The 230,686-nt window shown below is 64.9% G+C and carries 184 protein-coding genes, 8 tRNA genes, 4 pseudogenes and 1 other annotated feature (2 of these 197 cut by a window edge); of the genes and pseudogenes, 122 read left to right on the plus strand and 74 right to left on the minus strand.

Annotated elements, in window-relative coordinates; all coding sequences use genetic code 11:
• The 3 genes in view from J2T07_RS11930 to J2T07_RS11940 are tightly spaced (each overlapping or abutting the next) and all read left to right on the plus strand, a layout consistent with a single transcriptional unit that may run on beyond the window.
• Positions 1-348, plus strand: the 3' portion of a protein-coding gene (locus tag J2T07_RS11930; RefSeq protein ID WP_306850270.1) for a PP2C family protein-serine/threonine phosphatase. It extends 381 nt beyond the left edge of the window; only the last 348 of its 729 coding nucleotides appear in the window; the start codon falls outside the window, past its left edge; the stop codon is at positions 346-348.
• A complete protein-coding gene (locus tag J2T07_RS11935) occupies positions 348-3,233 on the plus strand; it encodes a bifunctional serine/threonine-protein kinase/formylglycine-generating enzyme family protein (protein ID WP_306850271.1) in 2,886 nt (961 codons plus the stop codon). The genes J2T07_RS11930 and J2T07_RS11935 overlap by 1 nt, the downstream gene beginning before the upstream one ends.
• Positions 3,233-3,556: a hypothetical protein gene (locus J2T07_RS11940; RefSeq protein WP_306850272.1), complete on the plus strand. Its 324-nt coding sequence runs from the start codon at positions 3,233-3,235 to the stop codon at positions 3,554-3,556. Before J2T07_RS11935 ends, J2T07_RS11940 begins: the two co-directional genes overlap by 1 nt.
• 13 nt (positions 3,557-3,569) lie before the next feature.
• On the opposite strand, the gene tssA is transcribed toward J2T07_RS11940, so the two are convergent.
• The 7 genes from tssA to miaB all read right to left on the minus strand — a co-directional run bounded on the left by tssA (position 3,570) and on the right by miaB (position 10,818).
• Positions 3,570-4,595, minus strand: coding sequence for a type VI secretion system protein TssA (tssA, locus tag J2T07_RS11945; RefSeq protein WP_306850273.1), 1,026 nt, complete (start codon positions 4,593-4,595; stop codon positions 3,570-3,572).
• On the minus strand, positions 4,582-5,565 hold the full coding sequence (locus tag J2T07_RS11950) for a LysR family transcriptional regulator (protein WP_306850274.1): 984 nt from the start codon (positions 5,563-5,565) through the stop codon (positions 4,582-4,584). The genes tssA and J2T07_RS11950 overlap by 14 nt, the downstream gene beginning before the upstream one ends.
• A 268-nt stretch (positions 5,566-5,833) precedes the next feature.
• The gene (locus tag J2T07_RS11955; RefSeq protein ID WP_306850275.1) at positions 5,834-7,063 is read right to left on the minus strand and encodes a DUF4105 domain-containing protein; all 1,230 of its coding nucleotides are present in this window, start codon (positions 7,061-7,063) and stop codon (positions 5,834-5,836) included.
• Positions 7,064-7,095: 32 nt separating this feature from the next.
• Positions 7,096-7,947 carry an HlyC/CorC family transporter gene (locus tag J2T07_RS11960; protein WP_306850276.1) on the minus strand — a complete coding sequence of 284 codons (852 nt, stop codon included), beginning with the start codon at positions 7,945-7,947 and terminating at the stop codon, positions 7,096-7,098.
• A gap of 80 nt (positions 7,948-8,027) precedes the next feature.
• The gene (gene ybeY / locus J2T07_RS11965) at positions 8,028-8,489 is read right to left on the minus strand and encodes an rRNA maturation RNase YbeY (protein WP_306850277.1); all 462 of its coding nucleotides are present in this window, start codon (positions 8,487-8,489) and stop codon (positions 8,028-8,030) included.
• Positions 8,486-9,463, minus strand: coding sequence for a PhoH family protein (locus J2T07_RS11970; protein WP_306850679.1), 978 nt, complete (start codon positions 9,461-9,463; stop codon positions 8,486-8,488). The genes ybeY and J2T07_RS11970 overlap by 4 nt, the downstream gene beginning before the upstream one ends.
• A 5-nt stretch (positions 9,464-9,468) precedes the next feature.
• A complete protein-coding gene (miaB, locus tag J2T07_RS11975; protein WP_306850278.1) occupies positions 9,469-10,818 on the minus strand; it encodes a tRNA (N6-isopentenyl adenosine(37)-C2)-methylthiotransferase MiaB in 1,350 nt (449 codons plus the stop codon).
• Positions 10,819-10,977: 159 nt separating this feature from the next.
• On the opposite strand from miaB, the gene J2T07_RS11980 reads away from it, so the two are divergent.
• Positions 10,978-12,108, plus strand: coding sequence for a lytic transglycosylase domain-containing protein (locus J2T07_RS11980; RefSeq protein WP_306850279.1), 1,131 nt, complete (start codon positions 10,978-10,980; stop codon positions 12,106-12,108).
• Positions 12,109-12,249: 141 nt separating this feature from the next.
• On the opposite strand, the gene J2T07_RS11985 is transcribed toward J2T07_RS11980, so the two are convergent.
• Entirely contained in the window at positions 12,250-13,434 is a 1,185-nt protein-coding gene (locus tag J2T07_RS11985; RefSeq protein WP_306850280.1) for a S1C family serine protease, read from the minus strand.
• Positions 13,435-13,671: 237 nt separating this feature from the next.
• Between J2T07_RS11985 and petA the strand changes: the two genes are divergently transcribed.
• The 5 genes from petA to J2T07_RS12010 all read left to right on the plus strand — a co-directional run bounded on the left by petA (position 13,672) and on the right by J2T07_RS12010 (position 17,590).
• Complete coding sequence (gene petA / locus J2T07_RS11990; RefSeq protein WP_306850281.1) at positions 13,672-14,271, plus strand: ubiquinol-cytochrome c reductase iron-sulfur subunit; 600 nt, start codon at positions 13,672-13,674, stop codon at positions 14,269-14,271.
• Entirely contained in the window at positions 14,271-15,572 is a 1,302-nt protein-coding gene (locus J2T07_RS11995; RefSeq protein ID WP_306850282.1) for a cytochrome b, read from the plus strand. The genes petA and J2T07_RS11995 overlap by 1 nt, the downstream gene beginning before the upstream one ends.
• Positions 15,565-16,320 (plus strand): cytochrome c1, encoded by a 756-nt coding sequence (locus J2T07_RS12000; protein ID WP_306850283.1) that lies wholly within the window; start codon positions 15,565-15,567, stop codon positions 16,318-16,320. The genes J2T07_RS11995 and J2T07_RS12000 overlap by 8 nt, the downstream gene beginning before the upstream one ends.
• Positions 16,321-16,391: 71 nt before the next feature.
• The gene (locus J2T07_RS12005; protein ID WP_306850284.1) at positions 16,392-17,036 is read left to right on the plus strand and encodes a glutathione S-transferase N-terminal domain-containing protein; all 645 of its coding nucleotides are present in this window, start codon (positions 16,392-16,394) and stop codon (positions 17,034-17,036) included.
• 122 nt (positions 17,037-17,158) lie between these two features.
• A complete protein-coding gene (locus tag J2T07_RS12010) occupies positions 17,159-17,590 on the plus strand; it encodes a ClpXP protease specificity-enhancing factor (RefSeq protein WP_306850680.1) in 432 nt (143 codons plus the stop codon).
• A 12-nt stretch (positions 17,591-17,602) separates the two neighbouring features.
• Here the strand turns inward: J2T07_RS12010 and J2T07_RS12015 are convergent, their stop codons facing one another.
• From J2T07_RS12015 to J2T07_RS12030, 4 genes are all read right to left on the minus strand, one after another.
• Positions 17,603-17,998, minus strand: coding sequence for a DUF3301 domain-containing protein (locus J2T07_RS12015; RefSeq protein WP_306850285.1), 396 nt, complete (start codon positions 17,996-17,998; stop codon positions 17,603-17,605).
• Between the two features lie 49 nt (positions 17,999-18,047).
• Positions 18,048-18,920 (minus strand): carboxylating nicotinate-nucleotide diphosphorylase, encoded by an 873-nt coding sequence (gene nadC / locus J2T07_RS12020; protein ID WP_306850286.1) that lies wholly within the window; start codon positions 18,918-18,920, stop codon positions 18,048-18,050.
• A gap of 33 nt (positions 18,921-18,953) precedes the next feature.
• On the minus strand, positions 18,954-21,215 hold the full coding sequence (locus J2T07_RS12025) for a DUF1631 domain-containing protein (protein ID WP_306850287.1): 2,262 nt from the start codon (positions 21,213-21,215) through the stop codon (positions 18,954-18,956).
• Between the two features lie 84 nt (positions 21,216-21,299).
• Positions 21,300-21,581: a Trm112 family protein gene (locus J2T07_RS12030; protein ID WP_306850288.1), complete on the minus strand. Its 282-nt coding sequence runs from the start codon at positions 21,579-21,581 to the stop codon at positions 21,300-21,302.
• A gap of 73 nt (positions 21,582-21,654) precedes the next feature.
• On the opposite strand from J2T07_RS12030, the gene purE reads away from it, so the two are divergent.
• Together purE and J2T07_RS12040 are read left to right on the plus strand one after the other, a co-directional pair.
• Positions 21,655-22,170, plus strand: coding sequence for a 5-(carboxyamino)imidazole ribonucleotide mutase (gene purE, locus J2T07_RS12035; RefSeq protein ID WP_306850290.1), 516 nt, complete (start codon positions 21,655-21,657; stop codon positions 22,168-22,170).
• Positions 22,171-22,220: 50 nt separating this feature from the next.
• Positions 22,221-23,321 (plus strand): 5-(carboxyamino)imidazole ribonucleotide synthase, encoded by a 1,101-nt coding sequence (locus J2T07_RS12040; RefSeq protein ID WP_430539360.1) that lies wholly within the window; start codon positions 22,221-22,223, stop codon positions 23,319-23,321.
• A 199-nt stretch (positions 23,322-23,520) separates the two neighbouring features.
• Here J2T07_RS12040 and J2T07_RS12045 read toward each other — a convergent pair whose 3' ends face one another.
• Positions 23,521-24,099: a superoxide dismutase gene (locus J2T07_RS12045; protein WP_306850292.1), complete on the minus strand. Its 579-nt coding sequence runs from the start codon at positions 24,097-24,099 to the stop codon at positions 23,521-23,523.
• A 108-nt stretch (positions 24,100-24,207) separates the two neighbouring features.
• Between J2T07_RS12045 and grxD the strand changes: the two genes are divergently transcribed.
• The 12 genes from grxD to J2T07_RS12105 all read left to right on the plus strand — a co-directional run bounded on the left by grxD (position 24,208) and on the right by J2T07_RS12105 (position 39,383).
• Entirely contained in the window at positions 24,208-24,531 is a 324-nt protein-coding gene (gene grxD, locus J2T07_RS12050) for a Grx4 family monothiol glutaredoxin (protein WP_306850293.1), read from the plus strand.
• A complete protein-coding gene (locus J2T07_RS12055; RefSeq protein WP_306850294.1) occupies positions 24,528-25,301 on the plus strand; it encodes an SDR family NAD(P)-dependent oxidoreductase in 774 nt (257 codons plus the stop codon). The genes grxD and J2T07_RS12055 overlap by 4 nt, the downstream gene beginning before the upstream one ends.
• A 34-nt stretch (positions 25,302-25,335) precedes the next feature.
• The gene (locus tag J2T07_RS12060) at positions 25,336-25,932 is read left to right on the plus strand and encodes a YhgN family NAAT transporter (RefSeq protein WP_306850681.1); all 597 of its coding nucleotides are present in this window, start codon (positions 25,336-25,338) and stop codon (positions 25,930-25,932) included.
• Between the two features lie 215 nt (positions 25,933-26,147).
• Positions 26,148-27,854, plus strand: coding sequence for a lysophospholipid acyltransferase family protein (locus J2T07_RS12065; protein ID WP_306850296.1), 1,707 nt, complete (start codon positions 26,148-26,150; stop codon positions 27,852-27,854).
• A gap of 401 nt (positions 27,855-28,255) precedes the next feature.
• A complete protein-coding gene (locus J2T07_RS12070) occupies positions 28,256-30,709 on the plus strand; it encodes a TonB-dependent receptor (protein ID WP_306850297.1) in 2,454 nt (817 codons plus the stop codon).
• Between the two features lie 695 nt (positions 30,710-31,404).
• A complete protein-coding gene (locus J2T07_RS12075; protein WP_306850298.1) occupies positions 31,405-34,755 on the plus strand; it encodes a TonB-dependent receptor in 3,351 nt (1,116 codons plus the stop codon).
• 175 nt (positions 34,756-34,930) lie between these two features.
• Positions 34,931-36,328 (plus strand): nucleotide 5'-monophosphate nucleosidase PpnN, encoded by a 1,398-nt coding sequence (gene ppnN / locus J2T07_RS12080; protein ID WP_306850299.1) that lies wholly within the window; start codon positions 34,931-34,933, stop codon positions 36,326-36,328.
• Between the two features lie 135 nt (positions 36,329-36,463).
• Complete coding sequence (locus J2T07_RS12085; protein ID WP_306850300.1) at positions 36,464-36,619, plus strand: DUF3309 domain-containing protein; 156 nt, start codon at positions 36,464-36,466, stop codon at positions 36,617-36,619.
• A 27-nt stretch (positions 36,620-36,646) separates the two neighbouring features.
• Positions 36,647-36,781, plus strand: coding sequence for a hypothetical protein (locus tag J2T07_RS12090; protein ID WP_306850302.1), 135 nt, complete (start codon positions 36,647-36,649; stop codon positions 36,779-36,781).
• Positions 36,781-37,386, plus strand: coding sequence for a DNA-3-methyladenine glycosylase (locus tag J2T07_RS12095; RefSeq protein ID WP_306850304.1), 606 nt, complete (start codon positions 36,781-36,783; stop codon positions 37,384-37,386). The genes J2T07_RS12090 and J2T07_RS12095 overlap by 1 nt, the downstream gene beginning before the upstream one ends.
• An 85-nt stretch (positions 37,387-37,471) precedes the next feature.
• On the plus strand, positions 37,472-37,744 hold the full coding sequence (locus J2T07_RS12100) for a DUF2845 domain-containing protein (protein WP_306850305.1): 273 nt from the start codon (positions 37,472-37,474) through the stop codon (positions 37,742-37,744).
• Positions 37,745-37,835: 91 nt separating this feature from the next.
• Positions 37,836-39,383 (plus strand): PAS domain-containing sensor histidine kinase, encoded by a 1,548-nt coding sequence (locus tag J2T07_RS12105; RefSeq protein ID WP_306850307.1) that lies wholly within the window; start codon positions 37,836-37,838, stop codon positions 39,381-39,383.
• Positions 39,384-39,458: 75 nt separating this feature from the next.
• Here the strand turns inward: J2T07_RS12105 and J2T07_RS12110 are convergent.
• Both J2T07_RS12110 and J2T07_RS12115 read right to left on the minus strand, forming a co-directional pair.
• Positions 39,459-39,535, minus strand: a tRNA-Asn gene (locus J2T07_RS12110).
• Positions 39,536-39,582: 47 nt separating this feature from the next.
• Positions 39,583-40,116 carry a GspH/FimT family pseudopilin gene (locus tag J2T07_RS12115; protein WP_306850309.1) on the minus strand — a complete coding sequence of 178 codons (534 nt, stop codon included), beginning with the start codon at positions 40,114-40,116 and terminating at the stop codon, positions 39,583-39,585.
• Between the two features lie 125 nt (positions 40,117-40,241).
• Between J2T07_RS12115 and uvrB the strand changes: the two genes are divergently transcribed.
• The 6 genes from uvrB to recD all read left to right on the plus strand — a co-directional run bounded on the left by uvrB (position 40,242) and on the right by recD (position 51,955).
• Positions 40,242-42,269: an excinuclease ABC subunit UvrB gene (uvrB, locus tag J2T07_RS12120; RefSeq protein ID WP_306850311.1), complete on the plus strand. Its 2,028-nt coding sequence runs from the start codon at positions 40,242-40,244 to the stop codon at positions 42,267-42,269.
• A gap of 75 nt (positions 42,270-42,344) precedes the next feature.
• Positions 42,345-42,419 (plus strand) — tRNA-Val (locus J2T07_RS12125).
• 96 nt (positions 42,420-42,515) lie between these two features.
• Positions 42,516-42,938: a CopD family protein gene (locus J2T07_RS12130; RefSeq protein ID WP_430539361.1), complete on the plus strand. Its 423-nt coding sequence runs from the start codon at positions 42,516-42,518 to the stop codon at positions 42,936-42,938.
• Between the two features lie 76 nt (positions 42,939-43,014).
• Entirely contained in the window at positions 43,015-46,431 is a 3,417-nt protein-coding gene (recC, locus tag J2T07_RS12135; protein WP_306850682.1) for an exodeoxyribonuclease V subunit gamma, read from the plus strand.
• Positions 46,428-50,081 (plus strand): exodeoxyribonuclease V subunit beta, encoded by a 3,654-nt coding sequence (gene recB, locus J2T07_RS12140; protein ID WP_306850315.1) that lies wholly within the window; start codon positions 46,428-46,430, stop codon positions 50,079-50,081. The genes recC and recB overlap by 4 nt, the downstream gene beginning before the upstream one ends.
• Complete coding sequence (recD, locus tag J2T07_RS12145) at positions 50,078-51,955, plus strand: exodeoxyribonuclease V subunit alpha (protein ID WP_306850316.1); 1,878 nt, start codon at positions 50,078-50,080, stop codon at positions 51,953-51,955. Before recB ends, recD begins: the two co-directional genes overlap by 4 nt.
• Before the next feature lie 33 nt (positions 51,956-51,988).
• Here recD and J2T07_RS12150 read toward each other — a convergent pair whose 3' ends face one another.
• A complete protein-coding gene (locus tag J2T07_RS12150) occupies positions 51,989-52,999 on the minus strand; it encodes an NAD-dependent epimerase (RefSeq protein WP_306850317.1) in 1,011 nt (336 codons plus the stop codon).
• A 233-nt stretch (positions 53,000-53,232) separates the two neighbouring features.
• Between J2T07_RS12150 and thrS the strand changes: the two genes are divergently transcribed.
• The 13 genes from thrS to J2T07_RS12215 all read left to right on the plus strand — a co-directional run bounded on the left by thrS (position 53,233) and on the right by J2T07_RS12215 (position 64,956).
• On the plus strand, positions 53,233-55,134 hold the full coding sequence (thrS, locus tag J2T07_RS12155) for a threonine--tRNA ligase (protein ID WP_306850319.1): 1,902 nt from the start codon (positions 53,233-53,235) through the stop codon (positions 55,132-55,134).
• Positions 55,135-55,178: 44 nt separating this feature from the next.
• Positions 55,179-55,706: a translation initiation factor IF-3 gene (gene infC / locus J2T07_RS12160; RefSeq protein WP_430539362.1), complete on the plus strand. Its 528-nt coding sequence runs from the start codon at positions 55,179-55,181 to the stop codon at positions 55,704-55,706.
• A 178-nt stretch (positions 55,707-55,884) separates the two neighbouring features.
• A complete protein-coding gene (rpmI, locus tag J2T07_RS12165) occupies positions 55,885-56,082 on the plus strand; it encodes a 50S ribosomal protein L35 (RefSeq protein ID WP_036114929.1) in 198 nt (65 codons plus the stop codon).
• Between the two features lie 14 nt (positions 56,083-56,096).
• Positions 56,097-56,456 carry a 50S ribosomal protein L20 gene (rplT, locus tag J2T07_RS12170; RefSeq protein ID WP_306850326.1) on the plus strand — a complete coding sequence of 120 codons (360 nt, stop codon included), beginning with the start codon at positions 56,097-56,099 and terminating at the stop codon, positions 56,454-56,456.
• 111 nt (positions 56,457-56,567) lie between these two features.
• On the plus strand, positions 56,568-57,560 hold the full coding sequence (gene pheS / locus J2T07_RS12175; protein ID WP_306850328.1) for a phenylalanine--tRNA ligase subunit alpha: 993 nt from the start codon (positions 56,568-56,570) through the stop codon (positions 57,558-57,560).
• Positions 57,561-57,624: 64 nt separating this feature from the next.
• Complete coding sequence (gene pheT, locus J2T07_RS12180; protein WP_306850331.1) at positions 57,625-60,006, plus strand: phenylalanine--tRNA ligase subunit beta; 2,382 nt, start codon at positions 57,625-57,627, stop codon at positions 60,004-60,006.
• A 1-nt stretch (position 60,007) separates the two neighbouring features.
• Complete coding sequence (ihfA, locus tag J2T07_RS12185) at positions 60,008-60,307, plus strand: integration host factor subunit alpha (RefSeq protein ID WP_036114917.1); 300 nt, start codon at positions 60,008-60,010, stop codon at positions 60,305-60,307.
• The gene (locus J2T07_RS12190) at positions 60,288-60,644 is read left to right on the plus strand and encodes a MerR family transcriptional regulator (RefSeq protein ID WP_306850338.1); all 357 of its coding nucleotides are present in this window, start codon (positions 60,288-60,290) and stop codon (positions 60,642-60,644) included. Before ihfA ends, J2T07_RS12190 begins: the two co-directional genes overlap by 20 nt.
• Before the next feature lie 47 nt (positions 60,645-60,691).
• A tRNA-Pro gene (locus J2T07_RS12195) sits at positions 60,692-60,768 on the plus strand.
• Between the two features lie 159 nt (positions 60,769-60,927).
• Complete coding sequence (locus tag J2T07_RS12200; protein ID WP_306850340.1) at positions 60,928-62,157, plus strand: hypothetical protein; 1,230 nt, start codon at positions 60,928-60,930, stop codon at positions 62,155-62,157.
• 3 nt (positions 62,158-62,160) lie between these two features.
• Positions 62,161-62,952 (plus strand): hypothetical protein, encoded by a 792-nt coding sequence (locus J2T07_RS12205; RefSeq protein WP_306850341.1) that lies wholly within the window; start codon positions 62,161-62,163, stop codon positions 62,950-62,952.
• A complete protein-coding gene (locus J2T07_RS12210; protein ID WP_306850342.1) occupies positions 62,949-63,941 on the plus strand; it encodes an MBL fold metallo-hydrolase in 993 nt (330 codons plus the stop codon). The genes J2T07_RS12205 and J2T07_RS12210 overlap by 4 nt, the downstream gene beginning before the upstream one ends.
• A 67-nt stretch (positions 63,942-64,008) precedes the next feature.
• A complete protein-coding gene (locus tag J2T07_RS12215) occupies positions 64,009-64,956 on the plus strand; it encodes a GGDEF domain-containing protein (RefSeq protein WP_306850343.1) in 948 nt (315 codons plus the stop codon).
• Positions 64,957-64,971: 15 nt separating this feature from the next.
• On the opposite strand, the gene serA is transcribed toward J2T07_RS12215, so the two are convergent.
• A complete protein-coding gene (gene serA, locus J2T07_RS12220; RefSeq protein WP_306850344.1) occupies positions 64,972-66,207 on the minus strand; it encodes a phosphoglycerate dehydrogenase in 1,236 nt (411 codons plus the stop codon).
• Between the two features lie 117 nt (positions 66,208-66,324).
• Between serA and J2T07_RS12225 the strand changes: the two genes are divergently transcribed.
• Together J2T07_RS12225 and pip are read left to right on the plus strand one after the other, a co-directional pair.
• Complete coding sequence (locus tag J2T07_RS12225; RefSeq protein WP_306850345.1) at positions 66,325-67,707, plus strand: FAD-binding oxidoreductase; 1,383 nt, start codon at positions 66,325-66,327, stop codon at positions 67,705-67,707.
• Positions 67,708-67,836: 129 nt separating this feature from the next.
• Positions 67,837-68,793: a prolyl aminopeptidase gene (gene pip / locus J2T07_RS12230; protein ID WP_306850346.1), complete on the plus strand. Its 957-nt coding sequence runs from the start codon at positions 67,837-67,839 to the stop codon at positions 68,791-68,793.
• Positions 68,794-68,964: 171 nt separating this feature from the next.
• Here the strand turns inward: pip and J2T07_RS12235 are convergent, their stop codons facing one another.
• From J2T07_RS12235 to J2T07_RS12250, 4 genes are all read right to left on the minus strand, one after another.
• Positions 68,965-71,703 carry a lamin tail domain-containing protein gene (locus J2T07_RS12235; protein ID WP_306850347.1) on the minus strand — a complete coding sequence of 913 codons (2,739 nt, stop codon included), beginning with the start codon at positions 71,701-71,703 and terminating at the stop codon, positions 68,965-68,967.
• Between the two features lie 143 nt (positions 71,704-71,846).
• A complete protein-coding gene (gene upp / locus J2T07_RS12240) occupies positions 71,847-72,485 on the minus strand; it encodes a uracil phosphoribosyltransferase (protein ID WP_306850348.1) in 639 nt (212 codons plus the stop codon).
• A 163-nt stretch (positions 72,486-72,648) separates the two neighbouring features.
• Complete coding sequence (locus J2T07_RS12245; RefSeq protein WP_306850349.1) at positions 72,649-72,963, minus strand: PsiF family protein; 315 nt, start codon at positions 72,961-72,963, stop codon at positions 72,649-72,651.
• A gap of 50 nt (positions 72,964-73,013) precedes the next feature.
• Positions 73,014-74,516, minus strand: coding sequence for an aminotransferase class III-fold pyridoxal phosphate-dependent enzyme (locus J2T07_RS12250; protein WP_306850350.1), 1,503 nt, complete (start codon positions 74,514-74,516; stop codon positions 73,014-73,016).
• Positions 74,517-74,727: 211 nt separating this feature from the next.
• Between J2T07_RS12250 and J2T07_RS12255 the strand changes: the two genes are divergently transcribed.
• The 6 genes from J2T07_RS12255 to queA all read left to right on the plus strand — a co-directional run bounded on the left by J2T07_RS12255 (position 74,728) and on the right by queA (position 80,493).
• A complete protein-coding gene (locus tag J2T07_RS12255; protein ID WP_306850351.1) occupies positions 74,728-75,639 on the plus strand; it encodes an ABC transporter ATP-binding protein in 912 nt (303 codons plus the stop codon).
• Positions 75,636-76,427, plus strand: coding sequence for an ABC transporter permease (locus J2T07_RS12260; protein ID WP_306850352.1), 792 nt, complete (start codon positions 75,636-75,638; stop codon positions 76,425-76,427). Before J2T07_RS12255 ends, J2T07_RS12260 begins: the two co-directional genes overlap by 4 nt.
• A 6-nt stretch (positions 76,428-76,433) precedes the next feature.
• Positions 76,434-77,663: a sensor histidine kinase gene (locus J2T07_RS12265; protein ID WP_306850353.1), complete on the plus strand. Its 1,230-nt coding sequence runs from the start codon at positions 76,434-76,436 to the stop codon at positions 77,661-77,663.
• Complete coding sequence (locus J2T07_RS12270; protein ID WP_306850684.1) at positions 77,663-78,796, plus strand: sensor histidine kinase; 1,134 nt, start codon at positions 77,663-77,665, stop codon at positions 78,794-78,796. The genes J2T07_RS12265 and J2T07_RS12270 overlap by 1 nt, the downstream gene beginning before the upstream one ends.
• A complete protein-coding gene (locus tag J2T07_RS12275) occupies positions 78,793-79,395 on the plus strand; it encodes a response regulator transcription factor (RefSeq protein ID WP_306850354.1) in 603 nt (200 codons plus the stop codon). Before J2T07_RS12270 ends, J2T07_RS12275 begins: the two co-directional genes overlap by 4 nt.
• A gap of 63 nt (positions 79,396-79,458) precedes the next feature.
• Entirely contained in the window at positions 79,459-80,493 is a 1,035-nt protein-coding gene (gene queA, locus J2T07_RS12280) for a tRNA preQ1(34) S-adenosylmethionine ribosyltransferase-isomerase QueA (protein ID WP_306850355.1), read from the plus strand.
• Positions 80,494-80,497: 4 nt separating this feature from the next.
• On the opposite strand, the gene J2T07_RS12285 is transcribed toward queA, so the two are convergent.
• On the minus strand, positions 80,498-81,271 hold the full coding sequence (locus tag J2T07_RS12285; RefSeq protein WP_306850356.1) for an IclR family transcriptional regulator: 774 nt from the start codon (positions 81,269-81,271) through the stop codon (positions 80,498-80,500).
• Positions 81,272-81,436: 165 nt separating this feature from the next.
• Between J2T07_RS12285 and fucP the strand changes: the two genes are divergently transcribed.
• Both fucP and J2T07_RS12295 read left to right on the plus strand, forming a co-directional pair.
• Positions 81,437-82,735 (plus strand): L-fucose:H+ symporter permease, encoded by a 1,299-nt coding sequence (gene fucP / locus J2T07_RS12290; protein ID WP_306850357.1) that lies wholly within the window; start codon positions 81,437-81,439, stop codon positions 82,733-82,735.
• Entirely contained in the window at positions 82,732-83,079 is a 348-nt protein-coding gene (locus J2T07_RS12295) for an L-rhamnose mutarotase (RefSeq protein WP_306850358.1), read from the plus strand. Before fucP ends, J2T07_RS12295 begins: the two co-directional genes overlap by 4 nt.
• Here the strand turns inward: J2T07_RS12295 and J2T07_RS12300 are convergent, their stop codons facing one another.
• The 6 genes from J2T07_RS12300 to J2T07_RS12325 are packed head-to-tail and all read right to left on the minus strand — an operon-like array spanning position 83,080 to position 89,139.
• On the minus strand, positions 83,080-84,222 hold the full coding sequence (locus J2T07_RS12300; RefSeq protein WP_306850359.1) for an alpha-hydroxy acid oxidase: 1,143 nt from the start codon (positions 84,220-84,222) through the stop codon (positions 83,080-83,082).
• 4 nt (positions 84,223-84,226) lie between these two features.
• On the minus strand, positions 84,227-85,546 hold the full coding sequence (locus J2T07_RS12305) for an L-fuconate dehydratase (protein ID WP_306850360.1): 1,320 nt from the start codon (positions 85,544-85,546) through the stop codon (positions 84,227-84,229).
• 49 nt (positions 85,547-85,595) lie between these two features.
• Positions 85,596-86,453, minus strand: coding sequence for a fumarylacetoacetate hydrolase family protein (locus tag J2T07_RS12310; protein ID WP_306850361.1), 858 nt, complete (start codon positions 86,451-86,453; stop codon positions 85,596-85,598).
• A gap of 13 nt (positions 86,454-86,466) precedes the next feature.
• Positions 86,467-87,213 (minus strand): SDR family oxidoreductase, encoded by a 747-nt coding sequence (locus tag J2T07_RS12315; protein WP_306850362.1) that lies wholly within the window; start codon positions 87,211-87,213, stop codon positions 86,467-86,469.
• Between the two features lie 46 nt (positions 87,214-87,259).
• On the minus strand, positions 87,260-88,117 hold the full coding sequence (locus J2T07_RS12320) for an amidohydrolase family protein (protein ID WP_306850363.1): 858 nt from the start codon (positions 88,115-88,117) through the stop codon (positions 87,260-87,262).
• Positions 88,114-89,139, minus strand: a complete 1,026-nt coding sequence (locus J2T07_RS12325; RefSeq protein ID WP_306850364.1) for an aldo/keto reductase — start codon at positions 89,137-89,139, stop codon at positions 88,114-88,116. The genes J2T07_RS12320 and J2T07_RS12325 overlap by 4 nt, the downstream gene beginning before the upstream one ends.
• A gap of 331 nt (positions 89,140-89,470) precedes the next feature.
• Between J2T07_RS12325 and J2T07_RS12330 the strand changes: the two genes are divergently transcribed.
• The 3 genes from J2T07_RS12330 to J2T07_RS12340 all read left to right on the plus strand — a co-directional run bounded on the left by J2T07_RS12330 (position 89,471) and on the right by J2T07_RS12340 (position 94,897).
• Positions 89,471-92,164: a TonB-dependent receptor gene (locus J2T07_RS12330; protein ID WP_306850365.1), complete on the plus strand. Its 2,694-nt coding sequence runs from the start codon at positions 89,471-89,473 to the stop codon at positions 92,162-92,164.
• 67 nt (positions 92,165-92,231) lie between these two features.
• The gene (locus J2T07_RS12335; protein WP_306850366.1) at positions 92,232-93,845 is read left to right on the plus strand and encodes an alpha-L-fucosidase; all 1,614 of its coding nucleotides are present in this window, start codon (positions 92,232-92,234) and stop codon (positions 93,843-93,845) included.
• The gene (locus J2T07_RS12340) at positions 93,842-94,897 is read left to right on the plus strand and encodes a glycosyl hydrolase family 18 protein (RefSeq protein ID WP_306850367.1); all 1,056 of its coding nucleotides are present in this window, start codon (positions 93,842-93,844) and stop codon (positions 94,895-94,897) included. The genes J2T07_RS12335 and J2T07_RS12340 overlap by 4 nt, the downstream gene beginning before the upstream one ends.
• Positions 94,898-95,104: 207 nt before the next feature.
• Here the strand turns inward: J2T07_RS12340 and J2T07_RS12345 are convergent, their stop codons facing one another.
• Genes J2T07_RS12345 through J2T07_RS12365 form a run of 5 tightly spaced genes read right to left on the minus strand, consistent with a single transcriptional unit; the run spans position 95,105 to position 104,409 of the window.
• Positions 95,105-96,478 carry an alpha-L-fucosidase gene (locus J2T07_RS12345; protein WP_306850368.1) on the minus strand — a complete coding sequence of 458 codons (1,374 nt, stop codon included), beginning with the start codon at positions 96,476-96,478 and terminating at the stop codon, positions 95,105-95,107.
• Between the two features lie 41 nt (positions 96,479-96,519).
• Entirely contained in the window at positions 96,520-98,361 is a 1,842-nt protein-coding gene (locus tag J2T07_RS12350; protein ID WP_306850369.1) for a glycoside hydrolase family 35 protein, read from the minus strand.
• 11 nt (positions 98,362-98,372) lie between these two features.
• Complete coding sequence (locus tag J2T07_RS12355) at positions 98,373-100,979, minus strand: glycoside hydrolase family 3 C-terminal domain-containing protein (RefSeq protein ID WP_306850370.1); 2,607 nt, start codon at positions 100,977-100,979, stop codon at positions 98,373-98,375.
• Positions 100,976-103,315: a family 20 glycosylhydrolase gene (locus J2T07_RS12360; protein ID WP_306850371.1), complete on the minus strand. Its 2,340-nt coding sequence runs from the start codon at positions 103,313-103,315 to the stop codon at positions 100,976-100,978. Before J2T07_RS12360 ends, J2T07_RS12355 begins: the two co-directional genes overlap by 4 nt.
• 50 nt (positions 103,316-103,365) lie before the next feature.
• A complete protein-coding gene (locus tag J2T07_RS12365; RefSeq protein ID WP_306850372.1) occupies positions 103,366-104,409 on the minus strand; it encodes a glucokinase in 1,044 nt (347 codons plus the stop codon).
• Positions 104,410-104,829: 420 nt separating this feature from the next.
• On the opposite strand from J2T07_RS12365, the gene J2T07_RS12370 reads away from it, so the two are divergent.
• The 19 genes and pseudogenes from J2T07_RS12370 (at position 104,830) to J2T07_RS12460 (ending at position 138,082) form a co-directional block, all read left to right on the plus strand.
• On the plus strand, positions 104,830-106,521 hold the full coding sequence (locus J2T07_RS12370; RefSeq protein WP_306850373.1) for a ShlB/FhaC/HecB family hemolysin secretion/activation protein: 1,692 nt from the start codon (positions 104,830-104,832) through the stop codon (positions 106,519-106,521).
• Positions 106,522-106,567: 46 nt separating this feature from the next.
• Positions 106,568-119,056, plus strand: a complete 12,489-nt coding sequence (locus J2T07_RS12375) for a hemagglutinin repeat-containing protein (RefSeq protein WP_306850374.1) — start codon at positions 106,568-106,570, stop codon at positions 119,054-119,056.
• A 2-nt stretch (positions 119,057-119,058) separates the two neighbouring features.
• Positions 119,059-119,403, plus strand: coding sequence for a hypothetical protein (locus tag J2T07_RS12380; RefSeq protein ID WP_306850375.1), 345 nt, complete (start codon positions 119,059-119,061; stop codon positions 119,401-119,403).
• Between the two features lie 66 nt (positions 119,404-119,469).
• Positions 119,470-120,343: pseudogene (locus tag J2T07_RS12385) on the plus strand (IS3 family transposase); the annotation flags it as partial.
• Positions 119,745-119,861 (plus strand) — a sequence feature (AL1L pseudoknot). Its footprint overlaps the pseudogene before it by 117 nt.
• Positions 120,279-122,156, plus strand: a complete 1,878-nt coding sequence (locus J2T07_RS12390; protein ID WP_306850376.1) for a hypothetical protein — start codon at positions 120,279-120,281, stop codon at positions 122,154-122,156. The pseudogene J2T07_RS12385 and the gene J2T07_RS12390, both read left to right, overlap by 65 nt.
• 4 nt (positions 122,157-122,160) lie before the next feature.
• Positions 122,161-122,622, plus strand: a complete 462-nt coding sequence (locus J2T07_RS12395; protein ID WP_306850377.1) for a hypothetical protein — start codon at positions 122,161-122,163, stop codon at positions 122,620-122,622.
• Between the two features lie 1,146 nt (positions 122,623-123,768).
• Positions 123,769-124,086 carry an STAS domain-containing protein gene (locus J2T07_RS12400; RefSeq protein ID WP_306850378.1) on the plus strand — a complete coding sequence of 106 codons (318 nt, stop codon included), beginning with the start codon at positions 123,769-123,771 and terminating at the stop codon, positions 124,084-124,086.
• Positions 124,087-124,096: 10 nt separating this feature from the next.
• Positions 124,097-124,459, plus strand: coding sequence for a response regulator (locus J2T07_RS12405; protein WP_306850379.1), 363 nt, complete (start codon positions 124,097-124,099; stop codon positions 124,457-124,459).
• Between the two features lie 37 nt (positions 124,460-124,496).
• Complete coding sequence (locus J2T07_RS12410) at positions 124,497-126,461, plus strand: chemotaxis protein CheA (protein WP_306850380.1); 1,965 nt, start codon at positions 124,497-124,499, stop codon at positions 126,459-126,461.
• A 319-nt stretch (positions 126,462-126,780) separates the two neighbouring features.
• Positions 126,781-127,302, plus strand: a complete 522-nt coding sequence (locus tag J2T07_RS12415; RefSeq protein WP_306850381.1) for a chemotaxis protein CheW — start codon at positions 126,781-126,783, stop codon at positions 127,300-127,302.
• Positions 127,303-127,386: 84 nt separating this feature from the next.
• Positions 127,387-129,099 (plus strand): methyl-accepting chemotaxis protein, encoded by a 1,713-nt coding sequence (locus J2T07_RS12420; RefSeq protein WP_306850382.1) that lies wholly within the window; start codon positions 127,387-127,389, stop codon positions 129,097-129,099.
• Positions 129,100-129,102: 3 nt separating this feature from the next.
• A complete protein-coding gene (locus J2T07_RS12425) occupies positions 129,103-129,978 on the plus strand; it encodes a CheR family methyltransferase (RefSeq protein WP_306850383.1) in 876 nt (291 codons plus the stop codon).
• Positions 129,975-130,634, plus strand: coding sequence for a chemoreceptor glutamine deamidase CheD (cheD, locus tag J2T07_RS12430; protein ID WP_306850384.1), 660 nt, complete (start codon positions 129,975-129,977; stop codon positions 130,632-130,634). The genes J2T07_RS12425 and cheD overlap by 4 nt, the downstream gene beginning before the upstream one ends.
• An 84-nt stretch (positions 130,635-130,718) precedes the next feature.
• Complete coding sequence (locus J2T07_RS12435; protein ID WP_306850685.1) at positions 130,719-131,816, plus strand: protein-glutamate methylesterase/protein-glutamine glutaminase; 1,098 nt, start codon at positions 130,719-130,721, stop codon at positions 131,814-131,816.
• Between the two features lie 16 nt (positions 131,817-131,832).
• On the plus strand, positions 131,833-133,011 hold the full coding sequence (locus tag J2T07_RS12440; RefSeq protein WP_306850385.1) for a methyl-accepting chemotaxis protein: 1,179 nt from the start codon (positions 131,833-131,835) through the stop codon (positions 133,009-133,011).
• An 11-nt stretch (positions 133,012-133,022) separates the two neighbouring features.
• Positions 133,023-133,328 carry an STAS domain-containing protein gene (locus tag J2T07_RS12445; RefSeq protein ID WP_306850386.1) on the plus strand — a complete coding sequence of 102 codons (306 nt, stop codon included), beginning with the start codon at positions 133,023-133,025 and terminating at the stop codon, positions 133,326-133,328.
• 304 nt (positions 133,329-133,632) lie between these two features.
• Positions 133,633-135,141 (plus strand): collagen-like triple helix repeat-containing protein, encoded by a 1,509-nt coding sequence (locus J2T07_RS12450; RefSeq protein WP_306850388.1) that lies wholly within the window; start codon positions 133,633-133,635, stop codon positions 135,139-135,141.
• 101 nt (positions 135,142-135,242) lie between these two features.
• Positions 135,243-136,907, plus strand: a complete 1,665-nt coding sequence (locus tag J2T07_RS12455; RefSeq protein WP_306850390.1) for a ShlB/FhaC/HecB family hemolysin secretion/activation protein — start codon at positions 135,243-135,245, stop codon at positions 136,905-136,907.
• Between the two features lie 68 nt (positions 136,908-136,975).
• Positions 136,976-138,082, plus strand: coding sequence for a catalase family protein (locus J2T07_RS12460; protein WP_306850391.1), 1,107 nt, complete (start codon positions 136,976-136,978; stop codon positions 138,080-138,082).
• A gap of 3 nt (positions 138,083-138,085) precedes the next feature.
• Here J2T07_RS12460 and phbB read toward each other — a convergent pair whose 3' ends face one another.
• The gene (gene phbB / locus J2T07_RS12465; protein ID WP_306850686.1) at positions 138,086-138,826 is read right to left on the minus strand and encodes an acetoacetyl-CoA reductase; all 741 of its coding nucleotides are present in this window, start codon (positions 138,824-138,826) and stop codon (positions 138,086-138,088) included.
• A 57-nt stretch (positions 138,827-138,883) separates the two neighbouring features.
• Positions 138,884-139,765, minus strand: a complete 882-nt coding sequence (gluQRS, locus tag J2T07_RS12470; protein WP_306850393.1) for a tRNA glutamyl-Q(34) synthetase GluQRS — start codon at positions 139,763-139,765, stop codon at positions 138,884-138,886.
• Between the two features lie 196 nt (positions 139,766-139,961).
• Here gluQRS and htpX point away from each other — a divergent pair, with 196 nt between their 5' ends.
• The 4 genes from htpX (at position 139,962) to J2T07_RS12490 (ending at position 144,564) form a co-directional block, all read left to right on the plus strand.
• Complete coding sequence (gene htpX, locus J2T07_RS12475; protein WP_306850394.1) at positions 139,962-140,852, plus strand: protease HtpX; 891 nt, start codon at positions 139,962-139,964, stop codon at positions 140,850-140,852.
• Between the two features lie 181 nt (positions 140,853-141,033).
• The gene (gene htpG / locus J2T07_RS12480) at positions 141,034-142,899 is read left to right on the plus strand and encodes a molecular chaperone HtpG (protein WP_306850396.1); all 1,866 of its coding nucleotides are present in this window, start codon (positions 141,034-141,036) and stop codon (positions 142,897-142,899) included.
• Positions 142,900-143,221: 322 nt separating this feature from the next.
• Complete coding sequence (locus tag J2T07_RS12485) at positions 143,222-144,127, plus strand: AEC family transporter (RefSeq protein WP_306850398.1); 906 nt, start codon at positions 143,222-143,224, stop codon at positions 144,125-144,127.
• Between the two features lie 38 nt (positions 144,128-144,165).
• Positions 144,166-144,564, plus strand: a complete 399-nt coding sequence (locus J2T07_RS12490; protein ID WP_306850400.1) for an RNA-binding S4 domain-containing protein — start codon at positions 144,166-144,168, stop codon at positions 144,562-144,564.
• 191 nt (positions 144,565-144,755) lie between these two features.
• Here J2T07_RS12490 and mutS read toward each other — a convergent pair whose 3' ends face one another.
• On the minus strand, positions 144,756-147,341 hold the full coding sequence (gene mutS, locus J2T07_RS12495) for a DNA mismatch repair protein MutS (RefSeq protein ID WP_306850402.1): 2,586 nt from the start codon (positions 147,339-147,341) through the stop codon (positions 144,756-144,758).
• Positions 147,342-147,530: 189 nt separating this feature from the next.
• Here mutS and J2T07_RS12500 point away from each other — a divergent pair, with 189 nt between their 5' ends.
• Complete coding sequence (locus J2T07_RS12500) at positions 147,531-148,055, plus strand: hypothetical protein (RefSeq protein ID WP_306850404.1); 525 nt, start codon at positions 147,531-147,533, stop codon at positions 148,053-148,055.
• A gap of 241 nt (positions 148,056-148,296) precedes the next feature.
• Here the strand turns inward: J2T07_RS12500 and J2T07_RS12505 are convergent, their stop codons facing one another.
• The 24 genes and pseudogenes from J2T07_RS12505 to J2T07_RS12610 form a co-directional block, all read right to left on the minus strand.
• Positions 148,297-149,826, minus strand: a complete 1,530-nt coding sequence (locus J2T07_RS12505; RefSeq protein ID WP_306850406.1) for a peptidoglycan-binding protein — start codon at positions 149,824-149,826, stop codon at positions 148,297-148,299.
• Positions 149,827-149,868: 42 nt separating this feature from the next.
• Positions 149,869-150,411 (minus strand): hypothetical protein, encoded by a 543-nt coding sequence (locus J2T07_RS12510; RefSeq protein ID WP_306850408.1) that lies wholly within the window; start codon positions 150,409-150,411, stop codon positions 149,869-149,871.
• A 55-nt stretch (positions 150,412-150,466) separates the two neighbouring features.
• The gene (locus tag J2T07_RS12515; RefSeq protein WP_306850410.1) at positions 150,467-152,149 is read right to left on the minus strand and encodes a type IV secretory system conjugative DNA transfer family protein; all 1,683 of its coding nucleotides are present in this window, start codon (positions 152,147-152,149) and stop codon (positions 150,467-150,469) included.
• A 456-nt stretch (positions 152,150-152,605) separates the two neighbouring features.
• Positions 152,606-154,063, minus strand: coding sequence for an XVIPCD domain-containing protein (locus tag J2T07_RS12520; protein WP_306850412.1), 1,458 nt, complete (start codon positions 154,061-154,063; stop codon positions 152,606-152,608).
• Positions 154,060-154,578 carry a hypothetical protein gene (locus J2T07_RS12525; protein WP_306850414.1) on the minus strand — a complete coding sequence of 173 codons (519 nt, stop codon included), beginning with the start codon at positions 154,576-154,578 and terminating at the stop codon, positions 154,060-154,062. The genes J2T07_RS12520 and J2T07_RS12525 overlap by 4 nt, the downstream gene beginning before the upstream one ends.
• A gap of 80 nt (positions 154,579-154,658) precedes the next feature.
• Complete coding sequence (locus tag J2T07_RS12530; protein ID WP_306850416.1) at positions 154,659-155,759, minus strand: XVIPCD domain-containing protein; 1,101 nt, start codon at positions 155,757-155,759, stop codon at positions 154,659-154,661.
• Between the two features lie 16 nt (positions 155,760-155,775).
• Positions 155,776-156,240 carry a hypothetical protein gene (locus J2T07_RS12535; protein ID WP_306850418.1) on the minus strand — a complete coding sequence of 155 codons (465 nt, stop codon included), beginning with the start codon at positions 156,238-156,240 and terminating at the stop codon, positions 155,776-155,778.
• A gap of 11 nt (positions 156,241-156,251) precedes the next feature.
• A complete protein-coding gene (locus J2T07_RS12540) occupies positions 156,252-157,595 on the minus strand; it encodes an XVIPCD domain-containing protein (protein WP_306850420.1) in 1,344 nt (447 codons plus the stop codon).
• 87 nt (positions 157,596-157,682) lie between these two features.
• Positions 157,683-158,318 (minus strand): hypothetical protein, encoded by a 636-nt coding sequence (locus J2T07_RS12545; RefSeq protein ID WP_306850422.1) that lies wholly within the window; start codon positions 158,316-158,318, stop codon positions 157,683-157,685.
• Positions 158,319-158,324: 6 nt separating this feature from the next.
• Positions 158,325-159,626, minus strand: a complete 1,302-nt coding sequence (locus tag J2T07_RS12550) for a peptidoglycan-binding domain-containing protein (protein ID WP_306850425.1) — start codon at positions 159,624-159,626, stop codon at positions 158,325-158,327.
• A 29-nt stretch (positions 159,627-159,655) separates the two neighbouring features.
• Complete coding sequence (locus J2T07_RS12555) at positions 159,656-160,528, minus strand: DUF4189 domain-containing protein (protein WP_306850428.1); 873 nt, start codon at positions 160,526-160,528, stop codon at positions 159,656-159,658.
• Between the two features lie 87 nt (positions 160,529-160,615).
• The gene (locus J2T07_RS19155; RefSeq protein ID WP_430539351.1) at positions 160,616-161,116 is read right to left on the minus strand and encodes a DUF4189 domain-containing protein; all 501 of its coding nucleotides are present in this window, start codon (positions 161,114-161,116) and stop codon (positions 160,616-160,618) included.
• Between the two features lie 3 nt (positions 161,117-161,119).
• Positions 161,120-161,629, minus strand: coding sequence for a DUF4189 domain-containing protein (locus J2T07_RS19160; protein WP_430539352.1), 510 nt, complete (start codon positions 161,627-161,629; stop codon positions 161,120-161,122).
• Entirely contained in the window at positions 161,626-162,795 is a 1,170-nt protein-coding gene (locus tag J2T07_RS12560; protein WP_430539353.1) for a type IV secretion system protein, read from the minus strand. Before J2T07_RS12560 ends, J2T07_RS19160 begins: the two co-directional genes overlap by 4 nt.
• A 35-nt stretch (positions 162,796-162,830) precedes the next feature.
• Complete coding sequence (locus J2T07_RS12565) at positions 162,831-163,712, minus strand: hypothetical protein (RefSeq protein ID WP_306850430.1); 882 nt, start codon at positions 163,710-163,712, stop codon at positions 162,831-162,833.
• Positions 163,713-163,744: 32 nt separating this feature from the next.
• A complete protein-coding gene (locus J2T07_RS12570; protein ID WP_306850432.1) occupies positions 163,745-166,213 on the minus strand; it encodes a VirB4 family type IV secretion/conjugal transfer ATPase in 2,469 nt (822 codons plus the stop codon).
• 67 nt (positions 166,214-166,280) lie between these two features.
• Entirely contained in the window at positions 166,281-166,589 is a 309-nt protein-coding gene (locus tag J2T07_RS12575) for a type IV secretion system protein VirB3 (protein ID WP_306850434.1), read from the minus strand.
• Positions 166,582-167,019 carry a TrbC/VirB2 family protein gene (locus tag J2T07_RS12580; protein WP_306850436.1) on the minus strand — a complete coding sequence of 146 codons (438 nt, stop codon included), beginning with the start codon at positions 167,017-167,019 and terminating at the stop codon, positions 166,582-166,584. Before J2T07_RS12580 ends, J2T07_RS12575 begins: the two co-directional genes overlap by 8 nt.
• Positions 167,020-167,770: 751 nt before the next feature.
• Positions 167,771-168,244: pseudogene (locus J2T07_RS12585) on the minus strand (lytic transglycosylase domain-containing protein); the annotation flags it as partial.
• A 39-nt stretch (positions 168,245-168,283) separates the two neighbouring features.
• The gene (gene virB11, locus J2T07_RS12590; RefSeq protein WP_306850438.1) at positions 168,284-169,324 is read right to left on the minus strand and encodes a P-type DNA transfer ATPase VirB11; all 1,041 of its coding nucleotides are present in this window, start codon (positions 169,322-169,324) and stop codon (positions 168,284-168,286) included.
• Positions 169,325-169,328: 4 nt separating this feature from the next.
• Positions 169,329-170,582 carry a TrbI/VirB10 family protein gene (locus J2T07_RS12595; RefSeq protein WP_306850440.1) on the minus strand — a complete coding sequence of 418 codons (1,254 nt, stop codon included), beginning with the start codon at positions 170,580-170,582 and terminating at the stop codon, positions 169,329-169,331.
• On the minus strand, positions 170,579-171,289 hold the full coding sequence (locus J2T07_RS12600) for a TrbG/VirB9 family P-type conjugative transfer protein (RefSeq protein ID WP_306850688.1): 711 nt from the start codon (positions 171,287-171,289) through the stop codon (positions 170,579-170,581). Before J2T07_RS12600 ends, J2T07_RS12595 begins: the two co-directional genes overlap by 4 nt.
• Before the next feature lie 56 nt (positions 171,290-171,345).
• A complete protein-coding gene (locus tag J2T07_RS12605; protein WP_306850441.1) occupies positions 171,346-172,308 on the minus strand; it encodes a virB8 family protein in 963 nt (320 codons plus the stop codon).
• A 194-nt stretch (positions 172,309-172,502) separates the two neighbouring features.
• Positions 172,503-172,913, minus strand: a pseudogene (locus J2T07_RS12610) (hypothetical protein); the annotation flags it as partial.
• 1,093 nt (positions 172,914-174,006) lie between these two features.
• Here J2T07_RS12610 and J2T07_RS12615 point away from each other — a divergent pair.
• The 6 genes from J2T07_RS12615 to J2T07_RS12640 all read left to right on the plus strand — a co-directional run bounded on the left by J2T07_RS12615 (position 174,007) and on the right by J2T07_RS12640 (position 179,523).
• On the plus strand, positions 174,007-174,516 hold the full coding sequence (locus J2T07_RS12615) for a CinA family protein (RefSeq protein WP_306850442.1): 510 nt from the start codon (positions 174,007-174,009) through the stop codon (positions 174,514-174,516).
• A gap of 98 nt (positions 174,517-174,614) precedes the next feature.
• Complete coding sequence (gene recA, locus J2T07_RS12620; protein ID WP_306850443.1) at positions 174,615-175,655, plus strand: recombinase RecA; 1,041 nt, start codon at positions 174,615-174,617, stop codon at positions 175,653-175,655.
• Positions 175,642-176,148, plus strand: coding sequence for a regulatory protein RecX (locus J2T07_RS12625; protein WP_306850444.1), 507 nt, complete (start codon positions 175,642-175,644; stop codon positions 176,146-176,148). Before recA ends, J2T07_RS12625 begins: the two co-directional genes overlap by 14 nt.
• A gap of 71 nt (positions 176,149-176,219) precedes the next feature.
• Complete coding sequence (alaS, locus tag J2T07_RS12630; protein ID WP_306850445.1) at positions 176,220-178,853, plus strand: alanine--tRNA ligase; 2,634 nt, start codon at positions 176,220-176,222, stop codon at positions 178,851-178,853.
• Between the two features lie 308 nt (positions 178,854-179,161).
• Positions 179,162-179,359 carry a carbon storage regulator CsrA gene (gene csrA / locus J2T07_RS12635; RefSeq protein WP_072323041.1) on the plus strand — a complete coding sequence of 66 codons (198 nt, stop codon included), beginning with the start codon at positions 179,162-179,164 and terminating at the stop codon, positions 179,357-179,359.
• Positions 179,360-179,430: 71 nt separating this feature from the next.
• Positions 179,431-179,523: transfer RNA gene (locus tag J2T07_RS12640), tRNA-Ser, on the plus strand.
• A gap of 96 nt (positions 179,524-179,619) precedes the next feature.
• Here the strand turns inward: J2T07_RS12640 and J2T07_RS12645 are convergent.
• Both J2T07_RS12645 and J2T07_RS12650 read right to left on the minus strand, forming a co-directional pair.
• The gene (locus J2T07_RS12645; RefSeq protein WP_306850446.1) at positions 179,620-180,258 is read right to left on the minus strand and encodes an HAD family hydrolase; all 639 of its coding nucleotides are present in this window, start codon (positions 180,256-180,258) and stop codon (positions 179,620-179,622) included.
• 257 nt (positions 180,259-180,515) lie between these two features.
• A tRNA-Pro gene (locus J2T07_RS12650) sits at positions 180,516-180,592 on the minus strand.
• A 154-nt stretch (positions 180,593-180,746) separates the two neighbouring features.
• Here J2T07_RS12650 and hisS point away from each other — a divergent pair.
• Both hisS and J2T07_RS12660 read left to right on the plus strand, forming a co-directional pair.
• Positions 180,747-182,132: a histidine--tRNA ligase gene (gene hisS, locus J2T07_RS12655; protein ID WP_306850447.1), complete on the plus strand. Its 1,386-nt coding sequence runs from the start codon at positions 180,747-180,749 to the stop codon at positions 182,130-182,132.
• Between the two features lie 35 nt (positions 182,133-182,167).
• On the plus strand, positions 182,168-184,063 hold the full coding sequence (locus J2T07_RS12660) for an HAL/PAL/TAL family ammonia-lyase (protein WP_306850448.1): 1,896 nt from the start codon (positions 182,168-182,170) through the stop codon (positions 184,061-184,063).
• Positions 184,064-184,066: 3 nt separating this feature from the next.
• Here the strand turns inward: J2T07_RS12660 and J2T07_RS12665 are convergent, their stop codons facing one another.
• Positions 184,067-184,762, minus strand: a complete 696-nt coding sequence (locus tag J2T07_RS12665) for a response regulator (protein WP_306850449.1) — start codon at positions 184,760-184,762, stop codon at positions 184,067-184,069.
• Positions 184,763-184,908: 146 nt separating this feature from the next.
• Between J2T07_RS12665 and J2T07_RS12670 the strand changes: the two genes are divergently transcribed.
• The 9 genes from J2T07_RS12670 to hisIE are packed head-to-tail and all read left to right on the plus strand — an operon-like array spanning position 184,909 to position 192,247.
• A complete protein-coding gene (locus J2T07_RS12670; protein ID WP_306850450.1) occupies positions 184,909-185,226 on the plus strand; it encodes a YerC/YecD family TrpR-related protein in 318 nt (105 codons plus the stop codon).
• Positions 185,223-186,116 (plus strand): ATP phosphoribosyltransferase, encoded by an 894-nt coding sequence (hisG, locus tag J2T07_RS12675; RefSeq protein WP_306850451.1) that lies wholly within the window; start codon positions 185,223-185,225, stop codon positions 186,114-186,116. Before J2T07_RS12670 ends, hisG begins: the two co-directional genes overlap by 4 nt.
• Positions 186,113-187,420 carry a histidinol dehydrogenase gene (gene hisD, locus J2T07_RS12680; protein WP_306850452.1) on the plus strand — a complete coding sequence of 436 codons (1,308 nt, stop codon included), beginning with the start codon at positions 186,113-186,115 and terminating at the stop codon, positions 187,418-187,420. Before hisG ends, hisD begins: the two co-directional genes overlap by 4 nt.
• Positions 187,417-188,481, plus strand: coding sequence for a histidinol-phosphate transaminase (gene hisC / locus J2T07_RS12685; protein ID WP_306850453.1), 1,065 nt, complete (start codon positions 187,417-187,419; stop codon positions 188,479-188,481). The genes hisD and hisC (J2T07_RS12685) overlap by 4 nt, the downstream gene beginning before the upstream one ends.
• Positions 188,478-189,542 (plus strand): bifunctional histidinol-phosphatase/imidazoleglycerol-phosphate dehydratase HisB, encoded by a 1,065-nt coding sequence (gene hisB, locus J2T07_RS12690; protein WP_306850454.1) that lies wholly within the window; start codon positions 188,478-188,480, stop codon positions 189,540-189,542. Before hisC (J2T07_RS12685) ends, hisB begins: the two co-directional genes overlap by 4 nt.
• Positions 189,542-190,132: an imidazole glycerol phosphate synthase subunit HisH gene (gene hisH / locus J2T07_RS12695; protein ID WP_306850455.1), complete on the plus strand. Its 591-nt coding sequence runs from the start codon at positions 189,542-189,544 to the stop codon at positions 190,130-190,132. Before hisB ends, hisH begins: the two co-directional genes overlap by 1 nt.
• Entirely contained in the window at positions 190,129-190,881 is a 753-nt protein-coding gene (hisA, locus tag J2T07_RS12700) for a 1-(5-phosphoribosyl)-5-[(5-phosphoribosylamino)methylideneamino]imidazole-4-carboxamide isomerase (RefSeq protein WP_306850456.1), read from the plus strand. Before hisH ends, hisA begins: the two co-directional genes overlap by 4 nt.
• On the plus strand, positions 190,875-191,645 hold the full coding sequence (gene hisF / locus J2T07_RS12705; protein WP_306850457.1) for an imidazole glycerol phosphate synthase subunit HisF: 771 nt from the start codon (positions 190,875-190,877) through the stop codon (positions 191,643-191,645). The genes hisA and hisF overlap by 7 nt, the downstream gene beginning before the upstream one ends.
• Positions 191,642-192,247, plus strand: a complete 606-nt coding sequence (hisIE, locus tag J2T07_RS12710; RefSeq protein WP_306850458.1) for a bifunctional phosphoribosyl-AMP cyclohydrolase/phosphoribosyl-ATP diphosphatase HisIE — start codon at positions 191,642-191,644, stop codon at positions 192,245-192,247. Before hisF ends, hisIE begins: the two co-directional genes overlap by 4 nt.
• Before the next feature lie 37 nt (positions 192,248-192,284).
• On the opposite strand, the gene J2T07_RS12715 is transcribed toward hisIE, so the two are convergent.
• The 3 genes from J2T07_RS12715 to J2T07_RS12725 all read right to left on the minus strand — a co-directional run bounded on the left by J2T07_RS12715 (position 192,285) and on the right by J2T07_RS12725 (position 195,494).
• The gene (locus J2T07_RS12715) at positions 192,285-193,814 is read right to left on the minus strand and encodes a pseudouridine synthase (RefSeq protein WP_306850459.1); all 1,530 of its coding nucleotides are present in this window, start codon (positions 193,812-193,814) and stop codon (positions 192,285-192,287) included.
• Positions 193,811-194,587, minus strand: coding sequence for an SMC-Scp complex subunit ScpB (gene scpB, locus J2T07_RS12720; RefSeq protein WP_306850460.1), 777 nt, complete (start codon positions 194,585-194,587; stop codon positions 193,811-193,813). The genes J2T07_RS12715 and scpB overlap by 4 nt, the downstream gene beginning before the upstream one ends.
• Positions 194,588-194,687: 100 nt before the next feature.
• The gene (locus tag J2T07_RS12725; protein WP_306850689.1) at positions 194,688-195,494 is read right to left on the minus strand and encodes a segregation and condensation protein A; all 807 of its coding nucleotides are present in this window, start codon (positions 195,492-195,494) and stop codon (positions 194,688-194,690) included.
• Positions 195,495-195,825: 331 nt separating this feature from the next.
• On the opposite strand from J2T07_RS12725, the gene dinB reads away from it, so the two are divergent.
• Both dinB and J2T07_RS12735 read left to right on the plus strand, forming a co-directional pair.
• Entirely contained in the window at positions 195,826-197,076 is a 1,251-nt protein-coding gene (gene dinB, locus J2T07_RS12730; RefSeq protein ID WP_306850461.1) for a DNA polymerase IV, read from the plus strand.
• 134 nt (positions 197,077-197,210) lie between these two features.
• Positions 197,211-197,567 (plus strand): PilZ domain-containing protein, encoded by a 357-nt coding sequence (locus tag J2T07_RS12735; protein WP_306850690.1) that lies wholly within the window; start codon positions 197,211-197,213, stop codon positions 197,565-197,567.
• Between the two features lie 143 nt (positions 197,568-197,710).
• Here the strand turns inward: J2T07_RS12735 and J2T07_RS12740 are convergent, their stop codons facing one another.
• Positions 197,711-199,408: an AMP-binding protein gene (locus J2T07_RS12740; RefSeq protein ID WP_306850462.1), complete on the minus strand. Its 1,698-nt coding sequence runs from the start codon at positions 199,406-199,408 to the stop codon at positions 197,711-197,713.
• Positions 199,409-199,532: 124 nt separating this feature from the next.
• On the opposite strand from J2T07_RS12740, the gene J2T07_RS12745 reads away from it, so the two are divergent.
• Positions 199,533-199,964, plus strand: coding sequence for a hypothetical protein (locus J2T07_RS12745; protein ID WP_306850463.1), 432 nt, complete (start codon positions 199,533-199,535; stop codon positions 199,962-199,964).
• A 110-nt stretch (positions 199,965-200,074) separates the two neighbouring features.
• Here J2T07_RS12745 and acnA read toward each other — a convergent pair whose 3' ends face one another.
• Entirely contained in the window at positions 200,075-202,819 is a 2,745-nt protein-coding gene (gene acnA, locus J2T07_RS12750; RefSeq protein WP_306850464.1) for an aconitate hydratase AcnA, read from the minus strand.
• Positions 202,820-203,046: 227 nt separating this feature from the next.
• Here acnA and J2T07_RS12755 point away from each other — a divergent pair, with 227 nt between their 5' ends.
• Positions 203,047-203,976, plus strand: coding sequence for a LysR family transcriptional regulator (locus J2T07_RS12755; RefSeq protein ID WP_306850691.1), 930 nt, complete (start codon positions 203,047-203,049; stop codon positions 203,974-203,976).
• A 131-nt stretch (positions 203,977-204,107) separates the two neighbouring features.
• On the opposite strand, the gene hflD is transcribed toward J2T07_RS12755, so the two are convergent.
• From hflD to J2T07_RS12770, 3 genes are all read right to left on the minus strand, one after another.
• Positions 204,108-204,734 carry a high frequency lysogenization protein HflD gene (hflD, locus tag J2T07_RS12760; RefSeq protein ID WP_306850465.1) on the minus strand — a complete coding sequence of 209 codons (627 nt, stop codon included), beginning with the start codon at positions 204,732-204,734 and terminating at the stop codon, positions 204,108-204,110.
• Between the two features lie 114 nt (positions 204,735-204,848).
• A complete protein-coding gene (gene mnmA / locus J2T07_RS12765; protein ID WP_306850466.1) occupies positions 204,849-205,943 on the minus strand; it encodes a tRNA 2-thiouridine(34) synthase MnmA in 1,095 nt (364 codons plus the stop codon).
• A complete protein-coding gene (locus tag J2T07_RS12770) occupies positions 205,940-206,464 on the minus strand; it encodes an NUDIX hydrolase (RefSeq protein WP_430539354.1) in 525 nt (174 codons plus the stop codon). The genes mnmA and J2T07_RS12770 overlap by 4 nt, the downstream gene beginning before the upstream one ends.
• An 87-nt stretch (positions 206,465-206,551) precedes the next feature.
• Here J2T07_RS12770 and clpS point away from each other — a divergent pair, with 87 nt between their 5' ends.
• Both clpS and clpA read left to right on the plus strand, forming a co-directional pair.
• Entirely contained in the window at positions 206,552-206,884 is a 333-nt protein-coding gene (gene clpS, locus J2T07_RS12775; RefSeq protein ID WP_306850467.1) for an ATP-dependent Clp protease adapter ClpS, read from the plus strand.
• Positions 206,885-206,963: 79 nt separating this feature from the next.
• Positions 206,964-209,231 carry an ATP-dependent Clp protease ATP-binding subunit ClpA gene (clpA, locus tag J2T07_RS12780; protein ID WP_306850468.1) on the plus strand — a complete coding sequence of 756 codons (2,268 nt, stop codon included), beginning with the start codon at positions 206,964-206,966 and terminating at the stop codon, positions 209,229-209,231.
• A gap of 82 nt (positions 209,232-209,313) precedes the next feature.
• Here the strand turns inward: clpA and infA are convergent, their stop codons facing one another.
• Positions 209,314-209,532, minus strand: coding sequence for a translation initiation factor IF-1 (gene infA, locus J2T07_RS12785; RefSeq protein WP_019466733.1), 219 nt, complete (start codon positions 209,530-209,532; stop codon positions 209,314-209,316).
• Positions 209,533-209,656: 124 nt separating this feature from the next.
• The gene (locus tag J2T07_RS12790; RefSeq protein WP_306850469.1) at positions 209,657-209,932 is read right to left on the minus strand and encodes a polyhydroxyalkanoic acid system family protein; all 276 of its coding nucleotides are present in this window, start codon (positions 209,930-209,932) and stop codon (positions 209,657-209,659) included.
• Between the two features lie 127 nt (positions 209,933-210,059).
• On the opposite strand from J2T07_RS12790, the gene J2T07_RS12795 reads away from it, so the two are divergent.
• The 13 genes from J2T07_RS12795 to J2T07_RS12855 all read left to right on the plus strand — a co-directional run bounded on the left by J2T07_RS12795 (position 210,060) and on the right by J2T07_RS12855 (position 220,626).
• Positions 210,060-210,827: an FHA domain-containing protein gene (locus tag J2T07_RS12795; RefSeq protein ID WP_306850470.1), complete on the plus strand. Its 768-nt coding sequence runs from the start codon at positions 210,060-210,062 to the stop codon at positions 210,825-210,827.
• A 50-nt stretch (positions 210,828-210,877) separates the two neighbouring features.
• Complete coding sequence (gene serC / locus J2T07_RS12800; protein ID WP_306850471.1) at positions 210,878-211,963, plus strand: 3-phosphoserine/phosphohydroxythreonine transaminase; 1,086 nt, start codon at positions 210,878-210,880, stop codon at positions 211,961-211,963.
• 79 nt (positions 211,964-212,042) lie between these two features.
• Positions 212,043-213,152, plus strand: coding sequence for a prephenate dehydratase (pheA, locus tag J2T07_RS12805; protein ID WP_306850472.1), 1,110 nt, complete (start codon positions 212,043-212,045; stop codon positions 213,150-213,152).
• Positions 213,149-214,261: a histidinol-phosphate transaminase gene (gene hisC / locus J2T07_RS12810; protein WP_306850473.1), complete on the plus strand. Its 1,113-nt coding sequence runs from the start codon at positions 213,149-213,151 to the stop codon at positions 214,259-214,261. The genes pheA and hisC (J2T07_RS12810) overlap by 4 nt, the downstream gene beginning before the upstream one ends.
• Positions 214,258-215,565 (plus strand): 3-phosphoshikimate 1-carboxyvinyltransferase, encoded by a 1,308-nt coding sequence (gene aroA, locus J2T07_RS12815; protein ID WP_306850474.1) that lies wholly within the window; start codon positions 214,258-214,260, stop codon positions 215,563-215,565. Before hisC (J2T07_RS12810) ends, aroA begins: the two co-directional genes overlap by 4 nt.
• Before the next feature lie 59 nt (positions 215,566-215,624).
• Positions 215,625-216,416, plus strand: coding sequence for a 3-deoxy-manno-octulosonate cytidylyltransferase (gene kdsB / locus J2T07_RS12820; protein ID WP_306850475.1), 792 nt, complete (start codon positions 215,625-215,627; stop codon positions 216,414-216,416).
• Positions 216,417-216,628: 212 nt separating this feature from the next.
• Positions 216,629-218,452 carry an excinuclease ABC subunit UvrC gene (gene uvrC / locus J2T07_RS12825; protein ID WP_306850476.1) on the plus strand — a complete coding sequence of 608 codons (1,824 nt, stop codon included), beginning with the start codon at positions 216,629-216,631 and terminating at the stop codon, positions 218,450-218,452.
• 49 nt (positions 218,453-218,501) lie between these two features.
• Entirely contained in the window at positions 218,502-219,116 is a 615-nt protein-coding gene (gene pgsA, locus J2T07_RS12830) for a CDP-diacylglycerol--glycerol-3-phosphate 3-phosphatidyltransferase (protein WP_306850477.1), read from the plus strand.
• 38 nt (positions 219,117-219,154) lie between these two features.
• A tRNA-Gly gene (locus tag J2T07_RS12835) sits at positions 219,155-219,230 on the plus strand.
• Between the two features lie 80 nt (positions 219,231-219,310).
• Positions 219,311-219,384, plus strand: a tRNA-Cys gene (locus J2T07_RS12840).
• A 49-nt stretch (positions 219,385-219,433) separates the two neighbouring features.
• Positions 219,434-219,520: transfer RNA gene (locus J2T07_RS12845), tRNA-Leu, on the plus strand.
• Positions 219,521-219,999: 479 nt separating this feature from the next.
• Positions 220,000-220,236 carry a hypothetical protein gene (locus J2T07_RS12850; protein ID WP_306850478.1) on the plus strand — a complete coding sequence of 79 codons (237 nt, stop codon included), beginning with the start codon at positions 220,000-220,002 and terminating at the stop codon, positions 220,234-220,236.
• A gap of 45 nt (positions 220,237-220,281) precedes the next feature.
• Positions 220,282-220,626: a hypothetical protein gene (locus J2T07_RS12855; RefSeq protein ID WP_306850479.1), complete on the plus strand. Its 345-nt coding sequence runs from the start codon at positions 220,282-220,284 to the stop codon at positions 220,624-220,626.
• Positions 220,627-221,033: 407 nt separating this feature from the next.
• On the opposite strand, the gene J2T07_RS12860 is transcribed toward J2T07_RS12855, so the two are convergent.
• Positions 221,034-222,407: an FG-GAP repeat domain-containing protein gene (locus J2T07_RS12860; protein ID WP_306850480.1), complete on the minus strand. Its 1,374-nt coding sequence runs from the start codon at positions 222,405-222,407 to the stop codon at positions 221,034-221,036.
• 26 nt (positions 222,408-222,433) lie between these two features.
• On the opposite strand from J2T07_RS12860, the gene J2T07_RS12865 reads away from it, so the two are divergent.
• The 7 genes and pseudogenes from J2T07_RS12865 to J2T07_RS12895 all read left to right on the plus strand — a co-directional run.
• Positions 222,434-222,700, plus strand: a complete 267-nt coding sequence (locus J2T07_RS12865; protein ID WP_306850481.1) for a transposase — start codon at positions 222,434-222,436, stop codon at positions 222,698-222,700.
• A 644-nt stretch (positions 222,701-223,344) separates the two neighbouring features.
• Entirely contained in the window at positions 223,345-223,491 is a 147-nt protein-coding gene (locus J2T07_RS19165) for an integrase core domain-containing protein (protein WP_430539363.1), read from the plus strand.
• A 583-nt stretch (positions 223,492-224,074) separates the two neighbouring features.
• On the plus strand, positions 224,075-224,530 hold the full coding sequence (locus tag J2T07_RS12875) for a hypothetical protein (protein ID WP_306850483.1): 456 nt from the start codon (positions 224,075-224,077) through the stop codon (positions 224,528-224,530).
• Positions 224,531-224,715: 185 nt separating this feature from the next.
• Positions 224,716-225,849, plus strand: a pseudogene (locus tag J2T07_RS12880) (IS3 family transposase).
• A 485-nt stretch (positions 225,850-226,334) separates the two neighbouring features.
• On the plus strand, positions 226,335-227,045 hold the full coding sequence (locus J2T07_RS12885; protein WP_306850484.1) for a FadR/GntR family transcriptional regulator: 711 nt from the start codon (positions 226,335-226,337) through the stop codon (positions 227,043-227,045).
• Positions 227,046-227,403: 358 nt separating this feature from the next.
• Entirely contained in the window at positions 227,404-230,226 is a 2,823-nt protein-coding gene (locus tag J2T07_RS12890; RefSeq protein WP_306850485.1) for a TonB-dependent receptor, read from the plus strand.
• Between the two features lies 1 nt (position 230,227).
• Positions 230,228-230,686, plus strand: partial view of an aldose 1-epimerase gene (locus tag J2T07_RS12895; RefSeq protein WP_306850486.1) — the 5' end (the start) only. 459 nt of this gene lie beyond the right edge of the window; 459 of the gene's 918 nt are visible here — the first part of the coding sequence; its start codon is at positions 230,228-230,230; its stop codon lies off the right edge, out of view.

A 230,686-nucleotide genomic window follows, 5' to 3' on the forward strand; every position in this document is an offset into this window, starting at 1 on the left:
CGGCTCCTCACCCGCGACCACGTGCACGGCGATCGTGGCGACGAAACACGCGTCGGCGTGGCCAAGGCGCACGTCGCGTCGGGCGTGCTCACCCGTGCGGTCGGTGCAGACGATCGCCTCTACGTGGACTGGACCTTGACCCCGCGGCGCGGCGGCATGTGCTTCGTGCTGTGTTCCGACGGGGTCAACAAGGAACTCAGCGACGAGGACATCGAGGCGTGCTGCCAGCGTCATGCGGAGCCAGGGGCACTGCTTGCCAGCCTGGTCGACGGCGCGCTCGGGCGCGCTGGCCGCGACAACGTATCGGCCGTCGTCGTGCGGCTGGAAGAAACCGAGGAAACCTGTTGATGAGCCAGCATGACGATGATGAGACCCGGGTCGTGCCACTGCGTGCGGTGACGGCATCGGTCGACCAGGACGACGCGACGGTGGTCAAGCCGTTGCATGCGGCCGCCGGTGGCGAGGGTACGGCCACCGGCTCATCCTCGCTGGGCACCGGCGAAGGTGGCTGGCGACGCATCGCCGACCTTGCCCAGGGTGAGAGGATCGCCGTGGGCAGCCTCTTGAAGGGCCGCTTCCTGATGGAGCGCGAACTCGGGCGCGGTGGCATGGGCGTGGTCTACCTCGCACGGGACGAACGCAAGGTGGAAGCACGCGACCGCGATCCGTATGTCGCGGTGAAGGTGCTCAACGACGAGTTCCGCAAGCATCCGGACGCGCTGGTCGCCTTGCAACGCGAAGCCCGCCGCGCGCAGCAGGTAGCCAATGACCATATCGTGCGTGTCTACGATTTCGACAAGGACGGCACCAACGTCTTCATGACGATGGAATACGTGGAAGGCAGCGATCTTCGCTCGCTGATTCGTGGCAAGGCGCGTGACGGCATGCGCTTCGACGAGGCGTGGCCGTTGATCGAAGGCATGGGCGATGCATTGCGGCGAGCCCACGCCGCCGGCATCGTGCATTCGGACTTCAAGCCGGGCAATGTCATGGTCACGCTCCGGGGCGTGGCCAAGGTCTTCGATTTCGGCATCGCGCGCGCGGGCAAGCTGGGTGTCGATGCCGGTGACGACCGCACGGTCTTCGATGCCGGCTCGCTCGGCGCGATGACACCGGCGTATGCGAGCCTTGAAATGCTCCAGGGCAAGCCGCCGTCGCCCAGCGACGACATCTATGCATTCGGCTGCGTGGTTTTCGAGCTGCTCACCGGCCGCCATCCTTTCGACAAGGACAACGCCGAGGAGGCGATGAACGCCGGCAAGCGCCCGCCGCCGGCGCCGGGGCTCGACAAACGCCAGTACAAGGCCTTGTGTGACAGCATCGCTTTCACCGCCGACAAGCGTAGCCCGGACATCGCCGTGGTACTGGCTGGGCTGCGCAAGCGCCGCTGGCGTGAACGGGCCACGCCATGGCTGGTCACGGCGGGTCTGGTCCTGGCCTTGTCGGTGGCCGCGGCCTGGGTGGCGACGATGCAGGCGGAGCGCAGGCATGTGGCCGAGACACTGCGCCGTCTCGCACCCGGCCAGGCCGATGGCTTTCGCGACGAGGACCAGGTACGCGCCGCGCTCGCCGCGCTCGATGGCGATGAGCGCCGCCGCGTCGTGGTGGACGGTGCGGATGCCATCGACGCCTTTCTCGTGCGCCTGGTCGCCACGCACTGGGACCCGGCGCACGGCCGTCTCGACTATCCCGGCGCCATGGAAACGTTTCGCCTTCGCGCCGACCTGAAGACGTTCGCACCGAAACTGGATCGCCGGCGCGAGGAGATCGGACGCGAGCGCGACGCCGCGTTGAACCGGCTCGACACATCCCTCAGCCAGGCGATCCTTGCCGGGCACCTGTTCGGTGACGGAGCCGACGAGGTTCCCGCGATCCTCGGTCAGATCCGCAAGATCGATCCGGACAGCCGCCTGCTCGTGAATCCCGAGCTCGAACTGAAGCTCGACCAGGCGGTCGGTGACGCGATCGCCTCGGGTGACATGACGGAGGTCGCGAAGCGGCTGTCCATCGCGCACCGGCTGTATCCGTCATCCACGCGGCTTGCCGCGCGCAGCGTCGCGCTGGCTCCCGCCTCATCGCAGGCACCCGCCGTGGCGTCATCGGCCGCCACGGCGCCGGACCTGTCCCACGCCGAGCACGAGGCGCGGCTCGAATCGTTGCGCCGTGCGACGGCGGCCAACGACCTGGACAAGGCCATCGAGAGTTTCCAGCAGCTCCGCCAGATCGACGGCGGCAGGGTGGACACGAACGACGAGGCGGCGAACCTGTTGACGCAAGCTTTCCTCGAAGCGGCGCGCGAGGCATGCCGGGCGAGCCACTGGAAGGAGGCCGCGGGGCGGATCGACAGCGCGCTGGCGATCATTGGCGAACGGGACGACCTGCGCAGGGCACTGACGCGTTATGACCTGGCTACGGCCGTGATGACCGCGGCGAAGGCCCCGGTGGTCTCCGCGGCCGACCAGGATGACCTGCGCCGGCGGCTGGCCGCGGTGAAGGAAGGGGATCCTGCCGGCCTCAAGGACCTGGAAGCCGCCATGGCCGCCTCGAACGCGCTGCCGGAAGGTTCGCTGGAGGCCGTGGTGAAGACATTGCGCTCCGCGCCCGTGGTCGTCACGCCGCCGGATCCCTGCGGGCGGCGTGGACTCGCCGGTACCGCGCGCGAGTGCTTCGACACGTTTGCCGTCGGTTCGTACGGCCCCGCATTGGTGGTCGTACCCTTCGGGCGAAAGCCTTTCGCCATGACCCGCACCGAGATCACCGTGGGCAACCTCGACCAGTTCTGCCGAGCGGCGCGCACCTGCGCGGTGTCGCGTGGCATCGCCGCCGGTGAGCCCGCACGATCCATCCCTGTGGCCTTCGCGCAACGGTATGCGACGTGGCTCTCGCAAGTCAGTGGACACACCTATCGCCTGCCCACCGACGAGGAATGGAAGTTCGCAGCCCATGCCAACGCCGCGTGGGATAGCAAGGACGGAAACTGCGGTGCGCCGTCGTCGGGCATCGGCCGCCTCCTCAAGTCGCCCGAGTTCAGCACGAAGGGCATTGCCAACCCCTGGGGACTCGTCGACATGACCGGCGGTGTATGGGAATGGGTTACCAAGGGCACCGCGTTCGCGATTCGCGGCGGCAGCTACCGCAGTGGTCCGGATGCGTGTTCGGTGGACACCGTGCGCCCGAGCGATGGCTCGGCCGAGCGTGACGTCGGCTTCCGCCTGGTGAGGGACATACGCTGATGGAATGGGATGCGATCGTTAACCGGGACCTGGCGGCACTGAATGCCGCATACGCCGATGCGCGCATCGACACGCATGAATATCGGCTCCGCCGGCGCATGCTCTTGCGCTCGGCGGCGCGCCGCCGAGGTGCCTCGATCCACACCTTGCGCCGTCCCGCGGGCGCGCCTCCGGCAGCGCCGGCGTTCTCGCATGCCCTGCCGATGCGCCGGGCCACTTCGTCGCGGATGCGGCGAGGCACGACAGGCTGGCCATGGTGGCTCGCCGGTGCCGTCATCGCGTGTGCCCTGGCGGCATGGGCGTACCGATCTTCGATCCCTTGAGGGTATGGGCCGGTCAGCTGTCGCTGTCGCCGGCCAGTACCTGGAATTCGGAAAGTCCGCCCGGCGCGATGGCCTTGAGCAGTTCGGCGAAACTCAGACCGACCAACTGGCTTGCCCGACGCAGCAAGGGCGGAACAGGACTCGACGGCTCGTGGATGGCGTACCACGCACAGATCTCGTCGAGCAGGCGTACGACGTCGTCAGGCCCGCTGATCGGACCGCGACTCGTACCGTTGGAGGTGCGTGACGCATCCGTCCCGCCCGCAGGCGACGCCCCGTCGTCACCGGCATCGACGGCCACGGCCGGCAGGCGTGATCCGGCCAGGGACTGCAAAAAGGCGTGCAGGTCGCGCAGGTCGCGCAACAAGGCATCCATGTCGGGTCCCCTGCCCGGGGTACGCTCATCGAAGGTCCTGCCGATCGCATGCGCATGTTCCAGCGCGGTGGCGATGCCGGCGTGGACGCGCCGCAGTTCCTCCACGTCGGCCTGTCGCGCGACGAGGTCCACGTGCTCTTGCGATACCGCCGGATTGTCGCCGCCTTCGGGTTTCAGCGTGCCGTTGAGCACTCGGAGGTCGCGCAGCGAGAAGCTACCTACGCGTTCGGCGTGCAGGATGGGTGCGCGGCGCAAGTGGGCCAGCATGCCGTCCGTGGACGACAGCGCGGCGAGCGCATTGATCCGTTCGAGCGGATCGCCATCGTCCAGGCGTGGATGTACGTCGTCCCAGTAGCGTTCGAGCAACCCGCGGACGAGGCCCATGCCTTCGGACCACGCGGGAATCCCGCCGGTCTTCAGCCAGGCGCTGGCCAGGTGGACCGCGACGCGCAGGTCGCGCGTGCGCTGGGCCACGGTCTCCGCATGTTGCGCCACGTCGCGCCAATCCGGCTCTTCGGCTTGCCGCACGGTATGTCCCACCGCCCGTTCGGGCGTGGCGGTGGCCAGCGATTCGAGGGTGAGGAAGAGGGCGTCGTATTCGAGGTTGGGGCCGCAAGGCGCATCGGCGTCCAGCGGGGAAAGCAGTGCCTCAGTGATATCCATCGCGGACTCGCTCGATGATCGGGAACAAGGGTTTGGGTGGCTCCGCGTGTCGCGTGGGGTGCAGGCGGTGGCTGACGCGGATGAGCTCGTCGCGCAGCCAGCGGTGCGCGGGTTGTTTGTCGAGGCGGCTGTGCCATGCCATCGCCAGCGACATGTCCGGCATGTCGAAGGGAATGGCGTAGGCTTCCACGCCGGGCCCCACGGCGTCGACCATGCTTTGCGGCAGCGTGCAGACGAGGTCGGTGGCGCGCAGGATCGGGCCGACCGTATCGCCATGTGGCGCCGAGACCAGTACGTCGCGTACAAGCCCCAACTCTTTCAGGCGGACATCCATCAGGCCGTACATGCGTCCGGATGTGGAGACGATCAGGTGCCCGAGCGAGCAATAGTCCCCGATGGTCAGCGGCTGCGTGCCGCGAGGGTGTCCCGCGCGTTGCAGCATGACGAATTCGTCGGCCATCAGCGAACGCATCTTCAGCGATGACGGCAATTGTTCGTTGGGTGCGAGGAGGATGTCGATCTCGCCGTTCTCGAATTGCGCCAGCACGTCCGCGTCTTCCCAGCCCGTGCGGAAAGCCAGCCTGAGTTCGCGGTTCCGCTGCTCCTGGAATGCCTGGATCAGTGGCTTGGCGAAGGTGCTCACGGCGCTGAACGACCCGCCGATGCGGAAAGTCGCCGCGTCGCGCGTGGGGTCGAACGTGCCGTTGGGATCGCCCAGCGTGCCCAACTGGGACAGCGCATCGCGCAGGGCGGCCGCCATTTCTTCCGCCTTGGGCGTGGGGACCATGCCACGCCCCGTCTCGGAAGGCACGAGCAGCGGGTCCTTGAACAGCCGGCGCAGCCGCGCCAGCTGGGCGGAAAGCGCAGGCTGGCTCACATGCAGCTTCGACGCGGCACGCGTCACGTTTCGTTCTTCCAACAGCATGTCGAGGGACACGAGGAGGGGGAGGTCACTCGGTTTCAGGTTCATCGATTGCGGTACACCGTTCACCTGTGGGGACAAGTGCAGATGTCTGGCGCGGGGTTTTATTCCCTTTGCCGCGCGCCGGAAAGATGGAAACGGACGTATTCCGTGACGTGGTCCGCATTTCCACCGGCATGGCGCCTGCTGTCGGGCTGGCGTCTAGCGCATTTCTTCTTCGGAATTCGGACGTCCATTTGCACCCACGCGCCCGCGCCCGTCAATTCCCCAAAAGAAGGTAGCGGGACGCGTCGATTTGTGTCGTGGCGAGCGCTTTTCAGTCGTGGCGACGACAGAAGCTCGCGAAAAGCGCGGCCCAGCAAGGCAGGGCGAACACTATCCATGGCAGGTTCCGCTGCGGGAAATCCGGCCACAGGTGCAGCAGCGCGCCGATGACGCAGGCACCGAAGGAGAGCGTGGCGACGCGGGGGGCGAGACGTCCCATGGGCCTTCCCGCGCGACGCAGGCGCCAGATCGCCGGTAGCATCAGAAAAGCGAGTGGCTGGAACGCGAGCAGGTTGAAATTGCCCCAGGCAGAGCGGTGCAGGGTCAGGGCCCACAGGCCCAGCATGAACAACCCCGCGACGCCGGCGAACACGGTGAACAGCGTACCGGCGGCGGCGAAGATGCCGCGCGCCGCGCGGTGCCTGGTGAAGAAGGGCAAGGCGAGTGGAATCGCCAGGAGCAACCCGGCGCCGAGGAGGGGCCAGCGCAGGTCGGGTGCCTGCTCCGGCGGCGGATCGAGGCGGGCCGGGGCGATGGTCGCCTCATCCATCACCAGCGGGCGCGCCGCGCCGCCTTCGCCGATGCGCACGTTGCGCAGTTCCGCCTCGAGCGTCATGGGCAGGAAGGCTTCCTTCCATGCCGTCATCGGCTGGTCGGCGTAGGGCCCCAGGCCCAGGTCCATACCGAGCATCAGCAAGGGCTGGTTGCTCATCAGCCGCACGGTCTGCTCACGGAAGGTCATGCCGCCGGGCTTGTCGCGCAGTTGATCGCTCAACGCGCCGCCGAGTGCGTCGTCGAGTGCGTCGCGAACGCGCGTGGTGCAGTTGTCGACGTAATAATCGTAGTGGTAACCGGCGTTCTCCGGTCGGATGTTCCAGAGCAGGAAACGGCGCAGCCTTTCCTTTTGCGCATCGTCCAGCGCCAGTCGCTGGCGGCGTACATAGCGGCCTTCGCCCGCGTAGAAGTCGATGTCCGACTGCGTGGTCTCCGCGTCCATGCGGTAAGCCATGATTCCCCGCGCGAAATTGAGCAGGAAACCCTTCTGGTCGAAATCGAACACGCCATAGTTGAACGCGACCGACTCGCCACTGACCGTGTCCCGCACTTCCAGCGCGTCATGCCCGAAGCGCTCCCAATAGATATCGCCGGGACCGTAGGTCATCAGCGATATCTCGAGGTTCGCCGCAGGCGCGTCGACGATCCCCGCGCGGGCGACAGGGGCGAGGCACAGGGCCAGCAGCAAGAGCAGGAGGTAACGCATGGGCTTGTGCGGGATGGCCACCGAAGCGGCTCCCACAGGCGGGGCGGTAGCGATCAGCCTTCTCCGTTGGCGCGGGCGACGTGGAACTGCTGCACACGACGATCGTCGGCTTCGGTCACGCGGAACCGGAAGCCACCCACGGTGATTTCTTCCCCGGCGGCCGGAAGGTGGCCGAACTCCGAGGTGATCATGCCGCCGATGGTGTCGAATTCCTCATCGGAGAAGTGCGCACCGGCCACTTCGTTGAAGTCGGCAATGGGGGTGAGCGCGCTCACCGAAAAGCCGCCTTCCTCGAGGGCCTGTACCAGCACCGGATCTTCCTCGTCGTCGTGCTCGTCGTCGATCTCGCCGACGATCTGTTCGAGGACGTCCTCGATGGTGATGAGGCCGGCGACACCGCCATACTCGTCGACCACCAGCGCCATGTGGTTGCGCGTGAGACGGAACTCCGCCAGCAGCACGTTCAGGCGCATCGATTCGGGGATCAGCACGGCGGGGCGGAGGAGGGCGCGCACGTCGCAGCCCTCGCTCTGGCCGAAGTACTTCAGGAGGTCCTTGGCCAGGAGGATGCCAAGCACTTCATCCTTGTCTTCGCCGTGCACGGGGAAACGCGAGTGGCCCGATTCGACCACGGCGGCGAGGAGCTCGGGGAGCGGTGCATCGACCGGCAGGCTGACGATCTGGGCGCGGGGCACCATCACGTCGTCGACACTGAGCTCGGTCACCTTGATCGCACCCTCGACCATGGTCAGGGTGTCGTTCGAGAGCAGGCCATTGACCTGGGCGTTGCGCAGTTCTTCGATCAGTTCGTCGCGGTTGCGCGGCTCGCCGGAAAACAGATGGCCCAGGCGGTCCCACCACGATCGGTGAGCCGGGCCGTTGGTACTACCAGGGTCCTCGTTCATTACTCTTTGGAGTTCTGCCCTATGGGGCGGAAGGATCAGTCTAACGGAATTCGTGTGACGGTTCAGGAAGAGGGGCGGCCTCAAGCCAGATAAGGGTCCGCGATCCCCAGTCCCGCCAGCACCCGGGTCTCCAGCCCCTCCATCGTCTCGGCCTCGGATTCCTCGATGTGGTCGTAGCCCAGCAGGTGCAGCGTGCCGTGAATGGTGAGGTGGGCCCAATGGTCGGCTGGTTTCTTGCCCTGCTCGGCGGCTTCGCGGGCCACCACCGGGGCGCAGATCACCAGGTCGCCGATCAGCGGCAGGTTCAGGCCGGGCGGCAGGTCGGCGGGAAACGAGAGTACGTTGGTGGCGTAGTCGCGGCCACGGTACTGCAGGTTCAGCGCCCGGCCTTCATCGGCATCGACGATACGGATGGACACCTCGGTGGCCTTGCGCCGGCGAGCGCCCTTGAGGGCGGCCTCCACCCAGCGGCGGAAACTGGCCGGGGCGGGCACGCCCCGGCGTGAGGTGGCATAGCCCACGGCCACATCCGGCGATGTCACCGTTCTTCGTCCTGCTTCTGCTCGAAGGCTTCGTAGGCGCGAACGATCTTCGCCACCAGCGGATGGCGAACCACGTCGCGCGAGGTGAAGAAGGTGAAGCTGATGCCCTCGACGCCGCGCAGAACCTCGATGGCGTGGCGCAGTCCGGAGCGGACATGACGCGGCAGGTCCACCTGGGACACGTCGCCGGTGATGACCGCCACCGAGCCGAAGCCGATGCGGGTCAGGAACATCTTCATCTGCTCGACCGTGGTGTTCTGCGCTTCGTCGAGGATCACGTAGGCATCGTTGAGCGTACGCCCGCGCATGTAGGCCAGCGGTGCGATCTCGATCACGTTGCGCTCGATCAGCTTGGACACCTTCTCGAAGCCGACCATCTCGTAGAGCGCGTCGTAGAGCGGGCGCAGATACGGGTCGATCTTCTGGCTGAGGTCGCCGGGCAGGAAACCGAGCTTCTCGCCCGCTTCCACGGCCGGGCGCACCAGCAGCACGCGCTGCACTCGGTTGGCTTCCAGGGCCTCGACGGCGCTGGCCACGGCGAGATAGGTCTTGCCGGTGCCGGCCGGGCCGACGCCGAAGTTGATGTCGTGCGTGGTGATCGCGTGCAGGTAGCGGGCCTGATTGGGGCCGCGCCCCTTGATCACGCCACGCTTGACCTTGATGACCACCTCTTGCGCGGACTCGGCGGCTTGCTCGTTCAGCGCATCGATGCCGGATTCGGCGAGACGGACGTTGATCGTCTGTCCAGTGAGGGTCTCGGTCTCGGTGGCGTCGTAGAGCACGCGCAGCACCTGTTCGCCGGCCTTGGCCGAGGCCTCGTCGCCGATCACGCGGAACAGGCTGCCGCGATGGTCGATCTCGATGCCCAGGCGCAGCTCGATCTGCCGGATGTGCTCATCGAGCGGTCCGCAAAGATTGGCGAGGCGGGTGTTGTCTTCGGGATCGAGGGCGAAATCGCGCTGGGAAAGGGTCATGGCGTTCACGAGGCGAGCGCCACCTCGTCGTCGAGACGGACGCGGCCGCGCAGCGAATTGGACATCGCCTCGGTGATCACCACGTCGACGAACTGGCCGATCATCCGCGAATGGCCGGGGAAGTTCACATAGCGCATGTTTTCGGTGCGTCCGGTCATTTCGTTCGGGCTCTTCCGGCTGGGTTTCTCGACGAGCACGCGTTGCACCGTGCCGACCATCGCTTCGTTGATCTTGCGCGCGTTTTCGTTGATCGCCGCCTGCAGGCGTGTCAGCCGCGCATGCTTGACCTCGGCAGGGGTCTCGTCGGCCAGGTTCGCCGCCGGCGTGCCCGGCCGCGACGAGAAGATGAAGGAGAAGCTCTGGTCGAAGCCGACATCGTCGATCAGCTTCATGGTCTTCTCGAAATCCTCGTCGGTCTCGCCAGGAAAGCCCACGATGAAATCGGACGAAACGCAGATGTCCGGGCGCACCGCGCGAAGCTTGCGGATGCGTTGCTTGAACTCGAGCGCGGTGTAGCCACGCTTCATGGCCGCGAGGATGCGGTCGGAGCCGGCCTGCACCGGGAGGTGGAGGTAGTTGGCCAGCTGCGGCACGTTGGCGTAGGCCTCGATCAGCGAATCGGAGAACTCCAGCGGATGCGAGGTGGTGAAGCGGATGCGGCCGATGCCCTCGATCTGCGCGATGGCGTGGATCAACACGGCGAGGTCGGCGATGTCGCCGTCGTGCATGGGGCCGCGATACGCATTGACGTTCTGGCCAAGCAGGTTGACCTCGCGCACGCCCTGCTCGGCAAGCTGGGCCACTTCCACGATGACGTCGTCGAAGGGGCGGCTGATCTCTTCGCCACGGGTGTAGGGCACCACGCAATAGGAACAGTACTTTGAACAGCCTTCCATGATCGAGACGAAGGCGGTGGGGCCTTCGGCGCGCGGCTCCGGCAGGCGATCGAACTTCTCGATCTCCGGGAAGCTGATGTCCACCTGCGCCTTGCCGCTGGCACGCTGGGCCTCGATCATCTCGGGCAGGCGGTGCAGGGTCTGGGGGCCGAAGACGAGGTCGACGAAAGGTGCCCGCTTGATGATCGCGTCGCCTTCCTGCGAGGCCACGCAGCCACCCACGCCGATCAGCACGGGCTTGCCGCCCTGCTTGTGCGCCTTCCAGCGGCCCAGCTGGCTGAAGACCTTTTCCTGGGCCTTCTCGCGGATGGAGCAGGTGTTGACCAGGATCACGTCGGCCTCGGCCTCGTCCTGGGTCAACTCCAGCCCATGCGACGCACGCAGCACGTCGGCCATCTTGGCCGAGTCGTACTCGTTCATCTGGCAGCCGTGGGTCTTGATGAAAAGCTTGCCGCTCATGGGCCGGGATACCGTGATTCGTGGGAGTTGACCGAACCGCGCAGTTTACGCCGCCCCCGTCCGCCTTGCCAGATGCCCGCCATGGATCAATGACTTGCGTGAACATCGTCACGTTCGTGGCCCTTGGCAGGGGAAGGCCCCTCGGGCACACTCGCGCCCATGGTCCACGACGCGACGCCAGGGGAAAGCGCCGGCCATGCCGCCCGCCGTTTCCTGACATTCCGGTCCGCACCGCGCAGGGCCGCGGGCACGTGTGTCTTGCTGCTGGGCCTGCTGACCGGGCCCGCCGTGGCCGGCTCCTTATATAGATGTGTCGGCAGCACGGGCGAGACCGTGTTCTCCGGCAGCACGACGGGTTACAAGGACTGCAAGCGGCTCGGCAACATGGGACCGGCGCGCCCGGCGAAACCGGCCGTCGTGGCCGCACCCGTGAAAGCCCCCGTCTTCGAGCCGGTGGCCGAAGCGCCGTCGCTGAAGGGCGTTTCCGGCAGCGTGGTATCGGCGCCCGTGGCGACCTCGTCGCTTGCCGGGGTGACCGGTTCGGTGGTGGGCGCCGAGGACGATGCTCTTGCCCTGCCGCCCGTCACGGCACCCAAGGGCAGCTGGGATTACCGGGAATCGGCCACCAGCGACCTGACGGCCGCGGCGGCGCCCGAGTCGCCGAAGGGATCCCGCGTTTTGCGCGGCGCCGTCTACCGGATCACGCGCGCCGATGGCGGGGTCGAATACACCAATATCCCGCCAGGCGGGGGCGCGAAGGGGCAGAGCATCAAGATGCTCTTTACCTACATCGCCACCTGCGCGGCCTGCGACGTCCATTCGAAGATCGACTGGAACAGCGTGGCGCTCAACCTGACCTCGTATGGCGACGCGATCCATGCGGCCAGCAACGAGTTCGGTGTGGATGAGGCCCTGCTGCGTGCCGTGATCCATGCCGAAAGCGCGTTCAACCCGCGGGCGCTGTCGGTCGCGGGGGCGCAGGGCCTGATGCAGTTGATTCCCGGCACCGCGCGCGACATGGGCGTGCTGGACGCCTTCGACGCCGACCAGAACATTCGCGGTGGCGCGCGTTACCTCGCCTTGTTGTTGCGCAACTTCAACGGCAACGAACGTCTCGCCGCGGCGGCGTATAACGCCGGGCCCGGCGCGGTCCAGAAGTACAACGGCGTGCCGCCGTATGACGAGACGCAGGTCTATGTCGAGCGCGTGGGCGTGCTGAGGAAGCGCTACGGGGAGACGTTGCGGCATCGGCCGAGTGCCGGGGTGCCATTGGCCGAACGGGGCGCCTGAGGCAAGAGCATCGCCGACAGGGTCGGCTCCCACCGGGATAGCGGTGACCTGGTGGGAGCCGACCTTGTCGGCGATCCCGCGGCAGCGGGCAAGCTTGGTGACACCGGGTATCGCCGCTGAAGCGGCTCCCACAGAAGGCGATCAGGGCTGCCGCAGCGCCTGCATCGGCGCGCTGGGTGGCCGCTGTGTCGGGGTGACCGTGGTGGCGAACGGCGTGCCGGAGCGCAAGCCGGACACCGGCACCGGAACACCCGGTTTCAACGACGCCTCGTGCCGGCGCAGGTCCGACGGGTCGAGGATGTCCTCGTCACCCAGGCGCAGCAGCACATCGCGCTGCTGGATGCCGGCCAGGGCGGCCGGCCCGCCGGGCGAGACCTCGTTGACCACGACGCCGCGCGCCGCAGACGGCAGGCCGCTGTCCGCCGAGATGGGAACGGCGCCGTAGTCCGCCCCGATCCAGCCGCGGACCACGTGGCCGGTCTGCACGATCTGGTCGAGCACGTCGCGCGCGCTCTGCACGGGGATGGCGAAACCGATGCCCTCCGCGCCCACGGCCTGGCCGATCAGCGAAGTGTTGATTCCCACCAGCTCACCGTGGGCGTTGACCAGCGCGCCGCCGGAATTGCCGAAGTTGATCGCCGCGTCGGTCTGGATGAAGTTCTCCAGGCTCGACAGGTTGAGCTGGCGGCCGATGGCGCTGACGATACCCATCGTCACCGTTTGCCCGATACCGAAGGGGTTGCCGATCGCCAGCACCACGTCACCCACGCGGGGACGGCTGTCCGCATCGGTCATCCGGATGGCCGGGAGGTTGCCCGCATCGACCTTGAGCACGGCCAGGTCGGTCTCGTCGTCGGAGCCGACCACGCGGGCCTTGGCCACGCGGCCGTCGTACAGGAGCAACTGGATGTCGTCGGCGCTGGCGATGACGTGGTTGTTGGTCAGGACGTAGCCATCTTCGCTCACGATCACGCCCGAGCCGAGGTTCTGTTGCCGGCGTGTACGCGCCGGACCGGTGGGGACGCTGAAGATGCGTTGGAGCACGGGGTCCGAGTACAGCTCGCGTGGCTGTTCGGTCACCAGCTTGTTGGCGTAGATATTTACGACGGAAGGGGCGGCCTTGGCGACGGCATCGGCATAGGAGACGGGCCCGCCTGCCGTGGTGGATGCCGGTGTCGAGACCTGCCCGCCCGCCGGGACAGGAGAAAAACGCTGGCGGAGAAAGGCGCCGCTGCCGGGCCAGAACAAGCCGATCACGAAGGCGACGGCGAGGCCGAGCACGACGAAGCGGGCGACGAAGGCGAGCGTGCTGGCGGCATGTTTCATGAAAGAGCGAAGGGGTCCTGTCGTCGTCGCATCGCCTTGCCCACGAAGCGCAACCAGATTTTTCCGCATCCAGGCGGTTCCGTGGCGGCCCCGGCCCCGGTAAGGGGCAGGGTGGCGTTCAGTTTATTGTACGTGGCTGGTGCTGACGTTACACTGACGCGATTTGCGGAAGCCGATTTCCGAAAAGAGCCGGCGTTGGGGTCCGCATTCTCAATGGCATAAGTTCCGGAGAGCCTGATGGCGAACGAAGTCGTCGATCACGGGCGCCGTCGCTTCCTAACCGTTACGACAGCAGTTGTCGGCGGGGCGGGAGTGGTCGCGGCGGTCGTGCCCTTCATCAAGTCGTGGGAACCGAGCGCAAGGGCAAAGGCAGCGGGGGCGCCTGTCACGGTCGATATCAGTGCCATCGAGGCCGGCCAGAAAGTCACCTTTTCATGGCGCAGCCTTCCGGTCTTCGTCGTCAATCGCACCAAGGACCAGCTGGCCCAGCTGAAGGGCCTCGAGCCCCGGTTGCTGGACCCGCAGTCGTCCGACGCTGCACAGCAGCCGAAGTACGCGACCAATGAAAACCGCTCCATCAAGCCCGAGTGGCTGGTGGTGATCGGCCTGTGCACCCACCTTGGCTGCGTGCCCGACTTCGTGCCGGACATCAAGCCGGAGCCGTTCGACGCTAACTGGAAGGGTGGCTTCTACTGTCCCTGCCACAAGTCGCGCTACGACTTGTCCGGCCGTGTCTTCAGCGGCGTGCCCGCACCGAAGAACCTGCCTGTGCCGCCGTACCACTTCGTGGACGACACGCATATCCAGATCGGCGTCGACCCGAAGGAGGCAGGCTGATGGCCAACGTCCTCACCCGTATCGGCGACTGGGTCAACGAGCGCGCGCCGAACCTGGCGCCCACGTACCGGAAGCACATGACGGAGTACTTCGCGCCGAAGAACTTCAACCTCTGGTACTACTTCGGCTCGCTGGCGCTCCTGGTCCTGGTCAACCAGATCGTGACCGGCATCTTCCTCACCATGAACTACAAGACGAGTGCGCTGGAAGCGTTCAACTCCGTCGAGTACATCATGCGCGACGTGGAATGGGGCTGGCTGATCCGCTACATGCACTCCACCGGGGCCTCGCTGTTCTTCGTGGTGGTGTTCCTGCACATGTTCCGCGGGATCATGTACGGCTCGTTCAAGCGTCCGCGCGAGCTGGTCTGGATCCTCGGCATGCTGATCTTCCTGGTGCTGATGGCCGAGGCCTTCATGGGCTACGTGCTGCCGTGGGGCAACATGTCGTTCTGGGGCGCCAAGGTGATCATCTCGCTATTCGGCACCATCCCCTACATCGGCAACTCGCTGGTGGAGTGGATCATGGGCGATTTCCTGCCCGCCGACGCCACGCTCAACCGCTTCTTCGCGCTCCACGTGATCGCCTTGCCGCTGGTGCTGCTGCTCCTGGTGGTGCTGCACCTGGCCGCGCTGCATGAGGTGGGTTCGAACAACCCCGACGGCGTTGACGTGAAGCACGGTCCGAAGGGCAACCGCTGGAATCCGGAAAAGCCCAAGGACAGCATCCCGTTCCATCCGTATTACACGGTGAAGGATCTGGTGGGCGTGGGCTTCTTCCTCACCATCGCGGCGTTCATCATCTTCTTCGCGCCGACCTTCGGTGGTTGGTTCCTCGAACACGACAACTTCACCCCGGCGAACAACCTCGTCACGCCGAGCCACATCAAGCCGTCGTGGTACTTCACGCCGTTCTACGCGATCCTGCGCATGATCCCGTCGTACTTCGGCACAGCGATCTGGGGCGTGATCGGCATGTTCGGCGCGATCCTGCTGCTGGCCCTGCTGCCCTGGATCGACAAGGGCGAGGTTCGCTCGGTCCGCTATCGCGGCCTGGGCTTCCGCATCGCCCTGGGCGTGCTGGTGTTCTCGTTCCTGGCCCTGGGCCTGGTCGGTGCCGGCGTCACCGCCGAAGTCATCCCGGAATGGTTCCCGGGCGCGGACGTCACCACCTGGGAGAACGCCTTCGGCCGGCTCATGGTGCTTGGCTACTTCGGGTTCTTCGTATTCGTATGGATCTACACGCGCTTTGGTTTCGAGAAGACCAAGCCGGTTCCGGAACGGGTGACGCTGCATGATTAAGCGCTATATCTACTCCCTCGCCCTGGCGCTGGGCCTCGCGGCCGCCACGATTCCCGCCCTCGCCGCCGAAGGCGAAGAGGGCCTGGCACCCGCCGGGACCAACGTGGCCGACCGGGCCTCGTTGCAGCGTGGCGCCAAGCTGTTCTTCAACTATTGCGTTGGCTGCCACTCGCTGAAGTACGTGCGCTATTCGCGCCTTGCCACCGACCTGGGCCTGTCCGAAGAAGAGGTGATGACCAACCTCAACTTCACTGGCGCGAAGTTCGGCGAGCCGGTGATCTCGCACATGCCGGCCGACAGCGCCAAGACCTGGTTCGGCAAGGATCCGCCGGATCTCTCGCTGGAAGCCCGCGCCAAGGGCGTGGATTTCATCTTCAACTACCTCAACTCGTTCTACCTCGACCCGAGCCGTCCGGTCGGCTGGAACAACACGGTGTTCCCGAACGCCTCCATGCCCAACCCCCTGTGGGAGTTGCAGGGCTTGCAGTCCGCCGTCCATGGAGAGGCCAAGCCGGGCGAGGAAGCGGCTGTGGAGAAGCTGGAGATCACCACGCCGGGCCGGATGACACCGGAACAGTTCCGCGGCGCGACCCGCGACCTGACCACCTTCCTCGAATACGCGGCCGAACCCGCGGCGCTCGAGCGCCAGTCCATCGGCGTCTGGGTGATCCTGTTCCTGGCCGGCCTGACCTTCCTGCTGTACCTTTTGAAGCATGAGTACTGGAAGGACGTTCACGAGAGTCACTGATTGATGTCCCGACGGGGCGGCCTCGCGGTCGCCCCGTTTTCGTTCAGGTAGCAGGGAGGGAGATCGAAAGCATGGTCCAGAACGCACGTTCGCGCTCGGCACTGACGCTCTATACCAGTGCCGACGATATCCACTGCCACCGTACGCGCCTCGTGTTGGCCGCCAAGGGCGTCGCCTACGACCGGATCATCCTGAAGCCCGACGAGCCCACGCCGGACCTGCTCGAACTCAATCCCTATGGCACGCTGCCGACCCTGGTCGACCGTGATCTCACCCTCTACGACCCGGCCGTGGTCGTCGAATACCTCGACGAGCGCTATCCGCATCCCCCCTTGATGCCGATCGATCCCTTGTCCCGCGCCCGCCTTCGCCTGGGCACGTGGCGGATCGAGAACGACTGGCTGCCCGAGATCGAGGCGATCGGCGAGGGCGGCAAGGCGGCCGAGGGCGCGCGCAAGCGCCTGCGCGAACACCTGCTGCTGTCCGTGCCCCTGTTCAGGGCCTCGCGGTTCTTCCTCAACCCCGAAATGAGCCTGATCGACTGCCTGGTCGCTCCGGTGGTCTGGCGCTTGCCCCACCTGGGCGTGGACCTGGGCAAGGAGGGCAAGCCGATCGTCGACTACGGCGAACGCCTGTTCCACAGCCAGGGCTTCGCCCGCAGCCTCACACCGGAAGAACGCGATATGCGTCCGGATTTCAACTTCAGCGCCGGTTAGTCCTCCGGCGGCTCGTATCCCGTAAACTCTCTTCTTGGCCTTGCCCTGCCGGGGCTGGTGATTCCCGACCGACCGGCGGGTACGACGAGGACACTTCCATGGATACGAACGAAAACGCGGGCATGACTTCGAACCGGCCCTACCTGCTGCGCGCCATCTACGACTGGATCAGTGACAACGGGTTCACGCCGTATGTATTGGTCGATGCCAACCAGCCTGGCGTGCAGGTGCCGGCCCATGTCGTGAAGAACGGGCAGGTCGTGCTGAATCTCGCGATGCGGGCGGTGGCCAACCTCGACCTGGGCAACGACCGCATCACGTTCCAGGCGCGGTTCTCCGGCGTGAGCCAGTCCATCGCCATCCCGATGCACGCCGTGCTTGCCCTTTATGCGCAGGAAAACGGCCAGGGCATGATGTTCCCGGCCGACGAGAGCGAAGCACTCTCGGCGAACACGTCCGACCCGGCCGACGAGGCCAACGAAGCCCCGCCGCAGGCCGGTGGCGACGACGACCGCCCGAAGCGCGGCGCGCCACATCTTCGGGTGGTCAAGTAATACGCCAGCGGTTCAGTGGAGCCGCCGGCGATCCGCCAGCGAGATGACGTTGCCGGTGTGTACCACCGAGTCGGTCGCCACCACGGTCTCCAGTTCCGGCGACCCCGACAGTGGCAGCGAGAAGCTGGCCACCTCGTTACCGGCCATCCACAGGCGTGCCGCCTGTCGCGATTGGCCATCCTCGCTCACCTCGAACCCGTAGCAGCGTTCCAACCGGCGCGCGCCGTCGACACCCTGCAACCGGATCGACCGCAGGCCCACGCTCTGGTCGAGCAGCTGCAGGCCGTGCCGCTTGCATAAGGCCGTCGCCGCCTTCACGGCGACCTCGCGTGCACGGGTCAGCCGATACCAGCTTGCGATGCCGGCGGCGAGGGCGAATAGCCAGAAGAGGTCAGTGAAGGAAGACATGGGGTCAGTGTGTGGCCCGGTTGCGCCGACCACAAGCCCCCGTCGGCCCTCAGTGCTTCACGTCCAGCCGCAAGGACAGGTCGATCGCCCGGACATGCTTCGTCAGGGCACCACTGGAGATGAAGTCCACCCCCGTTTCCGCTATCGCGCGGACGGTGTCGAGCTCCACGTTGCCGGAGACCTCCAGCGGGATGCGTCCCGCCGTGTAGTCCACGGCTTCCTTGAGCATGGCCGGCGTGAAATTGTCCAGCAGGGCGCGATCGGCGCCGGCGGAGATCGCCTCGGCGAGCTCGTCCAGGGTTTCCACTTCCACGATCAGCGGGAGGGTCGGGTGGATCGTGCGCGCGGCGCGTACGGCGGCCGGGATGCCGCCGGCGGCGATGATGTGGTTTTCCTTCAGCATCATCGCGTCGAACAGGCCGATGCGGTGGTTCGTGCCGCCGCCGCAGCGCACGGCGTACTTCTGCGCGCGCCGCAGGCCGGGGATGGTCTTCCGCGTGTCGAGGATGCGTGTGTGGGTGCCCGCCAGCGCATCCACGTAGCGCGCGGTGACGGTAGCCGTCGAAGACAGCAGTTGCAGGAAGTTGAGCGCCGAGCGTTCGGCCGTGACCAGTGCCCGCGCCTTGCCCGCCAATCGGCACACCGCCGCTCCCGCCGCCACGCGGTCGCCATCGCGGGCCAGCCATTCGACCCGCACGTCCGGATCGAGCTTGCGGAAGCATGCCTCGAACCACGCCACGCCACTGAGCACGGCATCCTCGCGGCAGGTCAGCACGGCGGTGGCGGTCGCCTTCGCATCGAGCAGGTCGGCCGTGGCGTCACCCGGCCCCACGTCTTCGGCGAAGGCGCGTTCGACATCGGCAAGAATCTCGCTCGCCGGCGGCAGCGCGTCGGCCAGGTGTCGCGGATCGGCAGGGCTCATCGGCTGACGGCGTCGGTGGAAGAGGCCGCTACCTTATTCGGGTTGGCGAAGCTTTTCCACGATCGCGTCCATCGCGCGGTCGAACAGCAGCGTGGAATCGAGCACGCGTGCCGTGCCACCGGCGAAGGCCTGCGCGAGGCCGGCGAGGCTGTGATCGGCGACCTTCAGGCCGCGACGGTTCACGAACAGGTAGCGGCCGCTGATCGGGCTGACCCACGACAGCTTGGCGCGATCGGTGGTGCCGTCGGCGGCGGTGAACTCCAGCCACTGGCCCACCTTCAACTCGCGCGCCTGCGCGAGGTTGCGCTCGTCGAAGGCTTCGTCGAGCAGGGAATCGACCTCGTCGTCCGGTTCCGGTTCGGCCACCGGTTCCTCGATGGCCTGGATCGCCTCGGGCAGCGGCATCACGCTGGCGACGATGGTCCCCGAGACGGTCTCGCCCGCGGCCTCGCCGAGTTGCTGGCGGTAGAACGCGTGCAACTGGCCCAGCAATTGTTCGGTGTCGGCTTCCTGGAAGGCCACGGCGGCGAGGCCGCGACGCAGCGAGCGCTCGATGCCGGGAAGCATCGCGCGCAGGTCGCGCCGGCCGTTGAGGTCGTGCACCGGCCGCGCGCTGGCGATGAAATCGTCGATGAAGCGCAGTGAGTCGCGGAACTCCTGGGATTCCTCGCCCTGGCGCAGCAGGGTGAGCACGATGTAGTTGGCCCATGCACGGGTCAGCACGCCGTAGATGAGCGGCGGCAGCGAAGCGCCGCCGATACGGCCGACGATTTCCTGCGCGGCCCGGCGGCGTGCATGCTCGAGCTTTTCGCGGCCACGCGTGGACTCGGCGACGCGCTGCTCGGCGAGTTCGGCGCGCTTGCGGCTGACGTCGAGGAAATCCTGCAGTTCGCCGGCAAGGCGGGTGAAGATCGCGGTGTCGTCGTCGAAGTCGTGCAGCAGGCGTTCGACGATCGACTTCATCTTGTCGAACAGACGTCCGTCGCGGTCGGCTTCGGCCGACCATCCCTTGGCCGCGTCGGCGAGCGCGTCGAGCAGCTGGCGCGCGGGGTGCGACTTGTGCGCGAACATCCGGCGGTCGAGCAAGGCCACCTTGAGATAGGGGATCTGCAGGCGCGCGAGCAGCACCTGCATTTCCGTCGGCAGGTTGTCGTCCTCGAGGATGAACTCGAAGAGCATGCCGACAAGATCGATGGTGTCCTCGTCCATGCCCGACACATGCGCGGTTTGCTGGCCACGCAGTTGCCCGATCTGGGCGAGAAGCTGTTCCTTCAGCTGGGCGACGTCACGACTGACGTCGGCCTGGGTGGCGAGCGGCGCGGCGGTGTTCGGCAGCGTGGCGATCTGGCTCTGCAGCAGGGTAAGGGCGCCGAGCAGTTCCGCCGGGCTGGGCAAGGGGCCCGTTGGCAACGATGTTCCCATCGGTCCGCCCACCGCCGGCATGCTATCGCGACGCGCCGAGAACAAGGCGTGCAGCGACTGCATGAATTCCGCGGCGGCGGCATCCGTCACCGGCGTGGCGGCCGCCTGCGGCATGGCGGTTGCGGAGACCGGGCCGATCGGCGCCGGCGCGTCGCTGCGCCGCGTGGATATCTCGTGGCGCAGTTGCGGCAGGACGCCGGCGCTGGCCAGTTCGTTGTTGATGTCGTCGTAGAGCTCGTCGATGCCGGCGAGCACGTAGCGGTCGAACAGCTTGTAGATGATCAGCTTGACGCGGACCTCGACCATCAGCTCGCGCATGGCCTGGCGGAACGCGCCGGCCAGCGAGGCCGGACCGACCGGGTTGGAGGCATCGTCCATCTTGTTGCCGCCGCAGATCACCGACAGCCGCTGGTTCACGGCGAACAGGGCGCGCGCCAGACGCTGCTCGTTCTTGCCGATCATGCTGGTGATCGCGAGGGATTCTTCCAGTTCGTTCTCGCCGACGAGGCTGAGTTCGATATTGGCGAGCGGGCGGCCGGCGCCGTCGGCGTCCGGGGCCCGGGTGCGGCCCGCGGAGAAATCGGCCAGGTCGCGCGCGACCTGGCCGAGGAAGGTGCGCTCGACGATCGCCCGCTTCTTGCGGACCTCGCGCATGCCGTCGAAGAACTGGGTCTGGGCCGCGTTGTTCTCGGCTTTCTCGGCGAGGTCGAACAGGGCGTCGTCGATGTTCTCGAACATGTTCGACGCCAGGGCGTGCAGGCGCTTCGTGGCCAGCCCGCGCACCGTCACCAGCAACGCGCCCACGCTCTCACTGCGCGGGTCCAGGCGCTGACTGAGATCGACGACGTTGGACGGCTCGCTCGCGTTGTTCATCGCGCATCCTGGATGTTCTGGCCCCCGCCTGAAGTGTCATTGTGCGGGAACCAATGCTTTATAGCGTGACTCGCGTCACGGATTTCAGGCGCGACCCGTTTCTGGCGCGAAGCCCGACAACTGGAGGGTGCCGATGCCGGCCTCGGGCAGCATGACGGGGATGCCGTCTTCCACCCGGTAGACCAACTGGCCGTCGGTGGTGATGAGCCCTTCGGTAATCGGCTCGGCGACTTTCTCGCCGGCCACCGTGTCGACCGACCCGGCGCGGATCGCCCCGTTGAGCTGGTCGCGCTCGGTCGCCGTGAGGGGGCGCAGCGGGCGTTTGCTGACAGGGCAGCAGAGGATATCGAGTAGACGCTTGTCCATGGGAAGTGGCCGCCGGGGGCCAACCTGATCATCGGGAATGCCTTTACAATAGCGACTTTTGGGTGCTCCGGCCATGACTTCCAACGAGGGTAACGAAGCGAACGCGCCGCGCGTGGGCGTGGTGATGGGTTCGCGTTCGGACTGGGAAACCATGGAGCACGCCTCCACCACGCTGACGCGGATGGGCATCGTCCACGAGGTCCGTGTCGTGTCGGCGCACCGCACGCCGGACCTGCTTTTCGACTACGCCGAAACGGCCCGTGCCCGGGGCATCCAGGTGATCATCGCCGGTGCCGGCGGGGCGGCCCATCTGCCGGGCATGATCGCGGCGAAGACGGCCCTGCCGGTGTTCGGCGTGCCGGTGCAGTCCAAGGCCCTCAACGGTATGGATTCCCTGCTTTCGATCGCCCAGATGCCGGCCGGCGTGCCGGTCGGTACCTTGGCCATCGGGCGCGCGGGCGCCACCAATGCGGCCTTGCTCGCCGCGTCCGTGCTGGCCCTGCACGATCCGGCCGTGGCCGAGGCCCTGGACGCCTTCCGTGCCGGGCAGACCCGGTCCGTCCTCGACCATCCGGACCCGCGCACGTGAGCCGCACGCTCCCCACCGTCGGCATCCTCGGTGGCGGGCAGCTCGCCCGCATGCTGGCCCTGGCGGCCGCCCCGCTCGGCATCCGTACGCTGGCGGTCGACGCCACCGCCGATGCCTGTGCCGGGCAGGTGTCGGGGCTGGTGGTCGCCGCCTGGGACGACGAGGCGGCATTGGCGGAGTTCGCCAGGCAGGTGGACGTGGTCACCTTCGACTTCGAGAACGTGCCCGCGGCGACGGCCGAACGGCTCGCTGGGCGGGTCGACGTGTTTCCGAATCCGCGCGCCCTTGCGGTGGCCCAGGACAGGCTGTCCGAGAAAACCTTGTTCCGCGAGTCCGGCCTGAACACGCCGGAATTCGCCGTGGTCGATACCCGCGATGACCTCGTCGCCGCCGTCGGGCGCATCGGCCTCCCCGCGATCCTCAAGACGCGACGCCTCGGCTATGACGGCAAGGGGCAGTTCCGGCTGAAGGCGCCGGCGGACATCGATGCCGCCTGGGCGGCACTCGGCGACGCCGCGTCCGGGCATGGATTGATCCTGGAGGCCTTCGTCCCGTTCGATCGCGAATTGTCCGTACTGGCCGTGCGCGGCCGCGACGGCGCATTCCGCACCTGGCCGCTCACGCGTAACTGGCATGTGGACGGCGTGCTCTCGCTGAGCCTAGCGCCCGCGCCGGGTACCTCCGACGCGCTGGAACAGGAGGCTGTCGCGCATGCGCGGGCTATCGCCGAACGGCTGGATTACGTCGGCGTGTTCGCGCTGGAATTGTTCGTCCGCGGCAACGAATTGCTGGGCAACGAGATGGCGCCGCGTGTGCACAACTCGGGGCACTGGACCATCGAGGGTGCGCATACCAGTCAGTTCGAGAACCATATCCGCGCCGTGCTTGGCCTGCCGCTGGGAGATACCGGCGTGCGCGGCGCCAGCGCCATGCTCAACTGGATCGGCGAGATGCCCGATCCGGCGCCGGTGCTGTCCGTCGCCGACGGTCATTGGCACGACTACGGCAAGGAAGCTCGGCCGGGGCGCAAGGTAGGCCACGCGACGATCTGCGCCACCGATGCCGGCAGCCTGCGGGCGAAGCTGGTGGAGGTGGGGGCCGCGTTGGGGCGGGAAGGGCAGGTGGCTCCGGCTGTCGAGGCCCTTGGCTGAGAGCTTCGAGGCGCTCGGCCAGGAGCATCGCCGACAGGGTCGGCTCCCACGGACACGGAGGATGTCCGCTCCCACCACAGCAGGGGCCGAGCCCGCTTAGGTGGGAGCCGACGCTGTCGGCGATGGGGTCAGAGAAAAGGCCGGGTCTCGCGACTCGGCCTTTTCTCATGTCCTGCCTGGGGTTTCCCCTTCGAGGGAATCAGGCGAGGTTCTTCGCCGCGAAATCCCAGTTCACGATGTTCCAGAACGCCTCCAGGTACTTCGGGCGGGCGTTGCGGTAGTCGATGTAGTACGCGTGTTCCCACACGTCGGCCGTGAACAGCGGCTTGTCGCTGCCGGTGATCGGGGTGGCGGCGTTCGACGTGTTGACGATCGCCAGGGAACCGTCCGGACGCTGCACCAGCCAGGTCCAGCCCGAGCCGAAGTTGGCGGCGGCCTGCTTGGCGAATTCTTCCTTGAACTTGTCGACCGAGCCGAAGGCCTTGGTCAGCGCGTCGGCGAGCTTGGCCGGCGGCTCGGCGCCGCCCGGGGCGCGCATCGAATGCCAGTAGAAGGTGTGGTTCCAGATCTGCGCCGCATTGTTGAAGATGCCGCCGGACGAGGTCTTGACGATGTCTTCCAGGCTCTTGCCCTCGAACTCCGTTCCCTTGATCAGGTTGTTGAGGTTCGTGACGTAGGCCTGGTGGTGCTTGCCGTAGTGAAACTCGAGGGTCTCAGCGGAGATGTGCGGCTCCAGGGCATTCTTTTCGTAAGGGAGCGGGGGAAGTTCGAACGCCATTGCGGGACTCCTTAGCGGTGGCTGGGGGAAAGGGCGTAGGCAGGGGGCACGAGGCCGTGCACTGCTACACTATGCAACTAGTCGCATTCTAATGATGAAAACCGAGCTATGGACGTCGTAGACGAGATCAAGGCCATCGTGGCGGCCCACCCGATCGTGCTTTTCATGAAAGGCACGCCGGAATATCCGACCTGCGGCTTCTCCGATCGCGCCGTGAAGGCCTTGCAGGCCGCCGGTGCCGCGTTCCATGCCGTGAATGTGCTGGCCGATCCGCGCATCCGCGCGGGCCTGCCGCATTACTCGAACTGGCCGACATTTCCACAGTTGTTCCTGCTCGGTGAGTTCATCGGTGGTTGCGACATCGTGGAAGACCTGCACGCCGCGGGTGAGTTGAAGCGCATGGCGGCGGACGTGGCCGGGGCCGCGTCGTGAGCGCCTTGTCCTCCACGCGCCTGCCCGAGGACTGGTCCGTGGCGCCGGGAGCGCTCGCGGGCCGCGTGGTGATCGTCACCGGTGCCACCGGGGGCCTTGGCGGCGAAACGGCGAAGGCGGCGATTCGTGCGGGAGCCACGGTGGTGATCACCGGGCGCAAGGTACGCGCGCTCGAGAAACGCTACGACGAACTCGTCGCGCTCGGAGGCAACGAACCGGTGATCCATCCGCTGGACCTGGAAAGCGCCACGCCCGCGGACTACGCCGCGCTGGCCGAAGGCATCGAGAGTGAGTTCGGTCGTCTCGACGGCATCGTGCATGCCGCCGCGCATTTCAACGAGTTGACCCCCATCGCGATGCACAAGCCCGACGACTGGCTGCGCGCGATGCAGGTGAATGTGTCGGCGCCGTTCGCGCTGACCCAGGCGTGCATGCCCTTGCTCACCCGGGCCGACGACAGCGCCGTGGTTTTCGTGCTGGACGATCCGGAGCTGCTTTCGCGCGCCCACTGGGGCGGCTATGGCGTCTCCAAGGCCGCTGTGGAACGCATGGCCGCGGTGCTGCACGCCGAGAATGGCCGAGGCCCGATGCGCGTGCATACGCTGTTGCCCATGCCGATGCGCACGGCCTTGCGCCGCGCGGCCTATTACGGCGAGAACACGCTGGAAAAACCGCTGCCGACCGTGGCGGCCGATGCCATCGTCTACCTGCTTTCCGGTGCCGGCGCGGATGCGCGCGGTGCCGTGCTCGACTTACGCCCCATCCACTGACCTGCCGCAGGAGTTCTCCCCCATGGAAGCGCAGATGACGACGTTGTCCGCGGGCATCCTGCTGTTCCTGATCATGGATCCGCTGGGCAATATCCCGTTGTTCCTCGCCCTGCTGAAGGACGTGCCGCCGCAGCGCCGGCGCAAGGTGATGGTGCGCGAGCTGCTCATCGCCCTGGCCGTCCTGGTCGCCTTCCTGCTTGGTGGCCAGTACATCCTCAAGGTGCTGCAGCTGCGCCAGGAATCGGTGAGCATCGCGGGCGGCATCGTGCTGTTCCTCATCGGCATCCGCATGGTCTTCCCGCCGGTGGAAGGCGGCGTGTTCGGCAAGACGGGGGAGGGCGAGCCCTTCATCGTGCCGATGGCCATCCCCGGCGTCGCCGGCCCCTCGGCCATGGCCGCCCTTCTGCTGCTGACCAATTCCCAGCCCGGGCGCACGGCGGAATGGGGCATCGCCCTGTTCCTGGCCTGGCTGGCCACCGCGATCATCCTGCTCAGTTCCACCTTCCTGTTCCGCTGGCTGGGCGAAAGCGTCCTCACGGCCCTGGAGCGGCTCATGGGCATGCTGCTCATCGCCTTGTCGGTGCAGATGTTCCTCGCCGGCATCTCGGCCTATCTGCACCTGGCGGTTTGATACGTAAGGGTGATTGCCGCAAGAACATACGTGGCGGTAGGGTTACTGTCATAATTGCCCGCGAGCATGGCCGGGGCCAGGAAAGCTCCTGGCACCGGGCATGGGTCGAAAGCCCTCTCAGGGGCAAAGAGGATGTTCGAAGGCACTATGAGAAATCACGACTCCGCACCGGCCCGGCAAGGTAGCCATCGTTCGACGTCAAGGGATCCCAAGTCATGCTGAGCATCGATCAGACCCTGCTGGAGCGTATGCCATGGCTGGCCCAGCACCCCCGTCTCCGCAAGCCGCTCGTCGGTATGCTGGAAACCCTGGCCCACGAAGATCGCTTCAATCGCACGTTGGCGTTTGCCGGCCCTGCGCAAGGCTTCGAATTCTGTGAGAAGACGCTGGATTACCTCGGCGTCAGCTGTCGCGTCACCGAACGCGAACGCGAGAACATCCCTGTCGAAGGGCCGCTGATCGTCGTGGCCAACCATCCGCTGGGCATGGTCGACGCGATCGCTCTCGTCCAGCTGATCGGTTCGGTTCGCCGCGACGTCCGCATCCTCGGTAACGACGTGCTGTCGGCGGTGCCGCAGCTGGGTTCGTTGCTGCTGAAGGTGGATGTCTTCGGCAAGGGAGCCACCTCGAAGATGCGCGCCGTGTTCCGCGCCATCGAGGCGGGCGAGGTACTCATCATGTTCCCGGCGGGCGAAGTGTCGCGCATGCGCCCCGGTGGCGTGCGCGATGGCAAGTGGTCGGACGGTTTCGCGCGCATCGCCATGCGCGCCGGCGTGCCGGTGCTTCCCGTGCACATCGCCGCGCGCAATTCGGTCGCGTTCTACGGACTGTCGATGCTGGCCAAGCCGCTGAGCACGGCGATGCTGCCGCGCGAGGCCACGTCGGGCAAGCAGCGGGTGGGTTTCCGCATCGGCAAGCTTGTCGATGCCGAGGAATTGAAGCAGGCCAGTGGCGGCTCGTCGGAGCGGGCGGCCAAGCTGATGCGCCGGCACGTGTATCGCGTCGCACGCCAGCGCGGCCTCGTTTTCGGTGGACAGACCCCGCTGGCGCACCCCGAGCCCGTGGAGCGCGTGGTCGCCGAGCTGGACAAGGCCGAATTGCTCACGGAACTCCCGGACGGCAAGCGCATCCTGCTGTTGCAGGGCTCCAGCGACAGCTACGCCATGCGCGAGATCGGCCGCTTGCGCGAGTTGACCTTCCGCCGCGTGGGCGAGGGTACCGGCAAGCGTCGCGACCTCGACGCCTACGACCCGCTCTACGAGCACCTCGTATTGTGGGATGCGAAGGCCTTGCGCATCGTGGGCGCGTACCGGTTCGGTCATGGCGGCCGTCTCATCACCCAGCACGGCATGAGCGCGCTGTACACGTCCAGCCTGTTCGATTACTCGCCGGCACTGGAGTCGCGCCTTGCCCAAGGCCTGGAGCTCGGACGCAGCTTCATCGCCCCCGCCTACTGGCGCTCACGGGCGCTCGATCAACTCTGGCAGGGTATCGGCCTCTATCTGCAACGACATCGCGAACTGCGTTACCTGTTCGGGCCCGTGAGCATGTCGGTGAGCATGCCGAGAGAGGCGCGCGAATGGATCGCCGCGGCGCACCAGCATTTCTTCGGCGTGCAGGGCCTGGCCGCGGCACGTCAGCCATTCGTGATTCCGGAAGCCACCATCGAGTCGGTACGCCGCGAACTCGAAGGCCTCGATCCCGCCGAAGGCCTCGGCAAGCTGAAGCACCGCCTCGACGCCCTCGGCGTGACATTGCCGGTGCTTTACCGCCAGTACGTCGACCTGGTCGAACCGCAGGGGGTGCAGTTCCTCGCGTTCGGCGAGGACCCCGATTTTGCCGGCTGCGTCGACGGGCTCGTGATGCTCGACCTCGCGTCGCTCAAGCCAGCGAAGCGCTCGCGTTACCTCGGCAAGGACTGACCACTCCGCGGCCGGCCGGAATACGTTCCGGCCGGTGTCTCGGTGAGGTTTCGGCTCGCTCTGGAAAAATACCTGTTTCCTGCCGATAAAAAATCGTCAGATAATCGCTAAACTGTCATTCGGCAGTGCTACGGTATTGCCTCGGTAGGTCATAAACATCCCTCATGTCAGTGGCTTGGGGGTTCAGTGGGTCACTCGGTGTTTTTTTGTCCCGGCAAAACTGCTGGGCGATTCGCCGTGTCTGGAGAAAACGTTTTTTCTTGCGTAACCGTAATAAATATCGACGCAGAGATAATCGCTAATTAATTACGAAAACCATTATTTCAAGCGATGGACCGAATGATTTCACGTGGCCATGGGAGAGGCCGCCACCAACAACACGCTCTTCAGGAAACCAGTCGATGAACCGCAATTCCCTTTCGGCCGCGATCGCCGTGACGCTTTTCGTGGCCGCAGGCGCCGTGCTGGCCCAGGACGCGCAGCATGCCGAGACCACCGGCACGCAGTCGCAACGTTCCAACGTCGCGAGCAGCTCGAACACGACGAACGACAACGCCACGCGCCGCGCCACGCAGCAGATGAGCGAGGTGCAGGTGAAGGCCAGCTCGCTAGCCCTCGGCGGCGGCTTGATGTCCATCCAGGACGCACCGAAGGCCGTCTCGACCGTTTCCCGCGATGCCATCGTCAAGGCGGCGCCGGGTGCCACCTTCGTGCAGGCGATCAATTCGATCCCGGGCGTGGTGTCGTCCACCGACGACTACACCGGCCTCAATGACGGCAACGCGAGCGTCCGCGGTTTTCCGCTCGACGAAATCGGTGTCACGGTCAACGGTGCGCCGATCAACGACAGCGGCAACTACAAGATCTACTCGTCCGAGTACGGCGACACCGAGAACATGGGCGACATCACCGTCCAGCAGGGCTATCCGGACAACGATTCCCCGATCGCCGGCGCGGCCGGTGGTTCCATCGCCTGGGTGACTGTCGATCCGTCGCATCAGGCCGGCCTGGACTTCAGCCAGACCCTTGGCGACAACAGCTACCACCGCACGTTCATGCGCCTCAATACGGGCGACCTGGGTCCTGTGCGTTCGTGGCTGTCGTATTCCAACAACGAAACGAACCTGTGGCGCGGCCGCGGCAAGTCGAAGGTGACCAAGGTCGACGGCAAGTCGGTGTGGCAGATCGACGACAAGAATTCGATATCGTTCTCGTTGCAGTACAACCGCGAGGTCAAGACCAACTACGAGTCGCTGACCAAGGCCCAGGCCGCCGCGGACTACAAGCAGAGCTACCTCGGCACGTATACCCCTGGCAGCACCAGCAGCAACTACTACGCGCTACACCAGAACCCCTTCCGCAACTACCTCGCCAGCCTCGATGGCGAGTTCACCCTTACCGACAGCATGCGCCTGTCCGTGGTGCCGTACTTTCAGTATGGCTACGGCGGTGGTGGCAGCGGCAGCACGGTCACCGAAAATCCGTTGGCCAACGACAACTACTTCAAGTCGGTGAACGTCGACCTGGATGGCGACGGCAAGATCAGCGGAACGAAGCTGGTCAACTCGTTGAGCTATTCGTACACCTACCGTCCCGGCGTGATCGCCAAGCTCAACCAGGACCTGAGCGACAACAACAGCCTGGAATATGGCGTGTGGTACGAGCGGCCGCGCCAGCAGCAGGGCCAGGTACTCGTCCCCGTGGACCCGGCCACCGGCGTGCCCGTCGACACCTGGGGCAAGGACGTGCTGATCCGCTACCCGGATGGCAAGGTGCAGAAGGTGTACGACCAGTACACCACCACCACGAACGAGAAGGCCTTCATCACCGACAACTGGACGCCGAACGACCAGTGGACGTTCTCCGGCAGCCTCGCCTATGTCTGGTCCAAGCGCGATGGTTATATCGCGGAGTACCCGAACTCCATCGGCTCGATCAGCACGGCAGGGAAGGTGACCACGACGAACGCGCAGTTCGACGCGTCGCCGACGGCGACCTTCCACAAATTCACGCCCACGGCGGGCGCGAAATACCAGCTCAATGACGAGAACCAGTTCTACTTCGGCATCGGCAAGACGTTCCGTGCCCCGATCAATGGCGCGCTGCTGAGCAACGCCCTGTACGGTTACGGCACATCGGCCGCCGCCGCGCTGCCGAACAAGCCGGAAACCTCGACCACCGCCGACCTGGGCTGGCGCTTCTACGGCGAGCGCATCTCGGCGAACGTCGATGCCTATGCGTCCAACCTCAACAACAAGCAGGTCTCCGGCTTCGACCAGACGACCGGGTTGACGGTCTATACACAGCTGCCGAAAGTGCACATGCGCGGCCTCAACGCCGAGAGCAGCTTCAAGTTGGACGATCATTGGACGGTGTACGCGAACTACTCGTACACACGCGCCCTGATGCAGGCCAACCTCGATTCGCTGGGCGACGGCATCTACAACACGAAGGGCAAGACCTTGCTCAACGTGCCGAAGAACTCGGGCTATGTCGCGGTCGACTACGGCAACGGACCGTTCTGGGCTTCGCTGAGTGCCAAATACCAGGGTGCGATCTGGGGTGACTGGTCGAATACCGAACGGGTGGGCGGATACGCAACGATCGACCTGGGCACCGGGTGGAATTTCGACGACTTCTCGCCGTGGTTCCGCAAGCCGTACATCAAGGTCAACCTGTTCAACCTCGCCGATCGCAAGGCGCTCACCTATGCGGGCAACGTTTCCGCTTTCCTGGCGAGCAACCCGGCCAAGACCAAGGATGCGAACGGAACGACGCTCTATGCCTCGGCACCGTACTACTCGATCCTGCAGGAACGCACCTTCATGGTGACCTTCGGCGCCTCGTTCTTCTGACGAAAACCGTAGCCCGCGGGGCCGAAAGGCCTCGACCACCGACGCCCCTCGAAAGAGGGGCGTTTTTTTTGCCGCACTGGGACTTCGCCGAACCATGGGACCGACTATGGGACTGGCTGGGGCTGGCTGTGGGACTAACTGTGGGACTAACTGTGGGACTAACTGTGGGACTAACTTGTGGGACTAACTTGTGGGAGCCGACCTCGTCGGCGATCCCGCGGCAGCGGGCCAGGTTACGGTAAACCCCATTGCCGACAGGGTCGGCTCCCACCCCCGGACCGCCAAGGCGTGCGAATGTCCGCGAAACCTCATGGGCATGTCGGAGGAGCTTGCGAGGACGGCTCCCGTGAAACGCTGCGAGTGCGACCCGGTGGCTTCTCGGCTCCCGCCGTCAACTCGCCCTGTTAAAAATAAATATCCTTGAATAACAAATAATTAGATGAAAAATCAGCCCACGTAGGAAAAAGTGGTATTTATCAATCTGGCGTGAAAACGTTACAAATCTGTCATACAATGCCGTTAAAGTTGGCTTAACAACTGTCGCCACCGGGTTCATGGATGTGACCGGGATCACACGAGACGACACAGCCAAAGATTGGGGAAAGCTCAAACGAACGCAGCACCCGGCCCCCTGCCAGGTAGCCGTCCGTTTGGCCAAAACTTTTTTCGTTGCAAGCCACAGGGTCGACCATTAGATGAATAGCCGAATCCGCGCCAAACTACTGCCGCTGGCGATCGCATCGCTCTTCGCGGTACCTGCGTTCGCGCAGGAAACGTCCTCGACGATCAGCGGCCGCGTGCTGGACGCCGCCGGCCAGCCGGTGGCCAACGCCACCGTCGTGATCGTCCACGAGCCCTCGGGCACCACGAAGACCACCACCACGGATGCGAGCGGCCGTTACTCGGCCCAGGGCCTGCGCGTCGGTGGCCCGTTCGACGTCACGGCGACGAAGGAAGGCAGCCCGTCGGTTCGCCAGGACAATGTCTACCTGCAGCTGGGCGCGGATACGTCGGTCAACCTGACTGCCGGCGCTGCCGCCAGTGCGGCCGACGCGACCGCCCTCGGCGCGGTCACCGTCTCCGCTGTGTCCGGTCAGTTCTCGTCGGAAAACAAGGGACTCGGCACGAACATTTCGCAGGCTCAGCTGAAGGCCACGCCGTCGCCGAGCCGCAACATCGCGGACATTGCGCGCCTCGATCCCCGCGTGAACGTCGACCACGGCACGGGCGCCATTTCGGCGAACGGCCAGAACTCGCGCCTGAACAGCATCAAGGTCGATGGTCTCGGCGTGGGCGACCCGTTCGGCCTGAACTCCACCGGCATGCCGACCGTCGGTTCCCCGGTGTCGATGGACACCATCGACTCGTTCAACATCTCCACGGCCAACTACGACGTTGCCTCGGATACCATCGGCGCCGAAATCAACGCCGTCACCAAGTCGGGTACCAACGAGTTCCACGGCTCGGCCTATTACGGCTTCAAGAACGCCAGCAGCATGGTGGGCGAAGCGGGTTGGCTGGATCGGGGCAAGGACTACACCGAATTCGACCGTAACTGGACGGCCGGTGCCACCGTCGGCGGTCCGATCATCAAGGACAAGCTGTTCTTCTTCGCGGGCTACGAGAAGGAAGAAGTGACGGGCCTGAGCTCGGGTGCCGTCACGGGTCTCGATCCGACCCTGACCAACTCGACCGCGAACAAGATCTCGCAGACCGATCTCGATCGCACCATCGCCGCCGCCAACGGCGTGGGTCTTGTCCCGGGTAGCACCGGCGCCAATGCCGGTACGCTGACCGACAAGCGTTACATCGCGAAGATCGACTGGAACATCACCGACGGTCACCGCATGAACCTTGCGTACTCGCGTACCAAGGAAGTCAAGCCGAACCCGCAGGGCAACTCGACCAACGGCATCGGTCTGTCGAGCTACTGGTATACGGTCAATTCCGACATCAAGAACTACACCCTGCAGTCGTTCGATGACTGGAACGACGTATTCTCGTCGGAAGCCAAGGTTGGCTACAGCGATTACTCGCTGAACCGCTCGGTGGATACGCAGCAGCCCATGGTCCAGGTTCGCGTCAACCAGGGCATCGGTACCTCGGGCCCGTCGATCTTCCTTGGCGAAGACCAGTTCAGCCACTACAACTCGGCATCGGTGAAGACCCTGAACGCGATGTGGGCTGGCACGCTGTACCTCGGCGACCACACCGTCAAGGGTGGTTTCGAGTGGGAGCGCAACCGCATCTACAACCTGTTCGGTCGCACGCAGTTCGGTTCGTACATTTACGACGGTTATGCCAACCTGGCCGCCGGCCGCTACACCAACTATTCGCTGTACCAGCCGGCACCGGGCTATTCGCTCAACGACATCGCCGCGCAGTGGGAGCTCCGTCGCCACACGTTCTTCCTGCAGGATACCTGGCAGGCGAGCGACAACCTCTCGGTGCAGTTCGGCGTCCGCGTCAACAAGTACCTGACCGACGACAAGCCGCTCTACAACGCCACGTTCGAGCAGAAGTACGGCTTCAGCAACGCCAACACGATCAACGGCAGCCAGCTCGTCGAGCCGCGCCTGTCGTTCAACTACACCTTCGACAGCGAATACAAGACGCAGCTGCGCGGTGGCGTTGGCCTGTTCCAGTCCGATCCGCCGACCGTGTGGATGACGAACCCGTACCAGAACAACGGTATCAATATCGTCACCTACTCGTATAACCGCCAGAACGATGGCACGTGCAAGCTGGGCAACGGTCCGAGCATTCCGTGCCCTGCGTTCAGCTCGAACCCTCTCGCACAGAACACTAGCGGCGCTGGCACCACGCCGCAGATGGCGGTCGATACCGTCGACAAGGATTTCCAGCTTCCGAGCGTGTGGAAGTCGTCGCTCGCCTTCGATCGCGAGCTGCCGTGGGATGGCATCATCGCCAGCATCGAGTGGCAGCATCTCGATACGCGCGATGGCATCTTCTACCAGAACCTCAACATCGGTAACCCGACGGGCATCCTGCCGGACGGTCGCAACACGTATTTCTCGTGCATCGGCGGCGCGCAGCGCGTGGGGAACCCGGCGGCCATCAACTGCGGTTCCAACGCAAACCTCGCGGTTGGTGCGTCGGTGTCGGGTAACAACGCCCGCGCGCGTTCGGACAACCGCTTCGCCCAGGCCGTCACCTACCTGACCAACACCTCCAAGGGCAAGGCCGACTCGGTCACCTTGTCGTTCAGCAAGGCTCTCGAGAACGGTTGGGCATGGAGCGTGTCGGCGACGGGTGCGCATGCGACCGAAGTCAATCCGGGTACCTCCAGCCAGGCCAGCTCGAACTATTCGAACAACGCCTGGACGAATCCGAACGAAGACGTCGCGTCCACCTCGAACACCAACATCGGCAAGCGCCTGAATGCTTCGCTGACCTGGCAGCACAAGTTCTTCGGCGACTACGCCACGACCATCAGCGCGTTCTACGATGGTCATGACGGCGTGCCGTACAGCTGGGTGTTCTCGAACGACGCCAATGGCGACAGCTACTCGCGCGACCTGGCCTATATCCCGAACCGTGGCGACGTGATCCTGCGTAACGCTGCCGGCACGGGTGCCGCTTCGCAACAGTTGCAGGACCAGTTCTATCAGTACATCCAGGACGACAACTACCTGCGCAAGCGTCAGGGCAAGATCGCTGGCCGCAACGCCACCAAGGCCGCCTGGGTCAACCAGATCGACCTCGGCATCAGCCAGGAAGTGCCCGGCATCTTCAAGGGCAACAAGGGCGAGATCCGTCTCGACATCTACAACTTCCTGAACCTGGTGAACAAGGATTGGGGCCAGCAGTCGTACGTGGGCTTCCCGTATACGCGTAACCTTGCCGCCTTCGGTGGCGTGGACCCGACCACGGGCAAGTACATCTACAACCTGCCGACGGACGCCAACGGTAACTACCAGCCGGGCACGAAGTCGATCTACGACGCCCCGACCGACAACAGCGCGACCAAGGTCAACCCGGTCTCGCGTTGGTCCGCCATGCTGACCGTGCGCTACACGTTCTAAGCGAAGGATTCGCTGAGTGATCCGAAGGCCGGTGCCCGCGAGGGTGCCGGCCTTCTTTTTGAGGCGGTGGGCGCCGGCCTTGACCCCTTGGCGCCGGACGCGTGATCCTAGGCGGTCCGCTCCCACCCCGGGGCGGGGTTCGCCGCTAATTCGCGGTCAGAAGGACAGTAACTCCATGAATGCCATCCAGTTCGGGGATCCGGTTTCCGGCAAGACCGTCAGTGCGCGCGTCTCGCCGGCCGGTGGTCTCGACATCCTCTCCCGCAACGAAGTCGCGCGCCTGCGCGACGCGAGCGGGTCCGGGCTGCATCAGCTGCTGCGCCGTTGCGCGCTGGCGGTGTTGACCTCGGGCAACCTTTCCGACGATCCGGGCTCGATGTTCGAGCAGTACCCGGATTTCGACGTGCAGGTGCTGCAAGAAGACCGCGGCATCAAGATCGAACTGAAGAACGCACCCGAGCAGGCCTTCGTCGATGGCCGCATCATCCGCGGCATCAACGAACTGCTCGTGGCCGTGGTGCGCGATATCGTCTACGTGTCGACGCAGCTGGAAGCCGGCGCGTTCGACCTGGACGATACCGTCGGCATCACGCATGCCGTGTTCGAGATCCTGCGTAACTCGCGCATCCTGCGTCCGCAGGTGGATCCGAACCTCGTGGTCTGCTGGGGCGGCCATTCCATTTCGCGTGACGAGTACGAATACACCAAGCGCGTCGGCTACCAGCTCGGCCTGCGCAGCCTGGACATCTGCACGGGTTGCGGCCCGGGAGCGATGAAGGGCCCGATGAAGGGCGCGACCATCGCGCACGCGAAGCAACGCCGCAAGGGCAATCGCTATATCGGCGTGACCGAGCCGGGCATCATCGCGGCCGAGTCGCCGAACCCGATCGTCAACAACCTGGTGATCATGCCGGACATCGAGAAGCGTCTCGAGGCCTTCGTCCGCCTCGGCCACGGCATCATCGTATTCCCCGGTGGCGTCGGCACGGCGGAAGAAATCCTCTACATGCTCGGCATCCTCCTGTTGCCGCAGAACAAGGGCATTCCGTTCCCGCTGATCTTCACCGGCCCGCAGAATTCGGCGGCGTACTTCGAGCAGATCGACCGCTTCCTGCGCCTCGCGCTCGGCGACGACGTGGCGAAGCATTACAAGATCATCATCGACGATCCCGCCGCGGTGGCGCATGCCATGGTCTCGGGCATCGACAAGGTGCGCAACCATCGGCTGGACATCAAGGACGCCTTCTTCTTCAACTGGGCGCTCGATATCCCGTTGTCCTTCCAGCAGCCGTTCCGTCCGACCCACGAAGCGATGGCCGGGCTCGCCCTGCATCGCGACCGGCCACGGCATGAACTGGCCGCGGATCTTCGTCGCGCGTTCTCGGGCATCGTCGCCGGCAACGTGAAGGAAGAGGGCGTCAAGGCCATCGAGGCACGCGGCCCCTTCGTGATCGATGGCGAGACCGACATCATGCGTGCCCTCGACGACCTGTTGAAGGCCTTCGTGGATCAGTATCGCATGAAGCTCCCCGGCGGCACGGCGTACGAGCCCTGCTACGTGGTTCGTACCTGATACACCGGCCGGGGCCCTGGCGGCACCGGCCGTCCGTTCGCTGAACGTGACGCGGAACCAGGGGTTCCGCGTCACGCGTCCTAGACGGTGGCGCGCGCGACGATGCACTGGCAGCCTCACTGCCGGGAGACAGCCATGCTCGTCACCATCCTTATCGTCGTCCTCATCATCGCCCTTATCGGTGGCCTGCCGACCTGGGGCTACTCCAGTTCCTGGGGTTACGGTCCCAGTGGCGGTATCGGTGTCATCCTCGCCATCATTCTGATCTGCTGGCTTCTTGGCGTATTCTGATTGGCGCACGCGCCACAGGAGAGCCCCATGCCACGACCGCACCGTCCCGTGCCGGACAGCGAGAAGCCGCTGCCCGGCACGTCGCCGCCGCCTTACGACCATGAGCCCGTGGAGCGGCCAGGGCCCGATCCGGACACCGATGGCGAGACGCCGGAGACCTGATGGCGCCCCGTCGACCTCGCTGGCCCGGCGACATCCTTGCGCGCTCGTTCTTCCACGGTGACCCCCGGGTCGTGGGCCCGCAGTTGCTCAACAAGGTGCTCGCGTGCGCCGACGGCCGCACGGGACGCATCGTGGAGGTGGAAGCCTATTGCGGCGCCATCGATCCCGCCGCTCATACCTATCGGGGCAAGACGAAACGCAACGCGGTCATGTTCGGCCCGCCCGGGCATATGTATGTGTACTTCACCTATGGGATGCATTGGTGCTGCAACACCGTCTGCGGCGATGACGGCGAGGGTGCGGGCGTGCTCATCCGTGCGCTCGAGCCGCTGGCCGGTATCGAGCTCATGCGCAGGGCGCGACCGAAGGCCCGACGCGATCGCGAGTTGTGCAGCGGTCCGGCGCGCCTTACCCAGGCCCTGGGCATCACCGGCACGCAGAACGGCATCGATCTCGTGAAGGCGCGCGATGGCTATACCGTGGTCGACGACGGCATGCCGCCGCCGGAATACGTGCCCGGCTCCGCGCGCATCGGTATCCGCGAAGGTACTGACCTGCTCTGGCGCTGGTTCGTCGCGGGCAACCCCCACGTGTCGAAAGCCTGACCGCGGTGCGGACGAGGGTGCCGCCATCTTGGCCGGCCGGCCACCGGGGTATACGCTCCGTGCCACCGCAGACAAGGAACCCGCCATGAAGCGTGTCGCCGCTACCCTCATCCTCGCCGTGTTTTCCATCGGAGCCGCCGCCGCGGATACCTACCGGTTCGGCTCCCAGGTCATTTCCACGGGCGACAGCGAAGGTCGCCTTCGCCAGGTGGCCGGCAAGCCGGATCGGGAAACGCCGATCGAGTCGCGGCATGGCGGACTGGAAGGCTACCGCCTGGAGTATTTCCAGCGTGGAAAGTCGATCCAGTTCGAGGTGGTCAAGGGCAGGGTGGCATCCATCACCCAGATAGACAGCTGACCCCTCGGCGGGGCCGTCGTATGGTGAAGGCGCCTTCACATTTTCATGAGACGGGCGCCATTAGGTTGCGCCGGTGAGCCAGGGGTCACTCATGAAACGCGACGATATCGTCGAACTTCGCCGCAGCCACGAACAATTCCGTCTCCTGGTGCAGGGGGTGGCGGACTACGCCATCTACATGCTGGACCAGGAGGGCAACGTCTCCAGCTGGAACTCCGGCGCGGAGCGGATCAAGGGCTACATGCCCGACGAGATCGTCGGCAGGCATTACTCGGCCTTCTTCTCGCCGGAAGACGTGGCCCGTCGCGAACCCTGGTCGAACTTGCAGGCCGCGAAGGACGAGGGACGGCTAGAAACGGAAGGTTGGCGTGTCCGCAAGGATGGCAGCCGTTTCTGGGCGCACGTGGTGCTCGACCGTATCGACGACGAGTCAGGCAAGTTCGTCGGCTTCGCCAAGGTCACCCGCGACGTCACCGAGCAGCGTGCTACTGCCAGAGCCCTCGAACAGGCCCGCGAGGCCCTGTTCCAGTCGCAGAAGCTCGAGGCGATAGGCCAGCTCACCGGCGGCGTGGCACACGATTTCAACAACCTGCTCATGGCGATTCACGGCAATCTGGAACTGCTGACCCAGCGCGAGGACCTTCCGGCGAAGGCCAGGACGCTCGTCACGAACGCCTTGAGTGGCGTGCGCCGGGGCGTCGCGCTTACCCAGCGTATGCTCGCCTTCGCACGCCGGCAGCGGTTGCAGTTGGAGCCGGTGAATCTGGCCGACCTCGTCTACGGGATGTCCGATCTGATGCGCACGTCGCTCGGTCCCTCCGTCATGGTCGAGGCGAGTTTTCCCTTGTCGTTGCCGGCGGTGCTTGTCGACCCGAACCAGTTCGAACTCTGCCTGTTGAACCTGGGCGTCAACGCACGCGACGCGATGCCGGACGGCGGAACGGTCACGATCTCGGGGCGTGTTGAAAGCGTTCGCGAGAAGGATGTCCGAGGTCTCAATCCTGGCGAATACGTCAAGCTGTCGGTGGCCGATACGGGCGAAGGCATGGACGCTGAAACGCTTGCGAGGGCGACGGAGCCATTCTTCACCACGAAGGGCGTGGGTAAGGGCACGGGCCTGGGTTTATCGATGGTGCATGGCATCGTGCAGCAATGCGGCGGTGCCTTGCTGTTGAGTAGCACGCCTTCTGGCGGCACTACGGTCGACATGTGGTTACCCGTGGCGATACACGTGGGGTCGCCGGTCGCGCAGATCGTGGTGAGTGATCCACCCGGTGTTACAGCGGCGCCATCGGGCGGCAAGACGATTCTCGTCGTCGACGACGATCCCCTTGTCCTGTCGACGACGGTCGAAATGCTTTGTTTCGCCGGTTACGACGCCGCGGGTGCGGCATCCGCAAAGCAGGCGCTGAGCCTGCTGGGTGCCTCGCCGGGAATTTCCGTCGTGGTCACCGACCATGCCATGCCGGGCATGACCGGTGTGGAGCTTGCCGCCCAACTCGCCGAAACCCACCCCGGCATGCACGTGATCCTGGCCAGTGGTTACGCCGAGCTGCCGGGTGACACGCCGGGAGTCCGGGCGCGTCTGCAGAAGCCCTACGGAAGGTCGGAGTTGCTGGCAGCCATCCGTCAGGCTTGATGGCGCCACATCGGTGCGGATCGCGCAGGTGGGCAAAGAAAAAGGCCGTGCATCGCTGCACGGCCTTTCAAAACCTGGCGCCCGAAGTTGGACTCGAACCAACGACCCCCTGATTAACAGTCAAGTGCTCTAACCGGCTGAGCTATTCGGGCGGGGAGCCACGTATTTTGTGGAAGTGGGGAGGGGCTGTCAAGCGCTCTTAACGTTTTCGTGACAGCGGGGAGGCGCACGCGGCGGCGTCCTCGGGCACGGCGGTTTTGCGCCGGGCGCGGCCCGAATTGGCGACGACGATCGAGACGGCGGTGGTGGGACGGCCGCGAACGCAGAGGGTGATCGTCTGGTTGCTCGCGGAGCAGGTGCCATTCGGATCGAATGTGAAGGCCTGGCGGCCAGGGCGGCGGACGATCGATAGCTTGTCGTCGAGAGGTTCCATCGACTCGAAGACCGTGCGCGATTCCTTGTCACGGCCGATCCAACCCCAGGTCCAGTCGGCCGAGGGCGAGCAGGCACGGCCGTCGCGACTCGCGCAGAGAACGGTGGGATGGTTCCTGCGGACGGCAGTGGCACGGGCCTGGGCCAGGGCTTCCATCAGGGCATCGGTGGTCGCACGCAGCCGGTGGCGCGCAAGGGCCTCGCCCAACGCCGGCAGCGCGATACTGGCGAGGATGCCGGTCACGGCCAGGACCGCCAGCAGTTCGGTCCAGGTGAATCCATGGGGGCGGTAGAGGGGCATGGGCAGTGCACGGGGTGGCGCCTGAGCTTGCCTGTTGCTCCCAAAGGCCCCCATCGGTGCAGCGCGTCACGGCGTGTAGGCCCCGGCGCTTTAAACTTGGCATCCAAACCTGCATATCGTCAGCCATGACCGATCGCTTCCAGCTCGTCTCCCCGTACAAACCCGCCGGCGACCAGCCCGAGGCCATCCGCCGCCTCACCGAGGGCTTCGAGTCCGGACTCGCCGCGCAGACCCTCCTGGGCGTCACCGGCTCGGGCAAGACCTTCACGATCGCCAACGTGGTCGAGAAGATCCAGAAACCGACCATCGTACTGGCGCCCAACAAGACGCTGGCCGCGCAGCTGTACGGCGAGTTCAAGGAGTTCTTCCCGCACAACGCGGTGGAGTACTTCGTCAGCTACTACGACTACTACCAGCCGGAAGCCTACGTGGTGGCCTCGGATACCTTCATCGAGAAGGATTCGAGCATCAACGACCATATCGAACAGATGCGCCTGGCCGCGACCAAGGCCCTGTTGTCGCGGCGCGATTCGCTGATTGTCGCGACGGTGTCCGCGATCTACGGCCTGGGCGATCCCGAGGACTACATGAGCCTCCGCCTGATCCTGTCGCGCGGCGAGCACATCGAGCAGCGTGCGTTGATCCGCCAGCTCACCGAACTGCAATACGTGCGTAACGAGATGGAACTGCGCCGCGGTACGTACCGCGTGCGCGGCGAGGTCATCGACGTGTTTCCGGCGGAATCGGAATCCGAGGCGTTGCGCATCGAGTTGTTCGACGGCGACGTGGAAAACCTCTCCCTGTTCGATCCGCTGACCGGCGAGGTGTTGCGCAAGGTGCCGCGCTACACCGTGTATCCGAAAACGCATTACGCGAGCACGCGGCAGAGCGTGCTGAACGCGATGGAGACGATCAAGGTCGAGCTTTCCGAGCGCCTGGAGCAGCTGTACCGCGACAATAAACTGGTCGAGGCCCAGCGCCTGGAGCAGCGCACGCGATTCGACCTGGAGATGATGGCCGAGGTGGGTTTCTGCCAGGGTATCGAGAACTACTCGCGCCACATGACCCGCCGTGGCCCGGGCGAGCCGCCACCGACGCTGTTCGATTACCTGCCGCCGGACGCGCTGATGGTGGTGGACGAATCGCATGTGACCGTGCCCCAGCTGGGCGCGATGTACAAGGGCGACCGTTCGCGCAAGGAGACCCTGGTGGAATTCGGTTTCCGCTTGCCTTCGGCGATGGACAACCGGCCGCTGCGTTTCGAGGAATGGGAGCGGCGCGCACCGCGCGCGATCTACGTATCCGCGACGCCGGCCAAATACGAGTTGGAACGTTCCGACGACAACGTGGTGGAGCTGGTGGTGCGTCCGACCGGCCTGATCGATCCCGAGGTGGAGGTGCGCCCGGTCCGCACCCAGGTGGACGACCTGCTGGGCGAGATCCACAAGCGGGTCGCATTGGGCGATCGCGTGCTGGTGACGACGCTGACCAAGCGGATGGCCGAGAACCTCACGGACTACCTGTCCGAGCAGGACGTGAAGGTGCGTTATCTCCACGCCGACATCGACACCGTGGAGCGTACCGAGATCATCCGCGACCTGCGCCTGGGCGAATTCGACGTGCTGGTGGGCATCAACCTGCTGCGCGAGGGCCTGGACATGCCCGAGGTCTCGCTGGTGGCGATCCTCGACGCGGACAAGGAAGGCTTCCTGCGTTCGACCCGGTCGCTCATCCAGACGATCGGCCGCGCGGCACGCAACGTGCGTGGCAAGGCGATCCTCTACGGCGACGAGATCACCGGCTCGATGAAGGAGGCGATCGACGAGACCGCCCGCCGCCGCGAGAAACAGGTCGAATACAACGCCGCCCACGGTATCACGCCGACCACGGTCGTCCGCCGCATCGCCGACATCATGGAAGGCGCCCGTGCCGACGTGGGCTCGCGCGGCGGCAAGGGCAAGAAGGCCCGCGAGGCGGCGAAGAAGGTGGCCGAGGAAGCCGCCGACTACGCGGCGCTCAGTCCGGAGCAGGCGGGGGCCGCCATCAAGAAGCTCGAGGCCCGCATGTACAAGCATGCCCAGAACCTGGAATTCGAGGAGGCGGGCAAGATTCGCGACGAGATCCACCGCCTGCGCGAGCGGGCACTGCGCTGAAGTCCCGGCCGGGTAAAAAATCCCGGCCGGACCCTTGCGAAGCCGGGCGGCGGCCGGTAAACTGCGCAGCTCTTCGGGCGGTTAGCTCAGCGGTAGAGCACTACCTTGACATGGTAGGGGTCACAAGTTCGATCCTTGTACCGCCCACCACTTTCCCTCAGGCGAGTGGCACGAAGATCGCAAAAAGGAGCCCTCGGCTCCTTTTTTATTGCCTAAACTATGGCCTTTCCCGACGGAGCGCTGCCGGTGCTGGCCTACCCGCTGATCAAGTCGCTGCATATCGTCTTCGTGATCGCCTGGATGGCGACGGTGTTCTACCTTCCGCGCATCCTGGTCAACATCGGCGAGGCCGGCAGCGAGCCCGCGGTGAAGGCGCGGCTCGAACTGATGGGGCGCCGCCTGTACAAGTTCGGCCACAGCATGTTCGGGCTGGCCTTTCTCTTCGGGCTCGTCCTCTGGCTGTACTTCCATATCGCCGGCGGATGGCTGCATGCGAAGCTGGCGCTCGTCGTTGTCATGCTCGGCTATTACATCTGGTCGGGCCGGCTGCTCAAGCGCAGCATCGCTGGCGGCACGCTGCCGGCCACGAAGACGCTGCGCCTGTTCAACGAACTGCCGGTGCTGGTGTTGCTCGCGATCGTCTTCCTCGTCGTCGCCAAGCCGTTCTGAAGTCTCGCCCGGCGAGACGTGGATCGGCGATGATCCACGCTGACGTTTTTCGCCCTGGAGCCGCCCGTTGAGCGACGTGGACGACATCGCGCCGGGCCTGATGGTCCTGCACGGCAACCGCCTGGAGGAACTGCGCGACGTCCTGGTCGCGTGGCTTCGGCGCGCGCCGCTGGCGCCGCTCGAGGACGAGTGGGTGCTGGTCCAGTCCAACGGCATCGCGCAGTGGTTCCAGATGGCGCTGGCACGCGCGGCCGACGAGGGCGGGCTGGGCATTTCGGCGGCGGTGAACGTGCAGCTTCCCGGCCGGTTCCTCTGGAAGGCTTATCGCGCGGTGCTCGGGCACGAGGCGGTGCCGCAGGAATCGCCCTTCGACAAGTCCCGGCTGGTCTGGCGCTTGATGCGCCTGTTGCCATCGCTCGCGCAGGAGCCGGATTTCGAATCGCTCGCCGCCTACCTGGGCCAGGAGGACGATCCGCGTAAATGCCACCAACTCGCCGAGCGGCTGGCCGACCTTTACGACCAGTACCAGGTATACCGGGCCGACTGGCTGGACGACTGGGCGGCGGGACGCGACGTATTGCGCGACGCACGCGGCGGTGCGCCCGCCATGGCCGCTGGCGACCGCTGGCAGGCGATGCTGTGGCGGCGTCTGCTGGACGATGTCGGGCCCGTGGAGGCGGAAGGTCATCGTGCGGCCGTGCACGAACGATTCCTGCGAGAGATCGCCTCGGCCGGCTCGCGGCCCGCGGGACTGGCGAGGCGGATCGTGGTGTTCGGCATGTCGTCGTTGCCACGACAGACGCTGGAAGCACTGTCCGCCATCTCCCGCTGGTCGCAGGTGCTGCTGGTGGTGATGAATCCGTGCCGCCACTACTGGGCCGATATCGTCGACGACCGCGAATTGCTGCGTGCCGAGCGGCGGCGTCAAACACCGAAGCAGGGCATGCCCGCCTTGCCTTCCGATGCCGACATGCACCTGCACGCGAACCCGTTGCTGGCGGCCTGGGGCAAACAGGGTCGCGATTACATCCGCATGCTCGACGAGTTCGATCATCCGGAGAGTTACCGCGAACGCTTCACCGCATGGGACCAGCGTATCGACCTGTTCGCCGAGCCATCGTCCCGGCGCCTGCTCGGGCAGGTGCAGGCGGCGATCCTCGATCTGGAAGCCGTTCCGGCGATACCCGCGAGGATCGACTCCGTCGATGCCAGCATCGCCTTCCATGTCGCCCATGGTCCGCAGCGCGAGGTGGAGATTCTCCACGACCAGTTGCTGGCGCGCTTCGAAGCCTCGGCGCGCGAGGGCGATCCGATCCTGCCGCGCGACGTGATCGTGATGGTGCCGGACATCGAGACCTATGGTCCGCACATCGATGCGGTGTTCGGCCGCGTGCCGCGCGACGATCCGCGCCATATCCCTTTCAGCGTGGCCGATCGCGCCTCGCGTGGCACCGTGCCCCTGGTGATGGCGATGGACATGTTGCTGGGCATGACGGAGTCGCGCTTCGCCGCGGGTGACCTGGCCGACCTGCTCGACGTGCCGGCGATACGGAAACGGTTCGGGCTTGGCGAAGACGATCTCTCCCTCGTGCACCGCTGGATCGAGGGTGCGGGTATCCGCTGGGGGCTGGATGCCGCGCAACGGGCGTCGTTGGGATTGCCCGCGCTCGAACAGAACACGTGGCGTTTCGGCCTGCGGCGCATGCTGCTGGGCTACGCGGTCGGGCGCGGCGAAGCGTGGGGCGACATCGAGCCATATGATGAGGTCGGTGGGCTCGACGCCGAGCTGGTCGGCCCGTTGTCCGATCTGCTGGACAGCCTCGGGGCGTACTGGCGGTCGATGGCCGAGCCCGCGCCACCCGCGGCGTGGGCTGCGCGCCTGCGCGCGCTGATTCGCGAGTTCTTCGAGGCCGCTGAGCCCGACGACAGCATGCGCATCCAGCGCCTGCACGATGCCCTCGACGCCTGGGAGCTTGCGTGCGCGGAAGCGGCCTTCGACGAGGCGCTTCCCGTGGATGTCGTACGCGAAGCGTGGCTGGGACAGCTCGATGACGACGGCCTGTCGAAACGCTTCCTCGCCGGTGCCGTGAGTTTCGGCACCTTGATGCCGATGCGCGCCATCCCGTTCCGCCTCGTATGCCTGCTGGGCATGAACGACGGCGATTATCCGCGTGCGCGTCCGCCAATGGATTTCGACCTGATGTCGCGCCCGGGTGCCTGGCGTCCGGGCGATCGCTCGCGGCGCGAGGACGACCGCTACCTGTTCCTCGAGGCGCTGCTTTCCGCGCGCGACGCGTTGCACATCGGCTGGGTGGGACGTAGCGCGCGGGACAATGCCGAGCGCGCGCCTTCGGTGCTGGTGGGCCAGCTGCGCGATTACCTCGCGGCCGGTTGGCAGGCAAACGATGGCGGGCCCTTGCTGTCGCGCATCACGGTGGAGCATCCGTTGCAGCCTTTCAGCCGTGCTTATTTCGGTACCGGCGACGAACGGCTCTTCACCTATGCCCGCGAATGGCGTCAGGCCCACGACGGCAGCGAACGGGCGGTGGACGAGGCCTTGCCGCCCGTTTCCATCGAACGGCCGCTCGGCCTGGCGGTATTGCGCCGCTTCCTGCGCCATCCCGTGCGCGAATTCTTCCAGTCGCGCTTGGGCGTCCGCTTCGACGCCGCCGAGGTCGCCACGGATGAGCTCGAGCCTTTCGTCATCGACGGGCTCGGCCGATTCAGCATGACCGACGCGGTGTTGCGTGCCGCGATTCATGGGCAGGGCGATGCCGCCTCATCGATCGATGCCGCCGCCGCCCGCCTGCAACGCAGCGGCGTATTCCCGATGGGGGGCTTCGCCGGGCCGGTCCGCCGAGAGATCGAGGCCACCGCGACGACCGTGTTCGCGCGCTTCGTCGTCGAACGGCGTGCATGGCCGGCCGATGCCGGCAAGCGCGAGGTTCGCATCGAGGCCGCTGGCATCGTCATCGAGGATTGGCTGGCGGATCTTCGCGCCGATGGTGACGGGAAGCTCGCCGCCTTCCTGTTGTCGCCGTCGAACGTGCTGGATGACGAAGGGGCGGTGCGCGCGCACCGCCTGGTGATGCCCTGGGCCGATCACCTCGTGGCCCAGGCCGCCGGGCTCGCCCTGGAGACGCGCTACATAGGGCCGGACGCCACCGTGGTCCTTGCGCCCATCGACGCCGGCCATGCCACGCGCATGCTGGAGACCCTGGTGCGCGCCTGGCTCGAAGGCATGCGCGCACCCTTGCCGGTCGCCGTGCGAACGGCGCTGGCGGCGCTCGCCACCGCCTCGCCGGACGAGTCCATCGCGGCGGCGCGCCGTGCGTACGACGGCGTGCATGAGCGCTCGCGTGGTGAAGTGGACGGCGATCCCTACCTGCTCCGCGCCTATCCCGATTTCGCCGCGCTGGAGCAGGCGGGCTTCGAACACGGGTTGCAGCCGTACCGGGATTTCATCGGCAGCGTGCGCGTGGAGCCCGCATGAGCGCGAACATGCATCCGCTGCAACCCTTGTCGATGCCACTCGACGGCGTGCGCCTGATCGAAGCGAGCGCCGGCACCGGAAAGACCTGGACCATCGCCGCGCTCTACGTGCGCGCCGTGCTCGGCCATGGCATCGCCGAACCACTGCTGCCTCCGCAGATCCTCGTCGTGACGTTCACCGAAGCGGCCACGCAGGAGCTGCGCGAGCGCATCCGCACGCGCCTCGTGGATGCGGCGCGCGCCTTCCGGGAAAATCGCGCCGACGAACCGTTCCTCGCGGGCTTGCTGGGTGCCCAGCCGGTCGAGCGCCGTGCGGCGTGCGCGCGCCGCCTGGAACTGGCCGCGCAATGGATGGACGAAGCGGCCATCTTCACCATCCATGGCTGGAGCCAGCGCATGCTGACCCAGCACGCGTTCGGCAGTGGCCATGCGTTCGCGCAAACGCTGGAGCCCGACGAAAGCGAGTTGCTCGCCGAGTGCGTGCGCGATTACTGGCGACAGGCTTTCTATCCACTCGACGAGGCGCGGCTGGCGCCGATCATCGAGGAGTGGACCTCGCCCGACGCCTTGTTGCGTTCGCTGCGGCCACTCCTGGCGGGGGGCGAGACCACCTTGCGGGTCAACGGTGAGGTGCTGCCCGGGACGGTCGATATCGCCGCCACCCTTGCCGGGCGTGCGGCCTGGGATGAGGAAGCAGTGCGCCGGAACGCCGCGGCCGCCGAGGCGTGGGCGGCGGATGTCGACGCGATCGAGGCGACGATTTCCGCGGCCGCGCGCGACAAGGTCCTGCACAACGGTTGGTACAAGCCGGAGCGCATGCCAACCGATCTCGCCGCGATGCGGCGCTGGTCGCTTACCGGCGACGCGGCCGGTTTCGACATCGCACGGTATGCCGCGACCCGTCTGGCCAAGGCCACCGGCAAGGGCAAGACCCCGCCGGCGCATCCAGCGTTCACGGCGCTCGATCATTGGCGGGAATGGCAGGCGGGAAAGGTGCCCGTTCGCCACGCCGTGCTCGTGGATGCCTTGCAGTGGGTGCGCGAACGGTTCGCCGCGCAGAAGCGCCGCCGGGCGCAGATCGGCTTCGACGACCTGCTGCTGCGCCTGGACCGCGCCTTGGCATCGCCGTCGGGAGCGGGCCTGGCGGCGACCCTGCGCCAGCAGTTCCCGCTGGCGTTGATCGACGAATTCCAGGACACCGACCCGCTCCAGTACCGGATCTTCCGTGCCGTGTATACCGGCGCACCGGCGGTGGGACTGCTGCTGATCGGCGATCCAAAGCAGGCGATCTACGCGTTTCGCGGCGCGGACATCCATACCTACCTCGCCGCGCGCGGCGAGGCACAGCCGCCGCATTACAGCCTCGATACGAACCATCGATCCAGCGAAGGCATGGTGGCGGCGGTGAACGCGGTCTTCGAACATGCGGAGCGTCACGCCACAGGGGCCTTCCATTTCGCCGATCGCGGGTTGCCCTTCGTCCCCGTGAAGGCGCGTGGCCGCGCGGAAACCTTCGTGATCGAGGGGCGGCCACAACCCGCCTTGCGCCTCTGGCTGCTCGACGACGAAGCGCCGGTGGGTGTCCGTGTGTATCGCGAGCAGATGGCCGGCGCGTGCGCGGCGGCCATCGTCGACCTGTTGCAAGCGGCGGAACGTGGCGAGTGCGGGTTCCTGTCCGGGGACGGCACGTTCGTGTCGCTCAAGCCGGCGGATATCGCCATCCTCGTGCGCAGTCACAACGAGGCGGCCGAGATGCGCGCCGCGCTCGCACGGCGCAGTGTGCGCAGCGTCTTCCTGTCCGATCGCGATTCCGTGCTCGACAGCATCGAGGCGCACGACGTGCTGCTCTGGTTGCGTGCGGTGGCGGAGCCCGCGTCGGATACGGCGATGCGCGCCGCGCTCGCCACGCGCAGCCTCGACCTCGGCTATGCCGAACTCGAACGCCTCAACGTGGACGAGCGGCACTGGGAACGGCGTGGCCAGCAGTTGTTCGAGCTGCGCGAGACCTGGCGCCGGGGCGGGGTGCTCGCGATGCTGCACCGCTTCCTCCATGTCTTCGATCTGCCGGCGCGCCTGCTCCAGTCGCCGGGCGGTGAGCGTGCGCTGACCAACCTGTTGCACCTGGCGGAACTGCTCCAGCAGGCGGCGGCCACGATCGAGGGCGAACAGGCCCTGATCCGCCACCTCGCGGAGCGCATCGTCGATACCTCCAGTCACCATGGCGATGACCAGATCGTCCGCCTGGAAAGCGATGACGACCTGGTCAAGGTCGTGACGATCCACAAGTCGAAGGGCCTGGAATATCCGTTGGTGTTCCTGCCTTTCGCCTGTGCTTCGGGTGGCGCCCGCGCAGGCCAGGGCTACCGCTATCACGATGTCGGCGGCGCGCAGATGGAACTGCTCGCCGCCAGTCACGATGGTGCTGGCGAGGCCGTGCGCGAGGCCAAGGAAGCGGCCGACCGTGCGGCGCTGCAGGAGGACCTTCGCCTGCTTTATGTCGCGATGACGCGTGCGCGCCATGCGTGCTGGGTCGGTGTGGCGCCTGTCTGCCATAACCCGGCGAAGAAGCCGCAACTGCATCGGGGTGCCTTCGGCCACGTGCTCGGCGGCGGCCGGGAGATCGACAACGGCGCGATCGAAGGCCTGTTGCGCGAGCTTGCCGAGGGACACCCCTCGATCGCCGTCGAGTACATGCCGGCCCCTCATGAGCGGCCTTACCTGCCGGCAACGCAAGACGAGCGGCCCCAGCCGGCGCGCGAACCCCATGTCGCCCGCGCCGCGCCGTGGTGGATCGCCAGTTATAGCGCGTTGCGCTACAGCGATGACGCCGTGGCCGCGCCGGAGACCGCGGCGGACGACATCATCGTGGAGTACGCCACGGAGCCTGCGGCGACACCCGCCGATATCGCCACCATCCATGGTTTCGAGCGCGGCGCCGAAGCAGGCACCTTCCTTCACGACCTGCTCGAATGGGCCGCGGAGGAGGGCTTCGCCGAGGTCGCCGGCGATCCGGCGCGTCTTCGCGATACCGTGGCCCGTCGCTGCGAGCGTCGTGGCTGGGAACGCGCGATCGACCCGCTCACCGACTGGTTGCTTGGCTTCCTGCGTACATCGCTGGCATTGCCGGACGGCCGTCATCTCGTGCTGGCCGCACTCGACGATCCACGCCGTTACCGCGCCGAACTCGAGTTCATGTTCGAAGCCCGAGGCGTGGATACGCTGGCGCTGGACCGCATCGTGCGCGAGTACACGCTCGGCGGCGCGGCACGCCCCTCGCTGGCGGCGGACCGGGTCAATGGCATGCTCAAGGGCTTCATCGACCTCATCGTGGAACACGAGGGCCGTTGGTACGTGGCCGACTACAAGTCGAACTGGCTGGGTGTCGACGAGCAGGCCTATACGCCCGCCGCCATGCGCCGGTCGATTCTCGAATCGCGTTATGAACTGCAATACGCGCTCTACCTGCTCGCCCTGCATCGACAATTGCGCGCGCGCCTCGGTACGGCATACGACTACGACACGCACATCGGCGGCGCCGTCTACCTCTATCTGCGTGGCGTCGACGGCAGGGGGCATGGCGTCCACGTGGAGCGTCCGCCGAAGGCGATGATCGACGCGCTCGACGCCTTGTTCGAAGGAGTGGCCGCATGATCGCCGATATCGCGCGCTGGCTCGACACGGCGGTGGCCGAAGGGCGCCTGCGTTCCATCGACCGCGCGTTCGCGCGCTTCCTCGCCGCGCTCGAACCGGGCGTGGACGCGCGCGTGCTGGCGACGGCCGCCCTGGTCAGCCGTGAACTCGGCGAGGGGCATATCTGCGTGGATGTCGGCCGCCTCGGCGAGATGGAGGCATCGTTGGGGGAACCGGAACGTTGGATCGGCACGTCGTCCCTCGTGGCCGATCCCGCAGGCGATCCAGCCGCCCCCCTGGTACTCGACGGTGGCTGGATCTACCTGCGCCGATTCTGGCGGGATGAGGCCCGTGTCGCCGACGCGGTGGTTTCCCGCTTCGGCAACCTGCCCGTGCCGGCCGAGCTCGATGTCGAACTCGACCGCCTGTTCCCGCGCGACGGCGACGGGCCCGACTGGCAGAAGATCGCCTGCGCCATCGCCATACGCGGGGCCTTCGCGGTGGTGACGGGCGGTCCGGGCACGGGCAAGACCACCACCGTGGTCCGCGTGCTGGGGCTCCTGCAGGCGTTGGCCCATCGCGAAGGCCTACCGCGCCTGCGTATCCGCCTCGCGGCACCCACGGGCAAGGCCGCGGCACGATTGAACGCCTCCATCGCCGGGCAGATCGAGCGGCTCGACGTGGAGGCCGCCGTCAAGCAGGCGATTCCCGCCGAAGTCACGACCTTGCACCGGCTCCTGGGCAGCCGGCCGGACAGCCGCGCCTTTCGTCACGACCGCGACAACCCCTTGCATGTGGATGTCCTCGTCATCGACGAGGCGTCGATGATCGACCTGGAGATGATGGCGGCGACGCTGGACGCCTTGCCCGCCGGGGCACGCCTCATCCTGCTTGGCGACAAGGACCAGTTGTCGTCGGTGGAAGCGGGTGCCGTCCTCGGCGACCTGTGCGCACGCGCGGAGCAGGGGTATTACGACGTCGACACGCAGGCGTGGCTGGCCACGGTATGTCACGTCGACGTCGGTCCGTGGACGATGCCCACGGAGGCACGTGCGCTCGACCAGCATGTCGCGATGCTCCGGCGCAGCCGCCGCTTCGGTGACGACAGCGGTATCGGCGCGCTGGCCGCCGCGATCAATGCCGGCGACCTGGCGGGAGTCCGTTCGGTGTTCGAACGGGGTGACACCGACCTCGCCGCGTTGCCGCCCTCTCCTGAGTCGGTCGCCGTCCTGGCGATCGAGGGGCGTGGGGAAGCTCCCGGCTATGCGCACTACCTGGATCGCATCGAAGCGGCGCGTCCGGCGGCCGATGCTTCGTTTGCCCACTTCGAGGCCTGGGGAGCGGAAGCGTTGCGGTCGTACGCCCGGTTCCAGTTGCTCTGTGCCACGCGGCACGGTGACAACGGTGTCCTGCGGCAGAACGAGCGCATTGCACAGGGCCTGCTCGAACGCGGCCTCATCGAGACGGTGGACGGCTGGTATGAAGGCCGGCCGGTGATGGTCACCCGCAACGATTACGCGCTGGGGCTGATGAACGGCGATGTGGGCGTCACGCTATGGGCGCCGGACGGGCAGGGCGGCATGGCCTTGCGCGTGGTGTTCGCGGTGATGGACGAGCGTGGCGGTGAACGCATCCGTTTCGTCGTCCCGAGCCGTCTCGCGGCGGTGGAAACGGTGTATGCGATGACCGTGCACAAGTCGCAGGGCTCGGAGTTCGAGCACACCGCGCTCGCGCTGCCCGCCGAACCGTCTCCCGTGCTGACACGCGAACTGGTCTATACGGGCGTGACCCGCGCAAGGCGCTGGTTCACCTTGCTGGCCGCACCGGACATCCTCGGCTATGCGGTGCAGCGGAAGACGCAGCGGGCCTCGGGTTTGCTGCGCCGGTTGCTCTGATTCGCAGGGTCGGCTCCCACCACGGCGTCGCGATCAGCCCACCTTATAAAAATCCTTGTACCAAGCGGCGAACTTCGCCAGCCCTTCGTCGACCGACGTTGCGGGCGCATAACCCACATCCCGACGCAGCGCCGACACATCCGCCCAGGTGTCGGGGACATCGCCGGGCTGCATCGGCAGCAGGCGTTTTTCCACTTCGCGCCCGAGGTGCTTCTCCAGCAGGCCGATGAAGTCCAGCAGTTGAACCGGCTCATCGTTACCGATGTTGTATACGCGGTAAGGCGCGGCCGAGCTGCCCGGATTCGGTGCCACCGGATCGTACGAAGGGTCCGGCGCGGCCGGGTGGTCGAGCGTACGGATCACGCCTTCGACGATGTCGTCGATGAAGGTGAAGTCGCGGCTGTGCTGGCCGTGGTTGTATACGTCGATCGGTTCGCCGCGGACGATGCGGTTGGCGAACAGGATGGGCGACATGTCCGGCCGGCCCCACGGGCCGTAGACGGTGAAGAAGCGCAGGCCCGTCGTCGGCAGCCCGAACAGGTGGCTGTACGTATGCGCCATCAGCTCGTTCGATTTCTTCGTGGCCGCGTAGAGGCTGACGGGGTGGTCCACGGCGTCCTCCACCGCGAAGGGCATCTTGCGATTGGCGCCATAGACGGAACTGGACGAGGCGTAGACCAGGTGCCCCACCTGGTGCCGCCGGCAGGCCTCGAGGATGTTCACGAAGCCGACCAGGTTGCTCTGCACGTAGGCGTGCGGATGGGTGAGCGAGTAACGGACGCCGGCCTGGGCGGCGAGGTTCACCACGCGCTCCGGCTGGAAATCGGCGAATGCCTTGTCCACCGCCGTCTGCACGGCGAGGTCCGCGCGGAGGTGGGTGTATGCCGGGTGCGCGGCGAAGCGGGCGAGGCGCGCTTCCTTCAGTGACGGATCGTAGTAGTCGTTGTGGTTGTCGAAACCCAGCACGGTGTCGCCGCGCGCGAGGAGGCGCTCGGTGAGGGCCGAACCGACGAAACCGGCGCTGCCGGTGACCAGGATGCGCATGGTGGGGACCTGCGGTTTGGGCGGCCCCACAGTGTAACGGACGCCCGGATTGACACGGCAGCGGCGCTGATCTAGTTTTTGCGCGATATCCACGAGACGAAGGTGGCCCGCGGCAACGCCGGCCGAGTGTGCGACATGCGGACTACTCGCTTCCCAACCTGAGCCCCCGCCACGTCTTCGTCACCTTTCGAAGGGCGCCTGGCGCCCTTTTTGTTTGTCCGGAACCACCATCCATGATCCAGATCACGCTACCTGACGGCAGCCAGCGCCCGTTCGACCATCCCGTCACCGTGCAGGACGTCGCCGCCTCGATCGGTGCCGGCCTGGCCAAGGCCACGCTCGCCGGAAAGGTCGACGGCAAGCTCGTCGATGCCAGCTTCACCATCGACCACGATGCCGCCCTCGAGATCGTCACCGAGAAGAGCCCCGAGGCGCTGGACATCCTGCGCCACTCCACGGCGCACCTGCTCGGCCAGGCAGTGCAGCGCTTGTTCCCGGGCGCGCAGGTCACGATCGGTCCCGTGGTCGAGAACGGCTTCTACTACGATTTCGCCTACGAGCGGCCCTTCACCCCGGACGACCTCGACGCCATCCAGGCGGAGATGGAGAAGATCGTCAAGGAACAGATCCCGGTCACCCGTTCGGTGAAGAGCCGTGACGAGGCGATCCGCTTCTTCCGCGACATGGGCGAGGAATACAAGGCCCAGATCATCGAAAGCATCCCGGCCAACGAGGAGCTTTCGCTCTACACGCAGGGCGAGTTCACCGATCTCTGCCGCGGCCCGCATGTGTCGAACACGGGCAAGCTGCGCGCGTTCAAGCTGATGAAGGTGGCCGGCGCCTACTGGCGCGGCGATTCCAGCAACGAGATGCTGACCCGCATCTACGGCACCGCATGGCTGAACGACAAGGATCTCAAGGCCTACCTGCTCCAGCTGGAGGAGGCCGAGAAGCGCGACCACCGGCGCATCGGCAAGCAGCTGGGCCTCTTCCACATGCAGGAAGAGGCGCCGGGCATGGTCTTCTGGCATCCGAAGGGCTGGGCCATCTGGCAGGCGGTGGAGCAATACGTCCGCGGCGTCTACAAGAAGAGTGGCTACCGCGAAGTCCGCGGCCCACAGATCATGGACGTGAGCCTGTGGAAGAAGTCCGGTCATTGGGACAACTACCAGGAAAACATGTTCTTCACCGAGTCGGAGAAGCGCACGTATGCCCTGAAACCCATGAATTGCCCGGGCCACGTGCAGATCTTCAACACCAACCTGCACAGCTACCGCGACCTGCCGGTCCGCTATGGCGAGTTCGGCGGCTGCCATCGCAACGAGCCCTCGGGCGCGCTGCACGGCATCATGCGCGTGCGCGCCTTCACCCAGGACGACGGCCACATCTTCTGCACGCCGGCCCAGATCGAGGAGGAGGTCGCGGCCTTCCACGGCCAGGCCATGAAGGTCTACGAGGACTTCGGCTTCAACGACATCGCGATGAAGATCGCTCTCCGCCCCGACAAGCGGATCGGTTCGGACGAGGTCTGGGACAAGGCCGAGCACGCCCTGCGCGGGGCCCTGTCGGCGGCCGGGGTGGAGTGGGAGGAGCTGCCGGGCGAGGGCGCCTTCTACGGTCCCAAGATCGAGTACCACATGAAGGATTCGATCGGCCGGGCCTGGCAGGTCGGTACCATGCAGGTCGATTTCATGATGCCCGAGCGCCTGGGCGCCGAATACGTGGACGAGAACAGCCAGCGCCAGCACCCGGTCATGCTGCACCGGGCCATCGTGGGCTCCATGGAGCGCTTCATCGGCATCCTGATCGAGCACCACGCGGGCTTGCTTCCGACCTGGCTCGCCCCCATTCAGGCAGTTGCCTTCAGCATTACCGACGCGCAGGCCGATTATGTGCGTGAAGTGACGCAAACCCTTGTCGGACAAGGGTTCAGGGTGGAAGCCGATTTGCGCAACGAAAAAGTCGGATATAAAATCCGCGAGCACACGTTGCAGAAGGTGCCCTATCTCATCGTGATCGGCGATCGCGAGAAGGAAACGGGTACCATTTCCGTACGTACCCGCGGCGGCGAAGACCTTGGCAGCATGCCGGTGGCACAATTCGTCGAACGTTTGGAAGCCGAGACCCGCCGCTAGGCCGCGGGTCCGGTATTGGGATCATTCTTCTGGAGGATAGCGGTATCGCTACGACCGATAACAAGGGCAATCGCAAGAACAACGACATCCGCGTGCCGCGGGTGCGCGTGCTGGGCGCCGAGGGCGAGCAGTTGGGCATCATGGAGACCCGTGACGCCATTCGTGCCGCCGAGGAGCTGGGCATGGACCTCGTCGAGATCCAGCCGAACGGCGATCCGCCGGTCTGCAAGATCATGGATTACGGCAAGTTCAAGTTCGAAGCCCAGAAGAAGGCCCAGGCCGCCAAGAAGAAACAGAAGCAGGTCGAGATCAAGGAAGTGAAGTTCCGCCCCGTCACCGACGTGGGCGACTACGACATCAAGCTGCGCAAGATGCGCGAGTTCCTCGAGGAAGGCGACAAGGTCAAGGTGACGATCCGCTTCCGCGGTCGCGAGATGTCCCACCAGGACCTCGGCCAGAACCTGGCCCGCAAGATCCAGGCCGACATCGGCGAGGAAGGTGTGGTCGAGCAGTTCCCCCGCCTGGAAGGCCGCCAGATGGTCATGATGATCGGCCCGAAGAAGAAGGTCTGATCGGAAAGGACCCCCGTGCGTAGGAGCCCGGCTCCTACACACATCCTTAAGATTCCTGTATAGTCGCCGGCTCGGCCCGTATGGATGGGCCGAACCACCGTTCCCGGCAGGAAGGAAAGCGCGTTGCCTCCCAAGGCTCGCCGCCGGATCAGTCAGCAACCGAATACGGAGCATTCCGATGCCCAAGATCAAGACCAACCGGGCGGCCGCGAAGCGTTTTCGCAAGACCGCATCCGGCAAGTTCAAGGCCGGTCACGCCTTCAAGTCGCATATCCTGACCAAGAAGTCGACCAAGCGTAAGCGCGGCCTGCGCGCTCCCAACCACGTCAAAGCTTGCGACACCAAGGGTGTGGCTCGCATGTTGCCGTATCTCTAAGGGAGGGTTGAACCATGGCTCGTGTTAAGCGTGGCGTTACCGCCCGTCGTCGTCACAAGAAGATCATCGGCCGTGCAAAGGGCTATTACAACGCCCGCCGCAAGGTATTCCGCGTAGCCAACCAGGCCGTCATCAAGGCCGGTCAGTACGCCTACATCGGCCGCAAGCAGCGCAAGCGTCAGTTCCGCGCCCTGTGGATCGTGCGTATCAATGCCGCCGCCCGTCAGTTCGGCCTGTCGTACAGCCGCCTGATCAATGGTCTGGCCAAGGCGCAGATCACGGTCGACCGCAAGGTCCTCGCCGACCTCGCCGTACACGACATCAAGGCGTTTGGTGCGATCGCAGAGAAGGCCAAGGCCAGTCTGGCTGCGTAATCCGCTTTACCACGCGCGGTAGTCTTAATCGCGCGATGATGGATGACGTGGGGAGAAGGCCTTGCCTTCTCCCCACACTTTTTTGCGTGCCCGGAAAAAGCAGGAAAACCGATGGAATCGATCGAGCATATCGACGCGTCCCTACGGGACATCGAATCCGCCCCCTCGCTCGAGGCGCTGGATGCCGTGCGTGTGGCCTTGCTGGGCAAGAACGGCGCGGTCACCGCGGCCCTGAAGGCCCTGGGCCAGCTTTCCGGCGACGAGCGCAAGGCGCGCGGCGCCGAGGTCAATCGCGCCAAGGAGCGCCTGACCGATGCCATCGCCGCGCGCAAGCAGGCGCTGGAGCAGGCCGAACTGGACCGCCGTCTCGCCTCCGAGCGCATCGACGTGACCTTGCCGGGCCGCGACGGGGAATACGGCGGCATCCATCCGATCACCCGCGCGCTCGAGCGCATCGCCGATATCTTCGGCCGGCTCGGCTACCAGCGTGCCGACGGTCCCGAGATCGAGGACGACTGGTACAACTTCGAGGCGCTGAACTTCCCGCCGCACCATCCCGCGCGCGCCATGCACGACACCTTCTATTTCGGTGACGGGCGTCTGTTGCGCACGCACACCTCGCCGGTGCAGATCCGTTCGATGCAAGGGCGCCAGCCGCCCATCCGCATCATCGCGCCGGGCAAGGTCTATCGCAGCGATTCGGACCAGACCCATTCGCCCATGTTCCACCAGATCGAAGGCCTCCTGGTCGACGAGACCTCCAGCTTCGCCGACCTGAAGGGCACGCTGGCCGAGTTCGTGCGCGCGTTCTTCGAGCGCGATTTCGAGATGCGTTTCCGGCCAAGCTACTTTCCCTTCACCGAGCCCTCGGCCGAGGTCGACATCCGTTGGGATGCCGAGGACGGCAGTACGCGCTGGCTCGAAGTGCTCGGTTGCGGCATGGTGCATCCCACCGTGTTGAAGAACTGCGGCATCGATCCGGAGCGCTACACGGGCTTCGCCTTCGGCCTGGGCGTGGAGCGATTCGCCATGCTCCGCTATGGCGTCGGCGATCTGCGCGCGTTCTTCGAGAACGACCTGCGATTCCTGCGCCAGTTCGCCTGATCCGCATCGACGCGAGGCCGGCCCTCCGGCCGGCCACGACTCCACGTTCAACGAGCTCGCTCCCATGAAATTCTCTGAAAACTGGCTGCGCGAACTGGTCGCCATCGACGCGGATCGCGCGGCGCTGGTCCACGCGCTCACGATGTCCGGCCTGGAAGTGGAAGAGGTCACGCCGTTGGGCGAGGGCCTCGACGGCATCGTCGTCGCCGAGATCGTCGAGGCGGTGAAGCATCCTGAAGCCGACCGGCTGCAAGTGTGCAAGGTGGATGCGGGGCAGGGTGAGCCGCTGCAGATCGTCTGCGGCGCGCCCAATGCCCGTGTCGGCATCCGCGTGCCGCTGGCCACCGTTGGCGCGACGCTGCCGGGCGGGATCCAGATCAAGGCGGCGAAGCTGCGTGGCGTCGAGTCGTACGGCATGCTCTGCTCGGCCAAGGAACTCGGCATCGACGCCGATGCCTCCGGGCTGCTCGAACTGCCGCCCGATGCACCGGTTGGCAAGCCGCTGGCCGAGTACATGGGCCTGCCCGATGCCAGCATCGAACTGAAGATCACCCCGAACCGCCCCGACGTGCTTGGCCTGCATGGCCTCGCCCATGACGTGGCGGCGCTCTTCGGCAGCCAGGTGAAGGCGATCGGAACGACGGACGCGCCGGTAACCGCCAGCGCTTCCCGGCCCGTCCGGCTCGATGCGGGAGCCGATGCGCCCCGTTACCTGGGCCGCGTGATCGAGGGCGTGGACGCGACCGCGCGGTCGCCGCTGTGGCTCGCGGAGCGCCTGCGCCGTTCCGGCATCCGTCCGATCAGCGCCATCGTCGATATCACCCAGTACGTGATGCTGGAACTCGGCCACCCCATGCATGCCTTCGACAACGACACCTTGTCCGGGTCCGTGGTGGTTCGCCATGCCGACGTCGGCGAGACCCTGAAACTGCTCGACGGCAGCGAGGCGACGCTCGATCCCTCCTTCGTCGTGATCGCGGATGAAGGGCGCCCGCTCGCCGTGGGTGGCGTGATGGGCGGCCTGGATTCGCGCGTGACCGACGCCACCCGGAATATCTTCCTGGAGGCCGCCCATTTCGCCCCCTCGGCGATCATGGGGCGCGCCCGCAAGCTTGGCCTGCACACGGATGCCTCGCACCGTTACGAGCGCGGCGTCGATCCGGGCCTTCCCAAGCGTGCGATGGAGCGGGCCACCGAATTGATCCTGGCCATCGCGGGCGGAAAGGCCGGGCCGGTGACGGTCGCCGAGCGTCCGGAAGACTTGCGCGAGCACGCGCCGGTCCTGCTTCGTCATGCGCGCCTGCGCCGCGTGCTTGGTATCGAGGTTGCGGCCAGTGAGGTCGCCCGTATCTTCACCGCGCTCGGCATGGGCGTGGTCGAGGTCGCCGATGGCTGGCGCATCACGCCGCCGAGCAGCCGCTTCGACATCGAGCGCGAGGAAGACCTCATCGAGGAAGTCGCCCGTATCCACGGTTACGAGCGGATTCCCACCCACGTGCCCGCCGGCGAGATCGCCTTGCGCGCCGAGCCGGAGGCTCGTCTCACCGAGATGGCCTTGCGCGATCAGCTGGCCGCCCGCGGCTACTTCGAGGCCGTGACGTTGTCCTTCGTGAGCGCCGACCTGCTGAAGACCTGGGGCGTGGACAAGGGCCAGGTCCCCCTGGCCAACCCGCTGTCGGCCGATCTCGCCGTCATGCGCACTTCGCTCCTGCCGGGCCTGGTCGAAGCGCTGAGGCACAACCGCGCGCGCCAGCAGGATCGCGTGCGACTGTTCGAGGTCGCCCGCAGCTTCCACGCGACGGGCGGTGCGCCCGATGAAATCGGCCGCGTCGCTGTCGTCGCCTCGGGCGGCGCGCGGGCGGAGCAGTGGGGCGAGGCCTCGCGTACCGTCGACTTCTTCGACCTGAAGGGCGATCTCGATGCGCTGGTCGCCCACACGGGCGAGCCGGCGTGTTGGTCGGTGGACACCGCCGACCTGCCGTCGTGGCTGCATCCGGGGCGCGGCGCCCGCGTGCTCCGCGATGGCCGTCAGGCCGGTTTTCTGGGGGCGCTGCATCCGGCACTGGCCAAGGCGCTCGACCTTGGCCCGGACGTCCACGTGATGGAACTGGCGCTGGAACCGATCCTGGCCCGGCGCCTGCCCAGCGCCAGCCGCGTCGCCCGTTTCCCCGCGGTTCGTCGTGATATCGCGGTGGAATTGCCGGAAGAAGTGTCCTGGGCATCGGTGGAGGCCGCCGTGCGCGGCGTGCTGGGCGAGGTGCTCACGGAGATCCGCCTGTTCGACCGTTATGCGGGGAAGGGGATCGATGAAGGGCGAAAGAGTCTCGCTATGGGCTTGATTTTACAGGACGCTTCACGCACCCTTACCGACGACGATGCCGACGCTCGCGTGGCAGATGCGGTGGGGGCATTGGAGAAGACATGCAAGGCAAGACTGCGAGGATAAGATGGCGCTGACCAAGGCGGAAATGGCCGAGCGGCTTTTCCTCGACGTGGGCCTCAACAAGCGCGAGGCCAAGGAATTCGTGGACGCGTATTTCGAGGTCGTGCGCGAGGCACTGGAGCGGGGCGAGCAGGTGAAGTTGTCGGGTTTCGGCAATTTCGATCTCCGGCAGAAGAATCAGCGGCCCGGTCGGAATCCGAAGACCGGCGAGGAAATTCCCATCTCTGCCCGGCGGGTGGTCACCTTCCGTCCCGGCCAGAAACTCAAGGTAAGAGTCGAGGGCTATGCTGGATCCAGGGAATAACACCGAACTTCCGGCGATCCCGGCGAAGCGCTACTTCACCATCGGTGAGGTCAGCGAGCTTTGCGGCGTCAAGCCGCACGTCCTTCGTTACTGGGAGCAGGAGTTTCCAGCCCTCAAGCCCGTCAAGCGCCGCGGCAACCGCCGCTATTACCAGCGCCACGACGTGCTGATGATCCGCCAGATCCGCTCCCTGCTGTACGACGAGGGTTTCACCATCACCGGCGCCCGCGCCCGGCTGGAAGGCCCGCAGGCCCGCATGGAAGCCAGCATGTCGCATCAGATCGTCCGCCAGGTACGCCTGGAGCTCGAGGAAGTCCTGTCCCTCCTTCGTCGCTGATCCGCCTTCCGCAGATCGCGATGTTGCTGTTACAATCGTCCGCTCGTCGGGGTGTAGCGCAGCCTGGTAGCGCACTACGCTGGGGGTGTAGTGGTCGCGAGTTCGAATCTCGCCACCCCGACCATTATTCGAAAAGGCGTCCTTCGGGGCGCCTTTTTTCGTTTGCGAGGCAGCACGGCACATTGGTGCGAAGCGATCATCATCGTGGTTCGCTCCACATGGCTACCCCGGCAGGTCGGCCCTGACTAGCCTGCGAGGCGTTGGTAAACCAAAGGGCACCCCCATGCGTCTCACAGCTATCGCCACGGCCTGTCTGCTCGGCCTGTCCGTCGACGCCTACGCGGCCGATGTCACATCGATTTCCCGCCTCGCCGCCGGACCGGGGGACACCCTCTTCGTCGCGGACTGGAAGGCGGCGAAGGTTCATGCGCTCCAGCTGCCCCCCGCGCCACGACAGCCAGCGGGCACCGCGTTCAACATCCTCGACCTGGAGGCGCTGCTCTCAGCGCAGGTCGGTAACGCGAAGGTTACGATCGAGGATATGGTCGTCCGCCCGGGGACGGCCCAGGTGTACGTCGCCACCAGCTACGGTCCCGACAAGGCGCCCGCACTGTTCGTGGTGACCAGCGACAAGCGGGCGCGCCGTGTCGACTTGCGGTCGGCACCTTCCACGTCGGTCGCGCTGCGCGATGCGCCGACCTCGAACAGCCGGTTCTGGAAGCAGACGCCGGAGCGGAGCTTCACCGTCACCGACATGAAATGGCGTGATGGCGAACTGTTCGTGGCCGGCCTTTCGAACCAGGATTTCGCCTCGACGCTGCGGCGGGTGCGTTATCCCTTCGACGCGAAGCAGTCGATCACGTCCATCGAAATTTTCCATGGTGGCCATAACCTCATGGAGACGCGTGCGCCCATCCGTGCGATGAGCTTCGCCAACCTCGGTGGCAAGCCATACCTGATCGCCGCCTATACCTGCACGCCCCTGGTGATCATCCCGCTCGACGCATTGAAGGACGGTGCGCACGTTCGTGGGAAGACCGTCGCCGAACTTGGCTACGGCAACACCCCGGCGGGCATGGTCTCGTTCACCAAGGTGGAGCAGGGCAGGACGAGCGACTTCGTGATGCTGGTGAATTTCAATCGCGTGTCCGACGTCGTTTCCGTGGCGGAACTGGACGCGGCACGCGCCCGGCCCGGTATCGAGAAACAGGTCCCGTTCGGCCAGATCACCGGCGTCAATGTGACCGAGGCACCGCTTGCCGGTGCATTGCGCATCGATAACCTCGACGACAAGTCGTTCGCCGTCGTTCGCCGTGACCTCCAGCACGATGCGCTGCAGCTGGTGTCGATCGGGAAGGACCTGAGCTTCCGCATGTCCGACCACGTTTCGGAATACGCTTTCCCTGATTTCAGCTTCAAGGGTAACGAGTTCCAGCAACGGAACATCAAGCCGAGGCAGGACATGCTGCTGAAGGATGAAGAGTTGCCCGACCTCGTCAAGGCGCCGGAGTGATCCGTGCGCCTGCATCGACTCCTGGCTGGCACGATGTTCGTGCTGGTGCTTCCGCAGGTTCATGCCCGGTCCCCGGAGGTGCCCGTCGTGACGGTACGGCCGTCCGCCCCCGTCATCCCCGCCAACATGCTGCGGCTTTCGCTCGAGTTCGCCACGGCGCCCGAGGGTCCCGTACTGCCGGGAGTCGCGCTGTCGCATGCTGATGGAAGCGAACTACGGGAACCCTTCCTGACCCAGGAACTATGGTCGCCCGATGGACGTATCCTGACGCTTCTTCTGCATCCCGGGCGCGTGAAGAGCGGGCTGGTTGCGCGGGAATCGCTAGGACCGATCCTCGTCCCCGGGGACGATGTGGTGCTCACGCTCGACGGTCGTACGCTCAAGCAGTGGCACGTCGGGCCACCGGACCTGCATGGCCCTGTCGCATCGGCATGGCGTATCTTCCCGGTCTCGCCCGCGTCGCGGCAGTCGCTCGTGGTGCGGCTGGACGCACCGATCGATGGCAGGGATGCGGACTATTTGGCCGTCGCTGACGCCGACGATCGCCCCGTGGATGGACATGCCGAACTACTCGACGGCGAGTCGACCTGGGCCTTTACCCCCGACGCCCCCTGGCGCGCGGGCAGATACAGGCTGATGGTTCGCGGCACCCTCGAAGATCCCGCAGGCAACCGCCTGAACGGCCATTTCGAAACGCCGCTCGATGCACCCGATGCACCCGCCGTGGACGCCACGGTTGCTTTCGACATCAGCCCCACTCCAGACGTTTCCCCTTCCCCAAGGACTTCCCGATGATTCGTACTCACCGTTTCGCGCGTGCCTGCCTCACCGGCGCGTTGGCCTGTGGCATTGCCGTCGCCCTTGTCCCCGTCTCCGCATTCGCCGCGGCGCCCATGGTCCATACGCAGGCGCCGGGCTACTACCGCCTGATGGTCGGCGATGTCGAGGTTACCGCCCTCAATGACGGCACGATCGACTTCCCGATGGAACAGCTGCTGATCGGCCTTTCGTCCGAGCAGATCGCGTCGGCGTACCGCAAGGCGTTCCAGACGCTGCCTGCCGAGTCGTCGATGAACCAATTCCTCATCAATACCGGTGGCAAGCTCGTTCTGGTGGACGCCGGCGCGGGGTCGTTCTACGGCCCGACCCTCGGCAACACGATCGACAACCTCAAGGCGGCGGGCTATTCACCCGACCAGGTCGACGAGGTCGTGATCACGCACATGCACGCCGACCATATCGGCGGCTTGCTGCGGAATGGCGAACGTGCCTTCCCGAACGCGACCATCCGTCTCGACAAGGCCGAGTACGATTTCTGGATGAACCCGGCCAATCGTGCGAAGGCACCCGAAGGCGTGCGGGTAAGCTTCGATGTCGCCCAAAAGGTATTCGCTCCGTACATCGCCTCCGGCAAGGTGCAGGTCTTCAAGGGCGGCACGGAGATCGTGCCGGGTATACGTGCCGTCGCCGCGCCGGGACATACCCCGGGACACAGCTTCTATATCGTGGAGAGCAAGGGCGCCACCCTGGTGCTGTGGGGTGACGTGGTGCATTCCGCGGCGGTGCAATTCCGTGATCCCTTCGTGCGGATCGCGTGGGACAGCGACAACCATGAAGCCGAGCGCGCCCGCGAGGCGGCGTTCGCCGACGCGGCGAAGAACGGTTACATGATCGGGGCGGCACACTTGCCGTTCCCCTCGTTCGGGCATATCGCACGAGCGGAAGACGGCAAGGGCTATGTCTATGTCCCGCTGAACTACACACAGAATCGCCCCGGCATCTAACCGCCCTCAAGCTTCCCGTCCCCCGGCCGCTAAGCTTGCAGAGCCGCAAGGCCGGTCGGGGTGCGCCATGAGTATCGAAGACATCATCCGCGAGGACGACATCGGGGTTTACAAGACCCTGCTGGAGTCCACGCGCGCCATCCCCTGGAAGATCGACTGGGAGACCCTGCGTTTTGCCTACATAGGCCCCCAGATCGAGGAATTGCTGGGTTGGGCGCCACAGTCCTGGGCCACGGTGCAGGATTGGGCCGACCGCATGCATCCGGAAGACCGGGCATGGGTCTTCGACTTCTGCGTTGCCCAGTCGCAGGCCGGGGTGGACCACGAGGCCGATTATCGTGCGCTGCGCAAGGACGGTGAGTACGTCTGGATTCGCGATGTGGTGCACGTGGTGCGCAACCCGGACGGAAGCCCGAATGCGCTGATCGGCTTCATGTTCGACATCAGCGAGCGCAAGCGCACCGAAGAGCGCCTGCTCGACATGCAGCGCGAACTCGAGGAATTGTCGTTCAAGGACGGCCTTACCGGCGTCGCCAATCGACGCCGTTTCGACATGATCGTGGAAAACGAATGGCGGGAGGCGGTGGCCAGCGGACAAGCCATCTCGGTCGTCGTGCTCGATATCGACTTCTTCAAGCAATACAACGATCACTACGGGCACCTGGAAGGCGACGAGTGCCTGAAACGCGTGGCGGCGGCACTCGCCGGCATCGTGCGCAGCCCGCGCGACCTGCTTTGCCGGTTCGGCGGCGAGGAATTCGTGTTGTTGTTACCGGGCACGGACGAAGCCACCGCCATGGCGTTGGCCTGGCGTTGCCTCGACCTCGTCGACAAGGCACTGATCCCCCATGCGGGCGTGGGCGCGGGAAAGCGCCTGACCCTGAGCGCGGGCGTGCACACCACCGTTCCTACGGAACGCGACGAAGTGCTGCCGTTCATCGCGGTAGCCGACCGCCGCTTGTATCTCGCCAAGGAACGTGGCCGTGCCCGCGTCGTCGCCGACGGTGGCCTTTAAGAAGCTATGGCGGGCTCAGTAAAGCGCGCGAGCCCGCAGCGTTCCCTCGATCGCCGCCAGTTCGTTACGCAACGCGGCGGCATGTTCTTCGGTGGTGCTGACGTCGATCACGACGTAGCCGACCTGCGACGAGGTTTGCAGGTACTGGCCATCGATGTTCACGGCGGCACGCGAGAACACCTCGTTCACCCGCGAGAGCACGCCGGGGATATTGCGGTGGATATGCAGCAGGCGGCGGCTTGTCGGGTGCCCCGGCAGGGACACCTCGGGGAAGTTCACGGCCGATAGCGTGCTGCCGTTGTCGCTGTAGCGAACCAGCTTGGAGGCGACCTCGATACCGATGTTCTCCTGGGCCTCGGCCGTGCTCCCGCCGACGTGTGGAGTGAGGATCACGTTGTCCATGCCGACGAGCGGGGAGACGAAGGGATCGTCGTTGCCCTTGGGCTCCACCGGAAAGACGTCGATCGCCGCGCCGGCGAGGTGCTTCGAACGCAGGGCGGCGGCCAGTGCGTCGATGTCGACGACCGTGCCGCGCGAGGCGTTCACCAGCATGGAGCCGGGCCGCATGCGTGCGAGTTCCGCCGCGCCGATGAGGTTTCTCGTCTGCGGCGTTTCGGGTACGTGCAGCGTCACCACGTCGGCGCGTTCGAGAAGGTCGTCCAGGCTCGCCGCCGGACGGGCATTGCCGAGCGAAAGCTTCGCTTCGACATCGTGGAAGATCACGCGCATGCCCAGCGATTCCGCCAGTACGCCCACCTGGGTACCGATGTGGCCGTAACCGACGATGCCCAGCACCTTGTCGCGCACCTCGAAGCTGCCCGCCGCCGACTTCGACCAGCCACCGCGATGGCATTCGGCATTTTTCTCGGGGATGCGGCGGACCAGCATGATCGTCTCGGCGATGACCAGTTCGGCGACGCTACGGGTATTGGAGTAGGGGGCATTGAACACCGGCACGCCCAACCGCTCGGCCTCCGCCGTATCGACCTGGTTGGTACCGATGCAGAAGCAACCCACCGCGATCAGGCGCCGTGCCTCCGCCAGGACGCCGGCGGTGAGGTGGGTGCGCGAGCGGATGCCGACGATGTGCGCGTCCGCGATGCGCTCGCGAAGTTCGTCCTCCGGCAGCGACTTCTCGTGGAACTCGATCTGTGAGTAGCCGGCCTGGCGGAAGGTATCCAGGGCGCTCCGGCTGACGCCTTCGAGCAGCAACACCTTGATGTCTTCTTTCGGGTACGACGTGCGCTTCATGGTTCGGGGCGATCCTGGGGGGAAGACCCCACTATGCCAGATACACGGGGCGGGGCGGACCATGGACGCTCGCCGCCTGTGCTGGCACGCTGGAGCCCCCGCCGAGTGAACCGCCCCATGACCGACCCGCGCCTGTCCGAGCTTGCCCATCTCCTGCCGGAACTGAAGATTTCCACCGACCCGGGCGACCTGGAGCATCACGGCCGCGACTGGACCCGGCGCTGGACGCCGGAGCCACTCGCGATCGCGTGGCCGTCGTCCATCGAAGAGGTGCAGGGCGTCGTGCGCTGGGCAAATGCTCAGGGAGTCGCCGTGGTGCCTTCCGGGGGCCGTACCGGCCTGTCGGGCGGTGCCGTGGCGGCGAACGGGGAGCTGGTGCTCAGCCTCGACCGGATGAACCGCGTGCTCGGTTTCGACCCGATCGACCGCACGCTGACGGTGCAGCCGGGCATCGCGCTGGAAGCGGTACACAACGCCGCGCGTGAGCGGGGGTTGCTGTATCCGGTGGATTTCGCCGCGCGTGGGTCATGCCAGATCGGTGGCAACATCGCCACCAATGCCGGCGGTATCCGGGTGATCCGCTATGGCAATACCCGGCAGTGGATCGCCGGGCTCAAGGTGGTGACGGGTACGGGCGACGTGCTCGACCTCAATCGAGGCCTCGTCAAGAACGCTTCCGGCTACGACCTTCGCCACCTCGTCATCGGCTCGGAAGGTACCCTCGGCATCGTGGTCGAGGCCACGTTGTCGCTCACCTCGCCGCCGCCACCCTCGCAGGTGATGCTGCTGGCGGTGCCCGCGATGGATGCGCTGATGAAGGTTTTCGCGGAGGCGCGGCACCGGCTTCGTCTGGAGGCCTTCGAGTTCTTCACCGACAGGGCGTTGCACCATGTGCTCGCGCATGGCGCGCAACGGCCGTTCGACGAGACACACCCTTTCTACGTGGTCACCGAGTTCGACGCGGCCGACGAGCGTGCCGAAGCCGATGCGCTGGCCTTCTTCGAGTTCTGCCTCGGCGAGGGGTGGGTGGTCGATGGCGCGATCAGTTCGAGCGAAGGGCAGGCCGCCGCCTTGTGGCGCCTGCGCGAGGGCATCACCGAAAGCCTCGCGCCGCACAAGCCCTACAAGAACGATGTGTCGGTGCGGATCTCCGCCGTGCCGGCGTTCATGGCGGAAATGCAGGACCTGCTGTCTGCCGAGTATCCGCATTTCGACGTCGTCTGGTTCGGCCACATCGGCGACGGAAACCTGCACATCAACGTGCTCAAGCCCGCCGACCTCGACAACGCCGTGTTCGTCGGGCAATGCGAGCACGTGACCTCGATGCTGGTGGAGACCCTGGCCCGGCACGGCGGCTCGATTTCCGCCGAACACGGCATCGGGCTGGTGAAGAAGCCCTGGCTCGGCAGCGTCCGCAGCGAGGTCGAGATCGCCCTGATGCGCGGGATAAAGGCGGTGTGGGATCCCAACGGCATCATGAACCCCGGGAAGCTCCTGTAAGAGCCGCATTCGCTGTGGTGGGAGCCGACCTTGTGGTGGGAGCCGCTTCAGCGGCGATGGACGTGTGGCATCCCGCGGCTCGCCCGGTTAGCCTTCCCTTCCTCCCCAAACTCCGCAGGACCCCGCCTCATGGCCCAGGATTCCCCCGCCCTCTACCCGGCGATCGAGCCGTACAACAGCGGCATGCTCAAGGTGTCGCCGCTGCACACCCTCTACTACGAGGAAAGCGGCAATCCGAAGGGCAAGCCGGTGGTATTCCTGCACGGTGGACCGGGCGGTGGCACGAATCCGCGATGCCGGCGCTTCTTCGATCCAGCGAAATACCGCATCGTGCTGTTCGACCAGCGCGGATGTGGCAAGTCCACGCCGCATGCCGAACTCACCGATAACACCACCTGGGACCTCGTCGCGGACATCGAGCGGGTGCGGGAACACCTGGGCATCGATCGGTGGCAGGTATTCGGGGGCTCGTGGGGCTCCACGCTGGCCCTGGCCTATGCCGAAACCCATCCCGGCCGGGTTACCGAACTCGTGTTGCGCGGCATCTTCATGCTTCGCCGTTCGGAGCTGGAATGGTTCTACCAGGACGGCTGCAGCCAACTCTATCCCGACGCGTGGGAAACCTATCTGGGCGCGATTCCGCAGGCGGAACACGGCGACCTCATCAGCGCCTACCATCGACGCCTGACCAGTGCCGACCCGGCGGTGCGTGTCGCCGCGGCGCGCGCGTGGTCGGTGTGGGAAGGGGCCACGAGCTACCTGTACCAGGACCCGGGCCATATCGCGTCAAGCGGTGAGGACGAGTTCGCGCTCGCCTTCGCGCGCATCGAATGCCATTACTTCGTCAACGCCGGCTTCTTCGAGGTCGACGGACAGCTGCTTCGCGACGTGCACAAGATCCGGCACATCCCGACGGTGATCGTGCAGGGACGCTACGACGTGGTGTGTCCCGCACGCAGCGCGTGGGACCTGCACCGTGCCTTCCCCGAAGCCGACCTGCGGATCGTGCAGGACGCGGGACACTCGGCGTTCGAGCCGGGTATAGCGCGGGAGTTGGTGAGTGCGACGGACCGCTTCGCCAGCTGACGAAGTCAGGTATGCGGACTGCTCTACTGTGGGAGCCGACCCTGTCGGCGATGGGTGTTTGCCGGAACCTGGCCCGCGGCCGCGGGATCGCCGCTGAAGCGGCTCCCCCCAGGTTGAGGTAGCTCCCGGAAGGAAGGAGGGCGCCCGGCGGGATCGCCGGGCGCCGTTCGATCAGAACAAGCCGAGCGGCAGGGTCAGCAGGTCGACCACGAATCCGTCGTGGTCCGACGAGCCGATGGCCTTGTGCACGTCGGTGGCCGTCGCCGAGTCGTCCAGCGTCTGTACCGGCGCATCGAGGTTGCCGCGGCCGTACTTCATCTGCAGGAACAGGCCCTGCGCGACGGTGTTGAGCAACGCGTGGTCGAGCACCTGGTGGGTCGGCACCTGGCGCGGGCTCTGGCCCTGGATGTTGCCGAAGTTCTCGGTGAACAGGAACGAATAGCGGTCATCCGGCGGCACCGAGTTCACGGCGTTCCAGAGTGCCGGCTTCACCAGGTTCGTGCCGAGCTTCAGCAGGTTCTGGTTGTCGTCGTAACGGCCGGAGATCAGGCCGACGACATCGGTGAAGCCGTCGCTGAACTGGTAGGCGTTGAAGTCGCCGACCACCAGCAGGGGTGCTAGCCGGTTCTTGCGGTCGGTCTGGATCGCCTGCACCTGGGTCGCCAGCGACTTCGCTTGCAGGAAGCGCTTCTGGCGGTCGCGATCGGCCGTGCTGCCGGTCTTGTCCACGTTCTGGCGTGCCTTCGGATGGACCGAGATCACGTTGATGCGCATCCGGCCGACGATCGAGGGCACTTCCGCGGTCAGCAGCAGCGGCGGGTGGTCGTGGATGAACGCCGTCTGGCCCTGGTCCTGCCAGGTCTCGTCGGCGCCGAGCTGGCGGACGTCGAGCACGCGCACGCGATCCGTGCGGACGAGGAAGCCCACGTTGATGCCGCTGGGGTCGTGACCCGGCTGCAGGATCGCCTCGTACTGGACCGGGTAGTCGTCACCCAGCTGCTTGGCCAGACCCTGCAGCACCTGCAGGCTCTTCACTTCCTCCACCGAGAGGATGTCCGGCAGCTTCAGCACACCGCCGATATAGGCCGACAGGCGCTGGGTCTTCAGCTTCACCTCGTCCGCCGTCGGCTCGGTGTCGCCGCCGCTGCAGGTAAAGGTCGTGTTGAAGTCCGTGTCGCAGAAACGCTCGGTATTCAGCCCACCGACGCGCACCGCATAGAACGGACGCGAATCGACCGCACGCGGCAACGTCGCCGCCTTCTTGATGTCGATCTTCGTCGGGATGAAGGTATACATGCCGAAGGCGTACGACATCACGCCTTCCGCCCGGAAGGTGGTGCCCGCGTTGAACGGCGTGTCGGGCGCGACGGCACCGAAGTCGGCGGTGTTCATCTTGAACACCTGCGGATTGCCCGACCAGTTCGGCAGGTTCACGCCATCCGGCACGGGAACGGTGTAGCGCACGCCCGGCTGGCGCAAGGAGCGCTTGCCATTGGCGGTTACGTACACCTCGGCGAACGGCTCGTTGCTGAAGCGCAGGTTGCCCGTGGTGATCATGCCGTTGTCGATCGTGACGCGCATGCCGACATAGCACTGGAAGTTCGTCTCGCCGCAGGACAGCGCGTTCGGGTCCGACGACGGCACGTTGTTGCCGAAGGTCACGGCCTTCGGCAGACGGGCGCCGCGCATCGTGGTGGTGACCGTGGCGTTCTTCAGTTCCGGCAGATTGAAGTAGTTGTCGACCGTCGCCTCGACGTCGACCACGTCGCCGGCCTTCACGGCGGGCGCGCTGCTGGTGAAGACGTAGATGCCGTTCGAGGTCAGGCGATCGTCGTCGGCTCGATTGTCAGGCGTCTGGATCGTGAAGCCCGCCGGGCCCACCGCGGTGACGACATTGCCATGCGTGGAAACCCGCTTGCCAACGAGCGGCGACACCTGGCCGTGGCCGGTGACCTGCCAGATTTCGGCGGCGATCGGGATCTCGTTGAGGATGGCGCCGATGGCGGAGGCCTTGGCGATCGTCACGTCGCCGCCGGAGACGTCCGACAGGTTCACGCGGAACGCCCTGTCCGGACCGGCGGCCTTGGCGCCGTGCACGGTGACCTCGACGGTGCCGCTGGTGGCACCCGCCGGAATGGTCAGCGTGGTGTTCACGGCGTCGTAGTCGCCGGCAGCGACGGTGGCGGTATCGTCGGCGGTCGCGGCGTGGACGGTGACGTCGGCCGGAGCCGGTTCGCTCAGCGATATCGTGAACGGCATCTGCTGGTCGTCGCCGTTGCGCACGCTGATCGTCGCGTCGGCGATCGACAGGCTTCGTCCCAGCACCGCGCACGGAGACGTGCTGGCGTGGGGTGCGGTCGGGGCGACCTTCACCCAGTCGGCCGAGTTGTCGCCGGTGGATTGCGGTAAGCCGTTACCGGTGGTCTTGCGGGCGTAGCCCTGGTCGGTATTCGAGCTGCCGAGGCTGGCCAGCGGCATGCCGAGCTTGTAGGCCGAGCCGGCGCTGAGACCGACCTGGTCGATCGTCGCACCCGATCCGTCGAGCAGGGCAAGGCCACCGTCATCGGTGACGCCTGTCGAATACTTGATGTCCGGCACGACGCTGCCCGAGTAACCCGAGCTTGCGCCATTGGCCAGCAGCAGGAAACAGCCCGGCGCCACCGTGGTGCCGGCGGGAAGGGTCAGGCGCGTGCCGGTGGTGCCGCTCGCGTTCGACGCGTTGAGCTTGTAGCCAGAGACGTCCAGTGGTGCGGCGCCGGTGTTCTGCAGCTCCACGAATTCATCGTTGCCGCCGGATGGCCCGCGGACGCGAAACTGGGTGATGGATAGATCGGCCGCCTGCAACGGAAGTACGGCGGTGAGTCCTGCCAGCGCTGCCCAGATGGCGCGCCGTGACGTGGTCGAACGCATTCGATGTCCCCTCGAGTCGTTGATGGTTGCGACCCGAAAGCACCGCGCCATCCCCTGACGTGGCGTTCCCCTGCCGGTTCGCTCGCGGAGTGTGCCTCAGTTTTATGACAGCGGGATGTGACGGAAACGGCGACTCCGTGGGCTCAGGACGGCTTTTGCTTGGTCCCGAAGATCTTGTCGCCGGCATCGCCGAGGCCGGGGAGGATGTAGCCCAGTTCGTTCAGGCGGTCGTCGATCGAGGCCACGTAGATCTCGATGTCGGGATGGGCGGCCTCGATGCGCTTCAGCCCTTCGGGCGCCGCGACCAGGAACAGGCCCTTGATCTTCCGTGCGCCGGCGGCCTTCAGCATGTCGACGGTCGCGACCAAGGTGCCCGCCGTGGCGAGCATGGGATCGACGATGATGGCGGTGCGTTCGTCCATGCCCCCGCTGAGCTTCTCGTAATAGGCGACGGGCTCCAGGGTTTCCTCGTCGCGCTGCAGGCCGACCACGCTGACCTTGGCCGCCGGGATCATTTCCAGGACCCCGGTGAGCATACCGAGGCCGGCGCGCAGGATAGGCACGATGGTGACCTTCTTGCCCTTGATATGGGTGACCTCGACCGGGCCTGCCCAGCCTTCGATGGTCTTGCACTCCGTCTCCATGTCCGCCGTGGCCTCGTAGGTCAGCAGCGCCGCGACCTCGGAGGCGAGCTCACGGAATTCCTTCGTGCTGATCCCGGCGCGGCGCATGAGACCGAGCTTGTGCTGGATGAGGGGGTGGCGGACTTCGACGATTTTCATGGGGGCGCGGATTCGGCGGCGACGATGCGGGAATTGTCGCATGGACGGTGCCGGCCGCCCTCGAAGCATCGCCGACAGGGTCGGCTCCCACCGAGGTGTGGCTCAGGTGGGAGCCGACCTTGTCGGCGATCCCGCGGCAGCGGGCCAGTCCGCCTCGGCCTGCTCAGCCCTTCAGGCAGGTGCTCATGTACGCCTTGCGCTCATCACCCTTCAGGCCCTTCGCGGAGGCGTCCTTGTTGCAGGACTTCATCTTGTCCTGCTGCGTGGCCTTCGCCGGCGCCTCGCCTTTCAGGCAACTGCTCATGAACGTCTTGCGCTCGTCGCCCTTCTTGCCGGCGGCCTGCGAATTGCACGTACTCATGCGCTGCTGTTGCGGCGTGAGGTCCTTCTTGGCGGGTGCTTGCTGCGGCGCGGCGACCGCGCCGGCAGCGAAAGCGAGGAGGGAGGCAACGACAACGACACGAAGCTGCGTACGCATGGCAAACCCCTACGTGACGCCGGCAATCCGGCCGGTGGAGCTTACGCCGGTCAGGCTGCCTTCGTCGACGACGCCGAGCGGCGTGGGCCTTCCTTCAATGCGTGGCGTATCTCGTCCACGATGAGGTCGACCTCGGCACTCGTGACGCGGAAGTGCGGGGTGAAGCGCAGCGAGTTCGCGCCGCCGTGGATCACGCCGATGCCGCGCTCGCGCATGTATTCCTCGGTGGAACCCTCGCCATAGCACTTGAACTCCGGCGCCAGCTCGCAGGAGAACAGCAGTCCGGTGCCTTGCACCTTGGTGATCAGGCCGCCGAGCTCGCCCTTCAGCGCTTCGATCTTGCGGACGAACTCCTGGCCGCGTTCGACGATATTGCGCCGGACCTCGTCGGTGAGTTCCTGCAAGGTGGCCACGGCGACGTCGAGCGCGCGCGGATTCGCGGTCATCGTGTTGCCGTAGATGCCCTTTCGGTACAGCCCTGCCACGCGATCGGTCACGGCAAGCACGGACAGCGGATACTGGCCGGCGTTGAGTGCCTTGGAGAAGGTCTCCATGTCCGGCGCTTCCAGCGACTCGAAGCCCGGGTAGTCCACGATCGACAAGACGCCGTGCGCGCGCAAACCCGCCTGGATCGAGTCGACCAGCAGCAAGGTGCCGTGTTCGCGCGTGAGTTCGCGCGCGGCGGCGTAGAACTCCGGCGTGAGCGCGCGGCCCGGGTCGCCTTCACCCATCACTGGCTCGAGGAACATCGCTTCGATGAACCAGCCCTGGCGGTCCGCTTCGGCGAACGCCGCCTTCAACTGGGCCACGTTGTACGGCTCGACCGTGATCAGGCTGTCCTCGTTGCGGAAGCTCGCCAGGTGTTGCTGGTAGTTCCGGCGCGACGAATCCGAATAGAGGGCGGGGCGCTCGGTGCGGCCGTGGAAGGCGCCCTTCACGGCCAGCCGCTTGATCGTGCGTGCCGCATGGCGTGCACCCGGGTCCGTCATCAGGCGAGCATTGACGTCGGCGATGCGCGCCGCCAGCGTGACCGATTCCGATCCGGAGTTGAGGTACATGAAGTGCGAATAAGGGCTGCCGCCACGCGTCCGGCCCAGTTCCTTGAACAAGGCGTTGGACAGGCGCAATTGCGAGACGTTGGCCGTCATCACGTTGGCCATCACTTGCGGACGCGACATGGCCTCGACGATGTGTTCGGGATTATGGCCGAAGCCGAGCATGCCGTAGCCGCCGTTGTCGTGCAGCACGGCTCCCTTCAGCGTCACGATCCATGGCCCGCGCGCGGCGGCCGGCACATAGGGATTCACACCGTCGTCGGGATAGAAGTTGACCAGGGACGACTGCACGCGCTGGATCTGTTCGGCCTCGTCCAGACGAAGCAGGTCGCCGAACTCGGCGCGCAAGGCCTGGTGATAGGCCACTGCATCTTCGATGGCGCGAACGAGGGAAGGGTCGATCGCGGCGAAACGCTCGATCGTTTCATCCGGCAGGCCACGCGTGCGCGGCGTGCCGCCGAAGTCGCGCATCGCGCGCAGAAGATCGATGACGCCCATAACCCACTCCTCGACTGGTGACGCGGCCCGGTTTCGATTCAATCCCTAAGGCGCCGCTAAGTATCTATATGTAAAGGGATTATTCGCCCAGCATAGCATGCGGTTTTTGGCCGCGTAACCCCCGGGTGACGGTTGTCACATCCGCACAATGACGCAAGCGACTGCCGCCAAGGACTTGCGCGGGATTATGTTGCGACGCAAGGGAGGGCACATGAACAACGACACTCGCATCGCACGCCTCGAACACGTTGGAAAACGCTATGGCACGGTCGTCGCGCTCGACGGGATCGACCTGGACATCCACCGCGGCGAACTGCTGGCCCTGCTGGGCCCGAACGGCGCGGGCAAGAGCACATGCATCGGCCTGCTGCTCGGCCTGCATCGCGCCGACAGTGGCACCGCGACGCTGTTTGGCGAAGATCCGCAGGATATCGGTCCGCGCCGGCGTATCGGCGTGATGTTGCAGGCCGCGAACCTGCCGGCGACGTTGAAAGTGGGTGAACTGCTTCGCCTGACGGCGAGCTATTACCCCGACCCACGGCCGCTGGCCGAATGCGCGTCCCTTGCGGGGGTCGCCGACCTGCTCGGCCGGCGGTACGGTGCCCTCTCGGGCGGCCAGCAACGGCGCGTCCAGTTCGCCATGGCGATGGCCGGTCGTCCGGAGATACTCTTCCTCGACGAGCCGACGGTCGGCATGGACATCACGGCGCGGCAGTCGCTATGGGCGGCCATCCGGCAACTCGTGGCCGGCGGTTGCGCGGTGGTGCTGACGACGCATTACCTAGAGGAGGCCGAGGCACTCGCGGACCGCGTCTGCGTGATCGCGAAGGGCAAGGTCGTTTCCGAGGGCAGCGTGGACGCGCTCCGTGCGCGCGTGGCGTTGCGGCGAATTCGCTGCCTGACCTCGCTCGATCCGGGCATCGTGGCGGGATGGCCGGATGTCGCCTCGGTCGAGGCGCGGCAGGACCGCCTGGCGATCGCGACCACCCAGGCGGAGGTGGTCGTGAGGCGCCTGCTGCACGCCGATCCCTCGCTGTCGGAGCTGGAAGTGCAGCGCGCCGGCCTCGCCGAGGCCTTCACCGAAATCGCCCGCGGCGCCGATGCCGCACAGGAGGCCGCATGACCGCCATCGACACCGCCATCGGCCAGGGAACCGTGGTTGCCATGACGCCGGGACGTCTCCTCGACGCATACGTGCAGGAGGCGAAAGCCGAGTGCCTGCGCTATCTGCGCAACCCCGGATTCCTGCTGCCGACCTTGCTGTTCCCATCGGTGTTCTACGTGATGTTCGGCATCTTCCTCGGCCATGCCAATAGCGCGGATGCACCGCGCTACCTGCTGGCCTCGTATGGCACCTTTGGCGTCATGGCGCCGGGCCTGTTCGGCTTCGGCGTGTCGCTGGCGCTGGAACGCGACAGCGGCTTGCTGACGCTGAAGCGCGCCTTGCCGATGCCGCCGGGCGCGTACCTGCTGGGCAAGATGTGCATGGCCTTGCTCGTGGCCGCGATCGTCGCCGCGATCCTGTTGTGCCTGGCCATTTTCGTGGCCGGTGCCGCGTTGCCGCCTTCCCGCGCCGCCGGGTTCTTCGGCGTCGAAGTGCTCGGTTCCCTGCCGTTCTCCGCGATGGGCCTGCTGCTGGGCACGCTGGTGAAAGGGCAGGGCGCGCCCGGCGTGGTCAACCTCGTCTACCTGCCGATGGCTTTCCTCTCCGGCCTGTGGATTCCGCTGCCGGTCATGCCGCCCTTCCTTCAGTCGATCGCACCGCTATGGCCGGCATACCATCTCGACCGGCTGGCGCTTTCGGCGGTGGGTCTGGGCGACGGCGGCGACGCCGTGCACGTGGCCGTCCTGGCCGGCTTCACCATCGTCTTCGTGGCGATCGCGGCGCGTCGCTTGCGCCGTCACGGTTGAAGTAGCATGGGCGCACGCCTTTCCACGGACACTCCCATGGTTCCTTCGTGGTTCCAGCCAACGCCGGATTCGCTCTGGAACCGCTACCGCGACAAACCGAGGCTGCGGATCGGCAGCCTGTTCCACCTCGTGTGGACGGTGTACGTCTTCGGCGATCTCGTTTTCGCCGAGAAGCTCGGCCCGTACTGGATCCCGGCGACCGCCATCACTTTTCCCATGTTCCTGATGCTATACGGCCTGAGCTACGTGCGTCCGGTACGCGAGGCGAGGTTGTACGCGATCGCCGTCGCCCTGATGGGATATGCCACGCTCAAGTTCAACACCAGCGGCGGCGCCTGCTATGTGATCTACGCCTGCGCGATGATGGGTTTCGACGGGGTGCCCAAGCGATGCTTCATAGGCATCGCGGCGGTCATCGCCGGCTTCATGGCCACGGCATGGCTCCTGCTGTCGTGGCCGTTCGCGGTCATGGCCACCCTGTCGTTCATCGCCTTGTCGGTCGGCTCGGTCAACGTCATCTATCGCTTCAACGCGCAACGCGACGCCGAACTGAAACTGTCGCACGACGAGGTCCGCCGGCTGGCCGCAGCGGCGGAACGCGAGCGCATCGGCCGCGACCTGCACGACCTGCTTGGCCACACGCTGTCGTTGATCACGTTGAAACTGGAATTGTCGCGCCGCCTGCTCGACCGCGACGCCGCGGCGGCACGGCGTGAAATGGAGGAAGCCGAGCAGGTGGCACGCGAGGCGCTGGCGGAAGTGCGTTCGGCCGTGACGGGTATCCGTGCCTCGGGCGTCGTCGCCGAACTGGCGGCGGCGCGGCTGCTGCTCAATACCGCCATGATCGATTTCATCTACACCAGCGAGATGCCCGTGCTTCCCGCGCGCGTGGACGCGGAACTCGCACTCGTCCTGCGTGAGGCCGTGACCAACATCCATCGCCATGCCGGCGCGTCGTGCGCGGAAGTGATGGTGGCCATGGACACGCGTGCCTGCACGATGACCGTCAAGGACAACGGGCGGGGCGTGGATGGTGGTGAAGGCAACGGCATCTGCGGCATGCGCGAGCGTGTGCGCGCGCTGGGCGGCACGCTTGTCTTCGAGTCGAGCCGCCAGAAGGGCACCGTCCTCCGGATCGAAGTGCCGTTGACGCCGGCAGACCGTCTTTTGTCGCATGCGAGTGTCGGCGCGCCGGTGGCCTTGCCCCTGGCGGGACCGGGCAGGATGGCCTCGTGATGCGTATTCCTCCGCCGCGTCCGGATTCCCTGCTCGGCGGCCTGCGCTCGCCGGTGTACCTGCGTTGGCAGGCGGGCTTGCAGGTGTTCTGGCTTATCGCCCTGATCCAGGCACCGCTCGCCGTGAAGGGGTTCGACTGGACCTGGTTTGGCCCGACCGTTGCCTCGATCCCGGTCTATCTCGTCTGTTACGTGGCGGTGTTCATGGCGCCCTTGTCGCGCCTGCCGTTCCATGCCGGCATCATCGCCGTGCTCGGCTTCGTCCTGTGGGCGGTGAATCCAGTATCGCTGGGCTATGTGGTGATCGGAGTAACCCTGCTCGCCTATTCCGGACGGGCCCAGGTCTGGCTGCTTGGCGTGGCGATGGCCACGCTGCTCACGCTCGCGTGGGTATACCTGTTCCGTGTGCCGATGGTGCACGTGCTCGTCGTGTTCGGTGGCGGCCTCGCGGCGGGCTTCGGCAACTACCTCTACGTGCGCGGTGCGCGACGTGATGCCGAACTGCGCCTTTCGCAAGCGGAAGTACGCCGGCTTGCGACTCTGGCCGAACGCGAGCGCATCGGACGCGACCTGCACGACCTGCTCGGCCATACGCTGTCGCTCATCACGTTGAAGTCGGAACTGGCCAAGCGTGTCGCCCTGGCCGATCCCGCGCGTGCCCAGCAGGAGATGGAGGAAGTGGAGCGGGTCGCCCGCCACACCCTCGCCGAGGTACGCAGCGCGGTGACCGGTCTGCGCGCCGGCGATCTCGCCAGCGAGCTCGTATCGGCGCGGCTCATGCTGGAAGCGTCGGGCATCGCCCTGAGCGTCGAACTGCCCGACGGTATCGATTTGCCGAAACAGACCGAAGCGTCGCTGGCACTCGTGCTGCGTGAGGCCGTCACCAATATCCATCGCCATTCGCGTGCCACCGAGGCACGCGTGATCATGACCCGGAACGGACAGGAATTCTCGATGCGCATCGTGGACAACGGCTGCGGCGGTCTCGCCGCGCATGGCAATGGCGTATCCGGCATGCGCGAACGCGTGCGCCAGATTGGCGGCCACCTCGCCATCGACTCGCCGGTGAAACAAGGGACGGCGCTCGACATCGGCATTCCGGCGCATGCCCGGCAAGCGGGAGGTTTCGCATGATCCGTGTCTTGCTGGCGGAAGACCAGGCGATGGTACGTGGCGCGCTGACGGCATTGCTGAGCCTGGAATCCGATATCGAGGTGCTTGGTTCCGCCGCCGATGGCGAATCGGCCTGGCGCGAACTCCAGCGGCTCAAGCCCGACGTGCTGGTGACGGATATCGAGATGCCGGGGCTCACCGGGCTGGAGATCGCCCAGCGGGTTCGCCGGCACGAGTTGCCGGTAAAGGTCATCATCGTCACCACCTTCGCCCGGCCCGGGTTCTTGCGCCGCGCGCTGGATGCGGGCGTGGGCGGCTACTTGTTGAAGGACGCACCCGCCGAGAACCTGGCCGAGGCGCTGCGGACCGTGCATCGCGGCGGCCGCGCCATCGACCCGCAACTGGCGCTCGAGGCATGGTCGGATGCCGATCCGCTCAACGACCGCGAGCGGCAGGTGCTCCGCCTGGCGGGTGAAGGACAGTCCGCCAGCGAGATCGGCGCCCAGTTGAACCTCTCGCACGGCACGATTCGCAACTATCTGTCCGAGGCGATCGGCAAGCTGGGCGCGGCCAACCGGATCGAGGCATATCGCCTGGCCCGGCAGAAGGGCTGGCTCTAGGGGCACCGGCGGCCACGCGATGGGCGATAATCCCCCATCCGTCGCTCCGCCCCGGTTGTTTCCGTGAAAAAATCCGACTTCGACTTCGATCTTCCGCCCGAACTCATCGCGCAGGCCCCGCTGGTCCGGCGGTCGGGGAGCCGGTTGCTGGTGATCGACGTCGCGGCGCACACCAAGAAGGACCGCAAATTCGCCGAACTGCCGGAGATGCTCCAACCCGGCGACCTGCTGGTGTTCAACGATACCCGCGTCCTCCCGGCGCGCCTCTATGGACGAAAGGAATCCGGTGGCGCGGTCGAGATCCTCATCGAAAGGGTCACGGGGGCGCATGAGGCGAGGGCGCAACTGGGCGTCAGCAAGAAGCCTAAGGAAGGCGGGCGAATCGAGCTCGCCGACGGTAGCATGGTGACCGTGCTGGGGCGCGACGGCGAATTCTTCCTGCTGCGCTTCGAAAGCGATGAGCCGCTGGAGCGCCTTCTTTCACGCCTGGGGGAGATGCCCCTGCCGCCTTACATCGAACGCGGCGCCGACGAGGTGGACACCGAGCGCTACCAGACCGTGTTCGCGCGCGAGCCGGGCGCCGTGGCGGCACCGACCGCCGGTCTGCATTTCGACGAAGACCTGCTAGAAAAGCTGCGGGCGCGCGGCGTGGAGATGGGATACGTCACCCTGCACGTGGGCGCGGGCACGTTCCAGCCGATGCGCGCGGAAGATGTTCGCGACCACGTGATGCATCGCGAATGGTTGAACGTGGGTGCGGGGCTCGTCGAGAAGATCCGCGCGACCCGCGCCGCGGGCCATCGCGTCGTGGCCGTGGGCACCACCGTCGTCCGCGCGCTGGAAAGCGCCACCGTCGAAGGCGTGCTGCGTCCATTCGCCGGCGAGACGCAGATCTTCATCTTCCCCGGCTACAAGATCACCAGCGTCGATGCGTTGATCACCAACTTCCACCTGCCGCAATCGACCCTGCTGATGCTGGTATCGGCGCTGGCAGGCAAGGAAGTGATCCTGGATGCCTACCGCTACGCGGTGCTGCAGCGTTACCGTTTCTTCTCCTACGGCGACGCCATGCTGATCATGCCGCCAAGGTCCGCCTGACGCGCTACGGCTGGCCCGGCGCCCCGTGCGACAGATCCGTCGAGATATCGGCCGCGGCGGCCACCAGCAAGCGCGCGGTGGCCTTCATGTCGATCTTCGCGCCGCGGCGTTCGATGAAGGGCACGGTCAGTGCGCAGACGGCGTGGTTGCCTTCGATGATCGGGGCGGAAAGATCGGTCACGCCATCCACCACTTCGCTGGGTATGGTGGCAAGGCCGGCGCCGCGGACTTCCCTGAGGGTGTTCTCGATACGCGCGCGCTTGAGACCGGGCTCGTGATCGAGCATGGTGCGGAACCAGCGCTCGCGGGTGTCGTCGGTCTGCCAGGCCAATAGGACGTAGCCCGAAGCGGAATGCGATATCGGACGGCGGTGTCCCACGCGGACGACCAGACCGGTTTCCCCTGGCGGGTCGACGCGTGCGATCACCACGATCTGTTCCTGCGAGGGCACCACGAGGTGGCAGGACTGGTCGATCTCGTCGGCGAGGCGATGCATGACCGGCATCGCCGTTTCCACCAGGTTCTTCACCGGCGGCTGCTCCATGCCGAGACGGAACAGGCGTGGTGTGAGCGAGTACGAACCTTCGCCATCGGGCCGGGAGATATAGTCCCTCTCTTCGAGCACCTGGAGCATGCGGAAAATTTCGCCACGGGAACGGCCGACGCCGTCGGAGATCTCGGCGATGGAAAGGGGCTGCGTCGCCTTGGCGAGCAACTCCAGGATGTCGAGGCCCTTGTCGAGGGCGGGGGCGCGATACTTCGGCGAATCTGTAGGCATGGCATTCCGTGGCGGTGACGAAGATGGCTGGACGAGTCTAGCCTGCCCGATGCGCGGAGGCGCACACGCGGCGGCTGACGGCTATGTTGCAGCGCAGCTTGTTATGCAGGTGAATAATAAGTTCATATTTGCACACTGGGGCCGGCCACGGTAGAGGAGACACGCATGCAGTTGCACACGCCGTTGGAGGTGCCCGCCACGCGCGCGCCTGCCCGGGCTCCGTGGTTTCCGCTGGCGTTGATCGTCAGCCTGTTCTTTCTCTGGGGCGTGGCGAACAATCTCAACGACGTGCTCGTCGCGCAATTCAAGAAGGCGTTCACCCTCTCGGATTTCCAGGCCGGACTTGTCCAGAGCGCTTTCTACCTTGGATATTTCATCGTCGCCATACCCGCGGGCGTCTTCATGCGCCGCTACGGCTACAAGGCGGCGGTGGTGTTCGGGCTGATGCTCTACGGCGCGGGCGCCTTGCTGTTCTGGCCCGCCGCGGCCACGGCGACGTATGCCACCTTCCTCGTGGGCCTGTTCGTGATCGCGGCGGGGCTCGCCTTCCTCGAGACCTCGGCCAACCCATATGTCACCTTGCTCGGACCACGCGAGTCGGCGGCATCGCGGTTGAACCTGGCGCAGGCGTTCAATCCCCTCGGTTCGATCACCGGTGTGTTGATCGGTCAGCATTTCATCTTCACCGGGGTGGAACGCTCGCCTGCGGAACTCGCGGCGATGGACGTGGTGGCGCGCACGGCCTACATGAAGAGCGAGGCCGCGGCGGTACAGATGCCGTACCTGGTCATCGGCCTCGGCGTGATCGCCTGGGCCGTCATCATCGCCGTGACGCGCTTTCCGCGCACGGCATCGACCGAGGACGGAGGCGTGCTGGTGGAGCGGGGCGTGCTCGGCCGTCTGCTGCGCGATGGTCGGTTCATGTCGGCGGTGGCGGCGCAGTTCTTCTACGTGGGCGCCCAGGTCGCCATCTTCAGCTACATGATCCGCTATGCACAGGCGACGATGCCGGGGACGGCGGACAAGGCCGCCGCCAATTTCATCACGGCGGGACTGCTTTGTTTCATGGCCGGCCGTTTCGCCGGCGCCGCATTGATGAAGTACCTGCGGCCGGCACGCGTGCTCAGCACCTTCGCGTTGGTCAACGTCGTCCTTGCGACGACCGCGGCCTTCGTCCCCGGCAGCATCGGCATCTATGCGCTGGTGGCTTCGAGCTTCTTCATGTCGATCATGTATCCCACCATCTTCGCCCTCGGCGTCGAAGGGCGCGGCGACACCGAGCGCAAGTTCGGTGCCTCGTTGCTGGTGATGTCGATCGTCGGCGGCGCGGTGGTCACCGCGGCGATGGGCGCGACATCCGACCGCCTCGGCATCGCCCACGCGATGCTCGTGCCGATGCTTTGCTTTGTCGCGATCTTTCTCTTCGCCTGGCGGCGATCGAGGGGCCAGGAGGCAGCCGCATGACGTGGCAATGCCTCGCGCTCGACCTGCGTGACGATCCCGCGTCGATCGCGGAGTACGAGCGTTGGCACCGCGCCGAATTCATCTGGCCGGAGGTCGTCCATTCGATCCGTGCGGCAGGCATCCTGGACATGCGGATCTTCCGCACCGGAAACCGGTTGACGATGCTGATGCGCGTGGGACCGGAGTTCGATGCCGGGGCCAAGGCGGCCGCCGATGCGGCGAGCGAACGGGTGCGGGCGTGGGAGGCGTTGATGTCCACCTTCCAGCAACCGCTGCCCTGGGCGGAAGCCGGGCAGAAGTGGGTGCCGATGCGGCAGATCTTCGACCTGGCGGACTGCGGCTGATTATCCGCGCCAGAGGATATCCGGCGACACCTTCGCCGCATCTAGCGTTCCCGTCAGCGCCATCGTCACGCTCAACTCCTTGCGAATCAGCTCGATCGCCTGCGTGACGCCGGCTTCGCCGCCCGCGCCGAGCCCGTAGAGGAAGGCTTTGCCGATCAGTCCGGCCCGCGCGCCCAGCGCAAGCGCCTTGAGCAGGTCCTGCCCACTCGTGATGCCACTGTCGAGCAGTACCTCCGTGCCGCCGGCGACGGCGTCCACGATGGATGGCAGGACATCGATGCTGGCCGGCGCACCGTCCAGCTGGCGCCCGCCGTGGTTGGATACGACGATCGCATCCACGCCGTGGGCGACGGCCTGGCGCGCGTCCTCGGCGTCGAGGATACCCTTGAGGATGAGCTTACCGGGCCAGAGCTCGCGTATCCAGCCGAGGTCGTTCCAGTTCAAGGTCGGGTCGAACTGGCTGGCGATCCACTGCGCCAGCGTGGTCAGGCTGTCCGCACCCTGGATATGCCCATCGAGGTTGCCGAACGACCGGCTCGGTGCACGCAGCACGTTCCACGCCCAGCGCGGCTTGCTCGCGATGTCGAACAGATTGCGCAGGGTGATCCTGGGCGGTACGGAGAGGCCGTTCTTGATCTCGCGGTGGCGCTGGCCCTGCACGGTCAGGTCGACCGTCAGCATCAACGCCGAGCACTCCGCGGCGAGCGCGCGACGGATGAGTTCGCGGGTGAAGCCGCGATCGCGCATCACGTAGACCTGGAACCAGAATGGCGCTTCCGTGGCGGCACGCACCTGTTCGATGGAACAGATCGACATCGTGCTGAGGCAGAACGGTATGCCGGCCTTCGCGGCGGCGCGTGCGCCATGGATCTCGCCGCTGCCGTGTTGCAGACCGGTGAGACCGGTCGGCGCGATGGCCAGGGGCATGCTCAGCGCCTGGCCCATCACCGTGGTGGCGAGCGAGCGGTTGTCCACGTCGCGCATCACGCGCTGGCGGAAGCGCAGGCGCTCGAACGCGCCGCGGTTCTCGCGAAGCGTCGATTCGTCGTAGGCGCCGCGATCCGCGTATTCGAAGAACGCCCGGGGTACACGGCGCCTGGCGAGGTCACGCAAGTCGGCGATGTTGGTGACCGGCCTTTTCATGTACTCAGTCGTCCACGGTCAGCGATAGTTCCCGCCAGACGAGTCCATCCGGAAACAGGTGGTCGCTCACCGAATCCGGATGCATCTGGGCGGAGAATCCCGGTGCGGTCGGCGCCATGTAGCGGCCGCGCACGATCCGCACGGGGTCGACGAAGTGCTCATGCAAGTGGTCCACGTACTCGATGGCACGGTCTTCCTTCTTGCCCGTGATCGCCACGAAGTCGGCCATGGCCAGGTGCTGCACGAGTTCGCACAGGCCCACGCCGCCGGCATGCGGGAACACGCGTACGCCGAAATGCGCTGCCAACAGCAGGATCGCGAGGTTCTCGTTCACGCCGCCGACGCGTGCGGCGTCGATCTGGATGAGATCGACCGCGCCCGCTTGCAGGAACTGCTTGAACATCACGCGATTCTGCCCGTGTTCGCCGGTGGAGATGGGCGTGGGCGCGACGGCGCGGCGGATGGCGGCGTGGCCGAGCACGTCGTCTGGGCTGGTCGGTTCCTCCACCCATGCGAGGCCCACGCTCTCCAGTGGTTTCAGCCATTCGATGGCGGTGGTCACGTCCCAGCGCTGGTTGGCGTCGACGGCGATGGCGATGTCCGGACCCACGGTGGCACGTGCCAGCCGGCAGCGGCGTATATCGTCCTCCAGGCGAAGACCGACCTTGAGCTTGATGGTGCGGAAGCCATCCTGCACGGCCTGCCGCGCAAGCCGCAGCATCTTTTCGTCGGAATAGCCGAGCCACCCGGGGGAGGTGGTGTAGGCGGGATACCCTTCGGTTTCCAGTTGCGCGATGCGCGCCTGCTTGTGCGGCTCGGCCTCACGCAGGATGGCCAGCGCCTGTGCGGGCGATAGCGCATCGGTCAGGTAACGAAAATCGATCTGCCCGACGAGTTGCTCGGGAGTCATGTCGGCGATGAAGCGCCACAGCGGCTTGCGGGCGCGGCGCGAGGCGAGATCCCAGGCGGCATTGATCACCGCCCCGATGGCCATGTGCATCACACCCTTTTCGGGGCCGAGCCAGCGCAGTTGCGAGTCGCCATTGAGTTCGCGCGCGAAGTCGCCGAGGCGATCGACGATGTCCTCGATGGGGCGGCCGACCACCATGTGTTCCAACGCAGCGAGGGCGGCCGTCTGCACGTCGTTCCCGCGTCCGATCGTGAACACGAGCCCGTAGCCGGAGAGGCCGTCCGGACTGTCGGTGCGGAGGACCACATAGGCCGCCGAGTAATCCGGGTCCGGATTCATCGCGTCTGAGCCATCGTGGTCGAGCGAGGTCGGGAAGCGGACATCGAACGTGTCCAGCGCCGTAATTTTCACCATGTGGTCCGGCCTCCTTAGCCGGCGACGTATCGATCCGTAACGATGGAATTCAGGACGGGCGGCCGGGGTGCGCCACGACATCCTGGCGCTGGCGGCCGAGTCTTTCGATGCCCAGCTCGATGACGTCGCCGGGCTTCAGGTAGGTGGGTGGCTTGAGGCCGAGTCCGACGCCGGCCGGCGTGCCCGTGCTGATGACGTCCCCGGGCATCAGGGTCATGTAGCGGCTGATGTAGCTCACCAGTCGCGCGACGCCGAACACCATCGTTCGTGTGTTGCCGTTCTGGTAACGGTGGCCGTTGACCTCGAGCCACAGCGAAAGGTTTTGCGGGTCGGGCACTTCGTCGCGTGTGACGAGCCAGGGGCCGATGGGGCCGAACGTGTCGCAACTCTTGCCCTTCACCCACTGGCCGCCATGCTCGAGCTGGAACTCGCGTTCCGACAGGTCGTTGATGACGGCATAGCCGGCGACGTGCTTCATCGCGTCGTCGATCCGCACGTCCCGGGTCACTTCGCCGATGATGACGCCCAGCTCCACTTCCCAGTCGGTCTTCACCGAACCGCGTGGAATCACCACGGTGTCGTTGGGCCCGCCGATGGCGGAGGTCGCCTTCATGAAGAGCACGGGCTGTTCGGGCACCGGCGCATTCGTCTCGGCGGCGTGGTCGGCATAGTTCATGCCCACGCAGATCATCTTGCCGATGCCGCCTACCGGGGTTCCCAGGCGCGGTTCGCCTTTCACGATGGGGAGCGTCGCAGGGTCGATAGCGGCAAGGCGGCGCAGTCCCGCGTTGCCGAGCACGTCGCCGGCGATGTCGGCGACCACGCCGGAGAGATCGCGCAGTTGGCCGCTGTCGTCGACGAGGCCGGGCGTTTCCTTGCCGGGTGCGCCGAAACGGACGAGTTTCATCGGAGTGTGTTCCTCAGTTCGACCAGCCGCCATCCACGACGTGGACGGTGCCGGTGGTGAATGACGATTCGTCGGAGGCCAGGTAGACGGCCAGTGCCGCGATTTCGCGCGGCTCGCCCAGGCGGCCCATCGGCTGGCGATCGGTAAAGCCGCGCCATGCGGCTTCTTCGTCACCGCCAAGCGCACGCACGCGCGCCGCCAGGGAAGGCGTCTTCACGGTGCCGGGACAGATGGCGTTGCAGCGCACGCCCCGCGCCACGTAGTCGGCGGCGATGGATCGGGTGAGGCCGATGACCGCCGCCTTGGTGCTGCCATAAGCGAAACGGTTCGGCACGCCCTTGATGCTGGAGGCGACCGAGGACATGTTCACGATGCTTCCGACGCCGCGTTCCAGCATGCCGGGTAGTACGGCGCGGCAGGTGTGGAACATGCTGTCCACGTTGATCGCGAAGGAACGGCGCCATGCATCGTCGTCGGTATCGAGGAGGGTGCCTGCGTGCACGTAGCCGGCGCAGTTGAAAAGGATGTCGATCGCCCCCGCGGCGGCCACGACGGCGGCGATGGCCTCCGCGTCGGTCACATCGAGGCGCCGCGTCGTCACGTTCGGGTGCCCGGCAGCGAGGCTGGCCAGTTGCGTCGCGTCGATGTCGGTCGCCAGCACCGTCGCCCCTTCCGCGGCGAAGGCCAGGGCGGTGGCACGGCCGATGCCCGCACCGGCCGCGGTGACCAGTGCATGCTTCCCCGCAAGGCGGCCGCTCATGCCGGCTTCCTGCGTCGAATGGGCGTGATGAACGGGAAGGGTCGCTTCATGCTGGTGTCCTCGATGCGTCGTGGGCCGGCAAGGGGCGGGCCGGGGAATACAGGGCTAGCGCGTTGCCGCCGAATACCGCGTCCGCCGCCCCTGGTGCGTGGCGGTGAACGAGTTCCCTGGCGCATGTCTTCCACGCGCCATAGGTCGCGTGCGTCGTGAGCACTGGCCAATCGCTGCCCCAGACCAGGCGTTCGGCGCCGAATGTCTCGAACAAGTGGGCGACGTAGGGATCCAGCGCGAGCGGATCGGCCGATGGGTCGGTGAGCGTGAGCAGGCCGGAGAGCTTGCAATACACATCGGGCATCCGTGCGAGACGCGCGATGGCACCGGACCATTCGGTAAACCCGTTCGCGGCGATGTCCGGTTTGGCGGCGTGGTCGATCACGGTGCGCAGGCCGGGATGTTTCCCCAGCCGCTGGTGGAGCGCGCGCAGGTGCCGGTTGTCGACGAGCGCGTCGAAGACGAGGCCGCGTTCGGTGATGAGGTCGAAAGCCTGGTCGAGCGACGACGACGCCAGCCAATCCGTATCGGGGATGTCCTGCACCATGGGCCGGATGCCGCGGAGCAGGCCGCCGCCATCGGCGATCAACGGGTCGAGACGGGCTTCGACATCGGGACGTTCCAGATCGACCCATCCCACCACGCCGATGACACCGGGCATGTCGCGGGCAAGCTCGAAGAGGAAACGCGTCTCTGCTTCGTCCGGCGCGGCCTGGACGAGGATGCAGGCGTCTGCGTTTCCGGGCAGGTCATCCGGCAGGAAGGCGCGGCGCAGCGCCGCCGGCGCATGGGCCAGCCACGCATAATCGAGCCGCGAAGGGTCCCAGTAGTGGCGATGTGCGTCGACGATCACGGCGTGGGCACTCCGTCGGCAAGCAAACCTTCGTCGCGTAGCGCCTTCCATGTGGCCGGGGGGACCTCGGCACGCTGGCGGAGCAGCGCGGCATCGACTTCCGCGACGGAGCGCAGGCCGCAGACGACGCTGACGACCGCCGGATGGGCGAGGGGGAATTGCAGTGCGGCCGCACCGACATCGGCTCCAGTGCGCGCACATATGTCGTAGAACCGCTGCGCGCGTGCGAGCACGCCGGGCGTGGCGGGTGCGTAGTTGTAGGTCGCGCCGGGACCATCGGCGCCACCGAGCAGTCCTGAGTTGTATGGACCGGCGATCAGCACGGATACGCCATCGGCCTGGACCTGCGCCATCACCGCCTTGCTGTCCGCCTGCTCGAACAGCGTGTAGCGCCCGGCGAGCATGATCGTGTCGAGGGGAAAGCGCGGCATCACTTCCAGGCATACCGCTTCTTCGTTCACGCCAATGCCGATGGCACCGACAAGGCCTTCCTCGCGCATTCGTGCCATTTCAGGCAGCGCTTCGTCCAGCGCCTGGGCCAGCATCCGAGGATGGCGCTCGCCGTGCGTGAGCGCGCCGATATCGTGCAGGAAGAGGATGTCGATGCGGTCGGTGCGCAGACGGCGCAAGCTCGCTTCGAGGGCCCGGCGCACGCCGCCGCGGCTGTAGTCGAAGCGCGCGGCGAGGCCGTCCACCGCGAAGCCGTCAGCCTCTCCGCGCCGGCCCGCGGCGTCCTCGATCACGCGGCCCACCTTCGTGGAAAGGGTGTAGCTGTCTCGTAGAACGCCAGCGAGTGCATCGCCGATCCGCGTTTCACTCAACCCGAAGCCGTAATAGGGCGCGGTGTCGAAATGGCGGATGCCGCCGGTCCAGGCGTGAAGGATCGTCTGGCGCGCGGCGACCTCGTCCACCTCGGCGTAAAGATTGCCTACCGGAGCGCCGCCGAATGCCAACCGGGACAACGGCCTTGGCCTGCGTCCTGGTGGTGGGGCGGGAGTCTGGCTCGCGTGCTGCGACGGCATGAATGCTCCTTGGCGCGTACTGCGCAGGTATAAATACTACGTTTATATGTGAACTTGTCTAGAGCCCTGAACGATTCCTGTCGAATGTTGCAGTGCAACTTGAATCGGTAGAAACATATCTGAATACTGAGTTCGCCAGTGAACGGATCGCAAGAACTTCTGCGTCCGGAAAATGACAACGTTGTCGGCGTGGGGCCGGTCCGTTGCATCGCTGGATGCGGGGGGTAACGCCCGCGCCGTCGCCAACGGCGCGGTTCCATAAGACAAGCATGCGCTGCCCGGGCAGGGCGGAAGGCGTGTATCCGGAATACAGCGTTCGGGGAGATCATCCATGACCATCAGCAAGACCCTGTTGTGCGCGAGCATCCTTTGTGGACTCGCCACGGCTGCACACGCGCAGGACGCCACACCCGCCCCGGCGGACCCTCCGAAGACGGCGCAGCAGAAGGCTGCCGACAAACGGGTGGAAGAATTGCAGGCGGTGACCGTCACCGGTTATCGCGGCAGCCTGGAGAAGGCGATCGACGTCAAGCGCAACGCCAATGCGGTCGTGGACGCGATCAGCGCGACCGATATCGGCAAGTTCCCGGATACGAACGCCGCCGAATCGCTCTCGCACCTGCCTGGCATCACGGTGGACCGCCAGTTCGGCGAAGGCGAGAAGATCAGTGTCAACGGCACCGACGCGGCGCTGAACCGCGTGCTGCTGAACGGCCAGACCATCGCCTCGGGCGACTGGGGCGGCAACCCGACGGATACCAGCGGCCGCACGTTCAACTATTCGCTGCTCTCGCCCGAGATCATCGGCCTGATGGAGGTCTACAAGTCTCCCGAGGCCCGCATCGACGAGGGCAGCATCGGCGGCACGGTGATCATCCACACGCGCAAGCCGCTCGACCTGCCGGCGAACACGCTGCGCGGCTCGCTCGGCTACAACTACAACGACCGCTCGGCAGAGGGTAATCCGCGCGCCTCCGCGCTGTGGAGCTGGAAGAACGCCGACAGCACGTTCGGCGTCCTCACCAGTGTCACTCATGACAAGGAGAACCTGTCCCGCGCGGGCATCGAGTTCTTCGGCTATACCACCGGCGCGAACATCACGGGCAATCCGAACGTCACGGGCGACCAGAACTACGCCAACGCGAAGATCCCCGTGGGCATCAACAGTGCGTATTTCCAGCAGACGCGCGAGCGAAACGGCTTGCAGTCCACCTTGCAGTGGCGTCCGGACGAGCACAACGAGTTCAACCTGACCGGCTTGTACGTCAAGGGCAAGTACGACAACTTCAGCGAGTCGCGCTACGTGTGCCCCGGCTGTGGCGATCTCAACAAGCTGACCGATATCAACGTCGCGAACGGCTACATCACCTCCGGCACGGTGTCCTCCACCACGGGGAACGGGCAACCGTACGCCGAACTGGATGCGAACTACCGCAAGACCGAGGTCTCGACCAAGAGCATCAACCTGCGCCACGACTTCAACGGCGACGCCTGGGTGTTCACCAGCCAGGTCGGCTATACCAGTGCCAGTGGCGGCAAGGATCCCGAGTACCTCATGAAGTACCTGCTCCAGAACGGCGGGTACAACTTCGGATACGACGGGCGCAACACCAGCGTGGGCTACCAGAACGGTTCGGCGGCCAACTGGGGGCTGGTCGGTTCACCGGCGGGTTCACCGCCGGGCGATACCTCGCTGCCGGGCCAGAACCAGGCCGGCGGCATCTACTACGAGACGACGACGGATCGCGAACGCTATGCGCAGTTCGATGCCTCGCGCGACCTGGAATGGGGCCCGATCAACCAGATCCAGATGGGCGTGAAGTACACCAACCACTTCAACGGCACGCAATCGCGCGGCAACCGTATCAACACCACCGATCCCATTTCGCTGACGGATTTCGATCCGGGTTCGACCCCCAGCGGCCTGTTCGATGGCCTACACGCGAGTGGCGACCTCACCGACTGGCCGACGGCCAGCCAGAGCAGCGTCGTCGACTACCTGAAGTCGCAACCGCAGGGGCCGTACACCCTGAACTACCCGTCGATGTTCGGCGTGTCCGAGGTCACCAAGGACGCGTACGTGCAGATGAACTACCAGTCCGGCAGCTGGCGCGGCAATGTCGGCGTGCGTTACGTCGACACGAAGGACACGTCGAACTACTACGTCAACAGCGATGGCGGTACCTACAGCCGCGTGTCGACCAGCACGCATTACTACAAGCCGCTGCCGTCGGTGAACGTCGCCTATGACCTCGACGAGGACAAGGTCCTGCGCCTGTCCGTGGCGAAGGTGATCGCCCGTCCGCGTTACAGCGACCTGGCCGGCGCCACATCGCTCAACGGCGCGGCCACGGGCAACTTCACGGCCAGCGCGGGCAATCCGGACCTCAAGCCCTACCAGTCGACCAACTTCGACCTGTCGGCGGAGTGGTATTTCGCGCCGGCCAGCTTGCTGTCGGTCGAGGGTTTCGTGCGGAAGATCGACAGTTACATCGTCACCACGACGTCCGAACGCGCGTTGACCGATCCGACCACCGGCCAGACCAACGTGTATTCGGTGACCTCGCCGATCAACGCGTCCAACGCGAAGGTGTCCGGCCTTTCCCTGATCTACCAGCAGGATCTCGGTCACGGCTTCGGCATCCAGACCAACTACACGTACAGCAAGGCCACCACGCAGACCCAGACCAACGGCGACAAGCTGAACTTGCCGTACCTGTCGAAGAACACGATCAACATCATCCCGTACTACGAGCACGGTCCCTGGTCGGCGCGCATCAATTACAGCCGCCGTTCGCCGTACTTCACCCAGGTGGGACGGCTCAACTCCAACGTGTTCGCCGACGCGTACAAGGAGCTCGACCTGAGCGCCTCGTACCAGATCACGCCCTGGGCCGGCATCACGCTCAGCGCGACGAACCTGCTGGATTCGACGTATTACCAATACGCCGATATCAAGTACGCTCCGATCGGTGAGTACAAGAGTGGACGCACGTACTCGATGACCCTGAACTTCAAGCTTTAGCGCGCACCGGCGGTGGCTGCCTCCCTGCGGCGCCGCCGGTTCTTTTTTTGCCGGAAGGAGTCCATGCATGCGACGACGATTGGTGTTCCTCGTGGTGGCCCTGCTGGCCGGCGTTGCCCACGCCGACGGGGCGACCGCGCCCACGGCAGGCAGCGTTTCGCCTCAGGCCCAGGACCTGGCCTGGCAGAAGGCCTCGGCGAAGTTCGCGCCCGAGCGCCGGGCTATCCTGGAACGGGTCGCGAAGGGCTCCGGCCAGGGGCCGTTCCGTCCCGATTGGGCGTCGTTGCAGGCTTACCGCTCGCCCGCCTGGTACGACGACGCCAAGTTCGGCATCTTCATCCATTGGGGTGTCTACTCGGTACCCGCGTTCGGTAGCGAGTGGTACTCGCGCAACATGTACAAGCAGGGCACGAAGGAATTCGCCCATCATGTGGCCACCTACGGGCCGCAGTCCCGCTTTGGCTACAAGGACTTCGTTCCGATGTTCAAGGCGGAACATTTCGATCCGGACGCATGGGCCGCGCTGTTCCGCGAGGCCGGCGCGCGTTACGTCGTGCCGGTGGCCGAGCATCACGACGGCTTCGCCATGTACGACTCGAAGCTGTCCGACTGGACGGCGATGACGAAGGGGCCGAAACGCGACGTCATCGGCTTGCTGGCGAAAGCCGTTCGGGGGCAGGGCATGCGCTTCGGCGTATCGTCCCATCGGGCCGAGCATGACTGGTTCTTCGATGGTGGCCGCCATTTCGATTCGGATGTGAACGATCCGGCGAATGCGGAGTTGTACGGTCCGGCCGTGGACCACCTCAGCAAGCATGACGAGAACCTCGCTGATGATTGGACCTACGTCTCGCAGGCCTGGCTCGACGACTGGCTCGCGCGCACGGCTGAACTGATCGACGACTACCACCCGGACCTCATCTATTTCGACTGGTGGATCGGTCATCCGACGTTCCGCAATACGCTGCCCACGATGCTGTCGTACTACTACAACGACGGCGCGAAACGCGACGGTGTCGTGGTGAACTACAAGCTTGGCGACTTCCCCGAGGGCGCGGGCACGCTGGATATCGAACGCGGCCAGCTCACCGGCATCCACGCCACGCACTGGCAGACCGATACCTCGATAAGCAACGATTCCTGGGGTTACATCGAGCACGACACCTACAAGTCGTCGTCTTTCATCATCCATCTGCTCGCCGACGTGGTCAGCAAGAACGGCAACCTGATGCTCAACATCGGTCCGCGCGCGGATGGGACCATCCCGCAGGGCGCGCAGGACACCTTGCGCAGCGTCGGCCGCTGGTTGAAGGCCAACGGCGAGGCGATCTACGGCAGCAAGCCCTGGCGTGTGTTCGGGGAAGGCCCCACCGAGGTGGTGGGCGGTACGTTCCAGGACACCAAGACCAAGCCGTACACGGCCGAGGATTTTCGCTTCACCACGGGCAACGGCAAGCTCTACGCCATCGAACTGGGCTGGCCCGCCAAGGGCAAGGCCTCGGTGCGTTCGATCCAGCCCGGCGACAAGGTGACGCGCGTGGAGTTGCTCGCCGACGGTAGCGACATTCCGTTCATCCAGGATGCCGGTGGCCTGCACCTTCGTCTTCCCTCCCACCCTGTCGGCAGCGATGCGTACGTGTATCGCATCACGCTGGCCAACCCGTCCAAGGCCACCCCATGAAACGACTGCTCATCGCGCTACTCGCCTGCCTCCTGTGGATGCCGATCGCCGCATTCGCGAAGGCGCCCGTGGCGCTCTTCTACATGATGGAAACGCAGAAATCGATCGCTTCGTTCGAGGCCCACGTCGACAAGATCGACGTGCTGGTGCCGACCTGGTACGGCGTCGATGAGAACGGCCTGGTCTCGGGCGCACCCGATGCCTATGTGTTGAAGATCGCCAAGGCGCACAAGTTGCCCGTGATGCCGATCATCTCGGCAGGTGGTGACAGGGCGAAGTTCCACGCGCTGCTGACCAACGAGACCGCGAAGAAGGCGATGATCGGCAGCATGATCGAGCAGGCGAAGCTGCACGGTTTCAGCGGCTTCCAGTTCGACTTCGAGAACATCGCCTGGACAGACCGCGATGCGCTCACCTTGCTGACGAAGCAGACCTACGAGGCATTGCACAAACACGGCCTCCAGTTGAGCATGGCGGTGGTGCCGAACGCGCCGGGTTATGCCGGCCGGGGCGCCTTCGGCAAGTGGATGTGGGAGTACTGGCGCGGTGCGTACGACCTGAAGGAACTGGCCAAGGTGCTCGACCTGGTCTGCCTCATGACCTACGACCAGCACACGCGCTGGACCACGCCCGGGCCAGTGGCGGGCATGCCATGGGTGATGGAACACCTCGAGTACGCGATGAAGGTAGTGCCGAAGGAGAAACTGTCCCTGGGTATCGGCCTCTATGGTTACCACTGGTTCGCCGGGAATCCGGTGAGCGCGGATGGCAAGGAGAACTCGAACATCTCGGCGGAGTACATCGATGCCGACGCGTCGTTCCCGCTGGCCAAGCAGTTCGGCGCGACGATGCAGTGGGATCCGGTGGAACACGAGTCGTGGTTCTACTTCTATCGCGACCAGATGCGCGAGTGGGTGTTCCTTCCGGATGCGCGCGCCTTCCGCGACCGGTACGACGTGGCGAAGCAGTATGGATTGCAGGGATTCTGCGCGTGGGTGCTCGGGGCGGAGGATCCGAAGATCTGGGATGAGTTGCCTGACGCCGTGCGGTGAGGGTGGGGCGCGCCGGTAACGGCGCGCCATCGCCGGCATAGCCGGCTCCCACACAAAGCCGCGATAGCGAGATATGGCAGCCGGCTCCCACACGAAGCTGAGCCGGCGAAATATGGCAACTATCTCCCACGCAAGGCTGGGCTGGTGAAATGTGGGAGCCGCTTCAGCGGCGATAACGGCCCCTCACCATTCGACCGGGGGGATCGTTCAGTGCCCCACCTTGAACAGCTTGAACTCACGGATCCGCGCCGTCCCCACGGCCGAGAGGATGTTCAAGCGCACCCGCCGCGCGGTCACCGGTTCAAAGGCATCGATCTTCATGTGGCCGATGGCCTGTGCCTGGGCGACTGTCTTCCACCCCTTGCCATCCCACACCTGCACGGCATAGCCGTGAACGTTCTGCCCGCCATCCAGCCACTCCATGCTCATCGCGTGGTCGAAGGTCACATCGCGCCCGAGATCCACCTCGAGCGTGGCATTCGCCGAACCGGCCGGGGCCGACCAGAACGTGGCCCGATCGTTGTCCAGCGCCGCGGCGACGTTGTCGTCGACCGCGCCATGTTTCACCGCCAGGTTGGCCTCGTCGCCATAACGCGCCTTCAGCGCCTTGCCGAACTCCGCCAGCCGCCGCACATCGGCGTCCGGTAGCAGGCCGTGCGTATCGGGCGCGACGCCCAGCATGAACTGTCCGCCCTTGCCGACGCTGTTCTCCCAGTTGTCCATGAGCTCGTCGACCGTTTTCAACGAGGTGGCGAAATCCGGCTTCGAACTGAAGAACCAGTGATCCTTGTGCAGTGGCGTGTCCACTTCCAGTGGGCGCCAGCGCAGCTGGCCATGCCGGTCGATGACGTTCCAGTTCTCGCCCTGCACCACGCCTTGTTCGTTGCCCACCCAGCGGATGTCGCCGTAGTCGAACAAGGCCACGTCCGCGAAGACCATGGTATTTGGCTGGTAGGTGCGCAGGGTCTCCACGTACTTCGCGAAATCGTAGACGTGGCCCGCGCTACCGGCGCCGTCGAGCCACCACTCGGTCAGCGGGCCGTAATGCTGGACCAGTTCCTCCATCTGCGAGAGGTAGTACTTGTCGTAGGCCGCCGAATCCTTGTAGCGCGGATCGTGCCGGTCCCATGGCGAAAGATAGACACCGAATCCGAGGCCGTTCTTCTTCGCCGCGTCCGAGGCCATGCGCACGAGGTCGCCCTTGCCACCTTTCCAGGGGCTGGCCTTCACCGAGTAGTCGGTCTGTCCGGTGGGCCACAGCGCGAAGCCGTCGTGGTGTTTCGCGACCAGCACCATGTAACGCACTCCGGCGGCTTTCACCGCGCGAGCCCACTGGTCCGGATCGACCTTGTCGGGATGGAATACGGAGGCGGGCGCGGTGCCATCGCCCCATTCGCGATCGAGGAACGTGTTGGTACCGAAATGGACGATCACGCCGAATTCGAGGTCTTGCCATGCGACCTGCTGCGGCGACGGTTTCACGTCGGTGAACGATTCGGCGCGCGGCACCCCGGGCAGGGATGCCAGCAGGGCGACGGCGAGGCAGGAAGCCAGGCGGCGGAGGGAGGGATGCTTCGTCATCGAACGGGATCTCCTTGATGGCGGCGCGAATGGGAGAGGATTCAGGGCGTCGTTTTCGGCGGGTCGGACCACAGGCGCCGGTCCACGCCACGCATGACGGGCTGGTGGCGGGTATCGAAATCGAACACCACCACCTGGTTCACGCCGTGGCGGAACCATGGCGCGGGAGCGTACAAGTCGTGTTGCGGCCCGATGGACCAGATCCGGCCGAGGTTGACACCGTTGAGCCAGGCGAAGCCCTTGCCGAAGGCGCGAACGTCGAGAAAGGTATCCGCCGGGGTGTCGACCGTGACCGTTCCACGATGGAAGGCGGGGCCCTCGACCTCGCCGGTGGTCCAGCCGCGCAATGTGTCAGGCGAAGACATCGGCAGCGGGAACACCTGCCAGCCATGCAGGATCGTTTCGCCGAGCATCACGGGGTCGACGAGGCCGGCGCGGCCGTCTTCCAGGTGGGGTCCGTAGTTCACGCGCCCGGAGTTCTCGACCAGGATGTCGAGCGTGTGCTCGCCCGCCGCCATGTCGATGTCGACAGCCACCTGCTTCAGCCGGCGCTCCACCGTGCCACGCGGCTGGCGGTCGAGATAGACGGCCGCATAGTCGCGGACGTCGCCGAGGTAGAGCGAACCATGGAAGGGACCGCGTACCGTGGTCCGGTAAAGCGTGTAGCCGTAAGCCTGGCCGTAGGCTTCCATGGGCTTGGGCAGGTCGGAGGCCTGCGGCGCGGGCAGGTTGTCCCACAGCGAAGCGGATTCGCCCAGCGTGAAGGCGGGAAGCGCGCGCACGGGAGCCGAGGGGGGCAGGGGTGGCGGTGTCACTCCCGTGGCCTTGGCGATGATGTCGCGGAACCGCGTGAACTTCGGTGTGGGGCGGCCGGCTTCGTCCAGTGCGGCGTCGTAGTCGTAGCTGGTGGTCTGCGGTGCGTAGTGGTCCGCGGGGCCGCCCTGGAAGTTGGCACCATTCATGAAACCGAAGCTGGTCCCGCCGTGCACGAGGTACACGTTCACCGAATAACCGTTCTTCAGCATCCAGGCCAGTTCGTCGCCCTGCTGCTTCGCATCCGTCGCGGCATGCTTGCCGCCCCATTGGTCGAACCAGCCGGCCCAGTATTCGCCCGCCATGCGCGGCGATCCGGGACGGAAGCGCTCGAGCATCTCGAAACTCTTCTTCGCCTCACCCGGCGAGAAATCGATCACCGCGGTCACGTCGGGTAACGTGCCGTGGGCGAGCAGATCGGGACCGTCGTAGGTCAACAGGAGGTCGTCGGCAAGGCCCGCGTGTTCGAGCATGGCGCGGATGTGGCCAAGATAGACCTTGTCGTCGTTGTAGGAGCCGTACTCGTTTTCCAGTTCGGTGGCGACGATGGGCCCGCCACGGCTCGCCATCAGTGGCGCCAGCTCCTGGCCGAGGCGCCGCAGGTAACGGTCGGCGGCGGCGAGGAAGCGCGGGTCGAGCGAACGCACGCGTACGCTGGGATCGGCGAACAGCCAGGCGGGGTAGCCGCCCGCGTCCCATTCGCCGCAGATGTATGGACCCGGTCGCAGGATCACGTTCAGGCCTTCCGCCTGGGCCGCCTTCACGAAGGCGACGACGTCGTTGCCGCCTCTGAAATCGAAACGGCCGGGCTCGGGCTCCAGCAGGTTCCAGAATACGTAGGTGGTAATGGTGTTGAGTCCCATCGCGCGCGCCTTGCGCAGGCGGTCGGTCCAGTACTCCCTTGGTACCCTCTGGAAATGCATGTCGCCCGAGATGATCTGGTACGGCTTGCCTTCTCGCATGAAGTGCGGGCCGGAGACGCTGACAGGTGGATTGGCGGACGCGGTGGAAGCCATGCCGCCGCACATCGCCAAGGCGATGGCAAGCCGCGCCAGGGTCGGATATTTCATGCGAGCCTTTTTCATCGCGGCAGCGCCTGTCGTCCGCGTATCTTGAAACCGGTACGCCCACCGGCGGCGTCGCCCGGCTGCCCACCACCGAGGAAGACGGTGTACTCGCCCGCCAGGACCGCGCGCTGGCCGGTGGCGTCCACCGAACTCAAGCGGCGCGGATCGAGCTCGAAGGTCACGCGGCGGCTTTCGCCGGGTGCGAGGTGCACGCGCTGGAAGCCGACCAACGACCGTTTCGGTGCGAGCGCATCGCCCTGCGGATAACCGAGATACGCCTGCACCACTTCGTCGCCCGCGCGCTGCCCACTGTTGCGCACCTCGACGCTCACCGTGACGGCCTGTCCCGCGTCGATGCCGGCAGCGGACGTGCTGGCCTTCGCGTAGGAGAAACGCGTGTAGCTGAGCCCGTGGCCGAACGGATACAGCGGCGTTCCCTCGAAGTAGCGGTAAGTGCGGCCCTTCATCTGGTAACTGGTGAAGGGGGGCAGGTCGCGCACCGAGCGGTAGAACGTCACGGGCAGGCGCCCGCCAGGGTTGTAGTCGCCAGCCAATACCTGCGCGATGGCCGTGCCGCCGCTTTCCCCGGGGTACCACGCGGCGACGATGGCCGAAGCGTGCTCTTTCGCCCAGTCGAGCGCGACCGCGCTTCCGGACAGGAGCACGACGACCAGCGGCTTGCCACTCGCGGCGGCACGTTCCAGCAAGGCCTGTTGGGGGGCGGGAAGGCCGATGTCCGTGCGGTCGCCGCCGTCGAAGCCGGGGACATCCACGTGCAACTCCTCGCCCTCCACATCGGGCGACAAGCCGACGAAGGCCACGGTGACATCGGCCGACGCGACCGCGCGTTCGGCCTCGGCGAGTTGCGCGGCGGCGGGGGCCAACCATTGCAGCCGCACGCCCTGGTCGTCGCCGCCATGGACGAGTTCGAGGCGTACGTCGCGCGGACGGGAGTCGTCGAAGTGCAGGGTAGCCTGTGTGTGCTTGTCGTCGCCGGTATCGTCGATCACGGGCTTGCCGTCGACGAAGAGCCGCACCGCATCATGGCCCCCGCAATCGAAGCAGCGCTCGACGTGCACGGCCAACGTGTAATCGCCAGGTCCAGGCGGCACGATAGCGCCCGTCCAGCGTACGGCGTAACGGCCCTTGGGCAGGCCGGCGGGTGCGACGTGATCCCAGTCGAAATCGACACTGCGATCCACGCGCGTGGTGAGTGGCGTGCCATCGAAAGCGACGTTGTCGAAATAGCGGCCGGTGAGGCCAACGGCGGCATCGGCGGCAGTGCTCGTACGCAGCGCCGTTTCCGGCACGGGCACCGGGACGCCGGCCGCGACGGGCGCCCCCTGTGCGTAGCTCACGCGGTCGGCGCCGAATCGTGCGCGGAGGCCTTGCAGGGGCGTGACCGGCGCGCGTGGCGTGCCATGGTAGTTGGCTTCCAGCGTCTCCACCGTATCGGCGTTAGGGCCGATCACGGCGATGCGCGGCGTACCTTGCAAGGGCAACGTGCCGCCGTCGTTCTTCAGCAGGACCGTCGATTCCAGCGCAGCTCGCAGGGCCAGTGCCGCGTTCGCCTTCACATCGACGGTGGTGGGCCTCGCCGCCGAGGTGCCGAGGTCGCCAAGGCGGTACCGGGCCGCGAACAGCCGAACGAGCGACGCGTCGAGCACGGACTCGTCGACGTCGCCACGTTTGACCGCCGCGGTCAGCTCGGCATAGGCATAACCACAATCGAGGTCGGTGCCCGCGCGGATCGCGGCGGCCGACGAAGCGGCATTGTCCGCCTTGTAGTAGTGGAACTTCGTCATGTCGTCGACGGCGTCGCAATCGGACACGACATAACCCGTGAAGCCCCACGCCTTGCGCAAGGTATCGCCGAGCAGGCCGGCATCGGCGCATACCGGCGTGCCGTGCAGCGCGCTGTATGCACACATGACCGATCCTGCGTGGCCTTCGGTCACCGCCGCGCGGAACGCAGGCAGGAAGGTGGCTTCGAGATCGTGCGGGGAAACGTCGATGTCGAAGCCGTGGCGGCCCGCTTCGGGGCCGCTATGCACGGCGAAGTGCTTCGGCGTGGCGATGGCACGTGGGTGCGCGGGGTCAGGGCCCTGGATACCCTGCACGAATGCCACGGCGAGCCTGCCGGTGAGGTAGGGGTCCTCGCCGTAGGTCTCCTGGCCGCGCCCCCACCGTGGATCGCGGAAGATGTTGACGTTCGGCGACCAGATGGTCAGGCCTTCGTAGCGGCCGTGATCGTGCCCCGCACCGATGGCGTCGAACCGGGCGCGCGCTTCGCGCGAGACGACCTCGCCCACCTGCCGCATCAGCTCCGGATGCCAACCCGCCGCCAAGCCGATGGCCTGGGGAAATACCGTGGCGTAACCGGCGCGCGCCGCGCCGTGGAGGCCTTCGTTCCACCACTCATAGGCGGGAATGTCGAGTCGCGGCAGTGCAGGCGCCGCGCTCTGTAGCTGGGCGACCTTTTCCTCGAGGCTCATGCGGGCGACGAGGCCGCTCGCCTTTTGTTCCGGCGTGGCCGACTCCGTCGCGTACACGGCACCGGCCAGCGCGATGGTGGCGGCGTATGCGAGCAGTCGGCGGGCGAGGCGTGCGTAGGTCATCATGGATAGCTTCCCGTCAGCTTCACCGAACCCAGACCGTACAGCGGCCCGTCCGTCGGCGCGGTCACGCGCAGGCAGAGATCGTGTTCCCCGTGCAACGCGGGTATGTCGCCTTGCAGCACGATCGACTCGCCGAGCGCCTTTCCGGCAGGTAGCGGAAAGCTGGCCAGCATCGGACCGGTGCAGCTGTCCTGATGGACCTCGAGTTCGCCGTTGGCGGTTCTCGCGGGATAGGACACGACCTTCGACAGCTCGTGCGCCAGGCCATAGTTGCGCGCCAGGCGCGCCGCCTCGATGCGGATGCCCTTCACCCCACCCAGTGGCGCCTTCGGATAGACCCAGCAGGCGTGGAACAGGTCGACATCGTAGACGGGCGTATCCATCGCAGCCAGGTCCGGCAGCAGGGGCATGCGCAAGCCGAGGCTGCCGTCGGGGCACTTCATGAGCTCGCCGTTATGCCGTGTCAACAGGTTGTCGCGGTCGATCGTCCGTGCGCGCACGCCGGCCATGGGTGTTCCGTCCGGCGCGAAGGTGATGGCGCGCACCGTCGTGGGAAGAGTGACGGTGAATGGCGCGGTATACGCTTTCGCCCCCGTTCCGGGCGTGCTGCCGTCCGTGGTGTAGCGCACCGTGCCGAAGGCCGTCTGGTTGTCGATGCGCACCGTCGCCTTTCCATCCTGGAGGATCCGGGCGATATCGCCATCGATATGGATGGCGGGAGCGAACGCGGTGTCGGATGCGGCGATATCAAGCACCGCGTAACGCCGCATCTGCGCGGGCAGGCGTTGCAGGAAACCTTGCCAGCTTCGCGTTCCGCGCGGCGACCAGGCGATCTCGGCCATCGCGTCCACGCGTGGGAAGAGGGCATGCTGTATGTGCCGCGCCGAGGGAATGAACTCGGTCCACAGCGCGGCCTCGGTGCCCAGCACATGCCGTGCCTGTTCCGGCGTGAGCGACGCGTCCACCGGCTCGAAGCCATAGACGCGCTCCAACGCCAGCACCGAGAGGCGGCCATTGGGTTCGTCCGCACGATCGCTTTGCAGGTTGTCGAAATACATCCAGCCCGCCGGCGCGAGCACCACGTCGTGATCCTTCTTCGCCGCGTCGATGGCGCCCTGCACGCCACGCCACGACATCACGGATGCCGTCCGTGGGAGGCCACCTTCGAGGATTTCGTCCCAGCCGATCAGGCGGCGGCCGTGTTTCGCCAGGTAGTCGCCAAGACGGTCGGTAAACCAGCTTTGCAGGGCGTTCTCGTCGGTGATGCCCAGCGACTTCATCCTGGCTTGCACGGCCGGGGAATCCTTCCACTGGTCTTTCACGGCCTCGTCGCCACCGAGGTGGATGTACGTGGACGGAAACAGTGCCATCACCTCGTCGAGCACGTTCTCGATGAAGGTGAAGCTCTTGTCGTCCACGTTGTAGAGGTAGGGATTGACGCCCCAGTCCACCGATACGGTGGGATGGTCACCGTTGACGCCGACGATGTCCGGGTACGACGCCACGGCGGCCTGCGCATGGCCGGGCATGTCCAGCTCGGGCACGACGGTGATGTGGCGGGCGGAGGCGTAGGCCACGACGTCACGGATCTGTTCCTGCGTATAGAAGCCACCGTACCGCATGGGCTCGCCATGGGTTCCCGCGCCGGGAGGGGTTCGCCACCCGCCCACGCGGGTGAGCAGGGGATAGCGCTCGATCTCGATACGCCAGCCCTGGTCGTCGCTGAGGTGCCAGTGGAAGACGTTGAGCTTGTGTTCGGCCATGGCGTCGAGCACCTGCTTCACCGTCGCGACGTCGTGGAAGTGGCGGGCGACGTCGAGCATGAGGCCGCGCCATTCGAAGCGCGGCCAGTCGCGGATCGATACGCCAGGAACGTGGGTCGAGCCGTGCTTGCCATCGGCGGTGGCAAGCTGCCAGAACGTCACCGCTCCGTAGAACAGCCCGGCGGCGTCGCGCGAGACGATGTGTGCGCCGTCGCCATCCACATCCAGCGAGTATCCCTCGCGCTGCTCGACCGATGCTTTCGGGTCGCTGCGGAGCACGATGGAGCGGGTGGCCGGACGTGCCGTGGCCGTCACCGCCAGGGTAAGGCCACGGCTGCGGTGCAGCTCCTCCGCGAGATAGCGGGCCGCCGCCTCTGCCTCGGCATCGCCCGGCGCGAAGGTGATGGCCGTACGCGCGTCGATATCGAGCGTCCCGCTCGCCGTTCGAACCTCCACTGGCAGGGGGATCAGTGGCGGCTCGGTGGCGTGGGCGACGCCGCCGTCGAACCATGCCAGCCCGATGGCGAAGAGGCGGCTCCAATGGCGCACGGTGCGGATCGTCGTAGCTTGGATCATCGGATCGCATCCTTACTGGAACGGGTAGCGCAGCACCGGTCGGCGCTTGTTCAGTGACTGGACCCTACGCGGGCCGCGGCGTGCAGCGTGGCGGCGCCCACGACACCCAATTGCCCATGCTCGACGAGCCGCACAGGAACCTGCTCCAGGAAGGGACGCATGACGCCCTTGTTGAAGTAGCGTTCGCGGAAACGGCTGGCCAGGAGAAAATCCCGGATCTGGGGGAGGAAACCGCCGGCGAGGAAGGCGCCGCCGCGCGCACCATAGAGCATCACCAGGTCGCCGACGAATCCGCCGAGCACGCCACAGAACACATCCAGCGCGGCATGCGCGGCCGGATCGGCGTGGGCCATGCCCGCCGCGCTTACCGCATCGGGCGTGGTGAGCGTGGCTTCCCGTCCCGCCAACTCCGCGATGGCGCGATAGGTGTCGAGCAGGCCGGGGCCGGACAGGATCGATTCGTAGGAGACGTACGGGCGGGTGCGCGAGAGGATCCGAAGGATTTCGATTTCCCGATCGTTACCCGGGGCGAGCGCGATCTGGCCCGCTTCCGTCGGCAAGACCTGCGCGTAAGGCACGCCGGGCAGGAGCACGGCGGAGCCAAGGCCGGTGCCAGGCCCCATGACGAGTACCGGACCACCGGCGCCGTCAGCCAGGCCCGGAAGGATCGTGGTGGTCTCGGCATGGTCGATGAACTGGCTGGCGTAGGCGACGGCTTCGAAGTCGTTGACCACATCGAGAACCTCGATGCCGGGCACCGACCGGATCTCCGGGAGCGAGACGCGCCAGGGCAGGTTGCTGTTGGCGACATGGTCGCCTAACACGTAGCCGGCGATGGCGATGGCGCAGCGTTCGATACCCGACGGGGCCAGAGAGGCATGCGCGACCAGGAAATGGTCGAGGATGGCGGCAAGGCTGGGCCATTCGGCGCCGACGTAACGGTGGTGGCTGAGCACCTGCACCGGCGAACGCGAATCTCCCCGGCCCAGGACCAGCGCGACGCGCGCATGGGTTCCCCCGACATCCGCCGCCAGGACGGGCCTCCGCGACACCGCGGCATGCGCGAGCACTGGCTTGTTCACCACCTTCCCCATGGACGACGACCCCGTGCGTGAAAGCGATCGCGCAAGGGACGAGAAGTCCGTCGTAGCGCGAAAAGACCCATGGAGTCTTTCCCGCGCATGACAACGTTGTCAATGAATTTAATGTTTACTGGTGAAAACAACTAAATATCACAATAAACAAATCAGATTTCATAATCGGGGTCGACCGTGGTGGGAGCCGACCTGCTGGCTCAGTGGGAGCCGACTTTGTCGGCGATCCCGCGGCAGCGGGCCAGTTCACCGCAAGCACCCATCGCCGACAAGTCGGCTCCCACCGGGTCTCACTAACCTGGCAACACCACCCTAAAGTTCCGGCCATTCTTGCCGATCACCTGTTCCCGAAGAGCCGGGGCACGGCCACTCGAGAGAGTTCCCGTGTCCCTCATACCAGGACGGTAGGAGCAGTAGGTCATGAGGTTGAAAGGGGGAGGTCGTCGGCGCACGGCGACATACGGGCTGATTTCCCTGCTTGCGATCGGTGCCAGCGGTACGGTGCCGGCGCAGCAGACCACGTTGGACAAGCAAGAGCAGCTGCGTCGCGCACAGCAACTCGAACAGAAGGAGGCGGAGCGTAAGGACGCGCCGTTCCAGGCAGGCCCGCCGACGAACGTCGAGCGGCTCGATGCGCCCTTGCCGAAGGAAACGCCATGCTTTCCCCTGCGGAGCCTGCGCCTGGAAGGCGAGCGCGTGGCGGATTTCGCCTGGGCGCAACGTTACCTCGATCGCTTCGTGGGCCAGTGCGTGGGGCGCGACGGGCTGGAAGCGTTGCAACGCCGCCTGTCCAACCTGATGATCGCGCGTGGTTTCGTGACCACTCGCGTCGGCGTGCCCGCCCAGGACATCTCGCAGGGGCATCTGCGCATGTTGCTCGTGCCCGGCACGTTGCGGCATATCCGCTTCGCACCCGGCTCGCCGGAACTCGACTGGCGCACCGCGTTCCCGATCCGCGAAGGCGACCTGCTCAACCTGCATGCCATCGAGCAAGGCCTCGAACAGCTCAAGCGGGTTCCTTCGCAGGACGTGACCATGGATATCGCGCCCGCCGAGAAAGTGGGCGAGTCGGACGTGGTGCTCACGGTGCACACCACGCGACGCTGGCACGTCGTGGCCGATGCTGGCGATTCAGGACTCAAGGGCACCGGCAAGAACCAGGGCAACCTGAATGTGTCCCTCGACAATCCCCTGGGCCTGAACGACCTGTTCTCGATGGGCGCGGGCCATGCGCTGTTCACTCACGCCGATGGCGGCAGTACCTTCAGCGAGAACGCGACGTACAGCGTTCCCTGGGGGTGGTGGACCTTCAGCGGCTCGATCTCCACGTATCGCTACAGGCAATGGATCGAAGGCTTCAATAGCCGCTTCCGTTCCACTGGCACTTCGACGTCGAGCGATGTCACGGTGCAGCGTTTGCTCACCCGTGGCACGTCCAGCAAGACCTCGCTCGAGATGCGGCTGGCCGCGCGCAGCGCGCATAGCTACATCCAGGGCGTTGAAGTGGGCATCCAGCGCCAGCGCGTCGCCAGCGCCGAACTCGCCCTCGTGCATCGTCATTACATCGGCCAGGCCCAACTGGACGCGCGCCTCGGTTACCAGCGCGGCACGCCGTGGTTCGGCAGCCAGTGGATCGGCTACGACCCGCAAGTGGGTTTTCCGACCAACCGCTACGGCCTGACCACGCTCGACCTTTCATTGAGCCAGCCGCTGAACCTCGCCGGGCGGCAGGCCGTCTGGGACAGCAGCCTGCGGTTGCAGCGTTCCACCGACCATCTACCCGCCGCCGAACTGATCACCATCGGCGGCCGCTATTCGGTGCGCGGCTTCGATGGCGAACAGACGCTGGCCGGTGAGCGCGGCGCGTACCTGCGCAACACCTTCACGCTGCCGCTCGGGGCGCTCGCGCCCTACCTCGGGATGGACATCGGCCGAGTCGAGGGACCGTCCACGCAAGAGGGGCATCGCCAGTTGACGGGCGCGGTCATCGGCTTACGAGGCAGCTATCGCGGCTTGAGCTGGGATCTTTTCGTCGGGCGGCGCATACACGCGCCGCGTGGGTTCGACACGGAACAACCGGCGACCGGCTTCCAGCTGATCTACCAGTACTGAATACAGGCAGGGGTGCCGGAGCCGGCACCGACAAGGGGCATGGGTCATGAAGACGATCAAGGAAACGATGATGCGCCAGCAGGGCGAAGTGGCAATCTCCGTGGTGCGCACGCTCGCGCTCGCGATAGCCCTTGCAACATTGGGCATACCCATCGTGTCGTGGGCGCAGCAGGTGCCTGACGCCGCGGCGGGCGCGCACCGGCCGACGATGGATTCGGCGGCGAACGGCGTGCCCGTGGTCAATATCGTCGCCCCGAATGCGAAGGGTGTATCGCACAACAAGTACCAGCGCTTCGATGTCGACCAGCGCGGCGTGATCCTCAACAACAGTGCGAACATCGTCCGCACCCAGCTCGGTGGCTACGTCGCCGGTAACGACAACCTCAAGGGCGGCGAGGCCTCGCTGATCCTCAACGAGGTGACCTCGACGCTCCCGAGCAGCCTGCGTGGCTATATCGAAGTAGGCGGCAAGGCGGCCCCGGTGGTGATAGCCAACCCGTACGGCATCACCTGCGACGGCTGCGGCGTCATCAACAGCCAGCGTTTCACGCTCACCACGGGCACGCCCGTGTTCGGCGGCAGCGGCAGCCTCGACGCCTTCCATGTCACCGGCGGCAGCATCGCCATCGGCAGCGGCGGCCTCGATGGTTCGGTGGTGGATCGCACCGACCTCATCGCTCGCGCGGTGCAGGTGAATGGCAACCTCTGGGCGAAGGACCTCAACGTCGTCAGTGGTGTCAACGACGCGAACTATGCCGACGCGGGCGTACGTGCCATGACGGCCGACGCGGCTCGTCCGGCCGTCGCCATCGACGTCGCCGCGCTCGGTGGCATGTATGCGGAGAAGATTCGCCTCGTCGGTACCGAGGCGGGCGTCGGCGTGGTCAGCAGCGGCGCCATCGCGGCCCAAGCGGGTGACCTCACCCTGAGCAGCGCAGGCGAAGTGCGAATCGGTGGCACGACGGTGGCGCTGGGCAACGCGTCCCTCGACGCCACGGGTCCGGTGACCGTGGAAGGCACGTTCGGCACGCAGAATGGCAACGTCTCGTTGACCGCCCGCGGCTCCCTCGCGGTGCCGGGCCGTGTCATCGCGGGCGGTGGAGTGGCTGTAAATGTCGCCGGGGATGCCGACGTATCGGGTCGATTGAGCGCAGGCGGCAACCTGGCCGTGTATGCGGCACAGGAACTGCGCAACACCGGGCTGATCTACAGCGACGGGTCGTTCGACCTTCGCGCGGGTAATCTGCGTAACGCTGGCACCCTCTATGGCCTGGGTGGCGGTAGCGTCGCGGTAGCTGGCCTCCTCGAGACCACTGCGGCGAGCACGCTGCATGCGGGTAACGGACTTGCCCTGGATGCGGGCACGGTGAACAGCAGCGGTATCGTCGATGCCGGTGGCGCGTTGGCCCTGTCGAGTCGTGGCGACGTCAGCCTGCAAGGTGCCGTGCAAGGCGGTGGCGACGTGGCCGTGCGTACGACTGGCCAATTGAACAACGGCGCGGTCATCGTGTCGGGAGGCCGGCTCGACCTGCAGGCGGCGAACCTCACCAACCAGTCCGCGGCGATCGTCTCCGCGGGTGGCGACCTGGCGGTGAATGCGGCGGGCGCGTTCTTCAACCAGGGCACGCTGTACGCAGCCGGTGGCGTGCTCGTGAATGCGGCATCGCTGGCACAGGGCGTGACGGGGCAGCTCTACGGTGTGCATGGCGCACGTATCGTCGTGGCCGGCGACGTGGACAACGGTGGCAGCCTTGTCGGTGGCGATGGCTTGTCTTTGACCGCGCACGCGATTACCAGCCACGGGGAACTCGGCACGCGACAGGGCGACGCATCGCTGGCCAGTGCCACGGATGTCACCCTGGCGGGTAACACGGTCGTGGGGGGCACGCTGAGCCTGCGGACACCGGGTGCGGTTCGCCAGCAGGGTCAACTCACGACGGGTGATCTCGACGCCGACGTCGGTTCACTCGATAACAGCGGCGAAACCTATGCGCGCGGCGATGCGCAGGTGCATACGGTGCGCGACCTCGCCAACGCGGGTTCGCTTTACGCCGATGGTAGGCTCACGTTGGGCGCGGATGGTGCCGTGGGCAACACCGGCACGTTGCACGCGGGTACCGACCTCGGTTTGCACGCCGTTTCTGTGGAAAGTTCGAAGCAGATCGATGCGGGCGGCGATGTCGCCATCGACGCGGAGTCGCTCCGTCTCGCGGGCAACCTGCAAGCAGGCCGGGACGTTTCGCTGTCCACGCCGGGCACGCTGGTCAATGCCGCCACGGTGGTCGCAGGGCGCGATGTGGTCGTTCGCGGTGGTGCGTTGGCGAACACCGGCGAGTTGTCCGCTACCCGCGATCTGAACCTATCCGTGGACGCTCACGTCGACAACGCTGGGAAGCTGTATGCGGGCGGCACGCTCGACCTGACTGCCAACACCATGTCCGTCGGCGGGGAGGGCTCCGCCAGTGCCGCCGGTGCCGCGGCGCTTCATCTGCGCGATACCCTCGACAACGCGGGAAGCGTCGTCGGTGGCCAGGCCCTGATCATCGATGCGGCGCGCATCGATTCCCGAGGCTCACTCGGAAGCACAGCGGGTTCGGCAACGCTGACCACGGCAGGTGATCTGCATCTTGGCGGCGCGGCCTCGGCGGCGTCCGTCTTCCATGCCCGCTCGGCGGGCGACATGTTGATTGACGGCAGGCTCACCGCCGCTGCTATCGATGTGGCCTCCGCGCAGTCGCTGACGCTCGCCGGTTCGATCTATGCATCGGGCAATGCAGTGTTCGACGCCGCGCAGTCGATGGCGCTCCATGGCGATGTCTACGCCGATGGCGCATTGACCCTGCTGGCGTCGAGCATCGACCAGGTCGGCACGACCCACGCCGGTGGTGATCTCTCGCTCGACGCGGCGAACGTCACGACGGTGGGTACGCTGGATGCGGGCAACGACCTGATCCTCAAGGCTGGCACGGCTTCACTCGGAGGCCGCGTGCAGGCCGCCCGCGACGTGCGCGCGGACATCGCCGATACGTTGTCACAGGCCGCGACGGTCGTCGCCGCGCGCGACGTCGCCGTTCATGCTGCGCGTCTCGATAGTACGAAGGGCTCGGCGCTCAGTGCGGGACACGATCTCGCGCTTACCGTGTCGCAAGACATCGCCAGTGCCGGGTTGCTCTATGCGGGCGATGTGTTGGCCTTGGATGCCGCAAGCTTCAGCCAGACCGCGGACGGTCAGGTCAATGCCGATGGTGCCTTGACGCTGGCTGTCGCTGGGGCGGTCGATAGCGCCGGTGCCATCGTCGGCGGTCATGGTCTGGATATCCAGGCCGGTAGCCTGAACAGTACAGGGCAGCTTGGCAGCACCGCCGGCGATGTCTCGCTCGTCACCACCCAAGGTGATCTCTCGCTGAGCGGCAAGACCGTCTCCGGGGGGCGATTGGATGCGGCGTCGGCAGGTGGCCTCGTTCAGTCCGGTTCGATGAGCGCCGGCGACACGAAACTCGTGTCGGCGGGCGACATGGCACTCGGAGGCGATACCTCCCTGACGGGTGCGTTTGCCGTGGATGCAGGGGGCGACCTGCACAGCACGGGAAGTGTCTACACGACGGGCGTGCTCGACGTGCATTCGGCCGGGAACGTGGACAACCGCGGCAGCCTCGCATCCGAACAAGGGCTCACGGTTCAGAGCGGCGGCGCCTTGACGCAGGACGCCAACGGGAAGCTGCAGACCAACGGTGACCTGTCGATCACGGCGAAGGCTATCGACAGCACGGGTACGTTGGCGAGTGCCCGGAACCTGACGCTGGCGACGCAAGGCGACATCGGCCTGTCGGGCACGACCCAGGCAGGCGGCATGCTCGGGATCGACACGACGGGTGCCGTGAACAACGCAGGCCAATTGCTGGCATCGAACGCCTTGTCGGTCACGGCGGGGAGCATGGGCAATACCGGCGCCATTTCGACCGATGGCAGCCTCGACCTGCACGCGACGAACGCGCTGAGCAATCTGGGCACCGCTTACGCGGGTGGGGAGGTCACGCTCGGCGCCGCCAGCTTCACGCAGGGCGCTTCCGCGGAACTCTCCGGCGCGGCCGACGTAACCGTCGATGCGGCGGGTGCGGTCGTTAACGCCGGCAAGCTCGTCGCCACGACATCGCTCGATGTGAAAGGCGGTAGCGTCACCAGCACAGGCACGCTGGGCACACAGCAGGGCGGGATGACCTTGCAGGCCCGGCAGGGCGATCTCGTCCTGGGTGGCACCGTGGCGTCGGCCGCGAGCCTCGACGGGGCCGCCACGGGTGCTATCCGGCAAAGCGGTCAGCTTGCCGCCACCGACCTCACCTTGCATGCGGACGGCGACCTTGAAACCAAGGGCGACATCTCCGCACGGACCGCGTCGTTCACCAGTGGAGCCACCCTGAGCCAGGCGGGTACGCTCTCCGCCGGCACCATCGCGCTCGACGGCTTCGCCGTGAAGAACGACGGCCGTACGCTGTCGTCGGGTGACCTGACCGTGCACGGCGGCAGCGTCGATGCCTCCGGCGTGCTGGCGGCTGGTGTGAAGGACGACGGTACGCTGGCCACCGTGGGCGACCTGCATGTGTCGGCGGATTCGGCGCTGACCGCACATGGCAACCTGCTCGCAGGCCATGCGCTGGATGCGGCGGCGAGCACGATCGACATGTCCTACGGCACACAGCGTGCCGGCGGCGATGCGACGTTGGTCGCCCGCGCGGGGAATATCGACCACACGGCCGGTGATCTCGCCGTGGGTGGTGTGCTCACAGCCCAGGCCAGCGGCGCACTGGTGAACCGCGGTGTGGACGGCCACGACGCACGCATGCAGGCGAACGCGCTGCTGCTCAACGCCGCCTCGATCGACAATGGTCGCGGCCGGTTGTTGCAGACCGGAACGTCGGCCTGGACACTCGACACCAGCGGAACGCTGGACAACAGCGGCGGCACCATCGCCACCAACGGCAGCGACCTGGCGGTGCATGGCGCGCGGGTGGTCAACAACGGCGGCAGTATCCAGTTGGCAGGCAATGGCCTGCTCGACGTGAAAGCCGACCAGGACATCGACAACCGCCAAGGCACTCTTGCGGGCAACGGCGCCACGCGCGTCACGGCGGGGACGGGTATCGCCAACGATGGTGGCCTGATCAACGCGCATGGCAACACGACCGTTGGCGCCGCTTCGCTGAGCAATACCGCGAATGGCGCGATCTCGGGCAATACGCTCGGCGTGACGGTCGCCAATGGCGTGAACAACGCGGGCGGGTTGCTTCAGGCGACGGCGGGCGACCTTTCCCTCGCCGCGGCGAGCCTCGCCAATGCGGGTGGCACCATCCAGTCCGCACCCGGCGCTGTCACGCTCGGCGTCGGTGGCACCCTCGACAACGGCAGCGGCACCATCGCAGCGGCAACGCTGGCCAAGCTCAATGCGGCGCGAGTGAACAACGCCGGCGTCATCTCCGGAGGCCAGCTCAACGTACAGGCCACGGATACGCTGACCAACACCGGCGGCCACCTGCAAAGCCGTGGTGCCATCGACTTGCGTGCCACCAATGGCCTCAATAACAACGCGGGCAGCATCGAGGCCAACGGCGCGACGACGCTGAGCTCGGCGTCGATCTCAAACATCGGTGGTCGCATCGCCAATGCCAGCGCCGCGCTAACCCAGGTCACATCGGGCGGCGGTATCGACAACCGCGGCGGCACGCTGGGTGGGCAGGGAGATGTAAACCTCTCGGGTACATCGGTCTCGAATGCGCAGGGTGGAACGCTGGTCGCCGCAGGCAACATGACCCTCGGCACCGGCCAGCTGGATAACAGCAATGGCACGGTCTATGCCGGTAACACGTTCAACTTCGTCAATGCCGGCGCGTCGGCCATCAATGCCGGCGGCAAGATCACGGCGGGGCGGCAGCTCAACCTCACGCTCGCCAGCCTGAACAACAGCGGCGGCACCGTGCAGGCAGGCATCGACGGCGTGGCTGGTGTCGGCAATGTCGTGCTCGACATCCGCAACCTCGTCGGCCAAGGCGCCATCGTCGCCAACAACACGCTGGGCATGCACCTCGTGGGTGACTACGTCCAGGCGGCGGGCTCGAGCATCAAGGCCAATGGCGGCTTCAGCCTCGCCGTGGACGGGCAGTTCGTCAACAACGGCAGCATCCAGGCGGTGAACGGCCTGACGATCAGCGCGGCCAATATCACCAACAACGCGGGCGCGTTGCTCAATTCGGCCAACACCCAACTCGACACGGGTGGGACGATCACCAACGCGGGCAGTATCCAGGGCAATACGGTTGGCTTGCATGCCGGCACGGTGAACAACACCGGCAGCATCATGGGTACCAACGTGACCATCCAGGCCGGAACCGTGATCAACGGCACCGACTTCGGCCAGGCCACCGGTAACGCGGCCTACCAGAGCGGCACGATCGCCGCGACGAACAACGTCGACATCTATACCAATTACCTGCTCAACCGCGACGCGCAGATCTTCAGCCTCGGAAACATCAACGTGGCCGGCGCGGCGCGCAACGGACAAGGGCTGTTCGACACGCGCGCAGGGCAGATCGACAACCTCTCCGGGTCGATCCAGGCGCAGAGAAGCATCTTGCTGGCGGCGAACCAGATCAACAACGTGCGCCGCGTACTGAACACGACCAGCCACGTGTTGACCGCCGAGGAATCGGCTGCGTCGCAGCCGTTGCCGCGTTCGGATTACAAGTACGCGATCAACAAGGTGCAGGAGTACGAAACCTGGACCGAATACCACACCCTCGACGAGACGGTGGTGAATGCGGCCAGTGCGCAATCGCAGATCGTCGCGGGCGGCAATATCTCGCTGTATGGTTCGGTGACCAACAGCACCTCGACCATCGCCGCGAATGGCTTCCTCGCCGCGAACCAGCAGGGAGCGGGCGGCGGTACGGGCATGGTGTTCGGCAACGAGAACGTCGCCAACCAGTCGCTGGCCGCGGGCCGTACCATTCAGACCGTCGCCGTCACCCATCATATCGGCTGCGGTACGGACCAGAGTCTGTGCGACAACGCGGGCGGCGACACGGAATCGTATACGCGGCGCCCGAACACCGATCCCTCGACTTACATCCACGACAACTACACCGCGCTTGGCGCGGTGATGTCGGGCGCCGCGGGTGTCGCCATCGGCGGGCTGAATGTATCCAACGGCGGCGTCACGCCGGATGGGCGTCCAGTCGGCAACACGCGCCTCGATCCGAACGCGCAGGCCATCGGCCTGGCATCCGTGAACAAGGGCAATGCACAAGGCGCGGCAGGCCTGCCTGTCGGCGCGCAGGTCGACCCGGCCACCGGACACGCCCCGCAGGTGCTGGGCGGCGCGGGTCAGCCCCTGGCTGGCGTGACCTTGCCGACGGGTGGCATCTATAGCGTCCGCGGTGGCGGCGCAGGCGAAAGCGTCGCGGTGGATGGACCTTCCACGGGCGGCCAGATCACCGCGGCCTCGGCGGGCGAGCGTAGCGCGGTGGGCAATGTGGCCGCGGACTCGCTTTCGGCCCTGGCCAATGGTGCATCCGCGCGTAACGTCGGCTTGCTCGGCAACGCGTATCTCACGGCGTTGCTCGGTCATCCGCCGAGCGGCAACTACCTGATCGAGACCAACTCCCGCTTCATCGACTACAGCCAGTTCATCAGTAGCGATTACCTGCTGGACAAGCTGGGCGTCGATCCGGCGCGCACGATGATGCGCCTCGGCAATGGCTTCTACGAGCAGCAGCTCGTCACCCAGCAGGTGACCCAGCTGACCGGCCGCACCTACCTGTCCGACTACTCCAGCGGCCTGGAGGAATACCAGTCGCTGATGAACAACGCCACGCACGTCGCGCAGGCCATGAACCTGAGCGTGGGCGTGGCCCTTACCGCCGACCAGGTCAGCGCGCTCACCCAGGACATCGTCTGGATGGTGCAGCAGAACGTGGATGGCCACGAAGTGCTGGTGCCGGTGGTGTACCTGGCGAGCGGAAGCCTTGGGCTGACCGCCCAGGGCGCGGTGATCGCCGGCAAGGACGTGAGCATCGATGCATCGGGCAAGCTGTCGAACGACGGCCTGATCAAGGGCCAGAACAGCACGCTGCTCACCGCGCAGGACCTGCTCAACACGGGGCGCATCTCCAGCGACGGCCTTACGGCGATCAACACCACCGGAAACATCACGAACATCAATGGACGCATCGATGGCGCGGGTGTCAGCCTGATCGCCGGCGGCGATATTCGTTCGGAGAACGTGGGTGGGCTGGCCGGTCGTGGCATGGATGGGGCGAGCATCACCGCGACGCAAGGTCTGCAGATCAGCGCGGGCAACAATCTGTCGCTCGACCATACGAAGGTCACGGCGGGTGGTGACGCCTTGCTTACGGCGGGGCACGATCTGACGTTGAGCGGGCAGGGGGTATCGGCTGGCGGCAGTCTGGCGCTGGGGGCGGGGAATAACCTGTCGTTGGAGTCGACGGTGACCACGACCCATCCCTATGCGTGGAGCAGCACGCTTACCGGGACGCAGGCGGAGGGCCTCACGCTGAGTGCGGGGAAGGATCTTTCGCTGGTTGCGGGTAATGATTTGAGCTTGTCCGCCACCACGTTGAAAGCGGGCGGCAACGCGGTGCTTCAGGCGGGCAATGACCTGACGCTAGGCGCCGTGCAGAGCGGTACGCGCTGGAAGACGCAAACAACCGGCGGTTCGATCGATGCTGGTGGCACGCTCTCGTTGCAGGCGGGCCATGACCTTGCCGTGCAGGCGGGCGAACTGAAAGCTGGCGGCGACATGGGTCTGATCGCGGGTCACGACCTGTCGTTGACGGCGACCGCCAATGGTACGTCCGGCAAGGTTACCCATGACGTTACTACCTTGGGCGCAGGCGGTAACGTCGCCGTCGCCGCCGGCAACGACGTACTGCTCGAAGGATCGCAGATAAAGACGGCGGGTTCGGCTGCTCTTCAGGCCGGAAACGACCTGAATCTGAGTACGGTCACGGACAGCACCACGAGCACGAAGAGTTGGAAGGAAGGAAAGAAGCGGATTACCGAGACCACCACGGACGAAACCCTCCATGGGGCAGCGGTGGACGCAGGCACCGGCGTGCAGATGGCGGCGGGTCACGATCTGAACGCGACGGCAGCCTCGATCACCACCGATACCGGCGGTGTCGCCCTCGCTGCAAAGAACGACGTGAACCTGGAAGCGGGGACGGAAACGCATACGTGGGAGCAGCAGACGAAAAAGAAAAAGTCGGGCTTCCTCTCCGGTAAGACGACGACCACTTACGACGCGACCGAAGACAATATCGCTGTAGGGACGCTGCTTAGCGGCGACTCGGTCACCGTTGCCGCCGGTCACGACATCACCGCGCACGGCGCTCAGATCGCGGCAACCGACGCTCTTACGATGGCGGCTGGCAACAACCTGACCATTGGAACGGCGGATTCATCGCATAGCGAGACCCACGACAAGACGGTCAAGAAGTCCGGCCTCATGTCGGGCGGTGGGTTCAGCATCATGATCGGCGCGTCGAAGGAGCAAAAGGGTTACGAGCAGACCGACTACACGCCCACCGGGAGCGTCGTCGGCAGTACCGACGGTAAAGTCACCCTTACCGCCGGCAATACCGTGCATATCACGGGCAGCGACGTGCTCAGTAAGGAAGGCACGACGATTGTAGGCAAGGACGTGACGATCGATGCCGCCGTCGCCGATACGGACAGCCGGCAGACTTATAAGAAACAGACTGCGGGCATCACGCTTGGCCTGACTGGCGGCGCCATCAGCGCCGTGGAAGGTGCTTATGGTTCCGCCAAGGCGGCAGGCTCCGCGGACGACAATCGACTGAAGGCCCTCTACGCAGCGCAGGCTGCGCAGAGTTTATTCTCGGACGGCGCGGGTCGGGGCATGGGCATCAATGGGGACGGTATGGATGCCGTTGGATCCCTGGGCAATGCGGGGAGCGCCTATACCAACGCCGGCGGCGGTGCGAGCGGGGCGCAGGCGGCGGGGCAGACGACCGGGATTTCCCTACGTATCGGGATCGGTGCCAGTAGCGCCAGCAGCGAAACGAAGACCCACGAGGAGGCTACCTACGGAAGCCATATCCGCAGCAATGGCGACGTAACCATAGCCGCGACGGGTGGCGACCTCAATGTAGTGGGCAGCCAGATTGACGGCGGCAACGTCGCACTTGCTGCGACCAATAACCTCAATCTGCTTAGCCAGCTGGAAGATCATTCCAGCAAGAGCACCAATCGCAATGGCAGTGGTGAGATTGGTTTTTCGATCGGCTCCCAAACGGGCATATATGTGTCCGCCTCGGTGGGCAAGGGGAAGGCGGTCGGCAATGGCGAGACCCACGGGGAAACCGTCGTCAACGCGACCGACAAGCTCACCATCGTCTCTGGCAACGACATGACCATCAAGGGAGCCCAACTCACCGGCGACACGATCGTCGGAAAGATCGGTGGCAATCTGTTGATTCAGAGCGAACAGGACACCGACGATTACGCGGCCAAGCAACAGCAAGCGAGCGCATCCGTAACCTTCGGTTATGGTGGCGGTGGAAGCTATAGCCAAAGTAAGACGAACAGCCACTACAAGAGCGTCAACGAGGTTAGCGGGATCGCTGCCGGTGACGGCGGCTTCGATCTCACGGTGGGAGGCGATACTCACCTCGTAGGCGGCGTGATTGCCAGCACTGCGGATAGCGGCAAGAACTCGTTGAACACCGGTTCCCTTACTTGGGAGAGCATCCACAACGAGGCGAGCTATAGCGCCAGCAGTTTCGGCATTGGCGGTGGAACCGGTGGATTCTCGCCGAGCCTCTCCGTGCCGCAGCATGAAAAGAGCAGCAGCGACACCGAGTCCAGTGTCGCGAATGGCACGATCGTTGTGCGCAACGGCGACACCGATCTGTCGGGTCTGAAACGCGATGGAACGCTGGACGATCAAGCTCTCAAGGCCATTTTCGACGAGAAGAAAGTCAGGGAGCGGCAGGAGCTGGGCAATCTGGCGGGACAGGTTGGAATGACAGCGGTAGGTGACGTGTCGGAGTACATGTATACCCACGCCTCTACGCCTGAGGAACAGGTCAAATGGGCGGATGGTGGTCAGAACAAGGTGCTTCTGCACGGTCTTGTCGGCGCAGCGAGCGCAGCGCTTGGTGACGGAAACGCCATGGGCGGGGCCTTGGGTGCAGGCACCAGTGAGGCCGCCTCGCAAGCCATGGCCCAATACCTGGTTGACCACCACATCGACCCGAATCTTCCTGAAGGTCGTGCTTTGATGGAACTTGCGAGTACTGCCATCGGTGCGAGTGCCGGTGGCGGCTCGGGCGCCGCGGGTGCGGCCAACGGAGCTCAGTACAACCGGGCGCTGCACGTCAATGAACAAGCGGCGATCGTCAGTCTCGCTGCTAGCAAGGGGTACAGCGAGGACGAAGTACAAGCAGTCGCGTGTGCGATCGTTAATTGCCTAAACGGACGAGGACTAACAGAGACACAATCGCTGGCCGATGGGTTGACCACTGGCGGGCCGAAGTTCACGTCCGCTGGGCAAGCGCTGCTCGATCAGTACAACGGCGTCCTTTCGGGTATGTCCGATGAGAAGAAGCAGGAGATAGCCGGCCAGCTCAAGGCAACGGGCATGTTCGGTTATGACTTCGGAGATGCCTGGTCGGATGCGTGGTCTGATGTGCATGGCACAACTCGTGTGGAAGGCCTCGAAAGGGCGTCCCAAGGGTTTATCAATGCATACGCGTCCGCTAAGTTGTGCCAAGCTCTGCCTGGTGCATGTAGCACAGCAACAATTGGTGTGGCGAAGCAAGCGGATACCCTGGCCGCTGGGGCAAGCCAATGGTGGACCGGCAACGCAACACCGTCCACAGAGGAGTTGGTTTGGCGGAGTGCCGGGCTTTCTGCTCAGAATGCAGCGTTCGCGAAAGATATAACGGATACGGTTCTTCTAGGTGTTGCGTTAAAGACGGGGCTTGCTCCGGCCAAGGCAGTGAGTGATCCACCTGCGGCAAATGTAGCGAATTTGGAGCCCGGGAATCCCGCGAGTACGAGCTTGCCGCGGAGTGGTGATCGCTTAGTGCTCAATCAAGGAAATTTGCCCACGTGCGGGCCAACCTCCTGCGCCATGGTGTTGGATAGTGCGGGTAAATCCGTCGATGTTGGTGTATTAATCAATCAGTCGGGTGTTACCGCTCAGGGCACGACCATGCCCCGCTTGGCTGCAACACTTAACAATAATGGCCTAACGGCTACGAGGGTTCTGGGGGCTTCAGTTGAAGACCTCGCGGCCGCTACTGCGAACGGAAATCCTGCCATAGTTAGAATGAGCCTTGATCGAGGAGGTCACGCCGTCGTCGTAGATGGAATAACTGTGCGTAGTGGTCAGCAGGTAGTTGCGATTCGTGATCCGGCGCTTGGTCGTCAGTACTTCACTCCTGTTGATGAGTTTGCTAAGAAGTTCTCGGGTGAAGTTATTTATACGTCGAGGTAGATATGATTCCAACTTCAGTTGATATTTTCTCAGATACTGCTGAATTGTTGCTAGGAACAGTCGTTTCAACGCGGGCTGCGCTTCTCATACGCGGTGCGCGGGCAGTCCTTGTCCCGAGTGTTGAGTTAGTTGACGCAGGTGCGACGGTGGAGATTTATTCTCCGGGCCTAGAAAAACTTCTTGATTTGAAAGTCGGTGGTTGGGTAGGCGGACCAGCATCGTACTTCGATATGGTTGAAGTGACTGGCATTCTGGCCGAGGCAACTACCCGGATCGGTGCGTTATCGTTATCTGGTCTGAGCCGATTGATACTTGAGCGGGATGGGGATGTACACGTGGTAATTTGAGGGGCGGCAATTCGGCCGAACCGCCCCGGTTTTGTCGGAGGCTCCCAATCTTGGGAGGATGGAGCCATGGCAAAGACGAAATATTCCCCGGAAGTGAGAGAGCGAGCGGTCAGGATGGTGCGGGAGCACCTGCCTGAGCACGCCTCGGAATGGGCGGCGATCCAGTCGATTGCGGGCAAGCTGGGCTACACGCCGCAGACGCTACATAACTGGTTGCGAAAGGCCGAGGTAGATGAAGGGAAGCGCGGCGGTCTGAGCACAAGTGATAGCGATCGACTCAAGGCTTTGGAGCGCGAAAATCGTGAGCTGCGCCAGGCTAACGAGATTCTGCGCAAGGCATCGGCGTATTTTGCCCGGGCGGAACTCGACCGCCGGTTCAAGCCATGATCGCCTTCATCGACTATCACCGTGCCACCTACGGAGTCGAGCCGATCTGCCGCGTACAGCCGATTGCTCCGTCGACGTACTATCGCCATGTGGCAGAGCGTGGTCGCTCTGACCGGCGTCGCATCGCGCTCGCCGGATGAAGATCTTTTGCTGGTGATTCAACGGATCTGGGTCGAGCATTTTCAGGTCTATGGCGTACGCAATGTGTGGCGCCAGTTGCGGCGCGAAGGCATCATCGTGGCTCGCTGCACGGTTGAGCGCTTGATGCGGCGGCTTGGCCTACGTGGGGTGGTTCGCGGTCGCCCGGTGCGCACCATCTTCAGCGACAAGAGCGCGCCGTCGCCGCTGGATCGGGTGAACCGGCAGTTCCGCGCCGATCGTCCTAATGCACTGTGGGTGAGTGACTTCACCTACGCCTGAACCTGGCAAGGCTTTGTCTATTTGGCCTTCGTCATCGACGTTTACGCTCGCCGCAATCGTTGATTGGTGTGTATCGCGCACGGCCCAAGTCGAAGAACTCGAGCAGTACTACGCAGCCGGGTATCGCCGAAGGATCCATCGACGTTCGGAACCAGCCGGGCGCGGACCTGGGTGGGCTTGATCGCAACCCAGATATCGATGCAGGAGGGCTTAAGCCGTTCGACGAGAAGAAGCTCGCGGAACAGCAGGAGCTCTTCCAGGTAGCGACTCAGGTCGGTTATTCGGCAACCAAAAGCATCGTCACGGAACAGCGCGATGAGGCTAACGAGCGGTTGAACCAGGCGTCTGCCGCTTACCAGTCTGCCTCCACGGACGAAGAGCAGGCGGCCGCCTTGGCGATGCGGGACGCCGCCATGTCGGACATGAGTCACTGGAGTGATGGCGGCTCCTACAAGATTGCGACTGACATCCTGGTCGGGACCGTGTCGGCCTACATGGGAGGTGGCAGTGTCGCCGGGGGAGCCGTAGGGGCGTTGTCCGACGACAAATTCCTGTCAGCGATAAGCGCTGGACTCCAGCGTAACGGTATTGATGCTGATGTGGCCGAAAAGAGCGGCCTGATGAATCTTGCGGCCATCGGTCTCGGATATGGAGTGGGTTCGCTCGTCGGTGGTGGCTCGACCGCAGCCGCAACCGCTGGGAACGCGCAGGCCTATGGCTACTATGACTATCGTGACGGTCGCGCCCAGCTCATTCGGTGGGATCCCGACAAGTTGGCATCCGCTACGGGTGGTGACGAGGCAGTCAAGGCGACGCGCGAGCGTATCCTCAACGAGGCCATCAAGAACGGCGCTGATCCGGTGGCGTTGGCTGCCGCTTTGTCCACACCAGGAGTGGATGAGAATCTGAGCGGTTTGGCGGTGGTGGAGGCGGCCTCTTACCGCATGTTCGACGGTGCATCGTTCAACGACCTGTCTGACGCGCAGAAAGCACAGGTCATGGAGAAGGTGGCCGGTTCCGTGACCGTCGGGCCCATCACGACCACGGCTACGGGTGCGGTCGCGGATTCCGGCTCCGCGCCTCCGCCGAACACGGCTTCGAACGCAATCCAGGGAAGCATCCGGCAATCCGCTGGCGTGGCACTGACTGGGCTCGTTTCAAACGGAGAAATGGGCGTCGAGAAGGTCGTCAACTGGATTGGTCCAGAGAATGCAGAAGCCCTGGGGTATGCGGTAGCCGTCGCCACGGCTGGCCCTGCAAAGTTCGGTCTCGGACTTGCGCTGGACAAGTCGGGTATCACAGGCCAGATTCAGGCCGTAAAGCAGGAGTACCTGATCGATCCGGCTGCTCAATGGATCGGCACGTATGGCTTCGATGCGCAAACTCCCGAGCAGCTGGGCCTTGTGCATCCTGCTTCGAACACCATCGCGTCCGTTACCGTAGACGCGGGTCTTGCGGTGATCGGCGGCGCGATTCGCGATACGGCCAAGTCGATTGTCCAGCAATCTGACGGCTTCACCGACAAGGTCATATCAGCCGAAGATGGGATCGCGGCGATCGAAAGTCGTCCGACCCCGAAGCAATCGGAAATTGACGTGGGGAAAGGCTTGGGTGGCGACGCGCGACCGCAGGTCAGCTATAAAGATGGCGAAGAAGTGAAGTACGGGACGCCGGGAAGCGTCAGGCCGGACTGGTGCGTCGGTAATACCTGCAGCGTCGAAGTGAAAAACTACAATATCCTGAATAATGAGCAGGGGCTCGTGAATAGTGTTGCGACGCAATCCAAGCAGCGTGCCGACAATCTTCCCCAAGGAATGACACAAAAGGTTGTTATCGACGTTCGCGGTCAAACCGTTGACTTGAGCCAGACGCAGAGAATCATCAAGGCCATCGTCGACAAATCGGGCGGCGCGATAAAGCCCGAGGACATTCAGTTCAAGAGGTGATCGTATGACAGTGGGCTTTATTGGCGGCAGCTATATGTTTGATCTAGGAGATGTCGCGTCGATGGATCAGTTGTCAGTCGTGGTCAAAGATATCTCGGCTGGAAGCGTACGCGGACAATTGCTTCATGATCAGATATTTCGTACCTACGTAAAGTTGGACGATGTTGACGATGCAGTATCGTTGATGAAGTGCGTCCGCAACGAGTTGCGTAAACGGGCTGTCGGCCAGGTCGGTGCGCATGCCGTGAGTGCAGGCGAAAGTGATGGATTTGAAGCCTATTTCAATGCATTCGAGGAGTGTGCAACGTCATGCCGAGACTTCTATACCAATTGGGGAATACTAAAGCCGGTGCGTGTCGCGCGGATCGATATGCCTGCCTACCTTCAGGATACGGCCAGATCACTCGACCTCGTAGATTCATTAGCTGCTGGCGATGAACCATTCTGGAAGAAATTTGCCAGCTAAGACTGGATCATCATACCGAGGCTCGTGATAAGGTCTTGACTTCGCGCGATTACGTCGCTTTGTCGCACTGCACTGCTCCAAGACGGGGATGCATGATCACACCTGAGTTTGTACGAGAAGAGCAAGGGGAATTCGTCTTTGTTGCCAATCACAATTTGGAGACGGAGGGGAACGTGGCCAGGAGCATCGACTACAACCGGGCTCGCATACTCCACGCGCGACGGGAACTTCCGTCGGCGCTTTCTCGTTGCCGACTTATTTACGACATACGTGGGCAGGTGCTATGGCTCGGTGCACTCGAGCGCATAGAACTTGCCCTCGCTGATATTTGCACGATTGAGGTCAAGCGCTGATGGGCATGCAACTTGTCTTCGACGCCAGCGATGAGAGTAAACTAGCCGAGACGCTAGCCAGTCACGGAGTGACTTGCGAGATGTTTCCGATGCCGGATGGCAGGCTAGGGATATCAATTCCCACTCGTGTCGTTGAAGTCGTCGGTGAGTCGACGATGGAAAGTATCCTTGGGTCATTCACGTATATAGATCTATGGTCCGGGGGCGTGCGCGAAAAGGTTCGGCACAGGTAATTGCATCCGGAGAGTACGGTGGCGCTGGCGACGACGGATTCCCATCACTGCATGCACGCAAGGTAATCGGTGCGTCTTTGTCTGGGAAATGGCGATGGTCGGATGCTTCTCGCTGAGCAAGTGAGAGCAGTCGCAGTTCGTCGAAGTCATGCGATGGTCTTCTACGACAATCTCGATGCTTCAATAACGCGCATCCCCATCGCACTGCATCCGAGGACTACAGACAGCCAATCGTTGTTTTGTTGCGGTCGCGCTCGGGATTTTTCTACATGGTTGGCCGAGTCTACGGTTCAGTGCAAGCTATACGCCGAAATCTCTACAGGCTGATGGCCCTGATATCGGGGTCAAGGCCTTAACGTGGCTCTCGAAGAATTATTCGCTACCGGTGGAGTTCCGTACGAGGTGTGTCCCGTCAAGCTCATTGAATCTTTCTAATGTGATCTCGGTCGGTTTGCTCGCGACGGGATCCCGGCTCCCCTAAAGCTTTCCCCCACCCAGCCGATAAGCCCATCGAACGACCCCCCGGGCGATGCGCGCCAAGGGTCCCAACGGTACGGACGATGGCGAAGAAATCCTCCAAAGACACGCCCCGCGCCCCGCTCACGCTGGAGGCGGACCTGCGCATCGGCAGCGCCCCGGCCTTGCGCGAGACACTGCTGGCCGTCCTGTCGGCGGGGCAGGCCGTCGAGATCGACGCGGCCGCCGTGGTCCAGACGGACACCGCCGCCCTGCAGGTGCTCGCGGCCTTCTCGCGCGACGCGCGTGCCGCGGGCGTCCCCGTGGCCTGGACAGGGGTCAGCGACACCCTCCGCCGTGGCGTGTCCACGCTCGGCCTCGATGCTTTGATTGAACTGCCGGCCCAAGCCGGCGTGAACTGAAGGTGCTCCCATGGCAAAGATTCTTGCGGTAGACGATTCGGCTTCCATGCGCAGCATGGTCGCCTTCACCCTGCGTGGCGCCGGTCACGATGTCGAAGAAGCCGACAATGGCCAGGCGGCCCTGGACTCGGCGGGTAACCACAAGTTCGACCTGATCCTCGCCGACGTGAACATGCCGGTGATGGACGGCATCACGATGGTTCGCGAGATCCGCACGCGTCCGGGTTACAGCGGCGTGCCGATCCTCATGCTGACCACCGAATCCAACCCCGAGAAGAAGATGGAAGGCAAGGCCGCCGGCGCCACCGGCTGGCTGGTGAAGCCGTTCGATCCCGACCAGCTGCTGGCCACCGTGGCCCGCGTGCTCGGTTAATCCGTTCCAAGACGTTCCGGCAATCCAGGGTCCACCCATGTCCAAAGTCGATCTGGCGCAATTCCACAAGGCGTTCCACGAAGAGAGCCTCGACGGTCTCGACGCCATGGAGCAGGCCCTCCTCGCGCTGGACGAGGGCGCCGACGATCCGGAACTGATCAATGTCGTGTTCCGCGCCGCCCATTCGATCAAGGGCGGTGCGGCGACGTTCGGCTTCACCGACGTGGCCGCCTTCACACACGTGGCGGAAAACCTGATGGACGAGGTCCGCAGTGGCCGCCGTCCGATGGAAAAGGCCGTGGTGGAGCTGCTGCTCCGCTCGGGCGACACCGTGCGCGACATGCTGGCGTTGTCGATGGCGGGCCAGCCGGCGGCCACCGCCGAGAGCCAGGCCTTGCTGGCCGAGTTGTCGGCCATGGTGTCCGGTGGTTCCGCCGCGCCGGTGGCCGCGAAGGCCGCCGCACCCGCCGAAGCGATCGAAGGCTGGGACATCGCCTTCCGTCCGTTCGACTACCTGCTGAAGACCGGCAACGACCCGGCACGCATGTTCCGCGAACTCGCCGCCCTCGGCCCACTGGGCGTCGAATGCGACGCCAGCAAGCTTCCCCCACTGGCCGACATGGACGCCTCGTCGTCCTACCTCGGCTGGACGCTCCGCCTCGATGCCGGTGCCACGCGTGCGGCTGTCGAGGGCGTGTTCGACTGGGTGGACGGCGACTGCGACCTCACGCTGACGCCGCGTATCGCCGCGCCGGCACCGGTCGCCGCCGCACCGGCCGCGGCCGCGCCGCCACGCGCCGTGCGCGAGCCGGCCGCCAACAGCGAATCCAGCTCGGTCCGCGTCGGCATCGAGAAGATCGACACCCTGATCAATCTCGTCGGCGAGCTGGTCATCACGCAGTCGATGCTCAGCCAGTTCCACGACGGCGTGGACGCATCGCAGCTGGAAATGCTCCGCCATGGCCTCGCCCAGCTCGGGCGCCATACGCGTGAGTTGCAGGAAAGCGTCATGAGCATCCGCATGCTGCCGATCAGCACGGTGTTCAACCGTTTCCCGCGCCTGGTCCGCGACCTGGCGCAGAAGCTCGACAAGAAGGTCGTGCTCGACCTCCGTGGCGAGACCACCGAACTGGACAAGACCGTGCTGGAGAAGATCGGCGATCCGCTGGTCCACCTGGTGCGGAACGCCATCGATCACGGCCTGGAAGTCCCCTCGAAGCGCCTCGCATCGGGCAAGGGCGACACCGGCACGCTGCGCATGGAGGCCTTCCATCGCGGCGGCTCCATCGTGGTGGAAGTGGCTGACGACGGCGCGGGCCTGAACCGCGACGCCATCGTGGCCAAGGCCATCCAGCGCGGCATCATCGCCTCGGGCGAGGGCATGTCCGACGACGCCGTGGCCGACCTCATCTTCGAGGCGGGGTTCTCCACCGCCGCCGCCACCACCGATCTTTCCGGCCGTGGCGTGGGCATGGACGTGGTCCGCCGCAACGTCATGGATCTGGGCGGTACCGTCGGCATCCGCAGCGTGCAGGGCAGTGGCACGACGTTCACGATCACCTTGCCGCTCACCCTCGCGATCATCGACGGCCTCACCGCCGCGGTGGGCGAGGAGACCTATATCGTGCCGCTGGTCTCGATCGTCGAATCCGTGCAGGTGAAGCCGGATGCCGTCCGCAGCGTGGCCGGTGGTGGCGAACTGTTCCGTTTCCGCGAGCACTGGTTGCCGATCGTCCGCCTGTTCGATGTCTTCGGTTGTGCGGGACGCCGGCGTGCCCTCGACGAGGGTATCGTCATCGTGGTGGAAGGCGAGGGCACGCGTATCGGCCTGTTCGTCGATGAGTTGATCGGGCAGCAGCAGGCGGTGGTGAAGTCGCTGGAGGCCAATTACCGCCGGGTGGCCGGGATTTCCGGTGCGACCATCCTGGCCGACGGCTCGGTCGCGTTGATCGCGGATGTGACGGGGCTGGTTCGCATGCAGGGGCGGCGCAAGGCTGCTTGAGCCAGCTGTGCTGGCTGTTTGAGGTGGGAGCCGGCCTTGTGGGAGCCGACTTTGTCGGCGATGGGTGCTTGCCGAAACCTGGCCCGCTGCCGCGGGATCGCCGACAAAGTCGGCTCCCACCAGAGCAAGGTTTCTGCCAGAGCAAGGTTCCCTCCAGAACGAGGCTCCCTGCGGGAGTCGGCTCGCCTCTTGGCGCTCCTGCCGGTGGCTTGGGCTCTTGCCAAATCCGGCGTACTTCGCCCTCAAGTCCCCGCGGCAGCGGCCGATACCCCTGGGGAAGGGGTCCCGAACCGCCGATCCGATCCGCCGTGGGAACGACATGAACCAGCAAGCCAGCTACGCCACCGCTACCGATGCGTCCGACGAGGCCGCGCAGTACCTCACCGTCAACCTCGGCAGCGAGGAATACGGCGTCGATATCCTCGCCGTTCGCGAGATCCGTGGCTGGACACCGGTCACGCGCATTCCGCAGGCGCCGCCCTATGTGCTGGGCGTGCTCAACCTCCGTGGCGCCATCGTCCCCGTGCTGGACCTTCGCCTGCGCTTCGGCCTGGCCTCCGAGGAATACACCGCCACCACCGTCTGCGTGATCGTGATGGTCGCCGGGCGGCAGTTCGGCGTCGTGGTCGACGCGGTCTCCGACGTGATCGACGTGCTGCCGGGTGCGGTTCGTCCGGTTCCCGATATGGGCACCACGGTGGACACCGAATACCTCAAGGGCCTGACCTCCGTCGGCGAGCGCATGGTGCTGCTGCTCGACGTGGATCGCCTGTTGCAACCGCAAGACGCCCAGATGCTCGAGGTCGCCCTGGCCTCGCCGGAAGTGAAAGCCGTCGCCTGAGCCTACGAACGCGCCGGCGGCCACGGGCCAGCCGGCATGTGATGCCCGGTTTGCCTTTGCCGCACTTTGCCGATTGGAATCGTGATGAAGAAGTTCAAGTTCAAAGTTCCCGCCCTGACCGTCCGCGGCCGTCTCTACGGCGTACTCGGTTTGCTCACGCTCATGCTCCTGGGCGGCGCGGCCGTCGGCCTGGGTGCGATGCACTTCCAGAACGAAGGCATGCGCCAGATCTATCAGGAGGAACTCGTTCCTTCGGAGATGCTGACCCGCATCAACACGAACTCGCTGATGTCCTTCATCGTGCTGGGTGAAGCCGCTGCGAAGGTCGGCAATCCCGACCAGGTGAAGCAGAAAGTCGCCGAGTTCCAGAAGTACCAGGCCGACATGAATGCCACCAAGGTGGAGTTCCTGAAGGTTCCGATGTCCGCCGACGTCAAGAAGCTCTACGACAAGTGGCAGTCGACGAACACGGACTATGATCAGGCGAAGTCCGACATGATCGACGCGCTGAACCAGGGGGATCAGGGCGCTTCCGATGTGCTCGAACTCCAGGTGCGCCCATTGCTGATGGACCGCCAGAACCAGTTGACCAAGCTGGTCGAAGCCAAGCGCGACGAAGCGGCAGCCATCTACGCCAAGGAGAGCGCACAGTACAAGACCGTCCGCGCACTCAGCATCACGTCGCTGGCCATCGGCCTGTTCATCTGCCTGTTGATCGCCGTGCTGGTGATCCGGTCGATCATCCGTACCCTTGCACAGACGGTGGACGTCGCGCACCAGATCGCCGAAGGCAAGCTGGGTCATGACATCCAGGTCACCCGCAACGACGAGCTCGGCCAGTTGCAGTCCGCATTCCGTGCGATGGACGAGCGCCTCAGTGCCATCGTCTCGGAAGTGCGCCATGGGTCCGGTTCGGTCAGCACCGCCGCGCAGCAGATCTCGCGCGGCAACGACGACCTCTCGCAGCGCACCCAGGAGCAGGCCTCCAGCCTGGAGGAAACCGCTTCGTCGATGGAGGAGATGACCTCCACGGTGAAGCAGAACGCCGAGAACGCCAGCCACGCCAACCAACTGGCCCGTGGCGCGCGTGAGCAGGCCGAGCGTGGTGGTGAAGTGGTCGCGCAGACGGTCGTCGCCATGCGCGAGATCAACAGCTCGAGCAAGAAGATTTCCGACATCGTCAGCCTCATCGACGAGATCGCCTTCCAGACCAACCTGCTGGCGCTCAATGCGGCAGTGGAAGCGGCGCGTGCGGGCGAGCAGGGCCGCGGCTTCGCCGTCGTGGCGACCGAGGTGCGCAACCTCGCCGGCCGCTCGGCCAACGCCGCCAAGGAGATCAAGGGCCTCATCAACGACAGCGCGAGCAAGGTCAAGACGGGTTCCGAACTGGTCGACCAGTCGGGCAAGGCCCTGGCCGAGATCGTCGAGAGCGTGAAGAAGGTGACCGACATCGTCGCCGAGATCGCCGCCGCCAGCTCCGAGCAGTCCGCCGGCATCGACCAGGTGAACCACGCCGTGCTGCAGATGGACGAGATGACCCAGCAGAACGCCGCGCTGGTCGAGGAATCGGCCGCCGCCGCGCGTGCCATGCATGAGCAGGCCACCGAGCTCAGCCGCCAGGTCGCCTTCTTCCAGATCGCCGGCCAGGCCTCCGCCAAGGCGGCAGGCAAGGGCGTCCGCAAGGACGTGGCCAAGGAAGAGATGGAAACCGTGTTCGCCGCCGTGCGCAGCGCCCCGGCGCCGCGTGCACCGCGTCCGGCGGAGTCCGCCGACGCCGGTGCGTGGAAGGAGTTCTGATCGATGAGCGCGCTCGTCAACAACGGCGATACCGTCGGGCTGGCGAGCGCGACGGGGCCTAGCCTCGGCGAAGCCGAATTCACCTTCCTCCGCGAGTTCGTGCTGCAGCACTGCGGTATCTCGCTCGGCGAACACAAGCGCCAGCTGGTCCAGGGGCGCCTGCTCCGCCGGCTTCGCGCGCTGGGCCTCTCCGGCTTCGCCGGCTACTGCGACCTGCTGCGCCGCGATCCCGCGTCCGAACTCGGCGAACTGGCCAGCTGCATCAGCACGAACGTCACCTCGTTCTTCCGCGAGATGCACCACTACGACATGCTCGTGGACGAGCTCCTGCCACGCTGGCTGGAGGAAAAGCGCGGCGGCGGCCGCCTGCGCATCTGGTCCGCGGGTTGCTCCACGGGTGAAGAACCGTATGCCATCGCGATGGTGCTCGCCGAGGCGCTCGAGCGCACCGGTGCCAACGTCGATGCGAAGATCCTCGCCACCGACCTCTCACCGCAGGCCCTCGAGGCCGCGCGCAAGGGCATGTACGCGATCGACCGCCTTGGCGGCGTCAGCGATGCCCGGCGCAAGCGTTGGTTCCTGCGTGGTGAAGGTGCCTACGACGGCTATGCGCTGGTGCATCCGCGCCTGCGCGAGCTGGTCTCCATCCAGCCGTTGAACCTGCTGCACGAGTGGCCGATGCAAGGCCGGTTCGACGCGATCTTCTGCCGCAACGTCGTCATCTACTTCGACAAGCCGACCAAGCAGCGCCTGTTTTCCCGTTATGCCGGCATGCTGGAAAGCCGCGGCTACCTGTTCCTCGGTCACTCGGAATCCATGTACGGACTGTCCGAGGACTTCGACCTGATCGGCCGGACGGTCTACCGGAAGCGTACATGAGCGACACGTTCGTCGTACAACCACGAACCTTTGCGGGTTTCGACCCGAAGAGCGTGCTGCCGGGCTTCGAGCACGTGCGCCGGTTCTGGGATCCGGCGCAGGAAGTGGTCACGGTGAAGATCCTGCCGGGCGAGTATTACGTCAGTACCCAGGAAGAAATGATTTCCACGGTGCTGGGTTCCTGCGTGTCGGCGTGCGTGCGCGACGTGCGGCGCCGTATCGGTGGCATGAACCACTTCATGCTGCCCGAGCCGGCGGGCGAGCGCGACAGCTGGAGTTCCACCGTTGGCCGCGCCGCGCGCTACGGCAACGACGCCATGGAGCAGCTGATCAACGCGATCCTCAAGGCAGGCGGCAAGCGCGACGACCTCGAGGTGAAGATCTTCGGCGGTGGCCGCGTGCTGGCCACCATGACCGACATCGGCCAGCGCAACATCGCCTTCGTGCAGCGCTATATCGCCACGGAGAAGCTGAAGCTGTGCGCGGCCGACGTGGGCGACATCTACCCGCGCCAGGTGCAGTTCTTCCCGGTGAGCGGCAAGGTCCGCGTACGCCAGTTGCGTTCCACCCACGACCATAGCCTGGCCGATCGCGAGAGGCGATACCTCAAGCGATTGGCCGACGATCCGATAAAGGGAGAGGTGGAGCTGTTCTGACGCATGCCGTCGGGGCCTCGCCTCATCATCGATTTCCGTTCGGCGTGCCGGCACGGACGTTTCACCACCGAGTTGCAAGAGCCCATGCAGAAAGTACGCGTTCTCATCGTCGACGATTCGGCCCTGGTACGTAAGGTGCTGTCGACCATGCTCGAGTCCGATCCGGGCATCGAGGTGGTCGGTACCGCCGCGGACCCGCTGATCGCCCGCGACAAGATCAAGCAGCTCAATCCCGACGTGCTCACGCTGGACGTCGAGATGCCGCGCATGGATGGCCTGACCTTCCTTGAGAACCTGATGCGCCTGCGGCCGATGCCGGTGGTGATGGTGTCGACGCTGACCGAGCGAGGTGCCGATGTCACGCTTCGCGCACTGGAGCTGGGGGCGGTGGACTTCTTCACCAAGCCCGCCGCCGACCTGGCCAACACCTTCATGGAGCACGCGCCCGAGATCTGCGCCAAGGTGCGTTTGGCGGCCGGTGCCAAGCCGCGTGAGCGCACCGCGGTGGCCAGGCTCGACGTCGCACCGCGATTCTCCGCGGATGCGGTGCTGCCGCGCGCACAGACGGCGGGCAGTCGTGGCGGCACGCGGATCATCGCGATCGGCGCGTCCACCGGTGGCACGGAGGCCATCCGTGTCGTGCTCGAAGCCATGCCGCCCACGGCACCGCCCATCGTCATCACCCAGCACATCCCGGCGGCGTTCAGCGGCCCGTTCGCCGCACGCATGGATTCATGCTCGGCGATGCGCGTGTGCGAGGCACGCGACGGCCAGCCCATCCAGCCGGGCCATGCGTACATCGCTCCCGGAAGCCAGCACCTGCTGGTGATGTGGGATGGCGCGCGCCACGTTTGCCGCTTGCATGACGGTCCGCCCGTGAACCGGCACAAGCCGGCTGTGGACGTGCTGTTTCGCTCCATGGCGGCCAGCGTCGGCGCCGCCACCATCGGTTGCCTGCTGACCGGCATGGGCGACGACGGTGCGCGCGGTCTTGGCGAGCTCAAGGAAATCGGTGCCTCGACCCTGGTCCAGGACGAAGCCAGTTCCGTCGTCTGGGGCATGCCCGGCGCCGCGTGGAAGGCGGGCGCCGCCAGTGAGATGTTGCCGCTAGACGCCATTGCCGCGCGCCTGCTCGCGCTTGCCCATACCCCCGTGCCCGCCGCCGCCCGCGTCGGCACCTGAACAACGAGATGTCATCATGTTGATCCCCAAGAACGAGCACTCCGTCGGCTTCACCGCCAGTGCGATCGCGCTGGTCCTGGTCCTGGTGTTCCATTCGGTCTGGGTCGCCCCGGTCGTGGTGGCCCTCCTGACCGCGACCTGGATCGCGATCAGCTTGCGTTCGGCCCCCGTGCCCGAGGTGGAAGTGGTGCTGAGCAGCCACGCCAGCGACGAGGCGTCGGTGCGCGAAGCGATGGAAGACGTCCGTAGCGCCATCGTCGACGAACTCGGCCATGCCAGCCGCGAGCTCAACCAGGCGCTCGACCTGCTGCGCGATGCCGTCGCTGAACTGGGCGGCGGTTTCAACGGCCTGTCGCACAAGACCGGCAAGCAGCAGAAGCTGCTCAGTGAAATCATCGAAGGCGGTGGCAAGGGCATTTCGGTGCAGGATTTCGCCGACCGCACGGCTGGCCTGCTCGAGCACTTCGTGGGCCTGATCGTGCAGCTGTCGCGCGAGAGCCTGCGCATCGTCTACCGCATCGACGGCATGGCGAAGGAGATGGACGCCGTGTTCGCGCTGTTGAAGAACGTCAACACGATCGCGGAAGAGACCAACCTGCTGGCGCTGAACGCGGCGATCGAGGCCGCGCGCGCCGGTGAGTCCGGCCGCGGTTTCGCGGTGGTGGCGGGCGAGATCCGCAACCTCGCCCAGCACAGCAACCAGTTCAACGAGAAGATCGGCACGCACGTGGAGCGTTCGCGCACTGCGATGGAGCAGCTGCGCGAACTGGTCGGCCACATGGCGTCGCAGGACATGAACGTGGCGCTGTCCGCCAAGGGCGGCATCGACGAGATGATGGCGACCATCACCGAGTCCAACGCCCGCACCAGCGCGGCGGCCGATGAAGCCGCCTCGATCAACCGTGGCCTGGGCAACGACGTCTCCACGACGATCCGTTCCCTGCAGTTCGAGGACATCCTCAGCCAGTTGCTGCACCAGACCCGCTCGCGTCTGGTCGAGCTCCAGGAAATCACCGCCGACTGCACCCGCGACATCGAGGAACTGGCTTGCGCGCCCGCCGACGCCAGCGAACTCGGCGCCCGCGCCCAGCGCGTCCGTTCCCGCCTGGCCGAGCAGCGTGAGCGTGCCCGCCTGCGCTCGCGCGGTCCCGCCCTCCAGCAGTCCATGGCTGCCGGCGATATCGATCTGTTCTGAGGAAAGCATCCATGGCCATCAACGTGCATCACGATACCGAACAGGGCTGCCTCACCCTTCATCTGGGCGAGCGCTTCGACTTCTCGATCCATCGCGCCTTCCACGATGCCTGCCTGGGCGAGGTCAGCCCGGCGCGCAGCTACGTGCTGGACCTGGAACAGGTCACCGGCATGGATAGTTCGGCGCTGGGCATGCTCATGCTGCTGCGAGAGCACGCCGGCGGCGACCGCGCCGAGATCCGCATCGTCAATGCCGGCGCCGACCTGCGCAACACCCTGCGTATCGCGGGCTTCGACAAGCTTTTCACCGTGCACTGAAGCGGCATTTCGACCGATACGGTTTCACGGAACGCCCCGGTTCGCCGGGGCGTTTTTTTCTTCCGGTGGGAACCGACCCTGTCGGCGACCCCGCTGCCGTGGGATCGCCGACAGGGTCGGCTCCCACCACACCGCTTTTTTGCCGAAAAGTCATGGCGGAAGGTCGCCGGACTGCCGCTTTTGCGTACATGACGGGGGCCGTCTGGGCGTCTCATGAGCACGGGTGTGACGCGGGTCACAGTCGACGTTCGGCTCCCATATGGCAGGGGGCACTACCCAAGGCGCATGCGCCCAAGGAGTGATCATGAGCGAGCAGAAATTCACGAAGGTCCTTACCCGTACCTTGTTGGCGAGCTGCATCCTCGCCGCGTCGGTATCCATCACGGCCTGTAGCGGCCATGGGTCCACCCGGTCGGGCGGATCGGGCAGCACGGTGAACCCGGGCGGTGCGGGTGGCACGGACGGTGGCGGCGATGGCACCGGGGGAACGGGGGGCGGAACCGGCGGGACCGGGGGTGGCACGGGTGGCACCGGCGGCGGTACCGGAGGAACCGGTGGTGGCACAGGCGGTGGTGGTGGAACCGGCGGTGGTGGCGGTGGTGATGGCGGCGGGGACGGTGGTGGCACCGGTGGCACGCCCGCGCCGAGCAATGCCGTAGGCACGATCGCCACGGGCGCCGGCAACATCGTTTCCGCCATTGGCGGTGCGGTGTCTGGCATCGGCACCCAATTGCCCTCGACGACCATCCTCGGTGGCACGAGCGGGCTCACGGACGGCCTCGGCAGCGCCGTCGACGGTCTGGGCGGCGCCGTGACCACGCTGGGCGACGGCATCAGCGATGGCCTCGGTCAGATCGGCAACATCTCCGATCCCATCGGTACGACCACCGACAGCCTCGGCAATGTCGTCACCCAGGTGGGTGGCGCGGTGAACGACCTCGGCGGTGGCGTGAGCACCGTGGGTGCGGGCACGCCGATCACCCCGATCACGAGCGCCCTGGGGAGCACCGTGTCGTTCGTCGGCTCCGGTGTGGAACAAATCGGCGGCACGCTGGATGGTGCGCTCGATTCGTCCGCGGCGAACTCGTTGACGCAGGCCCTCAGCGATGCGGTGACGCCGATCGCGGGTGCCTTGGGCGACAGTACGTCACCGATCTCATCGAGCAACCTGATCGCGGCAGCAGGCAACGCCTCGGGCAGCCTGGTCGGCGGTACGAGCGAGGGGATATCGAGCCTGGGCGCGAGCCTGGCCAGCGCACCGGTTCCCGGTCAGCTGGGTGGGCTCACTTCGACCCTCGGCGGCACGGTGGAAAGCGCGGGCGGGGCACTCGCACCGTTGAGCACGGGCTTGTCGTCCGGCCTCGGCACCGCGGCGCCTGGCGCGGGCGACACGGTAGGCACGACGTTGGCAGGCGCGACGGGAACCGTCGCGGCACTGGGTGGCACGGTGTCCGGCGTTGGTTCCGGCACGCTCGCGCCGCTGGCGCCATTGACCACGACGCTGGGCGGTGCCGTGACGACGATCGGTAACGGCGCGACCGCGGCGGTCGATTCGGGTGGAGCGCTGTCCGGTGTTACCGGTGCGGTCAGCACGGTCGTCAACGGTGTCGCCGGTGCTACGGGTACCGGCACGACCAGCGGCGGAAGCACGGGCGGCACGGCCGCGTTGGGTGGTGTGGTCACGGGCGTGACCAACACCGTCGGTGGCGTGGTGGGTGGACTGGTCGGTGGCCTGACGGGCGGCGCGATCGGTGGTACCACCGACGCCGATGCTGGCGGGACCTTGAAGGGTCTGTTCGGTAAGCGCCGCTAAGGCGCAGCGGCGGCGGGCGGTGCGAACGCATCGTCCGCCGCGGCCTTCGGGCATGTGCGCGAGGCGGCCGCCCGCGCTGAGTCAGTCACCAGGGAGAGTCCATGAATCGATGGTTCGGCTGCCTTCTGGGCATGACCGTCGTATGTTCCTCGCAGGCGCAGGTACGCGCCCCCGCCAATCCCTTGCAGACCCTTCCACGCACGGAGACGCCGCAACAGGCGCCTTCGGTGAAGGTCAATGTGCAGGCCCCCAGCCGGGCGCTCGAAGCCTTGCTCGCCAAGCACCTGACACCCTCGCGCTTCGACGTGACCGGGGTGAAGTCGATCCCGTTCGCCGAGGTAGCCGCGGTGTTCGCGCCGATGCGTGGCAAGGACACGACCGTGGGCGAGCTGATCGCCGCGGCCGATCGCGTCACCGCCATGTACAAGACCCGCGGCTACGCCTTGTCGTTCGCCTTCGTGCCGAACCAGACGTTCGCGGGTGGCGTGGTGAAGATCCAGGTCGTGGAAGGCTACGTCGCCAGCGTGGACGTACGTGGGGATGCGGGTAACCTCGATGCACGCATCCGCGCGATGGCCGCGCATGTCGTCGGCGAGCGCCCGTTGCGCCAGGATACATTCGAGCGCTACACGCAGTTGCTCGGCCAGCTGCCCGGACTGAAGGTCGCGGCGAACGTCGCTCCCCCCACGACGACCGACGGTGCAACGAAGCTCGACCTGGACGTGAAGCGGCAACGCTACGACCTGACCTATGGCCTCGACTTCAACCATCCTGGCGTGCAGGGCGTACTTTCCGTCCTCGAGAACGGTGCGACACCGCTCGGCGAACAACTGAGTGTTTCCACACTGTTCCCCAACGGCGGAGGCCAGCGCCTTTATTCGGCGGCATATCTCCAGCCGATCGGTTCGCGTGGCTGGCAGGGCAGGGTGGATGCCAGCCGCTACTGGGGCCAGCCCGACACCGACGAGCAATTGCCCTCCTACATCGATCACCGGTTGACGCAAGAGCGGCTCGCGCTGTCGACCATCTATCCGTTGGTCTTGAGCAATACGCGTCGGGTCAACCTCACGATGGGTATCTACGCGTCGCGGCAGGACGATCGCTATCGCAATCTCGATACGGGCGTGATGCTCGCCTTGCAGTCGAGCGTGCGTGTGCTCAATACCGAAGTGTCCTGGCTGAAGGTGGGTGAAAAGAGTTCGCGCCAGTTCAGCTTCGCGGTCGCGCACGGATTCGACGGGCTGGGCGCGTACTCGCGCGCGCTGAGTAACGTCGGCGCGCTCGGGATCGCCATGCCGGACGTGTCTTTTACCCGCTACACCGCGAACCTGGCCTGGTCGGCGCAGTGGGCGCATCGCCTCGGTACGGTGCTGCGCGCGACCGGCCAATACAGCGACGACGCGCTGCCATCGACGGAGCAGATCAACTTCGGCGGGCAAAGCTTCGCCTACGCGTACGATCCCGGCGATGCCGCCGGCGACAGTGGCTGGGCGGTCTCGGCGGAACTGAACCGGAGTTTCGTGTCCGGGACGAAGTGGATCAAGTCGGTCGTGCCGTACCTGGCGTACCAGACGGCGCGCGTCTACCTCAACGGGGCCCGGCCGCTCATCGACCGGTTGGATTCCGCGGCTGTCGGCGTGCGTGCTTCGGACAGCAAGCACTATTCCATCGATTTCGCCCTGGCCTGGCCGACGGGCGACAAGCCGCCGGAGAGCAACGACCGGGATATGCGCTGGAACCTCACCTTCAGCTACAAGCTCATGTAACGGCCACCCACCGAGCCTTCACGACAGCGGGGCGAAGATCGTGCGACCCAGCCGCGCCGAGCCCCGCCATGCCCCTGTCCCTCCATCCGCCGCCGATCCGTTTCGACGAGGCGCTGGAGCGCGTCGAGCCGGACGAGGCCGAAACCGTCGAGCAATTGGTCGAGACCCTCACCCGCATCAACCGGACGACGCTGGAACACGACAAGCACGCGCACCGCTCCGTGCATGCGAAGAGCCACGCCTTGCTCACCGGGGAGCTGATCGTGCCCGGTGACCTGCCACGGGAACTGGCCCAGGGCATCTTCGCGCGGGAGGGGCGTTATCCGCTGGTCATGCGCCTGTCGACGGTTCCGGGCGACATCCTCGACGACAGTGTCTCCACGCCGCGTGGGATGGCGGTAAAGATCATCGGCGTGGAAGGAGAACGCCTGCCCGGCAGCGATGGTGACGTGACCCAGGACTTCGTCCTGGTCAACGGCCCGGTCTTCTCCGCGCCGAACGCCAGGCGCTTCGCCAGTTCGCTGAAATTCGTCGCGGCGACGACCGATCGCGCGGAAGGGGCCAAGAAGGCGTTATCGGTCGTGCTTCGCGGTACCGAACGCGTGATCGAGGCGTTCGGCGGGAGGAGTGCCACCTTGCTCGCCCTGGGTGGTCAACCGGAGAGCCATCCGCTGGGCGACACGTATTACAGCCAGGCGCCGCTGCGCTTCGGCGACTACGTGGTGAAGCTGTCCATCGCGCCGCACTCGCCGAACCTCACCGCGCTGACCGACGCCGAGCTCGACCTCGACGGCAAGCGCAATGGGTTGCGCGAGGCGATGGTGGAGTATTTCGCCGGCCAGGGCGGCGAATGGGAGGTGCGCGTGCAGTTCTGCACGGACCCGGAAACCATGCCGATCGAGGATGCATCGGTGGCATGGCCGGAGGAGAGGAGTCCCTACATCGACGTTGCGCGCATCGTGCTGCCGCCGCAGCCCGCATGGAATGCCGTACGGCGTGCCGCAATCGACGACGGACTGGCTTTCAGTCCCTGGCACGGCATCGCCGCGCACCGTCCGCTCGGTTCGGTGATGCGTGCGCGCCGCGTGGCGTACAAGGTGATGGCGCGGTTCCGTGCGCACCACAATGGGATGACGATCCGCGAGCCGCGTTCCATCGCCGATCTGCGGATATAGGGCTTACCAGCCCATGTAGTGCCCGCCGTTGATGGCGAGATTGGACCCGGTGATCCAGCTGGATTCCTCGGCGGTGAGGAAGGCCACGGCATGCGCGATCTCCTCGGGTCTGCCCAGCCTGCCGACAGGTATCTGCGCCACGATCTTCGCGCGGATGTCCTCGGGCACGGCCATCACCAGGTCGGTGCCGACATAGCCCGGCGAGACGGTGTTCACGGTGATGCCGAAACGGGCGTTTTCCTGCGCGAGAGAAATGGTGAAGCCATGCACGCCCGCCTTGGCCGCCGCGTAGTTGGCCTGGCCGTACTGGCCCTTCTGCCCGTTGATCGAGCTTATCTGGACGATGCGTCCCCATTGCCGGGAGCGCATGCCTTCGATCACCGGACGGGTGACATTGAAGCAGGCGTTGAGGTTGGTGTTCACCACCTCGGTCCACTGCTGGTAATCCATCTTGTGGAAGGTGGTGTCGCGGGTGATGCCGGCATTGTTGACCAGGATTTCCACCGGCCCGGCGAGGTCTTCCACCGCGCGGATCATGGCTTCCGCCGAGACGGGGTCGGAGACGTCACCCGGCACCATCACCACGTCGATTCCGTCGCGGATCATGTCTTCGCGCCAGGCGGCGGCGCGGGCCTCGTCGCGGTAGTTGGTGGCGACCCGGTGACCCTGTCGGGCAAGGTAACGCACGATCGCCGTACCGATGCCGCCCGTGCCGCCGGTCACCAGTGCCGTGCGCTGCGTGATGCCTTGCTTCATCCTCGCCTGATTCCTGTGATGGCCCGTCATCCGGGCAAACGATTGTTATAACGTCGGGGTAGTGGTAAGGCTACTGCGGCGTAGCGCCGCAGGTTCGAATTCGTTCAGAGCCTCGCGCAGGAGGCTGGCCGGATCGGCCGCTTCGGCGGCCACGTCGACGCCTAGCCGTCCAAGCGCCCTGCGCAGCGCCGGCAGCGGATCGGCCGGGTCGACGGGTTGCGCTGCCGTCGACTTGGACAGTTTCCGTCCCTCGGCGTCGAGAACCAGGGGCAGGTGCAGGTAGCCCGGACGCGGCAGCCCGAGCAGGCATTGCAGGTGGATTTGCCGGGCCGTCGACTCGAGCAGGTCGGCGCCGCGTACCACGTGGGTCACGCCTTGTTCGCCGTCGTCGACCACACAGGCCAGCTGATAGGACCATAAGCCTTCCACGCGGCGGATCACGAAATCGCCAGCCACCTCGCGCAGGTTTTCCTCCTGGGGGCCCTGGAGGTCGTCCTGCCATCGGATCGTGAGATCGGGAGCGCGCAGCCGCCATGCCGGGGGGCGCGAGGGATCGGCCGGCGCGACGCAATGGCCGTCGCGGTGGATGCCTCCGTGGGCGGCGAGGTCGGCCCTGCTGCACCAGCAAGGGAACACGTGCCCGTCCCGGCGGAGCCTTTCGAACGCCGCTTCATACAGGCCGCCCCTGAGCGACTGGTAGACCGGTGGCTGGTCGGGCGGCAAGCCGAAGGCATCCAGGGCGGAAAGGATCGCGGCGGCCGATCCGGGAACCTCGCGTGGCGGATCGATGTCTTCGATGCGCACGAGCCATTCGCCGCCCGCGCGGCGCGCGACCAGCCAGCTGCCCACGGCGGCCACGAGCGAGCCGAAATGCAGGGCGCCGGTGGGGGAGGGTGCGAAGCGTCCGCGGTAGCGTTGGCGTGTCATCGGGAAGCGGGTTGAGAGGTTTCTCATTGGCCGTACGGCGCCGGGCGCACAGTTTAGGCGATGCCGGTGTCCGGCCGCCCGCATCGGGACGGCTTTCCGTTGGGAGCCGGGGCCTCCGGCATTGAATGTTCAGCGTTCGCCCCGAAAACTTGTACCAGGCGGCGCCATACGCCAGCCGCCATGAGAGAGACTAGCCATGTTCAAACGTATCGCTTTGTTCGTCGCGACCAACCTCGCGGTCATCGTCCTGCTCACCAGCGTCTGCCATGTACTGGGAATCGACCAGTGGGCCGCCCAGCGCGGCATGGGTATCGGCGGGCTGATCGTCTTCGCCTCCGTGTTCGGCATGGGCGGCGCCTTCGTGTCCCTAGCCATCTCCAAGTGGATGGCGAAGATGTCCACTGGCGCCAAGGTCATCACCGAGCCGCGCAACGAGTCCGAACGCTGGCTGCTCGAGACGGTGCGCCGTCACGCCGAGAAGGCCGGCATCGGCATGCCCGAGGTAGCGGTGTACGACGCCCCGGAAATGAACGCTTTCGCCACCGGCATGAGCCGTAACAAAGCCCTGGTGGCGGTGAGCACCGGATTGCTCCAGCAGATGGACCGCGAGCAGGTCTCGGCCGTGCTCGGCCATGAGATCGGCCACGTCGCCAATGGCGACATGGTCACCCTGACCCTCATCCAGGGCGTCCTCAATACCCTGGTGATCGTGCTGGCCCGCATCGTCGGCCGTGTCGTCGACAGTTGGCTGAGCGGTGGCCGCGATCGCGACGGCGAGGGCGGCATGGGCTACTTCGTGGTGGTGATGGTCCTGCAGATCGTGTTCGGCCTGTTCGCCTCGATCATCGTCATGTGGTTCTCGCGCTGGCGCGAGTTCCGGGCCGACGCGGCGGGCGCCAGCCTGGCGGGCCGTGCCTCGATGATCTCGGCCCTGCAGCGGCTGTCGGCCAACCATGGCGACACGACGCTCCCGCAGACGATCCAGGCCTTCGGCATTTCCGGGCACCTGGCCACGGGCCTCAAGCGCCTGTTCATGAGCCACCCGCCGATCGAGGAGCGGATCGCCGCGTTGCAGAACGGGCGCTGAGGCTAGCCGAATCGCCGACAGGGGCGGCTCCCACCAGAGCGGTACACCGCATCCCGGACGGAGCCGCGGCCTGCTTGGTGGGAGCCGACCCTGTCGGCGATTCAGGCGACGATCCACCCTTTTTTCGGCCCCGCCCCGCCCACATAATCCGGTGTCTGTCCCACCCTGAAGGAACGGCACCGTGAGCCAGGAAACCCGTAAGTTCGAAGCCGAAGTCGCCCAGGTCCTGCACCTGGTCACCCATTCCCTCTACTCGCACAAGGAAATTTTCCTTCGCGAGCTGATCTCCAACGCCTCCGACGCCTGCGACAAGCTGCGATTCGAAGCGCTGGCCGATCCCAGCCTCACCGATGGCGATGCCGACCTGCGCATCCAGGTCAGCTGGGATCCGGAGGCGCGAACCATCAGCGTCCGCGACAACGGCATCGGCATGAGCCGGGACGAGGTCGTCGCCAATATCGGCACGATCGCCAGCTCCGGCACCCGGCGTTACCTGGAAGCCCTTTCCGGCGAACAGAAGGCCGATGCCCGCCTGATCGGCCAGTTCGGCGTGGGCTTCTACTCCGCCTTCGTCGTGGCCGACAAGGTCACGGTGATCACGCGCCGTGCCGGCCTGCCCGCGGTCGAGGGCGTTCGCTGGGAAAGCGACGGCAAGGGCGAGTACAGCCTCGAAGACACCAACGTCACCGAGCGCGGCACCACGGTGGTGCTGCACCTGAAGGCCGACGAGGACGAGTTCCTCAAGTCCTGGACGTTGCGCAGCGCGATCACCAAGTATTCCGACCACGTGGCCTTCCCGATCCGCATGCCCGCCGAAAAGGACGGCAAGCCGGACCCGACCGAATGGACGACGATCAATTCGGCCTCCGCGTTGTGGTCCCGTCCCAAGAGCGAGATCACGGACGAGGAATACCAGAACTTCTACAAGGCGTTGGGCCACGACTTCAACGATGCCCTGGCCTGGACGCATAACCGCGTCGAGGGCAACCAGAGCTACACGACGCTGCTCTACGTGCCGGAGCAACCGCCGTTCGACCTGATGATGGGTGGCCGCGACGAGCGCAAGGGGTTGAAGCTCTACATCAAGCGCGTTTTCATCATGGACGCGGCCGAAGAGCTCCTGCCGAACTACCTCCGCTTTGTCCGCGGCGTCGTCGATGCCGACGACCTGCCGCTCAACGTGAGCCGCGAAATTCTCCAGCAGAATCGCCAACTCGAGCGGATCAAGACCGCCTGCGTGAAGCGCGTGCTCGACCTGCTCGAGAAAATTTCGCGCGACGAGCCGGAGAAGTTCGCCACGTTCCTTGCCGGCTTCGGCAACACGCTGAAGGAAGGTATCGTCGAGGACACGGCGAACCGCGAACGCATCGCCAAGCTGCTGCGCTTCGCTTCCACGAAGGGCGACGGCGCGGCGAAGACGGTTTCGTTCGACGACTACATCGGCCGCATGGCGGTGGGCCAGGACACGATCTGGTATGTCACCGCCGACAGCTACGCAGCCGCTGCCGGCAGTCCACAACTCGAAGCGCTGAAGGCCAAGGGCATCGAGGTCCTCCTGATGTCCGATCGCGTGGACGAGTGGATGCTCGGCTACCTGACGGAATACGAAGGCAAGCGCCTGCGTAACGTCGCCAAGGGCGAATTCCCGCTCGACGAAGCCGACAAGGCGAAGCAGGAAGCGGCCGCCGTCGAGGCCGCGCCGTTGCTGGAACGCACGAAGAAGCTGCTCGGCGATCGCGTGGGCGACGTGCGCGTCTCGGCGCGCCTCACCGATTCGCCGTCGTGCCTGGCACTGGCCGACTTCGACCTGGCCCCGCACCTCGCACGCCTGTTGCGCGAAGCCGGTCAGGACGTACCCGAGTCGAAGCCGGTGCTGGAACTCAATCCGGAGCATCCGCTGGTGAAGCGGCTGGCCGGCGAGGGTGACGACGCGAAGGCTGGCGATATCGCGGGATTGTTGCTCGAGCAGGCGGAGATCACGGCGGGTGCGCAGCTGGCTGATCCGGCGGCCTTCGTGCAGCGGATGAACCGGGTGTTGCTGGGCTAGTCGCAGCGAATCGCCGACAGGGTCGGCTCCCACCAGACAGCCGAGATTCCCACCAGGCCAGTCCCGGATGGCTTGGTGGGAATTCTGGATGGCTTGCCGGGAGTTGGCTCTCCATCGGTGTGGTGGAAGCCGACCTTGTCGGCGATCCCGCGGCAGCGGGCCGGGTGGTAGCAAGCCCATCGCCGCTGAAGCGGCTCCCACGGATAAGCAGGCCCCTTGAGTAAGTAGACCCCCTTAGGCAGGCGCCTTGAAGTTCAGCGGGCTCCCGCAACCGCCCCACACGAATGACAGTCCGCAGCGGCCGCTGTTATCGTCGCCGTCCATGTCCGCTCTCTTGATCCTCTTCGTCTGCCTTGCCCTCGGCATGCTGTGCCGGCGCTTCGTCGCGCTTCCCGAAGGGATCGTGCCCGGGATCAACTGGTGGGTGCTGAATATCGCGCTGCCTGCGCTGGTGCTGGCGCTCGTGCCGAAGGTGACGGTCGATGCGCAGCTATGGTTTCCGGTCGCGGGCATGTACGTGACCTTCTTCGGCGCCTGGGCCGTGTTCGCCACGCTCGGCAAGGTCTTCTCGTGGTCCCCGCACCGGGTCGGTTGCCTGACCCTCGTTTGCGGGCTCGGCAATACCTCGTTCGTGGGTTATCCGATGATGGAGGCCTTGCATGGGAAGGCGGGCCTTTCCATTGCCGTGATCGCTGACCAGTTGGGATGCTTTCCACTGTTGGCCGCCGGGGGCATCGTCGTGGCGTCGATCTATTCCGGGAGGGGTGCGAACCTTTCCACGATCGCCCGTCGCGTGCTGACCTTCCCGGCGTTTCTCGCGCTGGTGGCTGGCGTGATCGTCGGTCTGGCCGGTGGCTGGCCGGAAGCGGTGGAGAAGCTGTTGCTGCAGATCGGCCAGACGCTGACGCCCCTGGCACTGTTTTCCGTGGGCCTGCAGTTCAGCCTGCATCTGCGCCGTGAGCAGATCGGACCGTTGGTGGCAGGCCTCGGTTGGAAGCTGCTGCTGGCGCCTTTGGCCGCGTTGGGCATCGGCCTCGCCGCCGGCGTCGGAGGTCTGACGCTCACGGTCGGCGTTCTCCAGGCCGCCATGGCGCCGATGATCTCGGCGGCTATCCTGGCCGACCAGTACGGGCTGGAACCGCGCCTGGCCAATACCGTCCTCGGTGCGGGCATCCTACTGTCCCTGGTGACGATTCCGGTGGGCAATCTGTTCCTGCCGGCAGGATGAGCCTTGGTAACGCACGGGCACGGCCTTACCCTCTGCGCATGACCGATCCGACGATCTCCCCAGGTGTACGTGCCGATGTGTGGCTTTGGGCTGCGCGCTTCTTCAAGACCCGCAGCCTGGCCAAGCAGGCGATCGATGGCGGCAAGGTGGAACTCAACGACGCGACGTGCAAGCCCGCCAAGCTGGTGTACGTGGGGGACACGCTCCGGATCAACCGGGGCGAGGAACGTCTGGCTTGCGTCGTCTCGGCGCTATCGGAAAAGCGCGGACCGGCATCCGAAGCGCAGAAGCTCTACACGGAAACGGAAGAAAGTGTCGCCGAACGTGCGCGCCGGAAAGAGGATCGCCGCCTCACGGGTGGCGCCTTGCTGCGCCCCGACTCACGTCCGGACAAGCACGCGCGGCGCCTGATCCAGGACCTGAAGAAGACCCTCTGACTCTTGGCTCCGGAAAAACCGCCCCCCGAATCCCCACCCGGGCTGCTGACTCGGATAGGGAAGGGGGACGCCACGGGGCCGGAAGATGGAGAGTCATAAGGCCCCGTGAAAGCGGCCTGGAAACTATAGGTAGCGCCGCCGGCTTAGGGAATTCGTTTGTTCGAATCGAACCGATAGTGACGCCCTATGGTTCAACGCAGCATTTTTCGCAGCTTGTAGAGCTGGTCGAGCGCCTCGCGCGGCGTGAGGTCGTCCGGGTCGACCCCGCGTAGCGCTTCCTCCACCGGCGAAGGCAATGGCGGTGCGAACAATCCCATCTGCGGCGCCGCCGCAGGCGGTGTCACAACGGCGGCCGTGATTTCGTGTCCCTGTTCCAATGCCGCCAGATAGCGGCGCGCATCGGCGATCACGGATTTGGGCAACCCCGCCAGTGCGGCCACCTGCAACCCGAAACTGCGGTTCGCCGGACCGTCCTTGACGGTGTGCATGAAGACCAGCTGTTCGCCGTACTCGACGGCGTCGAGGTGGACGTTCGCGATGGTCGGGAATTCGCCCGCCAGCTCGGTGAGTTCGAAGTAGTGCGTGGCGAACAAGGTGAACGCGCAGCTGGTGGCGGCCAGATGGACGGCCGCGGCGCGCGCCAGCGAGAGGCCATCGTAGGTGCTGGTGCCGCGGCCGACTTCATCCATCAACACGAGGCTGCACTCGGTGGCGTTGTGCAGGATGTTCGCCGTCTCGCTCATTTCCACCATGAAGGTGGATTGGCCGCGCGACAGGTCGTCGCCGGCGCCGATGCGGGTGAAGATGCGATCGATCGGCCCGATCGTGGCGGCCGATGCGGGCACGTAGCTGCCCACGTGCGCGAGCAGCACGATCAACGCGTTCTGGCGCATGTAGGTGGACTTACCGCCCATGTTCGGACCGGTGATCACCAGCATGCGGCGGCTCTTGTCGAGCGCGAGGTCGTTCGGCTCGAAGGGCTCGTCGCGAACCTTCTCGACGACGGGATGGCGGCCGCGTTCGATGCGGATGCCCGGTACATCGGTCAATTCCGGTGCCGCCCAGTCCAGCGTCTCGGCGCGCTCGGCGAGGTTGGCCAGCACGTCCAGTTCGGCCATCGCCGCGGCGGCGGTTTTCAGTTCGGGCAGGTGCTCGATCAGCTTGTCGAGCAGCAATTCGTACAGTGCCCGCTCGCGCATCAGCGAGCGTTCCTTCGCGGACAGCACCTTGTCCTCGAACTGCTTCAGTTCCTCGGTGATGTAGCGCTCGGCGTTCTTCGTGGTCTGCCGGCGGGTGTAGTGCTGCGGTGCTTTCTCCGCCTGCGCCTTGGTGATTTCGATGTAATAGCCGTGGACGCGGTTGTAGCCGACCTTCAACGTCGGGATGCCGCTGGCGGCTTTCTCGCGTTCCTCCATGTCGACCAGGAACTGGTCGGCGTTGGTGGAGAGGCGGCGCAGTTCGTCCAGTTCCTCGTCGTAGCCTTCGGCGAGCACGCCGCCGTCGCGAAGCAGCACGGGCGGCTGTTCGACGATGGCACGGGCAAGCAAGGTGGCGGTTTCCGCGTGGTCGCCGATGCGTTCGACGAGGCCGTGCAACAAGGGACTGTCGATGCCGGCGATGTCGTCGCGCAGCCCGGGGGCCGCGGCGAGGCCATCGCGCAACGTGGAGAGATCGCGCGGACGCGCCGAGCGCAAGGCCACGCGCGCCAGGATGCGTTCGAGGTCGCCGATGCCGCGCAGGCGCTCGCGCAAGGTCGCGTGACGGCGTGCATCGATGAGGCTGCCGATCGCCTGGTGACGGCCACGCAACACGTGGCGGTCGCGCAGCGGACGGTTGAGCCAGCGGCGCAGCAGGCGCGCGCCCATGGGGGTCACCGTCTCGTCGAGCACGCCCAGCAAGGTGTTTTCGACGTTGCCGCTCTGGTGCGTGTTGATCTCCAGGTTGCGCCGCGTGGCGGCGTCCATGGCGATGGTCTCGCCCGCGTTCTCCACCGCCATGCCGGTGAGATGGGGCAGGGCGCTCTTCTGGGTTTCCTCGACGTAACCGAGCAGGCAGCCGGCCGCGGCGATGGCCAGGGGCATGCCGTCCACGCCGAAGCCGAGCAGGTCGCGGGTCTTGAAGAAACGGCACAACTCGCGGGTGGCCGCATCGCCGTCGAAGTGCCAAGGTTGACGCTTGCGCAGGCCCGGCAGGGATGACACGAGCTTAGGCCAGGCCACGTCCTCGCCGACCAGCGTTTCGGCGGGCTGCAGGCGAGCCAGCTCGGCGGCCAACCCTTCGGCCGACGACACTTCGGTGAGCAGGAAGCGGCCGGTGGAGAGGTCCACCCAGGCCAGCCCATAGCCCTTCGAGCCAGCGGCGATGGAAAGCAGCAGGTTGTCACGGCGCTCTTCCATCAGCGCGGCGTCGGTCACGGTGCCGGGCGTGACGATGCGCACGACTTCGCGCTTGACCGGACCCTTCGACGTGGCCGGGTCGCCGATCTGCTCGCACAGCGCCACCGACTCGCCCAGCCTCACCAGCCGCGCCAGGTAATTTTCCACGGCGTGGTAAGGCACGCCGGCCATGGGAATCGGGGCGCCGGCCGACTGGCCGCGCTGGGTCAGGGTGATGTCGAGCAACCGCGCCGCCTTGCGCGCGTCGTCGTAGAAGAGCTCGTAGAAGTCACCCATCCGGAAGAACAGGAGGATGTCCGGATGCTCGGCTTTCGCCGCGAGGTACTGGCGCATGAAGGGCGTATGCCCGGCGGCCACCGAGGTGTCTTCTGCTAGAGCCATGATTTTCCGAGGTCGATCGATGGAGGTGGGCCGATGCCGGCACGCTGGCCGTACATGATAAGCGACGTCGGGCGGGCTTGCCGGAGACGATCATCGTGCCGGGCGGAAGCCTGACGTACGCACGGATTCCCGGTGGCGGTGGCTGGTACTGTCCGTCTGGAGCTAAAACCATGAACTATAGGAGGGTCGATGTCCGGCACATTCAGGAAGATGAGGGAACGCAGTTACCTGGCCTACGCGGCAGCGCTGGGCACGACTTTGCTCATTGCGAGCCACGCGGTATTCGCGAGCGAGCGAGGCCTTGGCCCGGCATCGGCCACGGCCGTGGAGGGGCAGTGGGGCTATCGCAGTGATTGCGGTTCCGGGCATTACGTGCGGTTTTCCGCCAAACCGGCGGGCGCCGATGTCGAGGGGACGTGGTCCGACGGTACACGAGCCGGAGGCGAGTCGGGCTCGTTCAAGGGCCGACTGCGCGAGGGCAAGCTCTTCGTTCGCTTTTGCAGCGACGAGGAGACCCGGGGCGGCTTCCCGCTATGCCCGGCCTACGGTACGGGCGACGACGCGTACTTCGTGCCTGTTGGCAAGGATCTCGCCTGGTACCGGACGTGGGGCTCGCCCGCCGACGGCAAGTTCGAAAAATACGTGGAATTGCATCGCACGGTCCACGGCGAAAAGGTGCCGCTGGATACCCGTTGTCCGGCCGGTTCGAACTGACGACGTCCCTGAAGGGGATGGAACATGCCTGGATTGACTGACAACGAAGCCCGCGCACTGGCTTACTTTGTAATTGGCGTGACGGTCAATTCCAGCACGGAGTGGCAGCAAAACGCCGCGTAAGTTCCCTGGCAGGCTACACCGCAGCAGGCACAGCAATCACAGCCCCAACCGGAACAGCCGGGCATGCATCGCTGATGGGATGTGAGAAGCCGCCCCTTGCAGGGCGGCTTCTCCGGTTTTACGCCCGCAACGGACCTTGTTGCTGGCTTTGCACCTGTACTTCGGCGTGCTGTTGCGCCTGAGCCTGAGTCTGGTTGTGTGGCATGGCTTCCACGCTGCTCTGCGCCAGCGGTGTCCGCGCGGCCTGGAGCACGTCGATTTCGGCGACCTGCTTGAACGGCGACTTTGCATCGCCCTGCATGGCGTAGGCCCTGCTGGCATCGTCGCTGAGCGCCACGTGGTCGATCCGTTGCATGCCGTTCGTCACGGCGGCGGCCGTGAGCGAGCCCGCGATCATGCTCGTATGCGGACCCGACGCCCGCCCATGCTGTGCATCGAGACGCTGGACGCCGTCGAGCGCCTGACGGTACATGCCATTCGATGGGTGGCTGGCATCGTCGAGCGAAGGAACGCCGGCGTGTTGGCGATTGGCATCGAGGGCGCGCAAGGTCTTCGGGCCCGCAATGCCGTCGGCTTCCAGGCCATGAGCGCGCTGGAAAGCCTGTAAGGCCTCCTTGGTCTGCGGCCCGAAGTCCGCGTCGGCGGCAGGTGGCCGACCATTCGACGCGACATAGCCCTGATCGCTCAGCTGGCGCTGTAGCGCTTCGACCGCCGGTCCATTCGCCCCCGCACGTAGCGATGCGTTTTCCTGCGTGGCGTGCTGGGCGGTTTTGCCGGTGTCCGGTGCGGTGGACGGGGTATTTTGCCGTTGCGGCGTCTGTTCCAGCGCTTTCAGCGTCGCGGGGCCTACCACGCCGTCAGGCTTCAAGTGGTGGTCGGTCTGGAAGCGCTCGATCGCGAGGCGGGTTTCCTTGCCGGCATGGCCGTCGACCTTCAGCGGCTGGCCCGCCGAATCGGTGTAACCGTGGGCATTGAGCAGCGTCTGCACGTGCTCCGCCTTTTCCTTGCTCATGCCGTGCGATGCCTTCGCGGTAGGCATCGCTTCGGGGCCACCCGGCTTGTAACCCTTCTCGATGGCGTTCTGCCATGCCTCGGCCGCGTTCCTGCGTTCGCCGAGACCATTGTGGCCACCGTTGATGTCCTTGCATGCGGCGTCCACATCGGTCTGGTGACCGTTGGCCTGAACGCGGTCCTTCCAGTACTGGATGGCGATCCTTGCAGCCACCTCCTTGTCTTCCGCAAGCTCGGGATGCTTGACGAGATCGAGTCCCAGTTCCTTGCCCATCTTCTCGTAGCCGGCGCGGCCGGTGAGCTGGACATAGCCGCGACCATGGAAGGTCCAGCCGTCTCCCGGCTCGGTATTGCCGAGATTCTTCTTGCCCCAGGCGCCGCCGTAGATTTCGTTGGCGATGGCCTCGGGGCCGCCCGCGGCGATCTTGTTGGCCTCGGCGAGCGTATTCATCCCGTTGCGGCCGGGGAATACCTCGAGGAGACGGCTACCGGAATAACCGAGGCCTTCGGTCATGCGGGAATATCCTCCCGACTCGACCTGCATCTGGCCCATGAAATTGCTTAGTTCCTTGGGGTCTGTAATACCCGCCTTCATGGCGGCGTCCATCAGATAGTCGGCGTTTTCTTTCGCGGACATGGTGTAACTCCTGGCTAATGAAAGGAGGGATTCGACGAGCGGTCAGCGCGTGGGAATCCCGTTTTTCTCGATCGCGGGGTCGCTCTTCCATTTGAGCGTCGCGTCGATGAGTGCGTCTTCATCCGTGTCGGTGACCTTGCCGGCCTGGCAGGTGCTCTGCTTCACCGGCTTGGCCTGGCCATCCTTCAAGACCACCAACCCGCCGTCCTGCAGGTTGTTGGAGCCCGACACGGAGTAGACGACATACTTGAAACCGGCATTCGTGAAGGCATAGGCATAACCCCCGGTGTTGCCAGCGAAGGTCAGATGCGTGCGCGTGAACTCGCCCTCTCTACCCATGGCCGGATAAGTCATCTCGGGTTTCGCCGCGTCACGGCCATAGGCGTAGTAGAAGCGTCCGTCACCGTGAGCCACGTCACCCGCGGCACACATGGAGACGGTCTTGGTGCTACCGGCGAGGGGACAGGAAAACACGACCTGGTCGGACTTGCCGCACATGGTGGCCGGTGCGGTGGTTGCCAAGGCGGTAGCCGGAAGGATGGCGGTTGCAGCGATCGCTAATAGTGCTTTTGCGGCAGGATTCATGAGACGACTCTGTTCAGGGAAAGAAAAACAACAGTTGCATGTGTCTGTGGTCTTGTCAGATGGAGAGCGGTTCGATCTTCGCCTTTTCCATCAACCGCGACGTGAAGTATTTGTCCTGGTAATAGCGAATTTTTTCGCACATCACCGGATGTGGGATGCCTTCATAGAGGAACACTTCCTTCTCGGTGCCCATGGCTTTCAATTCCTGTGGAAGCATGAGCGCACGCTTCTCCTCGGAATGGCTCTTCGACACGTCACCCTTCTTGCTCTTGGTGATGTTCTCGCGGCGCACCGTCGTATAGCCGAGCATGTCGGAGTAGTCGTTGGCGTCCTGCTGTTCGCGCGGGGCGTAGACGATCTGCAACGCATGGTTCGTGATGACCGTGCGTGAGACATCCTTGCCGTAGGTGGCGTCGAGTTGGGCCATGCTCTGGATGATGGGCAGAAGGCGGATGTTGTAGCCCGCCATGTACGACACCGCCGAGGCGATGATTTCCACCCTGCCGATGGAGGTGAACTCGTCCATGAGCAACAGGCACTGGTGCTTCAGGGCAGGGTCGTTCTGCGGCAACACCTTGGTGTTGAGGTTGATCAGCTGGCTGAAGAACAGGTTCACGATCAGCTTGCTCTCGGCCAGCTTGTTCGGCTGGATGCCGATATAGATCGTCATCTTCTTCTTGCGCACATCGGTGAGCAGGAAATCGTCCTCGCTGGTGGCCGCGTCCAGCACGGGGTTGATCCAGGCGTTCAACGGTTCTTTGAAGGTGCCGAGGATGGAGGCGAAGGTTTCGTTGGCTTGCGAGAGCAGGTTGGCGAAGGCCGATTGGGCGTTGGCGCTCAGGAAGGGTTCCTTCGAGAGCCGCGTATACAGTTCGCGCAGGTCGGTGCCGTCGCCCGACGACAGGCGATAGATCATGCCCAGGGTGGGCTTGCTGCGCACGATCGCTGGCCGGCCCTTCTTCTCGTCGTCCTCCCATTTCTCGCAGAGGTATAGCGAGAACGCCATGAAGGCGTTGCGCGCCTGGCTCACCCAGAACTTCTGGTCGTCGGACACGTCGGGGTAGAGCATCGAGGCGATGCTCATAAGGTCCGACACGCGGAACGCGGGGTCCTTGGAGACATAGCTCAATGGATTCCAGCGGTGCGTGCGACGGTCTTCGGCGAACGGGTTGAACAGGTAGATTTCCTGTCCCTGCGATTTGCGCCAGCCACTGGTCAGGTCGAAGTTCTCCTGCTTGATGTCCAGCACCACCACCGATTCCTGGTAGTCGAGCAGGTTCGGGATCACCACGCCGACGCCTTTGCCTGAACGGGTGGGAGCGGCGAGGATCACGAACTGCTGGCCTGGGAGGCGGACCAGGTCGCCCTTGAACTTGCCCACGAGGATGCCGTTCGGGGCGGGGGAGAGCATGTTTTGCTTGCGCAGGTCGGAGGCGGTGGCGAAGCGGGCGTCGCCGTGCATGGCCTGCTTCTTTGGCTTCATCAGGAAATAAAGCACCACGAGCCACGCGATCAGCGGCAAGAGGATGCCGATGATGCCCGCCGTCTCGATCTTCCAGACATAGGGCTGTACCTGGGGAAGATTCAGCGCCCTGATATAGCTCCAGTACGTGTTCCACTTGACGTGCTCGTCCTTCAAGCCGAGGAAGAGCAGCGTCAGGTATCCCGAGAGAAAATTTCCTACGGCGATGGCAGCAAGGCCGAGACCTGCCGCCAGGTAGGCAAATGGCTTACTCATTAAGTGAATCCTGCAAACGCGTGTTGGCTATGGGACGACAATTAATGTGGATGTGGACTGTTTGACCCGTCGCCTGCACCTTGCCAGCTGCCAGCTTGCATCGCCTTCGGACAAACCCTCTGGTATTGAGATAGCGAGTCCCGGTCTTCAAAGGTCCACGAGCGTCCATCCGGATTCGGCTCGTCGCACACGCCCGTGTACATGTACGTGCCGCTCCCTGGATCCAGGGGGAACCAACATTTGTCCAATCCCTTGAGGCCTTCCGTGCAGAAGAGGAAGGGGTCGTTGTCCCTATAGCGGATAAACTCGTAGAAACCCGAGTCCTGTGCCAAGACCATCGGGCTGTAGATCAGTGCCAATACAATCATCCGTATCTTCATGACGCACCTTTTGCTTATGTCACACATTGAATGCCACTGCGGCGATGGGATCTTCTTTCTCTTTATCCGAGGTGGTCTACAAGGGCGGATGGGCTTGAGTCTTTGCCTGCTGTTCCTGCGACATTGACTGCGTCGAAGCACGTATCTGCTGATCCGATGCTTGTTGCCACTGCTGCGTGCTCTGTTCGACGGGAGTGCCCACGGCGCGTTGCGTGTCCACCTCCGCCACTTGCTTGAAGGGTGAATTGGCGTCCCCTTGCACCGCATAGGTCCGGCTGGCGTCCGCGTTCAGGGTGACGTGATCGATCCGCTGCATGCCTCCCTGTTGGGCCGCCGCGGTCAGCGACGCGGCGAGCCGTGTGCTTTGCTCGTCGGGTTGGCGCTGAAGCCGGCTATCGAGCCGCTGGACACCTTCACGAGCCTGTTGGAACAAGCCGTGGCCCGGGTGCTCGGGATGATCGAGCCGCTGTGGCGCGGGCTTCTCGTCGTTGAACCAGGAGCCGGGGTGGGTGAGGGTATTCCAGGCATTGGATGCGCCCTCGCTGATCACGTGGCCAGCCGCGTGGAGGTCTTTCGACACTTCGTCGCGTACCCGGCCCGCCACCTCCGCCACTTCGTGCGCCGCATGACTCACGGCATGACCGGCCGCGGTCAAGCCTTCGTCGATTTTATCGTGCAGGTAGTCGACGCCTTCGCCGATGGCTTTGGGTATCTCCCACGAGGCCGACAATCCCTTGCGGATATCCATGACATCGTTGCGATAACGATCGACCATGCCCTCGTGGGCTCGATAGCGGGCCTGGCTTTCGGCATCGATGATCGAGTGTCCCAGCAGCTTGCTTTCCGGCACGAAATTATCGATCGCGTGGGCGTCGAAATCGGTGGCCTTGATCGGATTGCGCGGCGAGAGAATCCCGCTGTCATCGCGATAGCCCGCCTGTGACAAGGTATCGATATCCTTCTGCGCAGCGTAGATCCGGACTTCGCCGAAGTGTTCGCTGGCGGCACTTACCAGATCACCGGCTCGCACGTGGTCGATGACCTGGTTCCCGCCGGCGGGAACGCCTTGCAGCAGCCCGGCGGCTCCGTAGGCGTTGAACGTCTCGCCTTTCAAGCCATAGCGCGACGCCGCGATCTCGGCGAGCGTGCCGCCGAGGGAATGCCCCGTCACCGTGATATCGGGTGGGGCGGTCCCCTGATCGACGGCGTCTTGCCTCGTCTCCGCGATGACCCGCTCGGTGAAAGCCATGGCATCGTGCGTCTGGAGGTTTACTCCAGTCAGAACCATGCCCGCGTCCACCCCGCCATCATGAACGGGCTCGCGATCGAATTCGGTGCCGCGAAACGCGATGACGACCTGGCTCGGCTTGACGTCTTCGCGTATGTACGCTTGGGCCTGGAATCCCGTCGCCGGGTTGTTCTCAGCAGCGGCGACGCGATAGGTGACGCCGTCCAGGATGACCTTCTGGTTGACAGGCGTATCGTGATAGACGTTCTGCGAAAGCAGGGCATAGTCCGTCGACCGCGGGCTCATTGGAGCTTCTCCACGGCCTTCAAGGTGATGGAGAAGATCGCGCCGGCATCATTGAAGTCCGACTTGCTTGGGGAGCCTATGTCGATACGCGAACGCGATGCCCTTTCGTAGGAACGCTCCGAGAAATACCGGACCACGCTTTTCTGGCCAAGGATGTCATCGTGATAAATAGCCGGACTGAAGTTCACCTCGCCATGGTGGAAGTCGGCGGAAGCGCCGACGACCGACCAGTGGCAGACTCCGAGGCCAAAGTAGTCCTCATCCTGGATCTGATCGACATAGATCACGGCCTTGAACGTATTTTCGCCGTCTCGCTCGAAGACGACCGGAAGCCGCTTCTGGGGCTCCACGGTGGCGCCCGTGACAGGAGTCAACGGAACACAGGCCCCGTTGAACACCTTGTAGTCCACGGACCCTTCGATTCGTTCGAAGGCTCCGGGAGCATCGGTAACCGTGGCCGTGATCTCGTAACGCATGCGAGGATTCGGATTGAGCTTGATGTCGGGCTGTTTCATGGAGGCACCATAGGCATGAGGAATCAGGGACAGGAGGAGAACGACGGCTCCACTGCGTAGTGGTTGACGTATCGTCATACTCATGGCCCCGGCATCGGTTGCGCCTGCTGTTGTTGCGCCTGCTGTTGCGCAGGAGCCTGGTGTGCCACGTGCTGCAAGGCCTGGCTGCTTTGCTCGATCGACGTGTTCATGGCCCGCTGCGTTTCCACCTCGGCGACCTGCTTGAACGGCGAACCGGGCTCACCCTGCATGGCATACGCCCGGCTGGCATCGGCGTTGAGGGCGACGTGGTCGATGCGTTGCAGGCCTTCCTGGCGTGCGGCGACCGTGAGCGACGCCGCAAGGCGATCGCTGCGCTCGTCCGGTGCGCGTTCATGCTGCGCGTCCAGCCGGTGAACGCCTTCCCGTGCCTGCCGGTAGATCTCGTGGTCCGGATGGGATGGCGTATCGAGTCGCGGTGCCCCGTGGGCCTGCTGATGCTGGAGTGCTTCCGCGGTGCGCGGACCGACCACGCCGTCGGGCTTCAGTCCGTGGGCGCGCTGGAAATTCTCGACAGCTTCCTTCGTGTGCCCGCCGAAATGGCTGTCGGTCGACAGGCGATGTCCCTGGGCGTCGCGGATGCCGAGGGCGTTCAGGCGTTCCTGTAACGCGTGGACGTCAGGCCCCCTGGTGCCCTCGCGCATAACCGTGTGGCTACCGTCGTGGGAATGGCCGGCGGGCGCGGCGTGGGCGCCCTCGGGCTGGACCTGCCGGTCGCGCCAGAACGTTTCCGGATTGACCGGGTGGCCTTGCGCGTCCTTCATCTGGTAATGGACGTGTTGGGCATATTGGCCCGCGCCGTCGGGGCCGCGACCGCCCATGCGTCCGATTTCATCGCCCACCTGGATGTGCTGCCCGACTTTCACGGACTGGGACTGCGTATGCAGGAGCTCGTGGCTGTTGCCCTCGGCATCGCGAATCTTGATCGTGCCGTACTGACCACCGACGAAGGTGACCTCGCCGGCGATCGGCGAGTGGATGGAGGGATGGGTCAGGTTGATGCCCGACTGTCCGCCTTCGTAGTTGAAGTCGGATCCACCGTGAGGGCCCTTGGCGCGATGTTCGCCATAGTGCCCGGTGATGTGCGCCGCACGATCGCCCTGTTGCGGCAGGATGACATTCATGACGTCCTGGTATGGCATGGGTCTCTCCTCCCGTTTAGAGCGAATCGTCTTTGACGCGGTAAAGGCGCCAGCAGCCGTCCTTCCGGAAGAAGAACGACATCTGGTAGTCGGTGTCCGGCTTGGCCAGTTTGATCGTGACTTCCGTCGGGCCGGTTGCGGTCCGCGTGATCGTGAGGCCATCTTTCGCCTGGTCCGCCTGGCTAGGCATCACGGGGAACTTGACCTCGGCTTTTCCCAGCATTTTCGATACGGGCTTGGGTTCGGGATCGGCGTTGGGATCGACCGAGTCGCTTTGCAGTGGGTCGGTTACATAGGCCTTTTGCAGGGACACGTCGTTCTGGAAGAGGGGCAGGAAGGCATCGAAATCGTCCGCCGGGCAGCGGGACGCATGGGTGCCAGCAGTCGATGCGGCGGCGGACGCCTGTGACGGAGGAGGCGCCTTGTCGCACGCGGCCAGCAGGAGGGCGAAGGCCAGGGAAGGAAGAAGAAGCTTGCGCATCGCGGGTCCTTTCAAAGCGGTGATGGGGATGGCGGCGTGTGCTGGCTCGCCTGCTGGGCCTGGCGCTGCTCGTGCTCGGTCTGTGCCGCCTGCCGGGCGAGTGCCTGGGCGCTCTGTTCGACGGGCGTCGCGATCGCCTGCTGGGTGGCCACCTCGACTACCTGCTTGTGCGGGGAGTGGACGTCTCCCTGCACCGCGTAGGTACGCGCGGCATCCTCGCTGAGCGCCACATGGTCGATGCGATTCATGCCTTGGTGGCGTGCCGCTACCGTAAGCGCGGCCGCAAGGTTCTCACTGCGCTGGTCGGGTTCGCGCCGATGCTCGGTATCGAGACGATGCACGGCGTCACGCGCTTGACGGAACAACGCATGATCCGGATGCGACGTGTGGTTCAGTGCCGGCGCCGGATGGGACGGCTGCCCCGGTCCATGCGGATGGTGATGGTGGTGACGGTGACGTCGTCCCGCCTCGATCAGGTCTTGCGCGTGTTCGATAGCGTCGATCGTGTCTCGTCCCACGATGCCGTCCACCTTTATGCCGGCATCGCGCTGAAAAGCCTTGACGGCTACCTTCGTCGACGGGCCATAGTCGCCATCGACTTTCAGGGGGCGGCCCACTGCGTCCTTGTATCCCAGGCTGGATAGGTTGGCCTGCAGGCGACGCACGTCGTCGCCGTCCGAGCCTTCCTTGAGCGGTGCCGATGTGCCGTGATGGACACGAGCCGGCGTACCGGACGCCGGCGTCGGCGCGTCAGCGTGGCTTTTGGCCAATCGTTCCATGACTTCGGGCGTCAGCCTTCTTTCCCAGGCCACGAACCGTTCCTGTCGATCGTCCAGGCCGTTGTATCTGCCATTGATGGCGCGTGTTGCCGCCTTGACGTCCTCGCGTGCGGTTTCGGGAACGCGGTTCTGCCAGTACCACACGGCGATCCGCGCTGCGTTCGTCGGCTCGGCTGCCAGTTCGGGGTGCTTTACCAGGTCCAGGTCCAGTGCATCGCCCGCCGCCCGATAGTTGTCCTTGCCGGTGAGCTGCATGTAGCCACGCCCCCGGTAGAGATAGCCCTCGCCAGGGCGCTCATTACCGTTGCGACCGCCGTACATCAGCTCCGCCAGCTTCTCCGGACGACCCTGGAGTGCACCGATGCGAGCCGTTTCGAGTACGTCGGGCCCTTCGCGCCACGCCGACTGCACCGGTATCTGCGAGATGTTGCGCGTGTAGCGGAAGCCTTCTTCTAGCCGGTTCAGCCCGTTCGACTCATGCGAGACCTGGGCCATGAAGTTGGCCAGTTCCCGTGGTCGCGTGATGCCCGCCGCGGCCGCCGCGGCAAGCAGTTGTGTTTCACGATCAATCGCCATGTGTAGCTCCTGTTTGACTACCACGTTCGGCGGGGCTTCCTGCTTGCCATGTACCCGCTCGTCCCGGCGGTTCGATACCACTCGATATCAGGGCAACTCCACCTCCGGCAATTTCGCCGGGTCAAAGTCTCCGAAGGCGATCTTGCCGACATCCTTTGCCGGAAGGTCGAGCTGCTTCTGCTGCCCGGTGTCCGTGTCCTCCACGCGGCGCAGGGCGCCGGTGAGGAACCAATCGTTGCGATCGGGCGCGTAGGCGAAGGTGAATTCATCCGACCAGTGCTCGCGACCGCCACCGCCAATGACGACGGTGAAGTGTCCCCGCTCGATACGTGTATATCCGTACGGGTCGCCGGATAAGCCGCCACAGCTGGAACAAGGAACGACGCGGGCGTTCGATGCGACCTTATGTAGCCGTCCGTGATCGTCGCGCACCAGCAACACCACTTCTCGTGCCGGCCCTTCGCCGAGCTTCGGCGCACCAGCAACGGGCGGATCCAGGACAAGCACCACGCCTTCCGACCCATCGCCCCTGATATCGCCGACCCGTGATTCGAGGATCGTCCTGCCGCCGGTCGCGAATGGTTTCAGGTCATCCATCTTGCTTCCTTTGTCCTGAGTGGCGGACGTCGAGGCGGCGCGAGGCGCTTGCATGGCATGGCTAGCGGCTTCCGCAAGCGTCAGCGGAAGGAGGGCGAACAGGGTGGCGGCGAGATAGTGCTTCATCGGGCATTACATCCGCATGCCCGGAGGCGATGGCTGTGCCTGCGGGTTCGAGGGCTGCAGGTCGAGCGTCTGCTGGATAGCCTGGGATCGATTCGCTCGCTCCACCGGCAGGAGTGCTTCGGCGCTACTTCGGGCGAGCGGTGTCTGGATGGCCTGCATGACGTCCACCTCGGCGTGGAGCTTGAAAGGCGAACGGGCCTCGCCCTGTATGGCATAGGCCCGGCTTGCATCATCGTTGAGCGCGACGTGGTCGATGCGATGCATGCCCGTGCTCACGGCGGCGGAGGTCAGCGAGCCGGCGAGGTTCTCGGAATGAGGGCCGGGTACACGCCCATGCCGCTCATCCAACTGCTGCACGCCGGCGCGCGCCTGTTGGTAGATCTCATGGGCAGGATGACGCGCGTTGTCCAGCAGCGGGGCGCCGGACAGCCGTGCATCCGCCGCCATGCGTTGCGCGGTGTGCAGGGCGTCGAGCGTTCGTGTGCCGACGACGCCATCCACGCGGAGGCCGTGCGTCCTTTGGAACGATTCGACGGCGGCACTCGTTTGCGAACCAAAATGGTTATCCGCGATCAGCGGCCGGCCGTTCGAACCGGCATAGCCAAGAGTGCGAAGTTGGTTCTGCATATCTCCAACCGCCTCACCGCGAGCACCGGCGCGCAGCGCAGCCGGGTGATCGGGCAGGTGAGGCGCTGTCGCGGCGGCCTGGGCGGGTGATCGCTGCAAGCGTTCGGCGAGTTGTTCGGGGGTTTGCGGGGGCATGGATTCGACGATACCGGGTTTCCAGCCTTCGGCTTTGCTGAGGCCGTCGGCAAGTGCATCGAGTTCTTGGGACGTCATGTCATCAACGATCTTGTTGCGCAAATCGAGGCCGCGGGCCTCGGCCGTGGTGTGAATCGTTCCGATCTGACCCGAATGATGCGTTTCACCGCTGTAGTCCGCGGTGGAGTAGATCTTTACCAGCTCTTCTACGGTCTTGTCCTTGAACCTATCGGTGAGGAGGCTTTGCTGCGCTTTCCGCCCAGCCTCATAGCTTTCGAAAATGGCATTTCCCCATTGGTCAAGATCGACCACTCCATCGAATTTATCCTTTGCGGTTTCCAGCGCGCGTTCACGTGTACGCGTAGCGCGAGACGTCGTGTCCGCACTACCAGAAAACTCGAACTTCAGATTGCCAGGATTGTTATTCCGCCAGGCAACGGTCCCTCCAGAAGCCTTTAGCCAAGTGCCATCCTCTAGTTCATATATACGAGTGGTACCTTGTGTGGCCGCGAGGCGAGAAACGTTCTTGGTGGATACGACGTCCATGGAACCCTCCTTGTAATACCGAATCAGGCCTATCGAGATCCGAGAGTGCAACCGGTGCGTATAGGGGTGCACGTGCCATGTCCGTGAAGCTTGCATTCGGACATGGCCTTACCTTCGGCTTGCGCTTCCGACCGCTTCAGGGGTAGCGCGGAGGCAAAGAAATTCTTCAACTCGTCTTGGACTAGTGCCACGCAACCATCTTGCTGTTTGACGAGGATCCGACAAGTGGACGGATCGTTGCATCGCCTGTTCATAGTGACGTCAAGCTCGCGCTCGCTTGGCACGCTGGACACGAAATGGAACTGATGGGATACATCGTTCACGACAATAGCCGTCCAAAAGGAGCGAGCTTTCCACTTCGCATCAAAGTCTTTCATCAGGCCCGATGAGGGGAGCGGAATCGCTTGGCTCACCCCGTTCCCTTGCCCGAGTTCAAAGTCTGTGCGTTTTGCGCTCGTAATGCGCCAATGGGAGATGCCCGAATCATAGACGAGTTGGTATTCGGCAGTGGATTCTTTTTCTCCGGAGTCTGTATGCAGAATGCTTATATGTCCGGGTGTGACAGTGATGTGGCGGTCGAGGAAGGGGTCCTGGCGGAACTGGTCACACGTGGTGCATCCGATGATCTTGTCGTTACGATCCACTTCATGAAAACGACCGTCTTTCTTGCGAAGAAGGATCAGTTCCCGCTGTCGCGAGTCCCGGTCGCCGCTGTTGGTCTCGAAAACCGCCGCAGCGTCAGCATCGGGTTGGTCGCCGCTGGTCTTGAAGAAGATTAAATGCATACCGGTGGGGGAAAGCGCTTCGACCTCCGCCGGTGCGGAGATGGGTGTTTCTTGCAAGGCGAAGGCTGGCGAGGAAGCCAGTGCCGTTGCAAGTAACGCATTTAAGGCCAGTTTCATTCGATCCTTTCTCATACAACCCGGGATTACGTTAAGCCTTCGCCGCAATCATCTCGCACTGCCATGCAGGTGCCGTATCTTCAAGAGTTAACGCACCTTATGCGCCACACTGCATGCGCTATAGACAACCTTGCACTCAGTGGTTTGGTTCTGGCAAAGGCGCATCGCGTCCTCCGTTGCTTGCTGTTCCTTAGCGCCGCTGGCGGTTCCCCACGCGGAGCTTCCCCAAGCGATCGCCGCGCACTGGTTATGGAACGTAAGTGAGACCTTGCAAGCTTTCGCCCCACGAATGCCGCAATCGCGCATTGCAGCTTGCTCGGCCTCAGACTTGCTGTACTTGTCCGTAATCGTTCCGGCATCGCCAGTGGCATCGTCGATAGCAATGGCGCCCCAGGAGTCCACCCACGCTGGTGTGGGTTCCGGCGCCCCCACTGGTTGGCCGTTGCCCGGGTTATATCCGGGCATGCCTGAGGCGTCGGGCGGGACGCAGTTTCCACCACCCGTGTTGACGCCGGTGGCGCATTGTCCCCAAGCCGTCGCTGTTGCGAGAGCGCTTGTGGCTAGGAGCGACTGGATGACCTTCACCATTAGCTATTGCACAGGAATTGGAGCGCTGCATGCGCTATACACCAGCTTGCATGCTTGCGCGCCAGAATCGTTGCACGCGGCTATGGCATCACCCTCCGTCTTATGAACATCTGGACCATGAGCCAATCCTCGCCCGCCCGCTCCCCATGCTACGGCAGCGCATTGATTCTGATACGTCAGTTCCACTTTACAGCCTGATGCGCCGTGGCTTTCGCAATCATGCGTCGCGTCTCTGATTGCTTCGATCTTGCTGCTTCGACCTGTAACCGTCCCCGCTCCCCCAGTCTTGCTATCGATGACGATGGCACCCCACGTCAGCTGCCATCGGGGCTGTGGCTGTGCGGGAGCCTCACCTTGATTTGCGTTATAACCTGGCATGCCTGAAGCGTCGGGCGGTACGCAATTTCCACCACCAGTATTCACGCCAGTGGCGCACTGGGACCATGCTGGTGCCGTGGTTACAAGCATAACCACGGCAATCAAACGTGTCGGCTTACATGACGGTGTAATCATGAGTATCCAGTTTCCTTGTTCTTTATTTGATCGGCACCCTGGACAAAGCTTGTTCCTCCCCCTGTCAGTTGTGAGTAGTTACCGAACGAGGCATTCTGACCACTATCATTGACGTGTTGCATTCCTGAGTTCGGGTTGCTCGATGGAGGAACGTAGCTTGATGTTCCAGGAACGCCATAACCACCACGCCCACCCGACTGCTCCGGTTTGATATGCCCGAACGGTGAGTACGAGTTGAACTGGCCCAGCGTGCCCTGGAAGAAGGCGGCGGCCATGGGTGGAGCACTGATGATCATCGTCGTGAGCAACAAGCCGAGGCCGCCTTGCTGGAGGGCCATGCTGTTGATGCCGTCGGTGGTGCCGGCGCCACCCATGCTTGGCATGGAGAGAAGATACTTCGCCGCGAAGGCGGCAGTCACCGCGGCCATCATCTTCATGGCGATGGTCACCATGACGCTGAGGACGGCGAGGGAGAAGACGGTGCCGATGCCATAGAGAAGCCATTTACTGAACAGTTGCTTCGTAGGCTCGAAGAGCAGGCACATGATGAAGATCGGGCCGAAACCGACGAACAGGGCGAGGGCGATCTTGTTCAACAGCAGCATGGAGCCGGCGATGACGCTGGGACCGGCGATGCCGATGCCGGTGAACCAGCGATCACGGTCCTTGGCGTCCTGGGCGGCCTGGTCGCCGCCTGTATCGATGGCGTCGATCGTGCCCATCGCCACCTCCATGCCCGCGAGGTTGTTGTCGATGTGCTGGAACGGACTCCCCTTTTCGCCTGTGACGTACTGCGCGATTACGGTCGACATACCGTCGCTCAAGGTCCAGTAGACCGACGAGGACGAATAGGCTGCGGTGGTCGCTATGAAGACGACGAGGGTCGCTTTCAGGGAGTCGCCCACGAGTACCATCATCGGTTGGCGCGATTGCCCCGTGACGATGCGAAAACCCTGGAACATGATCCATACGGTCAGTACGGTCACGGCGACGAAACCAATGATCGTGGCGGAGCTGGAGAGTAGCTTCCACTGCATGATGTCGATTTCATCGCGCAGGAAGTTATTGATCGTCTGGAAGAAGACGAACTGTGTTGCACCGTCCAGCGGGCCGCTGAGCATGGCGACGGCCGAATGTTCGAAGTGTGTACCCAAGAGGTCAACCATGACGCGACGTTCCGTTTGCAAAAATGGTGATCGGATCAGAAGCCATTGGACTCACCGATACTGAGGGTCTGCATGCCGCTTGGCTTGTCGCTCTGCACGCCCTTCAACGTTTCGGAAAGCACGGCACCCGTGGCGAGGCCGCTGATGGCACTGCCGATATCCACGTCACCGACGCCCGGGAGTTGGATCGACCCCCATTCCGACGGCTTCTTGCCGGTGTTGGCGGCGTTCGCCGCCAGTGTCTGTTGCGATCGCAGGTACTTGAGGTTGGCCTCGTAGGCATAGTTCACCGTCTGCATCTGCTGTTGGTCCAGAGCGATCAGGTTGTACAACGCGGTGAGCTTGTTGGTGTTGTCTTCAAGCTTGCCGTATTGGTTCGGGTCGTCCGCGCCGATCGCCTGCCGTTCCTTGAGGAGTTCGCGCAGCATGTCGTCGCGTGTTTTCGTGTTCTTGTACATGGTCAACATGTACTGGTACTGAGCGTTCTCCAGGTCGACGATCAGCTTGCAGTTTGCCTGCTGGGGCTCGGCGACCGCCTTGCAGCGGGTGCCGTCGTCCAACTGCGTGCTGTCTTCGGGAAGGGCCTTCTTCGGATCGGCCACTCGCGGACCTGGCTGCGTGTCCTTGTACTGTCCGATTTTGAACTTCTTGTTGATCGCGTCGAGGTTGGCGTTGATCGTCTTGCCGTCACCATCGCCGGTCTGGCCCAGCACCTTGTTGATGTCCTTGGTCTGGCTGACGGTATCGTTGGTGTGCTGTTCGATCTGGCCGAGCTTGGTGTTGGCGTCGGCGTCGTTCACGGCCCACTGCGCCTGGGCGGCGGGTGTCGCGGCGAGCAGGGCGATCAGGAATGTGCCGCCGCCGAGCAGGCGGCGAAGCAGGGATGTCCGGCGGGCGTACATATTTCGGGTTGCCATGATGGTCTCCAGGGTCAATGCGTTGGCCTGCGTCAGCGAGCGGCCGAGCGGGCAGGGCGCGTCGAGGGGGAGGCAGGTGTGGGTTTCTTGCCACTGCCCTTGCGGTTTTCGTAGAAGGACGGCAGCCACTGGTCCGGGGTGAGGTCGTTGGGCGACACGCCGGCGGCTTCGGCGTGCTGGGCGAGGATCTCGTGCATGATCTCGATGTTGTCCGTGGATGCGGAAATGACCGACAGGGCATCGTCCATGCCGCGCAGGTTGAGCTGGCACACGGCCGACGCATGACCCTGCTTGACCAGGAACCGACGCGAACGCTCGTCGAGGCTCACCACCACCTGGTATTCGGCATCGGTTAGCTTCAGGCCGTTGACGTAGTCCTCGCGGCTCGCATTGGGGTTGGGCAAGAGGATCATGGTGGCGGTCTGCTCGATGAGAGCCGCGGAAATGTCGCTGGCCAGGGCATCCTCGGGACTCTGAGTGGCGAAGATGCCCATGCCGTTCTGCTTACGGATGGTCTTCTGCTTGTTCTTCGCGAATTCCTTGAGCCCGCCCTTGCCGTCGAGGATCTTCCAGAACTCGTCCATCACGTAGATCAGGCGGCGTCCGTCGATCAGCGCTTCCAGGCGGTGCAGGAGGTAGTTGATGACCGGCGCGCGGACTTCCGGATTGTCGATGATGTCGGTGTAATCGAAGCCGATGATATTGGCCTTGTCCAGGTCCACCGTGTCGCGCGGATTGTCGAAGACCCAACCCAGGGAATTGCCGGCCGTCCACTTGCGAATGCGGATGAACAGGCCGTCGTCACCGAGATTCGGCAGGCTCTTCTGGAAGTTGGTCATGTTGCGAAGGTGCATCGGCGTGTCGAGGATGTTCTCCACGGCACGGTAGATATCTTCTTCTTCACGAGAGCTGTAGACGCTCTTGCCCGCGAGAACCTTGACCAGATCGGCCAGGAACTGCACGTTCTCCTCCGTGCGCTCGCATTGGAACGGATTGAAGCCGGTGGGCTTGCCGTTCTCCAGCGCCAGGTAGTTGCCACCGCACGCGCGCACGAAAATCTCGGCGCCGCGGTCCTTGTCGAAGAAAAAGATGGTCGGTGCCGGATCGAGCTTCTGCACCTGGCTGAGCAGGAAGTTGATAAGCGCCGTCTTGCCGGTACCGGATTTTCCGATGACCATGGTATTGGCAATGGCCTTCTCGCCGAACGAATTCTCGGCGGGATGGGTCGCATGGAAATTGAAGTAGTACGGCTGGCCGTTGGTCGTCTGCAAGGTGGTGACGCAGTCACCCCAGGGATTGTTCTGCTTCTTGCCCGTGGCGAAGTTGTGCAAGGGCGACAGGCCGAGGAAGTTGAGCGAACTGACATTGGCGAGGCGTGTACGGTATTTCCAGTTTCCCGGGAACTGCGCATAGAACGCCGACGTCACGGCGAGGTCTTCCTTCACCGAGATGAAACCCGCGTTGGAGAGCTCGGCACGGGTCGCGGCGATCTGCTGGGAAAGGGTTTCCTGCGCCTGCGAGTAAATCGCCATGGTGAAGTGGTACTCACCGAGCACGAAGTTGCCCGAAGCGAGCTGATCCATGGCCTGGTCCATCTCGATGATCTGGCTCACGGCCTTGTCGCCCGAGGAGATCATCATGCCCTTCGTACGCTCCAATGCCTTGAGCGCATCCTGGCGTCCCATCGGGCTGAAGGAATGGGTGATGACGTACTCGAAGTCGAGATACTTGAGTCCGTTGAGAATGCCGGGGTAGGTTCCCTCGACGTACTCCTTGATATTGAGGATCGCGCCGAAATGATTGACGCCATTCGGTGTGGTGAGGACGAAGTCGCCGGTCTTGGAAGAGAATCGCTGGCGGCTGACGGGGAGGTAGTCGCGTACGGCCGCGCTGAGTACGGGCACCGGCTCATCGATACGATTGAGGATGTAGCCGTACAACTCGAGTGCTTCCGAGAAGACCACGCCGTTCGGCGCTTCATACATGCCCAGGCGTGTCGGTGCGTAATCCTTGAGCACGGCTTCCACGTTGCCGGCCAATTCCAGTGTCGTGGCGATCGCCTGGTTCTGCTCCGACAGGAGACGCTCGGCGTTGGACGACTTCTCGACAAAGCGTTTTCCCGATACCACGGGACGGTAGATCATCGTCAGGTAGAGCTCGTTCTGCATCAGCTTCTGGCTGGAGAGCGAAGCGTAATAGCCGTCGGACATGTCCTGGTTGAAGCGGTGCTCGAAGCGGCTGCTGTCCTTGACGCTGCCACGGCGGCGAATATCGTGGACCCAGAAGGCCACGTTGACGAAATCGGGCGCGCGGAGTGTCTGCAACATCCGGTTGAAAGTGTTGTGGCGATGTTCTATCTCCCACTCTTCGCGGCCCACGAAGGGAAGGCCGGCCAGTCGCCAGACGAGCAGGAAATCGCCGCCGGTCGTCTTGAGGACGGTCGGCGAAACATGCGTGGACAATGGAATGAACTCACCGATCGCTGCATCTGGAGTGAACATGGCTCTGGCTACCGTCGAGAAGCGCTAAAAAGGCCCTGGCAGGGTCCTGCCAGGGCGGAGTATTGCCTTACCGTTTCGCCTTGCCGGGCTCACGGTAGTTGTTGGGCGAGAACACCCACATGCCGTCGTGTTCCTGCAGGTTCCGGATCCGCGTGCGGAATTGCAGGCGGAGTCCCAACAGACGAAAGATCATTTCGTCGCGACGGGCCATCTGGCGCATCACGAATACGCTGATGGGAATCCACAGGAGGAACCACATGTTGAAATACATCGCCATCAGCAAGCCGCTTCCCGCCCCGATGAAGAACGGGATATAGGGCACGCCCATGAACATGGCCGGCCGCGTGCAGCCGCGGAAGAGCGCGTTCTTATGCATGGAAGTGCAGGAGGTGCATCGCGGTCTGCATGGCGTCCATCAGGAAGGAGGCCGTCGTGGCTCCGCTGGTGGAGCTGCATGCGTTCGACGAGCCGCCATTGCCGCCCACGACCATCTTCGCCACCTGTGCGGCGGCACCGATCAGCACGCCACCGACGAGGGCCGGCGCCACATCGGCGATGCGCTTGTGGGCGAAGGCGATCTGGTAGCCGGAGAAGATCACGGCGATGGTTACCACGACGATCGATGCGGCATTCAGCAATGAGTTGATGTTCTCAAAGAAGCCGCAGACCTTCTTCGAGGTTTCGGTCACGTCCTGGGCCACGCCGATCGTTGGCAGCAGCAGGACGGTGGCGACCATGAGCAGGGTCATCATCTTGTTGAGCGATGCACGATCGGTCGGGACGTTGGGCAGGTTGGACAGGGCCATCTCGTAGTTCCTTGGTGTGTTACAGGGCTGGATACGGCCGTGGTAGGCGGCCGGGTTGAGGACGGCTACGACGCTCGTAGCCGGTTTCGCAACGACGTGCATCCTGCGAGGCGGGAGCACGTCAAAAAACAAAGGCGCCATCGCTACCCCCCTGGCGAAGATCGGCCGGGTCGCCGGCGGGTGCCGTCGGCGCGGTCGGGGAGGCGGCGGTGGTGGGTGTGGGATCGCCAGGTCCTTGCACCTGGGGAACGAAGATGTCGTTGCCCTCCGCGGCGCCGGTACCGTTGGCGTTGGATGAAACGCCGATCTGCGCCATGGCCGCCGCCGTGGCCGGGTCCGTTCGGATACGGCCGGGAGCGAGTGCGGGGTTGCCCGCGGGCACCTGCGCGCCGATCTGCGACATGATCGCGGCCGTCGTCGGGTCGGTGGGGATTCGGCCAGGCGCGGGCGCCGGAAGCGTCGGGGCGAAACCCGCAAGCGACGCATTCCCGCCCGGACCAAACGGGGGCGATGCCGATGCCGCTTGCAGGGCCTGCGCGATGGCGGCGGCGTCCGGCGGTGTGTCGGTCATGGCGGGGCTGGCTGACGGTGCGACCGTGCGGCTGGGCGGGGCTGTGCCAGCCGCGGCGGCCACCGCTGGTGCGAGCGTGGAGGCGACGGCGGCATCGGCCACGCTGCGCATGGCCACGCGGTAGGCGGCAGCGTCACTCGTATAGACAGGCGTTCCCTTGCCGCTGCTGGTGGAAGACTTGACCAGTGGGATCGGCACGGCCGTTGCCGCAAGGGCGGATTGGCGCGCCATGGAGTCGAAGATTTTCTGGACGTAGCCGTCCTGGTAACCGGTGGTGAAGTTGCCGGAGTAGTAACAACTGAAAGCCTTGCCCCAGTCGCCGCCTGCACTGGCATAGCACTGGGCGAGGATCTGCGACCCGGCGACGAGGTTGGGGCATACCTGGAAGGCCTTCTCGTACGTATCGAGGCCGAACTTGCCGAGGTTGGCGCGATTCACCTGCGCCACGCCCAGTGAGTAGTTGTAGCCCTTCGACTCGAGCATGCGCACTGTCGCCACGGCTTCGCCGAGGTTCTCCGGTTGGCGCACGAGCTGGCCGCCAACGACGCCGATCGCAAACGGATTGCGCGACGACTCGACATTCACGACATGCTGCATCACCTCCGCCGGTACGGCGAGGTTTGGGCAAGCCATCATTTCCATTCCTGGTACCACCGTTACAACTCCTGTCTAATGACCGATGTGTTTCGCGTGTTACCCCCCGTCCGGAGCCAGGGCCCGGGCCGGGTTGAAATCGATGCCGGTGATGTGACGACGACCGGCATGCGCCTTGATGTGGACGACGATGTCGATGGTCAGCATCAGCAAGCGTTTGATCGTCGAGAACTCCAATCCCGCGCCCTCGTTGGATGCCTTCACCATGAGCCCCAACTGATCCCAGGTCTGCTCCACGCTTCCTGCGTGACAGCTTGTAATCGACCCGGGATGGCCGGATGCGCAATTTCGGATGAAGTAGAACGATTCGTCGCCACGAAGCTCCGCCAGGATGATCCGGTCGGGTTTCATACGGAGGCAGGCCTCCATGCAACTTTTCGCGGTGACGTTGCTGGCGCTTTGCCCGCCCTTGGAATACAGGAGATGGACGACATTCGGCTGGTCGATGAAAAGCTCGCGTGCGTCTTCGATGGTGACCAGCCGCTCGTCTTCCGGGATATGTCCCACCAGCGACTTCATGAACGTGGTCTTGCCGCTGCCGGTGGCGCCGGCGACGACGATATTCTTCTTGCTCAGCACCGCATGGCGAAAGAAATCCGCATAGCGACGTTCGGCGCGCAGTTCCAGCAATTCACGATCCGCCTGGCTGATCGTATTGGCGCCTTCCAGGATCTGGTCGAAAAAGCCGTCCTCCTGATACTGCGCCAACGTCTTGCTTTGCCGTGAAGGCAGCCGGATGGTTATCGAAACACGCCCGGCCTCGCATGCTGGCGGAAGGACGAACTGAGCACGCTGCCCGGTGGGGAATGTCAGCGAGACGACCGGGTCGACGTCGGTGATACGTTGCCCGGTGTTGCTTTCATTGACCACCGCGGTACAGAACTGGCGAGCCCGCTCGAACGTGAGCGACGGTACTTCCACGCGATGCCAGGCACCGCGACTCTCGAGATAGAGTTCGCCCGGTTTGTTTATGCATATCTCGGTCACGTCGGACGACGCGAGGTAGTCCCGGATGCCCAGCACTTCGTACTGGTAGTCCAGGAAATCGCTTCCGACGACGGCGAGAGCGGGCTGGCTCATCTGCTCAGTACCTCGCCACGACGCCGCTGAAGTCGACGTCCTTCGCGACATAGATGGCGAGGACCGTGCCCTGGTTGATCGTGACCGTGGCAGGGCGATTGGCCGCACGTTGTACCGCGGTGTTCGCGATCTGCTGGAGCGTCGCGGCGGTGTTGCTTTCGAACGGACTCTGCGTCACCACGCCATTGCTGATCGTGGTCTGGCGAGGGCCGTGTTCCGCCGCTTCGTATTTGAATGCGTCGCTGAGAAGGGAGATGAGCAGGGCCGCGCCGATGCGGCTACCCCAATGCGCATTGTAATAGCCGGGGTGGCCGGCACCGCCGAGTGTATCCACACCCGGGCTGGCCATATTCACGTCGATACCCGTGGGCGTGACGATGCGATCCCAGATCACGGCAACGCGTGGCCCATTGGGCTCCATTTCGTACTTGCCCAGGACCTTGGAGCCCTTGGGCAACAGCAGGCGCTTGCCGGTGAACGAATACACGGGCTCGGTGACGACGCAGGAGGTGAAACCCGGAATGTCCGTGATGATCCGGGTTTCAAGAACGCAGCGAATGAACGTGCCGCGCAGCATCAGTGTATCCGGGTGGGTCAGCGGAGAGGCATTGGACACGTCCGGAAGGCTCTTGCCGCCATATGCGCTGTTTACCGGCACGCCGCCCGACGGTCCGGGATAAGGCATGCCCGGAATCATTCCGTAGGGGCTGGCGGGTCCGCCCATGCCACCGCCTGCCGGCTGCCCACTGGCGCCGGCTACCTGGGCGGCTTCGGTGTCCATCATGCGCCGCTCGAGGAGCGACGGCCCCGTGTTCACGCGCTGAGTGGCTGCGCGCGGCTGCGCGGTGGACGGCAGTGGCGGCGGCGGAGCGAGCGCGATCGGGTCGGGCAGCCTTGGAGGTGCCTGTTCCGGTATGGGAGCGACCTTGGGAGCGTCGGGTATCGAAACGGTTTCCTCGTGCTTGGGTTTCGGGGCCGGTGCCGCCGATTGGTTGCCGCTCAGGAAGAAGTAGGCGGCGAACAAAAGCAACGCGACTATGCCGGCGAGGAAGCCGAGGGCACGCCGGTTCATCCGTCGCACGTCAGCAGCCGCCAGTTGAGGCGCGCCGGCATCGAGATCCGGCGGAGGCGCCTGGCGTTGCTGTGCGGAGTAGGGATTGTTCGCCAGCGCTTCGGCTTGCTCGCCAGCGGCATCCCGCGGCGGCACCTGGCCGTCGCGGTTCTCGTCGTCGGGATGGTAGGGATTATTCGGGCTCACTTCTTCGTGTTCCTTCGCAGACCCACGACGTTGTTGTCGTGCCGGATGACAAGGTAGTTGTACGTGCCGTGGACAACGATGGTGTTGCCCTCAACCGTCGTGTTCACCACCGAGTCCTCGCCGTGTTCCTTCTCGCGCATGTAGATCGTGGGGAAGTTGCCCGTGGGGAACTGCTTGAGGTCGGGCATTTTTATGTATGTGAAACGGCCGTCGTCGTAGACGTTGATCGGCACCAGCCAGGGAGCGGTCTTGCGCTTCATGGCATAGTCGTAGTCGAAGTTGTAGTCGCGCCCCTTTACCAGCGTCGTGTCGAGTTCCGGCGTCGCGGCGACTTTCTTCGTCTCCGCCAGGAAGCTTGTATCGGCGGGATAATTGAACGTGATCTTGTACTGCACGCCTGCGCGACGCGCCTGGTCGAGTGTCTTCCAATCGGTGGCGACCACCTTCAGTTCGAAGATGTAGGAGTGGGTCGCCGTACGAATCATCATGTTCGTATCGACGTCGACGTTCTTCGGCTTCACATAGAAGACGTTGTCACGCCGGGTCAGCTCCCAGCCGCTGCTGAAGCCGGTGCTGTAGTCGAGAATTTTTTCGTTCGGGCTGAGTTCGATCTGTGTCGTTATGCCGAGGCCGGTACGAACCGTGTAGATCTTGTCCGGCTCGTATTCGTAAGGCGTGACGACCTGCGCGTTCGCGGCGCCGATCATGCCGGCAGTCGCGAGGCAGAGCGCCAGTGAAAGTCGAAGTGTGGTTGCGCGCTTCATCAACGGCGCCCTCCATTGGCGGCGTTCGGGTGGATGGGAGCAGTTGCTTGCGGTGCGGCGGCCGGTGCTTGCCCCGTCTGTTGTTGTGCCGGTACGACCCCGCCGGGCGACGTGCCGTCGGTGGGTATCGGGGAAGGTGGCATGGCGGCGACGGTAGCCGCGGCCGCCGAGGCGGACGGAGCCGGCACGCTGGTGGGTGCGGCAGCGGCAGTCGCGGGCGGCGAGCTCTCCGGGGGCGGGGGTTCCGCGTAGTCGCTGTCGACCCGGTAGTCGGTAACCTGGAACCCGAGCGGATTCTCCACCCTGTACTGGTCGTCCATCTTCAGGTTCGGCTTGTACGCAAATGCCATCGTGGCGATCTTGCTGTCCAGTGGCACGGTCTGGCCGGACACCTTGTTATAGACGGTGCGTTGAAAGCGGACCGTGGCCCCCTTGGGCGTGGTCCCATCCTCACCCCCGATCAATACGATGCTGAGGATCTTGACGCGGACGGCACGATCGCGGCCGTAGATCTTGTAAGGGGCAGACGGATTGTCGAGGGCATGCAGATCGGTGTAGGCCTTGGCGATGTTTGGCGAGGCCATCGTCAGCACGGTTGCCCAATCACGAAGATTGATCATCGTGACGTCGAACGATTCGCGCGCGAGGATGAAATGGGTGATGTTGCTTCGATTGATCGCTTCACTGGCGGTGATGCGCCGGTTGACGACGTCATCGGTGATGCGTGTCAACGAACTCATGCCCGTATAGGCATCCGCAAGCACGATATACGGCACCTTCTCTTTCAAAGGGAGGATGTAGAAGTAGCCGCCCGCTAGGATCACCGACATCGAGATCGCACAGAACGCCACCATCCATGCGCGGCGTTCGCTGCGCTGGGCGAGGTCGGACATCGTGATTTCGAAGTCGACGGACTTCGATACCGCAGCGTCGATCTTCGGAGAGTTTTTCTTGTTCAACATCGAAGGGCCTGGTGTGACTGTCGCGGGTGGAATTACTGGGTCCGGGGCGTGCTATCGACAGCGGAAGTCGCCGTAGCTGGCACTTGTGCGAGAGGAGCCTTCTTCGGTGTCGTGGTATTGGCGTCCTTGGGCGGTGTCGACGTTGCTTCCTCCACCTTGGCGACGGGAGCCGTCGGAACGATGGCGCTCGTTTCCTCAACCAGGATTTCCGGCCCGTTCACAACGACGGTGACGCCCTGAGGCGCGAAGATCGTGCTCAGTTGAGTCGCAGCGTCACGAACCTCCGAGGTGTGAATCTGCGCGGTGGCCTTTGGCAGCGTGAAGTCGGAACGCAGGCGATACGACAGCTTGGTTCCCGTATCGCTGGTCCACCGTGTCAGCATCGTCTTCAGCGTGCCGTCCATGGGCGCCGCGTAATAGGTGTAGGGAACCGCAAGTGGAATCTCGACGGTCTTGTCGTCGTATCGGTTCACCGGCTTCCACCGGCCGCCGAAATCCTTCGCGGCTGGTGTGCCACAAGCGGAAATCAGCACGGCGAGTGCGGAGACAAGGCAGATGGCAAGGGCAGGGGGCAGGGTTCTATTCACGCGTGGCTCGTAATTCATCGGATGACCAAAGAGAAAACGTCGGCAGCACTTCGCGCGGCTCATCGCCATACGCGAAGCCGGGAAAGCGTTTACTTCGTTATGAAGGGCGCAGGGTGGCGCTGTGGGCGGGGTGGCCCGCCTGCGTCTGGATCCGTCGATGTACCGCCGCGCCGAATGCGCTGGCGGAGATGATGCCCCTGGCAGCAGCGGGAGCCTTGAGCCAACCGGCTCCGAGCGACATGCAATTCATCCATACAACATCCTGTACGAGCGCCTAGGCGCCCTTGCATAACGTGCCAGCGAAGAATGGTCATGCGCATGAGCGGCGATGCGATGATCGCCCACTCAGGGTTGCGCCTTATCGACCGTGGATTCCCCACCCCTGATACGGACCCCTGTCCGCGATGTAAAGATAACGCAACGACAATTTTCTGACTAGTGGCCGATATGCATGTTTTTGGGACTCTTGTCACACATTGTGGGCATGTAATATGCGTGAAACGCGTCGAAGTGTTGACGGGCATCGCTCCGTACGTGCGCGTTGCATCACGTAACTGCCGGATTTGTGTATGTCTCATGAAGGTTGCGGTTGAAACCATCGCGTACCCCCTCTCCTTGGGCAGTAAGTTGTCATTCCGTCGTGTCAGTCATGCGACATCGGCACTCATTCAATGTGTTGCATGAGCCGATCGACCGTGGGTCCGATGGCGCTGCCGGACGTATGTGAAATGCTGACTGAACGGAGGACGTCACGTCAGTGGACGAGTGTCAGGGTGTGTTGTGGGCATCCGTCTGCGTCGCAATGCGGGCGCGCCCGCATTGCGACATTTCAGGCCTCGGACAGATCAGGCTGCCGAAAGCCGGAGATCTGAGTGTTGCTGGACGGTGCCACTCTGAATGACCTTTGCCGTAAGGCCCGCAACTGTCTTCGCAGTAGCGTGAATGGCAACCTGGATGAGTATCAAATTGTCCATGAAGTCGTGTCATCGTAGGCGCGTACTTCAATCGAGACAATAGAATAATTCTCAAAAATCGTTTTCCCCCGACTATCCTCGCGTCGACATCCCGAAGCGCCGGTAGTAGAACCTCTCCCTTTATCGACAGGACCTCCATGGATTCCGCAGTCATTCCCTCCGACGCCGAACTGATGGCGCTCGCGCAGGATGTCGCTGCCGCCGCGCTCGAGCGGCGGATGATGGTCGCCACCGCCGAATCGTGCACCGGTGGCTGGATCGCCAAGACACTGACCGACCTGGCCGGGAGTTCGGCCTGGTTCGAGGCCGGCGTCGTCAGTTACAGCTATAGCGCCAAGGAGGCCCTCCTTGGCGTCAACCCCCGCACCCTGGAGCGGACGGGTGCCGTGAGCGAGGAGACGGTGCTCGAGATGGTGTCCGGGGCATTGGCCCGATACGGTGCGGGGGTGGCCGTGGCGGTCACCGGAATCGCGGGCCCCTCTGGTGGCACGCCGGAGAAGCCCGTCGGCACGGTGTGGATCGGCTGGAAGCGGCGCGGGGGTTATGCCCACGCCCGGCTCTACCATTTCGATGGCGACCGAGAAGCGGTTCGGCGACAGACGGTGGCCGCGGCGCTTGTTGGAATGACCGACGAACTAAAGGGCTGAACCAGGCCGCCTATGGCAAACTTGGCGATTGCGGATCGCAGTCCCTGAGACCACGGTCGGGCAAGATACTCACCTACACAAAGAGACTGGAAACCACGATGGACGACAATAAGCGCAAGGCGCTGGCGAGTGCCCTCGGCCAGATTGAAAAGCAGTTCGGCAAGGGTGCCGTGATGCGTCTTGGCGACCGCGTCGACGACCAGATCGACACGGTGTCGACCGGCTCGCTCGGCCTGGACATCGCCTTGGGCATCGGCGGCCTTCCTCGTGGCCGCGTCGTCGAGATCTACGGCCCGGAATCGTCGGGCAAGACCACGCTGACCCTGCAGGCCATCGCCTCCTGCCAGCGTGCGGGCGGCACGGCGGCGTTCGTCGACGCCGAGCATGCGCTCGACCCCAGCTATGCTGAAAAGCTGGGCGTGAATGTCGCCGACCTGCTGGTCAGCCAGCCGGATACCGGCGAACAGGCGCTTGAGATCGCCGACATGCTGGTGCGTTCCGGCGCCGTGGACATGGTGGTGGTCGACTCGGTCGCCGCGCTGACGCCGAAAGCCGAAATCGAAGGCGAGATGGGCGATTCCCACGTGGGCCTGCATGCCCGCCTGATGAGCCAGGCCCTGCGCAAGCTCACCGCCAACATCAAGAAGACCAATTGCCTGGTCATCTTCATCAACCAGATCCGCATGAAGATCGGCGTGATGTTCGGCAGCCCCGAAACCACCACCGGTGGTAATGCATTGAAGTTCTACGCCTCGGTCCGCCTGGACATCCGCCGTATCGGCGCGGTGAAGAAGGGCGAGGAGGTCATCGGTTCGGAGACGCGCGTCAAGGTCGTCAAGAACAAGGTCGCGCCGCCGTTCCGCCAGGCGGAGTTCGAGATCCTCTACGGCGAAGGTACGTCGCGCGAAGGTGAGATCATCGAACTGGGCGTTCGCGAAAACCTGATCGACAAATCCGGTGCCTGGTACAGCTACAAGGGTGACCGCATCGGCCAGGGCAAGGAAAACGTGCGCCAGTTCCTGCGCGACAACCCGGCCATCGCCAACGAAGTGGACGCCGAGCTGCGCGTCCGCCTGCTGGTCAAGGCGGGCCCGAAGGCCGAGGCCTCGACCGAGGCCGACGAGCTTGAGGAAGTCTGATAAGGAATCGGGGAAGGGCGGCGGCAAGGCCGGCCGCCCCACCCGTACCGCATACGACAAAGCGCTGGGGCTGTTGGCCCGGCGCGAACATTCCCGCCGCGAACTCAAGCAAAAGCTGGAACGCGGCGGCTTCGAGCGCGAGGAGTCAACGGCCGCGCTCGAGCGACTGGGCGACCAGGGCTACCAGGACGACGACCGCTTCGCCGGGTCCCTGGTGCGCAGCCGGGTGGGGCAGGGCTATGGGCCGGCCCGCATTCGTGCCGAACTGCGTAGCCAGGGAATCGCCGATGCCCGTATCCGCGAATTGATCGAGGCGGCAGACGTCGATTGGCATGATCTGGCCGCGAATCAGCTGCGTCGACGCTACGGCAAGCCATCCACCGACCCCGCCGAGCGGGCGCGGAGGGCGCAATTCCTCTTGCGTCGCGGCTTCGCCGCCGCCACAGTACGTGTTCTTACCCATGCCGATGCGGAAGACGCCGACGACGACTGAAGGCAGTGAGCCTTGATTCTGGACGGAGCGTCCCCGCGACATGTCTCGCAGCTCCCACGCCACGATCGCTCATGAAAACCGCCCAAATCCGTTCGACCTTCCTCGACTTCTTCCGCTCCAAGGACCACACCATCGTGCCGTCGGCATCGTTGGTGCCGTCGAACGACCCCACGTTGCTGTTCACCAACTCGGGCATGGTCCCGTTCAAGAACGTGTTCCTCGGCAGTGAAAAACCGGGCTACGTCCGGGCGGCCGACGTCCAGCGTTGCCTGCGTGCCGGTGGCAAGCACAACGATCTCGACGCCGTGGGCTATACCGCCCGGCATCACACCTTCTTCGAGATGCTGGGCAACTGGTCTTTCGGCGACTATTTCAAGCGTGACGCCATCCGCTACGCGTGGGAATTGCTCACCTCGGTTTACAAGCTGCCGCCCGAGCGGCTGTGGGTCACCGTCTATCATACCGACGACGAGGCCTACGACATCTGGAACAAGGAAGTCGGCGTACCGGCGGATCGCATCGTCCGCATTGGCGACAACAAGGGCGCGCCCTTCGCGTCGGACAACTTCTGGCAGATGGCCGATACCGGTCCCTGCGGTCCTTGCACCGAGATCTTCTACGACCATGGCCCTGAAGTGGCTGGCGGTCCCCCGGGCTCGCCCGACGAGGATGGCGATCGCTATATCGAGATCTGGAACCTCGTGTTCATGCAGTTCGATCGTGCTCCGGACGGCACGCTCTCGCCTCTGCCGGCACCGTGCGTCGACACGGGCATGGGCCTGGAGCGCCTTGCGGCCGTGCTGCAGCACGTGCATTCGAACTACGAGATCGACCTGTTCGCGCACCTGATCGCGGAAGCCTCACGCCTGACTGGCACGGCCGACCTCGCCAACAAGTCGTTGCGTGTCATCGCCGACCATATCCGTGCCTGTTCCTTCCTGATCGTCGATGGTGTCCTGCCGTCCAATGAAGGGCGCGGTTACGTGCTCCGTCGCATCATCCGGCGTGCGCTGCGGCATGGCTGGATGCTCGGCGTGCGTGGCGATTTCTTCTGGAAGATGGTGGCGCCGCTGGTCGCCGAGATGGGCGATGCGTATCCCGAGATCGCCGCGAAGCAGTCTTTCGTGGAGCAGGCCCTCAAGACCGAGGAAGAGCGCTTCGGTGAGACCCTCGAGCACGGCATGCGCCTGTTCGACGATATCGCCACGAAATCGGGCCAGGTCATCCCGGGTGTCGATGCTTTCCGGCTTTACGACACCTACGGCTTTCCCGTCGACCTCACCGCCGACATCGCACGCGAACGCGGCATGACCGTCGACATGGACGGCTTCGAGCGCGCCATGGGCGAGCAACGCGCCCGAGCCCGCGCCGCCAGCAACTTCGGCAGCAAGGCGCAGCTTCCCGCCGAGGTCGCCAGTGCGCTCGCGCCGACGGTGTTCACGGGGTACGACGTCCTGGATCTCGCCGACGCGACGGTTCTGGCCATCGTTCGCGACGGCAAGGCCGTCGATCGTCTCGCCGATGGCGAGGATGCCTTCGTGCTGCTCGACCACACGCCTTTCTATGCCGAATCCGGCGGGCAGGTCGGTGATACCGGCATGCTGCGCAATCCCTCCGGCGCCTTCGCCGTGGCGGATACGCAGAAGGTCGCCGGCGCCTTCTTCGCGCACTTCGGCACCTGGCAAGGCTCCGCACCGCTCGAGAAGGGCGCTGTCGTCGCCGCCTCGGTGGACGCGGCGCAGCGCCAGGCCACCGTACTCAACCATTCCGCCACGCACCTGCTGCACGCCGCATTGCGTACCGTGCTGGGCGACCATGTGGCCCAGAAGGGCTCGCTGGTCGCACCGGAGCGGTTGCGCTTCGATTTCTCGCACTTCAAGCCGGTCACCGCCGAGGAATTGGCCCAGATCGAACGCATGGTCAACGACGAGATCCGTCGCAACGCCCGGGCGGAGGTCCATCACATGGGTTATGACGAGGCGATCGACTTCGGCGCCATCGCCTTGTTCGGTGAGAAGTACGGCTCGGAAGTGCGCGTGCTGAAGATGGGCGACTTTTCGACCGAACTCTGTGGTGGCACGCACGTGTCGCGCACCGGTGACATCGGTCTGTTCAAGATCGTCTCCGAATCGGGTGTGGCCGCGGGTGTGCGCCGTATCGAGGCGGTGACGGGTGCGGGCGCCCTGGCCCGGGTGGCTGATGAAGAGCGCGTGCTGGGCGAGGTTTCCGGCCTGGTCGGCGCCCACGGCGACGAGGTCATCGAGAAACTGCGCCAACTGTTCGACCGGCAGAAGAAGCTGGAACGCGAAATCGAATCCTACAAGGCCAAGGCGGCCAGTTCGGCATCGGCCGACCTCGCCGCGTCGGCTGTGGACGTGGCTGGGATCAAGGTGGTCGCCGCTCGCCTGGAGGGCCTGGACGCCAAGTCGCTTCGCGACAGCCTGGATGTCCTGAAGCAGAAGCTGGGAGACTGTGCCGTTGTCCTGGCGGGTGCGGCGGACGGTCGCGTGTCGTTGGTGGCCGGTGTCGGTGGGGCGGCGCTGGGCAGGGTCAAGGCGGGCGACCTTGTCGCCGAGGTGGCCTCCCACATCGAGGGCAAGGGCGGCGGCCGGCCCGACATGGCCCAGGGTGGCGGCCTCGATGGCCCGGCCTTGCCGGCCGTGCTCGCGGGCATTCCGGCGTGGGTGGAAGCTCGCCTGCGCTGAACGGGAGATGGCCGGGGTATGCGTCGACACGCCATAAAGGTGCTTCGGCGCATGCATTGCCGGCCGTGTGCGTTGCGTCCCCCGGTTTGGCTCGGCTAGTATCATCCGAATGTCGAATGCATCCTTCGGCATCGATCCTCCTTCGGATCGAGAGTGGCAGGACAGCTGGTCAGCGACACACACACAACAAGAGCCGGGGAAGGCAATCGGCCTTCGATGGTCGGAACGTCGATCCATTGACGGCAAGCACTCGGGGTGAGGTTGTCGTTGGTGGGGAAGCCAATACCTGATTTTATGGAGTATCAATCATGCTGATTCTGACCCGCCGGGTCGGTGAAACCCTGATGATCGGCGACGAGGTGACCGTCACCGTTCTGGGTGTGAAGGGTAACCAGGTGCGCATCGGCATCAATGCGCCGAAGAATGTCGCGGTTCATCGCGAGGAAATTTACCAGCGCATCAAGAACGAGAACGATCCGGCCGGCCATTCCGGGGACGACCAGTAAAGTCTTTACGGCCACGGCAAGGCAAAGTATCCTTGCTGGCTCGTTAAGGCTCGTTCCTCGACGACGATCACGGAGAGTTGCCCGAGAGGCCGAAGGGGCTCCCCTGCTAAGGGAGTATAGGGTCAAAAGCCTTATCGAGGGTTCGAATCCCTCACTCTCCGCCAGTTTGCAAAAAGCCCTGATTCTTCAGGGCTTTTTTGTGCCTGAGAGAATGGTGGCGTAGCCCCCCCCCCGCGCATGGGACCTCATATGCGGCTACCTCACCACGTCCGATCGGCGATCTTGGAAACGTTGATGAAGGCGGCAATGGCGTCGCCGACGCTGGCTTCACTGTCGCAGCGTCGCGCAGCCATTCCCACCGCAACCGCGCCGTCGACATTCGCCTGGACGTCGTCGATGAACAAGGTGTCCTGCGCGCGCCATCCCAGTTTTTCGAGGGCGGCCACATACACGCCGGGATCCGGCTTGGCCACGCCAAACTCGGCTGCCACATGGGCTCGGCCGCGAAAGAGCGGGAACAGCGCCGGCACGATATGTTCCCAGTGCGCCGCGAGAAGGCGTCCGTTGTTGGTGAGGATGGCGATGCCGACGCCCTGCGAGGCAAGCGACGAGACTCGCCCCATGAGGCCAGGCCGTATTCGCGTTGCAAGTCGGCGAGCTTCCGTCCATACGTCGATAGGTAAGCGCAGGCCCATGATCTTGCCCACGGCTTCAAGGTACTCGTCCGGGCCGAGGCGTCCAGCGTCCGCGTCCGCTTCCAAGCCCGAGTCATAGATTGCGGCATGAACGTCAGCCGTGCTTCGTTGAAGTGCCATGGCGATATGACTGACGCGGATAGCGGGTTGGTAATCCACCAGCACGCCATCCATGTCGAAAAGGATGTTCTTCATCGCCAGCATGGTATCTCAGGCAAGAGCAAGTGCCGTGCATCGTTGCCACGATAGCCCGGTCCCCGCGTATGGCGCCCCAGGTTCAAAGCGCGAGCCTCGGCGCTGGTTCGAGGTGTGCGGGACCGTCCAAATATCGTCCAGATACGTAGACATGCCGCAGATATGGCCGAGATATTCCCCCGCTATTTTCCGGCCATATGGAACGAAAAAAAGGTCCGCTTTGAGGGCGGACCTTTCATCGTCTAGCGACGTAACTACTTGAATATTGGTCGGGGAGACAGGATTCGAACCTGCGACTTCTACGTCCCGAACGTAGCGCTCTACCAGGCTGAGCTACACCCCGACGGGAGCCGCGTATATTAGCCACGGGGCGTTCCCTTGGCAACAGGTCGTCGCATCTTTTTTACATTTCACCGCCGGGGGTATCGGTAGCCATCTGCTAATCTATGCGGCTGCCGCATGGCGGCGCCCGTACAGCTTGTCCGAAGAGGAATTGCATGGCACTCACCCCGGCCCGCACCATGCCCGGTGTCCTCGAGCTCCTGCCGCTCGACCAGATCGCCTTCCAGCGCATGCTGGATACGATCCGCCGCAACTACGAGCGATTCGGCTTCCTGCCGATCGAGACGCCGGTGATCGAGCATAGCGATGTGCTGTTGACCAAGACGGGTGGCGAAACCGAGCGCCAGGTGTACTTCGTCCAGTCGACCGGCGCCCTGGGTGCGGCGGCGGAAAAGGGTGGAGTGCCCGAATTGGCCCTGCGATTCGACCTCACCGTGCCGTTGGCGCGCTACGTGGCCGAGCACGAGCACGACCTGAGCTTCCCATTCCGGCGGTACCAGATGCAGCGCGTCTACCGTGGCGAACGTGCACAGCGCGGCCGGTTCCGTGAGTTCTACCAGTGCGACATCGACGTGATCGGCAAGGATTCGCTGTCCGTCCGCTACGACGCCGAGATTCCCGCGGTGATCTACAGCGTATTCCGTGAACTCGACATCGGCGCGTTCACCATCCAGCTCAACAATCGCAAGTTGATGCGCGGTTATTTCGAGAACCTCGGCATCGCCGACGCCGAGCAGCAGATGCTCGTGCTGCGCGAGGTCGACAAGCTCGACAAACGCGGCGCCGATTACGTGCGCGATACGCTCACGGGGGACGCATTCGGCCTTTCCGCCGAGGTGGCGGCGAAGATCCTCGCCTTCGTGCAGGTGCGCTCCACCTCGGTGGACGACGCGTTCGCGAAGCTCGATGCGCTCGGCGGCGGTTCGGAAACCTTCGAACAGGGCAGGGCCGAGCTGAAGGAAGTGCTCTCCCTGATTCGCGATTTTGGCGTGCCGGAAACGCATTTCGCGTTGAACCTGTCGATTGCCCGCGGTCTCGACTACTACACGGGCACCGTGTACGAGACCACCCTGGACGATCACCCGGGCATCGGCTCGATCTGCTCGGGCGGCCGCTATGAAAATCTCGCGGGCCAGTACACCAAGTCGCACCTGCCGGGCGTGGGCATTTCCATCGGCCTTACCCGCCTTTACTGGCAGCTTCGCGATGCCGGCCTGATCTCGACGGCGCGGAGCACGGTCGATGTGCTCGTCACGCAAATGGACCCGGCCCAGTTGCCCACGTATCTGGCCGTGGCCAATGAACTGCGCACCGCCGGCATCGCCACCGAGGTGGTGCTCGAGGGCGGCAAGCTGGGCAAGCAGTTCAAGTATGCCGACCGTGCGGGCATCCGCTTCGTGGTGGTGCTTGGCGAAGACGAGATCGCCAAGGGCGTCGTCACCGTGAAGGACCTTCGCCGCGAAGACCAGTTCGAGGTGCCGCGGGCGGACCTGGTGAAGACCCTGCGCGTCGAACTGGCCCAGGCCGAAATCGGCGTCTGATCCTTCTCCCTCCCCGACATATCACGGCCTTTACCATGACCAGCAGTATCCTTCTCGACGGGCGTAGCCTCACGCGTGCCCAGGTCGCCGACATCGCTCGCCGCGGCGCCACGATCCGTCTGGACGAGGCGCAACTGGTCAAGGTGAAGCGTGCCGCCGATTTCCTGGCCGAGAAGGTGGGCGGGGGCGAGCCGATCTACGGCGTCACCACGGGCTTCGGCAGCAATGCGGACAAACTGCTCGGCGCGCATCGCGTGCGCGACGAGCTGCCGGGTGGCAACCCGGAGCCGCGCGAAGGCAGCTTGCTGGAAGAACTGCAGCACAACCTCATCATCACCCACGCGGTGTGCGTCGGTAAGCCGTTCTCCACGGACGTCGTCCGCGCGATGCTGGCGATCCGCGTGAACACCTTGATGCGAGGCCATTCCGGCATCCGCGTGGAAACCCTGCGCGCGCTGGCCGAGTTGCTCAATCGCGATGTCATCCCGGTCATTCCGGAAAAGGGTTCGGTGGGCGCCAGTGGCGATCTCGCACCGCTCTCTCATCTTGCGATCGTGCTGCTCGGTGGCGGTGAAGCCTTCTACAAGGGCGAGCGCATGCCCGGCGCCCAAGCCCTCGCCGCGGCGGGGTTGGAGCCGGTACGCCTGTCCTTCAAGGAAGGCCTGGCCCTGAACAACGGTACGACGCAGATGCTCGCCACGGGCGTGCTCGCGCTCGACACGATGGACATGCTGATTCGTACCGCGGATCTCGCCGCCGCGATGACGCTGGACGCCTTTGCCGGCCGCACCGGCGCCTATGCCGAGCAGGTGCACGCACTGCGCCCGCATCCTGGCCAGGTCGAGGCCGCCCGTAATATCCGCGGTCTGCTGGAAGGCTCCACGCTCGCTGACATTGCTTACCACCTTGTGCCGCGTTTCCGTCCATGGCTGTCCGATGCATGGTCCGATCCCGCGGACCAGGGCCATCGTTTCGATATCGGCTGGGATTGGGTGCCGGCCACGCAGCGTCACGGCAAGGAAGCCTTCTATGCGCGATTCCTCCCCTTCAAGGGCGGGAAGAAGCACCAGCCGCAGGACGCCTATTGCCTGCGCTGCGCACCGCAGGTGCACGGCGCGGTGCGTGACGCATGGGAACAGGCTTGCCGGGTCTTCGACGTCGAGCTCAATGCCGTCACCGACAATCCGTTGGTGTTCCCGGATGCCGAGAACGCCGAGGTCATCGAAGACCAGGTGATCTCCGCCGGCCATTTCCACGGCATGCCGCTGGCGCTGGCGATGAGCTACGTGAAAGCATCCATTCCGGTGCTGGCGTCGATTTCCGAGCGGCGCACGGCAAAGCTTGTCGATCCGGCCAATAACGATGGCCTTCCGGCTTTCCTTATCGGTAACGAGGACGCGACCGATTCGGGTTTCATGATCGTCCAGTACACGGCCGCCGCCCTGGTCAACGACCTGGCCACGCGCGCGCATCCGGCATCGGTGTATTCCGTGCCGACGAGCGCAAACGCCGAGGACCACGTGTCGATGGGTGCCAACGAGGCACGCCATGTGCTGGAAATGACCGAGGACCTTGGCCATGTGCTGGCGATGGAGCTCTATACGGCGGCGCAGGCCCTCGAATATCGCCAGGACATGCTCAATGCCGCGCGCTCCCTGGCGCACCGTGGCGACTGGCAGGCGCTGGCGACGAAGGTCTCCGGCGCACCGCGTCCGGATTCGCCGCATTACGCAGGTTTCGAACGCGAAGTACGCGCATTGATGGACGCACTCGCCGCCGCGGATGACTTCCATGGTGGGGTGGCGGTGCGCGCCGCGTTGGCCACGCTGCGAGAGCACATCGCCTTCATGCAGCGTGATCGCGCGATGGATGGCGACGTACGCGCGGTGTGCGAGCTGGTGGCTTCTGGCCGCCTTGTCGACGGCGACTGACCCTTACGGGCCGAAGAAGCGGAGGGTGGCCGCGGCCTCCACGGCGGGGGACCAGTCGTCCAGCATACCGGCGCGCACACCCGCCAGGTACTGGTAGAGCTGGGCATCGTTGGCGAGGCCCAACTTGTTCATGGCCGAGCGCTTCTGCCGGCTGATGGTCTTGAAACTGCGGCCCATCAGGATCGCGATGTCACCCAGGCCGTGACCTTGCGCGAAGGCGCGCAGCACTTCGACCTCGCGTGGCGAAAGCCGGGTGGCGTCGTCGTGGCCGTTCGCGCAATCCGCTTCATGGAACAGCCGGCGTATGGCGGGACTGAGGTAGGAGCGGCCTACGTCGGCGGCGTGCACCGCCACGGGGATGTCGCGCAGGTTCGTGCGCTTGTCGAAAATGGCCGCGACGCCCATGTCGAGCAGGCTGCGCAGGATGGCCGGGTTGGACATCATCGTGAGCACCACGATGCCCGTATCCGGGCGGGCGGCGCGAATGCGCCGGATCATGGGCATGCCGTCGGGCTGGCTGCCCTCGGGCATGGAATAGTCGGTGACGACGACGTCGCAAGGGTGCTCGGCGAGGGCGTCGAACAGCGTGTCCGTATCGTGGGCGCGTGCGACGACTTCGTAGCGGTGCGCCTTGAGAATCGTCTCGACCCCCGCCACGACCACCGGATGGTCGTCGGCGATGATCACGGTACTCGTCATGTCAGGCCTCATGGCGATGGAATCTCGTCATGTTGGCGGGCCGAAGCCGCGAAATATATGGAAGAAAAGCGCAATCACGTGTCGGCGCTTGCCACGCTCAGGTTGCAGAGGTACGATGCGTTATCGTATTAACGCGTTAGTACACTATGAAGCGTCGCTCGCTCGATCCCGAAACCCCGGCCGATTCGGCTGAAACCAGCCTGTGCGAGGCCCTGCTGGGCCTGTCCACCGTCGACGAGATGCGGGCATTTCTGCATGACCTGTGCACCCCGGCGGAAATCGAGGTGATGGTCGACCGTTGGCGGGTGGTTCCGCACCTGCTTGAGGGGCGTTCCTACCGGGAGATCCACGAGCGGACGGCGGTGAGCATCACCACGATCGGCCGCGTGGCCCGCTACCTCAATCAGGGCAGCGGGGGCTACATGGCCGCGGCGGCGCGGCGGAACGCGGGAGGTGCCGCATGAAGCCGCGCGACCGCCTGCGGATCGCCATGCAGAAGTCCGGGCGGCTCACGGAGCCGGCCCAGGAGCTTCTGGCGCGTTGCGGCCTCAAGTTCCGTCAGAGCCGCGACAAGCTGTTCTGCTTCGGCGAGGGCGAACCCGTCGACCTCCTGCTGGTCCGTGACGACGACATCCCCGGCCTGATCGCCGAAGGCGTGTGCGACCTCGGCATCGTCGGCCGCAACGTCCTGCGGGAGTTCCAACTGTCCAACAGGGAGGCCGGTGCGGGTCTCGACGAGCTGCGGTCGCTGGGCTTCGGCCACTGCCGCCTGTCCATCGCCGTGCCCCAGGAAGACGCCTACGACGGCCCCGCGCAACTCGACGGCCAGCGCATCGCCACCTCGTATCCGGGGCTGCTGGGCGAATGGCTGCGGACCAACGCCGTGGACGCGAAGGTCGTGATGCTCGCTGGCTCCGTGGAGATCGCCCCGCGCCTGGGCACCGCCGATGCGATCTGCGATCTCGTCTCCAGCGGCGCCACGTTGGTCGCCAATCAGTTGAGGGAAGCGGTGGTCGTGGTGGAGAGCGAGGCGGTACTGGCCGGGCACCGCGAGCTTCCGCCGGATGAGCGTGGCGAGATCGCCGAGTTGCTCCTGCGCCGGCTCGACGGTGTGATCCAGGTGCGCGACTCGCGCCTGATCCTGATGCAGGCACCGCGCGACGCGCTGGCCGCGATCACGCGGTTGTTGCCTGGCAGCCCGGTGCCGACGCTCACGCCGGTGGACGGTGCGCCTGATCAGGTCGTCCTGCAGGCTCTGTGCGCCGGCTCGGTGAGCTGGCGCCAACTCGAAGACATGAAACGCGCCGGTGCCCGCGACATGCTGGTGCTGCCGGTGGAGAAGATGCTGGCATGAAACGAATCGACTGGACGACCCTGGACGAAAGCGGCCGCGAGGCGGCGTTGGCGCGGCCCGCGCAATCGCGCTCGGTCGCACTGCGCGAAGGCGTGGAGACCATCGTGGCGAAGGTGCGCGGGCATGGCGACGAGGCCTTGTTCGAACTCACGGCTCGCTACGATGGCACCCGCCTGGAAGGGCTGGAGGTCAGCGACGAGGAATTCATCGCGGCGGAAGCGCGTCTCGCGCCCGAACTGAAAGCCGCGGTGATCGAAGCCGCTGGCCGTATCGAGGCCTTCCATCGTGCGGCGGCGCCGACGCCCATCGCGGTCGACACCGCTCCGGGCGTGCGGGTGGAACGGGTATTGCGGCCCATCGGCCGGGTAGGCCTGTACGTGCCGGCCGGTGGCGCACCCCTGCCGTCCACCGCGATCATGCTCGGCGTGCCGGCGGCTATCGCGGGATGCCGCGAGGTGGTGCTCTGCACGCCGGTGCAGGCCGATGGCCGCTGCGACGATGCCGTGTTGTTCGCGGCGAAAGCCTCCGGCGTGCATCGCGTATTCAAGCTTGGCGGCGCGCAGGCGATCGCCGCGATGGCTTACGGCACGGAAACCGTTCCACGCTGTGACAAGATTTTCGGACCCGGTAACGCATGGGTCACCGAGGCGAAGTTGCAGGTGGCGGGCGATCCCGCCGGCGCGGCCATCGACATGCCGGCCGGCCCGTCCGAGGTGCTGGTGATCGCCGACGCCGACGCCGACCCGAGCTTCGTCGCCGCCGATCTGCTCTCGCAAGCCGAGCACGGCCCGGATTCACAGGTATTGTTGGTCAGCCCGTCGGCGGGCCTGCTCGATCGCGTGGCGATCGAGGTGGAGCGACAGCGCGCCGTCTTGCCACGGGCGGATATCGCCGCCAGGGCGTTGGCGGAAAGCCGCCTCGTGCAGGTTGCTGACCTCGACGAGGCGATCGCGGTCAGCAACCGCTACGCGCCCGAGCACCTCATCATCCAGACCGCCGAACCGCGGGCGTTGCTCGACGCCGTCGAATCGGCCGGTTCCGTCTTCCTCGGCGAATGGACGCCTGAATCCGTGGGCGACTACTGCAGTGGCAGCAACCACGTACTGCCGACCTACGGGTACGCGCGCAGCTACAGCGGCGTCTCGGTCGCCAGCTTCCAGAAGCAGGTCACCGTGCAGGAGGTGACCGCCGCCGGCCTGCGTGTCATCGGGCCTTGCGCGGCCACGCTGGCCGCCGCGGAACAACTGGAGGCGCACCGCCGAGCGGTCACCTTGCGCCTCGCCGCGATGGATGCCACCGCATGAGCGTCCTCGACCTGGCCCGTCCCGACATCCGCGCGCTGTCGCCCTATTCGAGCGCGCGCATGGAAGCGCAGGGCGGCACCGTCCTGCTCAACGCGAACGAGTCCTCGCGCCCTCCGAACATCCCCGGCGGCGATGGACTGAACCGCTATCCAGACCCGCAGCCGCGGGCGCTGGTGGACGCACTTGCCGACCTCTATGGCAGCCAGCCGGACCGCCTGCTCGTGACGCGCGGCAGCGACGAGGCGATCGACCTGCTCGTGCGTGCCTTCTGTCGCGCGCGAGAGGATGCCGTCGTCGTCTCGCCGCCCACCTTCGGCATGTACGCGGTCTGCGCGCGCATCCAGGGCGCCGCCGTGATCGAAGCGCCGCTCGGACCTTCGGGTGACCTCGACGCCGATAAGCTGCTTGCCGCCGTCACTCCGGCGACCAAGCTCGTCTTTGTCTGCACGCCCAACAATCCCACCGGCAATCTCGTGCAGCGCGATGTGCTGGAACGACTGGCCCGCGAACTCGACGGGCGTGCCGTGTTGGTGGTCGACGAGGCCTACGCCGAGTTCAGCGGCGTGGCCAGTGCTACGTCGCTGATCGACGATCATGACAACGTGGCCGTGCTGCGCACGTTGTCCAAGGCCTGGTCCCTGGCTGGGGCGCGCGTCGGAGCGTTGGTGGCGCACGCGGACGTGATCGCCTTGTTGCGCCGGATCATCCCGCCGTATCCGTTGCCGTCGCCCTGCGTGGACGCGGCGCTGGGCGCGCTTTCGTACGAAGGCAGGCGTGTGCAGCGCCACCATCTGCAGGAGATCCTCGCCGAGCGCACGCGCATGTTCGCGGCGCTGTCGGCCATGCCGGGGGTTCGAGAGGTGTTGCCGTCGCATGCGAACTTCCTCGCCGTGCGTTTCGACGATGCCGCCGGTACCTACCGGCGCCTGCTCGCCGCCGGCATCGTCGTGCGCGACATCACGAGATACCCGGGACTTGGCGACGCACTGCGCATCACCGTGGGCACGGGTAACGAGAACGATCGCGTGCTCGCGATCCTCCGTGCCGGAGCCGTCGCATGAGCCGGAAGATCCTTTTCGTCGACCGCGACGGCTGCCTTATCGAGGAGCCGGCGGACGAGCAGATCGACAGCTTCGAAAAGCTGGCGCTGATGCCGGGCGTCGTCGCCGCGCTGCAACGCATTGTCGGTGCGGGATATGAACTGGTGATGGTGACCAACCAGGATGGCCTGGGCACGCCGGCCTTCCCGCAGGAAGCCTTCGACGGCCCGCACCAGCTCCTGCTGCGTATCCTCGCCTCGCAAGGCGTCACGTTCCGCGAACAGCTGATCGATCGGAGCCTTCCCCACGAGAAACGCGACACACGCAAGCCGGCCACTGGCCTCGCCCGGCACTGGCTTGCCGACGACAGCTGGAGTCGCGCGCAATCGGCCATGGTCGGCGATCGCGACACCGATCTCGTGTTCGCGGCGAACATGGGCGTGCGTGGCTTCCTCGTCGGCGCCCGGGGGGCGAGCTGGGCCGAGGTGGCGCACGCCTTGCTCGACGCGCCGCGTACCGCCGAAGTGGTGCGTAAGACGAAGGAAACCTCGATCCGGGTCGCTGTCGACCTCGACCGCGTCGCCGACCCTGTCGTCCACACCGGGCTGGGGTTTTTCGACCACATGCTCGAGCAGATCGGCAAGCATGGCGGCTTCGCGCTGGACCTGCGGTGCGACGGCGATATCCATATCGACGAACACCACACCATCGAGGATTCGGCGCTGGCTCTGGGCCAGGCCCTGCGCCAGGCGCTGGGCGACAAGCGCGGCATCGGCCGCTACGGCTTCGCCTTGCCCATGGACGAGAGCGCCGCGCGTGCCGAACTGGATCTCTCCGGCCGCCCGTACTTCGTCTTCGAGGGCGAGTTCCCGCGTGAGCGCGTCGGCGACGTGCCGACCGAACTCGTGCCGCATTTCTTCCGCTCGCTGTGCGAGACGCTCGGCGCGAACCTGCACCTCACCGTGCATGGGGAAAACGCGCACCACATGGTCGAAGGCTGCTTCAAGGTGGTCGCGCGTACCTTGCGCCAGGCGATCCGCCGCGAAGGCGAGGAGTTGCCCAGCACGAAAGGGAGCCTGTGATGCGGGTCGTCCTCGTCGACGCCGGTGGCACCAATATCGGTTCGGTGCGCTATGCCTTGCAGCGCCTCGGTACCGATGCCGAACTGACCTCCAGTGCGGCGGCGATTCGTGCCGCCAGCCATGTGATCCTGCCGGGCGTGGGCGCGGCGGGACCTGGCATGCGCATGCTGCGCGAGGCCGGCCTGGTGGATGTGATACGCGGACTCACTCAGCCGGTGCTCGGCGTCTGTCTCGGTATGCAACTGCTTTGTGAACGCTCCGAGGAAGCGGATACCGAGTGCCTCGGCGTGGTTCCCGCCACGGTACGGCGTTTCGTCGATACGCCAGGCTTGCGGGTGCCGCACATGGGCTGGAACAGCCTGCACGTCACCGCCGGTCATCCGCTCGTCGCGGGTTTGCGTGAAGGAGACACCGCCTACTTCGTGCACAGCTACGCGGTGCCCATCGGCGATTACACCCTCGCGGCGAGCGAGCACGGCATGCCCTTCGCTGCCGTCGTCGCCGCCGGTAACTTCATGGGCATGCAGTTCCACCCCGAGCGTTCGGCGGGCGTGGGCGCGCAGCTCCTGCGGAACTTCCTTGCCCTATGACGCTTCCTATTCCCGCCATCGACCTGCGTGACGGCAAGGTCGTCCGCCTTTTCCAGGGCGATTATGCGCAGCAGACAACCTTCGCCTTCGAGCCCGAAGCGCTGGCCGCACGTTACGCCGACGAAGGGGCCACGTGGTTGCACGTGGTCGACCTCGACGGTGCACGCACCGGTCGTTTCGAAAACCTCGCGACCATCGCCGGTATCGCCTCGGCGGGGCGACTGCGCGTGCAGGCCGGCGGTGGCATTCGCGATGAAGATGGCGTGCGCCGGCTGTTGGCGGCGGGAGCGCAGCGTGTGGTTGTCGGCAGCATGGCCATACGCGCGCCAGAGACGGTCGCAGGGTGGATCGATCGCTACGGTGCCGAGCGCATCGTCCTGGCGCTGGACACGCGTTTTCGCGATGGCGCATGGACATTGCCGAGCGCCGGCTGGACGGCCGATGAGACGCGTACGCTGGACGAACTCGTGCCCTGGTACGAAGCCGCCGGCGCACGTCACATCCTTTGCACCGACATCGACCGAGATGGCACGATGACCGGCCCGAATGTGGCGCTGTATCGCCACCTCGCCGCGCTGGCGCCGTCGCTGGACGTGCAGGCCTCGGGCGGCGTGCGTTCGCTCGACGATGTCGCTGGCCTCGCGTTGCAGGGTGTCGCGGGGGTCATCCTCGGCCGCGCCTTGCTGGAAGGCGCTTTCGTCTTGCCCGATGCGTTCGCTGTCGCACAAAAGGCGAATGCATCATGCTGAATCGTCGCATCGTTCCCTGTCTCGACGTACGCGACGGCCAGGTGGTGAAAGGCGTGCGCTTCCGCGATCACGTGGTGGTCGGCGAGATCGTCGAGCTGGCTCTGCGTTACCGCGACGAAGGCGCCGACGAACTGGTGTTCTATGACATCACCGCCAGTCCGGAAGGCCGCCGGGTCGACCGTGACTGGGTGGAGCGGGTGGCGCGCGAAATCGATATCCCGTTCTGCGTGGCAGGCGGCATCCGCAGCGTCGTGGATGCGCGCGAGGTGCTGCATGCGGGCGCGGACAAGGTTTCCATCAATTCACCCGCGCTGGAGCGGCCGGCCCTGGTGGGCGAGATCGCCGACGCGTTCGGCGTGCAGTGTGTTGTCGTCGGCGTGGACAGCTTGCGTGACGACGATGGCCAATGGCGCGTGCGCCAATACACGGGCGACCCTTCGCGCACGAGGGCCTTGCGCAAGCGCACGCTGGATTGGATCGAAGAGGTCCAACGGTTGGGGGCGGGCGAGATCGTGCTCAATTGCATGGGCACCGATGGCGTCCGTCGCGGCTACGACATCGAGCAGTTGAAGGCGGCGCGGGCGATCTGCCATGTGCCGCTGGTCGCCTCCGGTGGCGCGGGCACGCCGGAGCACTTCACCGAGGTGTTCCGTGACGCGGACGTCGATGCGGCGCTCGCGGCGAGCGTGTTCCACTCGGGTGATATCGGCATTCCCGCGCTCAAGCGCGACTTGCGTGCGCAAGGCATCGAGGTGAGGTTATGAGCGAGAGCGTCCCCGATTTCGCCAAGGGTGGCGGCCTGCTGCCGGCGATCGTGCAGCATGCGCGTACAGGCGAGGTACTGATGTTGGGCTACATGGACGAGGCCGCGCTGGCGAAGACCCGGGAACTCGGTCAGGTCACGTTCTTCAGCCGAAGCAAGCAGCGCTTGTGGACCAAGGGCGAAACATCGGGCGACACGCTGGCCCTGGTCGATGCACGACTCGATTGCGACGCGGACACGATCCTCGTGCGCGCCTTGCCGGCCGGGCCCACGTGTCATACCGGCACCACGAGCTGCTTTGGCGACGACGTCGCGCCGGCGCTGGGATTCCTTGCGGAACTGGATGCGCTGGTCGCGTCGCGACATGCGCAGCGGCCGGAAGGCAGCTACACGACCCGGCTGTTCGAGGGTGGCATTCGCCGGATGGCGCAGAAGGTGGGGGAGGAGGGCGTCGAGACGGCGCTCGCCGCGATCGCCGAGGACGACGACGCGCTGATCGGCGAAGCCGCCGATCTCGTTTTCCACTTGATGGTGGTCCTGCGCGCGCGCGGCATAGGTTTCGACGCCGTGGCCGCGAAGCTGGCTTCGCGGCACGCGAGGTGAAACGGTCGGCTAACCGGGGAGCGGGAGGTTTTCCCGCTTAGCGGTTACCGCCGCGATTGCCGCCACTACCGCCACCGCCACGGTTGCCACCGCCGCCGCCCGGACGACCACCACGGTTACCGCCCGGGCGCGGACCGCCACCGGCACGATTACCGCCGCCCTGGCCACCACCCGTGCGATTGCCACCGCCCGCCGGGCCACGGCCACGGTTGCCGCCACCATCGAAACGAGCGCCCGCCGGGGCACGATTGCCATCGGAACGTCCCGGGCCCGCCGCGCGGTTGCCTTCGGCACGGCCCTGGCCCATGGGCCGATTGCCGCCACCGGGGTTGCCGGGACGTCCACCCGGACGCGGACCGCGGTTGCCCGCGGCATTACCGGCCGCGTTGCCGCCACCGGTACGGCTGTCGCCCGCGAACCAGGTGCGGATCGACGGAAGTTCCTGGCCCGGTGCGACGCGGCGCGACTTGCGCGGGCCACCGGCGGCACCACCGCGCTCGGGACGCGCGACATTTCCGTTGACCTCGCGGCGCGGAGCGCCAGCCTGGCCGCCGCGACCACCACGGCCGCCGGCACCGCCACGTCCGCCGCGCGGGTTGTCGTCGCGCAGGCGATCGAAGGCGGTGAGTTCGCGGGCTTCGTCGTGACGTGCCGAACTCCATGCGCCCGTGGTGCGGGTATCCGGCTTGTATTCGGTGATGTGACGCGGGGCGCGGCGCTGGTGCACCACGGCGCTCAGCGTCAGCACGGGTGCCGGGGCGCCGAGTCCCGAGCGTTCGCGCAGTTCCTTGATCGCGGTGTCGTCCAGCGATTCGCAATCGCCACGGCGCAGCGCGCGCGGCAGTTCGACCGTGCCGTAGCGGATGCGCTTCAGGCGGCTGACCAGGAAGCCCTGCGAATCCCACAGGCGACGGACCTCGCGATTGCGACCCTCGCGGATGGTGACGCGGAACCAGCTATGGCTACCGCCACGGCTGATGGTGGCGATCTCGTCGAAGCGTGCGGGGCCGTCTTCCAGTTCCACGCCGGCCTTGAGCCGTTCGATGACCTCGTCGGGCACCTCGCCGTGCACGCGGCAAAGGTATTCACGCTCCAGACCGCTCTTCGGATGCATCAGCGCGTTGGCGAGTTCGCCATCGGTGGTGAGCAGGAGCAGGCCGGTGGTGTTGATGTCGAGGCGGCCCACGGCGACCCAGCGGGCGCCGCGCAGACGCGGGAGCTGCTCGAACACGGTGGGGCGGCCTTCGGTGTCCTCGCGTGTGGTCACCACGCCTTCGGGCTTGTGGTAGACCAGCACTTCGGCGTCGTTGCGGTTGTCGGTGGCGACGACGAACTGCTTGCCGTCAAGCACCACGCGGTCACCGGCGTGGACGCTGGAGCCGATCGTGGCGACCGTGCCGTTGACCTCGACCTCGCCGGCCTGGATGCGTTGTTCGAGCATCCGGCGCGAGCCGAGTCCGGCATTGGCGAGGACCTTGTGCAGGCGCTCCTCGAGCTGTTGGTTACTGTCGGCGGGGTTGTCGCCGCCGCGCTTAAGGGTGAGCAGGGATCGCTGTGGCGCGTTCATGCGCGTGACTCCTCGGTATCTTTCTCGGCGTCGTCGTCTTCGGCGTCGCCTACGGGGTTCTCTGCCTCGTCGGCAGTGGGGGAAGCCGCGGCGACATCGTCGCCGGCAGGCAGCTGGTTCGCGACCTCGATCTCGTCGCCCTCGATGGGCGCGGTCTCGGTAGCGGTGTTCGTATCGTCCGGCATCGCGGCGTGGGCGGACGCGGGTATCGCGTCACCCTCGAAGCGCATCTGCGGATTGAGTTCCTCGAGGTCGCGGATTTCGGACAGTGGGGGCAGGGCGTCCAGCGACTTGAGGTTGAAGTAGTCGAGGAATCCGCGCGTGGTGCCGAACAGGGCGGGCTTGCCCGGAACGTCGCGATGGCCCACGACGCGGATCCATTCGCGTTCCTCGAGCGTCTTGATGATGTTCGATGAGACCACCACGCCGCGGATCTGTTCGATCTCCGGACGAGTGATCGGCTGGCGGTAGGCGATCAGGGCCAGCGTCTCGAGCAGGGCGCGCGAATAGCGGCTCGGCTTTTCCGCCCACATCCGCGAGACCCAGGGGTGCACGTCGCGACGGACCTGATAGCGCCAGCCGGAGGCGACCTCGACCAGTTCCACGCCGCGTCCTTCGCAGTCCACGGCGAGCGACGCCAGGGCGGCCGTGAGTTCGTCCGTGCCGATGCCGTCTTCCTCGCCGAAAATCGCCTTCAACTGCGCGATCGTCATCGGCTGGGTCGACGCCAGGAGCGCCGCTTCCACGATGGGTTTGAGTTGTTCGGGTTGCATAGGCCTTGGGGTGTACCGCGCCTTTCACGCGCGGATGGGTTCGTGCACGGGAGCGGCCGCTCGTGCGACGCCCCCCGGTTCGTGGCCCTTTGGAGGGCCTTCAGGCGAGCGCTTCCTCGGGCTCGGCCTCCATCTGTACCTTCGTCTTCAGGTAGATCGGCCCCAGGGCTTCTTCCTGGACGATTTCCACGAGCATTTCCTTCGCGAGTTCCAGCATGGCGAGGAAGGTGACCACGACGCCCAGCCGTCCCTCGTTGATGTCGAACAGCGTTTCGAAGCGGTGGAACCCACCACCCTCGCTGAGGGTCTGGAGCAGGTCGCCCATGCGCTGGCGCACGCTGAGCGGTTCGCGCTGGATCGCGTGGTGCGTGAACAGATCGGCGCGGGTGAGCACGTCCTTGAGCGCGAGCAGGAGCTCCTTGAGGTCCAGCGGTGGCGGCACGCGTACCACGTTGTGCTCGCCGACGAAGGCGTGGACCACGGTGGTGTCGCGTTCCAGGCGCGGCAACTCGTCGATGTCCGCCGCGGCCCGCTTGAAACGTTCGTATTCTTGCAGGCGACGGACGAGTTCGGCGCGGGGATCCTCCTCGACGCCTTCCTCGGCCGGCGGCCGCGGCAGCAGCAACCTGGACTTGATCTCCGCGAGGATCGCGGCCATCAGCAGGTATTCCGCCGCGAGCTCCAGGCGCATCACCTCGCGCATCATGTCGATGTAGTCCATGTACTGCCGGGTGATTTCGGCCACGGGGATGTCGAGGATGTCGAGGTTTTGCCGGCGGATCAGGTACAGCAACAGGTCAAGTGGACCTTCGAACGATTCGAGGATGACTTCGAGCGCGTCCGGCGGGATGTACAGGTCCTGGGGCATTTGCAGCACCGGCTGCCCGCGCACAAGCGCGAGAGGCATTTCCTGCTGCTGCGGGATGCCCGCGAAGGCACCCTGGGTTTTTTCGACCACCTGGACTTCGGTTGTCTCGTTAGTCATCGGCACACGTCAGAAGGGCCGCGAGTGCGACCGGGAACGCAACAATCGATGCCGTCCGGCGGCTACACCGCCACCTCGCCCGGCATGCCACGCATCGTCGCCGACGAGCGAAAGGCATGGCCGCTGGACACCCCAGGAGGGTCACCGTCTGTGAAGGAACGTCGGGAGCAGAGCGCGACCGGTCCTCGACCACGGACCGGTGGGGGCGCGACGCCCGAATAAGTTCACCCGATTGAGATACAGGGTATCGCCTGTGCCCGCCCAAGTCCAGCAGGCGGGCAGCCGGTCGCTACGACGTTGCGGCACAATAGGTGTCATGCAGCCGGGCCAGCGCGCAATCATCCACGTCGACATGGACGCTTTCTACGCGTCCGTGGAGGAGTTGGACGACCCCTCCCTGGCCGGAAAGCCGGTCATCGTGGCAGGCCTGGGTCGACGCGGCGTGGTGTCCACGGCCAACTACGAAGCGCGCAAATACGGGGTCCGTTCGGCCATGGCCACCTCGGAGGCCCGCCGCCGCTGCCCTGGCGGCATCTATATCTTCCCCCGGCACGCGCGCTACCAGGAAATCTCGAACGTGGTCTTCGGGGTATTCGCCGAGGTCACGCCCATGATCGAAGGGCTGTCGCTCGACGAGGCCTTCCTCGACGTCACGGCCAGCCTTCGCCTTTTTTCCTCGATCGAGGCCATCGGCCGCCGGGTGAAGGAGGGCATTCGTGAGCGTACGGGGCTGAATGCCTCCGTGGGCATGGCGCATAACAAACTCCTGGCCAAGCTGGCCAGCGAGTTGTCCAAGCCGAATGGCTTCCTGCGCATCGCGCCGGACGAGGTACGCGGCTACCTCGATCCGCTGCCCGTGGGCCGCATGTGGACCGTGGGCAAGGTGGCCGAGGAGTCCCTGCAGAAGGTCGGCATCCGCACCATCGGCGATCTGGTCCGGGCCGATGCCTGGCGACTGAACAAGGCGGTGGGGGAACGCCACGCCGCCCAGCTGCGGGAGCTATGCCGCGGGGAGGATCGCCGGCCGGTGGTAACCGACGCGCCCGAGGTCTCCATCGGTTCTGAATGGACCTTCGAGTACGACGTCGAGGAACTGCCCATCGCCGAGGCCTGGTTATTGCGCCAATGTGAGCGCGTGGGTGCGCGGGCAAGGGCGCGCGGACTGGATGCGCGCACGGTATCGGTGAAATTGCGTGAACCGCCCTTCCTGACCCATAGCCGTCAGGCACAGTTGCCCGTTCCCGGCAACGCGACGGCCGATATCCATGCGGTGGCACGACGCTTGCTTCAGGTTTGGTGGAGCCAGCACCCCCGGCCACGGCTTCGCCTGCTTGGCGTGACGTTGTCCGGTTTCGATGCCCGGCACGGCGACGAGCAGCAGGACATGTTCGCGGCGCCGGCGCCGGACAAGCGTTCCGACGGTGTGCAGGACCTGATCAACGGGCGCTTCGGTGCCGGGGCCCTGGTTCGCGCGGGAGTGCTCAAGACCCGCGGCAGCGAGTGAGTGCGGCAGGATGGCGGACGGAACCTCGGACTGCGCTAATGTGTCCGTTTGTGACACGGAATGTAAGTGAACGAGGTGCGGTCATGCCGGTCGCTACGGACAAGGACGCAATATCGGGATGGGTGGAGAAGCTGATGTCGAATGACAAGGAAGATTCGCACACGCGCTATCGCCATGCGCGCATGAGGGTGCAAACCGCGGTGCTGATGAGCCGCGGCGGCGAAGCGCACCCGACGGACCTGGTCGATATATCGGCCACGGGCACCCTTCTGCGCCGTCCGCCCGGCTGGCGCGGCGAAGTGGGGCAGACCTGGATCCTGGACATGATCTTCGGCCACGACCTGCACATCCATCTGGAAGCCTCGGTGGCCCGCGTATCCGCGCGGCAGATCGGCATGGAGTACACCCTCATCCCCGAGGACAAGCAGGCGTCGCTATGGGAGTTGCTGGGAGGCTACGCCGACACGCTCGAGGCCTGGCAGGACGACTGAGCGAGGCGGGATCGCCACCGCACTCACCGAGCTCGCAGAGAACTCTGGCAGGAAACTGTGGTGGGAGCCGACCTTGTCGGCGATCCCGCGGCAGCGGGCCAGCTCATGGCAAGCACCCATCGCCGACAGGGTCGGCTCCCACCTTAAGCAGCGGTCGGACGCGTCTTCTTCCGTTCCTCGTCGCGAAGTTCGCGGCGGAGGATCTTGCCGACGTTGGTCTTGGGCAGGGCGTCGCGGAACTCGATCTGCTTCGGACGCTTGTAGCCGGTGAGGTTCTCCCGGCAGTACTCCTTCAGCGCCTCGACGGTCAGCGAGGGATCCTTGCGCACGACGAACAGCTTCACGACCTCGCCCGAATGCTCGTCGTCGATACCGACCGCCGCGACCTCGCCCACGCCGGGGTGGCGCATGACGATGTCCTCGATCTCGTTCGGATACACGTTGAAACCGGAGACCAGGATCATGTCCTTCTTACGGTCGACGATGAAGGCTTGGCCGGTCTCGTCCATGCGGGCGATGTCGCCGGTGCGCAGCCAGCCGTCCGCATCGAGCACCTTGGCTGTTTCTTCCGGTTGCTGCCAATAACCCTTCATCACCTGCGGACCGCGGATGCAGAGCTCGCCGACTTCGCCGAGGGGGAGGACCTTGCCTTCCTCGTCGCGGATCTGGGCGTCGGTACCCGGGATGGGATACCCGATCGAGCCGGTGTAGTCCTTGATGTCGACGCGATTGGCGAACGCGACCGGCGAGGTTTCGGTGAGGCCGTAGCCCTCGATGATGGGGTGGCCGGTGACCTTCTTCCAGCGTTCGGCCACGGCCCGCTGCAGCGCCATGCCGCCAGCCATGGAAAGGTGCAGGTGCGAGAAGTCGACCTGGTCGAACCCCGGGGTGTTCAGCAGGCCGTTGAACAGCGTATTGACGCCGGTGATGGCCGTGAACTTCGTCTTCTGCAACTCTTTCACGAAGCCGCGCATGTCGCGAGGATTGGTGATCAGGTGGTTGAGGCCGCCAAGGCTGGTGAAGATCAGGCAATTCACCGTCAGCGAGAAGATATGGTACAGCGGCAGCGCCGTGATGACCGTTTCCTCACCCAGCGTGGCGTGGCCCGCGACCCATGGGCGGGTCTGCAGCATGTTCGCGATCATGTTGCGATGGGTGAGCATCGCGCCCTTCGCCACGCCGGTGGTGCCGCCGGTGTACTGCAGGAAGGCGATGTCGTCATGGCCGATCTCCACCGTGGGCAGCGGATGCGCCTTGCCACGGGCGAGCGCGTCGTGGAAACGCACGGCCTGCGGCAGCTTGAACGGCGGCACTTCCTTGCGCAGCGTCTTCACCACGAAGTTGATGATGTTGCCCTTCGGGAAGCCGACCATGTCGCCGACGGCCGTGGTGATGACATGGCGTACGTGGGTGCCTTCCACGGCCTGTTGCGCCGTGGCGGCGAAATTGTCCAGAACCAGCAGCGCCTGCGCACCCGAGTCTTCCAGTTGGTGATGCAGTTCGCGCGTCGTGTATAGCGGATTCGTGTTTACTACGGTGAGGCCGAGGCGCAGCGCGCCGAACAGGGCGATCGGGTATTGCAGCAGGTTCGGCAGCATGATCGCCAGGCGGTCGCCCTTCTTCAGGCCGAGTTCGCCGGAGAGGTAGCCCGCGAAGGCGCGCGAGAGTTCGTCGACCTGGCCGTAGTTCAGCACCTTGCCGAAGTTCGCGAACGCCGGGCGGTCACGAAATTTCTTAAAGGAGTCTTCGAAGACGGCCGCCACGGAGCGGTACGCGTTGACGTCGATGTCGGCGGGAATGCCGGCCGGGTAGTGGTCGAGCCACGGACGCTCAATGCTCATGAATCGGACGAACTCCAGGAAGTGACGGATGCACGGCGCACCGCCATAAGGCCGTGGCATTGGAGCATACGCCCGCGTATAGCGGCAAGCCGCATTGCAGCGCGTTTGACGGGGAGAAAGCACGATGTGGAAAGCGGGAACGTTGCTGGTCGTCCTCGCACTGGCAGGCGTCGCCGGTTGCCGGCACGCACCGGATGAAGCGCAGGTGCGCTCGGCGATAACGGCGGCCTCGGAAGGTGCCGAGGCGGGCAAGGCGGGGGATACCGTCGCCGCGCTGACCGACGACTTCGACGGCAATGCGGGACAGTTCGATCGCAAGTCGCTGGCGAACCTCGTCCGCGTCTACGCGCTTCGCGGGCAGAAGGTCCACGTGCTGATGGGCCCGACGGAAGTCGAGAGACGTGGCGAGCGGCTGGTGGCGACGTTCACCGTCACCCTGACCGCCGGGGTGGGCGTATTGCCCGATAACGCCGGGGCTTACGTGGTGGAGACGGGCTGGCGGAAGGAAGGGCGCGAGTGGCGGTGTTTTACGGCGAGCTGGAAGCGCGCGTTGTAAACCAAATCGCCGACAGGGTCGGCTCCCACCAAGGCTTGGCGAGTCACCGACAAGGCCGGCTCCCATCAGGTGCGAAACCTGGTGGGAGCCGACCCTGTCGGCGATGCTTTTTACGCCGCCTTCGCCAACTGGCGAAGCACGTACTGCAGGATGCCGCCGTGGCGGAAGAACTCGCGCTCCTTCGGGGTCAGCAGCAGCACCTTCACGGTGAACTCCTTGACCGAACCGTCCGGACGCGTGGCCTTGACCGTCGCCGTCTTCGACTCGCCGCCATTGAGGCCGATGATGTCGAACACCTCATCGCCCTTCAGGCCGAGCGTCTGCGCGTTCTCGCCGTCCTGGAACTGGCAGGGCAGCACGCCCATGCCGACCAGGTTCGAACGGTGGATGCGCTCGAAGCTCTCGGTGATCACCGCCTTGACGCCCAGCAGCAAGGTGCCCTTGGCGGCCCAGTCACGCGACGAGCCCGTGCCGTATTCCTTGCCGGCGAGGACGATCAGCGGGGTGCCGTCGGCCTTGTACTTCATGGCGGCGTCGTAGATCGCCATTTCTTCGCCGGTCGGGATGTACTTGGTGTAGCCACCCTCGACGCCATCGAGCATCAGGTTCTTGATGCGGATGTTGGCGAAGGTACCGCGCACCATCACGTCGTCATTGCCGCGACGCGAGCCGTAGGAGTTGAAATCCTTCGGTTCCACGCCCTTGGAGATCAGGAAGCGGCCCGCCGGGCTGTCCTTCTTGATCGAGCCGGCCGGCGAGATGTGGTCGGTGGTGATCGAATCGCCGAAGATGCCCATGGCGCGCGCGCCGTGGATGTCCTCGATGGTGCCGGCCTCGGCGGTCATGCCATCGAAATAGGGCGGGTTCTTGATGTAGGTGGAGTCGTCCCAGGCATAGGTCTTGCCATCGGGCGAGGCGATGGCGTTCCAGCGGCTGTCGCCCTTGAAGACGTCGGCGTAGCTGTCCTTGAACATCTGCGGGCTGATCGCGCCGGCGATGGCGTCGGAGACTTCCTGGTTGCTCGGCCAGATGTCCTTGAGGTAGACGGGCTTGCCGTCGCTGCCGGTGCCGATGGCGTCCTTGGTCAGGTCGATGTTCAGCGTGCCGGCGAGCGCGTAGGCGACGACCAGCGGCGGCGAGGCCAGGTAGTTCATCTTCACTTCGGGATGCACGCGGCCCTCGAAGTTGCGGTTGCCGGAGAGCACCGAGGCCACGGCGAGGTCGCCATCGGCGATGCCCTTGCTGATCTCCACCGGCAGCGGACCGGAGTTGCCGATGCAGGTGGTGCAGCCGTAGCCGACGACGTAGAAGCCCACCTTCTCGAGTTCCTTGAGCAGGCCGGTCTTCTTAAGGTACTCGGTGACCACCAGCGAGCCCGGTCCGAGCGAAGGCTTCACCCACGGCTGCGAGGTGAGGCCGCGCGCGGCGGCCTTCTGCGCGACCAGGCCGGCGGCGAGCATCACGGCGGGGTTGGAGGTGTTCGTGCACGAGGTGATCGCGGCGATCACGACCGAGCCGTCGTTGATGCGGAAGGACTTGCCGTTCTTCTCCACGAGCACGCCTTCGCCATCGACGGCGTTGGCTTCGTTGCCGACGGCCGTACCGCCACCTTCATTGTTGAAGCGGGCCACGTCGCCGTTCTTCGGCTTGCGGTTCGCGGTGAGCGGGCCGACGGCATCGAGGAAGCTCTCCTTGACCGATTCCAGCAGGACGCGGTCCTGCGGACGCTTCGGGCCGGCCAGCGACGGACGCACGTCGGCGAGGTCCAGTTCGAGCGTGGTGGTGAACTCGGCTTCCGGCGTGTTGGCGTCGTGCCACAGCCCCTGGGCCTTGGCGTAGGTCTCGACCAGGGCGATCAGCGCCTCGTCGCGGCCGGACAGGCGCATGTAGTTCAACGCTTCCTGGTCGATCGGGAAGATGCCGCAGGTGGCGCCATATTCCGGGGCCATGTTGGCGATCGTGGCGCGGTCGGCCAGCGGCAGGTTCTGCAGGCCGGGGCCGAAGAACTCGACGAACTTGCCCACGACGCCGAGCTTGCGCAGCATCTGGGTGACGGTGAGCACGAGGTCGGTGGCGGTGACGCCCTCCGACAGCTTGCCCTTGAGGCGGAAACCGACGACCTGCGGGATCAGCATGGACGACGGCTGGCCGAGCATCGCGGCCTCGGCCTCGATGCCGCCCACGCCCCAGCCCAGCACGCCGAGACCGTTGATCATCGTGGTGTGCGAGTCGGTGCCGAACACGGTATCCGGATAGGCGAACGACTCACCGTCCACTTCGCTGGTGAAGACGACGCGGGCGAGGTTCTCCAGGTTCACCTGGTGGACGATGCCGGTGCGCGGCGGCACGACCTTGAAGTTGTTGAAGGCCTTCTGGCCCCAGCGCAGGAAGGAGTAACGCTCCTGGTTGCGCTCGAATTCGATGGCGACGTTCTGCTCGAGCGAGCTTTCCGTGCCGAACGTGTCGACCTGCACCGAGTGGTCGATGACCAGTTCGGCCGGCGCCAGCGGGTTGATCTTGTCGGGGTCGCCGCCCAGCTTGGTCACGGCGTCGCGCATGGCCGCCAGGTCGACCACGCAGGGCACGCCGGTGAAATCCTGCAGCACCACGCGGGCGGGCATGAAGGAGATCTCGGTGTCCGGCTCGGCCTTGGCGTCCCACTTGGCCACGGCCTCGATTTCCTTGGCGGTGACGTTCACGCCGTCTTCCTGGCGGAGCAGGTTCTCCAGCAGGATCTTCATCGAGTAGGGCAGGCGCTTGATGTCGAACGAGTTGCCGAACTTGGCCAGGCTGGCGATGGTGTGGCGCTTGCCGTTGACTTCGATACTGTCTCGGACTGAGAACGAGTCTTTCATGCTGTACTCCTGGCGTGACGTTCTTTAGCTGGGGAGGCCTGGCGGACCCTTGCGGACCGCCAAAGGCGTCGATTATCGCGCAGTCTGCCGCTGGTGTGCGACCGCCGTGAGACCGGCCTCCGGCTAGAATGGCCGTTCGGTGGCGCAGGCCGCGCGAAATCTGGGCGGCGGAAGGATGAGGGCCGGAGCACGTGAGCGCAAACGTATTTGATGGCACGCAGCGTTCGATGATATCGATGGCCTTGTCGTCGGTGTCGCTGCGCGACCTGGCCCTGGTCCAGGCCGTGGCCCGGGAGGGCAGCTTCAACAGCGCCGCCCGGGCCATGTACATCAGCCCTTCCGGCCTCTCGCACCAGGTGCAGAAAGTGGAGCAGGCCCTTGGCGTGCCCCTGTTCGAACGCGGTGGCCGGCGGGTGGTGCCCACCGCCAGCGGGCAGCGCCTGCTCGGTTATATAGAAGAGGTGCTGGCCTCGGCCGAGCATCTCGAGCACGCGGCCCGGGCTGGGGATGTCGCCTTTGGTGGCGAATTGCGGCTGGGGGTGCCCTCCACGCTGGGGCCCTACCTGCTACCCCACTTCATCGAGCCGTTTCCCCAGCGTTTTCCGGGCGCCCGCCTGACGATCTCCGAAGGCAAGCCGCGGGGCTTGCTGCGTCGCCTGCAAGAGGGTGAGCTGGACGCCGTGCTGGCGCCGCCGAGCGCAATGGCCACCGGACTGGAATCCACGGCGTTGTTCTTCGAGCCATACGAGTTGATGCTGCATAAGGGGCACCCATTGGCCGGGCGCGCGTCCGTCGCGCTGACCGAGCTGGACGCGGCGGAAGCCACGCTGATGGCCGAGAGCCACGGCAATGGCGTGTCCGACCTCGGCATGAGCGGTTCGGCGCGGCCCGAGCGCATCCAGGACCTGAGCATCGAAAGCCTCGCCACGCTAGTCGCGCTGCGCGGTGGCTACACGCTGGTGCCGATCCTCGCGCACGAGCGGCTGGGTTCCATACCGAACGTGGTGCTGGCGGCGGTGGAGGGCGCGCGGCCGGGGCGGCATATCTCGTTGTACTGGCGCAACGCCACGCCGTGGCGGGAGGATCTCGCGCGATTCGGTGACTTGCTGCGGGCGCTGGCCGAGGCGATACCGGGGTTGGATGCCGCGGCTTCGTAGTCTGTCGCCGCCTAGGCGGCTGGTTTGCTTTGGTGGGAGCCGACTCTGCCGGCGATGGGTGCTTGCCATAACCTGGCCCGCTGCCGCGGGATCGCCGACAAGGTCGGCTCCCACCAGGCCGCGAAGCCCGATCAGCCGCCGTCGTCCAGGGTCGAGCCGGTCAGCAGGCCGCGGGCCAGCATCGCGCATTGCTTGCGGTAGATCAGCAGGTGCCACTGGCGGCCGCCTATCTGGTTCCACAGGACCGCCGAGCGCACGGCCGCCAGCAAGGCCGCCCGTACCTTGTCCACGTTCGCTTTCTGCTGGAGGTGCGATGGCGTACCCGTGACCATGACGCGGGGCTTCAGCGTGGACAGCGTGGAGGTGTACACCTCGGCCAGCCTCGCCGCGACATTGGGGTGACCGATGCCAAAATGCTCGACCTGGCGTTGCGTGCCGACGATGCCCTCGCGCAGGCGGTCGAGCAGGCCGCGGTTGCGCGACAGCGAGCGTTCGAGGCGCAGCACGGTGATCGCCATGCGCATCACCGCCACGTCGCGGGTCTGGTCCTCGAACTGCGCGACCAACGTGCGCAGCCCCCGCCTCACTCCCGAGACGCCTCCATAGACGGACGCCACCGAATCGGCGTCGATTCGGAACACGCTGGCGAGGCTGGCCTCGAAGGCAGCCTCGTCGCACCGCCCGTCGGCAGCCAGTTGCTGGGCGAGGGCGACGCCCTGGAAAACCCCGGCAAGGGCGAGGACGCGTTCTTCATTCATGCGGAAAGCTCGGGAAATGTAGGGGGAATGGGAGGTGACTCGCATCGCGGGAATCGCGGACAGGGTCCGCTCCCACCAGGTTTCCGCAGCGATGATCGAGTGGCCGGGTGAAGCTCACGCCAGGCCACCATAGGGGGCGTCCGTCGTGGCGATCACCGCGCCACCCAGACAGACCTCGCCGTCGTACAGGACGACCGACTGTCCGGGCGTCACCGCGCGCTGCGGCTCATCGAACGATACGTGCAAGATATCGCCCCGGACCTCCACATGGCAGTCCTGGTCGGCCTGGCGATAACGGGTCTTCGCGGCGCAGCGGAACGACAGGGCAGGTGGTTCACCGGCCACCCAGGTGACGTCGGTGGCGGTCAGGCGGTTCGATTGCAGCCAGCGGTTCTCGCCACCTTGCGCCACGACCAGCGTATTCGTGGCGACATCCTTGCCGACGACGTACCAGGGTTCGTTGGGCGCATCCGCGCGTCCGCCGATGCCCAGGCCATTGCGCTGGCCGAGGGTGTAGTACATCACTCCCTGGTGCTCGCCGATGACACGGCCTTCAGGGTCGACCATACGGCCGGGTTTGGCCGGCAGGTACTGGGCGAGAAAGGCCCGGAAATCGCGCTCGCCGATGAAGCAGATGCCGGTGGAGTCCTTCTTCGCATGCGTCGGCAGGGCGGCCTCGCGGGCCATCTCGCGCACCCGCGGCTTTTCGATCTCGCCCACCGGGAACAAGGTGGCGGCGAGCTGCTTCTGGCCGAGCGCGTGCAGGAAATAGCTCTGGTCCTTGGCGGCATCGACGGCCCTGAGAAGGCGGTATCGGCCATCGCGGAAATCCACGCGCGCGTAATGCCCCGTCGCGATCTTTTCCGCGCCGAGGGCCTGGGCGTGCTCCAGGAAGGTCTTGAACTTGATCTCGCGGTTGCAGAGGACGTCCGGATTGGGGGTGCGTCCGGCGGCATATTCAGCCAGGAAATACTCGAACACGCCGTCCCAATACTCGCCCGCGAAGTTCCGCGCGTGGAACGGAATGCCGAGGCGACCGCACACGGCGACGGCGTCCTTGCGGTCGTCGTCGGTGGTGCAGGGGCCGGAACGGTCGTCTTCCTCCCAGTTCTGCATGAACATGCCCTCGACCTCGTGCCCCGCCTGCTGGAGCAGGAGGGCCGCGACCGAAGAGTCCACGCCGCCGGAGACGCCGAGGATCACCTTCACCCGGATACCTCCGGCAAGAGGCTCGACACGGTATCCAGGGGCAGCCGGCGGCCGTCGAGCCACGCGTCGATCGTCTGCAGGATCAACGGGGAACGCAGGCGTGCGCCCAGCGCCTCGATTTCGTCGCGACGCAGCCACAGCGTGCGCCGCACTCCGGTATCGAGCGGCCGGGCGACATCGTGCGAGGTGACATGGCCGGCGAAGGCGAACCGCAGCACCTGCTCGCCGTGCTCCGGATTCACCCATTGCCAGGCGCCGATGAAGCTGTCGAGATCGATGCCGTAGCCGGTCTCCTCGAGCGTCTCGCGCACGGCCGCCGCCTGCAGGGTCTCGCCTGGATCGAGATGGCCCGCGGGCTGGTTGTAGGCGAGTTCGCCAGCGACCTCCTCCTCGACGATGAGATATCGATCGCCGCGCGCGACCACGCAAGCCGCCGTTACCCGGGGGCACCACACGTTTTCGGCGGAAGAAGGAGTCTGCGGCATCGGCTTAATGAGATAGGTGGCTCTGGAAAAAGGCATATTGTGCCATTACCTGTGGGAATCGACCCGGAAAGCGGGCCGGATTCCGGTGTATAAACAATTCGCGTATCGAAGGCTCCGAACTGAATGTCCCACGAACACGAACACGACCAGGAAAGTGAGCGCGGGCACGGCCTCGCCATCGAGACCTCCCGCCCCGAAACCGCCAGGCCGCCGCTGTTCCAGGTCGTCCTGCTGAACGATGACTTCACGCCGATGGATTTCGTGATCGAGGTATTGCGCAGTTTCTTCGGCATGGACCAGGAGCGGGCGGTGCAGGTGATGCTTCATGTACACACGCGGGGGAAGGGTGTCTGCGGCGTGTTCACCCGCGAGGTGGCAGAAACGAAGGTGACACAGGTCAACGAATACTCACGGTCTCATCAGCACCCGCTCTTGTGCACTATGGAAAAGATGTAGCCGATCCCCCATCTGGAGTTCATGCGGCATTGACAAGGGGCTGGTTCCCCGCCGCCCACAGCTATCGGAGACGGTCCGTATGTTCAGCAAGGATCTAGAAGTCACCATCGGGCATTGCTACAAGCAGGCCCGTGAGCAGCGCCACGAATTCATGACCGTGGAGCACCTGCTGCTCGCCCTGACGGAAAACACCTCCGCCCTGGCCGCCCTGCGCGCCTGCGGCGTCGATCTGCCGCGCCTGGCGGCGGATCTCCAGCGGATCGTCGCCGAGACGGTACCGGTGCTTCCGGCCGGCGACGAGCGCGATACGCAGCCCACCCTGGGTTTTCAGCGCGTGCTCCAGCGCGCGGTCTACCACGTGCAGTCTTCCGGCCGTAAGGAAGTCACCGGCGCCAACGTGCTCGTGGCCATCTTTGGCGAAAAGGACTCCCATGCGGTGTATTTCCTGCACCAGCAGGAAATTACGCGCCTGGATGTCGTCAACTACATCTCGCATGGCATCGCCAAGATCGGCGACGAATCGGCCGCCGCGGCGCCGAACGCCGAGCGTGACGGCGAGGAAGGCGGTGAAGGCAAGGGCAACCCGCTCAACGAATACGCCGCCAACCTGAACGAACTGGCCATCCAGGGCAAGATCGATCCCCTGATCGGCCGCCAGGACGAAGTCGAGCGCACCATCCAGGTGCTTTGCCGCCGCCGCAAGAACAACCCGCTCTACGTGGGCGACGCGGGCGTGGGCAAGACGGCCCTGGCCGAGGGCCTGGCCAAGCGCATCGTCGAGGGACAGGTGCCGGAAGTGCTGGAAGACTGCACCATCTGGTCGCTGGACCTCGGTGCGCTGGTGGCCGGAACCAAGTACCGCGGCGACTTCGAAAAGCGCCTGAAGGCGGTCATCGCCCAGCTGAAGAAGCAGCCGAACGCCATCCTGTTCATCGACGAGATCCACACCATCATCGGTGCCGGTTCGGCGTCGGGTGGCACCATGGACGCCTCGAACCTGATCAAGCCCATGCTGGCGTCGGGTGAGTTGCGTTGCATCGGTTCCACCACGTTCCAGGAGTTCCGTGGCGTCTTCGAGAAGGATCGGGCCCTGGCCCGCCGCTTCCAGAAGATCGACGTGGTCGAGCCGACCGTGGCCGATTCGATCGAGATCCTGCGCGGCCTGAAGAGCCGGTTCGAAGAGCACCACTCGGTGGAGTACACCGGTGAGGCCCTGCGTGCGGCCGTGGATCTTTCGGTCAAGCACATCCCGGATCGCCTGCTGCCCGACAAGGCCATCGACGTCATCGACGAAGCCGGCGCCCGCCAGCGTCTGCTGCCGGAGGAAGAGCGTACCGGCAAGATCGACGTGCCCGAGATCGAGTACATCGTCGCCAAGATGGCGCGCATCCCGGCCAAGCAGGTCTCGGCCTCGGATCGCGACGTGCTGCGCAATCTCGAGCGCAACCTGAAGATGGTGGTCTTCGGCCAGGATGCGGCCATCGAGGCCCTGGCGTCCTCGATCAAGATGGCGCGTTCGGGCCTGGGCGATCCGTCCAAGCCGATCGGCAGCTTCCTGCTCGCCGGCCCCACGGGCGTCGGCAAGACGGAGGTGACCCGTCAGCTCGCCATGCAACTGGGTATCGAAATGGTCCGCTTCGACATGTCCGAATACATGGAAGCGCATTCGGTGTCGCGTCTGGTCGGCGCGCCTCCGGGCTACGTCGGTTTCGACCAGGGCGGCCTGCTCACCGAGCAGATCACCAAGCATCCGCATTGCGTGCTGCTGCTGGACGAGATCGAGAAGGCCCATCCGGATGTCTACAACATCCTGCTCCAGGTCATGGATCGCGGTGTGCTGACGGATACCAACGGCCGCGAGGCGAACTTCAAGAACGTGATCATCGTGATGACCACGAACGCGGGTGCGCAGCTGGCTTCGCGCCGGGGCATCGGCTTCGTGAAACAGAACCACGCCCCGGACGCCATGGAGACCATCCGTCGCATGTTCACGCCGGAGTTCCGCAACCGTCTGGACGCGGTCATCCAGTTCAACGCGCTGGACTTCGACCACATCCTGCGTGTGGTGGACAAGTTCCTGATCGAGCTGGAAACGCAGCTGTCGGAGAAGAAGGTGAGCGTGGATGTGGCGCCGGAAGCCCGCCGCTGGTTGGCGGAGCACGGCTTCGACCCGCAGATGGGTGCACGCCCGATGGCCCGCGTGATCCAGGACAAGGTCAAGCGCGCGCTGGCGGACGAACTGCTCTTCGGCAAGCTCGCCGAGGGCGGCAAGGTCACCCTGTCGGTGGAAGGCGACGAGCTGCACGTGGAGACGGAGTCGGCCGAGCCGGCGACGGTTCCCGCGTAAGCTCGCGACCTCAGGCAACAAAAAAAGCCGCGGATGGTTCCGCGGCTTTTTTATGTCCCGATGAGGCCGGCGCGTGGCGCCCTTACTTCATGCGGTACGTGATGCGTCCCTTGGTCAGGTCGTAGGGGGTCATTTCGACCTTCACCTTGTCGCCCGTGAGGATACGGATGTAATGCTTGCGCATGCGGCCGGAGATATGGGCGGTAATGACGTGCCCGTTCTCGAGTTGCACGCGGAACATGGTGTTGGGCAAGGTCTCCTGGACCGTACCTTCCATTTCGATGACGTCGTCTTTTGCCATGTGTTCCGGGTCGGCGTGAACGGCCGGAATGGCCGCATAAGTCCCTTAGTATGCCATAGCAGGCTGGTCCAGGCCACCTAAGCCTGACTGCCGTCCGCGCCGAAGGCGAGGGACGGGGAAACCCTCAACCGAACTGCTCGTCCAGCTTCCGGCGGATTTCGTCCTCGATCGTGCCGCGCAGCGGCGAAAGCAGCATGCCGAGCTCTGCCGTGACGTGCACCTCGCTGGCCGTGACCGCGATTGCGCCCTTCACTCCCGAGCGGGCGAAGGTGAGCGTATCGCCCTGCCACGTGCCCTCGGTGCCGAACTTCTCGCTCATGCGCGCGGCCACCTTGTCGACGACCGCGCGGGCTCCCTCGATGGTCGTCCCGTGGGGGCGGCGGATGTCGATCTTCGCCATCGTGGAGGTCCTCGCGAGTGAAAGCGGAGAGTTTAACAGGCGTTTCTACCTGAAGGCAGCGACGCCTTTGCGTTCAATCAGATACCGCACTCTGCTAAAGTCGCGTCGTCAACGTCCCGGTTCTTCCATGCGCATCGAATTCGTCAGCTCGGCTCGCGGTGATTTCCACTGGTCACGGCCCGTGCTGACCATCGGCCGTGCCGACGACAACGACCTCGTCGTGTCAGAAGCCCAGGTCGCCGCGCGCCATGTCACCCTGCATCGCGACCGCCGCGGCCTGGTGCTGGAAGTCGCCCCCGATACCGGGCGTGTCTACGTCAATGCGCGCCCCGTGCGCGAGCGCGCCTTGCTGCGCCCGGGCGACAGCCTGTCGCTCGGCGACTGCCGCATGCTGATCCGCGACGACGCGGACCTGGAGGCGCGGGAGGTGCGGGAACCCACCCAATCGCGCTGCACCGTGGCGTTGCGGCCCGTGGCCGGGCCGCTGTCGGGCCGGGTGATACCCGTGGGCGATCGCCTCGAACTCGGCGCCAGCCATGGGGCGATGCCGCTCGAGTTGCCCGGCAACGACGCGGCCCTGCTGGTCCTCGCGTGGGAGGGCGGCGAGCTCGTCCTGGATGCATCCCGCGTGCCTGCGCGGCATGCCGTGCGGGTGAACGGGGTGAAGGTGGTTCGCGCCTCCTTGCAGCCCGGCGACCAGATCGGTGTCGCCTCGCACCGCTTCGTCCTCGACGGTCCCGGCTGGGCCGCGGAGCCGAAGGTGGTCATGCCGGAGCCGGAACCCGAACCGCTTCCTGAAGATGCCGCGGGCCCGCGTGGCGACGTATGGTGGCTGATCCTCACCGCCGCGGTGCTCGCGCTCGGCATCGCGCTGGTCTTGTTCGTCCAGTTCTGAGCGGCCCCGCGGACGGCATAATGGCCGTTCCCCCTGGCCGAGAGAATCACGTGAGCAGAGTCTGGAATTTCAGTGCGGGTCCTGCGGCGTTGCCTGAAGCGGTACTGCAACGCGCACAGGCGGAAATGCTCGACTGGAACGGGTCGGGTGCCTCCGTCATGGAACTGTCCCACCGCGGCAAGCGCTTCGTGGAACTGGCCGCCGACGCCGAGCGCCGGCTGCGTGGCCTGTTGGCCGTACCCGCGGGGTACAAGGTGCTGTTCCTGCAAGGCGGTGCGACCCAGCACTTCGCGCAGATCCCAATGAACCTCGCGCCCGAAGGCGGTAGCGCGGACTACATCGTGACCGGACACTGGAGCGAAAAGGCCGTTCGCGAAGCCTCCCCTTACATCGACGCGCGTGTGGCCGCCAGTTCGGCATCGGCGAATTTCCTGGATCTTCCGCCGCGTGACACGTGGATATTGAATCCCGACGCGGCCTACGTGCATTACACGTCGAACGAAACCATCCAGGGCGTGGAGTTTCACGATATTCCGGACGTGGGCCGGGTGCCCCTGGTGGCCGACATGTCGTCGAATATCCTTTCCGGTCCGCTGGATGTTTCGCGCTTCGGATTGATCTACGCCGGCGCCCAGAAAAACATCGGACCATCCGGACTGGTGGTGATGATCGTCCGCGATGAACTGCTGGCACGCCCCGGCCGGCCGATGGCGAAGATCTTCCGCTATGCGGAGCACGCCGCGAACGATTCCATGCTCAATACCCCCAATACGTGGGGCTGGTATCTCGCCGGCCTCACCTTCGAGTGGCTGGAGCAGCAGGGCGGCCTCGCGGCGATGGGCGAGCGGAATGCGCGGAAGGCGAAGACCTTGTACGACGCCATCGACGGGTCGGGCGGCTTCTATAGCAGCCCTGTGGCGGTGCACGCGCGCTCACGCATGAACGTGCCATTCACCTTGCACGACGCTTCGCTCGATGCCGCTTTCCTGGCGGAATCCGAAGCGGAGGGCCTGCTTGCCTTGAAAGGCCACAAGGCCGTGGGTGGCATGCGCGCGTCGTTGTACAACGCGGTGCCACAGGCGGCGGTGGACGCCCTCGTGCAATTCATGCGGGACTTTGCCACGCGGCACGGTTAAAGTCGGAGGTCGCCGCGCTGCAACATCGCATCGCGGCGATAACCGTTTCAATTGCAACCACTTAGCCGCCTGGACGTCCATGAGCAAGACCCCCGCCGACAAGGCCGATAAACAAGCCACGCTGACCGAGGCGCGCACGCGCATCGACAGCATCGACCAGCAACTGCAGTCGCTCATCAGCGAGCGCGCCCGCTGGGCGCAGCAGGTCGGGCGGGCCAAGGGCCCGTTGAAGGCGGCGGTGGAGTATTACCGACCTGAACGGGAAGCCCAGGTACTTCGCGGCGTGATCGACCGCAACGACGGGCCGCTTCCGAACGCGGAGCTGGTGCGCCTGTTCCGCGAGATCATGTCGTCGTGCCTGTCGCAGCAGCAGCCTTTGAAGATCGGTTTCCTCGGTCCCGAGGGCACCTTCAGCGAGCAGGCGGTGCGCAAGCATTTCGGCCATGCCGCCTATGGCCTCCCACTGGGAAGCATCGAGGAAGTGTTCCAGGAAGTGGCCGCCGGCAACGCCGATTTCGGCGTCGTGCCGGTGGAGAATTCGGGGCAGGGCATGATCCAGATGACCCTGGACATGTTCCTGGTGTCCAAGGCCACGATCTGCGGTGAGGTGGAATTGCGCGTCCACCAGAACCTGCTGTCGCTGTCGGGCGAGCTGAAGGACGTGAAGCGCGTCTACTCGCATCCGCAATCGTTGCAGCAGTGCCAGGGGTGGCTGCGGGTGAACCTGCCGCATGTGGAGCGCATCCCCGTGTCGAGCAACGCCGAGGCCGCGCGCACGGCGCGGCTGTCGCCGGAATCCGCCGCCATCGCCGGTGAAACGGCGGGACGCGTGTACGGCCTGAAGACAGTGGCCGGCCCCATCGAGGACCGTTCGGACAACACCACGCGCTTCCTCGTCATCGGACGCTCGATCTTTCCGCCCTCGGGAAACGACCGCACGTCGCTGCTGGTATCGGTGCGCGACAAGCCCGGCGCGTTGTACGACGTGTTGAGCCCGCTCGCGCATCACGGCATCAGCATGAACCGGATCGAGTCCCGCCCGGCACATACGGGCAAGTGGCAGTACGCGTTCTTCATCGACGTGTCGGGCCATGTGGAGGACGCGGCCCTGCAGGCCGCGCTCGAAGAAATGAAACCTGCCGCCGCCGACGTGCGCGTTCTCGGCTCCTACCCTGTCGCCTTGCCATGACCTCACATTTCGATGCCGCCGCGCTCGCCAATCGGGCGACGTCGGCACTTCGTGCCTATGATCCCGGCCACGATCTTCCCGCGCTGCGCCTGCGTTTCGGTGCGGTACTCTCCGAGCTTGGCTCCAACGAAAACCCGCTGGGGCCGAGCAAGCTCGCCATGCGTGCCGCCACGCGTGTACTCGAGGATATCTGGCGCTATCCCGATCCGCTCGGCGCGTCCCTGAAGCAGAAGCTCTCTTCCGAACTGGGCGTGCCGGTACAGGGCATCACCCTGGGCAACGGCTCGCACGAACTGCTGATGTTGATGGCGCAGTGCTTCGCCGACGCGGAACACCCGGTGGTGCACTCGCAGTACGGCTTCGCGGTATTCCCCATCGCGGCGGCGGCGGCGGGTGCGCCGTCGATCGCCGTACCCGCATTGCCGGCAGACCATCCGCACGCGCCGTACGGGCACGACCTCGACGCGATCGCGGCGGCGGTCACGCCCGATACGCGCCTGGTCTACCTCGCCAATCCGAACAATCCCACGGGCACATGGTTCTCCGATGCCTCGCTGGAAGCGTTTCTCGACAAGATCCCTGCGCGGACGCTCGTGGTGGTCGACGAGGCGTACCACGAATATGTGGACGCCGAGGGCCTGAGCACCGCGCTGCATCTGTGCGGCCGTTTCCCGAACCTGGCCGTCACGCGCACCTTCTCCAAGGCCTATGCGTTAGCGGGCTTGCGCATCGGCTACATGCTGAGCCATCCCTCCGTGGCCGCGGTATGCGAGCGCTTGCGCGAGTCGTTCAACGTCAACGCCGTGGCCCTGGCCGCGGCGGAAGCCTCGCTCGGCGATCACGAACACCGCGCCCGCGTGCGCGATACGAACCGCCGCGATCGCGCGTGGCTTGCCGACGAACTGACAGCGAAGGGCCTGCGTGTGCTGCCATCGCAAACGAACTTCCTTCTCGTGGACCTCGGTCGCGATGCCGCCGCGTTCGAGGCCCACTTGTTCGAGCGCGGCGTGATCGTACGGCCTATGGCGGGATACCGTTTGCCACACACGCTGCGGATAAGCATCGGCAGCCGCGGCGAGCTGGAACGCCTGCTGGAGAACCTGCCATGAGCCGCGTGGATTGGGTAAGTGCCGCGGGTGGTCCGCTTCGCGGCGAGATCGCCGTGCCGGGCGACAAGTCGGTTTCCCATCGTGCGCTCATGTTCGGCGCCATCGCCGACGGCGTGTCGCACATCCGCGGCTTCCTCGAAGGCGAAGACACGCGTGCCACGGCCGCCATCCTCGGTAAGCTGGGGGTCCGTTTCGAAACACCGGCGCCGGGCGAGCGCATCGTCCATGGCGTAGGGCTGCATGGCCTGCGCGGCAGTTCCGACGTGTTGGATTGCGGTAACGCCGGTACCGGCATGCGCCTGCTGGCGGGCCTCCTGGCGGGGCAGGCGTTCGATTCCATCCTGGTGGGCGATGAATCGCTGTCGCGCCGGCCCATGCGTCGGGTCACCGACCCTCTCGAAGCGATGGGGGCGTCGATCGGAACGAACGATGGCAAGCCACCGCTGCGTATCCGTGGTGGGGCGGGGTTGAAGGGCATCGCTTATGAGCCGCCCGTGGCCAGCGCGCAGATCAAGTCCGCCTTGTTGCTGGCGGGCTTGTACGCCGACGGCTTCACCGAGGTCGTCGAGCCGCATCCGACGCGCGACTACACCGAGAGCATGCTCAAGGCCTTTGGCTGGCCGATCGACTATTCGCCGGGCCGTGCACGCCTGGAAGGTGGTCACGTCTTGCGCGCCGTCGATGTGGACGTGCCAGCGGATTTCTCGTCCGCCGCGTTCTTCATCGTCGCCGCGTGCATCGTGCCGGGTTCCGAAGTGCGCCTGAAGGCGGTGGGCCTCAATCCACGCCGCACCGGCTTGCTCGCCGCGCTGGAACTCATGGGCGCGGATATCCGCGTGGAGAACGAACGCAACAGCGGTGGCGAGGACATCGGCGACCTGGTCGTCCGCCATGCGCCGCTGCATGGCGTGGCGTTGCCGCTGGAGATCGTCCCCGACATGATCGACGAATTCCCCGCACTGTTCGTGGCCGCGGCGGTGGCCGAGGGCATGACGACGATCCGTGGCGCGGCCGAACTTCGCGTGAAGGAATCCGACCGGATCGCCAGCATGGCCCATGGCCTGAAGGCCTGTGGTGTCCTCGTCGATGAACTCCCCGATGGCGCGATCATCCGCGGCGGCACGATCGGCGGCGGCAGCATCGACAGCCACGGCGACCACCGTATCGCGATGAGTTTCGCCATCGCGGGGCTGGTTGCCTCGGCGCCCATCGCGATCGGCGATTGCGCCAACGTGGCGACCTCGTTCCCCGGCTTCATGGAACTGGCCAACGGCGTGGGCTTCCGCCTGCGCTCCGCTGCCTGACGCGTTCCTCCGCTGACAGGAAGGCGCTACGCTTCGCCTTCCTGTCAGCGGATATGGTCATGGCCGAGAAGATCCCCCCGTTCGTCGTCGTGGTGCCTGCGCGCTTCGGCTCCACCCGGCTGCCGGGCAAGCCGCTGCTCAAGATCTCGGGCGAGTCGATGATCCGTCGCGTCGCGTCGCGGGCGGCGCAGGCCGGGGCGGCACAAGTCGTGGTCGCCACCGATGACGAGCGCGTCACCCGCGAACTCAGGGGATGCGGCGACATCCTCGTCTGCATGACCCGCCCGGACCACGCCTCCGGCAGCGACCGCATCGCCGAGACCGCCACCCACTTCGGCTGGCCGGACGATACCGTGGTGGTCAACCTGCAAGGGGACGAGCCCTTCGCTCCGCCCGCCGGTATCCGCGCCGTGGTGGCGACCCTGGCGGGTGACGATGCGCCGATGGCGACCCTGGCTACGCCGATCGAGCACGCCGACGAGCTATTCGACCCGAATATCGTCAAGGTCGTGCGCGGGCAGAGCGGCCGTGCGCTGTATTTCACCCGTGCCCCCGCCCCATGGGCCCGGGATGCCTTCGCCGCGAACCGGGACGTCTTGCCGCCCAACGTGCCGTTCCTGCGGCACATCGGCATCTATGCCTATCGAGCGGGCTTCCTGCGCCGCCTCGCGGCGTTGCCGCGCACGCCCTTGGAGCAGGCCGAGTCGCTCGAGCAATTGCGCGCCCTGGAGCACGGTTTCGCCATTTCGGTCCGGTTGACGCCGGAACCTTTCCCGCCGGGCATCGACACGGCGGAGGACCTGGCCCGGGCGGAACGATGGCTTGCCGCGCAAGGTCCGGTCGGATCGTAAGGCTTCCCCCACAGTTGCTACCGGGCAAGCCTGACAGGGTTTCCCGGGCTTCGCCGGGCGCGCCGGAGAGGGCGGCGACGTAACCTATCCCTGTCGCCACACTCACCCCCTGAAGGACGGGCGACGCTCCCACGGAAGGTCCTCGCCGGCATGGCCCATCTCCATGCCGGCGTTTTCGCGTCCGCCGCTCGCCGACGCGGTAAAATGGCGGGATGGAGCACACCGAGTCGCATCCGTTCGACGGCAAGGCCTTCGTCCGCCATCTCACCACCTCGCCGGGGGTCTACCGCTACTTCGACGCGGAGGACGAGCTGCTCTATGTCGGCAAGGCGGCCAACCTCAAGAAGCGCGTCGGCAACTATTTCCTGAAGCCGCCGATGGACCCGCGCATCGCCTCGATGGTGTCGCAGATCGCCCGTGCCGAGGTCACCCTCACGCGCACCGCCGGCGAAGCCTTGTTGCTCGAGTCGCAGCTGATCAAGTCGCTCAAGCCGCGTTACAACATCGTGCTGCGCGACGACAAGAGCTACCCCTACATCTACCTGTCGGGCGGCGAGGATTACCCGCGCCTGGCCTTCCACCGTGGCGCCAAAACGGGCCCGGGGCGTTACTTCGGTCCCTATCCGAGCACCTTCGCCGTGCGTGAAAGCCTTGGCCTGATGCAGAAGCTCTTCAAGGTGCGGCAATGCGAGGACAGTTATTTCAGGAACCGTTCGCGCCCCTGCCTGCAGCACCAGATCGGCCGCTGCAGTGCGCCGTGCGTGCGCCTGATCGAGGTCGAGGACTATAAGAACGACGTACGCCACGCCGAGATGTTTCTCGAAGGCCGCAGCAGCGCGGTGATCGATGAACTCGCCGTCGCCATGGAGCACGCCTCGAAGGCGTTGAATTTCGAGCGCGCCGCCACCTTGCGCGACCAGGTCGCCGCCCTGCGCCGCCTGCAAGCCCAGCATTTCGTGCAGGGCGCCAGTGCCGACATGGACGTGATCGCCTGCTGCATGGAAGGGGGCATGGCCTGTGTGAGCGTGATGTTCTTCCGCAACGGTGTCAGCCTGGGCTCGCGCGATTTCTTCCCGCGACTGCCGACCGATGCCTCGATATCCGACGTGCTTTCGCAGTTCATCGCCCAGTATTACCTGGAGCGTCAGGTTCCCCGTGAGCTGGTACTGAGCGATCCCGTGGAAGACGCGGACGTGCTGGCATCGGTGCTGTCGGACCATGCGGGCCATATCGTCTCGCTCAAGCCAAGTGTCCGTGGCGAGCGTGCGCGTTTCCTCGAGATGGCCCAGCGCAACGCCAGCGCGGCCCTGACCTCGCGGCTCGCCAGCCGGCATACGCTGCTGGCCCGTTTCGACGACTTGCAGAAGGTATTGGATCTCGACGCGACACCTCGTCGCATAGAGTGCTTCGACATCAGCCATACACGCGGCGAACTGACGGTCGCCTCATGCGTCGTCTTCGGACCCGAGGGGCCGGAGAAGTCGCACTACCGCCGGTTCAACATTGCCGGTATCACCCCCGGTGACGACTACGCCGCCATGCACCAGGCCTTGACCCGCCGGTTCAGGAAAGTGGTGGAGGGCGGGGTCAAGCCCGATATCCTCCTGATCGACGGCGGAACCGGGCAGGTGGCGCAGGCGGTGGACGTGCTTCGCGAGCTGGGTGTCGAAGGTATCCGCGTCGTGGGCGTGGCCAAGGGGCCGGGACGGCGTGCCGGCGAGGAGACCCTGGTGCTGGCCGACAGCGGCAAGACCCTGCACCCCGGCACGTCCTCGCCCGCGCTGCATCTCGTGGCGGCGGTACGTGATGAAGCGCACCGTTTCGCGATCAGCGGGCACCGCCGCCGGCGCGAAGCCGCACGCGAGCGGAGTACCCTCGAGGACGTGGCGGGTGTCGGCGCGCGCCGTCGCGCGGCGCTCCTGAAGGCCTTCGGCGGGTTGGCGGGCGTGGAAGCCGCGGGCGTCGAGGAACTGATGAGCGTGAAGGGGATTGATCGCGGCCTCGCCGAACGCATCTATGCCATGCTGCATCCTTGATTGAACCAAGACGCGCCCAAGCGGCGCGCCTCCCCGTACCGGCCGACCTATGCGAATCAATCTCCCCACCTGGCTGACCCTGTTCCGCGTGCTGCTGCTGCCGGTGATGGTCATCGTCTACTACCTGCCGTTCCGCGGCGCGAACCTCACCGCGGCCCTCGTCTTCGTGCTGGCCGCCTTCACGGACTGGCTGGACGGCTACCTGGCCCGGCGTCTCAATCTCACGTCCGCTTTCGGCGCTTTCCTGGACCCGGTGGCCGACAAGCTGATGGTGGCGGTCACTTTGTTCCTGCTGGTGCAGTCCCACCCTGGTGGCTGGCAGGGCATCCTGATGGCGGTGACCGCCTCGGTCATCGTCGGGCGTGAGATCAGTGTGTCGGCCCTGCGCGAGTGGATGGCCCAGATCGGCGCACGGTCGAAGGTGAAAGTGGCCTTCCTGGGCAAGCTGAAGACCGCCACGCAGATGGCCGCCCTGGTGGTACTCCTGCTCCAGCACGACGCCGAGACCCTGCGTCTGTACCACATAGGCGAAGCCCTGCTGGTGATCGCAGGCGTACTGACCATCTGGTCGGGCCTGGACTACCTGCGTGCCGCATGGCCCAGTTTGCGCGGGGATTCAGACGAGGTGAAAAAAAGTGAAAAAAATACGGTGCAAGGTGGTTGACACATTTCCCATCTGATCTAAAATAGCCGGACAACGACGCGGGAATAGCTCAGTTGGTAGAGCACGACCTTGCCAAGGTCGGGGTCGCGAGTTCGAGTCTCGTTTCCCGCTCCAAGTAATTCCACAAAACCTCGGAAATCCGGGGTTTTGTTTTTTAAGCGCTACGCGGATACTCTTCGCGCTGCGCAAGCGATGGCCGGGTGGCAGAGTGGTCATGCAGCGGACTGCAAATCCGCGTACGCCGGTTCGATTCCGACCTCGGCCTCCATCGCATTCCAAGGCGCACCCGCTCACGCGGAGGCGCCTTTTTTCTTTCCGCCCGGATGGCGAAACCGGTAGACGCAAGGGACTTAAAATCCCTCATCCGAAAGGGTATCTGGGTTCGAGTCCCAGTCCGGGCACCATTTCGCATCTCAGGGACGTCCCAACCCGTCCTTGTTCAGAAAACCTCCCCCGATAACTCGCTGAATAGGGCATTTCCTTATCCCTAGGCGTACCCTCACGTTCCGATGCATCCCCTATTGCATGTGAGTAACAATGTGAGTGGAGTTGGACTTACTCACTGGGTGAATGCGGGTTACTCACATGCTCACCGACGCCAAGCTCCGAGCCCTTAAACACCGCGATGCGCTATATCGCGTCACGGATTCGGCTGGGCTGGCGCCAACGCGTTGTTCACCAAGTTCAAGGGCGGAGAGAAGCCCAAAGCTGCGGCGAACGGTGGCTGGTCTGCACGGAGGGGCGACTGATGCCTGTTTTCCACGTTACCGGCCCGGACGGCCACACCTACGAGATAAATGCGCCTGAGGGAGCCTCTGAGTAGGACGCTATCGCGTACGCACAGGCGAATCTAGGCAACCCCTAGGGTCAGACGCCGTCCCCGATGATGAGTGGTCCGGAGGCGGCCAAACCATCGTTCTGGCAGGGTGTCGGTGATGCGCTGACATCGGGCTACAAGGATGTAAACGACTTTGGCAGCACCATGGGCGATGCGCTTGCCCATCACGTTGCGAGTATCCCGGTCGGTATCGCCCAACTTGGCATGCATGGCGCAAAGGCTGTCGGCGATATCGTCGCCCCGGCCGACAAGACGCTCTCCGGCCTGATCACTGGAAAGTAGGATGGGAACTGGATAGACCGACAAACGGCCGCCTACGACAAATGGGTGCAGGACCGCGAGCAGGCTTACCAGCAAGCGGTGCCTGACTCCGTCGGCAGCTACACAGGTGCGGCTCTTGGTGAGGTGCTGCCGTGGGCGACAGGTATCGGCGAGGCTCGCGCATTGGGCCTTCTGCCAACCGCGTCGAAGACGCTAGGAAAGCTCGGTTTGCTGGGAGGCGAAGGTGCGGCCATGAGTGCGATCCAGCCCGTCACTAACGGCGGTCAGGACTATGGGGCCGATAAAGCCAAGCAGGTCGCCATTGAGCGGCAATCGGTCCTCTCCTGTACGGGGCTTCGGCTGGCGCTTCTGCAATCGGTCGCGGAATCGGAAATGTGGTGCAGCACGTAACCAATCCGCAGGCAGTTGCCGACGCCAGAAGCGATAATTTTTTCAGTAGCATGAGTGCGCTTAAATCGCGAACGATGATGTTGACGTTTTCGCTATCGACCAGCGAGTGTGCGCGCGCGTTCCGTACATGTCTACGGACAGGTTGGACGCCTTGGCTTCGCCTTCATGAAGATCCCCTTTGATGCCGTGAGTGTCACGGCGTCGGGAGCATGCAACGGCCTCGCCTCTCCGTATGTAGGGTCAATCCGATTGACGCGTAGGGAAAATCCTACATGCGATTGCATCCGCCTAGTGTTGCGACTGATGTCATATTTGCGGAATCAAAACCGTCGCCAGTCACACCAAGGCGCGGCCGTTGGAGAGGGGGTGGATCCCTGGTCCAACTCCCTCTCCAATAGCGCATGGCACTACTTGTTGATCAGAAGCGTTTGCGAAGTATCCGACGGAAGCGCCGCGATAGGGGTGGACGTGTGAAGGTTGAATTGCTGGTAGCTGGGTCCCTTGAGGGCATGAACCTCAGTGCCCGTCGCACCGCTCTTCGTGATCGCGAAGACATCAAGCTTCCCATCATGATCGTAATCATTCACACCAAAAACCCAGTTGGAGTCAGTGCCAGTCGTGTGCAGGCCAGTGGGAGTTTCGAATGAATACGTGGCGTAGTTGCTGGATGCACTTACAATATGAACTTCGGTGGAAGCGCCATTCTGCTTGGCAATGGCGATCACATCCGGAATGCTGTCGCCATCGTAGTCGGCAGGATGGAACTCCCACGCATCGTCACTGCCGGTCGGCGGCATGGGCATGGGGAAGTGACCCAGGGTGGTCTGGAATCCGTCGGCTCCATTATAAATGTGGACTTCGGTCCTCCCGCTGCTGCCGCCCACTTTCTTGAAGACGAAGAGGTCGGGGACGCCATCTCTATTGTAATCAGCCACGTCAAACGTCCAGGCCAAGCCCCCTTCAACAGCTGGAAGGATCGTCGAATAATGACCCGCATAAGTGGCGTAGTTTGTCGCACCGTCGAGGATATGGATCTCTACATTTGGTGTGGCGTTATTGTAGCGGCTGATGAGATAGACATCGGTTTTCCCATCTCCGTTGGCGTCGCCCAGAGCGAACGAAACTTGGTCCGTGTTCGCATTTGGATATGGCGTGACGGCGTGTAGCTTGAACGTGCTGTAGCTGGTCGTGGCGTCGAGGATGTGAACCTCGGTCATCCCGGAAGCTGTATCGCGAGGCTTGATCCAGAAAAGATCGGGTGCGAAGCCGCAGAACCAAGACGTAGAAGCAGAGTACTGCGAATCCTTGATCTTCGTCCCCGCGGCAGTGTAAGCAGCACGATACGCAGGCAGGTCGCGTACACCCTTGCAGGACCCACTGGTCAGCCACATGAAGGGGGCAAGCCAGATTACGTTCGGATCATTTTCCATACGCGTGATATAGCGAGACCAACCTTCGAGACTCACACCATTACAATTGTTCAACGAGCCGGGAACGATGATGTACTTCTTGCCTGACGCGTAGGTATTCTCCAGCGCGTTCAGCGTATTGGTCCAATCATTGTCGGAATCACCATAGTGATCGAAGCCAACCCAATCGAGTAGCTTGACGCCCTGGCTTATCTGCCCAAATTCAGGTGTGAGGATTGATGCAGCGGGGAGACCAGCGGTGGCGGTATTTCCCCGAATGGCTGCAACCGCGTTCGAGAGTGCAGGGTGGGGCTGACGCCGCCCCCCTTTTTCGACACAGCCAATAACTATAGGTAGGGTCGCTTCACCCACCGTCCCGATCGGACTCCGGAGGGACGATGATGAAGTCGCGGTTTAACGAAGAACCGTTCATCTACGCGCTGCGCCTGGCCGAGTCGGGAACGCTCGTCACGGACGTCTGCCGCCAGCTGGACATCAGCGAAGCCACCTTCTACGTCTGGAAGAAGAAGTACGCCAGCCTGGGCGTCGCCGAGCTGTGCCAGCTGCGGGAGCTGCAGGAAGAGAATAGCCGCCTGCAACGACTGGTAGCCGAGCTGACGCTGGATAAAGAGATTTTCTCGGAAGTCATTCGAAAAGAAATCTGAGGCAGGCCGCCGCCGGGACGTAGCTGATTCGGTCCACGAGCGCTTTCAGGTGAGTGCCCGGCTCGCATGCGGACTGGCCGGCACACAACGGGCGACGTGGTACTACCGCAGCCAGGCCAAGGATCAGCCCGCACTGCGCATGCGTGTCAGCGATCTGGCCCAGGCCTGTCCTCGCTTTGATTGTGAGCGCATCACGCGATGATGCGCGCGCCGCGAGGGCTTGGGCGGTGGGGCGAAAACGTGTCCACCGACTCTATTGCCTGGAAGGCTTGCAGCTGCGCGCGCGTCGCCGCCGGCGCAAGGTCATTAGCTTGCATCGGGGGGCCGACGCCCGCGTCGACGGCCGCTAACCAATACTGGGTGATGGATTTCGTCTACGACCAACTCGTCAGCGGGTGGCCCTTCCCGGTACTGATCGCGGTGGATAAATGGAGTGCATGAGTATCCTGCTAGAGGCCGATTTTTCGTTGAACGGCCGATGCTTCATTGAGGCCTTTGATCGGCTGGGTCCGCAGCATCCGCAGCCTCAGGTGATCACCGTGGATAACGGCACCGAGTTTACGTGCAAGGTCGTCGACGAATGGACGTACAGCGACCGCGTCCATTTGGACTTTATCCTTCCCGGCCGTCCCAAAGAGAACAGTATGATCGAGTCGTTCAATGGTCGATTGAGAGATGAGTGTCTCAACGTCCATGCGTTCGAATCGATCGAGAATGCGAAGCAAACACTCGAAGCCTGGCAGAGAGAGATTACAACCAGCATCGACCTCACGAATCGCTTGGCCATCTAACCCCAGGCGAGTACGCAGCGAAAGGTCAGGATGCAACGGCTGTGCGAAGCTACCCACCGGCAGCGTGGCTTCCACCGATCCAGGTATCGTGTCCGGGATCAGGAGCTCGCCGGAAATCCTAACACTCGGATCAAAAAAGACGAGCTGGGCAACGGCACCCGCATTTCGGATGATTTCGCCCCTGGTCTCACGATTCAGGGCCATGGGACTTGGAACAAGGCATCGCATGTGGATAGCCTCGGCGTGAGCTGCCCAGTCAACTGAGGCCGTGGGCGAACTCAGGAGTTCGTGTTCGCGCGGAGCTCGATGCTACCGCGGTACCAAGGCTTTTCGGGATGGATCGGACGAAGGTTTCGATCCGTGATTCTCCTTTTGTCAGGGGATCGCCATGCAAACGAAGACGCGTTTTCTCGGAGGTGAGTTGATTTTGTAGGGCAACCGTCGATCTTGCTGGCGTTTTCTGGGACTGCTGCCGATTATGTGTAGGGCGTTTCTCTATTTTGTTTCCTTTCGGCTGGCCGCGAGTTCTTGAAGATATAGTCGCTCCGCCTCAGCCCGAGGTAATCGATAAGGGGAACGACGTATGTTGCGTAGTTGGAAGGCTGCCCTTGCCGCACTTACTCTGATGGTCTCTGCTCTGCCCATGACCGCGATGGCTCTTCCGGCTGTCGGACGTAGCGTGATCTACTTCGACGCGAACGATCAGGTGATTGGTCAGCAACTGCTGTACTGCAATAACGTGGGTTATCACGCGGGCATTATCGATCCTGGTAACCCGTTCCGAATCGAAGAGAGCGTCGAGTGTAACAACGGTCCTAGCTGTCCGCCCGATGCAACTTCGTCGGCGCAATGTAGCTTCACCGGAGGCAGTGTCATGAGCGTCGACTATTTCCGCAGCGCGACTGGCCGCTCCATTCAGCAGTACTGCAACGATGCGCAGTATCCTGGAGGTCCGTTCTGGCATCACCCTGGTTGTGGATTACCCGCACCGTCGCAAGTGTCCGGACTCTCTCCTTCGGGGAGTGGATTCAATCCGTAAGCTTTGATCGACCCGTGTGACGGAGTAGTTCCGTCAGCTCTCACTGCTGGGACGATTTTGCCTGGCAGTGGGAGACCGAATTCCTCATCCCAATGCCAAACGGTCGGATCGGCAAATTGCACTGACCTGCCCCCACTGATCCGTACCATATGAAGCTATAGAGTCCGTCAATCGAGAGGACGGACATGAAGAAGAGTCGTTTCACCGCCGAGCAGATCATTAGCTTTATCAAACAGGCCGACGCAGGCATGGCGGTCTCAGAGCTAGCCATGACAACATGGCCTTAGCCCGGCGAGCTTCTACGCCTGGCGGGCCAAGTACGGCCGCATGCAGGCCGAGGATGCCAAGCGACTGAGGGAACTGGAGGCCGAGAACAGCCGGCTCAAACGCCTGCTGGCGGAGGCGCATCTGGACATCGAGGCGCTGAAAGTGGGGTTCGGGGTAAAACGCTAGCCCCGCAACGCAAGCGCGAGGCAATCCGGCGCATGTGCCAGCTGACACCGATCAGCGAGTGCCGGGCTTGCCGCCTTGCGGGGCTGTCCCGCGATGCTTTCCGTCATGAACCTATGCCGACGCCTGCCACGCAGGCGTTGTCGGTCCGCCTGGTCAAGCTGGCGCAGATACGTCGCCGCTTCGGCTACCGCCGCCTGCATGACCTGTTGAAGCCGGAGTTCCCGACGGTGAACCACAAGAAGGTGTATCGCCTGTATCAGGAGGCCAAGCTGTCCGTGCGCCGCCGCCGCAAGGCCAAGCGTCCGGTTGGCGAGCGCCAGAAGCTGCGGGCGTCGTGCCGGCCGAACGACACCTGGAACATCGATTTCGTTTTCGATGCACTGGCCAACGGGCGCCGGATCAAGTGCCTGACCATGGTCGATGACTTCACTTGCGAGAGTGTGGACATCGCGGTGGATCACGGCATCAGCGGCGGCTATGTCGTGCTGCTTCTCGATCAGGCGGCCCGCTTCCGAGGCTATCCACGCGCCGTACGCACCGACAATGATCTAGAGTTCACCAGCCGCGCTTTCATCGCCTGGACGCAGCAGCATGGCATCGAGCACATCCTGATCGAACAGGGCTGCCCGGCGCAGAACGGTTACATCGAAAGCTTCAATGGGAAGTTCCGCGACAAATGCCTCAACGAGTACTGGTTCACGTCACTGATCCAAGCGCGCGAGGTTATCGCGCGCTGGCGTCGAGATTACAACGAGATTCGACCCCACAGCGGTTGTGGACGCATACCGCCTTCGCAGTTCGCTGCTCACCACCGCGCACAACAAGACGGCAACGCAGTAACCTTCAACCCCGGACTTTGTCAGTAATCACTGGTACGGCTGGCGGGGCAGGTCTCCGCATCATCAATTGCGGGAAGCCGAAATGCGGATCGTGTTCGTGGGGTTCACGGAAGGACGGGTCCACGATAGCGACGCTGTATCTATCTTCGGTGGTCCGCCCGTGAGGAGATTGACCCATGTCCATACCTACGATGGGATCACTTGGCAAAGACAACCCTACGGTTCGCACCACCCTGTCCCAAGCCACCCCAAACAAATCAGAGCAAAGGCCGAAAAAACTCGGGACTACGACAAGGACGTTGGCGATTGCGTCGACAAGAAACCAAGGAATCCGGAATCCCCGCAGCAGACACACGAAAACCAGGACTACGGCTGACAGGCCGTCGAACCCCGTTCCTCGTTCGACCCAGGGCCGTGCAGCGATGCACGGCCTTTTCCATGGATATCGACCTCTCATGCGGGCACCTGTGTAATGGTATGGAGAAGAATCCAGACATCCCAAGGAGCAATGCATGGTGAAGCCCGTGACCGCGCGCGGCCTCCACAACCTGGTGGTCCAGCAGCTGGGGCGGCTTATCGTCAGTGGGGAGCTGGCGCCGGGAGAGGGGCTGCCGCGGGAGGAGGTCCTGGCCGAGCGCTTGAACGTCAGCCGCACCGCGTTACGCGAGGCGATGAAGGTGCTCGTGGCCAAGGGCCTGATCGAATCGCGACAGCGCACGGGCGCCCGGGTGCGGGAGGCCGTCCATTGGAACCAGCTCGATGCCGACGTGCTGGCCTGGCGCTGCGCCTCCATGCCCACGGAAAGCTTCGTCGAGAAGCTGGTGGAGATGCGAGAGTTGATCGAGCCGGGCGCCGCGGCTGCCGCGGCGAGGCGGCGCACCGATGCGCAACTGGCCAACCTCAAGGCGGCCTATGACGCGATGGCCGCCTCCGAGGATCTCGACGCCTGGGCCCAGGCCGATCTCGCGTTCCACGAAACCTTGCTGCGCGCGACCAACAACGAGCTGATGGTCTCGTTGTTCTCGGTCATCGAGACCGCCTTGGGTACCTTCTTCCTGCTTTCCGCACGCAACGCGGCGAACTTCAAGGCCGCCCTGCCGCACCACGAGAAAGTCTATGAAGCGGTGCGTCGTCGCCAGCCCGAAGTGGCGCGCCAGGCGATGTTGCGGATGGTCAGTGAGTCGCGCACCAATATCCGTGGCCGCGGCCGCAAGAAGACCTGACGCCACCGGCGCAAGATCCCGGAAATGTGAAGCGGTTGGCATTCGTGCTGCCGCATCCTCCGTTCTTCTGTTGAACGGAAAGGGCACGGAAACGGCGTCACCAGGCCGGCCAGCTGCCGTATCCGCTTATGCTGCGCCGCAGCTTGCGGACATATAATCATAAAATACTACAATTGACCCACGGACGTTCCGCCTGCCGGGTGCAGGTCGTGAGCGTTCTTTCGAGGTGCGGATCGTTACGCATCAGCGGGGAAGAGTCGGGATCAGCGAAGTCCATCGATGCACGGGAGCAAGTCCGCTTGCCCTCGAAGGCAGCGTGCGGCCTTCGTGAGCCATCCATCATGAGAGGGGAGTAGGAATGCAGCGGAAGTTACTCGCGCTGTCGGTGCGCAACGCATTGGCTGGCATGCTCGGCATCTGTTCCATCGGCGGATCCATCGCACACGCACAGGATGCACCGTCCTCCACCCAGGGCCCGACGCCCACCGCGGCCGCCCAGGCACAGGACGGCAACGGGCAGAAGGATGGCAAGGCGGTCACCGACCTCAATGGCGTCGCCGTCACGGGCCAGTTGCAATCGCTGTTCCTCTCGCAGTCGACCAAGCGCGATGCGGTCAATACCGTGGACTCGGTATCGGCCGAAGAGGCGGGCAAGTTTCCCGACCAGAACGTGGCCGACGCGCTACAGCGCGTGCCGGGCGTCTCTGTGAACCGCAGTGGCGGCGAATCGAACCAGATTACCGTGCGCGGCTTCGGTCCCAACTTCGTCAACGTGCTGCTCAATGGCCGTACGATGGCAACGGCCGCGACCGATCGCGCCTTCGACTTCGATGTCTTGCCGTCCGAAGTGATCCAGCAGGCGGTCGTGCAGAAAACCAGCACCCCGGACCTGGAGGAAGGCGGTATCGGCGGTACGGTCAACGTGATCACCGCGCGGCCATTCGACTTCAACGGATTCCACGCGGCGGGAAGCGCGGCGGGGGTCAACGACAGCATCGACGGCGGCTTTGCGAGCAAGACCACACCAAAGATTTCCGGCCTCATCGGCAACACCAACAAAGACCATACCTTCGGTTGGCTGGCTTCGGTGGTCTACTACAAGCGAGACCACGTCGAGCAGTCGATCGATACCCTGGGCTGGCTGACCAACCAGAATTTCTCGCGGATCAACCCCGCCTACACCAGCGTCGCCTTGCCACAGACGCTGCAAGGGCAGGTGATCAACGAGACGCGGACACGTAAGTCCTTCAACGGCGCGATCGACTGGGCACCGGTCGAAGGTGTCACCGTGAAGCTGGACGGCCTGTTCTCCGAATACAAGATCGACTCGAAGTACAACGCCTTCGGTGCCTTCACCAACACCGGCATCATCCAGTCGATTACGCCGGGATCGAATGGAACGGCCCAGCAGTTCGTGCTCGACCAGTCCGGCGGCATGTCGAACGATTATGCGATGCAGTCCAATCCGCGCGACGCGTTCAACGAACAGATCGGCGGCCACATCAACTGGCAGATCGACCCGTCGCTGCAGGTGGATTGGGACAGCGCGGTGTCGCGGGCCTGGAACAAGGAATCGCAGAACGGCTATTTCGTGGTGCTGGGAACACGCAACATCGGCGTGAACCCGGTCTGGACGAACAACGGTGGCGATCACCTGCCGACGTATACGGGGCTGTTGCCGACCACCGATACGTCGACCCTGCACGCGCACGTGACCAACCAGGGTACGCAGAGCCCGAACGTCAGCGACAAGATCTTCGAGAATCAGCTGCACCTCGGCAAGTCCTTTATCGACGGCGTGCTTTCGCGACTGGATTTCGGCCTGTCCAATTCCAACCGCACCAAGACCGAAGTCACCTACAACACGCCGAACAGCTTCGGTTGCGCCGAGTACTGCGGTTACGTCGCCACGGTGCCCGCGGACGCGGTGGGTGCGCACGTCTACCATGCGGGCAGCCTTGTCGGCGGTGCGGCACCGGGATTTCCAAGGGACTGGGTCGTCTATGACGTGAACAAACTCTTCGCTTATCTCGCCACCCCGGCCGCGTATAACCAGTTGCCCAATCCCGACGCGTTCAAGGCACAGCTCGACGCGAATGGCGGCGGCTTCACGGCACACCCCGATCCGAACACCTACAGCATGATCAAGGAGCGGATCAGTTCGGCCTATGGCATGGCGACGCTGGAAGGCGACGGCGACATGCCTTGGACCCTGAATGCCGGTATCCGCTACACCAAGACCAACACGACCTCCTATGCGTATTCGGTACCCATCGTCGGGATCGCCGTGAACCCGAACGACCCGACCAATGCGATCCCCACTTACGGCGCCCTGAGCCCTATTTCACAGAATGGCAAGTACCACGAGTGGCTGCCGTCGGCGAACTTCAAGCTCAACCTGCGCGACGACCTCGTGTTCCGCGCCGCCGCGTACAAGACCCTGACCCGGCCCGACCTGAGCAACCTCGCGGCGTCGGTGTCGTATAACTTCCGCCCGCAGGACCAGACCATCACCCGTGGCAACGCCGCGCTCAAGCCCTACATCTCGAAGAACTACGACGCCGGCGTGGAGTGGTACTTCAATGAAACCAGCTACGCCGCGATGAACCTGTTCTACAAGAAGGTCAGCAATTTCAGCACGCTCATCACGACCAACACGACCCTGCTGGGCTTTCCCTTCCAGTTGACCGAGCCGGTGAACCTCAACACGGCGACGATCAAGGGTGCCGAGCTCACCTTCAACTATCAGTTCACGAAACTTCCCGCACCGTTCGATGGCTTGGGCGTGGCGACCAACTACACCTACGTGACCAGCGACGCCTCGATCAGCGCGGACAAGATCGCCAACGCCGGCAAGTTCGCCGTTCCCGGCATCGGCAACTCGTCGAACGTGAGCCTGTACTACCAGAAGGGTCCGGTCGAATTCCGCGCGGCGTATAACTGGCGCGCGAAGTACCTCGCCTCGATCGCCGGCAACCAGAGCCAGCCGACCTCGGTGAAGGCATATGGGCAGGTGGACCTGAGCGCCAGCTACAAACTCAACGAGCACGTGTCGCTCTTCATGGACGCCACGAATCTCAACAACGAGAAGATCTACCAGTACCAGGTCTTCGACGATCGCCAGAGCTATGCCGAGGCCAACGGACGGACATTCTTCCTCGGTGTGCGTGCCTCGCTCTGACATGTTGCAGCTGTGCAACGGCCGGTTGAGCGTTTGCCTGCTTCCTTCCGCAGGCGGCGCCATCGCCCGCTTCGATTGGCTTGGGCAAGGCCGGGAGTTGCCGTTGATGCGGCCTTGCGACGGATCGCCGGAAGTGTCGCCCGGCCGCTACGAGCCGAACCGTCTCGCCTGTTACCCCCTCCTGCCGTGGAGCAATCGCATTGCCCACGGCGGTTTTTTTCATGGGGGGCGGCGTGTCGCGCTGACGCTCAACCGCGAGGACGATCCTTATCCGATCCACGGAAGCGGTTGGCAACGGGCGTGGTCGGTCGTCAGGCGGGAGGCCGACAGGGCCCTGCTGACGCTGGACGAGGTCTCCGCCGATGCGTACTCCTATCGAGCGGACCTCGAGTACCGGCTCGAGGAAGACACGTTGAGGGTGGGGCTGCGGGTCACCAACACGGGAAGCTTCGCGCTACCG

It is taken from the genome of Luteibacter jiangsuensis (assembly GCF_030812295.1).
In the GTDB taxonomy this organism is placed as follows: Bacteria; Pseudomonadota; Gammaproteobacteria; order Xanthomonadales; family Rhodanobacteraceae; genus Luteibacter; species Luteibacter jiangsuensis_A.

Excerpts from the sequence above, each read along its gene's own strand:
- kdsB (WP_306850475.1), top strand. The coding sequence starts at position 215,625 with ATGGCCGAGAAGATCCCCCCGTTCGTCGTCGTGGTGCCTGCGCGCTTC.
- pip (WP_306850346.1), top strand. The coding sequence starts at position 67,837 with ATGGCCCAGGATTCCCCCGCCCTCTACCCGGCGATCGAGCCGTACAAC.
- J2T07_RS12455 (WP_306850390.1), top strand. The coding sequence starts at position 135,243 with ATGAATCGATGGTTCGGCTGCCTTCTGGGCATGACCGTCGTATGTTCC.
- hisG (WP_306850451.1), top strand. The coding sequence starts at position 185,223 with ATGAAGCCGCGCGACCGCCTGCGGATCGCCATGCAGAAGTCCGGGCGG.
- J2T07_RS12555 (WP_306850428.1), bottom strand. The coding sequence starts at position 160,528 with ATGAAACTGGCCTTAAATGCGTTACTTGCAACGGCACTGGCTTCCTCG.
- J2T07_RS12340 (WP_306850367.1), top strand. The coding sequence starts at position 93,842 with ATGAAACGACTGCTCATCGCGCTACTCGCCTGCCTCCTGTGGATGCCG.
- J2T07_RS12330 (WP_306850365.1), top strand. The coding sequence starts at position 89,471 with ATGACCATCAGCAAGACCCTGTTGTGCGCGAGCATCCTTTGTGGACTC.
- J2T07_RS12550 (WP_306850425.1), bottom strand. The coding sequence starts at position 159,626 with ATGGACGTCGTATCCACCAAGAACGTTTCTCGCCTCGCGGCCACACAA.
- J2T07_RS12040 (WP_430539360.1), top strand. The coding sequence starts at position 22,221 with ATGCTGGCCCTGGCGGCCGCCCCGCTCGGCATCCGTACGCTGGCGGTC.
- csrA (WP_072323041.1), top strand. The coding sequence starts at position 179,162 with ATGCTGATTCTGACCCGCCGGGTCGGTGAAACCCTGATGATCGGCGAC.
- hisC (WP_306850473.1), top strand. The coding sequence starts at position 213,149 with ATGACCTCACATTTCGATGCCGCCGCGCTCGCCAATCGGGCGACGTCG.
- pheT (WP_306850331.1), top strand. The coding sequence starts at position 57,625 with ATGAAATTCTCTGAAAACTGGCTGCGCGAACTGGTCGCCATCGACGCG.
- J2T07_RS12395 (WP_306850377.1), top strand. The coding sequence starts at position 122,161 with ATGACAGTGGGCTTTATTGGCGGCAGCTATATGTTTGATCTAGGAGAT.
- J2T07_RS12525 (WP_306850414.1), bottom strand. The coding sequence starts at position 154,578 with ATGAAACAGCCCGACATCAAGCTCAATCCGAATCCTCGCATGCGTTAC.
- J2T07_RS12715 (WP_306850459.1), bottom strand. The coding sequence starts at position 193,814 with ATGAACGCGCCACAGCGATCCCTGCTCACCCTTAAGCGCGGCGGCGAC.
- J2T07_RS12335 (WP_306850366.1), top strand. The coding sequence starts at position 92,232 with ATGCGACGACGATTGGTGTTCCTCGTGGTGGCCCTGCTGGCCGGCGTT.
- J2T07_RS12445 (WP_306850386.1), top strand. The coding sequence starts at position 133,023 with ATGGCCATCAACGTGCATCACGATACCGAACAGGGCTGCCTCACCCTT.
- recA (WP_306850443.1), top strand. The coding sequence starts at position 174,615 with ATGGACGACAATAAGCGCAAGGCGCTGGCGAGTGCCCTCGGCCAGATT.
- J2T07_RS12615 (WP_306850442.1), top strand. The coding sequence starts at position 174,007 with ATGGATTCCGCAGTCATTCCCTCCGACGCCGAACTGATGGCGCTCGCG.
- upp (WP_306850348.1), bottom strand. The coding sequence starts at position 72,485 with ATGAAAATCGTCGAAGTCCGCCACCCCCTCATCCAGCACAAGCTCGGT.
- J2T07_RS12505 (WP_306850406.1), bottom strand. The coding sequence starts at position 149,826 with ATGTCCGCGAAAGAAAACGCCGACTATCTGATGGACGCCGCCATGAAG.
- J2T07_RS11935 (WP_306850271.1), top strand. The coding sequence starts at position 348 with ATGAGCCAGCATGACGATGATGAGACCCGGGTCGTGCCACTGCGTGCG.
- J2T07_RS12325 (WP_306850364.1), bottom strand. The coding sequence starts at position 89,139 with ATGCCGTCGCAGCACGCGAGCCAGACTCCCGCCCCACCACCAGGACGC.
- J2T07_RS12670 (WP_306850450.1), top strand. The coding sequence starts at position 184,909 with ATGAAGCGTCGCTCGCTCGATCCCGAAACCCCGGCCGATTCGGCTGAA.
- J2T07_RS12300 (WP_306850359.1), bottom strand. The coding sequence starts at position 84,222 with ATGAAAAGGCCGGTCACCAACATCGCCGACTTGCGTGACCTCGCCAGG.
- J2T07_RS12115 (WP_306850309.1), bottom strand. The coding sequence starts at position 40,116 with ATGCCCCTCTACCGCCCCCATGGATTCACCTGGACCGAACTGCTGGCG.
- J2T07_RS11950 (WP_306850274.1), bottom strand. The coding sequence starts at position 5,565 with ATGAACCTGAAACCGAGTGACCTCCCCCTCCTCGTGTCCCTCGACATG.
- J2T07_RS12660 (WP_306850448.1), top strand. The coding sequence starts at position 182,168 with ATGACCAGCAGTATCCTTCTCGACGGGCGTAGCCTCACGCGTGCCCAG.
- J2T07_RS12210 (WP_306850342.1), top strand. The coding sequence starts at position 62,949 with ATGATTCGTACTCACCGTTTCGCGCGTGCCTGCCTCACCGGCGCGTTG.
- J2T07_RS12345 (WP_306850368.1), bottom strand. The coding sequence starts at position 96,478 with ATGACGAAGCATCCCTCCCTCCGCCGCCTGGCTTCCTGCCTCGCCGTC.
- J2T07_RS11960 (WP_306850276.1), bottom strand. The coding sequence starts at position 7,947 with ATGAACGAGGACCCTGGTAGTACCAACGGCCCGGCTCACCGATCGTGG.
- J2T07_RS12530 (WP_306850416.1), bottom strand. The coding sequence starts at position 155,759 with ATGCCATACCAGGACGTCATGAATGTCATCCTGCCGCAACAGGGCGAT.
- J2T07_RS12570 (WP_306850432.1), bottom strand. The coding sequence starts at position 166,213 with ATGTTCACTCCAGATGCAGCGATCGGTGAGTTCATTCCATTGTCCACG.
- J2T07_RS12285 (WP_306850356.1), bottom strand. The coding sequence starts at position 81,271 with ATGCCTACAGATTCGCCGAAGTATCGCGCCCCCGCCCTCGACAAGGGC.
- J2T07_RS12735 (WP_306850690.1), top strand. The coding sequence starts at position 197,211 with ATGTCGAATGACAAGGAAGATTCGCACACGCGCTATCGCCATGCGCGC.
- J2T07_RS12410 (WP_306850380.1), top strand. The coding sequence starts at position 124,497 with ATGTCCAAAGTCGATCTGGCGCAATTCCACAAGGCGTTCCACGAAGAG.
- J2T07_RS12275 (WP_306850354.1), top strand. The coding sequence starts at position 78,793 with ATGATCCGTGTCTTGCTGGCGGAAGACCAGGCGATGGTACGTGGCGCG.
- thrS (WP_306850319.1), top strand. The coding sequence starts at position 53,233 with ATGATCCAGATCACGCTACCTGACGGCAGCCAGCGCCCGTTCGACCAT.
- J2T07_RS12375 (WP_306850374.1), top strand. The coding sequence starts at position 106,568 with ATGAAGACGATCAAGGAAACGATGATGCGCCAGCAGGGCGAAGTGGCA.
- J2T07_RS12085 (WP_306850300.1), top strand. The coding sequence starts at position 36,464 with ATGCTCGTCACCATCCTTATCGTCGTCCTCATCATCGCCCTTATCGGT.
- J2T07_RS12215 (WP_306850343.1), top strand. The coding sequence starts at position 64,009 with ATGAGTATCGAAGACATCATCCGCGAGGACGACATCGGGGTTTACAAG.
- J2T07_RS12645 (WP_306850446.1), bottom strand. The coding sequence starts at position 180,258 with ATGCTGGCGATGAAGAACATCCTTTTCGACATGGATGGCGTGCTGGTG.
- J2T07_RS12260 (WP_306850352.1), top strand. The coding sequence starts at position 75,636 with ATGACCGCCATCGACACCGCCATCGGCCAGGGAACCGTGGTTGCCATG.
- J2T07_RS12030 (WP_306850288.1), bottom strand. The coding sequence starts at position 21,581 with ATGGACAAGCGTCTACTCGATATCCTCTGCTGCCCTGTCAGCAAACGC.
- J2T07_RS12520 (WP_306850412.1), bottom strand. The coding sequence starts at position 154,063 with ATGAGCCCGCGGTCGACGGACTATGCCCTGCTTTCGCAGAACGTCTAT.
- fucP (WP_306850357.1), top strand. The coding sequence starts at position 81,437 with ATGCAGTTGCACACGCCGTTGGAGGTGCCCGCCACGCGCGCGCCTGCC.
- J2T07_RS12545 (WP_306850422.1), bottom strand. The coding sequence starts at position 158,318 with ATGAAGCACTATCTCGCCGCCACCCTGTTCGCCCTCCTTCCGCTGACG.
- petA (WP_306850281.1), top strand. The coding sequence starts at position 13,672 with ATGGCGAACGAAGTCGTCGATCACGGGCGCCGTCGCTTCCTAACCGTT.
- J2T07_RS12535 (WP_306850418.1), bottom strand. The coding sequence starts at position 156,240 with ATGCGCAAGCTTCTTCTTCCTTCCCTGGCCTTCGCCCTCCTGCTGGCC.
- pgsA (WP_306850477.1), top strand. The coding sequence starts at position 218,502 with ATGCGAATCAATCTCCCCACCTGGCTGACCCTGTTCCGCGTGCTGCTG.
- J2T07_RS12100 (WP_306850305.1), top strand. The coding sequence starts at position 37,472 with ATGAAGCGTGTCGCCGCTACCCTCATCCTCGCCGTGTTTTCCATCGGA.
- miaB (WP_306850278.1), bottom strand. The coding sequence starts at position 10,818 with ATGAGCGGCAAGCTTTTCATCAAGACCCACGGCTGCCAGATGAACGAG.
- J2T07_RS12875 (WP_306850483.1), top strand. The coding sequence starts at position 224,075 with ATGTTGCGTAGTTGGAAGGCTGCCCTTGCCGCACTTACTCTGATGGTC.
- J2T07_RS12665 (WP_306850449.1), bottom strand. The coding sequence starts at position 184,762 with ATGACGAGTACCGTGATCATCGCCGACGACCATCCGGTGGTCGTGGCG.
- J2T07_RS11970 (WP_306850679.1), bottom strand. The coding sequence starts at position 9,463 with ATGACCCTTTCCCAGCGCGATTTCGCCCTCGATCCCGAAGACAACACC.
- hisA (WP_306850456.1), top strand. The coding sequence starts at position 190,129 with ATGACGCTTCCTATTCCCGCCATCGACCTGCGTGACGGCAAGGTCGTC.
- aroA (WP_306850474.1), top strand. The coding sequence starts at position 214,258 with ATGAGCCGCGTGGATTGGGTAAGTGCCGCGGGTGGTCCGCTTCGCGGC.
- hisIE (WP_306850458.1), top strand. The coding sequence starts at position 191,642 with ATGAGCGAGAGCGTCCCCGATTTCGCCAAGGGTGGCGGCCTGCTGCCG.
- J2T07_RS12060 (WP_306850681.1), top strand. The coding sequence starts at position 25,336 with ATGACGACGTTGTCCGCGGGCATCCTGCTGTTCCTGATCATGGATCCG.
- J2T07_RS12850 (WP_306850478.1), top strand. The coding sequence starts at position 220,000 with ATGATGAGTGGTCCGGAGGCGGCCAAACCATCGTTCTGGCAGGGTGTC.
- J2T07_RS19160 (WP_430539352.1), bottom strand. The coding sequence starts at position 161,629 with ATGATTACACCGTCATGTAAGCCGACACGTTTGATTGCCGTGGTTATG.
- J2T07_RS12450 (WP_306850388.1), top strand. The coding sequence starts at position 133,633 with ATGAGCGAGCAGAAATTCACGAAGGTCCTTACCCGTACCTTGTTGGCG.
- J2T07_RS12360 (WP_306850371.1), bottom strand. The coding sequence starts at position 103,315 with ATGATCCAAGCTACGACGATCCGCACCGTGCGCCATTGGAGCCGCCTC.
- hisB (WP_306850454.1), top strand. The coding sequence starts at position 188,478 with ATGAGCCGGAAGATCCTTTTCGTCGACCGCGACGGCTGCCTTATCGAG.
- J2T07_RS12045 (WP_306850292.1), bottom strand. The coding sequence starts at position 24,099 with ATGGCGTTCGAACTTCCCCCGCTCCCTTACGAAAAGAATGCCCTGGAG.
- J2T07_RS12295 (WP_306850358.1), top strand. The coding sequence starts at position 82,732 with ATGACGTGGCAATGCCTCGCGCTCGACCTGCGTGACGATCCCGCGTCG.
- J2T07_RS12605 (WP_306850441.1), bottom strand. The coding sequence starts at position 172,308 with ATGTTGAACAAGAAAAACTCTCCGAAGATCGACGCTGCGGTATCGAAG.
- J2T07_RS12365 (WP_306850372.1), bottom strand. The coding sequence starts at position 104,409 with ATGGGGAAGGTGGTGAACAAGCCAGTGCTCGCGCATGCCGCGGTGTCG.
- gluQRS (WP_306850393.1), bottom strand. The coding sequence starts at position 139,765 with ATGACACGCCAACGCTACCGCGGACGCTTCGCACCCTCCCCCACCGGC.
- nadC (WP_306850286.1), bottom strand. The coding sequence starts at position 18,920 with ATGAGCCCTGCCGATCCGCGACACCTGGCCGACGCGCTGCCGCCGGCG.
- cheD (WP_306850384.1), top strand. The coding sequence starts at position 129,975 with ATGAGCGACACGTTCGTCGTACAACCACGAACCTTTGCGGGTTTCGAC.
- serA (WP_306850344.1), bottom strand. The coding sequence starts at position 66,207 with ATGAAGCGCACGTCGTACCCGAAAGAAGACATCAAGGTGTTGCTGCTC.
- purE (WP_306850290.1), top strand. The coding sequence starts at position 21,655 with ATGACTTCCAACGAGGGTAACGAAGCGAACGCGCCGCGCGTGGGCGTG.
- recD (WP_306850316.1), top strand. The coding sequence starts at position 50,078 with ATGATCGCCGATATCGCGCGCTGGCTCGACACGGCGGTGGCCGAAGGG.
- J2T07_RS12070 (WP_306850297.1), top strand. The coding sequence starts at position 28,256 with ATGAACCGCAATTCCCTTTCGGCCGCGATCGCCGTGACGCTTTTCGTG.
- hisF (WP_306850457.1), top strand. The coding sequence starts at position 190,875 with ATGCTGAATCGTCGCATCGTTCCCTGTCTCGACGTACGCGACGGCCAG.
- J2T07_RS12225 (WP_306850345.1), top strand. The coding sequence starts at position 66,325 with ATGACCGACCCGCGCCTGTCCGAGCTTGCCCATCTCCTGCCGGAACTG.
- J2T07_RS12245 (WP_306850349.1), bottom strand. The coding sequence starts at position 72,963 with ATGCGTACGCAGCTTCGTGTCGTTGTCGTTGCCTCCCTCCTCGCTTTC.
- J2T07_RS12515 (WP_306850410.1), bottom strand. The coding sequence starts at position 152,149 with ATGAGTAAGCCATTTGCCTACCTGGCGGCAGGTCTCGGCCTTGCTGCC.
- J2T07_RS12355 (WP_306850370.1), bottom strand. The coding sequence starts at position 100,979 with ATGATGACCTACGCACGCCTCGCCCGCCGACTGCTCGCATACGCCGCC.
- clpS (WP_306850467.1), top strand. The coding sequence starts at position 206,552 with ATGTCCCACGAACACGAACACGACCAGGAAAGTGAGCGCGGGCACGGC.
- clpA (WP_306850468.1), top strand. The coding sequence starts at position 206,964 with ATGTTCAGCAAGGATCTAGAAGTCACCATCGGGCATTGCTACAAGCAG.
- J2T07_RS12350 (WP_306850369.1), bottom strand. The coding sequence starts at position 98,361 with ATGAAATATCCGACCCTGGCGCGGCTTGCCATCGCCTTGGCGATGTGC.
- grxD (WP_306850293.1), top strand. The coding sequence starts at position 24,208 with ATGGACGTCGTAGACGAGATCAAGGCCATCGTGGCGGCCCACCCGATC.
- J2T07_RS12090 (WP_306850302.1), top strand. The coding sequence starts at position 36,647 with ATGCCACGACCGCACCGTCCCGTGCCGGACAGCGAGAAGCCGCTGCCC.
- pheS (WP_306850328.1), top strand. The coding sequence starts at position 56,568 with ATGGAATCGATCGAGCATATCGACGCGTCCCTACGGGACATCGAATCC.
- J2T07_RS12500 (WP_306850404.1), top strand. The coding sequence starts at position 147,531 with ATGTCCGGCACATTCAGGAAGATGAGGGAACGCAGTTACCTGGCCTAC.
- J2T07_RS12890 (WP_306850485.1), top strand. The coding sequence starts at position 227,404 with ATGCAGCGGAAGTTACTCGCGCTGTCGGTGCGCAACGCATTGGCTGGC.
- recB (WP_306850315.1), top strand. The coding sequence starts at position 46,428 with ATGAGCGCGAACATGCATCCGCTGCAACCCTTGTCGATGCCACTCGAC.
- J2T07_RS12010 (WP_306850680.1), top strand. The coding sequence starts at position 17,159 with ATGACTTCGAACCGGCCCTACCTGCTGCGCGCCATCTACGACTGGATC.
- J2T07_RS11980 (WP_306850279.1), top strand. The coding sequence starts at position 10,978 with ATGGTCCACGACGCGACGCCAGGGGAAAGCGCCGGCCATGCCGCCCGC.
- ppnN (WP_306850299.1), top strand. The coding sequence starts at position 34,931 with ATGAATGCCATCCAGTTCGGGGATCCGGTTTCCGGCAAGACCGTCAGT.
- J2T07_RS12600 (WP_306850688.1), bottom strand. The coding sequence starts at position 171,289 with ATGATCGGCGCCGCGAACGCGCAGGTCGTCACGCCTTACGAATACGAG.
- tssA (WP_306850273.1), bottom strand. The coding sequence starts at position 4,595 with ATGGATATCACTGAGGCACTGCTTTCCCCGCTGGACGCCGATGCGCCT.
- J2T07_RS12190 (WP_306850338.1), top strand. The coding sequence starts at position 60,288 with ATGCTGGATCCAGGGAATAACACCGAACTTCCGGCGATCCCGGCGAAG.
- J2T07_RS12440 (WP_306850385.1), top strand. The coding sequence starts at position 131,833 with ATGTTGATCCCCAAGAACGAGCACTCCGTCGGCTTCACCGCCAGTGCG.
- J2T07_RS19155 (WP_430539351.1), bottom strand. The coding sequence starts at position 161,116 with ATGGTGAAGGTCATCCAGTCGCTCCTAGCCACAAGCGCTCTCGCAACA.
- J2T07_RS12380 (WP_306850375.1), top strand. The coding sequence starts at position 119,059 with ATGATTCCAACTTCAGTTGATATTTTCTCAGATACTGCTGAATTGTTG.
- J2T07_RS11985 (WP_306850280.1), bottom strand. The coding sequence starts at position 13,434 with ATGAAACATGCCGCCAGCACGCTCGCCTTCGTCGCCCGCTTCGTCGTG.
- J2T07_RS12490 (WP_306850400.1), top strand. The coding sequence starts at position 144,166 with ATGACCGATCCGACGATCTCCCCAGGTGTACGTGCCGATGTGTGGCTT.
- J2T07_RS12310 (WP_306850361.1), bottom strand. The coding sequence starts at position 86,453 with ATGAAACTCGTCCGTTTCGGCGCACCCGGCAAGGAAACGCCCGGCCTC.
- J2T07_RS12435 (WP_306850685.1), top strand. The coding sequence starts at position 130,719 with ATGCAGAAAGTACGCGTTCTCATCGTCGACGATTCGGCCCTGGTACGT.
- J2T07_RS12000 (WP_306850283.1), top strand. The coding sequence starts at position 15,565 with ATGATTAAGCGCTATATCTACTCCCTCGCCCTGGCGCTGGGCCTCGCG.
- J2T07_RS12745 (WP_306850463.1), top strand. The coding sequence starts at position 199,533 with ATGTGGAAAGCGGGAACGTTGCTGGTCGTCCTCGCACTGGCAGGCGTC.
- J2T07_RS12250 (WP_306850350.1), bottom strand. The coding sequence starts at position 74,516 with ATGGGCGTCATCGATCTTCTGCGCGCGATGCGCGACTTCGGCGGCACG.
- J2T07_RS12265 (WP_306850353.1), top strand. The coding sequence starts at position 76,434 with ATGGGCGCACGCCTTTCCACGGACACTCCCATGGTTCCTTCGTGGTTC.
- alaS (WP_306850445.1), top strand. The coding sequence starts at position 176,220 with ATGAAAACCGCCCAAATCCGTTCGACCTTCCTCGACTTCTTCCGCTCC.
- J2T07_RS12415 (WP_306850381.1), top strand. The coding sequence starts at position 126,781 with ATGAACCAGCAAGCCAGCTACGCCACCGCTACCGATGCGTCCGACGAG.
- pheA (WP_306850472.1), top strand. The coding sequence starts at position 212,043 with ATGAGCAAGACCCCCGCCGACAAGGCCGATAAACAAGCCACGCTGACC.
- hisS (WP_306850447.1), top strand. The coding sequence starts at position 180,747 with ATGGCACTCACCCCGGCCCGCACCATGCCCGGTGTCCTCGAGCTCCTG.
- J2T07_RS12420 (WP_306850382.1), top strand. The coding sequence starts at position 127,387 with ATGAAGAAGTTCAAGTTCAAAGTTCCCGCCCTGACCGTCCGCGGCCGT.
- J2T07_RS12095 (WP_306850304.1), top strand. The coding sequence starts at position 36,781 with ATGGCGCCCCGTCGACCTCGCTGGCCCGGCGACATCCTTGCGCGCTCG.
- hisH (WP_306850455.1), top strand. The coding sequence starts at position 189,542 with ATGCGGGTCGTCCTCGTCGACGCCGGTGGCACCAATATCGGTTCGGTG.
- hisC (WP_306850453.1), top strand. The coding sequence starts at position 187,417 with ATGAGCGTCCTCGACCTGGCCCGTCCCGACATCCGCGCGCTGTCGCCC.
- J2T07_RS12015 (WP_306850285.1), bottom strand. The coding sequence starts at position 17,998 with ATGTCTTCCTTCACTGACCTCTTCTGGCTATTCGCCCTCGCCGCCGGC.
- J2T07_RS12755 (WP_306850691.1), top strand. The coding sequence starts at position 203,047 with ATGATATCGATGGCCTTGTCGTCGGTGTCGCTGCGCGACCTGGCCCTG.
- htpX (WP_306850394.1), top strand. The coding sequence starts at position 139,962 with ATGTTCAAACGTATCGCTTTGTTCGTCGCGACCAACCTCGCGGTCATC.
- J2T07_RS11940 (WP_306850272.1), top strand. The coding sequence starts at position 3,233 with ATGGAATGGGATGCGATCGTTAACCGGGACCTGGCGGCACTGAATGCC.
- J2T07_RS12770 (WP_430539354.1), bottom strand. The coding sequence starts at position 206,464 with ATGCCTTTTTCCAGAGCCACCTATCTCATTAAGCCGATGCCGCAGACT.
- J2T07_RS19165 (WP_430539363.1), top strand. The coding sequence starts at position 223,345 with ATGATCGAGTCGTTCAATGGTCGATTGAGAGATGAGTGTCTCAACGTC.
- J2T07_RS12580 (WP_306850436.1), bottom strand. The coding sequence starts at position 167,019 with ATGGCCCTGTCCAACCTGCCCAACGTCCCGACCGATCGTGCATCGCTC.
- J2T07_RS12575 (WP_306850434.1), bottom strand. The coding sequence starts at position 166,589 with ATGCATAAGAACGCGCTCTTCCGCGGCTGCACGCGGCCGGCCATGTTC.
- J2T07_RS12725 (WP_306850689.1), bottom strand. The coding sequence starts at position 195,494 with ATGCCTCTCGCGCTTGTGCGCGGGCAGCCGGTGCTGCAAATGCCCCAG.
- J2T07_RS12485 (WP_306850398.1), top strand. The coding sequence starts at position 143,222 with ATGTCCGCTCTCTTGATCCTCTTCGTCTGCCTTGCCCTCGGCATGCTG.
- J2T07_RS12885 (WP_306850484.1), top strand. The coding sequence starts at position 226,335 with ATGGTGAAGCCCGTGACCGCGCGCGGCCTCCACAACCTGGTGGTCCAG.
- scpB (WP_306850460.1), bottom strand. The coding sequence starts at position 194,587 with ATGCAACCCGAACAACTCAAACCCATCGTGGAAGCGGCGCTCCTGGCG.
- acnA (WP_306850464.1), bottom strand. The coding sequence starts at position 202,819 with ATGAAAGACTCGTTCTCAGTCCGAGACAGTATCGAAGTCAACGGCAAG.
- J2T07_RS12400 (WP_306850378.1), top strand. The coding sequence starts at position 123,769 with ATGGCGAAGAAATCCTCCAAAGACACGCCCCGCGCCCCGCTCACGCTG.
- J2T07_RS12865 (WP_306850481.1), top strand. The coding sequence starts at position 222,434 with ATGATGAAGTCGCGGTTTAACGAAGAACCGTTCATCTACGCGCTGCGC.
- J2T07_RS12270 (WP_306850684.1), top strand. The coding sequence starts at position 77,663 with ATGCGTATTCCTCCGCCGCGTCCGGATTCCCTGCTCGGCGGCCTGCGC.
- J2T07_RS12005 (WP_306850284.1), top strand. The coding sequence starts at position 16,392 with ATGGTCCAGAACGCACGTTCGCGCTCGGCACTGACGCTCTATACCAGT.
- uvrB (WP_306850311.1), top strand. The coding sequence starts at position 40,242 with ATGACCGATCGCTTCCAGCTCGTCTCCCCGTACAAACCCGCCGGCGAC.
- J2T07_RS12540 (WP_306850420.1), bottom strand. The coding sequence starts at position 157,595 with ATGGCGATTGATCGTGAAACACAACTGCTTGCCGCGGCGGCCGCGGCG.
- J2T07_RS12065 (WP_306850296.1), top strand. The coding sequence starts at position 26,148 with ATGCTGAGCATCGATCAGACCCTGCTGGAGCGTATGCCATGGCTGGCC.
- hflD (WP_306850465.1), bottom strand. The coding sequence starts at position 204,734 with ATGAATGAAGAACGCGTCCTCGCCCTTGCCGGGGTTTTCCAGGGCGTC.
- infA (WP_019466733.1), bottom strand. The coding sequence starts at position 209,532 with ATGGCAAAAGACGACGTCATCGAAATGGAAGGTACGGTCCAGGAGACC.
- J2T07_RS12425 (WP_306850383.1), top strand. The coding sequence starts at position 129,103 with ATGAGCGCGCTCGTCAACAACGGCGATACCGTCGGGCTGGCGAGCGCG.
- J2T07_RS12150 (WP_306850317.1), bottom strand. The coding sequence starts at position 52,999 with ATGCGCATCCTGGTCACCGGCAGCGCCGGTTTCGTCGGTTCGGCCCTC.
- J2T07_RS12560 (WP_430539353.1), bottom strand. The coding sequence starts at position 162,795 with ATGGTTGACCTCTTGGGTACACACTTCGAACATTCGGCCGTCGCCATG.
- J2T07_RS12025 (WP_306850287.1), bottom strand. The coding sequence starts at position 21,215 with ATGAACAACGCGAGCGAGCCGTCCAACGTCGTCGATCTCAGTCAGCGC.
- J2T07_RS12305 (WP_306850360.1), bottom strand. The coding sequence starts at position 85,546 with ATGGTGAAAATTACGGCGCTGGACACGTTCGATGTCCGCTTCCCGACC.
- rpmI (WP_036114929.1), top strand. The coding sequence starts at position 55,885 with ATGCCCAAGATCAAGACCAACCGGGCGGCCGCGAAGCGTTTTCGCAAG.
- rplT (WP_306850326.1), top strand. The coding sequence starts at position 56,097 with ATGGCTCGTGTTAAGCGTGGCGTTACCGCCCGTCGTCGTCACAAGAAG.
- J2T07_RS12075 (WP_306850298.1), top strand. The coding sequence starts at position 31,405 with ATGAATAGCCGAATCCGCGCCAAACTACTGCCGCTGGCGATCGCATCG.
- J2T07_RS12200 (WP_306850340.1), top strand. The coding sequence starts at position 60,928 with ATGCGTCTCACAGCTATCGCCACGGCCTGTCTGCTCGGCCTGTCCGTC.
- J2T07_RS12460 (WP_306850391.1), top strand. The coding sequence starts at position 136,976 with ATGCCCCTGTCCCTCCATCCGCCGCCGATCCGTTTCGACGAGGCGCTG.
- hisD (WP_306850452.1), top strand. The coding sequence starts at position 186,113 with ATGAAACGAATCGACTGGACGACCCTGGACGAAAGCGGCCGCGAGGCG.
- J2T07_RS12510 (WP_306850408.1), bottom strand. The coding sequence starts at position 150,411 with ATGAATCCTGCCGCAAAAGCACTATTAGCGATCGCTGCAACCGCCATC.
- J2T07_RS12370 (WP_306850373.1), top strand. The coding sequence starts at position 104,830 with ATGAGGTTGAAAGGGGGAGGTCGTCGGCGCACGGCGACATACGGGCTG.
- J2T07_RS12565 (WP_306850430.1), bottom strand. The coding sequence starts at position 163,712 with ATGGCAACCCGAAATATGTACGCCCGCCGGACATCCCTGCTTCGCCGC.
- J2T07_RS12255 (WP_306850351.1), top strand. The coding sequence starts at position 74,728 with ATGAACAACGACACTCGCATCGCACGCCTCGAACACGTTGGAAAACGC.
- J2T07_RS12105 (WP_306850307.1), top strand. The coding sequence starts at position 37,836 with ATGAAACGCGACGATATCGTCGAACTTCGCCGCAGCCACGAACAATTC.
- J2T07_RS11995 (WP_306850282.1), top strand. The coding sequence starts at position 14,271 with ATGGCCAACGTCCTCACCCGTATCGGCGACTGGGTCAACGAGCGCGCG.
- virB11 (WP_306850438.1), bottom strand. The coding sequence starts at position 169,324 with ATGAGCCAGCCCGCTCTCGCCGTCGTCGGAAGCGATTTCCTGGACTAC.
- J2T07_RS12740 (WP_306850462.1), bottom strand. The coding sequence starts at position 199,408 with ATGAGCATTGAGCGTCCGTGGCTCGACCACTACCCGGCCGGCATTCCC.
- J2T07_RS12235 (WP_306850347.1), bottom strand. The coding sequence starts at position 71,703 with ATGCGTTCGACCACGTCACGGCGCGCCATCTGGGCAGCGCTGGCAGGA.
- J2T07_RS12315 (WP_306850362.1), bottom strand. The coding sequence starts at position 87,213 with ATGAGCGGCCGCCTTGCGGGGAAGCATGCACTGGTCACCGCGGCCGGT.
- J2T07_RS12405 (WP_306850379.1), top strand. The coding sequence starts at position 124,097 with ATGGCAAAGATTCTTGCGGTAGACGATTCGGCTTCCATGCGCAGCATG.
- J2T07_RS12795 (WP_306850470.1), top strand. The coding sequence starts at position 210,060 with ATGCGCATCGAATTCGTCAGCTCGGCTCGCGGTGATTTCCACTGGTCA.
- mutS (WP_306850402.1), bottom strand. The coding sequence starts at position 147,341 with ATGGCTCTAGCAGAAGACACCTCGGTGGCCGCCGGGCATACGCCCTTC.
- uvrC (WP_306850476.1), top strand. The coding sequence starts at position 216,629 with ATGGAGCACACCGAGTCGCATCCGTTCGACGGCAAGGCCTTCGTCCGC.
- J2T07_RS12790 (WP_306850469.1), bottom strand. The coding sequence starts at position 209,932 with ATGGCGAAGATCGACATCCGCCGCCCCCACGGGACGACCATCGAGGGA.
- ihfA (WP_036114917.1), top strand. The coding sequence starts at position 60,008 with ATGGCGCTGACCAAGGCGGAAATGGCCGAGCGGCTTTTCCTCGACGTG.